The 225,833-nt window shown below is 71.9% G+C and carries 197 protein-coding genes and 11 pseudogenes (1 of these 208 running past the window's edge); 94 read left to right on the top strand and 114 right to left on the bottom strand.

The window, feature by feature from the left end:
- Together ACGFZQ_RS34345 and ACGFZQ_RS34340 are read right to left on the bottom strand one after the other, a co-directional pair.
- Window positions 1–742: pseudogene (locus tag ACGFZQ_RS34345) on the bottom strand (PP2C family protein-serine/threonine phosphatase); it reaches 468 nt to the left of the window's first position.
- 588 nt (window positions 743–1,330) lie between these two features.
- A complete protein-coding gene (locus ACGFZQ_RS34340) occupies window positions 1,331–3,016 on the bottom strand; it encodes a ribonuclease J (protein ID WP_393843615.1) in 1,686 nt (561 codons plus the stop codon).
- A 175-nt stretch (window positions 3,017–3,191) separates the two neighbouring features.
- On the opposite strand from ACGFZQ_RS34340, the gene ACGFZQ_RS34335 reads away from it, so the two are divergent.
- Window positions 3,192–3,680: a GNAT family N-acetyltransferase gene (locus tag ACGFZQ_RS34335; protein ID WP_393843614.1), complete on the top strand. Its 489-nt coding sequence runs from the start codon at window positions 3,192–3,194 to the stop codon at window positions 3,678–3,680.
- Between the two features lie 191 nt (window positions 3,681–3,871).
- A complete protein-coding gene (locus ACGFZQ_RS34330) occupies window positions 3,872–4,129 on the top strand; it encodes a helix-turn-helix domain-containing protein (RefSeq protein WP_393843613.1) in 258 nt (85 codons plus the stop codon).
- A 695-nt stretch (window positions 4,130–4,824) separates the two neighbouring features.
- Here the strand turns inward: ACGFZQ_RS34330 and ACGFZQ_RS34325 are convergent.
- The 7 genes from ACGFZQ_RS34325 to ACGFZQ_RS34295 all read right to left on the bottom strand — a co-directional run bounded on the left by ACGFZQ_RS34325 (window position 4,825) and on the right by ACGFZQ_RS34295 (window position 9,005).
- Entirely contained in the window at window positions 4,825–5,091 is a 267-nt protein-coding gene (locus ACGFZQ_RS34325) for a DUF4235 domain-containing protein (protein WP_393843612.1), read from the bottom strand.
- A 5-nt stretch (window positions 5,092–5,096) separates the two neighbouring features.
- Window positions 5,097–5,543 (bottom strand): DUF3618 domain-containing protein, encoded by a 447-nt coding sequence (locus tag ACGFZQ_RS34320; RefSeq protein ID WP_393843611.1) that lies wholly within the window; start codon window positions 5,541–5,543, stop codon window positions 5,097–5,099.
- On the bottom strand, window positions 5,540–5,986 hold the full coding sequence (locus ACGFZQ_RS34315) for a phage holin family protein (protein ID WP_393843610.1): 447 nt from the start codon (window positions 5,984–5,986) through the stop codon (window positions 5,540–5,542). Before ACGFZQ_RS34315 ends, ACGFZQ_RS34320 begins: the two co-directional genes overlap by 4 nt.
- Window positions 5,987–6,475: 489 nt before the next feature.
- Window positions 6,476–6,820, bottom strand: a complete 345-nt coding sequence (locus tag ACGFZQ_RS34310) for a phosphatase PAP2 family protein (protein ID WP_393843664.1) — start codon at window positions 6,818–6,820, stop codon at window positions 6,476–6,478.
- A 280-nt stretch (window positions 6,821–7,100) separates the two neighbouring features.
- On the bottom strand, window positions 7,101–8,162 hold the full coding sequence (locus ACGFZQ_RS34305) for a YihY/virulence factor BrkB family protein (RefSeq protein WP_393843609.1): 1,062 nt from the start codon (window positions 8,160–8,162) through the stop codon (window positions 7,101–7,103).
- The gene (locus tag ACGFZQ_RS34300; RefSeq protein WP_393843608.1) at window positions 8,159–8,683 is read right to left on the bottom strand and encodes an ANTAR domain-containing protein; all 525 of its coding nucleotides are present in this window, start codon (window positions 8,681–8,683) and stop codon (window positions 8,159–8,161) included. Before ACGFZQ_RS34300 ends, ACGFZQ_RS34305 begins: the two co-directional genes overlap by 4 nt.
- A 118-nt stretch (window positions 8,684–8,801) precedes the next feature.
- The gene (locus ACGFZQ_RS34295) at window positions 8,802–9,005 is read right to left on the bottom strand and encodes a hypothetical protein (protein WP_393843607.1); all 204 of its coding nucleotides are present in this window, start codon (window positions 9,003–9,005) and stop codon (window positions 8,802–8,804) included.
- A 267-nt stretch (window positions 9,006–9,272) separates the two neighbouring features.
- Here ACGFZQ_RS34295 and ACGFZQ_RS34290 point away from each other — a divergent pair, with 267 nt between their 5' ends.
- Entirely contained in the window at window positions 9,273–10,163 is an 891-nt protein-coding gene (locus ACGFZQ_RS34290; RefSeq protein ID WP_393843663.1) for a magnesium and cobalt transport protein CorA, read from the top strand.
- 240 nt (window positions 10,164–10,403) lie between these two features.
- A pseudogene (locus tag ACGFZQ_RS34285) lies at window positions 10,404–10,502 on the top strand (3-oxoadipate enol-lactone hydrolase); the annotation flags it as partial.
- A gap of 283 nt (window positions 10,503–10,785) precedes the next feature.
- On the opposite strand, the gene ACGFZQ_RS34280 reads toward ACGFZQ_RS34285, so the two are convergent.
- Window positions 10,786–13,305, bottom strand: coding sequence for a type ISP restriction/modification enzyme (locus tag ACGFZQ_RS34280; protein WP_393843606.1), 2,520 nt, complete (start codon window positions 13,303–13,305; stop codon window positions 10,786–10,788).
- Between ACGFZQ_RS34280 and ACGFZQ_RS34275 the strand changes: the two genes are divergently transcribed.
- Complete coding sequence (locus ACGFZQ_RS34275) at window positions 13,276–13,839, top strand: IS5 family transposase (RefSeq protein WP_393843662.1); 564 nt, start codon at window positions 13,276–13,278, stop codon at window positions 13,837–13,839. The genes ACGFZQ_RS34280 and ACGFZQ_RS34275 overlap by 30 nt on opposite strands.
- A gap of 131 nt (window positions 13,840–13,970) precedes the next feature.
- Window positions 13,971–14,993, top strand: coding sequence for an LD-carboxypeptidase (locus ACGFZQ_RS34270; protein WP_393843605.1), 1,023 nt, complete (start codon window positions 13,971–13,973; stop codon window positions 14,991–14,993).
- Between the two features lie 81 nt (window positions 14,994–15,074).
- On the opposite strand, the gene ACGFZQ_RS34265 is transcribed toward ACGFZQ_RS34270, so the two are convergent.
- A complete protein-coding gene (locus tag ACGFZQ_RS34265) occupies window positions 15,075–15,275 on the bottom strand; it encodes an ATP-binding protein (RefSeq protein ID WP_393843661.1) in 201 nt (66 codons plus the stop codon).
- A 243-nt stretch (window positions 15,276–15,518) separates the two neighbouring features.
- On the opposite strand from ACGFZQ_RS34265, the pseudogene ACGFZQ_RS34260 reads away from it, so the two are divergent.
- From ACGFZQ_RS34260 to ACGFZQ_RS34250, 3 genes and pseudogenes are all read left to right on the top strand, one after another.
- Window positions 15,519–15,701 (top strand): annotated as a pseudogene (locus ACGFZQ_RS34260) (IS256 family transposase); the annotation flags it as partial.
- A gap of 94 nt (window positions 15,702–15,795) precedes the next feature.
- Window positions 15,796–16,695 carry a hypothetical protein gene (locus tag ACGFZQ_RS34255; protein WP_393843604.1) on the top strand — a complete coding sequence of 300 codons (900 nt, stop codon included), beginning with the start codon at window positions 15,796–15,798 and terminating at the stop codon, window positions 16,693–16,695.
- A complete protein-coding gene (locus ACGFZQ_RS34250; RefSeq protein WP_393843603.1) occupies window positions 16,677–17,054 on the top strand; it encodes a hypothetical protein in 378 nt (125 codons plus the stop codon). Before ACGFZQ_RS34255 ends, ACGFZQ_RS34250 begins: the two co-directional genes overlap by 19 nt.
- 162 nt (window positions 17,055–17,216) lie before the next feature.
- Here the strand turns inward: ACGFZQ_RS34250 and ACGFZQ_RS34245 are convergent, their stop codons facing one another.
- The 7 genes from ACGFZQ_RS34245 to xylB all read right to left on the bottom strand — a co-directional run bounded on the left by ACGFZQ_RS34245 (window position 17,217) and on the right by xylB (window position 26,263).
- Window positions 17,217–18,740 carry an aldehyde dehydrogenase family protein gene (locus ACGFZQ_RS34245; RefSeq protein WP_393843602.1) on the bottom strand — a complete coding sequence of 508 codons (1,524 nt, stop codon included), beginning with the start codon at window positions 18,738–18,740 and terminating at the stop codon, window positions 17,217–17,219.
- A gap of 95 nt (window positions 18,741–18,835) precedes the next feature.
- Window positions 18,836–20,128, bottom strand: a complete 1,293-nt coding sequence (locus ACGFZQ_RS34240) for a GAF domain-containing protein (RefSeq protein WP_393843601.1) — start codon at window positions 20,126–20,128, stop codon at window positions 18,836–18,838.
- 52 nt (window positions 20,129–20,180) lie between these two features.
- The gene (locus ACGFZQ_RS34235; protein ID WP_393843600.1) at window positions 20,181–20,786 is read right to left on the bottom strand and encodes an N-acetylmuramoyl-L-alanine amidase; all 606 of its coding nucleotides are present in this window, start codon (window positions 20,784–20,786) and stop codon (window positions 20,181–20,183) included.
- A 48-nt stretch (window positions 20,787–20,834) separates the two neighbouring features.
- Complete coding sequence (locus ACGFZQ_RS34230; RefSeq protein WP_393843599.1) at window positions 20,835–21,848, bottom strand: acetamidase/formamidase family protein; 1,014 nt, start codon at window positions 21,846–21,848, stop codon at window positions 20,835–20,837.
- Entirely contained in the window at window positions 21,845–23,350 is a 1,506-nt protein-coding gene (locus ACGFZQ_RS34225) for an APC family permease (RefSeq protein WP_393843598.1), read from the bottom strand. Before ACGFZQ_RS34225 ends, ACGFZQ_RS34230 begins: the two co-directional genes overlap by 4 nt.
- Before the next feature lie 204 nt (window positions 23,351–23,554).
- Window positions 23,555–24,763 carry an ROK family protein gene (locus ACGFZQ_RS34220; protein ID WP_393843597.1) on the bottom strand — a complete coding sequence of 403 codons (1,209 nt, stop codon included), beginning with the start codon at window positions 24,761–24,763 and terminating at the stop codon, window positions 23,555–23,557.
- Between the two features lie 54 nt (window positions 24,764–24,817).
- Window positions 24,818–26,263, bottom strand: coding sequence for a xylulokinase (xylB, locus tag ACGFZQ_RS34215; RefSeq protein ID WP_393843596.1), 1,446 nt, complete (start codon window positions 26,261–26,263; stop codon window positions 24,818–24,820).
- Window positions 26,264–26,480: 217 nt separating this feature from the next.
- On the opposite strand from xylB, the gene xylA reads away from it, so the two are divergent.
- Entirely contained in the window at window positions 26,481–27,647 is a 1,167-nt protein-coding gene (xylA, locus tag ACGFZQ_RS34210) for a xylose isomerase (protein ID WP_351742297.1), read from the top strand.
- A 214-nt stretch (window positions 27,648–27,861) separates the two neighbouring features.
- Window positions 27,862–28,332, top strand: coding sequence for a hypothetical protein (locus ACGFZQ_RS34205; RefSeq protein WP_393843595.1), 471 nt, complete (start codon window positions 27,862–27,864; stop codon window positions 28,330–28,332).
- Window positions 28,333–28,638: 306 nt separating this feature from the next.
- Here the strand turns inward: ACGFZQ_RS34205 and ACGFZQ_RS34200 are convergent, their stop codons facing one another.
- On the bottom strand, window positions 28,639–29,757 hold the full coding sequence (locus ACGFZQ_RS34200) for an alpha/beta hydrolase family protein (RefSeq protein ID WP_393843594.1): 1,119 nt from the start codon (window positions 29,755–29,757) through the stop codon (window positions 28,639–28,641).
- Window positions 29,758–30,263: 506 nt separating this feature from the next.
- Here ACGFZQ_RS34200 and ACGFZQ_RS34195 point away from each other — a divergent pair.
- The gene (locus ACGFZQ_RS34195; RefSeq protein WP_181809683.1) at window positions 30,264–30,446 is read left to right on the top strand and encodes a hypothetical protein; all 183 of its coding nucleotides are present in this window, start codon (window positions 30,264–30,266) and stop codon (window positions 30,444–30,446) included.
- Between the two features lie 52 nt (window positions 30,447–30,498).
- Here the strand turns inward: ACGFZQ_RS34195 and ACGFZQ_RS34190 are convergent, their stop codons facing one another.
- The 3 genes from ACGFZQ_RS34190 to ACGFZQ_RS34180 form a co-directional block, all read right to left on the bottom strand.
- Window positions 30,499–31,341: a hypothetical protein gene (locus ACGFZQ_RS34190; RefSeq protein ID WP_393843593.1), complete on the bottom strand. Its 843-nt coding sequence runs from the start codon at window positions 31,339–31,341 to the stop codon at window positions 30,499–30,501.
- 134 nt (window positions 31,342–31,475) lie between these two features.
- Entirely contained in the window at window positions 31,476–31,772 is a 297-nt protein-coding gene (locus tag ACGFZQ_RS34185) for a hypothetical protein (RefSeq protein WP_393843592.1), read from the bottom strand.
- 105 nt (window positions 31,773–31,877) lie between these two features.
- A complete protein-coding gene (locus ACGFZQ_RS34180; protein WP_393843591.1) occupies window positions 31,878–32,411 on the bottom strand; it encodes a PadR family transcriptional regulator in 534 nt (177 codons plus the stop codon).
- Window positions 32,412–32,529: 118 nt separating this feature from the next.
- Between ACGFZQ_RS34180 and ACGFZQ_RS34175 the strand changes: the two genes are divergently transcribed.
- Window positions 32,530–33,279, top strand: coding sequence for an alpha/beta fold hydrolase (locus ACGFZQ_RS34175; RefSeq protein ID WP_393843660.1), 750 nt, complete (start codon window positions 32,530–32,532; stop codon window positions 33,277–33,279).
- Here ACGFZQ_RS34175 and ACGFZQ_RS34170 read toward each other — a convergent pair.
- A pseudogene (locus ACGFZQ_RS34170) lies at window positions 33,276–33,876 on the bottom strand (class I SAM-dependent methyltransferase). The gene ACGFZQ_RS34175 and the pseudogene ACGFZQ_RS34170 overlap by 4 nt on opposite strands.
- Window positions 33,877–34,027: 151 nt before the next feature.
- Between ACGFZQ_RS34170 and ACGFZQ_RS34165 the strand changes: the two are divergent.
- The 5 genes from ACGFZQ_RS34165 (at window position 34,028) to ACGFZQ_RS34145 (ending at window position 39,107) form a co-directional block, all read left to right on the top strand.
- A complete protein-coding gene (locus tag ACGFZQ_RS34165; RefSeq protein WP_382529742.1) occupies window positions 34,028–34,801 on the top strand; it encodes an MHYT domain-containing protein in 774 nt (257 codons plus the stop codon).
- Between the two features lie 92 nt (window positions 34,802–34,893).
- A complete protein-coding gene (locus ACGFZQ_RS34160) occupies window positions 34,894–37,395 on the top strand; it encodes a nitrate- and nitrite sensing domain-containing protein (RefSeq protein WP_393843590.1) in 2,502 nt (833 codons plus the stop codon).
- On the top strand, window positions 37,392–37,829 hold the full coding sequence (locus ACGFZQ_RS34155; protein WP_351742324.1) for a roadblock/LC7 domain-containing protein: 438 nt from the start codon (window positions 37,392–37,394) through the stop codon (window positions 37,827–37,829). Before ACGFZQ_RS34160 ends, ACGFZQ_RS34155 begins: the two co-directional genes overlap by 4 nt.
- Window positions 37,830–37,845: 16 nt before the next feature.
- Window positions 37,846–38,259 (top strand): DUF742 domain-containing protein, encoded by a 414-nt coding sequence (locus ACGFZQ_RS34150; RefSeq protein WP_351742326.1) that lies wholly within the window; start codon window positions 37,846–37,848, stop codon window positions 38,257–38,259.
- Between the two features lie 242 nt (window positions 38,260–38,501).
- A complete protein-coding gene (locus ACGFZQ_RS34145) occupies window positions 38,502–39,107 on the top strand; it encodes an ATP/GTP-binding protein (protein ID WP_351742329.1) in 606 nt (201 codons plus the stop codon).
- A gap of 4 nt (window positions 39,108–39,111) precedes the next feature.
- Here the strand turns inward: ACGFZQ_RS34145 and ACGFZQ_RS34140 are convergent, their stop codons facing one another.
- Window positions 39,112–39,540: a PPOX class F420-dependent oxidoreductase gene (locus ACGFZQ_RS34140; protein ID WP_393843589.1), complete on the bottom strand. Its 429-nt coding sequence runs from the start codon at window positions 39,538–39,540 to the stop codon at window positions 39,112–39,114.
- Between the two features lie 95 nt (window positions 39,541–39,635).
- On the opposite strand from ACGFZQ_RS34140, the gene ACGFZQ_RS34135 reads away from it, so the two are divergent.
- Entirely contained in the window at window positions 39,636–40,049 is a 414-nt protein-coding gene (locus ACGFZQ_RS34135; protein WP_351742334.1) for a roadblock/LC7 domain-containing protein, read from the top strand.
- Window positions 40,050–40,174: 125 nt separating this feature from the next.
- On the top strand, window positions 40,175–41,041 hold the full coding sequence (locus ACGFZQ_RS34130) for a DUF6397 family protein (protein WP_393843588.1): 867 nt from the start codon (window positions 40,175–40,177) through the stop codon (window positions 41,039–41,041).
- 54 nt (window positions 41,042–41,095) lie between these two features.
- Here the strand turns inward: ACGFZQ_RS34130 and ACGFZQ_RS34125 are convergent, their stop codons facing one another.
- Together ACGFZQ_RS34125 and ACGFZQ_RS34120 are read right to left on the bottom strand one after the other, a co-directional pair.
- Window positions 41,096–41,962 carry an acyl-CoA thioesterase II gene (locus tag ACGFZQ_RS34125; RefSeq protein WP_351742340.1) on the bottom strand — a complete coding sequence of 289 codons (867 nt, stop codon included), beginning with the start codon at window positions 41,960–41,962 and terminating at the stop codon, window positions 41,096–41,098.
- Window positions 41,963–41,981: 19 nt separating this feature from the next.
- On the bottom strand, window positions 41,982–44,495 hold the full coding sequence (locus tag ACGFZQ_RS34120; protein ID WP_393843587.1) for a DUF3516 domain-containing protein: 2,514 nt from the start codon (window positions 44,493–44,495) through the stop codon (window positions 41,982–41,984).
- A gap of 145 nt (window positions 44,496–44,640) precedes the next feature.
- Between ACGFZQ_RS34120 and ACGFZQ_RS34115 the strand changes: the two genes are divergently transcribed.
- On the top strand, window positions 44,641–45,435 hold the full coding sequence (locus ACGFZQ_RS34115) for a metal-dependent hydrolase (protein WP_351698647.1): 795 nt from the start codon (window positions 44,641–44,643) through the stop codon (window positions 45,433–45,435).
- Window positions 45,436–45,479: 44 nt separating this feature from the next.
- Here the strand turns inward: ACGFZQ_RS34115 and ACGFZQ_RS34110 are convergent, their stop codons facing one another.
- The 4 genes from ACGFZQ_RS34110 to ACGFZQ_RS34095 form a co-directional block, all read right to left on the bottom strand.
- Window positions 45,480–45,740, bottom strand: a complete 261-nt coding sequence (locus tag ACGFZQ_RS34110) for a type B 50S ribosomal protein L31 (protein ID WP_351742345.1) — start codon at window positions 45,738–45,740, stop codon at window positions 45,480–45,482.
- 51 nt (window positions 45,741–45,791) lie between these two features.
- A complete protein-coding gene (locus tag ACGFZQ_RS34105) occupies window positions 45,792–46,262 on the bottom strand; it encodes a DUF5709 domain-containing protein (protein WP_351742347.1) in 471 nt (156 codons plus the stop codon).
- 195 nt (window positions 46,263–46,457) lie between these two features.
- Window positions 46,458–48,239, bottom strand: coding sequence for an ABC transporter ATP-binding protein (locus ACGFZQ_RS34100; protein WP_393843586.1), 1,782 nt, complete (start codon window positions 48,237–48,239; stop codon window positions 46,458–46,460).
- A complete protein-coding gene (locus tag ACGFZQ_RS34095; RefSeq protein WP_393843585.1) occupies window positions 48,236–50,083 on the bottom strand; it encodes an ABC transporter transmembrane domain-containing protein in 1,848 nt (615 codons plus the stop codon). Before ACGFZQ_RS34095 ends, ACGFZQ_RS34100 begins: the two co-directional genes overlap by 4 nt.
- A 238-nt stretch (window positions 50,084–50,321) precedes the next feature.
- On the opposite strand from ACGFZQ_RS34095, the pseudogene ACGFZQ_RS34090 reads away from it, so the two are divergent.
- Window positions 50,322–51,054, top strand: a pseudogene (locus ACGFZQ_RS34090) (L,D-transpeptidase family protein).
- A 24-nt stretch (window positions 51,055–51,078) separates the two neighbouring features.
- On the opposite strand, the gene ACGFZQ_RS34085 reads toward ACGFZQ_RS34090, so the two are convergent.
- Window positions 51,079–53,070 (bottom strand): N-acetylmuramoyl-L-alanine amidase, encoded by a 1,992-nt coding sequence (locus ACGFZQ_RS34085; protein WP_393843584.1) that lies wholly within the window; start codon window positions 53,068–53,070, stop codon window positions 51,079–51,081.
- A gap of 214 nt (window positions 53,071–53,284) precedes the next feature.
- The gene (locus tag ACGFZQ_RS34080; RefSeq protein ID WP_393843583.1) at window positions 53,285–54,805 is read right to left on the bottom strand and encodes a M1 family metallopeptidase; all 1,521 of its coding nucleotides are present in this window, start codon (window positions 54,803–54,805) and stop codon (window positions 53,285–53,287) included.
- A 130-nt stretch (window positions 54,806–54,935) separates the two neighbouring features.
- On the opposite strand from ACGFZQ_RS34080, the gene ACGFZQ_RS34075 reads away from it, so the two are divergent.
- Both ACGFZQ_RS34075 and ACGFZQ_RS34070 read left to right on the top strand, forming a co-directional pair.
- Window positions 54,936–56,540: a peptide-N4-asparagine amidase gene (locus ACGFZQ_RS34075; RefSeq protein WP_393843582.1), complete on the top strand. Its 1,605-nt coding sequence runs from the start codon at window positions 54,936–54,938 to the stop codon at window positions 56,538–56,540.
- A gap of 185 nt (window positions 56,541–56,725) precedes the next feature.
- Window positions 56,726–58,078 carry a cation:dicarboxylate symporter family transporter gene (locus ACGFZQ_RS34070; protein ID WP_393843581.1) on the top strand — a complete coding sequence of 451 codons (1,353 nt, stop codon included), beginning with the start codon at window positions 56,726–56,728 and terminating at the stop codon, window positions 58,076–58,078.
- Window positions 58,079–58,137: 59 nt separating this feature from the next.
- On the opposite strand, the gene ACGFZQ_RS34065 is transcribed toward ACGFZQ_RS34070, so the two are convergent.
- A complete protein-coding gene (locus tag ACGFZQ_RS34065; RefSeq protein WP_393843580.1) occupies window positions 58,138–58,590 on the bottom strand; it encodes a MarR family winged helix-turn-helix transcriptional regulator in 453 nt (150 codons plus the stop codon).
- A gap of 94 nt (window positions 58,591–58,684) precedes the next feature.
- Here ACGFZQ_RS34065 and ACGFZQ_RS34060 point away from each other — a divergent pair, with 94 nt between their 5' ends.
- Together ACGFZQ_RS34060 and mltG are read left to right on the top strand one after the other, a co-directional pair.
- The gene (locus tag ACGFZQ_RS34060; RefSeq protein ID WP_393843579.1) at window positions 58,685–60,616 is read left to right on the top strand and encodes an ABC transporter ATP-binding protein; all 1,932 of its coding nucleotides are present in this window, start codon (window positions 58,685–58,687) and stop codon (window positions 60,614–60,616) included.
- A gap of 99 nt (window positions 60,617–60,715) precedes the next feature.
- The gene (mltG, locus tag ACGFZQ_RS34055) at window positions 60,716–61,639 is read left to right on the top strand and encodes an endolytic transglycosylase MltG (RefSeq protein ID WP_393843578.1); all 924 of its coding nucleotides are present in this window, start codon (window positions 60,716–60,718) and stop codon (window positions 61,637–61,639) included.
- 13 nt (window positions 61,640–61,652) lie between these two features.
- Here mltG and ACGFZQ_RS34050 read toward each other — a convergent pair whose 3' ends face one another.
- A complete protein-coding gene (locus tag ACGFZQ_RS34050; RefSeq protein ID WP_393843577.1) occupies window positions 61,653–62,729 on the bottom strand; it encodes an NAD(P)-binding domain-containing protein in 1,077 nt (358 codons plus the stop codon).
- 104 nt (window positions 62,730–62,833) lie between these two features.
- Here ACGFZQ_RS34050 and ACGFZQ_RS34045 point away from each other — a divergent pair, with 104 nt between their 5' ends.
- Window positions 62,834–63,256 carry a secondary thiamine-phosphate synthase enzyme YjbQ gene (locus ACGFZQ_RS34045; protein ID WP_393843576.1) on the top strand — a complete coding sequence of 141 codons (423 nt, stop codon included), beginning with the start codon at window positions 62,834–62,836 and terminating at the stop codon, window positions 63,254–63,256.
- Window positions 63,257–63,280: 24 nt separating this feature from the next.
- Here the strand turns inward: ACGFZQ_RS34045 and ACGFZQ_RS34040 are convergent, their stop codons facing one another.
- The 5 genes from ACGFZQ_RS34040 to ACGFZQ_RS34020 form a co-directional block, all read right to left on the bottom strand.
- A complete protein-coding gene (locus tag ACGFZQ_RS34040; RefSeq protein ID WP_393843575.1) occupies window positions 63,281–64,066 on the bottom strand; it encodes an alpha/beta fold hydrolase in 786 nt (261 codons plus the stop codon).
- A gap of 127 nt (window positions 64,067–64,193) precedes the next feature.
- A complete protein-coding gene (locus ACGFZQ_RS34035; protein ID WP_351742380.1) occupies window positions 64,194–64,607 on the bottom strand; it encodes an SRPBCC family protein in 414 nt (137 codons plus the stop codon).
- Window positions 64,604–65,623: an aldo/keto reductase gene (locus tag ACGFZQ_RS34030; RefSeq protein ID WP_393843574.1), complete on the bottom strand. Its 1,020-nt coding sequence runs from the start codon at window positions 65,621–65,623 to the stop codon at window positions 64,604–64,606. Before ACGFZQ_RS34030 ends, ACGFZQ_RS34035 begins: the two co-directional genes overlap by 4 nt.
- Window positions 65,624–65,703: 80 nt before the next feature.
- Complete coding sequence (locus ACGFZQ_RS34025; RefSeq protein WP_393843659.1) at window positions 65,704–66,486, bottom strand: aldo/keto reductase; 783 nt, start codon at window positions 66,484–66,486, stop codon at window positions 65,704–65,706.
- Between the two features lie 186 nt (window positions 66,487–66,672).
- Window positions 66,673–67,893, bottom strand: a complete 1,221-nt coding sequence (locus tag ACGFZQ_RS34020) for an MFS transporter (RefSeq protein ID WP_393843573.1) — start codon at window positions 67,891–67,893, stop codon at window positions 66,673–66,675.
- Between the two features lie 162 nt (window positions 67,894–68,055).
- On the opposite strand from ACGFZQ_RS34020, the gene ACGFZQ_RS34015 reads away from it, so the two are divergent.
- Window positions 68,056–68,532, top strand: a complete 477-nt coding sequence (locus tag ACGFZQ_RS34015; protein ID WP_393843572.1) for a MarR family winged helix-turn-helix transcriptional regulator — start codon at window positions 68,056–68,058, stop codon at window positions 68,530–68,532.
- A gap of 44 nt (window positions 68,533–68,576) precedes the next feature.
- Entirely contained in the window at window positions 68,577–68,840 is a 264-nt protein-coding gene (locus ACGFZQ_RS34010) for a hypothetical protein (RefSeq protein WP_351742393.1), read from the top strand.
- Window positions 68,841–68,898: 58 nt separating this feature from the next.
- On the opposite strand, the gene ACGFZQ_RS34005 is transcribed toward ACGFZQ_RS34010, so the two are convergent.
- On the bottom strand, window positions 68,899–69,639 hold the full coding sequence (locus ACGFZQ_RS34005; RefSeq protein ID WP_393843571.1) for a class I SAM-dependent DNA methyltransferase: 741 nt from the start codon (window positions 69,637–69,639) through the stop codon (window positions 68,899–68,901).
- A gap of 146 nt (window positions 69,640–69,785) precedes the next feature.
- Here ACGFZQ_RS34005 and ACGFZQ_RS34000 point away from each other — a divergent pair, with 146 nt between their 5' ends.
- On the top strand, window positions 69,786–71,024 hold the full coding sequence (locus ACGFZQ_RS34000) for a DUF4241 domain-containing protein (RefSeq protein WP_393843570.1): 1,239 nt from the start codon (window positions 69,786–69,788) through the stop codon (window positions 71,022–71,024).
- Here ACGFZQ_RS34000 and ACGFZQ_RS33995 read toward each other — a convergent pair.
- From ACGFZQ_RS33995 to ACGFZQ_RS33965, 7 genes are all read right to left on the bottom strand, one after another.
- Window positions 71,009–71,932 (bottom strand): LuxR C-terminal-related transcriptional regulator, encoded by a 924-nt coding sequence (locus tag ACGFZQ_RS33995; protein ID WP_393843569.1) that lies wholly within the window; start codon window positions 71,930–71,932, stop codon window positions 71,009–71,011. The two genes, ACGFZQ_RS34000 and ACGFZQ_RS33995, sit on opposite strands and share 16 nt — an antisense overlap.
- Before the next feature lie 160 nt (window positions 71,933–72,092).
- Entirely contained in the window at window positions 72,093–73,940 is a 1,848-nt protein-coding gene (locus ACGFZQ_RS33990) for a hypothetical protein (RefSeq protein ID WP_393843568.1), read from the bottom strand.
- Entirely contained in the window at window positions 73,937–77,416 is a 3,480-nt protein-coding gene (locus ACGFZQ_RS33985; RefSeq protein WP_393843567.1) for a DUF5682 family protein, read from the bottom strand. Before ACGFZQ_RS33985 ends, ACGFZQ_RS33990 begins: the two co-directional genes overlap by 4 nt.
- Window positions 77,417–77,420: 4 nt before the next feature.
- Window positions 77,421–78,584 carry an AAA family ATPase gene (locus ACGFZQ_RS33980; RefSeq protein WP_393843566.1) on the bottom strand — a complete coding sequence of 388 codons (1,164 nt, stop codon included), beginning with the start codon at window positions 78,582–78,584 and terminating at the stop codon, window positions 77,421–77,423.
- Window positions 78,585–78,660: 76 nt separating this feature from the next.
- The gene (locus tag ACGFZQ_RS33975) at window positions 78,661–83,619 is read right to left on the bottom strand and encodes a hypothetical protein (protein WP_393843565.1); all 4,959 of its coding nucleotides are present in this window, start codon (window positions 83,617–83,619) and stop codon (window positions 78,661–78,663) included.
- Window positions 83,616–84,470, bottom strand: a complete 855-nt coding sequence (locus tag ACGFZQ_RS33970; RefSeq protein WP_393843564.1) for a DUF4132 domain-containing protein — start codon at window positions 84,468–84,470, stop codon at window positions 83,616–83,618. Before ACGFZQ_RS33970 ends, ACGFZQ_RS33975 begins: the two co-directional genes overlap by 4 nt.
- 212 nt (window positions 84,471–84,682) lie before the next feature.
- Window positions 84,683–85,075 (bottom strand): DUF5997 family protein, encoded by a 393-nt coding sequence (locus tag ACGFZQ_RS33965; RefSeq protein ID WP_393843563.1) that lies wholly within the window; start codon window positions 85,073–85,075, stop codon window positions 84,683–84,685.
- Window positions 85,076–85,205: 130 nt separating this feature from the next.
- On the opposite strand from ACGFZQ_RS33965, the gene ACGFZQ_RS33960 reads away from it, so the two are divergent.
- Both ACGFZQ_RS33960 and ACGFZQ_RS33955 read left to right on the top strand, forming a co-directional pair.
- Window positions 85,206–85,979 carry a LysR family substrate-binding domain-containing protein gene (locus ACGFZQ_RS33960; protein WP_393843562.1) on the top strand — a complete coding sequence of 258 codons (774 nt, stop codon included), beginning with the start codon at window positions 85,206–85,208 and terminating at the stop codon, window positions 85,977–85,979.
- A gap of 474 nt (window positions 85,980–86,453) precedes the next feature.
- Complete coding sequence (locus tag ACGFZQ_RS33955; RefSeq protein WP_393843561.1) at window positions 86,454–87,485, top strand: methyltransferase; 1,032 nt, start codon at window positions 86,454–86,456, stop codon at window positions 87,483–87,485.
- Window positions 87,486–87,534: 49 nt separating this feature from the next.
- Here ACGFZQ_RS33955 and ACGFZQ_RS33950 read toward each other — a convergent pair whose 3' ends face one another.
- From ACGFZQ_RS33950 to ACGFZQ_RS33940, 3 genes are all read right to left on the bottom strand, one after another.
- Window positions 87,535–88,977, bottom strand: coding sequence for an MFS transporter (locus ACGFZQ_RS33950; protein ID WP_393843560.1), 1,443 nt, complete (start codon window positions 88,975–88,977; stop codon window positions 87,535–87,537).
- Window positions 88,978–89,058: 81 nt separating this feature from the next.
- Window positions 89,059–91,851, bottom strand: a complete 2,793-nt coding sequence (locus ACGFZQ_RS33945) for a beta-L-arabinofuranosidase domain-containing protein (RefSeq protein ID WP_393843559.1) — start codon at window positions 91,849–91,851, stop codon at window positions 89,059–89,061.
- Between the two features lie 131 nt (window positions 91,852–91,982).
- A complete protein-coding gene (locus tag ACGFZQ_RS33940) occupies window positions 91,983–92,459 on the bottom strand; it encodes an Lrp/AsnC family transcriptional regulator (protein ID WP_393843558.1) in 477 nt (158 codons plus the stop codon).
- A gap of 241 nt (window positions 92,460–92,700) precedes the next feature.
- Here ACGFZQ_RS33940 and ACGFZQ_RS33935 point away from each other — a divergent pair, with 241 nt between their 5' ends.
- Together ACGFZQ_RS33935 and ACGFZQ_RS33930 are read left to right on the top strand one after the other, a co-directional pair.
- Window positions 92,701–94,188 (top strand): FUSC family protein, encoded by a 1,488-nt coding sequence (locus ACGFZQ_RS33935; RefSeq protein WP_393843557.1) that lies wholly within the window; start codon window positions 92,701–92,703, stop codon window positions 94,186–94,188.
- Between the two features lie 188 nt (window positions 94,189–94,376).
- Window positions 94,377–95,408: a lactonase family protein gene (locus ACGFZQ_RS33930; RefSeq protein WP_393843556.1), complete on the top strand. Its 1,032-nt coding sequence runs from the start codon at window positions 94,377–94,379 to the stop codon at window positions 95,406–95,408.
- Between the two features lie 159 nt (window positions 95,409–95,567).
- On the opposite strand, the gene ACGFZQ_RS33925 is transcribed toward ACGFZQ_RS33930, so the two are convergent.
- Window positions 95,568–96,494, bottom strand: a complete 927-nt coding sequence (locus tag ACGFZQ_RS33925; protein WP_393843555.1) for a sirohydrochlorin chelatase — start codon at window positions 96,492–96,494, stop codon at window positions 95,568–95,570.
- A gap of 142 nt (window positions 96,495–96,636) precedes the next feature.
- Window positions 96,637–97,677, bottom strand: coding sequence for an N-acetylglucosamine kinase (locus ACGFZQ_RS33920; RefSeq protein WP_393843554.1), 1,041 nt, complete (start codon window positions 97,675–97,677; stop codon window positions 96,637–96,639).
- Window positions 97,678–97,887: 210 nt separating this feature from the next.
- Between ACGFZQ_RS33920 and ACGFZQ_RS33915 the strand changes: the two genes are divergently transcribed.
- Complete coding sequence (locus ACGFZQ_RS33915; protein WP_351742444.1) at window positions 97,888–98,565, top strand: uracil-DNA glycosylase; 678 nt, start codon at window positions 97,888–97,890, stop codon at window positions 98,563–98,565.
- A 63-nt stretch (window positions 98,566–98,628) separates the two neighbouring features.
- On the opposite strand, the pseudogene ACGFZQ_RS33910 reads toward ACGFZQ_RS33915, so the two are convergent.
- The 6 genes and pseudogenes from ACGFZQ_RS33910 to ACGFZQ_RS33885 form a co-directional block, all read right to left on the bottom strand.
- Window positions 98,629–99,655, bottom strand: a pseudogene (locus tag ACGFZQ_RS33910) (alkene reductase).
- A gap of 203 nt (window positions 99,656–99,858) precedes the next feature.
- Complete coding sequence (locus tag ACGFZQ_RS33905; protein WP_393843553.1) at window positions 99,859–101,115, bottom strand: MFS transporter; 1,257 nt, start codon at window positions 101,113–101,115, stop codon at window positions 99,859–99,861.
- Window positions 101,115–101,651, bottom strand: a complete 537-nt coding sequence (locus ACGFZQ_RS33900; protein ID WP_393843552.1) for a GNAT family N-acetyltransferase — start codon at window positions 101,649–101,651, stop codon at window positions 101,115–101,117. Before ACGFZQ_RS33900 ends, ACGFZQ_RS33905 begins: the two co-directional genes overlap by 1 nt.
- The gene (locus tag ACGFZQ_RS33895; RefSeq protein WP_393843551.1) at window positions 101,648–102,805 is read right to left on the bottom strand and encodes a type III PLP-dependent enzyme; all 1,158 of its coding nucleotides are present in this window, start codon (window positions 102,803–102,805) and stop codon (window positions 101,648–101,650) included. Before ACGFZQ_RS33895 ends, ACGFZQ_RS33900 begins: the two co-directional genes overlap by 4 nt.
- Before the next feature lie 8 nt (window positions 102,806–102,813).
- Entirely contained in the window at window positions 102,814–104,133 is a 1,320-nt protein-coding gene (locus ACGFZQ_RS33890; RefSeq protein ID WP_393843550.1) for a DUF6271 family protein, read from the bottom strand.
- On the bottom strand, window positions 104,115–105,215 hold the full coding sequence (locus ACGFZQ_RS33885; protein ID WP_393843549.1) for a phytanoyl-CoA dioxygenase family protein: 1,101 nt from the start codon (window positions 105,213–105,215) through the stop codon (window positions 104,115–104,117). The genes ACGFZQ_RS33890 and ACGFZQ_RS33885 overlap by 19 nt, the downstream gene beginning before the upstream one ends.
- A 282-nt stretch (window positions 105,216–105,497) precedes the next feature.
- On the opposite strand from ACGFZQ_RS33885, the gene ACGFZQ_RS33880 reads away from it, so the two are divergent.
- The 3 genes from ACGFZQ_RS33880 (at window position 105,498) to ACGFZQ_RS33870 (ending at window position 109,542) form a co-directional block, all read left to right on the top strand.
- A complete protein-coding gene (locus ACGFZQ_RS33880; RefSeq protein ID WP_393843548.1) occupies window positions 105,498–107,009 on the top strand; it encodes a glycoside hydrolase family 3 protein in 1,512 nt (503 codons plus the stop codon).
- A 111-nt stretch (window positions 107,010–107,120) separates the two neighbouring features.
- Complete coding sequence (locus ACGFZQ_RS33875; protein WP_393843547.1) at window positions 107,121–108,590, top strand: glycoside hydrolase family 76 protein; 1,470 nt, start codon at window positions 107,121–107,123, stop codon at window positions 108,588–108,590.
- A 358-nt stretch (window positions 108,591–108,948) separates the two neighbouring features.
- The gene (locus tag ACGFZQ_RS33870; RefSeq protein WP_393843546.1) at window positions 108,949–109,542 is read left to right on the top strand and encodes a hypothetical protein; all 594 of its coding nucleotides are present in this window, start codon (window positions 108,949–108,951) and stop codon (window positions 109,540–109,542) included.
- A gap of 33 nt (window positions 109,543–109,575) precedes the next feature.
- Here the strand turns inward: ACGFZQ_RS33870 and ACGFZQ_RS33865 are convergent, their stop codons facing one another.
- Window positions 109,576–111,555, bottom strand: a complete 1,980-nt coding sequence (locus ACGFZQ_RS33865) for a HEAT repeat domain-containing protein (protein WP_393843545.1) — start codon at window positions 111,553–111,555, stop codon at window positions 109,576–109,578.
- A gap of 127 nt (window positions 111,556–111,682) precedes the next feature.
- The gene (locus ACGFZQ_RS33860) at window positions 111,683–113,359 is read right to left on the bottom strand and encodes an acyl-CoA dehydrogenase family protein (RefSeq protein WP_393843544.1); all 1,677 of its coding nucleotides are present in this window, start codon (window positions 113,357–113,359) and stop codon (window positions 111,683–111,685) included.
- Between the two features lie 71 nt (window positions 113,360–113,430).
- Between ACGFZQ_RS33860 and ACGFZQ_RS33855 the strand changes: the two genes are divergently transcribed.
- A complete protein-coding gene (locus ACGFZQ_RS33855; protein ID WP_393843543.1) occupies window positions 113,431–114,186 on the top strand; it encodes a PaaX family transcriptional regulator C-terminal domain-containing protein in 756 nt (251 codons plus the stop codon).
- A 190-nt stretch (window positions 114,187–114,376) separates the two neighbouring features.
- Here ACGFZQ_RS33855 and ACGFZQ_RS33850 read toward each other — a convergent pair whose 3' ends face one another.
- Window positions 114,377–115,429: a cytochrome P450 gene (locus ACGFZQ_RS33850; protein ID WP_393843658.1), complete on the bottom strand. Its 1,053-nt coding sequence runs from the start codon at window positions 115,427–115,429 to the stop codon at window positions 114,377–114,379.
- Between the two features lie 459 nt (window positions 115,430–115,888).
- Between ACGFZQ_RS33850 and ACGFZQ_RS33845 the strand changes: the two genes are divergently transcribed.
- Entirely contained in the window at window positions 115,889–117,205 is a 1,317-nt protein-coding gene (locus ACGFZQ_RS33845; RefSeq protein WP_393843542.1) for an SGNH/GDSL hydrolase family protein, read from the top strand.
- Window positions 117,206–117,215: 10 nt separating this feature from the next.
- On the opposite strand, the gene ACGFZQ_RS33840 is transcribed toward ACGFZQ_RS33845, so the two are convergent.
- Window positions 117,216–118,580 carry a nucleobase:cation symporter-2 family protein gene (locus ACGFZQ_RS33840; protein WP_393843541.1) on the bottom strand — a complete coding sequence of 455 codons (1,365 nt, stop codon included), beginning with the start codon at window positions 118,578–118,580 and terminating at the stop codon, window positions 117,216–117,218.
- 127 nt (window positions 118,581–118,707) lie between these two features.
- The gene (locus ACGFZQ_RS33835) at window positions 118,708–120,054 is read right to left on the bottom strand and encodes an FAD-dependent oxidoreductase (RefSeq protein WP_393843540.1); all 1,347 of its coding nucleotides are present in this window, start codon (window positions 120,052–120,054) and stop codon (window positions 118,708–118,710) included.
- A 185-nt stretch (window positions 120,055–120,239) separates the two neighbouring features.
- Here ACGFZQ_RS33835 and ACGFZQ_RS33830 point away from each other — a divergent pair, with 185 nt between their 5' ends.
- On the top strand, window positions 120,240–120,743 hold the full coding sequence (locus ACGFZQ_RS33830; protein WP_393843539.1) for a DUF6214 family protein: 504 nt from the start codon (window positions 120,240–120,242) through the stop codon (window positions 120,741–120,743).
- Between the two features lie 9 nt (window positions 120,744–120,752).
- On the opposite strand, the gene ACGFZQ_RS33825 is transcribed toward ACGFZQ_RS33830, so the two are convergent.
- The 6 genes from ACGFZQ_RS33825 to ACGFZQ_RS33800 all read right to left on the bottom strand — a co-directional run bounded on the left by ACGFZQ_RS33825 (window position 120,753) and on the right by ACGFZQ_RS33800 (window position 125,068).
- On the bottom strand, window positions 120,753–121,415 hold the full coding sequence (locus ACGFZQ_RS33825; protein WP_351742501.1) for a helix-turn-helix domain-containing protein: 663 nt from the start codon (window positions 121,413–121,415) through the stop codon (window positions 120,753–120,755).
- A gap of 137 nt (window positions 121,416–121,552) precedes the next feature.
- A complete protein-coding gene (locus ACGFZQ_RS33820; protein WP_393843538.1) occupies window positions 121,553–122,275 on the bottom strand; it encodes an HAD family hydrolase in 723 nt (240 codons plus the stop codon).
- A gap of 53 nt (window positions 122,276–122,328) precedes the next feature.
- Window positions 122,329–122,670, bottom strand: coding sequence for a twin-arginine translocation signal domain-containing protein (locus ACGFZQ_RS33815; protein WP_393843537.1), 342 nt, complete (start codon window positions 122,668–122,670; stop codon window positions 122,329–122,331).
- Between the two features lie 97 nt (window positions 122,671–122,767).
- On the bottom strand, window positions 122,768–123,436 hold the full coding sequence (locus ACGFZQ_RS33810; protein WP_393843536.1) for a phosphatase PAP2 family protein: 669 nt from the start codon (window positions 123,434–123,436) through the stop codon (window positions 122,768–122,770).
- 55 nt (window positions 123,437–123,491) lie between these two features.
- Window positions 123,492–124,427, bottom strand: coding sequence for a M56 family metallopeptidase (locus ACGFZQ_RS33805; RefSeq protein ID WP_382529542.1), 936 nt, complete (start codon window positions 124,425–124,427; stop codon window positions 123,492–123,494).
- Between the two features lie 95 nt (window positions 124,428–124,522).
- A complete protein-coding gene (locus ACGFZQ_RS33800; RefSeq protein WP_393843535.1) occupies window positions 124,523–125,068 on the bottom strand; it encodes a DUF5134 domain-containing protein in 546 nt (181 codons plus the stop codon).
- A gap of 200 nt (window positions 125,069–125,268) precedes the next feature.
- Here ACGFZQ_RS33800 and ACGFZQ_RS33795 point away from each other — a divergent pair, with 200 nt between their 5' ends.
- Together ACGFZQ_RS33795 and ACGFZQ_RS33790 are read left to right on the top strand one after the other, a co-directional pair.
- Window positions 125,269–126,921, top strand: coding sequence for an FUSC family protein (locus tag ACGFZQ_RS33795; RefSeq protein ID WP_393843534.1), 1,653 nt, complete (start codon window positions 125,269–125,271; stop codon window positions 126,919–126,921).
- Window positions 126,918–127,490 carry a MarR family winged helix-turn-helix transcriptional regulator gene (locus tag ACGFZQ_RS33790; RefSeq protein ID WP_393843533.1) on the top strand — a complete coding sequence of 191 codons (573 nt, stop codon included), beginning with the start codon at window positions 126,918–126,920 and terminating at the stop codon, window positions 127,488–127,490. Before ACGFZQ_RS33795 ends, ACGFZQ_RS33790 begins: the two co-directional genes overlap by 4 nt.
- Window positions 127,491–127,593: 103 nt before the next feature.
- Here the strand turns inward: ACGFZQ_RS33790 and ACGFZQ_RS33785 are convergent, their stop codons facing one another.
- Both ACGFZQ_RS33785 and ACGFZQ_RS33780 read right to left on the bottom strand, forming a co-directional pair.
- A complete protein-coding gene (locus tag ACGFZQ_RS33785; protein WP_393843532.1) occupies window positions 127,594–128,358 on the bottom strand; it encodes a VOC family protein in 765 nt (254 codons plus the stop codon).
- A 78-nt stretch (window positions 128,359–128,436) separates the two neighbouring features.
- Window positions 128,437–128,529, bottom strand: a pseudogene (locus ACGFZQ_RS33780) (VOC family protein); the annotation flags it as partial.
- Between ACGFZQ_RS33780 and ACGFZQ_RS33775 the strand changes: the two are divergent.
- From ACGFZQ_RS33775 to ACGFZQ_RS33750, 6 genes are all read left to right on the top strand, one after another.
- On the top strand, window positions 128,521–129,255 hold the full coding sequence (locus ACGFZQ_RS33775) for a hypothetical protein (protein WP_393843666.1): 735 nt from the start codon (window positions 128,521–128,523) through the stop codon (window positions 129,253–129,255). The pseudogene ACGFZQ_RS33780 and the gene ACGFZQ_RS33775 overlap by 9 nt on opposite strands.
- A gap of 345 nt (window positions 129,256–129,600) precedes the next feature.
- Window positions 129,601–129,843, top strand: coding sequence for a hypothetical protein (locus ACGFZQ_RS33770; RefSeq protein ID WP_393843531.1), 243 nt, complete (start codon window positions 129,601–129,603; stop codon window positions 129,841–129,843).
- Window positions 129,815–130,339, top strand: a complete 525-nt coding sequence (locus tag ACGFZQ_RS33765) for a DUF6879 family protein (protein WP_393843530.1) — start codon at window positions 129,815–129,817, stop codon at window positions 130,337–130,339. The genes ACGFZQ_RS33770 and ACGFZQ_RS33765 overlap by 29 nt, the downstream gene beginning before the upstream one ends.
- A gap of 13 nt (window positions 130,340–130,352) precedes the next feature.
- On the top strand, window positions 130,353–131,204 hold the full coding sequence (locus ACGFZQ_RS33760) for a helix-turn-helix domain-containing protein (RefSeq protein ID WP_393843529.1): 852 nt from the start codon (window positions 130,353–130,355) through the stop codon (window positions 131,202–131,204).
- Window positions 131,205–131,295: 91 nt separating this feature from the next.
- Window positions 131,296–131,514 carry a hypothetical protein gene (locus ACGFZQ_RS33755; RefSeq protein WP_393843528.1) on the top strand — a complete coding sequence of 73 codons (219 nt, stop codon included), beginning with the start codon at window positions 131,296–131,298 and terminating at the stop codon, window positions 131,512–131,514.
- 89 nt (window positions 131,515–131,603) lie between these two features.
- Entirely contained in the window at window positions 131,604–131,963 is a 360-nt protein-coding gene (locus tag ACGFZQ_RS33750) for a hypothetical protein (protein WP_393843527.1), read from the top strand.
- Between the two features lie 538 nt (window positions 131,964–132,501).
- Here the strand turns inward: ACGFZQ_RS33750 and ACGFZQ_RS33745 are convergent.
- Window positions 132,502–132,894, bottom strand: a complete 393-nt coding sequence (locus tag ACGFZQ_RS33745; RefSeq protein WP_393843526.1) for a VOC family protein — start codon at window positions 132,892–132,894, stop codon at window positions 132,502–132,504.
- A 554-nt stretch (window positions 132,895–133,448) separates the two neighbouring features.
- Between ACGFZQ_RS33745 and ACGFZQ_RS33740 the strand changes: the two genes are divergently transcribed.
- Complete coding sequence (locus ACGFZQ_RS33740) at window positions 133,449–133,988, top strand: GNAT family N-acetyltransferase (protein WP_351742527.1); 540 nt, start codon at window positions 133,449–133,451, stop codon at window positions 133,986–133,988.
- A gap of 4 nt (window positions 133,989–133,992) precedes the next feature.
- Here ACGFZQ_RS33740 and ACGFZQ_RS33735 read toward each other — a convergent pair whose 3' ends face one another.
- The gene (locus ACGFZQ_RS33735; RefSeq protein WP_393843525.1) at window positions 133,993–134,712 is read right to left on the bottom strand and encodes a glycerophosphodiester phosphodiesterase; all 720 of its coding nucleotides are present in this window, start codon (window positions 134,710–134,712) and stop codon (window positions 133,993–133,995) included.
- A 413-nt stretch (window positions 134,713–135,125) separates the two neighbouring features.
- Between ACGFZQ_RS33735 and ACGFZQ_RS33730 the strand changes: the two genes are divergently transcribed.
- The 5 genes from ACGFZQ_RS33730 (at window position 135,126) to ACGFZQ_RS33710 (ending at window position 139,770) form a co-directional block, all read left to right on the top strand.
- A complete protein-coding gene (locus ACGFZQ_RS33730; protein WP_393843524.1) occupies window positions 135,126–136,523 on the top strand; it encodes a DUF6421 family protein in 1,398 nt (465 codons plus the stop codon).
- A gap of 38 nt (window positions 136,524–136,561) precedes the next feature.
- A complete protein-coding gene (locus ACGFZQ_RS33725) occupies window positions 136,562–137,311 on the top strand; it encodes an SDR family NAD(P)-dependent oxidoreductase (RefSeq protein WP_351742535.1) in 750 nt (249 codons plus the stop codon).
- Window positions 137,308–138,378, top strand: a complete 1,071-nt coding sequence (locus ACGFZQ_RS33720; RefSeq protein WP_393843523.1) for a threonine aldolase family protein — start codon at window positions 137,308–137,310, stop codon at window positions 138,376–138,378. Before ACGFZQ_RS33725 ends, ACGFZQ_RS33720 begins: the two co-directional genes overlap by 4 nt.
- Before the next feature lie 86 nt (window positions 138,379–138,464).
- Window positions 138,465–139,058, top strand: coding sequence for a transglutaminase domain-containing protein (locus ACGFZQ_RS33715; protein ID WP_393843522.1), 594 nt, complete (start codon window positions 138,465–138,467; stop codon window positions 139,056–139,058).
- A 10-nt stretch (window positions 139,059–139,068) separates the two neighbouring features.
- Entirely contained in the window at window positions 139,069–139,770 is a 702-nt protein-coding gene (locus tag ACGFZQ_RS33710) for a B3/4 domain-containing protein (protein ID WP_393843521.1), read from the top strand.
- 3 nt (window positions 139,771–139,773) lie between these two features.
- Here the strand turns inward: ACGFZQ_RS33710 and ACGFZQ_RS33705 are convergent, their stop codons facing one another.
- Together ACGFZQ_RS33705 and ACGFZQ_RS33700 are read right to left on the bottom strand one after the other, a co-directional pair.
- The gene (locus ACGFZQ_RS33705; RefSeq protein WP_351712959.1) at window positions 139,774–140,502 is read right to left on the bottom strand and encodes a lysophospholipid acyltransferase family protein; all 729 of its coding nucleotides are present in this window, start codon (window positions 140,500–140,502) and stop codon (window positions 139,774–139,776) included.
- A 187-nt stretch (window positions 140,503–140,689) separates the two neighbouring features.
- Window positions 140,690–141,106, bottom strand: a complete 417-nt coding sequence (locus ACGFZQ_RS33700) for a DUF4395 domain-containing protein (RefSeq protein ID WP_351712961.1) — start codon at window positions 141,104–141,106, stop codon at window positions 140,690–140,692.
- Window positions 141,107–141,212: 106 nt separating this feature from the next.
- Here ACGFZQ_RS33700 and ACGFZQ_RS33695 point away from each other — a divergent pair, with 106 nt between their 5' ends.
- From ACGFZQ_RS33695 to ACGFZQ_RS33680, 4 genes are all read left to right on the top strand, one after another.
- Window positions 141,213–141,626: a TlpA family protein disulfide reductase gene (locus tag ACGFZQ_RS33695; RefSeq protein WP_393843520.1), complete on the top strand. Its 414-nt coding sequence runs from the start codon at window positions 141,213–141,215 to the stop codon at window positions 141,624–141,626.
- Window positions 141,627–141,834: 208 nt separating this feature from the next.
- Window positions 141,835–142,344, top strand: a complete 510-nt coding sequence (locus tag ACGFZQ_RS33690; protein WP_393843519.1) for a flavin reductase family protein — start codon at window positions 141,835–141,837, stop codon at window positions 142,342–142,344.
- 218 nt (window positions 142,345–142,562) lie between these two features.
- Window positions 142,563–143,351, top strand: a complete 789-nt coding sequence (locus tag ACGFZQ_RS33685) for an electron transfer flavoprotein subunit beta/FixA family protein (RefSeq protein ID WP_351712967.1) — start codon at window positions 142,563–142,565, stop codon at window positions 143,349–143,351.
- Window positions 143,352–143,403: 52 nt separating this feature from the next.
- Window positions 143,404–144,366, top strand: a complete 963-nt coding sequence (locus ACGFZQ_RS33680) for an electron transfer flavoprotein subunit alpha/FixB family protein (protein WP_384485421.1) — start codon at window positions 143,404–143,406, stop codon at window positions 144,364–144,366.
- 59 nt (window positions 144,367–144,425) lie between these two features.
- Here ACGFZQ_RS33680 and ACGFZQ_RS33675 read toward each other — a convergent pair whose 3' ends face one another.
- Window positions 144,426–145,376 carry an endonuclease/exonuclease/phosphatase family protein gene (locus ACGFZQ_RS33675; RefSeq protein WP_393843518.1) on the bottom strand — a complete coding sequence of 317 codons (951 nt, stop codon included), beginning with the start codon at window positions 145,374–145,376 and terminating at the stop codon, window positions 144,426–144,428.
- A 210-nt stretch (window positions 145,377–145,586) separates the two neighbouring features.
- Between ACGFZQ_RS33675 and ACGFZQ_RS33670 the strand changes: the two genes are divergently transcribed.
- The gene (locus tag ACGFZQ_RS33670; protein WP_393843517.1) at window positions 145,587–146,891 is read left to right on the top strand and encodes a DUF6986 family protein; all 1,305 of its coding nucleotides are present in this window, start codon (window positions 145,587–145,589) and stop codon (window positions 146,889–146,891) included.
- Between the two features lie 56 nt (window positions 146,892–146,947).
- Here ACGFZQ_RS33670 and ACGFZQ_RS33665 read toward each other — a convergent pair whose 3' ends face one another.
- Window positions 146,948–147,745 carry a hypothetical protein gene (locus tag ACGFZQ_RS33665; protein WP_393843516.1) on the bottom strand — a complete coding sequence of 266 codons (798 nt, stop codon included), beginning with the start codon at window positions 147,743–147,745 and terminating at the stop codon, window positions 146,948–146,950.
- 8 nt (window positions 147,746–147,753) lie between these two features.
- Window positions 147,754–148,803, bottom strand: a complete 1,050-nt coding sequence (locus ACGFZQ_RS33660) for a LacI family DNA-binding transcriptional regulator (RefSeq protein WP_393843657.1) — start codon at window positions 148,801–148,803, stop codon at window positions 147,754–147,756.
- A gap of 221 nt (window positions 148,804–149,024) precedes the next feature.
- On the opposite strand from ACGFZQ_RS33660, the gene ACGFZQ_RS33655 reads away from it, so the two are divergent.
- Entirely contained in the window at window positions 149,025–149,981 is a 957-nt protein-coding gene (locus ACGFZQ_RS33655) for an ROK family protein (RefSeq protein ID WP_393843515.1), read from the top strand.
- Window positions 149,982–150,092: 111 nt separating this feature from the next.
- On the opposite strand, the gene ACGFZQ_RS33650 is transcribed toward ACGFZQ_RS33655, so the two are convergent.
- Window positions 150,093–152,108 carry an NPCBM/NEW2 domain-containing protein gene (locus tag ACGFZQ_RS33650; RefSeq protein ID WP_393843514.1) on the bottom strand — a complete coding sequence of 672 codons (2,016 nt, stop codon included), beginning with the start codon at window positions 152,106–152,108 and terminating at the stop codon, window positions 150,093–150,095.
- 505 nt (window positions 152,109–152,613) lie between these two features.
- Between ACGFZQ_RS33650 and ACGFZQ_RS33645 the strand changes: the two genes are divergently transcribed.
- Window positions 152,614–152,805 (top strand): hypothetical protein, encoded by a 192-nt coding sequence (locus ACGFZQ_RS33645; protein WP_393843513.1) that lies wholly within the window; start codon window positions 152,614–152,616, stop codon window positions 152,803–152,805.
- Between the two features lie 145 nt (window positions 152,806–152,950).
- A complete protein-coding gene (locus ACGFZQ_RS33640; RefSeq protein WP_393843512.1) occupies window positions 152,951–153,991 on the top strand; it encodes an NUDIX domain-containing protein in 1,041 nt (346 codons plus the stop codon).
- 79 nt (window positions 153,992–154,070) lie between these two features.
- Here ACGFZQ_RS33640 and ACGFZQ_RS33635 read toward each other — a convergent pair whose 3' ends face one another.
- Together ACGFZQ_RS33635 and ACGFZQ_RS33630 are read right to left on the bottom strand one after the other, a co-directional pair.
- Window positions 154,071–154,793: an MBL fold metallo-hydrolase gene (locus ACGFZQ_RS33635; protein ID WP_393843511.1), complete on the bottom strand. Its 723-nt coding sequence runs from the start codon at window positions 154,791–154,793 to the stop codon at window positions 154,071–154,073.
- Window positions 154,794–154,854: 61 nt separating this feature from the next.
- Window positions 154,855–156,210, bottom strand: coding sequence for a dipeptidase (locus ACGFZQ_RS33630; RefSeq protein ID WP_393843510.1), 1,356 nt, complete (start codon window positions 156,208–156,210; stop codon window positions 154,855–154,857).
- 235 nt (window positions 156,211–156,445) lie between these two features.
- On the opposite strand from ACGFZQ_RS33630, the gene ACGFZQ_RS33625 reads away from it, so the two are divergent.
- Window positions 156,446–157,759, top strand: a complete 1,314-nt coding sequence (locus ACGFZQ_RS33625; RefSeq protein ID WP_393843509.1) for a geranylgeranyl reductase family protein — start codon at window positions 156,446–156,448, stop codon at window positions 157,757–157,759.
- Here ACGFZQ_RS33625 and ACGFZQ_RS33620 read toward each other — a convergent pair.
- Entirely contained in the window at window positions 157,749–158,198 is a 450-nt protein-coding gene (locus tag ACGFZQ_RS33620) for a nitroreductase family deazaflavin-dependent oxidoreductase (protein WP_351742587.1), read from the bottom strand. The genes ACGFZQ_RS33625 and ACGFZQ_RS33620 overlap by 11 nt on opposite strands.
- A 202-nt stretch (window positions 158,199–158,400) precedes the next feature.
- Here ACGFZQ_RS33620 and ACGFZQ_RS33615 point away from each other — a divergent pair, with 202 nt between their 5' ends.
- Window positions 158,401–159,099 carry a TetR/AcrR family transcriptional regulator gene (locus ACGFZQ_RS33615; protein WP_393843508.1) on the top strand — a complete coding sequence of 233 codons (699 nt, stop codon included), beginning with the start codon at window positions 158,401–158,403 and terminating at the stop codon, window positions 159,097–159,099.
- Between the two features lie 140 nt (window positions 159,100–159,239).
- Here ACGFZQ_RS33615 and ACGFZQ_RS33610 read toward each other — a convergent pair whose 3' ends face one another.
- Window positions 159,240–160,343, bottom strand: coding sequence for a medium chain dehydrogenase/reductase family protein (locus tag ACGFZQ_RS33610; protein WP_393843507.1), 1,104 nt, complete (start codon window positions 160,341–160,343; stop codon window positions 159,240–159,242).
- Window positions 160,344–160,672: 329 nt separating this feature from the next.
- Here ACGFZQ_RS33610 and ACGFZQ_RS33605 point away from each other — a divergent pair, with 329 nt between their 5' ends.
- The 3 genes from ACGFZQ_RS33605 (at window position 160,673) to ACGFZQ_RS33595 (ending at window position 163,492) form a co-directional block, all read left to right on the top strand.
- Window positions 160,673–161,323 carry a TetR/AcrR family transcriptional regulator gene (locus tag ACGFZQ_RS33605; protein WP_351742596.1) on the top strand — a complete coding sequence of 217 codons (651 nt, stop codon included), beginning with the start codon at window positions 160,673–160,675 and terminating at the stop codon, window positions 161,321–161,323.
- 169 nt (window positions 161,324–161,492) lie between these two features.
- Window positions 161,493–162,830, top strand: a complete 1,338-nt coding sequence (locus tag ACGFZQ_RS33600; RefSeq protein WP_393843506.1) for a sensor histidine kinase — start codon at window positions 161,493–161,495, stop codon at window positions 162,828–162,830.
- Window positions 162,827–163,492 (top strand): response regulator, encoded by a 666-nt coding sequence (locus ACGFZQ_RS33595; RefSeq protein WP_393843505.1) that lies wholly within the window; start codon window positions 162,827–162,829, stop codon window positions 163,490–163,492. Before ACGFZQ_RS33600 ends, ACGFZQ_RS33595 begins: the two co-directional genes overlap by 4 nt.
- A gap of 65 nt (window positions 163,493–163,557) precedes the next feature.
- Here ACGFZQ_RS33595 and ACGFZQ_RS33590 read toward each other — a convergent pair whose 3' ends face one another.
- From ACGFZQ_RS33590 to manD, 6 genes are all read right to left on the bottom strand, one after another.
- Window positions 163,558–164,187 (bottom strand): bifunctional 4-hydroxy-2-oxoglutarate aldolase/2-dehydro-3-deoxy-phosphogluconate aldolase, encoded by a 630-nt coding sequence (locus tag ACGFZQ_RS33590; protein ID WP_393843504.1) that lies wholly within the window; start codon window positions 164,185–164,187, stop codon window positions 163,558–163,560.
- Window positions 164,188–164,245: 58 nt separating this feature from the next.
- Window positions 164,246–165,217: a sugar kinase gene (locus ACGFZQ_RS33585; protein WP_393843503.1), complete on the bottom strand. Its 972-nt coding sequence runs from the start codon at window positions 165,215–165,217 to the stop codon at window positions 164,246–164,248.
- 25 nt (window positions 165,218–165,242) lie between these two features.
- Entirely contained in the window at window positions 165,243–166,304 is a 1,062-nt protein-coding gene (locus tag ACGFZQ_RS33580) for an L-idonate 5-dehydrogenase (protein WP_393843502.1), read from the bottom strand.
- On the bottom strand, window positions 166,301–167,695 hold the full coding sequence (locus tag ACGFZQ_RS33575; protein WP_393843501.1) for an MFS transporter: 1,395 nt from the start codon (window positions 167,693–167,695) through the stop codon (window positions 166,301–166,303). The genes ACGFZQ_RS33580 and ACGFZQ_RS33575 overlap by 4 nt, the downstream gene beginning before the upstream one ends.
- A gap of 85 nt (window positions 167,696–167,780) precedes the next feature.
- A complete protein-coding gene (locus tag ACGFZQ_RS33570) occupies window positions 167,781–169,220 on the bottom strand; it encodes a mannitol dehydrogenase family protein (RefSeq protein ID WP_393843500.1) in 1,440 nt (479 codons plus the stop codon).
- Window positions 169,217–170,425 carry a D-mannonate dehydratase ManD gene (gene manD / locus ACGFZQ_RS33565; RefSeq protein ID WP_393843499.1) on the bottom strand — a complete coding sequence of 403 codons (1,209 nt, stop codon included), beginning with the start codon at window positions 170,423–170,425 and terminating at the stop codon, window positions 169,217–169,219. The genes ACGFZQ_RS33570 and manD overlap by 4 nt, the downstream gene beginning before the upstream one ends.
- 110 nt (window positions 170,426–170,535) lie before the next feature.
- Here manD and ACGFZQ_RS33560 point away from each other — a divergent pair, with 110 nt between their 5' ends.
- Window positions 170,536–171,249, top strand: coding sequence for a GntR family transcriptional regulator (locus ACGFZQ_RS33560; RefSeq protein ID WP_393843498.1), 714 nt, complete (start codon window positions 170,536–170,538; stop codon window positions 171,247–171,249).
- 99 nt (window positions 171,250–171,348) lie between these two features.
- Here ACGFZQ_RS33560 and ACGFZQ_RS33555 read toward each other — a convergent pair whose 3' ends face one another.
- The gene (locus ACGFZQ_RS33555) at window positions 171,349–172,839 is read right to left on the bottom strand and encodes an MFS transporter (protein WP_393843497.1); all 1,491 of its coding nucleotides are present in this window, start codon (window positions 172,837–172,839) and stop codon (window positions 171,349–171,351) included.
- A gap of 86 nt (window positions 172,840–172,925) precedes the next feature.
- On the opposite strand from ACGFZQ_RS33555, the gene ACGFZQ_RS33550 reads away from it, so the two are divergent.
- Window positions 172,926–173,318 carry a MarR family winged helix-turn-helix transcriptional regulator gene (locus ACGFZQ_RS33550; RefSeq protein WP_393843496.1) on the top strand — a complete coding sequence of 131 codons (393 nt, stop codon included), beginning with the start codon at window positions 172,926–172,928 and terminating at the stop codon, window positions 173,316–173,318.
- Window positions 173,319–173,327: 9 nt separating this feature from the next.
- Here ACGFZQ_RS33550 and ACGFZQ_RS33545 read toward each other — a convergent pair whose 3' ends face one another.
- The 4 genes and pseudogenes from ACGFZQ_RS33545 to ACGFZQ_RS33530 all read right to left on the bottom strand — a co-directional run.
- Window positions 173,328–174,062, bottom strand: a complete 735-nt coding sequence (locus ACGFZQ_RS33545; RefSeq protein WP_393843495.1) for a maleylpyruvate isomerase family mycothiol-dependent enzyme — start codon at window positions 174,060–174,062, stop codon at window positions 173,328–173,330.
- A 417-nt stretch (window positions 174,063–174,479) separates the two neighbouring features.
- Window positions 174,480–175,184, bottom strand: a complete 705-nt coding sequence (locus ACGFZQ_RS33540) for a CPBP family intramembrane glutamic endopeptidase (protein WP_393843494.1) — start codon at window positions 175,182–175,184, stop codon at window positions 174,480–174,482.
- Between the two features lie 23 nt (window positions 175,185–175,207).
- Window positions 175,208–175,306: pseudogene (locus ACGFZQ_RS33535) on the bottom strand (arginine deiminase family protein); the annotation flags it as partial.
- Window positions 175,307–175,565: 259 nt separating this feature from the next.
- Window positions 175,566–175,766, bottom strand: a pseudogene (locus ACGFZQ_RS33530) (arginine-ornithine antiporter); the annotation flags it as partial.
- Window positions 175,767–175,938: 172 nt separating this feature from the next.
- On the opposite strand from ACGFZQ_RS33530, the gene ACGFZQ_RS33525 reads away from it, so the two are divergent.
- Window positions 175,939–177,633: an alpha/beta hydrolase gene (locus ACGFZQ_RS33525; protein WP_393843493.1), complete on the top strand. Its 1,695-nt coding sequence runs from the start codon at window positions 175,939–175,941 to the stop codon at window positions 177,631–177,633.
- A 42-nt stretch (window positions 177,634–177,675) separates the two neighbouring features.
- On the opposite strand, the gene ACGFZQ_RS33520 is transcribed toward ACGFZQ_RS33525, so the two are convergent.
- Entirely contained in the window at window positions 177,676–178,827 is a 1,152-nt protein-coding gene (locus ACGFZQ_RS33520; RefSeq protein ID WP_393843492.1) for an MFS transporter, read from the bottom strand.
- Window positions 178,828–179,086: 259 nt separating this feature from the next.
- On the opposite strand from ACGFZQ_RS33520, the gene ACGFZQ_RS33515 reads away from it, so the two are divergent.
- Window positions 179,087–180,331, top strand: a complete 1,245-nt coding sequence (locus tag ACGFZQ_RS33515) for a serine hydrolase domain-containing protein (protein WP_393843491.1) — start codon at window positions 179,087–179,089, stop codon at window positions 180,329–180,331.
- Between the two features lie 80 nt (window positions 180,332–180,411).
- On the opposite strand, the gene ACGFZQ_RS33510 is transcribed toward ACGFZQ_RS33515, so the two are convergent.
- Window positions 180,412–181,059: a TetR family transcriptional regulator gene (locus ACGFZQ_RS33510; RefSeq protein WP_393843490.1), complete on the bottom strand. Its 648-nt coding sequence runs from the start codon at window positions 181,057–181,059 to the stop codon at window positions 180,412–180,414.
- Window positions 181,060–181,116: 57 nt separating this feature from the next.
- Between ACGFZQ_RS33510 and ACGFZQ_RS33505 the strand changes: the two genes are divergently transcribed.
- The 3 genes from ACGFZQ_RS33505 (at window position 181,117) to ACGFZQ_RS33495 (ending at window position 183,298) form a co-directional block, all read left to right on the top strand.
- Complete coding sequence (locus tag ACGFZQ_RS33505) at window positions 181,117–181,794, top strand: class II aldolase/adducin family protein (RefSeq protein ID WP_393843489.1); 678 nt, start codon at window positions 181,117–181,119, stop codon at window positions 181,792–181,794.
- Window positions 181,791–182,720 carry a carbohydrate kinase family protein gene (locus ACGFZQ_RS33500; RefSeq protein ID WP_393843488.1) on the top strand — a complete coding sequence of 310 codons (930 nt, stop codon included), beginning with the start codon at window positions 181,791–181,793 and terminating at the stop codon, window positions 182,718–182,720. Before ACGFZQ_RS33505 ends, ACGFZQ_RS33500 begins: the two co-directional genes overlap by 4 nt.
- Before the next feature lie 182 nt (window positions 182,721–182,902).
- A complete protein-coding gene (locus ACGFZQ_RS33495) occupies window positions 182,903–183,298 on the top strand; it encodes a luciferase family protein (RefSeq protein WP_393843487.1) in 396 nt (131 codons plus the stop codon).
- Between the two features lie 43 nt (window positions 183,299–183,341).
- On the opposite strand, the gene ACGFZQ_RS33490 is transcribed toward ACGFZQ_RS33495, so the two are convergent.
- Complete coding sequence (locus tag ACGFZQ_RS33490; protein WP_393843486.1) at window positions 183,342–184,121, bottom strand: DeoR/GlpR family DNA-binding transcription regulator; 780 nt, start codon at window positions 184,119–184,121, stop codon at window positions 183,342–183,344.
- Window positions 184,122–184,244: 123 nt separating this feature from the next.
- Here ACGFZQ_RS33490 and ACGFZQ_RS33485 point away from each other — a divergent pair, with 123 nt between their 5' ends.
- Both ACGFZQ_RS33485 and ACGFZQ_RS33480 read left to right on the top strand, forming a co-directional pair.
- The gene (locus tag ACGFZQ_RS33485) at window positions 184,245–185,138 is read left to right on the top strand and encodes an SIS domain-containing protein (protein WP_393843485.1); all 894 of its coding nucleotides are present in this window, start codon (window positions 184,245–184,247) and stop codon (window positions 185,136–185,138) included.
- Between the two features lie 2 nt (window positions 185,139–185,140).
- Entirely contained in the window at window positions 185,141–186,001 is an 861-nt protein-coding gene (locus ACGFZQ_RS33480) for a ketose-bisphosphate aldolase (RefSeq protein WP_393843484.1), read from the top strand.
- Here the strand turns inward: ACGFZQ_RS33480 and ACGFZQ_RS33475 are convergent.
- Entirely contained in the window at window positions 185,988–187,118 is a 1,131-nt protein-coding gene (locus ACGFZQ_RS33475) for a methyltransferase (RefSeq protein ID WP_393843483.1), read from the bottom strand. The two genes, ACGFZQ_RS33480 and ACGFZQ_RS33475, sit on opposite strands and share 14 nt — an antisense overlap.
- 67 nt (window positions 187,119–187,185) lie before the next feature.
- On the opposite strand from ACGFZQ_RS33475, the gene ACGFZQ_RS33470 reads away from it, so the two are divergent.
- Together ACGFZQ_RS33470 and ACGFZQ_RS33465 are read left to right on the top strand one after the other, a co-directional pair.
- The gene (locus tag ACGFZQ_RS33470; RefSeq protein ID WP_351742648.1) at window positions 187,186–187,836 is read left to right on the top strand and encodes an alpha-ketoglutarate-dependent dioxygenase AlkB; all 651 of its coding nucleotides are present in this window, start codon (window positions 187,186–187,188) and stop codon (window positions 187,834–187,836) included.
- A gap of 128 nt (window positions 187,837–187,964) precedes the next feature.
- Complete coding sequence (locus ACGFZQ_RS33465) at window positions 187,965–189,200, top strand: ROK family protein (RefSeq protein WP_351742651.1); 1,236 nt, start codon at window positions 187,965–187,967, stop codon at window positions 189,198–189,200.
- Window positions 189,201–189,204: 4 nt separating this feature from the next.
- Here the strand turns inward: ACGFZQ_RS33465 and ilvY are convergent, their stop codons facing one another.
- Window positions 189,205–190,059, bottom strand: a complete 855-nt coding sequence (gene ilvY, locus ACGFZQ_RS33460) for an HTH-type transcriptional activator IlvY (RefSeq protein WP_393843482.1) — start codon at window positions 190,057–190,059, stop codon at window positions 189,205–189,207.
- Between the two features lie 89 nt (window positions 190,060–190,148).
- On the opposite strand from ilvY, the gene ACGFZQ_RS33455 reads away from it, so the two are divergent.
- On the top strand, window positions 190,149–191,621 hold the full coding sequence (locus ACGFZQ_RS33455) for a ketol-acid reductoisomerase (RefSeq protein ID WP_393843481.1): 1,473 nt from the start codon (window positions 190,149–190,151) through the stop codon (window positions 191,619–191,621).
- A gap of 84 nt (window positions 191,622–191,705) precedes the next feature.
- Here the strand turns inward: ACGFZQ_RS33455 and ACGFZQ_RS33450 are convergent, their stop codons facing one another.
- The 3 genes from ACGFZQ_RS33450 to ACGFZQ_RS33440 all read right to left on the bottom strand — a co-directional run bounded on the left by ACGFZQ_RS33450 (window position 191,706) and on the right by ACGFZQ_RS33440 (window position 193,830).
- Window positions 191,706–192,614, bottom strand: a complete 909-nt coding sequence (locus ACGFZQ_RS33450) for a phosphotriesterase (protein ID WP_393843480.1) — start codon at window positions 192,612–192,614, stop codon at window positions 191,706–191,708.
- Window positions 192,611–193,195, bottom strand: coding sequence for a DUF4865 family protein (locus ACGFZQ_RS33445; protein WP_393843479.1), 585 nt, complete (start codon window positions 193,193–193,195; stop codon window positions 192,611–192,613). Before ACGFZQ_RS33445 ends, ACGFZQ_RS33450 begins: the two co-directional genes overlap by 4 nt.
- A 65-nt stretch (window positions 193,196–193,260) precedes the next feature.
- Window positions 193,261–193,830 (bottom strand): TetR/AcrR family transcriptional regulator, encoded by a 570-nt coding sequence (locus ACGFZQ_RS33440; RefSeq protein WP_393843478.1) that lies wholly within the window; start codon window positions 193,828–193,830, stop codon window positions 193,261–193,263.
- A 166-nt stretch (window positions 193,831–193,996) separates the two neighbouring features.
- Between ACGFZQ_RS33440 and ACGFZQ_RS33435 the strand changes: the two genes are divergently transcribed.
- The 3 genes from ACGFZQ_RS33435 to ACGFZQ_RS33425 are packed head-to-tail and all read left to right on the top strand — an operon-like array spanning window position 193,997 to window position 197,591.
- On the top strand, window positions 193,997–194,287 hold the full coding sequence (locus ACGFZQ_RS33435) for an SHOCT domain-containing protein (RefSeq protein WP_393843477.1): 291 nt from the start codon (window positions 193,997–193,999) through the stop codon (window positions 194,285–194,287).
- A complete protein-coding gene (locus tag ACGFZQ_RS33430) occupies window positions 194,284–195,033 on the top strand; it encodes an ABC transporter ATP-binding protein (protein WP_393843476.1) in 750 nt (249 codons plus the stop codon). Before ACGFZQ_RS33435 ends, ACGFZQ_RS33430 begins: the two co-directional genes overlap by 4 nt.
- Window positions 195,030–197,591 (top strand): ABC transporter permease, encoded by a 2,562-nt coding sequence (locus ACGFZQ_RS33425; protein WP_393843475.1) that lies wholly within the window; start codon window positions 195,030–195,032, stop codon window positions 197,589–197,591. The genes ACGFZQ_RS33430 and ACGFZQ_RS33425 overlap by 4 nt, the downstream gene beginning before the upstream one ends.
- A 273-nt stretch (window positions 197,592–197,864) precedes the next feature.
- On the opposite strand, the pseudogene ACGFZQ_RS33420 reads toward ACGFZQ_RS33425, so the two are convergent.
- Both ACGFZQ_RS33420 and ACGFZQ_RS33415 read right to left on the bottom strand, forming a co-directional pair.
- A pseudogene (locus ACGFZQ_RS33420) lies at window positions 197,865–198,305 on the bottom strand (ATP-binding protein); the annotation flags it as partial.
- 183 nt (window positions 198,306–198,488) lie between these two features.
- Window positions 198,489–198,812, bottom strand: coding sequence for a hypothetical protein (locus tag ACGFZQ_RS33415; RefSeq protein WP_393843474.1), 324 nt, complete (start codon window positions 198,810–198,812; stop codon window positions 198,489–198,491).
- 357 nt (window positions 198,813–199,169) lie between these two features.
- Between ACGFZQ_RS33415 and ACGFZQ_RS33410 the strand changes: the two genes are divergently transcribed.
- The gene (locus tag ACGFZQ_RS33410) at window positions 199,170–200,294 is read left to right on the top strand and encodes a PLP-dependent cysteine synthase family protein (RefSeq protein WP_393843473.1); all 1,125 of its coding nucleotides are present in this window, start codon (window positions 199,170–199,172) and stop codon (window positions 200,292–200,294) included.
- 104 nt (window positions 200,295–200,398) lie between these two features.
- Here the strand turns inward: ACGFZQ_RS33410 and ACGFZQ_RS33405 are convergent, their stop codons facing one another.
- Both ACGFZQ_RS33405 and ACGFZQ_RS33400 read right to left on the bottom strand, forming a co-directional pair.
- On the bottom strand, window positions 200,399–200,857 hold the full coding sequence (locus ACGFZQ_RS33405; RefSeq protein ID WP_393843472.1) for an SRPBCC family protein: 459 nt from the start codon (window positions 200,855–200,857) through the stop codon (window positions 200,399–200,401).
- A 67-nt stretch (window positions 200,858–200,924) separates the two neighbouring features.
- Window positions 200,925–201,740: a DeoR/GlpR family DNA-binding transcription regulator gene (locus tag ACGFZQ_RS33400; RefSeq protein ID WP_351742684.1), complete on the bottom strand. Its 816-nt coding sequence runs from the start codon at window positions 201,738–201,740 to the stop codon at window positions 200,925–200,927.
- 584 nt (window positions 201,741–202,324) lie between these two features.
- Between ACGFZQ_RS33400 and ACGFZQ_RS33395 the strand changes: the two genes are divergently transcribed.
- Window positions 202,325–204,577, top strand: coding sequence for a hypothetical protein (locus ACGFZQ_RS33395; RefSeq protein ID WP_393843656.1), 2,253 nt, complete (start codon window positions 202,325–202,327; stop codon window positions 204,575–204,577).
- Here ACGFZQ_RS33395 and ACGFZQ_RS33390 read toward each other — a convergent pair whose 3' ends face one another.
- The 4 genes from ACGFZQ_RS33390 to ACGFZQ_RS33375 form a co-directional block, all read right to left on the bottom strand.
- Complete coding sequence (locus tag ACGFZQ_RS33390; protein ID WP_393843471.1) at window positions 204,578–207,016, bottom strand: right-handed parallel beta-helix repeat-containing protein; 2,439 nt, start codon at window positions 207,014–207,016, stop codon at window positions 204,578–204,580. It lies immediately after the preceding gene.
- Between the two features lie 176 nt (window positions 207,017–207,192).
- A complete protein-coding gene (locus ACGFZQ_RS33385; RefSeq protein WP_393843470.1) occupies window positions 207,193–207,798 on the bottom strand; it encodes a hypothetical protein in 606 nt (201 codons plus the stop codon).
- Window positions 207,699–208,598, bottom strand: a complete 900-nt coding sequence (locus ACGFZQ_RS33380) for an MOSC N-terminal beta barrel domain-containing protein (RefSeq protein WP_393843469.1) — start codon at window positions 208,596–208,598, stop codon at window positions 207,699–207,701. Before ACGFZQ_RS33380 ends, ACGFZQ_RS33385 begins: the two co-directional genes overlap by 100 nt.
- A gap of 42 nt (window positions 208,599–208,640) precedes the next feature.
- The gene (locus ACGFZQ_RS33375; protein WP_351712867.1) at window positions 208,641–209,096 is read right to left on the bottom strand and encodes a DUF6643 family protein; all 456 of its coding nucleotides are present in this window, start codon (window positions 209,094–209,096) and stop codon (window positions 208,641–208,643) included.
- Window positions 209,097–209,386: 290 nt separating this feature from the next.
- Between ACGFZQ_RS33375 and ACGFZQ_RS33370 the strand changes: the two genes are divergently transcribed.
- Window positions 209,387–210,730 (top strand): TerD family protein, encoded by a 1,344-nt coding sequence (locus ACGFZQ_RS33370; RefSeq protein ID WP_393843468.1) that lies wholly within the window; start codon window positions 209,387–209,389, stop codon window positions 210,728–210,730.
- A 15-nt stretch (window positions 210,731–210,745) separates the two neighbouring features.
- On the opposite strand, the gene ACGFZQ_RS33365 is transcribed toward ACGFZQ_RS33370, so the two are convergent.
- Complete coding sequence (locus ACGFZQ_RS33365) at window positions 210,746–211,939, bottom strand: glycosyltransferase (RefSeq protein WP_393843467.1); 1,194 nt, start codon at window positions 211,937–211,939, stop codon at window positions 210,746–210,748.
- Between the two features lie 38 nt (window positions 211,940–211,977).
- Here ACGFZQ_RS33365 and ACGFZQ_RS33360 point away from each other — a divergent pair, with 38 nt between their 5' ends.
- On the top strand, window positions 211,978–212,769 hold the full coding sequence (locus tag ACGFZQ_RS33360) for a glutamate racemase (RefSeq protein WP_393843466.1): 792 nt from the start codon (window positions 211,978–211,980) through the stop codon (window positions 212,767–212,769).
- A gap of 88 nt (window positions 212,770–212,857) precedes the next feature.
- Window positions 212,858–213,418 (top strand): hypothetical protein, encoded by a 561-nt coding sequence (locus ACGFZQ_RS33355; protein ID WP_393843465.1) that lies wholly within the window; start codon window positions 212,858–212,860, stop codon window positions 213,416–213,418.
- A 76-nt stretch (window positions 213,419–213,494) separates the two neighbouring features.
- Here the strand turns inward: ACGFZQ_RS33355 and ACGFZQ_RS33350 are convergent, their stop codons facing one another.
- Window positions 213,495–214,523 (bottom strand): O-antigen ligase family protein, encoded by a 1,029-nt coding sequence (locus tag ACGFZQ_RS33350; protein ID WP_393843464.1) that lies wholly within the window; start codon window positions 214,521–214,523, stop codon window positions 213,495–213,497.
- A 184-nt stretch (window positions 214,524–214,707) separates the two neighbouring features.
- Here ACGFZQ_RS33350 and lnt point away from each other — a divergent pair, with 184 nt between their 5' ends.
- The 4 genes from lnt (at window position 214,708) to ACGFZQ_RS33330 (ending at window position 219,779) form a co-directional block, all read left to right on the top strand.
- Window positions 214,708–216,321: an apolipoprotein N-acyltransferase gene (lnt, locus tag ACGFZQ_RS33345; protein ID WP_393843463.1), complete on the top strand. Its 1,614-nt coding sequence runs from the start codon at window positions 214,708–214,710 to the stop codon at window positions 216,319–216,321.
- Window positions 216,322–216,388: 67 nt separating this feature from the next.
- A complete protein-coding gene (locus ACGFZQ_RS33340) occupies window positions 216,389–216,868 on the top strand; it encodes an NUDIX domain-containing protein (RefSeq protein ID WP_393843462.1) in 480 nt (159 codons plus the stop codon).
- Between the two features lie 54 nt (window positions 216,869–216,922).
- The gene (locus ACGFZQ_RS33335; RefSeq protein ID WP_351742716.1) at window positions 216,923–217,735 is read left to right on the top strand and encodes a 3-hydroxybutyrate dehydrogenase; all 813 of its coding nucleotides are present in this window, start codon (window positions 216,923–216,925) and stop codon (window positions 217,733–217,735) included.
- A 76-nt stretch (window positions 217,736–217,811) separates the two neighbouring features.
- Window positions 217,812–219,779 carry a helix-turn-helix domain-containing protein gene (locus ACGFZQ_RS33330; protein WP_393843461.1) on the top strand — a complete coding sequence of 656 codons (1,968 nt, stop codon included), beginning with the start codon at window positions 217,812–217,814 and terminating at the stop codon, window positions 219,777–219,779.
- Between the two features lie 24 nt (window positions 219,780–219,803).
- Here the strand turns inward: ACGFZQ_RS33330 and ACGFZQ_RS33325 are convergent, their stop codons facing one another.
- Together ACGFZQ_RS33325 and ACGFZQ_RS33320 are read right to left on the bottom strand one after the other, a co-directional pair.
- Window positions 219,804–221,174, bottom strand: coding sequence for an MFS transporter (locus ACGFZQ_RS33325; protein ID WP_393843460.1), 1,371 nt, complete (start codon window positions 221,172–221,174; stop codon window positions 219,804–219,806).
- 611 nt (window positions 221,175–221,785) lie between these two features.
- Window positions 221,786–223,420 (bottom strand): hypothetical protein, encoded by a 1,635-nt coding sequence (locus ACGFZQ_RS33320; RefSeq protein ID WP_393843459.1) that lies wholly within the window; start codon window positions 223,418–223,420, stop codon window positions 221,786–221,788.
- Between the two features lie 671 nt (window positions 223,421–224,091).
- Between ACGFZQ_RS33320 and ACGFZQ_RS33315 the strand changes: the two genes are divergently transcribed.
- Both ACGFZQ_RS33315 and ACGFZQ_RS33310 read left to right on the top strand, forming a co-directional pair.
- A complete protein-coding gene (locus ACGFZQ_RS33315; protein ID WP_393843458.1) occupies window positions 224,092–224,859 on the top strand; it encodes an SDR family NAD(P)-dependent oxidoreductase in 768 nt (255 codons plus the stop codon).
- A 295-nt stretch (window positions 224,860–225,154) separates the two neighbouring features.
- Window positions 225,155–225,739, top strand: a pseudogene (locus tag ACGFZQ_RS33310) (transposase); the annotation flags it as partial.
- Between the last annotated feature and the right edge of the window lie 94 nt (window positions 225,740–225,833).

Raw genomic sequence — 225,833 nt, 5'->3', positions numbered from 1 at the left:
TAGCTCTGGCGGCCGTGCTCGCGCATGGCCTGGTCGGCCTGACGGGCCTGTTCGGCGAGGTCGGCACCGGCCCGCCGGGCCCGGCGCAACGCGCCCACCAGGAGGGTTGCCAGCTGGCGTCGGTGACAGAGAGCTGGACCGTGTCCCGGTTGATCACGTAGTCGAAGGTGTCTCCCCCGACGTGGTCGGCCGGCTCCAGCGCCCCGGCCACCGCGAACTGCGCTGCCTCACACGCCAGTGAGGCCGGGAGCAGCCGGTGCTGGATCTCCGCGGCCAGGCTCAGTGGGGTGGTACGGCGGCCCCACTGGTAGACGTCGGTGTAGGACCGGTTCGCAATGACGATGTACGCCAGTGCGTGCGCGGCCTCGCCGATCTCCCGCATCACCTCCGCATCCGGCGCCACGGGCAGGAACAGTTCGAGGAGCCCGATGGCGTCCCCGCGATTGGTCACAGGGGCGACGATCCGCACCACCGTGCTGTCGCCCGTGTCCTCCAGGCTCAGCCGCTGGGTGCGGATCACGTCCTCGTACACGGTGTCCCGCAGCGTGATGCGCCGGGCCGGTTCATCGGTCTCGACGCTCCCCGCCGCCCCCAGTCGCACGACCGACTCGCCGGTGAAGTCGGTGATCAGGAAGGACACCGACGCCGCCCCGAGACGCTCCTTGAGCATGCGCGCGACCACGTCGAGCGACTCCACGGGCGCCGCGGCCTCCGCCGCCTCCAGCGTCCCCGCCAAGGCCATGGCCCTGCCCCGGCCATCGACGTTCTCCGAAGTTTGAGTGGTCGGCCCACCGTCCCCGTCAGGCCCGCAAACGCTCAGGGTGACTCCTCGCCGCTCGCTGGTGCTCAGGATTCCGTCCCAGGTACGCGAGGGGTTCGCGCGAAGCGCCGGGGCCGGGCCAGAAGCTGTTGCACGACAAAGCCCGTGCAGAGTACCTCTGTCGTCGCAGAGTCCGTTCCCCTCACGGCCTGCTTGGTGGATCTGGTCGATGAGGTGGTGCTGTGTGCCGTCGTCGGGCCAACGCGGTCGCCTCGGTCATGCCCGGTGGCCTCGTCGCGGGTGAAGGCGGCGGGCAGGTGCGAGGTCCTGCACCCTCGCTTGGCGTGGACACGACCCTCCGGACCTTTCCGGGACGGTTCTCAAGGTGGAACACTCCCCTTTGAATCGCGGGCTTTCGCGCCTTTGGTCCTTGGGACGTGTTCCTGATGGCTCGTCATGTGTCGTGCGTTGCCGCCCCGGCCTCCTGGGGTGGGCCGCTGACTTCCGGGTCCGGTCTCGATGGCCGCCGGGCCGCGCGCGGTACCGGGGACCGTGCTGCCGGGTGGTGGCTCAGGCGTCGATGATGACGGGGATGATGAGGGGCTTGCGGCGGTAGGTGCGGAAGGCCCAGTTCGCCACGGCGCGGGCGAGGAGTTGTTCGAGTTGGCGCGCGTCCCCGACGCCTTCCTCGGCCGCAGCGGCCAGGGTCTTCTCGATGACCGGGATGACCGGCTCGAAGGTGGCGTCGTCGTGCACGAAGCCGCGGGCCAGGAAGTCGGGGGCCTCGGCGAGGGCGCCGGTGTCCGCGTCGACGATCGCCACCACCGTGACCACGCCTTCCTCTGCGAGGGTGAGGCGGTCCTTGAGGGACGCTTCGGTGGCGCCCCCGACCTCCATGCCGTCGACGTAGACGTTGCCGGCGGGGACCTTGCCGGTGATGGACGCGCGTCCGTCGACGAGGTCGACGACGACGCCGTCCTCGGCGATGACGACCCGGTCCGGGTCGACGCCGGTACGGATGGCGAGGTCGCCGTTGGCCCGCAGGTGGCGCCATTCGCCGTGGACGGGCATGACGTTGCGGGGTTTGACGATGTTGTAGCAGTAGACGAGTTCGCCGGCGCTGGCGTGCCCGGAGACATGCACCTTGGCGTTGCCCTTGTGGACCACGTGGGCGCCCCACCGGGTGAGTCCGTTGATCACCCGGTAGATGGCGTTCTCGTTGCCGGGGATGAGGGAGCTGGCGAGCAGGACGGTGTCGCCCTTGCCGATGCGGATCATGTGGTCGCGGTTGGCCATCCGTGACAGCGCGGCCATCGGTTCGCCCTGGGAGCCGGTGCACACCAGAGTGATCTTGTGGTCCGGGAGCTTCTCCAGCTCCTTCGTACTCACGACCAGACCGGAGGGGACCTTCAGATAACCAAGGTCACGGGCGATGCCCATGTTGCGCACCATCGATCGGCCGACGAAGGCGACCTTGCGGCCGTGCTGGTGGGCGGCGTCCAGGACCTGCTGGATGCGGTGCACGTGGCTGGCGAAGCTGGAGACGATGACCCGGCGCGGGGCGGTGCGCATCACCTGCTCGATCGCCGGGTTGAGCTCTCGCTCGGAGGTGGTGAAGCCGGGGACCTCGGCATTGGTGGAGTCGGTGAGGAACAGGTCCACACCCTCCTCGCCGAGGCGGGCGAAGGCGCGCAGATCGGTGATGCGGTCGTCGAGAGGGAACTGGTCCATCTTGAAGTCGCCGGTGTGCAGCACCATCCCGGCGCCGGTACGGATCGCGACGGCGAGGCTGTCGGGGATGGAGTGGTTGACCGCCACGAACTCGCAGTCGAAGGGTCCGAAGCCGCGCCGGTCGCCCTCCCGCGCCCGCACCGTGCGCGGCCGGATGCCGTGTTCCTTGAGCTTGGCCTCCAGGAACGCCAGCGTCAGCTTGGAGCCGACGACGGGAATGTCGGAGCGCTCGCGCAGCAGGTACGGCATGCCGCCGATGTGGTCCTCGTGGCCATGGGTGAGGACCACGGCCACGATGTCGTCCAGCCGGTCCCGGATCGAGGTGAAGTCCGGCAGGATGACGTCCACGCCGGGCTGGGTCTCCTCGGGGAACAGCACGCCGCAGTCGACGATGAGCAGTTTGCCGGCGTGCTCGAAGACGGTCATGTTGCGGCCGATCTCACCCAGGCCGCCCAAGGCGACGATCCGCAGCCCTCCTTCGGGAAGGGGAGGGGCGGCTTTCAGTTCGGGGTGCGGATGACTCATACCTTGACGTTACCCGGCGAGCGGGACGGGGTGATCCATTGCCTGTGTGATCTCTCCTTCCCGACGGAGCGGGGCGCCCGCAGCGGCTGCCGGGACGACCTGCGGCGGCGGGTGAGACGGCGAGGCCCCTGCCGGGGCACATCGTGACGGGACCTCGGTGCGACATACTTTCCCGATGAGTTCACGCACTTCCCCGATCAGCCGGCCGATCACGATACGGAGGGCCGTCGCGCGGGATGCCAAACGGCTCACGCGGCTCGTGCGTGGCTCAGGCGCCTACGAAGGTAAGTACGCGTCGGCAGTCGCGGGCTACCGGGTCGGTCCTGATTACATCGAGGCCCACCGCGCCTTTGTGGCCGTCGGCGCCGACGAACATGGAGGCCGGGTCCTCGGGTTCTACTCGCTCGTCCTCGCTCCACCGGAGCTCGACCTGCTGTTCGTCGCTGACGAAGCGCAAGGACGGGGTATTGGACGACTGCTCGTGGCGCACATGCAGTCCGAGGCCCGTGCCGCCGGGCTCGACCGCGTCAGGGTCGTGTCGCATGTTCCCGCTGCGGACTTCTACCACCGCGTCGGTGCGGTGCGGACCGGGACCGCGTTCGCGAACCCGCCCGCGGTGCCATGGGACCGTCCCGAATTCGAGTTTCGCATTCCTGCGGGATGACGCGTTGTGCCGGTTCGCAGCACACCGGCCTCGCCTGCATGGCTGCCAGAGCTCGGTGCGCGGCCGCGGAGCGTCCTGACGACACTGCCGGAGACGGCGCCGCGGGCCTGGTGCCGCAGAGGAGGTCGGGCCTTCCCCCGTGAAGGTGGGCGCGCGGTTATTGATCATGCGGCGAGCGTGAGTTCAGCGGTGTGGTGTCAGTGTTGTCGCCGGCCGCGATCGCCGCGCACCTGTACGTGTCCTTACGCACCCTGCGGCGGGCCTTCGCGAGTCCGGACGAGTCGTTCAGCGCCTACCTCCGCCGTCGACGCCTGGAGGAAGCGGCCGAAGCGCTCACCGCCCCCGGATCGCGGCTCAGCATCTCCGAGGCCGCCGCACTCTGGCGTTTCACCGACAGCAGCCACTTCATCCGCACTTTCAAAAAGCGACACCATGCGACACCAGCGTAATTCGCACGCCGCCTGACGTGACGACTCAGCCGGCCGCCGCGCGGAGCAGCGCCGGGAAGGCCGCGATGCCATCCACCACGTGCTCCGGTGTGACCACGCGGTTACACCGACATCTACCTCACCGCAATCGGCATCGTTCTGACCGTCATCTACCTGGCCGGACTCGTCTTCCGGCCCCACCGGCAGTACGCGCGGATGGGCATCGACCCCATCACCGCCGCCAATCGTCTACCTGATTGGCATTGCCGGACTGGCCACCATCGCGACCTGAACAAGCACACAGCCCTTCCTGGCAGGCCCGGTGCTTCGCAGCAGCACGCGTCCGCCGGCGGTCCGGCCCGGCTACGCTCCCCGCCCGGCTCGTGAACTCAGGGTCGTGGCGACTCGGAGCCTGCCCGAAGCTGCTGCCAGCAGCGATGTACGTGCTGCTCGGCCTGGTCCACGACGTAGCGGGAGGCTTCATCCGCAGGATGGTTTTCAGCGGGAATGCCATGCTGTGGCCCTGGTGCTGCCGCGCGCTGCGGCCTTGCCGGCGGCTGGCGGCCCAGCGGCCGGCCAGGACGAGGGAAGTGACCGTCGCGGCGGCCAGGGCGGGTAGCGCGTGGGAGACAGACGAGGCTCGACATCTTTCCGTGCAGGGGGAGAGGGCATGGGGGGATGCCGGTATCCGCGTACCGGCACCCCTCCAGGTTGGTTCAGCCGGGCCAGGTGCCGGTCAGACGACGGGTGGCGGCGGCCCCGCCGCGGTCAACGGCGGCCTTGACTCCAGCGAAGATGGCGCCCTGCAGGACGGCGGCGAGCAGGACCTCGCTCCAGGTACGGTCCTCGTCGGTGGCGTCGGGCGCGTCGTCATCGTGGCCGAGCATCTTCCACGCCTGCTTGAACGCCGCTCCGGCGACCACGCCGCTGACGGCACCCAAAGCCAGACCCACCGGCTTGTAAGCGATCTTCGAGGCTTTCACACCGCTCACCCCTTGCGACGGCGGCAGACCATCCACACCACGACGGCCACGCTGGCGGCCAGCAGCAGGCCGCGCTTGTCGCGGGCCATCTGTGCACCCTGGGTGGTCTTCTGCTGTACGGATTCGGGGGCCTTGTCGTGCCACAGCTGACCGGCCCGGGCGGCCTTCGCGCGGGCCTGCTCGGCAGCCTGGGCAGCCTTGTCCTTCACTGGGTCGGGCAGCTTGTCCTGGGCCTGATGTGCCAGGCCGACGGCCTTGGCTTTCAGCTCGCCGGCCTTGACCGTGGCCTGTTCCTTGGCCGCCGTGGCCTTCTCCTGGGCGCGTGCCTTGACGTCCGTCTTGGCCGCGAGGGCCTCGACCGTCCGGCCGAGCTCCTCGCGAGTGTGCTCGACCTGCTCGCGCAGCTCATCGGGGCTGTCGGCGGTGGGCTCGTCGTGGGGCGGCTGGGTCATCGGTGTGCGCTCTCCTTGATCTCGGCCACATCGGCCTTCACGTTCTCGACCGTCTGCCGTGGTGTCGGCGGCGCGGCCTGGTCGACCTGCTTCTTCCCGCTCATGGCCATCACCGCGGCGATCACACCCAGAACCGCTGTGATGATCAGTGCTGCGGCCCACACCGGCAGCACGAGCGCCAGCGCGGCGATCACCGTCGCCACCAGAGCCTGCAACATGAGGAAGCCGACCACGCCGGCTCCGCCGAACAGGCCACCGCCCTTGCCGTAGAGCTTGCCCTTCTCCTTCATCTCCGCCTGCGCCAGGCGCATTTCACCGCGCACCAGCTCCGTCAACTGCTGCGACGCCCTCTGCACCAGCTCGCCCACCGGCTCCTGGCCGGCGGGGTTCGGGCTGTGGTCGCTCCCGGACGAGTACGGCTGCGTGCTCGACACGGCGGTCACCTCCCGTCCATCTCGTTCCTGCGGGCCGGGCAGTCCGCCCCCTTCACTGCGCCGCGAGTACCCCGAACGCCCCCGTTCAAGGCAGGTGGCTTGGCAGGGACGGGACGCCTGTCAGCGGCAGCGTCGCGGAGGCGCACGACGCGCTCACCATCACCATCGAGGTGTCTTCTCACCCTGGGATCCACATTCCTTCGCTACGCCCTGACTGCCGCAAGGCAGGTTCGAGCGGGCCGCCGCACGCCGCGATGCAGACGACAGACGACTTGCCATATGCCGCGATGGTGGTCCTCGGCACCTTCGGTGTCGACGCCCTCGTTGCATACCTGGACGCTCTGTCTCCTCGCCGGTGGGTTCTTCGGTCGACATCCGCACCCACTCCGCCGGAGCCGCCTCGGTCTCCACCACCGGACGCTCGTCGTGGAGGTGACCTCGTCCTCGCTGATGGCGGGCCCGACCGTGGCAATCCTGGCGCCGGTGACCGGTCCCGGGCTATGGCCAGTGGCGCAGGAAGAGAGCCGGGGCACGGCGGGCGAGCCAGGTGCTGACAAGGCCAAGGGCGGCGCCGACGGCGACGTCGCTGGGGTAGTGGGCGCCCGACTGCACCCGCTCAAGGGCCACCAGCGCGGCCGGCACGGCGCACAGCGCGCCCACGGTCGGCCAGACGGGGGCGACGGCGGCGGTGAAGGCGACAGCCGCCGCGGTGTGCCCGGAGGGGAACGAGGAAGAGTGGGGGCGATCCGCGACCTCGTCGTGCGGGATCCACTCCGCGGGCGGCCTGGGGCGGTCGGCGAGCGGCTTGCACAGCGCGTTCGACGCCAGCTGCGCCACTACCAGGGCCCCCAGCCCGGCGGCCGCGGCCTTGCGGCCCCGCCACCCGCCCCACTACGCCATGGCGGCCGCGGCCCCGCACCACAGTTTCGTGCTCTCTGCGGACTCCTCCACCCCCGACAGCACCTTGGCCACGCCCGGCGGAATGCGGGAAGCCGCCCGCCGTGTCAGAACCCGATCAGCCCTATGCAAGCCCGTCAGCAACCTCATGAACTGCGGTTGTCCCCAAACCCTGCTCGGTAAGCAGCCCGACTGTCGGATCAGTCCGCCACCCGCTGCGCGACGGTCATGATTCGTCCAGCCGGCGCAGGTCCTCCTCATCCCACTTCCGTGTGTCGCGCGGCTCGGTGTAGGGCTCCTTGTGCGGCGGCAGACCGCCGGCGACCGCCCGCTGCCGTACGGTCTCGGCGTCGAACTCCAGGCCCAGCAGGATCGCCAGGTTGCTGATCCACAGCCAGACCAGGAAGACGATGACACCGGCCATGGTGCCGTAGGTCTTGTTGTACGAGGCGAAGTTGGCGACGTAGAACGCGAAGGCGGCTGAGGCGATCAGCCAGATGACCAGGGCGAGGAAGCTGCCCGGGGTGATCCACCTGAACCCCTTCACCCTGGCGTTCGGGGTGGCCCAGTACAAAAGCGCGATCATGATCGTGACCAGGACCACCAGGACGGGCCACTTGGCGATCGACCACACCGTCAGCGCGGTGTCACCGATCCCGAGCGCGGTGCCGGCCTCGCGGGCCAGAGCGCCGGTGAAGACGACGATCAGGGCGCTGACGACGGCGAGTATCAGCAGGACGACCGTCAGCCCGACCCGCACCGGAAGGATCTTCCACACCGGGCGGCCTTCCGGCATGTCGTAGACCCGGTTGGCCGCGCGGATGAACGCCGCGACGTATCCGGAGGCCGACCACACCGCCAGGACGATGCCGACGATCGCCATGATCGACCCGATGCCGGCGTTGTTCTGCAGCTGAGAGACGGCCCCGGTGATGATGTCGCGGGCGGCGCCCGGAGTGAACTGCTTGAAATTGTTCAGCACCGAGTCCGTGGTGGACTTACCGGTGAGACCGAGCAGCGACACCAGGACCAGCAGGGCCGGGAACAGCGACAGCAGACCGTAGTACGTCAGGGCCGCGGCACGGTCGGTCAGCTCGTCGTCCTTGAACTCCCGCAGGCTGCCCTTCAGCACCGCCCCCCAGGCCGTCTTCGGCAGCTGCGTCGGTGTGTCCGGCGCGCGCCGCTCCACCGCGGGGCCAGGCCCTACCTCGTCGGGCGGCGGGGGCTTGCGTTCCGGTGCCTCGTCGCCGCCGTGGTGCTCTTTCCGCCCTGGAAGATGCAGCTTCATGCCGGCCGAGTACCCGGGGACCCCCACTCCATCAGGAGGTTGACGCAGCTGTCCACGGACGTCCCCGCTGGGCTTCTCCGCGTAGCGGTCTCGCCGTCGGAGAGCGTCAGCGCGCCTGGCGCAAGCGCGTCGTTGTGGGTGGCCGATTTCCTCGCGCACCTTGGTCCTGGCCGGTCATTCGCCGTCTCGGTCAACTTCAGACGGGCGAGGGCAGCGCGCAGTTCGGTCAGGACGGTCTCCGGCAGGGCGCCGCCCTGGGCGTGTTTGACGATCTGCTCGGCGATCGAGGACAGCTTGGCGTTGGTGTGCTGCGATACCTCGCGCAAGACGCTGAATCCGTCATACGGACTGATCGTGCCCATGAGGACAAGGACGCCGATGGCCTGATCGACAACCGCGTGCGAGGTGACCGCCCGCTGCAGCTGCTCCTTCTCCGCCCGCAGCTGCTCGACTTCCTGGACGAGGTCCTCGATGCGGGCAGACGCGCCGGAGTCCTGCCCGGAAAGTGTGGAGGAGGCCATGCCTATCACCAGATCCGTCAGCGGAAGGGTGGACAATACCGGAGAGCTCGACGGGGGCTGGCTTCCGAACCCCACGCTGGGGCGGGTAACCCAGATCGCGAACTGCGATGCGGCAGCGTCACGCTGCCTCGCTGTGCCGCGCGCTCTGTCCAGCCGGACTGCGCTCGGCGGCTGACGGGTCGACGTCGGGGACCAGTCGCAGGTGACGTCCCCGGGCGTGGCGGGCCGCCGGCGCCCTGGCCGACAACCGGTCCTCGACGCGGTCCATGGCGTACAGCAGTACACCCAGGGCGGGCAGCAGCAAGACGGCAACAACGATCACGGCCCCGTTCCCTCCTGGTGGGTGACATCCGGCCGGGTTCCCGCCGAGGCTCGGCCGGCAGCCGAACCACGTGAGGGTCTGGTGATGATCCGGTGCAGACGGTGTTCGGCTGATGGGTCTGTCCGCTGTCGGCGCATGGAACGCGGCGGCGGAAGCATGTGAGAAGGCATGGAGTGTGCGATCTACCGAGAACAGACGGGCGAGTGCGAAAAGATCGACGGCCGGCAGGAAGACGGAGGGTGTCAGGGCATCCTCGACCGCTTGGCGGTGCTGAAGCCGGACGAGTTCGCCTGGATCCGGATGGACGACCCCGGTGAGGACGGGCTGCAGCGGGTCGGCGAGTATCTGAAGCTGCATCCTCTGGCGATCGAGGACGCCGTCCAGGCACACCAGCGGCCGAAGCAAGAACGCTACGGTGACGTGCTGGCGGTCGCCGTGAAGACGCTGTGGTTCGTCGAGGAGACCGCCGATGTGGAAACCGGCGAGGTGATGATCTTCCTCGGCTCGTCCTTCGCGCTGACTGTCCGGCACGGCGCCGCCGATCCGGCTGCGGAGGCGGCCCGGCGGCTGGGAGACGTCCCGCAGATGGCGCGGCTCGGACCGGTCAGTGTCCTGCACGCGGTGACCGACGTGATCGTGGACGCCTACGCAGAGGCAGCGGCCCAGGTCCGCGCGGACCTCACCGACCTGGAACGGTGCGTGTTCTCACCCGTCCGCGATGACCTGACGGAGCAGATCTACGCGCTCAAGCGGGAGGTGGTGGAGTTCCGCGACGCCGTTCAGCCTCTGGTCCCCGTCGTGCAGCACTTCACCGCGCCCCATGACGACTGGCCGCAGCGGATGGTGCCCTACTTCCGCGACGTCACCGACCATCTCACCCGCACCGACACCGAAGTCCGCGCCCTTGACGACCTGCTCGGCTCCGTCCTCGACGCCCACCTGGCGAAGGTGGGCACCTGGCAGAACGACGACATGCGCCGCATCAGCGCCTGGGCCGCCATCCTGGCCATCCCCACCATGGTGGCCGGCATCTACGGCATGAACTTCGCCCACATGCCCGAGCTGGACTGGCGCTACGGCTATCCGTGCGCGCTGGCCGCGATGGCCCTCGGCGCGGGACTGCTGTACCGGGCATTCCGCCGCAACGGCTGGCTCTGACACCCCGACCGCCCCTGCCTCGGCTCGTCGGCGGCCCGCCGCCCCGACGAAGCCGGGAAAGCGTTGCTCGTAGCGACTGAAGGAGGGCACGTGCCCGGAGGGCCCACTACCGACACGTCAGGAGTGCAGGCCGGAGAACGTATACCCGGGCTCTCGTCGGCAGTGCCGGCGCGGGGCAGGGCCCGCCACAGGTCCACCCCGGCGATGTGAGATCTCGTGACAGATGAGAGGCTCAGGCGGGTGAGTGAGACACCGACGAACGCCCTGCAATACCGCTTTGACGAGCCGGAAGGCGCCCCGGTCCTGATCCTTAGTCCCTCACTGGGTACCACATGGCACAGGTTGTAGAGACCGTCCACGGGCGTCCAATTGATCCAGGGTGAGCGCGTAAGTCCAGGTCAAAGCCCTGCCATGTGAGTGCGTCCGCAGGGTTGGTGACCCGCCCGTGATCGCTTGTGATCGCTCGTGACAGGTGAGGACCCCCGTCGGATCGCTCCGGCGGGGGTCCTGCGTAGACGGGGGCCTGATACGACGACGCCCCGCTGGCTTGCTGCGGCGGGGCGTCGTCGTGCAAATATTCCGTTGATGTTGCGGAACGTCAGGCACTCAGGCCGGGCGGGTGTCAGTCCGAGAAGTCGAGGCTCTCCTGACCAGGCCCGGGGGTGCGTCGAGACTTCCGCGGCGGTTTCGGTTCCTTGGTTGCGTAGGCAGGTACGGGCAGGATGCCCTCGCCCCGTAGGTCGTCGGTGCTGATGAGCGGGCCGCTGCTCACGGCGTCCAGCAGCCGGGCCTGTCGGGGTTCGAGGGCTACGAGGAGCCCGAGCGCGTTGATGAGGTCAATCAGGTCAACGGTCCACCGGGCAGGCCAGGTCGGGGGCAGGATGTCGTTCAACGGGGTCTGTCGTTCCACGTCTGGCTTGCGCTTGCGGAAGCTGAACCACTTCCGGATCACCTGCACCCCGCCGATCCGATAGTCCCAGACTTCCGGCGCCACCGGACGTATGCAGCCCGTGCCCACCGTGAGGGTTCGCGTGGACGCTTCGTAGGAGATGTCCTCAGGTAACCCGTCGTCCTCTCCGATCACGACGACGCATTCCGGTTGTTCCTCCGGGGGAAGCCTCGGTGACGAGCCAGGTGAACTGTCGTGGTGGGAGGCGAAGCGCTGGCCGTACGTGTGGATCCACACCGTGCGCCTGCCCACTTCCACGAGCTCCGCCCATAGAGCCGGGTCGCGTGTTATAGGGATACGGGCACCGCGCTCGGCGAGGTTCGCGGCGAACCGGCGGGTGTAGCCGCTGTGGCCGGCTGTTCCCGCGATGTACGCGAAGAGGTCCTCGGCGGTGACCGTCACGCCGTACGTCTTGGTGAGCAGCCGCAGCAGGCCAGGGGTGACGTTTGGTTCAGCCTGGTGGGGGTGGCGGTAAAGAGGGGCGACGCGGCCGCCTTCGGTGCCTTTGAAGTGATGGATGTCGGGCAGAAGGGCGGTGAAACTCACCGCCGGCCCCGGACGGCCTGACTCCGTGTGGAGTTCGGACAGGCAGATCTGACGCTGGTCGTTGTGGGCGAACCACAAGGCCGGCCGCGGTCGGTCGATCACTCTTCGGTCCGCGATGATGTACTGCCGGTCGAACGTCATCCGTCCGTACTTGACGATGACCGGAACCCTCTCTTTCTCTGCGGCAAGACTGCCCGTCTCCTGCTGGCCGGGCAGTGGTGGTTCCAGCTTGTCCGGACGGCGGTCTCCGGTGGTCTTCATCAGCTCCGCTTTGGCGTCTGCCGGAGCCTGGACGAGCCTGTGCCAGCGCCTCTCCAGAACGTCCCGGCTGGGTGAGACGGGCCAGTTGCGGTTGTTCTTGTTGCCGGAGCTCGTCCAGGGCAGCAGGACGTCCACCGGTGGCATTGCCGACCACTCGGAGTCGGACGTCACGTGAAAGGGCGCGGTCCACTGTGTGGGGCAGAGCTGCCAGGAGGTCCCTCCGCGATGGCCGTCGAGGCCAAGCCCTTCCAGCCCGTCGAACTTCTCCTCGCGTGTGCCCGCGGGGACGTCGAGTCGCCAGACCCGCGCCGGTGTACCCGCGTCCGGGGCGCCATGGCGGACGAAGACGGCGATGCAGATCTCCCGCTTGACATCCTGGAAGACACGGGTGCGCGTGTCGGAGTAGGCGCCCTCGGGGGAGAGACCGATGACCCAGCCCTCGTCGGCGACCTCGCGCAGGTAGTGGCGCATGCCGGCCGAGCCCTCGCTGTCCAGGTATCCGGAGTTGGTGATGAGAGCAACGATCCCGCTGGGGGCCTTCGGCGCTCCCGAGGCGGTCAACTGGTCGAAGACCTTCCAGGTGGACCACGCCCAGAAGTAGACGTATAGGTTGTCGAGGGCGTAACCGACGCGTCCGTTGTCCTCTGGGTGGAAGCGGGCGAGGATCGGGCCCTGGCCGTTCGGGTTGCCCTCGGTGACCCAGCGTCCGACGCCCGACTGTCTCGCACCCCGCAGGTAGGGCGGATTGCCGATGACCACCATGACCTTCTCGTCCGCCTTGATCTTGTTCGCCATTCGGCGGTGGCGGGCGATCGCCTCGTACATGAAGCCCAGGTGGTGCTCGACGGCGGGATCGTCGAGTGTGTCGGCCACCAGAAGCCTCGGCGGGCGGCGCGTGATGTCGGCGTCGTGGGACCGGAAGGCGTGGTGCACACGGAGTTCGGCGACGGCGTACGGCCCAGTCTGTTTCTCCGGCCCGACCAGTCGGCCCGAGAGTTCCCGGAGAAGCCCGGACTTGAGCGTCCTGCCGTACTTCAGTGACAGGGACTTGGCGACGTGGTCGATGATGTTGATGAGGAAGGTCCCGGTACCCATGGCCGGATCGACGACGGTGACGTCCTCGCTTCCGTAGCCGTTCTCCTGGCCGAGCCGGTCACGCAGCACCTCGTCGGTGTAGCCGACCATGAAGCGGACGACCTCGCCGGCCGTGTAGCAAGTACCCGTCCGCCGTCGCAGTTCCGGGTCGTAGGCGCTCAGAAAGCCCTCGTACAGGTGGAGGTAGGCGTCTCCGGTCTCATCCTTGAACATCTCGGGATCGACGGCCGATAAGACGTCGATCAGCGGGTCGATGATCAGCTGCACCGCATCCTGCTCGCGAAGCTGCATGCGGCTGGCGCACTCGACTGGTCCGTGCGTGCGTGGACGGCTCCCACGTCCGCGCAAAAAAAGGGGGGTGTTGCGACCGGTCCGTCACCGGTCGACCGGCGGAAAGCGGGCAGCAAACACCACCTGATCTGCGATGGGAAGGGCACCCCGCTGCACGTCATCACCACCGCCGCGAACGTCAACGACATCACACAGACCCTTGCCCTGGTCGACGGCATCCCTCCCGTGGCCGGCCGCCTGGGCCGTCCCCGCCGACGTCCGGAGTCCGTGCTCGGCGACAAGGCCTACGACTCCCGGGCCGTGCGCAGCGAACTGAGGCGGCGCCGGATCCTGCCGGTGATCTCCCGCAAGGGCTCCCCGAACATCAAGGGCCTGGGCAAGCTCCGTTACGTCGTGGAGCAGACCTTCGCTCTCCTCCAGCAGTTCAAGCGCCTCGCTGTCCGGTGGGAGCGACGCGTCGAACTCCACGACGCCTTCCTCTCGTTGGCCTGCAGCCTCATCTGCTGGCGCCGCCTGAAGAAGGCCCGCTCATGACCCTGTTACGAACTCAAAGCCCCGGTCGAACAGTCCTAGGCCAGCTGACCAGGCACCACACAGGAGGGGCCACTGGGTGGCCGATCGGTAAATGAGTAGCGTGTTGTTACAGGGATCGGAACACTGCCTCGGTGACCAGTACTGCACCGTCTCAACTGCTGCGCCCTCGCGCCCTCACACCCGGGGACCTTGTCGTCGTCGCGGCGCTGTCCGGGCCGCTCCATACCCAATACGCACCCGATCTCGAACAGGCGGTGGCCGAGATCGAACGGATGGGATTCCGGGTGCGCCTCGCGCCGCTCCTCGAAGCCGGACGGCGCCGCTGGTGGAGCGCGGCGCGGCCGGACGAGATCGCCAAGGAGTTCAACGGTCTGCTGCGTGATCCCGAAGTGCGCGCGATCGTCGCGCACGACGGTGGCCAGACGGTGTTCGGATACCTCGACCTGATCGACTTCGACGCGATCAGGGCCGATCCCAAGCCGATCCTCGGCTACAGCGATATCTCACTGCTGCACCTGGTGCTCTACGCGCGCACGGGTCTGGTCGGGTTCCATGCCGACCTGGCCACGCCCGGTCTCGGCGGGCACTGGCAGAGAGTGTCCGCGGCTCGCCGGGAGGAGCTGGGGAAGCTCTACTCGACGCTGCTGACCGGCACGGAGGCGATCGGTGCGCTGCCCGCCAGCCCGTCGTGGGAATGCTGGCGTGCCGGACATGCCGAAGGTCCGCTGATCGGTGGGGTCATCAATCGGATCGTGCTGGCGCAGGCGACGCCTTTCGCGTTGCCGCTCGAATGCTTCGAGGGCGCGGTGCTGTTCTGGGAGGAGCTGGGCGGCCAGGCATCGTACGTGTGGAGCTGTCTGCAGATACTGCGGCACAGCGGGATTCTCGACCGGATCTCCGGCATGGTCGTGGGCATTCCGGAGGCGATCGAGGGACTCGACTCGCCCGATGGCTCTCCGAGCCTGGCCGAGATCGTCCTCGACGTCCTCGGTGACCGCGACATCCCGGTCCTGGGCAACGTCGAAGTCGGACACGCAGGCCCGAATCTGCCGATGCCGGTCGGCATCCGCGCCGCCCTCGATGCAGAGGAGCGGACGTTGTCGCTGCTCGAACCGGCGGTGCGGCCGCACGCGATGACGGGACCGGTCGGCTGAGCGACGCGCATGAGTGAGCAGACAAGCCTCGGCAGCAGCCCAGGGGCTGATTCATACGTCGGTGCTCGTTGCCTTGGGTCGTCAGTTCGGCCTGCAGGAAGGGCCGTTCATGAACACTTGGTGACTCATGTTGACCAGCCTGTCCAGGAGTGATTCGGCGACGACCGGTTGTGGGAACAGCGAATACCAGCCCTGGGGCGCCCGGTTGGATGTGATCACGATCGAGCGGCTCGCGGCGATGCGCCGGGAGATCACCTCGTAGAGGTCGTCGGCTTGAGTGATTCCTATGCCAACGCCCGACCGGGATCGTTAGGCAACATCCTGTTACGAGCTCTTAGCGAGCAGTCAAGGGCACACGTCACGCTGCTGAAGCAGCACCATCCCAGCCAGTGCCGGACCTTCCGCAAAACAGACCGGACCCGATCATGCCAGTCGCCGTGCCATCGAGGCGGCGAAGCCCCTGTCCGAGGACATTCGAGGGTAGTTCCGGGATCGAAAGCGGAACCCCGCGATTGGTGGGAGCCGTGGTGCCGCAAGTCGCGGAAGGTGAGCGAGGTACTTCCGCTGCTCTACCTGCACGGACTGTCCTCGGGAGACTTCGCGCCCGCGCTGGAGCAGTTCCTCGGCTCGGCGGCCGGGCTCTCGCCGGCGACCGTGACCCGGCTGACGAAGCAGTGGGGACAGGAGATACGCGAGCGTCCCGACCGGTGCAAGCCCTTCCAGATTCGGTGGATGGTTAACGGGCGAGAAGTCTGAGTCCTTCATCACGTTCGCGCTTGCTGATAGCTGACGTGCGAAGCTGATGACAGCTGCACGCGAGGGTGAGCCGTTTGATGAGCACACCGGTCTGCCGGCATCCGAGTCGCGGGCCATCAAGCAGCGAACTACGTGGTATGACCTGGCGCACGAATACATCGAGCAAAGATGGGAGCGCACGCCGGGAAACACCCGCCGCACCCTGGCTGATGCCTTCGCCACGGTTACGCCCGCCTTGGTACGACCCGGCGCATCGTTTTCCGATCCGCGGGTACTGCGGCGTGCCCTGTACTCGTGGGCATTCAACAAGAATGCCTGGCAGTGCGAGCCCACCGAGGAGTGGCTCCACGCGCTGGACTGGATGAAGAGGAACTCGCTGCCGGTCAGCGCCCTCGCGGAAGCCGGCGTTCTGAGGCGGGCCCTCGATGCGATGTGCCACAAGCTGGACGGCAAGGGGGCTGCGGCAAAGACAGCCCGACGCAAGAGGGCTGCGTTCAACGAAGCTCTCAACACGGCGGTGGAGAAGGGGTACTTTGCGGAGAACCCCGTCAAGGGGTTGCGGTGGAAAGCTCCAGCAGTCAATGAGGAGGTGGATCCGGCCGCCGTTCCTAATCCGGCCCAGGTGCTTCGGCTCCTCCAGGCCGTTGCTCGCCAGCGGGGGCGGGGTCCTCATCTTGAAGCATTCTTCGGTTGCCTGTACTTCGCGGCTATGCGGCCAGCTGAGGTCATCCATCTTCGGATCGATCAATGCCACTTGCCGAAGGCGGGATGGGGGATGCTGAACCTCTCGGGCGGGGTTGTCACGTCTGGCAAGGGGTGGACCGACGACGGTGAGGTGCACGAGGTGCACTCGCTCAAGCGTCGCGCGGCAAGCGCGACGCGGCAAGCGCGACGCGGCCTGTTCCCATCCCGCCGCAGTTCGTACGCATGCTGCGTGCCCATGTGAATCGGTTCGACGTGGCACCTGACGGTCGACTTTTCCGGAACCAGGCCGGCAACTACGTCGACGCTGCCGCCTACGGCATCACGTGGGCGCGGGCCCGGGAATACTCCCTGACTCGTACGGAGCGCACTTCTCGCCTGGCCAAGCGGCCTTACGACCTGCGGCACGCCGGGATCTCGTTCTGGCTCTACTCCGGAGTGGACCCGGCCGAGTGCGCCCGCCGTGCCGGCCAGAGCATCGAGGTTCTCTTTCGCCACTACGCCAAGTTCCTTGACGGCCTTCGAGAGCAGGCTAACCGTCTCATCGAGCAGTCCATGAACGAGTGGCAGCGCGTCAGCCAAGGTGAGGTACCCGATGGCTGAACCGGGGGTTTGGTCCGTGACTGGTCCGGAAGCACTGGTCAGGAGGGGTGCAGTCGTGGGAGGAATTGGGAGTTAGCGCACAAGCCGGGCTCGGTTGAGAGTGGGTTGAGTGAAGGGCGCCTGACGGGTGAAAACCCAGGTCAGGCGCCTTTTTGCATGTGTCTAGAAGAAGCCCAGCTTCTTCGGCGAGTACGACACCAGTAGGTTCTTCGTCTGCTGGTAGTGCTCCAGCATCATCTTGTGGGTCTCGCGGCCGATCCCCGACTGCTTGTAGCCGCCGAACGCCGCGTGCGCCGGGTACGCGTGGTAGCAGTTGGTCCACACCCGGCCCGCCTGGATCGTACGGCCCGCGCGGTACGCGGTGTTGATGTCACGGGTCCAGACGCCCGCGCCGAGTCCGTACAGCGTGTCGTTGGCCATCTTGATCGCGTCGTCGAAGTCGTCGAAGGACGCCACCGAGACCACCGGGCCGAAGATCTCCTCCTGGAAGATCCGCATCCGGTTGTCGCCCTCGAAGATGGTCGGCTGGACGTAGTAGCCGCCCTTCAACTCGCCGTCGTACTCCACGCGTTCGCCGCCCGTGAGGATCTTCGCGCCCTCCTGCCGGCCGATGTCCAGGTAGGAGAGGATCTTCTCCAGCTGGTCGTTGGAGGCCTGCGCGCCGATCATCGTGTCCGTGTCGAGAGGGTGGCCCGGCTTGATCTGCTGGGTGCGGGCGACCGCCGCCGCCATGAACTCGGCGTAGTGGCCGCGCTGGACGAGTGCCCGGGACGGGCAGGTGCAGACCTCGCCCTGGTTGAGCGCGAACATCGTGAAGCCTTCGAGGGCCTTGTCGCGGAAGTCGTCGTCGTGCGCCCAGACGTCGTCGAAGAAGATGTTCGGGGACTTGCCGCCCAGTTCGAGGGTGACCGGCTTGATGTTCTCCGAGGCGTACTGCATGATCAGCCGCCCGGTGGTGGTCTCCCCGGTGAACGCCACCTTCGCCACCCGCGGACTGGACGCCAGCGGCTTGCCCGCCTCCACACCGAACCCGTTGACGATGTTCACCACGCCCGGCGGCAGCAGGTCCGCGATCAGGCTCATCCAGTAGTGGATGGAGGCGGGGGTCTGCTCGGCCGGCTTGATGATGACGGCGTTGCCGGCGGCCAGGGCGGGCGCCAGCTTCCAAGTGGCCATCAAAATCGGGAAGTTCCACGGGATGATCTGCGCCACTACCCCGAGTGGCTCATGGAAGTGGTACGCCACCGTGTCGTCGTCGATCTCGCCCAGCGAACCCTCCTGCGCGCGGATCGCCCCCGCGAAGTAGCGGAAATGGTCGATGGCGAGCGGGATGTCCGCGGCCAGCGTCTCCCGTACCGGCTTGCCGTTCTCCCAGCTCTCGGCGACCGCGAGCGGTTCGAGGTGGGCCTCCATCCGGTCGGCGATCTTGAGGAGGATGTCGGAACGCTCCGTCACCGACGTACGGCCCCAGCCCGGTGCGGCCGCGTGCGCCGCGTCCAGTGCCCGCTCCACGTCCTCGGCGGTGCCCCGCGCGACCTCGGTGAACGGCTGACCGTTCACCGGCGACGGGTTCTCGAAGTACTGCCCCCGGGCCGGCGGCACGTACTCGCCGCCGATGAAGTGGTCGTAGCGCGCCTGGTAGGACACGATCGCGCCCTCGGTGCCGGGCGCCGCGAAACGGGTCATGGTGGCCTGCCTCCTTGCAGATGCGCTGCCCGCCGTTGGGCAGCTCCGGCGCGCAGGCTAGTGAAGCGGACGTTGCGCCCACGTTGCACCGCAGGTCAGCGCGCGGGCGCCGTCAACTCGGACTCCAGTGAGGTCAACCGGCTCCGTACGACCGCCGTCGGCCGCACCGCCGCGAGGGCCCGCCACACCTCGATGTCGTCCTCGCCCCACGGAGCGTGCGCCCAGTCCGCGAGCAGATCGGGGTCGCGGCGCGCGATCAGCGCGGCCCGCAGACCGTCCGCCAGCCGCTGCCTGAGCAGTACGACCGCCGGCGCCTGCGAACCGGGCAGCAACGGACCCGGGTACGCCGTCACGGCCGCCGTCACCGCCCCCGCCTCCAGCCGCCGCTCGACGACGGTCGCGTCGGACTCGACCGGAGCGGTCAGCCGGTACGGCCGTGAGGCGAGCAGCCCGGGCCCCAGCAGCCGCCGCAGCCGGGCCAGTTCGGCCCGCAGCGTCACCGGCGTCACCGACTCGTCCTCATACAGCGCGCACAGCAGCTCGTCGCCGGTCAGCCCCTCCGGGTGGCGGGACAGCAGCACCAGCAGCTCACTGTGCCGGCGGCCGAGCCTGATCCGGTGCCCGTCCAGCCGGAGTTCGGCCTCGTTACGGCCGAGCGCCGCCAGTGCGGGCGCCTCGTCGGTGGGCGTCGGCGGATCCAGCAGCGCGAGTTGGGACTCGGCGGCCCGCGCCACCGCCTGGACGAAGCCCAGGCTGTGCGGATGCGCCAGCCGGTCGCCACCGGTGATGTCGACGGCACCCAGCACCCGCCCGGTGCGCGGATCGTGCACCGGCGCCGCCGCGCACGTCCACGGCTGCACCCGGCGGATGAAGTGCTCCGCCGCGAATACCTGCACCGGCCGGTCCACGGCCACCGCCGTCCCCGGCGCGTTGGTACCGACCGCGGTCTCCGACCAGCGCGCGCCCGGCACGAAGTTCATCCGGTCCGCCCGGCGCCGGGTCGCCGGATGCCCCTCCACCCACAGCAGCCTGCCGTCCGCGTCGCACACCGCCAGCAAATGCTCGCCGTCCGCCGCGAACGTGCCCATCAGCTCCCGGACCAGCGGCATCACCCTGGCCAGCGGATGCTCCGCCCGATAGGCCGCGAGGTCGCTGTCCGTCAGCTCCACCCGGGCCGCGCCGTCCGGTCCCACCCCGGCCCGCACCGAACGCCGCCACGACTCGGCCACCACCGACCGCACCGGGCGCGGCACGGTACCCGCCGTGGAGAACGTCTCGTGGGCCCGGCGCAGCACCCGGACGCGCTCGGCAGGGTCGGCCCCCGGCTCAAGGGCCACCCACGGATCAGTCAACTCGGCCTCCCCGGACGGCGATGCGGCTGGGGACATCGTCACTCGGGGTGTTCGCCCCGACAACCGTTTCGACCGCCCCGACTCGCTCTCACTGCGAGGACAGGCCGACCAGTCTCATGTAACGGACCCAGTCCCAGTACTTTCCCGGATCCGTGTGATCGGTCCCCGGCACCTCCACATGGCCGATGATGTGGTCGCGGTCCTTCGGGATGCCGTATCTGTCGCAGATCGACGCCGTCAGCCGCGCCGACGCCGCGTACAGGGCGTCGGTGAAGTACTCCGGCTTGTTCACCCAGCCCTCGTGCTCGATGCCGACACTGCGTGTGTTGTAGTCCCAGTTCCCCGCGTGCCAGGCGACATCCGACTCCCGGACGCACTGCGCCACATGGCCGTCGGCCGAACGCACCAGATAGTGCGCGGACACCCGTTTCTTCGGATTCTGGAAGATGGACAGCGTGCCGGCGTACGCCTGCTGTGTGACATGGATGATCACCCGGTCGATGTCGTACTCGTCGGGGCGCTGGGCCGATGTGCGGTTCTCACTGCTCGCCGCCTGCCACTCGGCCTTCGGATAGTCGACGACTCCGGTCTGCGCGCCCGCGCGGCTCTCCGGGAGCAGCGCGTACGGGACGGCGGCGAGAGCCGCGCCCTTCAGGAGCCAACGCCTGCTGGGGAGCGGTCGTGCCCGGTCCATGGGTGAGGTGCCTTTCGGAAGCGTGCCTGAAGCATGGGGGAGTCGCGGTCAGCTGCGCAGGGCCGCCGCGGTCTCGCGCAGCCGCGCGTGCAGTCCGCGGTAAGTCTCGCGCGCGGGCAGCCACTCCTTGCGGAGCTTGGCCACACACGTGTAGTTGGTGTCGCACACGTTGGCCAACGGCGATTCCACCGTCTGAGTTGCGTACTGGTAGGCGTCCGGTTCGGCGAATCCGTAGTCGCGCACCAGCCACTGCACCAGGTCGAGCTGCGATATCCGGAATGCGTCCTCCAGCGGACGCGCCGACCCCGTCGAGACGATGTGCGTGTCCGACTCCAGCCGGGGCCACGGCGTCGCGATCCCCTTCAGAAGCTCCACGATCACCACGGTGTTCATCGCGCACTCGACGGCCACCCCACAGGTCTCGCCCTCGCCCTGCCGGGCGTGCCCGTCGCCGAGACTGAGCAGCGCGCCCTCGACGTTCACCCCGAGGTAGCAGGTGACGCCCTCCCGCATCTCGGGCGTGTCCATGTTCCCGCCGTGCGCGTCGGGCACCAGGGCCGAGCGGACCTCCAGATTGGCCGGGGCCACGCCGACCGTCCCGTGCATCGGGTCCAGCGGCAGTTCCAGCTCGATGCCGCCCTCGTGGGCCCGGAACAGGGCCGTGCGCCGGGTCCGGTCCAGCTGCCAGATCCAGACCTTCTCCGGGAGCGGCGGCTGCAGGGTGGCCGTGGTGTGCGTCGAGGTGAGCGCGCCGAACAGGGGGACCGTCGTGGACGCCGCCCAGTCCCGCGCCGGTTCGATCGACACGAAGTGCACGGCGACGGTGTCCCCCGGCTCCGCGCCCTCGATGTGGAAGGGCCCGGTCTGCGGGTTGAGGAACGGGAACTCGCACACCTCGGACACCAGGTCCTTCTCGGACCGCACCCGTCCGGCGAAGCAGTCCTCCGTGTACAGGTCGAGCACCGTGCCGGGCGCGATCCGCGCCACCGGCGGCGCTCCGCCGAACGTCCATGCGTACTCGCCCGGTCCGGGCCGGACGGTGAGGATGAGGGGGTCGGTCATCGCGGGAGGTCTCCGTTCCGCCGGTCGACGGCGTCTGCTCGGTCGTCGCCTTCTTCGAGATGGACACGCGCCGTCTCGGCTATCCGCTCGGGGTGACGGCGTATCAGCACCAGGAGCACGACCACTCCGGCCGCCATCCAGACGCCGACCACCGGACCGGCGTACGACACCGGGGCGGTCAGCTTCGTCACGAAGTCGAAGACGGGCAGGCCTGCCGCGGTGAGCAGAGCGGGCACGAAGGCCACGATGCCCAGCAGCGGGACGAGCAGATGCCGTACCGGCTGGAGGGACTCGCGGCCGCGGCGCAGGAAGTAGCCCGCACAGGCGAGGTTGACGACGATGTAGACGCCGACGACCACCGTGACGATCACCGTGGCCAGCAGCAGGAACGCGGTCACCGGGTCGTAACCGAAGCCCAGCCCCAGCACGGCGCCGACCGCCACGACTGTCTGGACCGCGATACCGACGAGGGGGGAGCGGTACCGCGGGTGGAGCGTCGCGAGGACGCGCGGCAGGACCCGGATGCGGGCCAGGGCGAAGGCCGTCCGGGTGGACACGTTGGCACAGGCGTTGGCGTTGGCGATCGTCGAGTTCACCACGGCGAGGAACACCAGGACCCAGAAGAGCCCGAAGGACGCCCGGGCCACACCGTCCCAGGACGCGTCGCCCGCCGCGCCGAAGCCGGCGAACCGGTCCGGCCCGAAGTACACGGTCATCGCATAGGTCGTCACCACATAGAAGAGGCCGATCCCCAGGGCCGCGCCGAGGACCGCGCGGTGCATCGTGCGGCGCGGGTCGCGGGTCTCCTCGGCGAGTGGCGCGGCCGCCTCGAAACCGGCGAACGCGAGCACCGTGTAGACGGAACCGGCGAAGACCCCGCTGATGCCCCGGTAGCCCTCCGCCGTATGCGAAGTGCCGAACACGGAAAAGGTGTTGTGGGCACCGGCCTTGCCGATCAGCAAGATGGCGAAGACGAGGAAGACCGCGATCTCGAAGACCCCGAGGACCGTCCCGAAGCGCGCCGAGGCACGCACTCCCAGATACCCGGTGACGGCTATGACGGCGGCACCGGCGAGCGACCACGGCCACCACAGATCGGCCGGCCAGGACGCCCACTCCTCGTGCAGGGTGCCCGCCGCGGTGAACCCGAGCTGGAGCAGCAGCAACGGTGGTACCAGCGCCTCCACGAACACATAGCCCCAGCCGACCAGGAACCCCACGGCCGGATGCAGTCCCCGCGCCGCGTACGTGGCCACGGAGCCCGCCGCCGGTAATTCCCGGGCCAGCTCGGCCACACAGGACGCGGTCAACAGGCAGGCCACCAGAGCGATCACCACCGCCAGCGGCAGACTGCCTCCGGCGAATGCCGCCCCCGACGGAATGGACGCGGCGACGGCAGCGGCGGGCGCCATCGCCGTGACGCTCTGGAACAGAACCTCCCGCAGACCGACCGCGTCCCGCCGCAGCCCTGTGGCCGCTCCTCCGGCCATCTCCTCGGCCATACACACCCCCCGACGTGTGTGAACCCATCGGTCCCACGGACCGCTTCGCGTGAATCACGGTACGGCGCCCGCAGGTTGGGCAGAAGAGCGCCGAGTGATTCCGTGGACAGGGCGGCCGTTGTGGAAAACCTCGCCACCCGAACGGGTGAGGCAAGAAACGCGGGGTGCGCGGTCGATCGCGGGTAACCGCTGGTCAGCCGGCCCTCAGACCCGTTCCGCCACCGTCGCCGGATCGTCCAGTACGGCGCGGACCACCGAGTGGGCGGCGCCCAGGAGGGGTCCCTCGGGGCCGAGGCGGGAGACGGTGACCGGGCAGGCCGGCCCGGTCGTGCGGTCGGCCAGTTCGGTCTGCAGGGACGGGAGGAGCCACGGAGCGAGGCCGGCCAGCGCGCCGCCCAGGACCACCGCCTCGGGGTCCAAGAGGTTGACGGCACCGGTCAGGGCGATGCCCAGGGCCGTACCGGCGTCGTGCAGGGCACGCCGTACTCCCTCGTGGTCCTCGCCCGCCCGCTGCGCGAGCAGGCCCACCGCGTCCTCGCGGGGTTCGAGACCGGCCGCGCGCAGCACCGCCTCCTCGCCGGCGTACTGCTCCAGGCACCCGCGTCCGCCACAGGCGCAGTGCGGCCCGTCGGGGTGGACCGGCACATGGCCGAGCTCGCCCGCGAAACCCCGCTTCCCGCGCAGCAACTGACCGTCCACGACGACCGCGGCGCCGATACCGATCTCCGCGGACACATGCAGGAAATCCGGTGGGGTGGCGTCACCGAGCCACAGTTCTGCCAGGGCGCCGAAGTTGGCCTCGTTGTCGACCGTCAGCGGGAGGTCCGCGGGCAGCAGCGCGCCGAGGTCGGTGTCGTGCCAGTCGAGGTTCGGGGCATGGACGACCGTGTGCCCGTCACGGGCCACCAGGCCGGGGACGGCGACCGCGAGACCGGCCGGCCACAGGCCCTCCCGCTCCGCGTCCGCCACGACCCGCCGGACCAGCGCGGTCAGCTCCTCGACCACCGGCTTCGGCGCCCGGCCCCGGTTGGCGCCGTGCCGCACGGCACGCGCGCGTACCTCGCCGCGCAGATCCATCGCGCACACGGCGAGATGGTCGACCCCGACCTCCGCCCCGATACCGGCCGGGCCGCGCCCGCTCACCGCGAGCGCCGAGCCCGGCCGCCCGACGCGGCTGGGCCGCTCGGGGCCCAGCTCCTCCAGGAGTCCCCAGCGGATCAGCTCGTCGACGAGGGTCGACACGGCCGCTCTGGTGAGGCCGATGCGGGAGGCGACCGCGGCCCGCGACAGCGAGCCCTCCGCGCTGACCGCGTGCATCACGCGCGCGAGGTTGCGCCGGCGCATGCCCTGCTGGGTGTCCGGCAGGGCACGGCCGGTCGCCGTCGGGCGGGCCTCGTGCAGTGGTGCGGTCATGCCTTGATCAATCCTCAGTCCCCTGGACGGTCCTGCGACCTGCCTCCCGTGCGGTCAGCGGTCCTCCGGTGCCCGCTCCAGCAGCGGGGCCGCGTCGGAGAGTACCCCGGAGATCCTGGCCAGCGTCGCCGCGTCCCGCTCCACCGCGTCCAGTACCGGCCCCGCCGCCGTGTTCCAGCGCCGCGCCACCGCCGCCGGGTCCTCGCCGGTCAGCAGCCCGGCCGCCTGCGCCGCGGCGCCGAGGGCGACCAGCTCCTTCGCCTCGGGCACCTGCACGGCGCGCCCCGACAGCCGCCGAACCGTCTCCTGCCAGGCCCGGCCCCGGGCGCCGCCGCCGATCAGCAGCAGCGGCGTGGTCCGGTCGGCGTCCTCGTCGAGCACCAGGTCCAGGGCGCCGAGCAGGGCGTGCACGGCGCCGTCGTAGGCGGCCTGGAGGAGCTGGCCGGCGGTGGTGTCATGGCGCAGGCCGTGCAGCAGCCCGGAGGCGTTCGGCAGGTTGGGGGTGCGCTCGCCGTCCAGGTACGGCAGCAGGGTGACCGAGGTGCCGGGCTCGACGGCCTCCCGGTCCAGGCCGAGCAGCGCCGCGACCCGGTCGACCGCGAGGGTGCAGTTCAGCGTGCAGGCGAGCGGCAGCCAGTCGCCGTGCGCGTCGGCGAAGCCCGCGACGGTGCCGGTCGGGTCGGCGGGGCGGTGCCGCGAGACCGCGTACACCGTGCCCGACGTGCCGAGGCTCAGCACCGGGGTCCCGGGGCGCAGTCCGAGCCCCATCGCGGCCGCCGCGTTGTCGCCCGTACCGGGTGCGACCAGGGTGCCCTTGGAGAACGGAAGTTCGTGGCTGTCACGCACGGTGCCGGCGATCTCGCCGGGGCGGACCACCCGGGGCAGGAACGCCGGGTCCAGGCCCACGTGGGCGAGGGTCTCCTCGTCGTACGCCTCGGTCGCCGACGCCCACCAGCCGGTGCCCGAGGCGTCGCCGCGGTCGGTCGTGCCCTGCCCGGTGAGGCGCTCGGTGAGGTAGTCGTGGGGGAGCCGTACCGCCCGGGTCGCACGAACCGACTCCGGCTCGTGCTCCGCCAGCCAGGCCCACTTGGTGACCGTGAACGACGCGCCCGGAACACTGCCGGTGCGCTCGGCCCAGGCCTTGGGGCCGCCCAGCTCCTCGATCAGGCGCTGTGCCTGGGGCGCCGAACGGACGTCGTTCCACAGCATGGCCGGCCGCACCGGCTCGCCCCGCTCGTCCAGCGTGACCAGACCGTGCTGCTGCCCCCCGATCGACACGGCCGCCGCCTCGTGCGCCGCGTCCCCGCACTGGCGCAGCGCCTCGCACAGCGCGTCCCACCACTGACGCGGATCGCTCTCCCGGCCCGCGCCGGAGGACACGGTGTGCGGTGCCTGGCCGCTCGCCACGACCTGGCCGGTGGACGCGTCGACCACCAGCGCCTTGGTGGACTGGGTGGACGTGTCCACGCCGACGACGAGCGGACCCTCGGCTGCTGACATCGGGCTCTCTCCCTTTTTCCGCGGCTCGCGGTGTATCTGACCTGCAGTTTTCCGGTTCGACGGGGTGTCGCGACCCGGTTTCCGTCCTTCGGGGACAGGGTGACTCTTCCCAGGGACGCGTCGGCATACTAATTTGTAAACCGCCATGACGAAATAGTCGGCACGACAGTCGTCCGGCACAGTCTTCGCGCAGAACCCCCGAGCAAGGAGCCGCGGCATGAGCTACCAGCCCACCCCCGAGGACAGGTTCACCTTCGGCCTGTGGACCGTCGGCTGGCAGGGAAGGGACCCGTTCGGCGACGCCACCCGCCGCGCCCTCGACCCGGTCGAGACGGTGCAGCGCCTGTCCGAACTGGGCGCCCACGGTGTGACGTTCCACGACGACGACCTGATCCCCTTCGGGTCCTCGGACACGGAGCGCGAATCGCACATCAAGCGTTTCCGCCAGGCCCTCGACGCGACCGGCATGAAGGTGCCGATGGCCACCACGAACCTCTTCACCCACCCGGTCTTCAAGGACGGTGCGTTCACCGCGAACGACCGTGACGTGCGCCGTTACGCGCTGCGCAAGACCATCCGCAACATCGACCTGGCCGTCGAGCTGGGTGCCGAGACGTACGTCGCCTGGGGCGGCCGCGAGGGCGCCGAGTCCGGCGCCGCCAAGGACGTGCGCGTCGCTCTCGACCGCATGAAGGAGGCCTTCGACCTCCTCGGCGAGTACGTCACCTCCCAGGGCTACGACCTGCGCTTCGCCATCGAGCCCAAGCCGAACGAGCCCCGCGGCGACATCCTGCTTCCCACCGTCGGCCACGCGCTCGCCTTCATCGAGCGCCTGGAGCGCCCCGAGCTGTACGGCGTCAACCCCGAGGTGGGCCACGAGCAGATGGCCGGCCTGAACTTCCCGCACGGCATCGCCCAGGCCCTGTGGGCGGGTAAGCTCTTCCACATCGACCTCAACGGCCAGTCCGGCATCAAGTACGACCAGGACCTGCGCTTCGGCGCCGGCGACCTGCGTGCCGCCTTCTGGCTGGTCGACCTGCTGGAGAACGCCGGCTACGAGGGGCCCAAGCACTTCGACTTCAAGCCGCCGCGGACCGAGGACCTCGACGGCGTGTGGGCCTCCGCCGCCGGCTGCATGCGGAACTACCTGATCCTCAAGGAGCGCGCCGCCGCTTTCCGCGCGGACCCGGAGGTCCAGGAGGCCCTGCGCGCCTCCCGCCTGGACCAGCTGGCTCAGGCGACGGCCGCCGACGGTCTCCAGGCGCTCCTGGCCGACCGTACGGCCTTCGAGGAGTTCGACGCGGATTCGGTCGCCGCGCGCGGGATGGCCTTCGAGCAGCTCGACCAGCTGGCGATGGACCACCTGCTGGGCGCCCGGGGCTGACGCGCGCACGCGCGCGTGAGGGCGGCTCTCGCAACGACACGCCCGCACGCGCGCGTGTCGTTGCCCGCAGCTGCACGAGCTGCACGAGCTGCCCGCACCCGCACGACCGGTTCGTGCGGGAAATGCTCCGGAATCATGCGATCCGTTGCATGAGTGCGTATCAACTCCCGCGTGGGGCTCGCGCGATGACCGGTACGCGGTGACTCTTGGCGGTATGGCCATGCCACCCGTACCGCCTCGCCCGCCCGGCCCGCCGAACGGCACCCCGCCCCCGGACGGCGGCTACGACCCGCCTCCGTACGGAGGTTTCGGACCACCCTCGGGAGGGGGGTTCGGGGACTACGGCCCGCCCACCGCCGTCGGCTGGACGCCACAGCCGCCCCCGGAGCCGCCGCGTCGCCGCAGGGGCCCGCTGTACGCCGTACTGGTCGTCCTGGTGGCCGCCGTGGCCGTCGCCGTGGTCGTCCTGATGGCGTCCGGAGGCGACGACTCACCCGGCGAGAAGTCCACCCCGAGCGGACCGAGCGCCTCCGGCTCGGCGCGGCCCTCCTTCAGCCTCCCGACGGAGCTGCCCAGCAGCCTGCCGTCGGGACTGCCGAGCGGACTCCCCTCCGATTGGCCGTCGGGACTCCCCAGTGAGCTGCCGAGCGGCCTGGACTCGTTGCTGCCCTCACTGCTGGGGTGACCACAGTCGACTGGACCCGACTGCAGCCCCTTGGGCAGCCGGAGGTACACCAGGGTCGTCTCGATGCCGCTGTCGACCGGGCTGCCCTGCGCGGCGAAGGCGTCCGCCCGGGTCGAACCGGTAGGCGTACTCGGACGTGGCCGTCCTCTTGCGCGGCGAGAAACGCGGCAGGCGGGTGGTGAGCAGGGTGTCCCCGGCGTCCTCGTCGGGAAGGGAGAGCGGCCGACGGAGGGCGGACTGGCGGGTTCCGGTGTGTCATCTGTTCGCCGGGCGCTCCGCCGGTACTGCGAATCCAGCTGGCCCCGCTCAGCCCAGGGTCCCGAACCATCGCACCACGGCGGCGGTTCCGGCCTGCTGGGAGCCCAGATGACGGGAGCCGCCGTAGCCCGGTGTGCCCAGGCCGACCGCCGGGGCGTCGACGCCATGGGCGCGCAGGGCGGCGTGGCAGCGGGCCGTGTTCGCGTTGACGGCCTGCTCGTCCCCGTCGGCGTAGTAGAGCCGGACAGGAGCCTTCGGCGTCCAGTCGGTGCAGACGCCGTCGGTGATCCGCAGGGCCGCGGCCAGTCCTCCGGTGGGGTGGGCCAGCATCTCCCGGCCCCGGCGGGTGAGAAGCCCGTCGAGGGAGTCCGGGGTGCCGGCCACGACCTCCTGACCGGTGTGCGTCCCGTCGAGCAGGCCTTCGATCGTGCGGTCGTACGGTGCCCTGAACACCTGGGCCGGTGTGTCGTACACCGGGTGCAGGCGGTTGAAGGCGACCAGGACCAAGGCCGCGTAGATCACGCTCGCCTTGGGGTCCGTCCGCCCGGCCAGCAGCGCGGGAAGTTCCACGTCACGGAACGCGTACGCGCCGCTGACGGGCGCCACCGCGCGCAGGCGGAACCAGCCGTCGGCCCCCTCCTGCAGCGACCGGGCCAGTCCCAGTGCCGCCGAAGCGCCCTGGGAGAAACCGGTGACCAGTACCTCACGGCGAAGTTCACGCCCTCGCGCGGTCACGGCGGTGCGGGAGGCGCGCAGCATGTCCAGGGCGGCTGTCGTCTCCGAGGGCACGTCCATCCAGGGGTGGGGGCCGGGGCCCAGGCCCAGACCGAGGTAGTCGGGAAGCACAGCGGCGAAACCGGCCGAGGCGTACGTCAGCGTGGGGGCCTGGCCCCAGACGTCCGCCGAGACGGAGGCGACGTCGCCCTTGAACAGTTCGGTGCCGTGGGTGAACGACACGGTGCGCAGCCGCCGTTCATCGCTGCGCGGCAAGGCCAGCAGCCCGCTCGCGCGCGTGGGCCGGCCGTCGGGGTCCACCGTGCGGTAGACGATCCGGAAGGTGTCCAGACCATAGCGGACGGCGCCGGTGTCCCAGGCTCCCCCCTCGTCGCCTGCCAGCTCGGCGACGACCTCCCGGGCCGTCAGCGTCCGCAGGTGCTCGACGGACACGAGCGCGCCTCGTGACACGTCCGCCCCCGCCCTGGGCGGCGCGACTGCGGCGGCCCGCGGTGCGTCCGATCCCTGTGCGACCGCGGCGGTCGCACCGACTGCCGTCAGCGCCACCGGCACCGCGGAAATCACCAATATCCTGCTCATTCGCTTCATACCGTGACCGTACGAATCCCCGCCGCCACCGGCCATCCGGCCAACCGGCCTGTGGGAGTGGGGTTTTCCGTAGGGCCGGCCATCGTCTCCCGTGGGGCCGACCGTCGTCTTCCGCGGGCGCCGGCCATCGTTTTCCGCAGGACCGGAAATCGGTGAACAGCCCGTGCCGGCAGCCGACCGGGAGTGGCTACGCTGAGAGCGGGACTGCTTCACAAACTGTTCGACTCGGTCTCGGGGACCAGTAGGGGTCGCTCGTCAGGGATGTCTCAGGGTCGCGGTCCGGAACCGTGGGAGGCACGGGCCCGTTTTCAGATCAGAGAGCGGCAGTGGCCGCGAAGGAGGCGACGCTGATGTCGAAGAACGCGAAGATCGCCGCAGGAGGTGTGGCGGTCGGGCTCATCCTGCTGATATGGCTGCCTTGGTGGGTGACGTTCCTGATCGTGGTCGGCGTCCCGGTGGCCGCCTACCTCACCCTCGACCCCTCGCAGCGGCGCAGGCTGCGCAGGGTCACGCGCAAGGAGATCGGTCGCTGAGCCGCCCGCCCGAGGCCGCGACCCCCTCGGTGGGGTGGCGGCTCGGGAGGGCTCACAGGGGCCGTACAGCGATCTTGTCGAGGGCTTCAAGGAGGCCGGGGAGCTCCGGGCCCCGGCCGACGGGCAGGACCTCGCCGGGCTCCTCGTCGAGAAGCACGAAGGCGATGTCGTCGGTGCGGGCCACCATTGACCAGCCGGGCCCGTCGGCGCGCAGCGTGCGGGCGTCGCCCGGGGCGAACGAGGAGCGGACCCGGCCCAGCGGCGGAGGCGTGTCCACGTAGGCCCGCGCCTCGGTCAGCACGCGCCGGATCCCGAGGTGACCCTTGGGGGCTGCCTCGCCGTCTCCGGAGGCGTCCTCGGCGGGTTGTGGGGCCTCGGCCGCCGGTGCCGGGAAGTGGTCCTCGCCGATCTGCTCACGCCAGACCGCCCACTGGAGGGCGATCTCGTCCGCGCCCAGCCGCCGCTGCGCCGCCCCCCAGGTGCTGGTGTCCGGCGGGGTCAGCGGGACTCGGTCCGCCGTCTCCGGGCCCGGGTCGTGCGGTGCGGGCACGTTCGGGGCCGCCACGGCGACCGCGAGCGGCCAGCCGGGCAGGGCGGCGACCACCGTGCGCTCGTCCGGGGAGAGGTCGTGCTCCATGCCGCAGTCCCAGGACGCGATCGCCACGGCGACCAGCGAGACGTCGTCGACGACGACCGTCCAGCGCGCCCCGACGCCGTCCTGGCCGAGGACCAGGCCGTAGCCGTCGGCGCGCGGTGCCAGCTCCAGGGCCGCGCAGGCCTCCGGATAGTCGTCGCCCAGCACGCTCGGAAACTGCGCCGGCGTCAGCAGCACCGCTGTGAGCACGTACAGCGCCTCGTCCGCGGCGGCGAGGGCCTCCTCGTCCGTCCCGGCCATGCCTGCCTCCCAGTCGTTCGTCCAACGGCGCGCACCCTAGTGTGACCGGAAGGCCGTTGTCACGACCCGCCACCACACCCGGAGCTGCAGTTTCCCACCGGGACGGGACGAAACGACCTCGGTGGGGCGAAGCTTCAGGCGGCCGGCAGTCCGAGGAGGTCGCGCGCCACCGTCCGCGGCGACTGCCCGCGCTCCCGCGCCAGCGCGACGACGGCACGGCAGGCCAGTTCGCTCACCCCGAACGACAGCGCCTCCGGCGACACCCACCCCGCCGCCTCCTCGATCCGGTCCTGGTCGTCCTCCGCGCGGGCCGTGACATAGGCGGCCGCGGCCTCGAACAAGTTGTGCCCGCGCTTCTCACGTCGCGCCGGCGGTTCCGCGCCCCCGGTGCCACGAAAACGGTCTGCGTACTTGCGTATCCGGTCGAACACTCCGGCCACCTTCCCCCTGTCGGCTGTCGCTTGCGAACATTCGTCTTCCCCCATCGAACGTAGGGTTGAAGCTCCGGCAACAGAAGAGGGCGCCGACGGCACTCCTCAGCCGGTCTTGGCCTCAAGGGAGGCGACGGTGGCGCGCAGCCAGGCGAGTTCGGCGCGGCTCGTGGCGCGGGCGATGGTGAGGATGCCGCGGCGGAACGGATCGTCCACCTCCTCGGCGCGCACCGGCCGGTCGCCGTCGTAGAAGAAGCTGGAAGGTTCCTCCAGGAAGGCCAGCCGCCGGCGCAGTACGGCCGTCTGGGCGGCGGGGTCGTCGAGGTGACGGAGGAAGGCGAGCACCGTGAACCAGCGGTTCTCGTCGGTGATGTCGCGCTCCGCCGGTTCGGCCAGACGTCGGCGCAGCTCGCTCCTGCCGTCCTCGGTGAGTGTGAGCACATGACGCGGTGCGGCCACGGAGCCGGGCTCGGTGGTCCGGGCCAGCAGACCCGCCTTCTCGAGGCGCTTGATCGCCGGATACAGCGTGCCTTCGGCGACGGGCCGCACATGCCCGGTCAGTGCGGCGATGTGCTTGCGCAGTACATAGCCGTGCAAGGGGGCGTCGTACAGGAATCCGAGGATGGCGAGTTCCAGCATGCGGGCATTGTTCCGCACTCCCGCTGTACATCCAACCTCGGATACATCGGGCTTGTAATACCTCGGAGTCGATGTATTGTTCGAGGTGTACACGGTGACGTCGATCGGGGAGGGTGCTGTGCGGCAGGCCGAGTTCGACGGCAGGGGAAGCCGGATCCGCTGGACGGAGACGCCCGGTGCGGAACCCGCGCGCGTGTATGTCCACGGGCTCGGGGCGGCATCGGCCGCTTACCACGCGCACATCGCGGCCCGTCCCGAACTCTCCGGCAGACGCAGTCTGTTCGTCGATCTGCCCGGGCACGGCGTCAGCGACCGGCCCGCCCACTTCGGGTACACGCTGGACGACCACGCCGCCGCGCTGGCCGCCGCACTGGACGCGGCGGGAGTCGCCGGCGCCGAGTTGATCGCGCACAGCATGGGCGGCTCCGTCGCCGTCGTGCTCGCCCACCGGCGACCGGAGTTGGTCTCGCGGCTGGTGCTCACGGAGGCCAACCTGGACCCGTTTCCGCCGCCGGCCGCCGGCAGCAGCGGAATTACCGCCTATGAGGAGGACGAGTTCGTCGACGGCGGCCACGCGCGGGTGCTCGACACGGTGGGCCCCATCTGGGCGGCGACCATGCGGCTGGCCGACCCGCGTGCACTGCACCGCACCGCGGTGGGCCTCCGACGCGGCTCGGACCCGGTCATGCGCACTCTTCTGGAGGGGCTGACGGTCGACCGCGTCTACCTCCAGGGCGAGCTCAGCGGTGAACTCGCCGGGCGGGACCGGCTGGAGGCGTCCGGGGTGCGGGTGGTGACGGTGACCGGCGCCGGGCACAACATCATGTTCGACCGTCCCGACGCCTTCGCCGCGGCGGTCGCCGGCTAGCCTCCGCTGACCGCCAGGGCGAGGAATCGGGCGTCCCCGTCCACGTACGAGGCCATGTGCCAGCCCGAACCGGCCAGCAGCGGCCCGAGGTTGCCCTCCGCGCGCAGGTCTTCGGATGTGATCCGCCGTCCCTGGCGCGCCGCCAGGGCGGCCCGGCCGATGGGATGGAACAGGGCGAGCGTGCCGCCGGGGCGGACCACGCGGGCCAACTCCCGCAGATTCCGGGCAGGTCGGGGCAGGTGAGCGATCAGACCCGCGGCGAACACGGCGTCGAGGGACTCCGAGCGCACCGGCAGCGCGGCGACGTCGGCGAGCAGCAACCGCCCGTCACGGTGCCGCCCGGCCCGCACGGCGGCCCGGAGCATCGCCGGGGTCAGGTCCATCCCGAGGACCGCGCCCGAGGGTCCCACGGCAGCGCGCACCGGCGGCAAGCGCGCGCCCCGTGCCGCAGCCCGCGTCCAGCACCCGGTCACCCGTGCGCAGCCCCAACTCGGTCACGGCGGCGGCATACGCGGGACCGTCGTCCGGGAACCTGCTGTCCCAGTCGGCCGCGCGCGCGGCGAAGAACTCCTGGACGTGCGTGTGGTCATCGCTCATGTTTCCGCATGTTCCCTCACCGTCACGGAGGACGAACCTGCGCGCACGTTCGAGCCGGACGCGATCGTTCCGGCGCATCTCCGGGTCATATTGCAACACCTTTCGAAATGCGCCCCCTTTGTGCTTCCGTGCCCCCTAGCGTCCCTTGGCCATGGGACACCTGGACCACGCCACCTTCGGCTGGCTGACCCCCGTGCTGTCGTACGTCATGGCCTGCATAGGCGCCGCACTGGGGCTGCGCTGCACCGTCCGCGCGCTCGGCAGCACCGGCCGCTCGCGCCGCAACTGGCTCCTCACCGCGGCCTCCGCGCTCGGCACCGGCATCTGGACCATGCACTTCGTGGCCATGCTCGGCTTCGGCGTCAGCGGCACCGACATCCGCTACGACGTGCCGCTGACCATCCTCAGCCTGCTCGTCGCCGTGATCGTGGTCACCGCCGGCGTCTTCGCCGTCGGCTACAGCCGTGACCGCAACCGAGCACTTCTGCTGGGCGGGCTCACCACCGGCCTGGGCGTCGCCAGCATGCACTACCTCGGCATGGCGGCGGTCCGGCTGCACGGTGACGTGCACTACGACCCGATGCTCGTCGGGCTCTCCGTGCTCATCGCCGTGGCCGCCGCGACCGCGGCCCTGTGGGCGGCGCTCAACATCGCGTCACCCGTCGCGGTCACCATCGCCTCCCTGGTCATGGGAGCGGCCGTCAGCAGCATGCACTACACCGGGATGTTCGCGGTCAGCGTGCATGTCACGCCCTCCGGCAGCCCCCTGCCCGGGGCCACGGCGATGCAGTTCATCTTCCCCCTCGCCGTCGGCCTCGGGTCCTACCTGTTCCTCACCTCGGCCTTCGTCGCGCTCTCGCCCACGGCCGGGGAGCGCGAGGCGACCGCCTCGGCCCAGCGGCCCGTCACGAGCCCCGCACGCTGACCGGCTCCGGCCCCGCACCGCCCCGACCGAGCGCCGCACGCTGACCCGGCCCGGCCCCACGGTCCCCCGACCCACTCCCGAGCGAGGAGGCCATGCGTACACCCCGTAGGACCCCCACAGCAGGCCCGCCGACACCCTCCCAGCGGCCCTCCCGCGGCCGCCGCGCGCACGCCGGACCACCCGCCGACGAACCGGTCGACGACGTCATCGCCACCGCGGACGGCAACGCGCCCACCGGAGGCTGGCGGATCCGTCCCCGGACCGTGCGGGCCAAGGTCGTCTGCCTGCTCATGGTGCCGGTCATGTCCCTGCTCGCCCTGTGGGCGTACGCCACGGTCACCACCGCACAGGACGTCTCCCGGCTGCGCCAGTCCCAACGTGTCGACGCCGCGTTGCGGACCCCGGTCGCCGGCGCCGTCGCCGCGCTCCAGGCCGAGCGCACCGCAGCCGTCCGGTACGCGACCGACCCCACCGCCGCACAGGCCGGCGACCTCAAGAGGCTCGGTGCCCGTACCGACCAGGCCGTGGCCGAGCTGCGGCTCGGCAAGGACAGCACCGTCGCCGACAGCGAGGAACTGCCCTCCGGCGTCGCCCAGCGCCTCCGGACCTTCGTCACCGGCGCCGAGCAACTGCGCACACTGCGCACGGCGGTACGGAACCGGGGCGCCGGCTGGGACGAGACCTACGGCCGGTACACACAGGCCATCGCCGCGGCCTTCGCCGTGGACGGTGCCCTCACCGGCATCCAGGCCGACGACATGGGCGCCGACGCGCGCGTGCTGCTCGAATTCTCCCGTGCGGGAGAGGCGCTGGCCCAGGAGGACGCGATCCTCGCCGGCGCCCGGCCGGCCGGCGGTCTGGACGGCGAGCGACTGCGGCTGTTCACCGGCGCCGTCGACACCCGCCGTGTCCTCACCGACACGGCCGTCGCCGACCTGCCCGGCGCACAGCGCACCGCCTGGCACCGGTTCGCCCACGGCGACGACTACACCGCGCTGGGAGCCGCCGAGGACAAGATCCTCGCGAGTCAACCCGGAGCCAAGGCGCTCGACGCGGCCCCGGAAGCGATCTGGAACACCGCTCACGCGCGCGTGCAGGACGGGATGCGGGCCGTCCAGACCGGAACGGCACACGCGGTCGCGGGCCGGGCCGATCCGTTCGCACGCGGTCTGCTCACCACGGCCGGAGCCGCAGTCCTGCTCGGTCTCCTCGCGGTGGCCGCCTCGCTCGTCATCTCCGTACGCATCGGACGCGGCCTCGTGGTCGAGCTGGTGAGTCTGCGCAACGGCGCTCTGGAGATCGCCCGGCGCAAGCTCCCCGAGGCGATGCGCAGACTGCGGGCCGGAGAGGAGATCGACATCCGCGCGGAGGCACCCCCGGGGCCGCCCGCGGAGGATGAGACCGCACAGGTCGCGGAGGCCCTCGGCACCGTCCACCGTGCCGCCCTGCACGCCGCTGTGGAGCGCGCCGAACTCGCCAGCGGCATCTCGGGCGTGTTCGTCAACCTCGCCCGCCGCAGCCAGGTCCTGGTCCACCGCCAGCTGAGCCTGCTGGACGGCATGGAACGCCGCTCCGACGACCCCAACGAGCTGAGCGACCTCTTCCGCCTCGACCACCTCACCACCCGAATGCGCCGCCACGCGGAGAGCCTGATCATCCTCTCCGGGGCGGCCCCCGGCCGGGCCTGGCGCATGCCGGTGTCCCTGACCAACGTCGTACGGGCCGCCGTGTCCGAAGTCGAGGACTACGCGCGCGTGGAGGTACGCCAGCTCCCCGAGGCCGCCGTCGTCGGGGCGGCCGTCGCCGACCTCACCCATCTGCTCGCCGAGGTCGTCGAGAACGCCGCCCAGTTCTCGCCCCCGCACACGCGCGTGCGCGTCACCGGGGAACCCGTCGGCAACGGTTACGCCCTGGAGGTCGAGGACCGCGGACTCGGCATGGGCGAGGAGACCCTCGCCGAAGCCAACCGGCGCATCGAGCAGTCCGAGGCCCTAGATCTGTTCGACAGCGACCGGCTCGGCCTCTTCGTGGTCAGCAGGCTCGCGGCCCGTCACGGCATCAAGGTGCACCTGCGCACCTCCCCCTACGGCGGCACCACCGCGGTGGTCCTGCTGCCGAAGGCCCTGCTCCACGGTGGTGCGGCGGAACGTTCCGGCCGTCCGGCGGCCGGCATCGAACAGGCACCGGAACGCGAGTACGCGCGCGTGCCCGGCACCGCCCTTCCACAGGCCGCCGTCCCCGCCGCCCGTCCCGCCCTCGCCACCACCCACACCACCCCGCACCCTGCGCCCGAGCCACCACCCCCCGGAGTCACGACCTTGAGGCCGCACCGCCCACCGCACGACTCAGAGGCCGGCGACGACGACCTCCCACGCCGGGTGCGGCAGGCGAACCTCGCCCCCCAACTGCGCGATCCACGCACCGAGGAACCCGCGCCCGCCCGGCGAGGGGACGAGCGCACGCCCGAACTCGTCCGCGACCGCATGGCGGCCTACCGCGACGGCTGGGCGCGGGGCGGCGGCAGACAACCCGGCCGCGCAGCCACCCCGGAACCCGAAGAGGGCACCGACAGCACCGAAGGAGACCGCGCATGATCCAGGACCCGAGCATGAGGGCCGACCGCCACTCCGGCGAACTCGACTGGCTGCTGGACGACCTGGTGCTGCGCGTCGAGGAAGTACAGCATGCCGTGGTGCTGTCCAACGACGGCCTCGCCGTCGGTGCCTCGACCGCCCTCGGGCGTGAGGACGCCGAGCACCTCGCCGCCGTCGCCTCCGGCTTCAACAGCCTCGCCAAGGGCACGGGACGGCACTTCGGGGCGGGCGGGGTGCGCCAGACCATGGTCGAGATGGACGACGCCTTCCTCTTCGTGGCCGCCGCCGGCGACGGCTCCTGCCTCGCCGTGCTCACCGCCGTCACCGCCGACATCGGCCTGGTCGCCTACGAGATGGCACGCCTCGTCAAGCGCGTCGGCGAGCACCTCTACACCGCGCCGCGGGTCGCCGCCCGGCCGCCCGCCGCCGGATGACCTGGAAGCACCACCGATGACCGAATACACGACGGGCGCCCCGCGCGAGCCGGGCAGCCAGTGGTACGACGGCGAGGCCGGGCCTCTCGTCCGCCCCTACGCCATGACCGGCGGCCGCACCAAACCCGGCCCCACCGGAGTGCGGTTCGACCTGATCGCCCTGGTCACACTCGAGCCGGGCGCGCCCGGTGTCGACGACGACACCGCACTCGGCCCCGAACACCGGGCGCTGATCGACCTGTGCCGGGTGGAGACGCAGTCCGTCGCCGAACTCGCCGCCGGCGCGGACCTTCCCGTGGGCGTGGTCCGGGTGCTCCTGGGCGACCTGCTGGAACTGGGCTCTGTCACCGTGAGCCGTCCGGTGCCGCCGGCCCAGCTTCCCGACGAGCGGATTCTGCGCGAGGTCATCGCGGGATTGCGGGCACTGTAGATGAGCATCCGGAACCAACCGGACGCGCGCCGGTCAGAACAGACACGTTCCGGTACAACCGCCCGCGAGGGGACCGCAGTTGTCATGATGCTGGCTTCGCGTCCCGAGCGGACCGAACGCACCGTGCGCACCGTACGGACCGAGCGGCGTGCCGTGCGGCCCGAGCCGCGCCACCGGCTCACCCCGAGCCCCGAGCCTCCCGAACATGTCGACCGCAGCCGGCCCTCACGAGAGAAGTGATCATGGTCTCCGAGTACTCCGAGCCCGCCGACGACGACACGTCGGCCATGGCGCTCAAGATATTGGTCGCCGGCGGCTTCGGCGTCGGGAAGACGACCCTGGTCGGCGCCGTCAGCGAGATCCGGCCGCTGCGCACCGAGGAAATGCTCAGCGAAGCAGGCCAGCTGGTGGACGACACGGACGGGGTCGACCAGAAGGTCACCACCACCGTCGCCATGGACTTCGGCCGCATCACCATCCGCTCCGGGCTCTCCCTCTACCTCTTCGGCACCCCGGGCCAGGACCGCTTCTGGTTCCTCTGGGACGAGCTGTCGCAAGGAGCCCTCGGCGCTGTCGTCCTCGCCGACACCCGCCGTCTGGAGGACTGCTTCCCGGCGGTCGACTACTTCGAGCACCGGCACATCCCGTTCGTCGTCGCCGTCAACTGCTTCGTCGGCACCCGGACCTACGGCGCGCGCGACGTCTCCCGCGCCCTGGATCTGGACCAGGGCACGCCCGTGGTGCTGTGCGACGCCCGGGACCGCGACTCCGGCAAGGAGGTGCTGATCCGGCTCGTCGAGTACGCCGGGCGGATGCACACCGCCCGGCTCCTCGACTCGGTGGGCTGAGGCCTCAGCCCGCGAGGTCCTTGAGCGCCACCACCTTCTCCACGGTGACCCGGACCAGCAGCTCGCCCGGGACGCCGTTGCGGGCGCCGAACTCCTCCGCGCGTTCCTCCCCCATGTAACGGGCCGCGATCCGGGTGGCCGTATCACGCAGCTCACCCGGTTCCTCGGACAGCCGGGCACGCCCGTTCAGCACCACGAAATGGAAGGGGGGCCGGTCGTCGTCCACGCACAGGGCGACCCGCCCGTCGCGCGTGAGATTGCGGCCCTTCACGGTCTCCTTGCCGGTGTTGAAGACCAGGTCGTCCCCGTCCAGCACGAACCAGATGGGGGCCACGTGCGGGCTGCCGTCGGCGTTGACGGTGGAGAGCTTGCCGGTGCGGGTGCCGTGCGAGACGAACGCCCGCCATTCCTCGTCGGTCATCTTCTGTGCCATGTCCCCATCCTCCTTGCCCGGAGGCCGGTGGTGGTGAAGGCTGGCGGGGAGATCCTCCAGCCAGGGGGAGACGGCACACGGGGAGACGCTAGGACATGGCGCAGAACCAGGGACTCGGCTGGCTGCTCGACGACCTGACCGAGCGCGTGGAGCACGTACGTCACGCGCTGGTCCTGTCGAACGACGGGCTGGTCACCGGAGCGAGCACGGGCCTTCGCCGGGAGGACGCGGAGCATCTGGCCGCCGTCGCCTCCGGGCTGCACAGCCTTGCCAAGGGCTCGGGACGCCACTTCGGCGCGGGCCAGGTCCGCCAGACGATGATCGAGTACGACGACGCCGTCCTGTTCGTCACCGCCGCCGGAACCGGCAGCTGTCTGTGCGTCCTCAGCGGCGCGGAGGCGGACATCGGCCAGATCGCCTACGAGATGACACTGCTCGTCAACCGGGTCGGCGAACACCTCGGCGTGGACGCTCGGCAACCGGAGCGTTCCTCGGCGGTGGACCTCTGACCTGCTGTTTCACCCCCTGTCGCGGAGTTATCCACAGGCCCGCCACGAGATCCGTCGGAGCGGCTACGGTTTTTCCACGGCGAGCGCATCCGGCGCGAGCCACCCGCTCCACGGGGAGAACGACCATGTCCGGCACCACCATCGCCCGACCTCGCCAGCTCACCTGCACGTTCAGCCGCGCCGCCCGTGAACTGGGCCTCAGGCGAGGCGAGTTCGACCTCGCGGTACATCTTGGCCGGATCCGCACAGTGCCCGACGAGGGCGGCGGAGGCCGCCGTGTCCGCCGGAGCGAGATCGAGCGGCTCCAGGACCGGGCCGAAGTCCTCCGCGAGAGCGTGCGAGCCGTCGGTACGACCGAGGGCGCGGGCCTGATGGAGATCCCGGCAGGCAGGTTCACCCGCTTCGCGAAGCTCGGCCTGGTGACTCCCGTGACCTGGTACCCGAACCGCTATCGGGCCGTGGTCTGGCTCTATCTGGCGGAGGAGCTACGGCAGTTCGCGGCCGACGAGAAGAACGCACGGCTGCTCACCGGCCGTACGCCCGAGGAGTTGCGCGACCGGCTCAGGGCGGGAGCGGACCAGCGGGCCCGCAACTGGCGCGGACGCCACTGCGGTTTCCTGCTGCGGGCAGCGGGCGGGCCGTGGGAACGGGCCGGGGTGGTGGCCGGTTTCCTGGACCCCGGTGAGATCGACGAAACTCTGACGGATCCTCACGAGCGGGCGTACGTGCAGGTTTTCCGGCCCGCCCCGCCCGCCCACGGCGCACCGGGCTCGCCGACCGCGCTGCTCGCCGAGGAGCTGATGACGGCGGACGAGCCGGACGAGATCGACTGGTTCCGGAACGACCTGGCGCGGGCCGTGGCGGAGGCCCGCACATTCCACCCCGTGCCCCGCCCTGTCACGCACGCGCAGCACCCGGCACAGGCCCAACCGAGGCCCGCGCACGGCCTGCGTGGCTGGCTGCGCCGCAGAAACCCCCGCCTCGCCCACTGAGGCCCCCAAAAAAAGAACTCTGGGCCCAAGCGGTTCTTGCGCGGTCCTTCTCTCCTACAGAGCCCTGAACAGGCCCTCCTGGACGACCGACACCAGGAGTCGCCCCTCCAGGTCGTAGACCCGCCCGCGGGCCAGGCCCAGGCCACCCGTGGCGATGGGGGACTCCTGCTCGTACAGGAACCACTCGTCCGCACGGAACGGCCGGTGGAACCACATGGCGTGGTCCAGCGAGGCCATGTCGAAGTTCCGTGGCCCCCACAGGGGCTCGACGGGGACCCGCACCGCGTCCAGGAGGGTCATGTCGCTGGCGTAGGTCAGCGCGCAGGTGTGCACCAGCGGATCGTCGCCCAGCGGACCGACCGCACGCATCCACACCGCGCTGCGCGGCTCGGCGCCCGCTATCTCCTCGGGGTTCCAGCGCAGCCGGTCGACATAGCGGATGTCGAAGGGCTGGCGGCGCGCCATCCGCTCCAACTGCTCTGGCAGCTCGCCCAGATACTTGCGGATCTCCTCGGCGAGCGTCGGCAGCGACTCCGGGTGCGGCACCTCGCGGGCCGGCGGCAGCTGGTGCTCGAAAGCTCCCACCTCAGGCTTGTGGAAGGAGGCGGTCAGATTGAAGATCGTGCGGCCGTGCTGCACGGCGGTGACCCGGCGCGTCGTGAACGACCGCCCGTCCCGGATCCGTTCGACCTGGTACACGATCGGCACACCTGGCCGGCCCGGGCGCAGGAAGTACGCGTGCAGCGAGTGCACCGGGCGGTCGCCCTCCGTGGTGCGGCCGGCGGCGACCAGCGCCTGCCCCGCCACCTGGCCGCCGAAGACCCGCTGGATGGACTCCTGGGGACTGCGGCCACGGAAGATGTTGACCTCGATCTGCTCCAGGTCGAGCAGGTCGACCAGTCTCTCGGCCGGGTTCGTCATGGGTGGGATTCTCCTGTGGTCAGAGCTGGCCGACATCGGTGACGCGGACGACCGCGCGGCCCTCGGCGTCGGAGGCCGTCAGGTCGACCTCCGCGCTGATGCCCCAGTCGTGGTCGTCGTTCGGGTCGTCGAAGATCTGCCGGACACGCCACAGCGCGTTCTGCGGCTCCTCCTGGATCACGAGCAGCTTGGGGCCGCGGGCGTCGGGGCCGGTGCCCAGGTCCTCGTACTCGTCCCAGTACTTGTCCATGGCCTCGCCCCAGGCCTCGGCGTCCCAGCCCGACTCCGCGTCCATCTCGCCCAGTTCGTCGACGTGGTCGAGGGCGGCCAGCTCCACGCGGCGGAACATCGCGTTGCGGACCAGGACCCGGAAGGCGCGCGCGTTGGCGGTGACCGGCTTGACCTCGTCGGCCTTCTCCTGGGCCTCCTCGGCCGTCATCTCCTCCGGATTTGCGAGCTGCTCCCACTCGTCCAGCAGACTGGAGTCGACCTGGCGGACCATCTCGCCCAGCCACTCGATCAGGTCCTGCAGGTCCTCGGACTTGAGGTCGTCGGGGATGTTGTGGTCCAGCGTCTTGTACGCGCTCGCCAGGTAGCGCAGCACGATGCCCTCGGTGCGGGCCAGCTCGTAGAAGGACACCAACTCCGTGAAGGACATCGCCCGTTCGTACATGTCCCGGATGACCGACTTGGGCGACAGCGGATGGTCGCCGACCCAGGGGTGGCTCTTGCGGTAGGTGTCGTAGGCGTGGAAGAGCAGCTCTTCCAGGGGCTTCGGGTAGGTGACGTCCTGGAGGCGCTCCATGCGCTCCTCGTACTCGACGCCGTCCGCCTTCATCGCGGCCACCGCCTCGCCCTTCGCCTTGTTCAGCTGGGCGACCAGGATCTGCCTCGGGTCGTCCAGGGTGGACTCGACGACGGACACCATGTCGAGGGCGTAGGACGGCGATTCGGGGTCGAGGAGTTCGAACGCGGCGAGGGCGAAAGTGGACAGCGGCTGGTTGAGCGCGAAGTCCTGCTGGAGGTCGACCGTGAGGCGGACGATACGGCCGGTGGCGTCCGGCTCGTCCAGCTTCTCGACGATGCCGCCGTCGAGGAGCGAGCGGTAGATGGCGATCGCCCGGCGGATGTGCCGCAGCTGCTGCCTGCGCGGCTCGTGGTTGTCCTCCAGCAGATGACGCATCGCCTCGAAGGCGTTGCCCGGACGGGCGATCACCGACAGCAGCATGGTGTGCGTCACCCGGAAACGCGACGTCAGCGGCTCCGGCTCGGACGCGATCAGCTTCTCGAACGTGGTCTCCGTCCAGGCGACGAAGCCCTCCGGCGCCTTCTTGCGCACCACCTTGCGCCGCTTCTTCGGGTCGTCGCCCGCCTTCGCCAGCGCCTTCTCGTTCTCGATGACGTGCTCGGGCGCCTGCGCGACCACCAGTCCGGCCGTGTCGAAGCCGGCCCGGCCCGCGCGGCCGGCGATCTGGTGGAACTCCCGGGCCCGCAGGGTACGCACCCGGTTGCCGTCGTACTTGGTGAGAGCGGTGAACAACACCGTGCGGATGGGCACGTTGACGCCCACGCCCAGGGTGTCGGTGCCGCAGATGACCTTCAGCAGACCGGCCTGCGCGAGCTTCTCCACCAGGCGCCGGTACTTGGGGAGCATGCCGGCGTGGTGCACGCCGATGCCGTGCCGGACGTAACGGGAGAGGTTCTGGCCGAACTTGGTGGTGAAGCGGAAGTTGCCGATCAGCCCGGCGATCTGCTCCTTCTCCTCCTTCGAGCACATGTTGATGCTCATCAGCGCCTGCGCCCGCTCCACCGCCTGCGCCTGGGTGAAGTGCACGATGTACACCGGCGCCTGCCTGCTCTCCAGCAGTTCGGTGAGCGTCTCGGTGAGCGGGGTGAACTTGTACTCGTAGGAGAGCGGCACCGGACGGGTCGCGGATCGGACGACCGACGTGGGGCGGCCGGTGCGGCGAGCGAGGTCCTGCTCGAAGAAGGAGACGTCGCCGAGGGTGGCGGACATCAGGATGAACTGCGCCTGTGGCAGTTCGAGGAGCGGGATCTGCCAGGCCCAGCCGCGGTCGCCCTCGGCGTAGAAGTGGAACTCGTCCATGACGACCTGGCCGACGTCCGCCTGCTTGCCGTCGCGCAGGGCGATGGACGCGAGCACCTCGGCGGTGCAGCAGATGACGGGCGCGTCGGAGTTCACGGAGGCGTCGCCGGTGAGCATGCCGACGTTCTCGGTGCCGAAGATCTTGCACAGCTCGAAGAACTTCTCCGACACCAGCGCCTTGATCGGCGCCGTGTAGAAGGTGACCTCGTCCCGGGCCAGGGCGGCGAAGTGCGCGCCCGCGGCGATCATGCTCTTGCCGGAGCCGGTCGGCGTCGACACGATCACGTTCGCCCCGGAGACCGCCTCGATCAGCGCCTCCTCCTGGTGGGGGTAGAGCGTGAGACCGCGCTCCTGAGCCCAGGACTCGAAGGCTTCGTACAGGGCGTCGGGGTCGGCGGTCGGCGGCAGTCGATCGATGAGGGTCACGCACCCATCTTGCCTGGCCCGACCGCCGAGGGGGGAATCGGCTGCGAGCCGGAAGATCAAGACCCCTATGCTGTGTCGCCGACGGAGCGTCATCGCACCCGGTCAACTGGACAGCGGCATACGAGGAATGGGGCGCACAGCGGCCATGATGGGACCAGCACACTCACTGTCGGGAGCCGCAGCCTGGCTCGGCGTCGGAGCCGCGGCCGCCGCGGCCGGGCACGGGATGCCCTGGCCGGTGCTCCTGGTCGGGGCACTGATCTGCGCCGGCGCCGCGCTCGCCCCGGACCTCGACCACAAGGCCGCCACCATCTCACGCGCCTTCGGACCGCTGTCCCGCTGGGTCTGCGAGATCGTCGACAAGCTCTCCTACGCCGTCTACAAGGCGACCCGGAAGCCGGGCGACCCGCGCCGCAACGGCGGCCACCGCACGCTGACCCACACCTGGGTGTGGGCGGTGCTGATCGGCGGGGGCTGTTCCGCCGCGGCGATCCTCGGCGGCCGCTGGGCGGTGCTCGCGATCCTCTTCGCGCACATGGTGCTGGCGATCGAGGGCCTGCTGTGGCGGGCCGCCCGCGGCTCCAGCAGCGACATACTGGTGTGGCTGCTCGCGGGGACCAGCGCCTGGATCCTGGCGGGCGTCCTGGACAAGCCGGGCAACGGCTCGGACTGGCTGTTCACCCAGCCCGGCCAGGAGTACCTGTGGCTGGGGCTGCCGGTGGTGCTGGGGGCGCTGGTGCACGACATCGGGGACGCGCTGACCGTCTCCGGCTGCCCGATCCTGTGGCCCATCCCGATCGGCCGCAAGCGCTGGTACCCGCTGGGCCCGCCGAAGGTGATGCGGTTCCGCGCGGGCAGCTGGGTCGAGCTCAAGGTGCTGATGCCCGTGTTCATGGTGCTGGGCGGCATAGGCTGCGCGGCCGCCCTGAACGTGATCTGACCGCAGGGGCTCCAGGGGCTCCAGGGGCTCCAGGGGCTCCAGGGTCAGCCGGTCTGCCCCGAGCCACCCCCGTAGCGCCGTTCGAACGCGGCGACACGGCCCTCGGTGTCCACCGTGCGGGCCTTCCCGGTGTAGAAGGGGTGGCTCTCCGAGGAGATCTCCACGTCGACCACCGGGTAGGTCTGGCCGTCGTCCCAGTCGATGGTCTGGTCGCTGGTCGCGGTGGACCGGGTCAGGAAGGCGTATCCGGCGGCGCGGTCGCGGAAGACCACGGGGTGGTAGTCGGGGTGCTTGTCCTGCTGCATGGCGGCTCCTCGAACAAGGCGAACAAGGCGGTCGGGCAGGGGGCTCCGGCGTCAGCCGTAGGCGGTGTCCTCGTCGACGATGTGCATCGCGGCCTCCTCGGCGGAGGCCCCGGCGCCGTCGATGCCGACGTCGGTGGCGACGAGACCGTTCTCGTCGTCCTCGTGCGCCCCCTCGTCGGGTGCCACGAGGCGGCCGGAGCGCAGATCGCCGACCTCGTTGTCCAGGAGTTCGCCGTCGCTGCCCTGGCAGTCGCCGATGCCGTCGCCGTCGGGGGCGGCCGGATCGGGCAGCTCCTCGGCGAGCCGCTGGTCCAGGGTCTCGCCCCGGTGGCCCTCCGCCGCGGTCACCCCGGTGTGCTCCACGGCCCACGGCCGCTCGGGCGGGGACCAGCCCCGGTCCAGGGGATCGCTGACGCCGTCGGACTCCAGCGTGTCCTCCACGTCGAGCAGGCCCGTGTCCTCGCGGGTCTCGGATCCGTCGGGCTGGTAGACGTCGTCCCCCCATCCGTCGGCGGTGGTCACGGCTACCTCCAGGGGGTGAGGCGGCGGTCCGAGGGGCGGGCCGCCGGCACGCTCGGCACGGGCCTCACGCGCCGCGAACCCTGCGGTTCCCGGCCCGTCCCCGAACCGGTGCCGCTCTCCAGCCTTCCACCCCTGCTCGTACCCGCGCAACGGCACGGGGCGCGACCTGCGGCGCATACCCCGTGCCACGGCCGGTCACCCGTGCCACGACCGCCACAGCGCCGCGTAGGCGCCGTCGGCCGTCACCAGCTCGTCGTGGCTGCCGAGCTCGCTGATCCGGCCGTTCTCGACCACGGCGATGACATCCGCGTCATGGGCGGTGTGCAGCCGGTGCGCGATGGCGACCACGGTGCGGCCGTCGAGGACCCGGGCCAGGGACCGCTCCAGATGGCGGGCCGCGCGCGGGTCGAGGAGCGAGGTCGCCTCGTCCAGGACCAGGGTGTGCGGGTCGGCCAGCACCAGCCGGGCCAGCGCGATCTGCTGGGCCTGCGCCGGGGTCAGCGTGAGGCCGCCGGAGCCGACCTCGGTGTCCAGGCCCTGCTCCAGGGCCCGCGCCCAGCCGTCCGCGTCGACCGCGCCCAGGGCCGCCCACAGCTCGGCGTCCTCGGCGCCGGTCCGGGCGAGCAGCAGGTTGTCGCGCAGGGAGCCCACGAAGACGTGGTGCTCCTGGTTGACGAGGGCGACATGGGAGCGGACCCGTTCGGCGGTCATCCGGGACAGCTCGGCGCCGCCGAGGGTGATCCGGCCGTCGCGGGGCGCGTAGATCCCGGCGAGCAGCCGGCCCAGGGTGGACTTGCCCGCGCCCGAGGGGCCGACCAGCGCGAGCCGGGTGCCGGGCGCGACCTCCAGGGAGACCTTGCGCAGCACGTCGACGCCTTGCAGGTAGCCGAAGCGGACCTCGTCCGCGTGCACCTCCCGGCCGTCGGGGGCCAGCGAGGCGTCACCGGCGTCCGGCTCGATGTCCCGGACGCCGACCAGCCGGGCCAGCGACACCTGGGCGACCTGGACCTCGTCGTACCAGCGCAGGATCAGGTTCACCGGCTCGACGAGCATCTGGGCGATGAGCGCGCCCGTGGTCAGCTGGCCCACGTCGAGGCGGCCGTCGATGACGAGGATGCCGCCGATCATCAGCACCGAGCCCAGCACGGTGGTGTGGGTGGCGTTCATGGCCGGGAACAGCACCGACCGCAGCCACAGCGTGTAGCGCTCCCATGCCGTCCACTCCTTGACCCGGCGGTCCGACAGGGCGATGCGCCGGGCGCCGAGCCGGTGCGCCTCGATGGTGTGCCCGGCGTCCACGGACTCCGCGAGGGCGGCGGCCACGGACGCGTACCCGGCGGCCTCGGAGCGGTAGCCGGAGGGCGCCCGCCTGAAGTACCAGCGGCAGACGATCACCAGGATCGGCAGGGCGAGCAGCACGGCGGCGGCCAGCGGCGGCGCCGTGACCACGAGCCCGCCGAGCAACAGCACCACCCACACGATGCCGATCGACAGCTGCGGCACGGCCTCCCGCATGGCGTTGGCGAGCCGGTCGATGTCGGTGGTGATCCGGGACAGCAGATCGCCCGTGCCCGCCCGCTCCAGGACGCCCGGCGGCAGCCCGACGGACCGGACGAGGAAGTCCTCGCGCAGGTCGGCCAGCATCCGCTCGCCGAGCACGGCGCCGCGCAGCCGTACCTCGCGCACGAAGACGGCCTGGACGGCGAGCGCGAGCGCGAACAGGCCGATGGTCAGGCCCAGGTGGAGTTCACGGGCACCGTCCGACACCCGCTCGATCAGTCCGCCGAGCAGGTACGGGCCGGCCATGGAGGCGATCACGGCCACCGTGTTGACCATGATGAGCACGGAGAAGGCTCCGCGATGCCGGCGGAACAGTTCGGCCACGTAGGCGCGCACGGTCGAGGTGGCGCCGACGGGCAGGGTGGTGGCCGTCGTCGGGGCCGCCGGGTCGTACGCCGGTGGTGCGACGCCGATCATGCGCTTTCCTCGATCTCTTCCAGCGCGCCGTCCAGCAGCGCGGCTTCTTTCTCGTCGGGCGTGCCGCCTCGCAGCGTGCCGTCTTCGTCCCTCGTGTTCCGGAGGGCGGCTTCGTCGTCCGTCTCCCGGGTCACCATCGCCCGGTACCGGGGCTCGGTGCGCACCAGTTCGCGGTGCAGGCCGACCGCCCCGACCTCGCCCTCGTGGACGAGGACGACCCGGTCGGCCCGGTCGAGCAGCAGCGGCGAGGAGGTGAACAGCACGGTCGTACGGCCGGACCGCACCTCGCGGATGCCCTCCGCGATCCGCGCCTCGGTGTGCGAGTCGACGGCGGAGGTCGGCTCGTCCAGGACGAGCACCTCGGGGTCGGTGATCAGTGACCGGGCCAGCGCGAGCCGCTGGCGCTGGCCGCCCGACAGGGAGCGGCCCCGTTCGGTGATCCGTGCGTCCAGCGGGTCGGTGACGTCCAACGAGCCCTGGACCAGGGCCTCCAGGACGTCCGCGCACTGGGCGGCGGCCAGCGCCTCCTCGGCCCGCACGGCGCCGGAGGCCGGCACGTCGAGCAGTTCGCGCAGCGAACCGGAAAGCAGCACCGGATCCTTGTCCTGGACGAGCACCGCGGTGCGGGCGGTCTCCAGAGGCAGTTCGTCGAGCGCTACGCCGCCGAGCAGCACCGAGGTGGCGGCCTCGGCGGGGTGGCCGCCCAGCCGTTCGGCGAGGTGGCCGGCCGCGTCGGGGTCGCCGCAGACCACGGCGGTCAGCCGGCCCGCGGGCGCCAGCAGACCGGTGTCCGGGTCGTACAGGTCGCCGTCCGGCACCGCGTCCGCGCGCGAGCCGCCGGTGTCGGTGGCCCGTTCCAGGGAGAGCACCCGGGCGGCCCGTTTCGCCGAGGGGCGCGAGAAGGAGTACGCCATGGCGATCTCGGTGAAGTGCTGCAACGGGTAGTTGAGGATCATGACCGAGCTGTAGACGGTGACCAGTTCGCCGACGGTGACACGGCCCTGCCGGGCGAGGTGGACGCCGTGCCAGACCACCGCGATCAGCAGCAGCCCCGGCACCAGCACCTGGATCGCGGCGATCAGGGACCACATCCGGGCGCTGCGTACGGCGGCCCGCCGTACCTCCTGGGAGGCACGGCGGTAACGGTCGAGGAAGAGGTCCTCGCCGCCGATGCCGCGCAGCACGCGCAGCCCCGCCACGGTGTCCGAGGCCAGCTCGGTGGCCCGGCCGGCCTTCGCGCGCTGGAAGTCGGCGCGCCGGGTCGCCCGGGGCAGCAGCGGCAGCACGGCCAGCGCCACCAGCGGCAGCCCCGCGGCGACCACCCAGCCGAGCGCGGGCTGGTAGAAGAGCAGCCCCACGCCGACCACGACGACCGTCAGCGCGGCCGCGGTGAACCGGGAGACCGCCTCGACGAACCAGCCGATCTTCTCGACGTCGCCGGTGGAGACGGCGACCACCTCGCCGGCCGCCACCCGCCGGGTCAGCGCCGAGCCCAGCTGGGTGGCCTTGCGGGCGAGCAGCTGCTGGACACGGGCGGCCGCGGTGATCCAGTTGGTGACGGCGGCCCGGTGCAGGAAGGTGTCGCCGACGGCGATCGCCGCGCCGCACAGCACGAGCAGACCGCCCGTCAGCGCCAGCCGGGTGCCGGAGCGGTCGACGACGGCCTGGACGGCGAGCCCCACGCAGAAGGGGAGCGCGGAGACGGCCACGAAGTGCAGCAGTCCCCAGGCCAGCGCCTTGAGCTGGCCACCCAGCTGATTCCGCCCGAGCCACCACAGGAAGCGAGGACCCGAACGTGCGTCCGGCACGCCCGGATCGGAATACGGAAGATCTTGAATGTGCATGACGTCCCAGCAGCTCGTGTCGGGGGAAGGTGGCGACAAGCCGTGAAAGGTTCGCGTCGGAGCGTGGTCGAAATCAAACGGTTTTCCTGGACGCTCGGCAGAATCCGCCGTCTTCCGGCCAGGACTTGGCGCCCAACACCCGGACCATGTCTGGAAATTCAGGTAACGGGTGCATATCTGATGCCAGGTTGTGCGGGTGCAGATCAAGAGCGTTCGGTGCGCGACCGCCGTGACGGCGATGGCCCTCGGAGCCGCCCTGATGACCCTGAGCGCCTGCGGGGGATCGGAGAGCGGCGGCGGCGCGAAGAACGGTGTACCGGGGGCGCCGGGCAGAGCCGCCGGGGCGGGCCGGGCCGCGCAGCCGAGGCCCGCCGTCCCCGTCGGCGACCCGAGGGTGCTGCCCGGCGTCGGGCGGCTGCACGCGGAGATCCCCGCCGACTCCAGCCAGGTCCTGGCCCGTGTACGGCGAGAGCGAGGACTCGGCCGACGCCACGGTCGTGCTGTACAGCCTGCGGGGCGACGGCTGGCGCCCGGTGGGCAGTTGGCCCGCCCATAACGGGCGCAACGGCTGGAGCACCGACCACCACACGGGCGACGGGCGCAGCCCGGTCGGCGTGTTCACCGTCACCGACGCGGGCGGTGTGCTCCCCGACCCGGGCACCCGCCTCACCTACGCCCACGACGTGGATGCCTACGCGCCCCCGTACTACTGGGACTCGGCGCACCAGCACGACTTCGACTACGTCATCGCCATCGACTACAACCGGCCGCGGGGCGCACCGCCGCACGACGTCACCCGCCCCTGGGGTGCCGAGCGGGGCGGCGGCATCTGGCTGCACCTCGACCACGGCAGCGGCACCTCGGCCTGCGTCAGCCTCTCCGGGGAGGCCATGCGGTTCCTGCTCCGCACGCTCGACCCGGACCGCGATCCCGTCGTGGTGATGGGGGACCGGGCGGACCTGCTGGCCTGACGAGGCCCCGGGTGCCGCGCGGGGTCACTGGCCGGCCGGGCCGGGCTGCTGCTCAGGCGCCCCCGCCGAGCCGGTGTTCGCGTGCACCAGGTCCACGTCGTTGGCCCGGACGTAGGCGAGCCGGTGGCCGAACTGGATCTCGTAGTACCTCTCCTGGCCCAGTACCACGGGCTGGGGCGTGCCGGAGAAGGTCGATCTGTCGACATAGGAACTGTCGACGCCGGACTGTGTCACATAACGCTGGCCCGCCCGGAGGCTGTACGGGAGCGGCGAGTCGGTCTCCTCCTCCATGTCCTCCGGGTAAGCCTCCTCCTCCGGCAGGGCACGCCCGTACACCGGGATCTCGTCCAGGCCCTCTTTGGGTGTCACCATCCGGCCGCTCGCGCCGACGGCCGTCGGGTGGTCCTTGGGGTTCTTGAACCAGGCCTTGTTGCCCTGGAACCAGATCGCCGTCCACTCGCCGCTGCGGTCGGCGACGGCGAAGGTCTGGCCGGTGGAGACGCGCGAACCGAGGTCGCTGACGTCCTCGGTGGACTCGTCGCCGTCCGGCCTGCGGCCCGGGTCCTGGATCAGCGGAGCGTTGTCGGCCGGCTCGGTGTGGAGGCGGACGGCGCTGGAGCCGTGCGGCTGGCACCGCTTCCCGTCGCCCTCGCACCCGGTGTACCGCGGCTTGTGGGTGGCGTAGTCCGGCAGGATCATCACCATGTCGCTGTCCGGTCCGGCGGTGGCCTTCAGGGGCGCGCCGAGCAGGTCGAAGTAGTGCTGCCAGTCCCAGAAGGGGCCGGGGTCCTCGTGCATCTCGGGGATGCTGTCGCCGGTCGGGGCCGGCACGTTGTCATGGCCGAAGATGTGCTGCCGGTCGAGCGGGACGCCGTACTTCTTCGCCAGGAAGCGCACCAGGCGGGCCGAGGACCGGTACATCTGCTCCGTGTACCAGGTGCCGGGGTGGGTGAGGAACCCTTCGTGCTCGATGCCGATCGAACGGCCGTTGACGAACTTGCTGCCGGAGTGCCAGGCCTCGTCCTTCGTCCGGACGTGCTGGGTGACGTGGCCGTCGCTGGAGCGGATCGAGTAGTGCCAGGACGCCTCGGTCGGGTCCTGCACGGTCTTGAACATGTTCGGCAGCGTCGACTCGGTGTCGTGGATGACGATGTACTCGATCTTCTGGTCCCGGGGCCGGTCGGCCAGGTCGTGGTTGCCGTAGTCGCCGTCCTCGTCGATCTCCTCGTAGGGCGCGGCGAGCCAGTCACAGGACAGCTCCCGAGGGCACTCGACCTCCTTGGGCCGGTGCGGGACCTGCGGGCCGGGGTGCGCGCGGACGCCGGGGGAGGCGGGGAGCGTGACCTCCTGGCCCTCGGCGGTGGTCCGGTGTGCCCCCCGGCGGATCAGGGCGAAGACGTCGTCGGCGTAGGTCGTGGCCGAAGTGACGTCACGGGTGCCGGGGAAACGTTCCACCGCCTGCCACCAGTCCTCCGGGTCCTCGCTGAGCGGCTTGCCGAGATGCCGTTGCGCGGCGGCCAGCAGGGCCGCGCCGCCGCGTACGTTGGCGACGGCGTCCGTCCGCAGCTCCGTGGGCGGGGCCTTGATCAGCCGGGCGGCGCGTTCCAGGTCCGCCGGCTGCACGGCGTGCCCGCCCGAGGCGGACCCCGTCCCCGCGAGGGAGCTGTTCTTACGGCCGTCCGGCCCCGCCGGTGCGGCGGCCGGTGCGGGGGCGTGGCCGCCGCCGGTCTCCACCAGGTGCATCGGCCCGTAGCCGCCCGCGACGCTGGGGGTGCCCGGGTGGGAGTCCCAGCGCGACTGCATGTAGGACACGCTCAGGAGCACACTGCGCGGCACGTGGAACTCGCGGGCGGCATCGGCGAAGGCGTTCTGCAGGCGCTGGTCCTCCGCCTCGTCGGCGCCCGACGCCGGGAGGATCAGCAGCGGTGGCAGCAGCGCGGCCGTCGCGAGCAGACAGGCCGTCAGCCGGCAGGTCCGCAGGGCGCCGGGCACACGTGGGGCGACAGTTCTTCTCATACCGGAGGGTCTCCAACCGCTTGCTGAGGGTCTCCAACCACGCTCGTCGCAACCAGGGCGAAGGGATCGCCCTTAACGTCACCCCTCGTACGTTTCCGTGTCCGGCGCGGCACGGCGCGCCGAACGTCAACCGGGTGGACCAGCGGTCCGGCAGAGGCCACCCGGTCGGCGGCAGCGGATCGGCGTCCGGGGGCGGCCGCCCACCGTCCCGGGCTCAGTCCTCGACCGGGTCCACCTGCCAGTCGGGACGGCCGGGCATGGGCGGGGTGTCCGGCCCGTACAGCCAGGGCGTCAGAAACGGCGTCAGATCCTCGCCCGCGACCTCGGAGGCGAGCGCGACGAAGTCCTTGGTGCCGGCCGCGCGGCCCCGGTACCTGGTCACCCAGGTGCGCTCGATCCGGTCGAACGTTTCGTCACCGACCTTCTCCCGCAGGGCGTACAGCACCAGCGCCGAGCCGTCGTACCGCATCACCTTGAACAGCGTCGGCTCCGTCGGCTCGGCGGGCGCCCCGTCGTCGTGCCGCCACTGGTCGTGCTGCTCGTAGGCCGCACGCATGGCGTCCTCCATGCTCACGCCCCCGTGCTCGGCGGAGTACAGCCGCTCGTAGAACCGGGCATGACCCTCACTCAGCCACAGGTCGGACCACCGCCGGATGGCGACGCTGTCCCCCGTCCAGTGGTGGGTCAGCTCGTGGACGAGGTTGCGTTCGGCGTCGACCCGGTCGCCCAGCAGGTCGTCCCTGGGTACGAGGGACAGCGACTGCGTCTCCAGTGCCACCGGCAGATCGGTGTCCCCGACCAGTACGCCGTAGCGGCGGAACGGGTACGGGCCGAGCCGCCGTTCCAGCCAGGCGAGGTGTTCCGGGGTGAGCGCGCGGTCGGCCTCGGTGTCCGCGACCAGGCCGTCCGGCACCACGTCCCGGACGGGCAGTCCGCGCGGGCCCGTGCGGTCGACGACCGTGAACCTCCCGATCGCCATCTGGATCAGCTGGGCCGCGATGGGCTCCTCGGAGTCGTACGTCCAGCGCACGCGTCCACCGGGCCGCCGGACGCGTTCGACCAGCCGGCCGTTGGCCACCGCGCGGAGCCCCGCGGGGGTGGTGATGCGGAAGGTGACCGGCGCCCGCAGGCTGGGGTGGTCGTCCACCGGGAAGACCAGCTTGGCGCCGTCGGGCTGAGCACAGAGCAGGGTGCCGTCGGCGGTGGGCACCCAGCCGTACTCGCGGATCGCGTCGCCGCGCCGCCGGCGCTGGGTGGGGTCGGCGGTGTAGGTGACGCGGACGGCGAAGGCGCGGCCGCGCGGGATCGGCCGCGCGGGCGTGACGACGAGTTCGTCGCCGTCGCGTACGGCGGTGGCCGGTGCGCCGTCGACGGTGACCTTGTGCAGGGTGTTGCCCGCGAAGTCCAGGTCGAAGCGGGACAGGGCCTGGGTGGCGGTGGCGCTGATGGTGGCTCCGGCTTCGAACGGCGTCCTGGGCGCCTGCCAGTCGAAGTCGAGCGTGTAACGGTGCACCGTGTAGCCGCCGTTGCCGTCCAGCGGCATCAGCGGGTCACCGATGCCCGGAGCGCCGGGCGCCGGGGCCGGGTCGGAGGCGGCGGCCCAGGGGCCGGGGGCGGGGGAGTCGTGGCCCCGGTGCGGGCGGCCGTCGAGCGCGGCGTCGCAGGTGAGGGCGGCGGCACCGCCGAGGGCGAGGGCGAGGGCCATGCGGCGGACGCGAGCGGTCGTGATCTCCATGGGAGCACTGTGTCAGCAAGATCCGCCTATAGCATCATATGTTCTGATGGTGTGCGTCCGGGCGGGTCGTGAAGCGGTCGGCCGGTCTCCTCATTGCGGAGGGTGGCCAACTCCCCGTAGAACACCGGCCATGAGAAGACGGATCATCATGTCCATGTTTGCTGGGCTTGCCGGGGTGACCCTCCTGGCGAGCGCGCTCCTCGGCACGGGTGCCCCCGCCGCCGTGGCCGCCGACGTCCCGGCCGAGTTCGGCACCGACTGGCACGACCCGGTGACCGCGGCCCCGCCGGTGTCCGTGCCCAAGGGTGCCAAGTCCTGCCAAGTCACCCTGGCCGAGGCCCAGTTCCGCGACTTCACGCCGTACCGGGGCACCTATGCGCCGCCCCAGGGCTGCGGCGACCGCTGGAGCAAGGTGGTGCTGCGGCTCGACGGCAAGGTGAAGGGCCGTCAGTACGACCGGCTCGGCTATCTGCACGTCGGAGGCGTCGAGGTGCTGCGCACCTCCACCCCCGAGCCCTCGCCGGACGGCATCGAGTGGCACGTGGAGAAGGACGTCACCCGCTACAGCGACACCTTCCGCGGCGCGCAGGACGTCGAGATGCTCATCGGCAACGTCGTCGACGACACGTACACCGGCGTCATCGACGTCAAGGTCACGCTCACCTTCTACGCGGGACGCCCCGAGGTCACGGTCCCCGACCAGGTGCTGACCCTGGACGGCGGCACCACCCTCACCACCCCGCGCAACAGCGAGCGCATCGTCGCCGAGGTGTACGCCACCGGATCCGGCGGCGGCTGCGAGGAGTTCTGGTACCTGACGGTCGCCGACCCGGCGTCGTACTCCTGCAAGGCGGACAAGGGGCCCTACCGGGAGGTGCAGATCAAGGTCGACGGCCAACTGGCCGGAATAGCCGCGCCGTTCCCGAACGTGTGGACCGGCGGCTGGTCCAACCCCTTCCTCTGGTACGTCGTTCCGGGCCCCCGCGCCTTCGACGTCAAGCCGATCGAATACGACCTGACGCCGTTCGCCGGGCTCCTCAACGACGGCCGTCCGCACCAGGTCGAGGTCTCCGTCGCCGGGTTGCCCGAGGGGCAGGCCGGCTGGAGCGCCCCCGTGAACGTGCTGGTGTGGCAGGACGCGCATCGCGCCCACGTCACCGGCAAGCTCACCGCGGTCAAGTCCTCCGACCCCGTGAACTCCTCGGTCTACACACCGGGTTCGGGGGAGTACCGGGTCGACACCGACGCCGGACACCGGCTCACCGTCTCCGGATACGTCGACACCTCGCACGGCCGGGTGACCACCACCGTCAGCCGGACGCTGGCCAACACCTCGGCGCACCGCTGGAACGACGGCGAGACGACGGACGCGCTCGACGCCGTCTGGACCGACGACCAGAACGTCACCGTGAAGGCGGGCGGGGCGCCCCGGACGACCCGCACCCACCGGACGTACACGATGAACGGTGCCATCACCATCGGCGCGGACAACCGGCTGCGCACCGAACTCGCCCTCGGCGACCGGGCGGCGGTCACCCGGCCCGGGGGCGGCAGGTCGCGGCTGGACGACACCTACCGCGGTGACGCGACGTACACCCTCGACGTGCCGCGCGACCAGCGGCACGCGGTCGGCACGTCGAGCGAGCGCTACCGGCGGTACGGCTCCGGCGGGTGCTACGACCGTTCGCTGGCCACCGAACAGGGGGTGCTGACGGAGGATCGCAGCCGCTGCTGAGCCGAGTGGTGTGCGCTGCGTCACCAGGCGCGTGATTTACACGGCTGATACACGGTGGTCTCGGACGGGATCAAGAAGACCTCCAGAGTGATCGACACGGAAACCGCTTTCCGTATGGCAGAAGTCCTGCCGTCGCGGAAGTCCCGCTCGGCTTCCGCGCGTCGAAACCCCCACTAGGAGTGCCCGTGCCGCAGTCCGTACCGTCCCTGCCGCGACGCGTCGCACGCATGCTGCGTACCTCTCTCTTCGCGCAGGTCGCCTGCGCGCTCGTGCTCGGAATCGTCGTCGGGAAGCTGTGGCCCGGCTTCGCCTCGGACCTTCAGCCGCTCGGCGACGGTTTCACCCGGCTCATCAAGACGATCATCTCCCCGCTGGTGTTCTGCGTGGTCGTCGTCGGCATCGCCAAGGCCGGTGACCTGAAGGCCTTCGGGCGGATCGGGCTCAAGGCCCTGATCTGGTTCGAGGTGGCGAGCACGCTCGCCCTGGTCATCGGCCTGGTCGCCGCCAACGTCGTCCAGCCCGGCTCGGGGATGCACGTCGACCCGGCCACGCTGAGCGCCAAGGCGGTCGACGCGAAGACGGGCGGCGGCTCGCTGCCGTCGACGACAGACTTCATTCTCGATGCCCTGCCCACCAGTTTCATAGGCGCCTTCGCAGAGAACTCGCTGCTTCAGGTGCTCGTGCTGGCCTGCCTGGTGGGGGCGGCCCTGCTCCACCTCGGCCAGACCAGGGTGCCGCAGGTGCTGCCGGCCATCGAGCAGGCCCAGGAGATCATCTTCGCGATCGTCGGCTTCGTGATGCGCCTGGCCCCGATCGCCGTCTTCGGCGCGATGGCCGTGCTGATCGGCCAGTACGGCCTCGGTGTCATCGAGACCTACGCCAAGCTGATCGTCCTGTGCTACGCGGCCGCCGCACTCTTCGTCGCCCTGCTGGCGGTCGCCCTGAAGGCGCTCACCGGCCTCAGCCTCTGGAAGTTCGTCCGCTACATCCGAGAGGAGCTGCTGCTCGCGCTGGGCACCGCCTCCACGGAGTCCGTGCTGCCGCGCGTGATGCAGAAGCTGCGCAAGGCGGGCGCCCGCGACGACGCCGTCGGCCTGGTGCTGCCCACCGGGTACTCCTTCAACCTCGACGGTGCCTCGCTCTACCTCTCCATCGGCACCCTGTTCATCGCCCAGGCCGTGGGCGTCGACCTGAGCCTGAGCGAGCAGATCACCGTGGTCCTGGTGCTCATGCTCACCAGCAAGGGCATGGCCGGCATCCCCGGTTCGGCCTTCCTCGCGCTGTCCGCGACCGCCTCCTCGCTCGGGGCGATCCCGGCCGGTGCGGTCGCCCTGCTGCTCGGCGTCGACCGCATCATGGACTCGATGCGCGTCGTCACCAACCTGCTCGGCAACTGCGTCGCCGTCTTCGCCGTCTCCCGCTGGGAGGGCGCGCTGGACGTCGAGACGGCGAAGAAGGCGCTGGGTGGTGAGGTCGCGGTCACCGAGGCCGAGGTGCCCGCACAGGTGCCGGCCAAGGAGTCCGTGTCCGAACGCTGACCCGCGGAAACAGAGCGGCTCCCCGCCGGAACGCCGGAGGGGAGCCGCTTCTTCACGCCTCAGCAGCGCTTCGCGACCTCCGGCCCGTCGACCAGCGTGTCCAGCAGGCCGCCCAGCACCTCCCGCTGCTCCTCCGACAGCGGGGCCAGGATCTCCTCGGCCGCGGATCTCCGCGCCGCCCGCAGCTCGCGCAGGGTCTCGCGCCCGTCGTCGGTGATCTCTATCCGGGTCACCCGACGGTTCGTCGGATCCGGCACCCGGCACACCTTGCCGCTCGCCTCCAGGCCGTCGACCAGCGTGGTCACCGCGCGCGGCACCACCTCCAGCCGTTCGGCGAGGTCGGCCATGCGCGGGGGTGTCTCGTAGTGCGCGAGGGTGCGCAACAGCCGAGACTGAGCCGGGGTGACGCCCAGATCGCGCGCCTGCAGATGGCGCTTCTGGATACGCCACACCCGGCGTGTGAGGCGTAGCAACTGCTCGGCGAGCGGGCCGTCGGAGTCGGGGGTGCTCATACGGGAACAATATCAGGACTATGTTCATTGTGAGTATAGGTAACAGTGAGCTATGCTCCGTGAGTCCGTACACCCCGCACCCTCCGTAGGAGCCATGCCCCGAGACGAGATCAACTGGACCCCCGACGGCACATCGGCCGGACAGCCCCGCCAGGTGCGCCGCATCCTCACCCTCTTCCGCCCCTACCGCGGTCGGCTCGCGATCGTCGGCCTGCTGGTCGGCGCCGCCTCGCTGGTCTCGGTCGCCACGCCCTTCCTCCTGAAGGCGGTCCTCGACACCGCGATCCCGCAGGGCCGCACCGGACTGCTCAGCCTGCTGGCGCTGGGCATGATCCTCAGCGCCGTCCTCACCAGCGTCTTCGGCGTCCTGCAGACGCTGATATCCACCACCGTCGGCCAGCGCGTCATGCACGACCTGCGCACCGCCGTCTACGGCCGCCTCCAGCGCATGTCGCTCGCCTTCTTCACCCGCACCCGCACCGGCGAGGTGCAGTCCCGTATCGCCAACGACATCGGCGGCATGCAGGCCACCGTCACCTCGACGGCCACCTCCCTGGTCTCCAACCTGACCGGCGTGGTCGCCACCATCGTCGCGATGATCGCCCTCGACTGGCGGCTCACCATCGTCTCGATGGTCCTGCTCCCGGCCTTCGTGTGGATCAGCCGCCGGGTCGGCAACGAGCGCAAGAAGATCACCACCGAGCGCCAGAAGCAGATGGCCGCGATGGCCGCCACGGTCACCGAGTCGCTCTCCGTCAGCGGCATCCTGCTCGGCCGGACCATGGGCCGCGCCGACTCGCTCACCGCCTCCTTCTCGGAGGAGTCCGAGCAGCTCGTCGATCTGGAAGTGCGCTCGAACATGGCCGGCCGCTGGCGCATGGCCGTGATCACGATCGTGATGGCCGCGATGCCCGCCGTCATCTACTGGACCGCCGGCATGGCCCTCCACGTGGGCGGCCCGCAGATCTCGCTCGGCACCATCGTCGCCTTCGTCTCCCTCCAGCAGGGCCTGTTCCGCCCGGCCGTGAGCCTGCTGCAGACCGGCGTCCAGATCCAGACCTCGCTCGCCCTCTTCCAGCGCATCTTCGAGTACCTCGACCTGCCCATCGACATCACCGAGCGGGACGAGCCGGTCCACCTCGACCGGGTGAAGGGCGAGGTGCGCTTCGAGAAGGTCGAGTTCCGCTACGACAGGCACAACGACAAGGTGGGCCCCGTCCTGGATGGCATCGACCTCACCGTCCCGGCCGGCGGCAGCCTGGCGATCGTCGGCCCGACCGGCGCCGGCAAGTCCACACTCGGCTACCTGGTGCCCCGGCTCTACGACGTCACCGGCGGCCGGGTCACCCTGGACGGCGTCGACGTCCGGGACCTCGACTTCGACACCCTCGCCCGCACGGTCGGCGTCGTCTCCCAGGAGACGTACCTCTTCCACGCCTCGGTGGCCGACAACCTGCGCTTCGCCAAGCCGGACGCCACCGACGAGGAACTCCACGCGGCCGCGCGCGCCGCCCAGATCCACGACCACATCGCCGCACTTCCCGACGGCTACGACACCGTCGTCGGCGAACGCGGGCACCGCTTCTCCGGCGGTGAGAAGCAGCGGCTGGCCATCGCCCGCACCATCCTGCGCGACCCGCCGGTCCTCATCCTCGACGAGGCGACCAGCGCCCTGGACACCCGCACCGAACGCGCCGTCCAGGAAGCCATCGACGCCCTGTCGGCCAACCGGACCACCGTCACCATCGCCCACCGGCTGTCCACCATCCGCGGCGCCGACCAGATCGTCGTACTCGACTCCGGTCACGTGGCCGAGCGCGGTACGCACGAGGAACTGCTGGAACTCGACGGACGGTATGCGGCGCTGGTGCGCCGGGACGCCCGGGTGGAGACGGTGGAGGCGGTGGAGGCGACGGGTGAGCAGCCGGCCGGAACCGGCGAGGCGGCCCCGTGGGAGACGGCGAGACGGCCGGGGCGGCGGCGGGGCGACCGGGGGCGCCAGTGGGCGACTCCGCCGACCAGCTGAAGCCGGCGACGTGAACTCGCCGACGCGAAGTCGGCAATGTGGGGTCGACAAGCTGTCGATATGTCGGGTTTGTGATGATATGCGGGCTAACGTTCCTGCATGCAGATGAACACTCCGCGACGGAATGCGGCCCGAGGGAGCGCGGTCCGGCGGAACACGATCCGGCCGGGGGCGACGCGGCGGAAGGCGGTCCGGCTGACGCGCCGGGGCCGGCTCCTCCTCGGCGTGGCCGGCATCGTCGTGGCGGGCGCCGCCGTGACGGTGCCGCTGCTGTCCCTGATCCACGGCGCGGATGCCAGGTCCGCCACCCTGGTCATCCCGGAGGGCTGGCGGGCGTCCCAGATCTACGACGCCGTCGACAAGGCGCTCGCCCTCCCCGCCGGCAGCACCAAGGGGGCCGTCGGCACCGCGGGCCTGAAGCTGCCGGGCGATGCCGAGGGCAACCCGGAGGGCTATCTCTTCCCGGCCACCTATCCCCTGGCGAAGGACGCGACCCCGCAGTCCGTGCTGCGGTTCATGGTCGACACCGCCAACCAGAGGTTCGGCGGGGCGCCGATCGCGGCCGGCGCGCAGCGCGACGCGATGAACGTCTACCAGGCGGTGACCATCGCCAGCATCGTCCAGGCCGAGGCGGCGAACAAGGCCGACATGGGGAAGGTGGCCCGGGTCGTCCTCAACCGGCTGCAGAGCGGCATGCCGCTGCAGATGGACTCCACCCTCAACTACGGCCTCCACCGCAGCACCCTCGACACCACGGTGGGCGACACCCGTATCGAGAACCCGTACAACTCCTACCAGCGCATGGGCCTGCCGCCCAGCCCGATCGACAACCCGGGTGAGGACGCCATGCGCGCCGCGATGAACCCGGCGCCGGGCAACTGGCTGTACTTCGTCACGGTCAAGCCCGGGGACACGCGGTTCACCGCCGACTACGCCGAACACCAGCGCAATGTCACCGAGTTCAACGCGGAGCGGAAGAACAAGGCCCAGCAGTCGCCGCAGGTGTCGCAGCCGTCCAGCTGACACGCATCGCGCGTCACGCGGCGACCGGCTTCCCGGTGAGCAGCCGTCTGATGTCCCGGACGGCTTCGCGGCCCGCGCGGTTGGCGCCGATGGTGCTGGCCGAGGGGCCGTACCCCACGAGGTGGACCCGGGGATCCGCGACCGAACGGGTCCCCTCGACGCGGATCCCGCCGCCCGGCTCGCGCAGCCGCAGCGGCGTCAGATGGTCGAGGGCGGCGCGGAAACCGGTCGCCCAGAGGATGACGTCGGCGTCGACATGCCGGCCGTCCTTCCATGCCATCCCGTCCGGAGTGAGGCGGTCGAACATCGGCTGCCGGTCCAGGACGCCGTCCCTCAGGCCCTGCCGGATGGCATCGTTGAGGGGCAGCCCGGTCACCGAGACCACGCTCCTCGGCGGCAGCCCCTGCCGTACCCGCTCCTCCACCAGCGCCACCGCGGCCCGGCCCGCGCCCTCGTCGAAGGGACCCTCACGGAAGACCGGCGGCCGCCGGGTGACCCAGGTGGTGGCGGCCGCGTGCGGGGCGAGTTCCAGGAGATGCTGGGTGCCGGAGGCCCCGCCGCCGACCACCACCACCTTCTTCCCGGCGAACTCCTCGGGCCCGGCGTACTGCGCGGTGTGCAACTGCCGCCCGCGGAAGGTCTCCTGGCCCGGGTAACGCGGCCAGAACGGCCGTTCCCAGGTGCCGGTGGCGTTGATCAGCGCCTGCGCCGACCAGTCCCCGGCGTCCGTCTCCACGAGCAGCCGTCCGCCCTCGCCCCCGCGGACCGCGCGGACGTTCACGGGCCGTCGTACCCGCAGGTCGAAGGTGTGCTCGTAGGCCGCGAAGTACTCACCGATGACCTCGGCGGACGGCCGCGCCGGGTCGGCCCCGGTCAGCTCCATGCCCGGCAGCGCGTGCATGCCGTGGACCTTGCCGTACGTCAGTGACGGCCACCGGAACTGCCAGGCGCCGCCCGGAGCGGGGGAGCGGTCCAGGACCACGAAGTCGCGGTCCGGCTCGAAACCGGTGCGCCGCAGGTGATAGGCGCTGGACAGACCCGCCTGACCAGCGCCGATGACGACTACCTCGACCTCGCGCACGTTGTTCACGTTTCTACCAACAGGGGGCCGGCCGGGGATCTTCCCGGCCCGGCCGCCCGCACCGGCGGCCCTGCGGGGCGGGCGACCGGGCGAGGATGGGCGAGGATGGGGGAATGCCGGATGCCTTCACCACACGAGTGCTCCAGGTCGCCACCGGGACCCGCGAGCGGGTCGTCGACCTCACCGCCGACTGCGAGGCCTTTCTGCGCGAGGCCGCGTCCGGCCGCGACGGCCTGCTGAACGTCTTCACGCCGCACGCGACGGCCGGGATCGCGGTCATCGAGACCGGCTCCGGCAGCGACGACGACCTGCTGGCCACCCTGCACACCCTGCTTCCCGCCGACGACCGCTGGCAGCACCGGCACGGCAGCCCCGGCCACGGGCGCGACCACGTCCTCCCGGCCCTCGTGCCCCCGCACGCCACCCTTCCGGTGATCGACGGCCAGCTGGCACTGGGGACCTGGCAGTCGGTGTGCCTGGTCGACACCAACATCTCCAATGTCAACCGTCAGGTGAGACTGAGCTTCCTGGGATGAGCGGAGCGCCTGCTGGAAAGTCCGCTAGCGGGCGAGGAACGGGCCGAGTTGCGCGGTGAGTTCGGAGGGCGCGTCCAGTGCGATGAGGTGAGCAGCCGTGGGGAACTCGACCAGGGTGGCATCGGGGATCTCGGAGGCGTAGCGCCGGCTGATGTCCTGGAAGTCGGCGACGTCGAGCTTGCCGATCCCGACCAGGGTGGGAACCGAGATGGCGGTGATGTCGCCGGGCGCGGCGCCCTGGGAGTGCTCCCCGACAACGTCCTGGTTCACCAGCGACGTCCGCAGCGGGCCGCGGAGTTGGTCGGCCAGTCCGGCGGGGACGTCTTCCCAACGTCGAGCCGGCCCGCGCAGCCACATGTCCAGGTTGACACGGACGGCGGCGTCCAGGTCGCCCGTGGCCAGAGCCGCCGTTTCCGCCTCGTCGTACGCGACCATTTCCGCGGACCAGTGGTATCCCGGCCACGGCGGGGAGAAGATCGCCAGGGAGTGCACCCGGTCCGGGTGGGCGAGGGTGAAGTTCACGGCCACGCGGCCGCCCCAGGACGCGCCGACGAGCCGGACACGTTCGTGGCCGAGGTGGTCCAGGAGACGGCGCAGATCGTCGGTCTCGCTGAACGGGCCGGTCGGTGCTGCGGATTCACCGAAACCGCGCAGGTCGTACCGGATGACGGTGTGCCGTTTCGCCAGGTCGGGCACGACCGCGTCCCACATACGGTGGTCGGCGACGCCGGCGTGCACGAGGACGACGGGCGGCCCGTCGCCGGCGACGACGTAGGAGAGGTTGCCAAGATCATCGGTAAGGGTGAGCATCCGCAGATGCTGGCAGGACCACAGCGCACGCGCCACTCAATAGGGGGACGGCTCCACCATGGAAAACGACCGAGGGGCCGGGATCGCTGGGATCCCGGCCCCCCTCGTCGGCTGTGGCCCGTACCGGTCAGGCGGCGAGTGTCTCCGCCAGGGCCGCCAGGCCGTCCCGGTAGACGCCCTCGAAGAGCGCGGTCGCCTCGGCGTCGGTGACACCGTCCGGGGTGAAGGTGCCCGACCACTCCACCCGGGATCCGTCGCCGCCGCGGTCGACGACCTGAAGCGTGGAGCGGTAGCCCGTGACGGGGAAGGGGGCCTGCACGATCGAGTAGGTGTAACCGCGGGCTGCCTCGTCGAAGGCTTCGAGGCGTTCGACGATGACGCCGCCCTCGGCGTTCGTCAGCGTGCGCAGCCGACCGCCCTCGCTCAGCCGGCTCTCCGTGATGTACGGCAGCCAGTCGGGCAGGGAGCCGAAGCCGCCGATGAGCTGCCAGACCCGGTCGGCGGGTTGCGGCACGTCGAGGGCGACGTGGGCGGCGGTCATGACGCGTCCTTCAGGGGGACCGGCGCGTCGTGCGCGATGATCTCCTGCTCGCGCAGGGCCTTCCAGAAGCCGTACGGGATGTCCTGGACGAGCGCGGCGAGGTCCTCGGCGATACGGCTGGGCCGGGTCGCGCCGGGGATGACCGCGGCGATGGCCGGGTGGGCCAGCACGAACTGGAGGGCGGCGGACTTGATGCCGATGCCGTGCTGCTGCGCGAGCGCCTTGATCCGGCCGACCTTGTCGACGATGTGGGCGGGCGCCTCGGCGTACTCGAAGTGGCTGCCGCCGGCGAGGATGCCGGAGCTGTAGGGGCCGCCGACGACGATGTCGACGTCCTGCTCGGCCGCGGCGGGCAGCAGGCGCTGGAGGGCGCGGGAGTGGTCGAGCAGCGTGTAGCGGCCGGCCAGCAGGAACGCGTCGGGGCGCGGCTCGTCCAGGTCCAGCGTCATCTCCAGCGGCTCGACCTTGTTGACGCCGAGGCCCCAGGCCTTGATGACGCCCTCGTCGCGCAGCCGGGTCAGGGTGCGGAACGCACCGGTGCGGGCGCTCTCGTACATGCCGATCCAGTCGTCCCCGTAGAAGTCCTGGGCGATGTCGTGCACCCAGACGATGTCGAGGCGGTCCGTCCTGAGGCGCTTGAGACTGTCCTCGACGGAGCGCAGCGTCGCGTCGGCGCTGTAGTCGTTGACCATCTTGTTGGGGCGGCCGTGCTCGAACAGCGCGCCCTTCTCGCCGAGTTCACGGCTCGCGGGGTCCTCGACCTCGTCGAGGATGACCCGGCCGACCTTGGTGGACAGGACGTACTCGTCGCGCGGCTTGCCGGCGAGGACGTCGCCGAGCCTGATCTCCGCCAGGCCCGCACCGTACAGGGGTGCGGTGTCGAAGTAGCGGATGCCCTGGTCCCAGGCGGCCTGCACGGTGGCGGCGGCCTCTTCGTCGGGGATGGCGCGGAACATGTTGCCGAGCGGTGCGGTGCCGAAGCCGATACGGCCCGGCAGGAGGGAGCGGATGCTCATGGTGGTGCCTCAATCTGCGTTACTGCGTGTGGGGGGTACGAAGGAGGAGTCGTTCTCGGTGGGGCGTGGGCCCCGGTCGGCTAGTTGAGGGTGTCGGGGTCCGGGCCCGTGCGCATGCCGCGGTCGAGCGCCGTCAGCGCGTCGATCTCCTGCGGGCCGAGCTCGAAGTCGAAGACGTCGAAGTTCTCGCGGATACGGCTTTCGGTGACCGACTTGGGAATGACCACGTTGCCGATCTGCAGGTGCCAGCGCAGGACGACCTGGGCCGGGCTCTTGCCGTGCGCGGCGGCGATCGTGGTGACCGCGTCGTCCTTGAGGACGGCGCCCTGGGCGAGCGGGCTCCAGGCCTCGGTGGCGATGCCGTGCCGGGCGTGGTAAGCGCGCAGTTCGGCCTGCTGGAGGCCCGGGTGGAGCTCGATCTGGTTCACGGCCGGGACGACCGAGGCGGCACCGAGCAGGCGCTCCAGGTGCGCGGGCTGGAAGTTGGAGACGCCGATGGCGCGGGTGCGCCCGTCGGCGTACAGCTTCTCCAGCGCACGCCACGTGTCGAGGTACAGGTCACGGGCCGGGGTCGGCCAGTGGATGAGGTACAGGTCGACGTGGTCCAGGCCGAGCTTGTCCAGGGAGGCGTCGAAGGCGGCGAGCGTGGTGTCGTAGCCCTGGTCGGAGTTCCACAGCTTGGTGGTGATGAACAGTTCGTCGCGGGCGATGCCGGAGTCGGCGAGCGCCTGGCCCACGCCGCGCTCGTTGCCGTAGATCGCGGCCGTGTCGATGCTGCGGTAGCCGGTCCGCAGGGCGCCGGCGACGGCGGCGGTGGTCTCCTCGTCCGGGACCTGGAAGACGCCGAAGCCGAGCTGCGGCATGGTGACGCCGTTGTTGAGGGTGACGGTGGGGATGGAGGTCACGATGTTCTCCCTTGTTCTTGTCGGTCTTGCTGATCGCCGATGGTGACGGGGGCGATGGGGGGATGGTCTGTGGGTACGTAGTCGATGGTCTGTGCTGTGCGCCGTCGGCGCGCGGTCAGTGGCGCGCGGTGAGCGGTCGCACGGTCAGCGGTCCGCGGCTACGGGCCGCTCCGTCGCGGCCGGCGCCCGGGGCGGCGCGGTGACGGGCGAGTGGCGTTCGGGGGAACGGCGCTCCAGGGTGCTGGAGACGGCGGCCAGGACCAGGGCCGCGGCGGCGAGGACCGCGCCGACCCAGTTGGGCGAGGTGTAGCCGAAGCCGGAGGCGATGACGATGCCGCCGAGCCAGGCGGACAGCGCGTTGCCGAGGTTGAAGGCACCGATGTTGACGGCGGAGGCGAGGGTCGGTGCCCCGTGTGCGTAGTCCAGTACACGCTTCTGCAGCGGCGGCACCGTGGCGAAGCCCAGGGCTCCGATGAGGAACACGGCGACGGCGGCCGTGACCTTGTTGTGCGCACCGGCGGTGAACAGTGCCAGGACCACCGCCAGGCCGCCGAGCGCGGTGAAGAGCATCGGCATCAGCCTGCGGTCGGCGAGCTTTCCGCCGGTCAGGTTGCCGGCCACCATGCCGAGGCCGAACAGGACGAGCAGCCAGGTCACGGACGACTCCGCGTAACCGGCGACGTCGGTCATCATCGGCGCGATGTACGTGATGGCCGCGAAGACCCCGCCGAAGCCGAGCACTGTCATCGCCATGGCGAGCAGCACCTGGACGTTCTTGAACGCGGCCACCTCGTGGCGCAGACGTACGCCCTCCGGCCTGGGCATGTCGGGCACCAGCCTGGCTATGCCGGCGAGACCGACGACGCCGAGCGCGGCGACGATGAAGAAGGTGGTGCGCCAGCCGGCGCTCTGCCCCACGAACGTGCCGAGCGGCACGCCGACGACGTTGGCGACGGTCAGGCCGGTGAACATCATGGAGATGGCGCCGGCCTTCTTCTCGGGGGCGACCAGTTCGGCTGCGACGACGGAGCCGATGCCGAAGAACGCGCCGTGGGCCAGTGAGGCGACCACACGGCCGAGGAGCATGACGGCGAAGACGGGGGCGACGGCCGAGATGACGTTGCCCACGATGAACAGGCCCATGAGCAGCATGAGCATGTTCTTGCGGGAGATCTTGGTGCCGAGGACCGTCATGAGCGGGGCGCCGAACATGACGCCGAGGGCGTAGCCGGTGACAAGGAATCCGGCGGTGGGCACCGAGACGCCGAAGTCGGCGGCGACATCGGGCAGCAGACCCATGATGACGAATTCGGTGGTGCCGATGCCGAAGGCCCCGATGGCGAGGGCCAGGAGCGCGAGAGGCATGGAAGTAACCTTCCGAGGGGACGTTGCGGTAGCGCCTTACGAGCGACCACAATAATTGCATACGCGGGTTAAATGCAAACGCGGTATAGTGGTGTACGCATCGCCGGGCTCTCGGGAGGCTCTGAAAGGGCTCCGGGGCCCTCACGGAAGGACACGTGCCACATGACCGCCACCGACCCCGCGCTCACCGCCCTCGCTCAGGGCTGGTGCGCGCTGTCCCTGCTGCACGGCAGGATCGAGTCGCATGTCGAGCGCGCCCTGCAGGCAGGGCACGGCCTCAGCGTGCGCGAGTACTCCCTGCTCGACGTCCTCAGCCGCCAGCACGACGGGGACGGCGGCCACCTGCAGATGAAGCAGGTCGCCGACGCCGTCGTCCTCAGTCAGAGCGCCACCACCCGGCTCGTCACGCGCCTGGAGGACCGGGGTCTGCTCTCCCGCTACCTGTGCCCGACCGACCGGCGGGGCATCTACACCAACGTCTCCGACGAGGGCCTCGCCCTGCTGGAAGCGGCCCGCCCGACCAACAACGAGGCGCTGCGCGAGGCGCTCGACGCCGCCGCGTCGGAGCCCGACCTGGCTCCGCTCGTACGGGTCGTCCGGCGACCGGACACGGAGAACGAGGTGAACTTCCGCTGCTGAGATCCTGGGCACGTGGTGCTCGATGAACGGACGAGGAGAACGCAGTGGGAGACAGCGCGGAACTCAGGGACGTGCTGGCCGATTGGCTGGACTACGACGTCGCGGCGTTTCGGCTCGGGGTCTTCCTCGGCGTCTTTCCGCGCGACCAGAAGTTCTCCAAGGTGAAGCGGATGTTCTGGATGGACGGATATCCGCTGGGCGACATGCTGGTGGACCTGCTCGACCGGATGGCCCAGGCCGGAGTTCTTCTCAAGGACGAGGACGACGCGCGGTACCGGTGGAACCCCGCTCCCATCGACCTGTCGTGACGGCGCGCACCATGCTCGCGGCCGAGCCCAGGGCCGGCCGGACCCCGCGCTCCACCGGCTACGCCGGCCTGTGCCACACGGAGATGTGCTTCGGCGACTCCTGGGTGAACGGGGAACCGTCCCAGTCCGCGACGCGTCGCTCCGGTTCGAGCCCCGCGATCCTGGCCATCAGGTCCAGCTCGGCAGGCCACGCGTAGCGGTGCCGGGAGTCGTCGCGGCGGTAGCGGCCGTCCTCGCCGTCGCGGGTGAGGTGGTGCGAGACGAGGATCTGCCCGACCAGGTCGAAGGTGTCGAAACCGATGTGCCCCGCGGAGACGTCGAACGGCACCGCTACCTGGCCGGGCGGCAGCAGCCGCAGTGGCGGCACCCCCAGCTCGATCACGAACCGGCCGCCGGGCGCCAGATGCCGGGCCGCGTTGCGGAAGCACTCGACCTGCTCGTCCTGTGTGAGCAGGTTCGAGATCGTGTTGTAGACGAGATAGACCAGGGAGAACTCGCCGGGGACGGTGGTCGTCGCCATGTCCCCGACCACCACCGGCAGCGTCTCGGCGTCGACCTTGCGGCGCAGCACGGCCGCCATGTGCTCGGAGAACTCGATACCCACCACGGGCACCCCGCGCTCCCGGAGCGGAACACCGACCCGGCCCGTTCCGATGGCGAACTCCAGCGCCCGCCCCCCGCCGGCGAGTTCGGCGAGGAACTCGACGGTCGGCCCGAGCACGGCCGCCGAGGTCATCTCGGTCTCCTCCGCGTCGTAGCGGTCTGCCTCGGCCCGGCTCCACAGCTCACTGCTCGTCATGGGCGGCCACTCTGCCGGGTCGCCAGAGCCGTCGTCCACGCAATATCGCGGCCCTCGGGCGCCTTGACCCGGCGTTGTCAGTGGCGGTCGGTACGGTTTTCCCACAGCGGTCGTACGGATGGATCAGGGCAGAACGGGTGGGGGACATGACCACGGTGGACATCTCGTACGCGGAGGGCTGGGACGCCGGGACCCGCCGCCCGTACCGGCCGCTCTCGGCGGCGGGGGCACGACGGCGGGACGACGAGGGCGAACCGTACGTGGTGATCCACCGGGAGCCGGGACGGACCGAGCCCGTGGCGGTGTACCTCGTGGCCTGGTCCGACCACCATGTCGGGCACTGGATGTACGACGAGTCGGGGCGCCGTACCCGCGAGTTCGACCTGCGGCTGCTGGAACCGGGCCGGCTGTTCCTGCGGCAGGTCGTGGAGCGGCGCTACGCCACACCGGACCAGCCCGACCGGGCCCGCGACGCCTGGCGGACCACGCTGAACCTGACTCCCGGCGAGAAGGCCGAGTACATCGTCGAGGAGCAGGGCGACACCGGCTCGTCCCGGCACGGCCGGCAGGACCTGCCGGAAGCACAGTGGTGGATTCCCCGGGAGGCCTTCGGGGTCGGTACGGCCGACGGCCAGGACGAGTCCCCGGCAGCCGATCCGGACGAGTCCGGCCAGGGACAGGAGCCACCGGCATCCCTGTGGAGAGCGCCCCGGCCGTATCGGCCGGAGTTCGATGTGCAGGAACTCCTCCGGCCCGGCAACCGGTTCGCCTGTGACACCTTCGTCACCGAGAACGAGGGCGGCGAGCTGACCGTCGACCGGGTCGAGGAGATCACCACGCTCCGGGTGCCCAGCGGCCGGCTGGTGGTCGCCGACCCCCTGACGGGCACCCCCAGGGAACTCACCGAGGGCATCCCGCCCGGCGCATATCCCCTGCAGACGGCCGTGCTCGTCGGCGAGGGCGACTACTACGGCGAGCCCTTCCCCGTGACGGAAGAACCCCTGATACGACTGCTGATCTCCGACGAACCGGCGGTCACCTGGGAGCTGGGACTCGGGGAGGGCGAGGATCCCCGGCTGCTGCTGGACGGCCACGCCTACGGATTCGGCACCGACGCGGCACAGGGCTCCTTCGCCGACGCCTCCGGCTGGGACACGCTGTCCGCGGCCTTCCGGCGCCACTTCGACGGGGACGGCGACGACGGCGTCGAGGAGGTCAGGAGCGGCACCCTGCGGGTCGCCGACGAGAAGACCGGCGGCGACCTGGTCTCCTTCTGCACCGGTGGCGACGGAACCTGGTCGGTGTGGCTTGGCCGGGCGGCCTCCGGCGACGTGGTCTCCGCCGTGGTGGTCACCGGATGGCTCTCGGACTACCGGCCGTTGTGATCCTCCGGCGGCCTGCCGCTGCCCTGCGGGCGCCCACTGTCCGGAGACTGCCCGCGGACCGGCGGACGCACATGGCCCGGCGCACGCCCATGGTCCGGCGAAGGCCTTCCGCCCGCTGACCGGTCGGGCGTGGGCACCAGGCCCAGGCGCTGGGCGTGCAGGACCGTGCTGAGGCGGTCGCGGGTGCCCAGTTTGCGGTAGATGTTCTCGACGTGTTTGTGCACCGTGCGGGCCGAGATGCCCAGGCGCCGGCCGATCGCGTCCGCCGTCAGGGCGTCGGTGAGCAGGAGCAGGACGGTGAGTTCACGGGGCGTCAGCGCGCAGTCCGCCGCCCGCTCCTCCGGCTCACCGGCCGTCGCGGCCAACCGGCGCCACTGCTCCAGCAGTTGGCGCTGCTGTTCGACGGCGGCCAGCAGCGGCTGGGCGCGCTCGGCGGTCCGTAGGTGGTCCTCGGTGAAGTCCGCGCCGGAGCGGTAGACCAGGCAGCCGGTGATCGGCGCGACCGTCCCCGGCAGCGGGAGCGCCAGGACCTGGTCCAGGTCCAGGGCCCGGCCGAGGACCCGCGCGGTCTCGCTCGCCGGCCAGGCCTCGCCCGCGAGCCGCCGGGCCGTGACGGGTGTACGCGCGAGGCCGGCCGTGTAGTGGCGGGCGAACGGGTAGCCCGAGCGCAGCACGCCCAGCGCCTCGCCGCCGAGCCGGTCCAACTCGGCGGCGGCAGCGGCCGACATACCGAGCGTGCCGTTGCCCTCGTTCCAGTCGTCCAGCTTGTAGATCAGTGTCTCGCCGCCGCACAGGTCGGTCAGCGCGTCGGCGAGCAGTGGCCACAGTCGTTCGGGCTCGCGCTCGTGCAACGCGGCCACGGCCAGCCCGGTGAGGCGTTCGTAGGCCCTGTCCAGCCCGTGTAACACGTGTTCCTCTCTGCCCCTGCCCCTACGCAGTTGTACGCATACCCACGCGACAGCCGGCTGTCACATGCTTCAACCGGGTACCGACACCGGGTTCGACGACTCCGGTCGTGCGGGCCGCCGGCACGGGGGAGTGGCGGCCCGCATCCGGTCGTCGGCCCGGTCACCCGTCCCAGGCCGCGGCGCACAGCGCACGGTCGACTTCGTCCGCGTAGCGCGCCGCGGTCAGCCAGGCCCGCGCGAACCGGCCCGGGTCCGCCGGAAGCAGGCGGCCGAAGACGTCGCGCGAGCGGTCCGCCGCCGCGGCGAGCAACTCGTCGAGGATATCGCCGGCCGTGGCGAGACCGTGCCCGTACAGACGGCGGGTGTCCACGGCCGCGTCGCCCGGGAAGGCCAGCACCCGCCGACCGCCCGAAGCCGCCTGCTCGACCCGGCGGCGCAACAGGTGCAGAGGCGCCTCCTCAGGCGTGGGCACGGCGGTGGCCGGCGCCGGCGCCGGCAGATCCGCGTGCTGGAGCCGGTCCAGGCCCAGGTCGACACGGCTCCCGGCGATCGTCGGGTGCTCGGCCGCGAGCAGTTGCGCGCGGGCGTGCGGGGCCGGCACGAGACGCGCGATCACGCGCAGCCGGCTGCCCCGGGCGGCGGACAGCAGCCGCAGGTTCTCGCGGTGCGGGAGCGCCGGATGGTCGTGCGCCGCCGTCAGCCGCAGCGGCATGCCGCCACAGTCGGCCAGCAGACCGTCGCCGGCCGCCTCACGCACCACGCCGGCCGGCGTGACCTCCAGGAACAGCAGATCGTGACCGCCGTGCAGGGCGCGCCCGACCTGTTCGGCCACCGGCACCGCCCACAGCCGGTCCAGCGGCTCGGCCCGCCAGTCCGCACCGGGCGCGCGCACGGCCCGTACCCCCGCGCCCGCCCCCAGCCGTCCGGTCGGGGACACCGTCGCCCCGGACACCGCGAGGCCCGCCCGTGCCAGCTCGCGATGCGTCAGCGCCGTGTCACCGATGCGTACGGCACGGTCGGCGGCGCCCACCGCCCGGCCCGCGCCGCCCGGAGCCACGTCCGAGACCGTGTACAGACGGCCGTCGGCGTCGGCCGTCCAGGTGACGGCACCCGCGTAGCCGCTCGCGGTCAGCACGGGCTCGGAGAACAGGCCGTACAGCCGCAGCGAACCGTCCGGGGCGTACGGCTGCCGTACGGTGCCGCGCAGCCCCGTCAGGTCCGGACCCGTCGCGAACGGAACGCGGTAACCCACGTACAGGGTCTCCGACAGGGAGGCGACGAGCTCGGTGAGCCGGAACGCCGGGTCGGCCGTACGGGCCGCGCGCAACGCGGTGACCACGGAGACCGCCGCCGTGGCCGCCCGGGGGAGCCCCGCGAGGCGCACGGCGTGCGCGGCCCGCAGCAGCTCCGCCTGGAGCACGGCGCCGGAACCGTCCGTACCGGCGTCGAGCACGGCGGCCGCGGCGGCGAACACCGCCTGGGCGGCGGCGTGTTGAGGGGGTGTCGCGGATTCCTCGGAGGCGGAGGCGGAGGCGGAGGCGGAGGAGGAGGGAGCGGGGGTCTCTGGTGCGGCCGAGTCGGACACCTGCTTCCCGACAGTCTCGGAGACGTCGGCCACCGGCGCCTCCAGTACCGAGCCGGCGCCCTGTACCGGCACGGCTTCGTCGACTCCCGGCACTGCCGCGTCCGCGTCGGCCGTCGGCACGGGTGCGGCCGGGTCGGCCACCGGCGCCGCCGAGGCCGCCGCCGCCCGGTGCAGGCAGTCCGGGGCCAGCAGGCAGCCACAGCGGACGGCCGTCACGTCGGTCACGACGCCCTCGGGGGCGTGCAGTTCGAGCACCGAGCCCTCGTCGTCGACGGTGATGCGCACGGTGTCGCCGTCCCGGCCGACCGGGCGGTCCGCCAGCTTGGCGATGCCCGCGTCCAGCCGCTTGCGCAGCCGGGGCGAGAGAGCCGCGACCAGTTCGGCGGTCACCGCCGGGGCGACCGCGGGCAGTTCGACGCTCATGCGATCTTCTCCCCTACCCAGCGGGCGAGTTCGAGGGGGCTGAGGGCGGCGACCGGCATCCCGGCGGCCACCAGCTGTCCGGCGATCCCGGTCGAGTACCGGGGCCGCCCCGAGTCGTCGAGGCTCGCGCAGCCCAGCACCTGACAGCCCGCCCCGACCAGCGCCCTGACCTCGGCGAGCAGCCCGCCGACCGGATAGCCCTCCTCGAAGTCGCTGATCACGACGACGAGCGTCCGGGACGGCACCGTCACCAGCTCACGCGCGTGCCGCAGCCCGGCCGCGATATGGGTACCACCGCCCACACTGACCTCCAGCAGCAGCGACAGCGGATCCTCGACATGGTCGGTGAGGTCGATGACCTTGGTGGAGAACGCCAGGAAATGCGTGGACAGGGTGGGCACACCGGCCAGCACCGAGGCCGTGAGCGCCGCCCAGACGGTCGACGCCTCCATGGACCCCGACACATCGGTGACCAGGACCAGCCGCCAGTCGGCGGCGCGCCGGGCCCGGGTCCGGAAGACCGGGTGCTCCGGGATCACCTGGACCCTGCCGTCGGCCGCCCGGCGGGCCGTGGCCAGATTGGCCCGCAGCGTACGGGGCAGGTCGAGGCCGCCGCCCGGACGCCTGCTGGGGCGCGGCAGCGCCGTGCCGTGCAGCGCGGGGCGCAGCCGTGTCGCCAGCTCCCTGGTCAGCGCGTCGACCAGGCGCCGCACCAGCGGGCGCAGCGCGGCCAGCCGGGCCTCCGGCAGCCCGCCCGCGTGCCGCAGCACCGAGCGCAGCAGGTCCACGGAGGGGCGCACGCTGTCCGGATCCAGCTCGGCCAGCACGTCCTGACGGCCCGTCGCGGCGGCCGCCGCCAGTACCTCCTCCCGGACACCCGGCCCGAACAGCGCCGCCAGTTCCTCCGACCACTCCCGCACCCCGGGATACGGCGCCTCACGGCCGCCGCCCCCGCCGCCGAGGTCGCCCCGGCTGCCCTCGCCGCGCCCGCTGCCGTACAACTCGTCCAGTGCGGTGGCCAAGGCGCGGGCCGGCCCGGGGAGTTGATCGGTGCGGCGGCCGAGCAGCAGGCGCCAGCGGTCGGCGGGGGCCAGCCGGTGGTCCTCCGGGAGCGCGGCGGCGACGGCCGGCTCGGGCGCCGCCCGTTCCCGGGGTGGTGGCAACAGGCCGAGCGTGCGCAGGGTTTCGCGGGCGGCGAGATCCGCGCGGGTCCAGGTGGCCAGCGCGGCCGGGTCGATGGTGCCGGTGTCAGCCACCCGGTCGGTGCCGAGACGCTCCTCCACACCGGCCAGCAGACGGCCGCGGTCGGCCGGGCTCAGCGCGTCGAAACCGCCGCGCAGGGCCGGCAGCCGGTCGAGGAAGTCCCGGTCGGACAGCTCCGACACCCGGCCGACCAGGGGCTCCAACGCAGGTCCGGCCGCCTCCAGCAACCGCCCGGCGGCCGTCAGCAGCCCCGTCAGCCGGGCGGTGAGCGCGGTCCGTGACTCGGCGTCGACGGCCCCGTCCACCCAGGAGGCGACCCTGCCCCCGAAGGCCCCCGGGTCCTCCTGGCCGAGCAGGACGCGCACGGCTCCGGCGGCACCCCGCATCAACGGTGAGCCGTCGGCGGCCAGCCAGGCCAGCGCGTCGGCGAGCCGGATGCCGCCCAACAGGTCGGCACGGTGGGCGAGTTCGAGCAGGGCGTGGGCGTCGGCCGGGTCCTCGGAACCGGTGAGGCCGTCCACCTGGCGCACCGCTGCCGCGGTCAGCAGCTCGGCCACGGCGACCGCCCTCGCCGTACGGTCCTCGTCCCCGTCGAGACCGGCGACATGACCGGCCCGCAGCCGGTCCAGCAGGGCCAGCCCGCTGAGGAGTTCGGGCAGCGTGCCGGTGTCCGGGAGCACGGCGGCGGTGTCGCCGAGCCGCTCGTCCACCAGGCCGGGCAGACCGCAGTGGGCCGCCTGCTCCAGGCCGCCGAGCACCTGCGCCGCCGTGGGGCCGTCCGCCTCGCGCTCCTTGCGGCTCCGCTCGCGCAGCAGGCCCTCGGCCGCCTGGACGAGGGTGACCCCGCGGACCCCGGCGGCCGTCAGCATCGCCGCGGTGGCCGGAGTCCAGCGCACCTCCCAGCGCGAGGTGAGGGCGTCGGCGCCGCCGGTGCCGCTCACCGGCCTGTGCTCGGCGTAGGGCACCGAGCACAACGTCAGTCGGCGCAGCAGCAGTTCACGGCGGCGGTCGAGGTCCGAGCGGAGGGGGTCCAGGCGAAGGTCCCGGGCGGGGCCGCGGTCCGCCGGGCCGGGCAGGCCGAGTGCCGCGAGCTCGGCCTCGACGGCCGGGGTGAGACCGCTGCGGGGCGCCTGCGGCGCGGGACGGCCGACGCGGGTGCCGACCAGTACGGTCTCCATCGCCCGGGCGACGGCTCGGCCCCGGCCGTAGGGCTCGCCCTGGGCCAGTACGGTCTGTGTCGCCTCGACCAGTTCACCGCGGCCCGCCGCGGGCAGACCGCGCAGGCGGGCGAGGTCACCGGCCAGGCGGGTGATCTCCCGGGCGTCGGCCGGGCCCGAGGGGTGGCCCTGGTGCCGGAGTGCGGCGCAGATGCGGACGGCCGCGCTGGTCAACGCGTGTTCCAGGGCAAGGGGATCGCCCGCCGTCTCCAGGACCATGTGCTGCCATTCGGGGTCGCGGATGCCGGCCGGGTAACCGGAGCGCTCGTCCAGGAGGGCGTAGGCGTAGGGGATGAGGGAGGTCGTCCATTTGGCTGCGGCTGGGTGGGGGCTGGTCGCGCCCACGCGGCGGTAGCCGGACATCGACTGCAGCCCCGCGCCCCTTGGGTCGGCTACCAAAGCCGGTGTGTGAAAGGCACCCACCACCATGGTGGCCCGTTCACCGTCTGCCGTCGCCTCGGCCAGCCGGGAACGCATCCACTCCTCCCGCCGCAGATCCACCTGCGAAACAGCTGACTCCTCCCGCAACGCCCACCCCGTCAGCAGCGCCGCCCGCCGCAGTGCCTCCGGTGGCGAACCGGGCGCCGCCGCCTCCACCAGCCGGTCCCAGAGGTCGTCCCCCGGGCGGCCCGTCAGCCGGGAACGCAAGGCTCCCGAGAGCCGGCCCGGACCCTGCGCCGCCGTCTCCGTCTCCCGCCATCCCCGGTCCGCCAGCGGCAGATCGCAGGCCACGACCGGCACCCCGCGCCGCGCGGCCCACCGAACCGCCGCCAGCTCCGGGGAGAAGTCCGCGAACGGATAGAACGCCGGGCCGGCGCTGCCGTCGGCCGGCGCCGCCGCGAGGGCCACCGGGGCGCGGGTGTCCTCGTGGGCCAGCCACGGCAGCCACTCCTGCAGTTCGGCCGGCAGTTCGACGAGCAGCACGTCCGGCTTCGCCGCGTCCAGCAGCGTCGGCACCGCCGCCGCCAGGGACGGCGCGTGGTGCCGTACGCCGATCAGGTACGGCCCGGCAGGGTCGGTGAGGGCCGCGAGGGCCGCCTCGGGGGAGTCGGTCACGACGTCACGCCTCCAGGACCGTGCGCAGGTCCCACAGGGTGCGCCAGGTCGCCGAGCCCTGTTCGGCGCGCCGTCGTACCGGTCCGTCCCAGTAGCCGCGCAGCCGGGCCGCGTCGGCGGGATCGTCCTTGCGTACGACGCCCAGGAGATGACCCGGGAGCAGGCCGAGGACGTCCCGGTCCCCGGGGAAGTAGGCCGCGGCCAGGGCCAGCGCGCCCGCCACCGACACCGCCTCCGCCGTGCTCATCACCGTGGACGGACGCTCCACCTCCCAGCCCTCCGCCGACCGTCCCTCGCGCAGATCCCGGAACGCGGTGACCAGGGCCTCGAGCACCGCGTCGTCGACCTGGAAGGGCGCCCCGGCCCGCTCCACCGACGCCCGGGCCTGGCCACGTACCAGCGCGGTCTCGGCGTCCAGGTCCGGAATCGGGCCCACCGTCTCGAAGTTGAAGCGGCGCTTGAGCGCTGCGGACATCTCCGAGACGCCCTTGTCCCGCAGGTTGGCGGTGGCGATGAGGGTGAAGCCGGGCGCGGCATGCGCCAACGCGTCGTCCGTGCCCGCCAGTTCGGGCACCGCGATGCGCCGCTCGGACAGCAACGACACCAGGGAGTCCTGGACCTCGGGCAGACAGCGGGTCACCTCCTCCACGCGGGCGACGGCGCCCCGGGACATCGCGGTCAGCACCGGGGACGGGACGAGGGCCTGCCGGCTGGGGCCCTGGGCGAGCAACAGGGCGTAGTTCCAGCCGTACTTGAGCTGGTCCTCGGTCGTGCCCGCCGTGCCCTGGACGACCAGCCCGCTGGTGCCGCACACGGCGGCCGACAGCAGTTCGGACAGCATCGACTTGGCGGTGCCGGGCTCGCCGACCAGCAGCAGACCCCGCTCACCCGCGAGCGTCACCACGCAGCGCTCGACGAGTGCCCGGTCGCCGACGAACTTGACCTCGACGACCAGCCGGCGCGGCACTCCCGCCGGTACCTCGGCGCCGTCGGGCAGCCGCAGCGCCTGGCCGCCGCTGCCCATGACGAAGGTGACGACGGCCCGGGGCGTGAGCCGCCAGGCCGGCGGGCGGGGTCCGGCGTCGTAGGCGGCGAGGAAGGCCAGTTCGGTGGCGTACCGGTCCTCGGGCGGCACGATCTGGCGGGGCGGAGCGGCACTGGCGGTCATCGGTGGTCGTCCTTCGCGGTGGTACGGGTGGTGGTGCCGGTTGCGGTACGCGTGCGGGCGGCGGCGCGGAGCGGGGTCATAGGCGGCGGCCGGCGCGGGTGGCCCGCGTGGTCAGCTGCTCGTACGCGGGCGCGTCCCCGGCCCGTACGCGCTCCCAGGCGCGGGCGAACAGCTCCGGGACCGGGACCAGCGGCAGGGTGCGGTCGCCGTCGGAGACCGGGTACAGGGCTTCCTTCCAGGTCTCCACCGGCAGGGCCGGGGCCTTGAGGTCGCGCCAGCCGCCGGGCAGGAAGAGAGTGCGGCCGGCGCGCGGGCGCTTGGCCTCGACGACCGGGCCGTTCGCCGCCAGTTCGATGCGCGCCTTCTTCGTCCGGGCGGGTTTCCAGCCGGTCCAGCGCGCGCAGTTGCGGTCGGTCGGGTCGGGCAGGGCCAGCACCTGGAGGTAGAGCGCCGCCGCGTCCTCGCCGAGACCGTGGGCCGCAGCGACCTCGGTGACCAGCGTGGGCACGCTGACCGTGGGGTCCTGGGCGTACCCCGCGGGCCCCTCGGCCGCGAGGGCGCGGGCGAGGTCGTCGCCGAGGATCGTCCGGACGGCGCGCAGCCAGGGCGTACGCCCCTCGCCGAGCAGTCCTTCCAGGAGCCCGAAGACGGAGTCGTCCGGTCCGCTCAGCGTGGCCGGGCGGACCATCACGTGCTCCGTCTCCGAGTACCAGGGGCGCAGCACCAGCGAGTCACCGGCCCGGGTCAGTCCGTCGGCGTCGGCGCCGCCGGACTCGGGCAGGCCGAAGACCTTGCGCAGCTGGACGGAGGTCGGGCCGCCCTTCTCCGTCCAGTCCAGGCCCAGGTCGAGCAGGAGTTCGGGGTCGGCCAGCCGCCGGCGCAGCGCGGTGAGCCCGTCCGTCAGCCCGGCCCGCAGCGGATGCCCGTACGGCAGCAGATACGCGAGCGCCGCCAGGCTCTCCACGGCCCCGGCCAGCGCATACGAACCGGGCACCGCCGACGGGTCGGCGGCCGTCAGGTCGCCGTCCTTGTCGGGCCGGAACACCGTGGTACGGGTGAGCCAGGGGGTCCGCGCGGGGTTGAGCACGGCCTCGGCGTGACCGACGCCCATGCCGGCGAGATCGGTGCTGAGGTCCTCCGGCAGACGCACCAGGGTACCGAGGCGCTCGGCCCAGAGCCGGGCGGCGGCCGCCGTGCCGGGGCCGCTCGTCCACAGCTCGGCCGGGTCGTCCGGCAGCAGCGCGCCGAGCAGCGCCCGCTGCTCGTCCAGGCCCAGTGAGTTCAACAGCTCGGCACCGAAGCCGCGCTGGCGAGGCTTGAGACCGATGGTGGCGAGACCCTCGGCGCCGGGTGCCTGCGGATGGCCGGCCAGCAGCACGGTGGCCTGGAGCGGACCGAGCCCGCCGTGCGTCGCGGCCACCAGCGCCTCGGGAGCCTCGGGCCGCCAGGGCGCGGCGCCCTTCTCCCGGATCAGCCGGGTCAGGGCCGCGAGCCGGTCCGCCGGAATCCCGGTGTCGTGCCGGGTCTCCCGGACCAGCGTGAAGTGCCCGACGGCACCGAACGCCCCGGACGGATCGTGGTCCAGGGCCAGCCACTCGACCTGGTCCAGCCGGACGTCCACGCTCTGGCAGCCGAGTATCACCACCGTACGGCCGTCCCGGCGCAGCACCTGACCGGTTCGCTGCTGCTTGTCGTGCGGTTCGCTCAGCATGACCTCGCGGAGCGTGGTCCCGAGCCCGGGAAGCGGGCCCTCGGCCAGCGCCTCGAACAGCAGGAGCAGCGGCTCGCGCTGGACGTCGGCGAGGGCCGGTGAGGCGGCGCGGTAGGCGAGCGGCCGCAGGGCGCCCAGGACGGCCGGCCAGATCGCGCCGATGCCGGGGACGGTGTGCTCGTCGCTCAGCCAGCCGTCGCCGACGGCGTCGAGCCGCTCGTGTCCCGGCAGCGGCTTGCCGTCGGCGGGCCTGCCGGACAGCACGTGGTTCACCGAGCGGATCTGGCGCAGCGCGGCCCAGCCGCTCTGCCATGCGTTCTGCAGGGACACGACTCCGGCGACGGCGTCGTGCAGCGTCCGGTCCCCGCCGTGCTCCGGGGAGTAGTCCGCGAACATCCCGTCTGTCCGCTGCCGGGGCTGTCGCGGCCGCTCCTTCGGGGGCGTGGCCAGGGACGCGGCCGACTCGGCGACCCGCAGCGCCGCCCGGACGAGGGAGGTGACACCGGTCAGCAGTCGCCGGTCGGTGAGTCCGGGCAGTGACTGGGCCACCGCGGCCAGGGCGACGTCGTCGGCGGCCGGCACCGCGGCCCTCGCCGTGTCGTCCTGACCGGCCCGGGCCAGCGCCTGCCGGCGCTCGTCCAGTGCCGTCGCCGTCGCCCGCATCAGCGCACCGGCCGCCTCGTCGGTCAGCGCGCGCAGCACGTCCGAGCCCGGCTCGTCGCGGGGGCGCAGCGCGTGCCAGAACGCGACCGGCGGTACCAGCCGGGTACCGGCCGCGTACGCCCCGCCGGACTCGCCGAAGGGCATCCGCCCGAGCTCGGTGCCGTCGCCCGCGTGCAGGGCCATGCTCTGGTACATCTGCACGGCGATCGGCTCGGCCCCGCCCGGCAGCCGCAGCGCGCCCAACGGCACCCCCGGAACCCGGCCGTTGCGGTCCGCCCGCAGGGTCGCCGTCCGGCCGTCCGGCGTACCGGCGACGGTCCGCGCCTCAGTGCCCTCGCCCTCCGTGCGCACCCACCGGCCGAGGACCGTGCCGTCGGTGCCGAACGGGCTGTGCTCAAGACCGGGTTGCAGCGGCAGCACCTCGCAGGAGCCGTGCAGCAGCGCGGTGTCCTCTCGGACGGCCGAGGCCAGCAGCGCCGGCAGCGAGGCCCGTCCGTGCTCGCCGGTCGCCGGGTCGTACTCCAGCCACACCGACTGCCGACCCTGCCTGCCCTGACGCCAGTAGGTCGTGCCGTCGCCCAGCACCGGGCGGCTCGGCGGCAGGACCGTGTCCCCGGCGTGCAGGGTGCGGCCGCCCGTGGCCCGGCCGCCACCGGGCAGCGGGATCGAGGCATGGGCCGCGTCCATGGCCGGCCCCCAGGAGGGGATCTGCTCACCGCCGAGCGGGAACACCTCGGATGGCCGGTTCGACCAGTAGCCGTGCTGCTTCGAACCGTCCCGCCACAGCACCAGCAACTCGCCGTCGACGTAACGGAACCGGGGTCGCCGCCAGCGGTCCAGGTCCGTCGGCAGCCGCAGGTCGTGGGTGAGCAGCACCCCCTCGGGGCCGACCACGACCGCTTTGTGACCGCGTGCCAGGATCAGCGCGGGCCACGCCTCGGTCACCGACAGCCCGTTGTCCTGGTCCTTGCGCACCTCGGAGTCGAGCAGCTCCAGCGCCTCCTCCAGCGCGGGCCAGGCCAGTTCGTCCAGGATTCCGGCGCGGAGCGTACGGCCGAGGACCGGGACGACGTCGTACCCGGTGAGCCGTCGGACGGCGAGCGGGCTGTCCTGCACCACGGCCCGGAAGGGGCGCAGCCGCTCCAGCTTCGCGTCGGCGCCGGGCAGTCCGGTCGCGGCGGCGAACTCCGCGGTCGCCTCCTGCAGCCACTCCCGCAGGACGTCGCCGAGGACCGGATGCGCGGCCACCTGGGGCAGAACCGCGGGCCCCTGACCCCGGCCCAGCTCTTCGACGGCCTCGAACAGCAGGGTCCGGTAACGGGATTCGGCCGCGAGGGCCTTCAGATCCCGCTGCCCGGTCCGCTCGTCGCGCAGCCAGCTGCCCAGCGGCAGACGGACACGCGTGTCCGCGTCCGGAACGGCCAGCGCGACGCCCTCCGCCACGCACAGGTCCAGCAGATCGAGGTCGGCCCCCGCATGCCAGCGCCCGGTGAAGAGGTCCACGGGCCGTCCGGCCGCCCGCAGCCGGGACGCCATCCGCTCCACCAGCGCCAGTGTCGCGGGGGAGCGGTGCGAGTGCGCCGACCCGTGCTTGCGGTGCTGGGCCCAGCGGCTCAGCCAGTCCGCAGCGTCCACGTCCCCGTCGGCCCCGCCGTCGTCGGTGAGCAGCAGATCCGCCCCGCACTCGGCCAGCAGCGCCAGCCAGAACTCGTCGTCCGCCACCTCCCGGCCCAGCCCGGCCGGCATGATCTCCAGCAGCCGCACCCGGACCTCGGGCCGCTGCCCGGCGAGGACCGGCAGCACGCTGCGGTAGGCGTTCCAGAAGGACGCCGGTGCCCGCACGGCGGCCGGGGAGGCGAGCAGGTCGGCGACCAGGGCGCACTCCTCGGCGACCCGGTCGAGCCCCGCCGCCTTGACCAGCCCGCGCGCGTCCTGCGGCAGCGAGGCGTACGGCGGCATCCCGGCCGCGCAGCGCTCCACCGTCAGCTGCCGGAACTGCGCCCAGGCGGTGGCAGGTTCGAGCCGCCGGGCGAGGTCCTTCACGTACTCCTTGAGCGCCTTGACCGTGAGCGCTCCGGCGAAGGCGAACTCCAGGAACACCGCCCGCTGCCGCTCCTCGTCCACGGCCAGGGCGTGCACCCGCTCGGCCTCGCGGGCCTTGCCGAAGAAAGCGGCCGCGTAGGTGGTGTTCTCGTGCTGGAGGAAGACCCGCGCGGCCTGCTCGTAGAAGGTCGGCAGGAAGTGCGGGACCGCGCGGCCCAGCCGCTCGCCGAGCGCCTCGAAGCCCTCCTTCGCGTTGCCCGGCTTGGACTTGGCCTGCCGGGCCAGCCGCTCGACGTCCTTGACCAGGGCGAGCGCGTGGTGGCCGTTGGCCGGGTCGTGGACCAGCGCCCAGGCGGGGAAGCCCAGGGTCTCCCGGCGCACCTGACCGACCTCGGGAGCCTCGGGCTCCCGGGCGAGGCCGAGGAACTCCAGGGCCAGGTCCTCAGCCTCGCCCAGGGTGCCCGGCACCAGGCGCACCACCGGGCGGTCGTCCAGGGCGGGGTGGGTGTAGGTGCGGGCGGTCAGTACGTCGGCGTCCTCGCGCCGGGTGGTGCCCGACGGCAGGATCGCACCGGCGTCCAGCAGCGCGGCCGTGGTGGTGTCGTCGTACGTGCTCATGCCGCCCGCTCCTCGTCCTCGATGTCCCGCCCGGCGTACAGCGCCGCCGCCATGCGCATGCCCTCCGACCAGGCGACCGGGCCGACCTGACCCAGCTTCAGCGTCCGGCCCGCCGGATCGGTCCACACGAGCGGGCCGGTCTCGGTCTCGTAGTAGGCGTCGAAGTCGCCGACCCAGACCCGGGCCTCGACCCCGCGGCCCTCCTCCAGCACGGAGCACACCGCGTGGCCGCCGCGCACCCGGTACCCCAACTGCGCGGCCCTGCCGTGCAGGAAGCGCAGTTCCTTGAACACCCCGCCCGCGTACTCCTCGACCTGGGCGGCCTCCGCGTCCAGGGCGGCAGGGCGGTGCCAGACCTCGCGGAAGAGCTGCTGGGCCTTCTGCTCGACGCCCAGCTCGACAGCGAACTCCCGCAACTCCTCCAGGTCTTCGAGGAGCACCGGGTGCGGCAGCCGGACCAGGTCGGGAGCGATGCGCACGGTGTCGCCGTCGAGGTCGACCAGGCCGAGCCCGCGCTCGGCGTCGGCGTCCCGCAGGAACCCGGCGACCGAGCCGTCGGCGCCGGTGACCACCAGGTCGCGCAGCGCCGCCTGCCAGGCGGGGTCGGGCCAGACGCGGGCGAGGACCTCCAGGGGCACCGGCAGCGAACGGGTCAACCACCGCTCCACATCCGCCAGGCACTGCCGTTCGTGCCGCTCCAGCCATTCGGCGAGCTGCCGCAGTCCCACCACCGCCGGATCGTCCGCCAGCTTCGCGGGCACGGACTTCAGCCGCCGCCCCGCCGCGTTGCGGCAGACCACCTTCCCGTCGTCCAGGGCCACTTCGTAGTCCCCGGCCGTCACCCACCCCATGCGTGCCTCCCCGCACCGCAGTGATCAAGTGATGGCGACTGTAGGGGAGACCACTGACAACGCCCTCCGCGGTCCACAACGGCGGAGGAAAACCGTGGCTCATCAGGGGTGACAAGGGCGGACGGGAGGTGCACGGGAAGGTACGGGGACGGCCCCGGTCCGGGCGGAGACGCCTGGACCGGGGCCGTGGGAAAGCGACGTGGGCGAGGACGTCAGTCCTGCCCGGCCTCCTTCTCCCGCTTCAGGTTCTTCAGCCGTGCGCCCTCCTTGCGGACCTCGGCCTGTGTGGCCCGCTCCTTCTTCAGCCACTCGGGCAGCTCGCGCTTGAGCTCCTCGATCTGCTCGGTGGTGAGCGGCTCGGTCACTCCGGCACGTGCCAGCCCCGCGATGGACACGCCCAGCCGCTCCGCGACCACCGGACGCGGATGCGGCCCGTTGGCCCGCAGCTCGCGCAGCCACTCGGGCGGGTCGGCCTGGAGCTCGGTCAGCTCGGCGCGCGAGACGGCACCCTCCTGGAAGGCGGCGGGTGTGGCGGGGAGGTACACACCCAGCTTCTTCGCCGCGGTCGCGGGCTTCATCGTCTGGGCGGTCTGGTGCGAACTCATGAGGCCAAGGGTATCGGCCGGGTACGAAAGCGCCGACCAGTGCGGATGCGAGGCCGCCGGCTCCGGCCGACGGGGGCAGCCGCTCGCGGCCGATGGCGGGCCACCGCTCCCGGCCGGTTAACCTGGCCAGGTGACAGGCTCGGAGGAAACACCGTCGTTCCGGCTCGCGTACGTCCCCGGCGTGACGCCCGCCAAATGGGTACGCATCTGGAACGAGCGCCTGCCCGACATCCCCCTCAGACTCCACCAGGTCACGGCCGCCGAGGCGTCCGACATGCTGCGCGCGGGTGACGCGGACGCCGGTTTCGTACGGCTCCCGGTGGACCGTACGTTCTTCAGCGCGATCCCCCTCTACACCGAGGCGACGGTGGTCGTCGTGCCCAAGGACCACGTGATCACGGCGGCCGAGGAGGTCACCCTCGCCGACCTCGCCGACGAGGTCCTCCTCCATCCTCTGGACGACGTCTTCGACTGGGACGCGCCGCCCGGCGAGCCCGCCTTCGAGCGACCGGCCACCACCGAGGACGCCGTCGAACTGGTCGCCGCGGGCGTCGGTCTCCTCGTCGTCCCGCAGTCGCTGGCCCGTCTCCACCACCGCCGGGACCTCACCTACCGGCCGCTCACCGACGCCCCCCAGTCGACCATCGCCCTGTCCTGGCCCGAGGAGGCCACCACGGACCTGGTCGAGGACTTCATCGGCATCGTCCGCGGCCGCACGGTCAACAGCACACGCGGCCGCCAGGCCGAACAGACGCCCCAGGACTCCCAGGGGGCGCGGGCGCAGCCGAAACGGCCGCAGAAGGCGACCGCGGCGGGTCGTGGCGCACAGGGCCGGGCCGGCGGACCCAAGCGCACCCAGTCCGCCAAGCCCGCGAAACGCGGAAAACCCCGCCGCCGGTCATGAGCCACGACCCGGCGGGCGGTGCGCCGTGGGTCAGCCAGTGATGTGACATGAGGTGGCGGGCACAGACCGTGGGTCGGCTGGTCATGGGCCGCGAGTCAGTGGGCCATGAAGCCTGGGTCAGCCGGTCATGAGCCACGACCCGGCGGGTGGTGAGCCGTGGGTCAGCCGGTCGGGAGTCACGATCCGGCGGGCGGTGAGCCGTGGGTCAGCCGGTCGGGAGTCACGATCCGGCGGGCGGTGAGCCGTGAGTCAGCCGGTCATGGGTCGCGAGCCAGTGGGCCAGGAGTTGCCAGTCAGCCGGCGTGACCCGCGGGTCGTCGGCCTCGGGTCGTACGCCGTATGAGGGCCGCCGAGGTCGGGCCCCGTGCCCGCTCCCGGTCTGCTTCCGCGCGCCCCGATCACCCTCCCCGAACCCGGGCCCTCGCGATGTCAGGATGCCTGCGGACATCCCGGAGATCAGCGCTGGAGGCGCCCGTGAGCCCCGAAGTAGCCCCGGACGAAGCCGTCGACCCCCGTACCTCGTCCGCGTTCCTCGTCAACGAATCGCTCGGCTACCTGTTCCCGGCGGCCCTGCGTGCCGCCGCGGTCGTCGGAGTGGCCGATCATCTGGCCGACGGCCCCCGCACGCCGGCCGAACTGGCCGCGGCCACCCGCACCGACGCACGGAGCCTCTACCGGGTGCTCCGGCTGCTGGCCACGCGCGGTGTCTTCGAGGAGGACGCGAGCGGCCGTTTCCGGCTCACCTCCGCCGGTGACGCACTGCGCAGCGACGCCCCCTGCTCGGCGCGCTCGGCCGTCCTCATGAACACCGACCGCAGCATGTGGCTGCCGACCGCCGACCTGAGCCGCTGTGTCAGCGAGGGCACGTCCGCGTTCGAGCACCTCTTCGGGCTGCCGTTCTGGGACTACTTCGCGCAGGACGAGGACACCGCGGACGTCTTCCACTGCGGTATGGCCGCGATGTCCGACGCCGAGAACGAGCCCATCGCCACCGCCTGCGACTTCCCGCCCAGCGGGACGGTCGTGGACGCGGGCGGCGGGCACGGCGGCTTCCTGCTGACGGTCCTCGAACGCCACCCCGGTCTGCACGGCGTCCTGTACGACCGGCCGCACGTCCTGGCCGGGCACCGGCTGGACACGCCCGGGATCGCGGGACGCTGGAGCACCGAGGCCGGCGACTTCTTCACCGCCGTGCCGAAGGGCGACGTCGTCGTGCTCAAGCGGATCCTGCACGACTGGGAGGACGAACAGTGCGTGGCCCTCCTCGACCGCTGCCGCACCGCCCTGGCGCCGGGCGGGCGGATCCTGGCCGTCGACGCGGTGGTCCCGCCGGGCAATGCACCCCACCAGGCCAAGGCGCTCGACCTGCTGCTGATGGCGGCGCTGGTGGGCCGGGAGCGCACCGAGCCGGAGTTCGCCACGTTGTTCGAGTCCGCGGGTCTGAAGCTGTCGAGGGTCGTGCCGACCTCGACCGTGCTCTCGGTGATGGAGGCGGTGGCCGCCTAGAAGATCCTGGCCCGGGCCGTCCTGGGCCCAGTCGCGCGCTCAGTCGCTCTCAGTCGCTCTCTGGTGCCCGCGACCGCTCGCGCATGTCGGCGACCGCCAGGCACAGCGCCACCAGGATGAACCCGACGGACGTGAGCAGGCCCAGCTGGAGCGCCTCGGTGGCCGGGCCGCGGTTCGCGAGGTGGGCGAAGTACACGGAGCCCACCACGGCGATCCCGGCCGCCGAGCCGACGCGCTGGCCGGTCTGCAGCACCCCGCCGGCCGCGCCGGCCCGCTTCACCGGGACGCGGGTGAGGGTGAGCGTCGTGTTGGGGGAGACCGTGAGACCGGAGCCGATCCCGCCGATGATCATCGGCACCGCCGCGGCCCACCCCAGGCTCTCCAACGGCACCAGCCACACCACCGCGGCGATCCCGAGCAGCCCCACCGCCACCCCGCTGAGGCCGATGACGACCAGCTTGCGCCCGTGCCGCACCACCAGCCGGCCCCCGAGGGCGGCACCGACCGCCGACGCGATCGCGAACGGCAGCACCGTGAGGCCGGAGGCCAGCGCGCTGTATCCGGCCGCGTTCTGCAGGAACAGGGCGAGGACGAAGAAGACCGTGGTGAAGCCCGCGAAGTAGGTCAGGCTGATCAGCGCGCCTCGGGTGAAGGACCGCAGTGAGAACAGGTCCAGATCGACCAGGGGCGCCCGTCCGAGCCGACCCTGCCGCCGCTCCCACGCCCAGAACAGGCCCAGCAGTACTCCGCCCACCGGCACCAGCGCCCACTTCAGCCGCCCGGTCCACTGCTGCTCCTGCACCAGCGGCAGCATCAGCGCGAGCACCCCGGCACCGAGGAGCACCACCCCGACGGGGTCGAACTCCTCGCGCCGGCCGGGCGCCGCGGGGAACCGGGGCAGCAGCCGCAGCCCCGCCGTGAACGCGGCCACCCCGATGGGCAGGTTGACGAAGAACACCCAGCGCCAGCCGTCGCCCGTACCGACCGCGTCGATGATCAGACCGCCCGCCAGCGGACCCACCGCCGTGGAGACACCGATGACACTGCCGAGCAGCCCGAAGGCCTTGGCCCGCTCGGCGCCCTGGAACATCTGCTGGATCAGGCCTGATGTCTGCGGGGCCACCATGCCCGCCGCCGCGCCCTGGATCAGCCGGAACACGACCAGCCGGTCGGGGCTCGCGGCGAGCCCGCAGGCCGCCGACGCCACCGTGAACGCGGCCAGCCCGAAGAGGAAGGCCTGACGCCGGCCGCGCATGTCACCGAGCCGGCCGGCCGGCACGAGCGCCAGCCCGAAGGTCAGGGCGTAGCCGGAGACCACCCAGGACTGGGCTGCCTCCGTCGCCCCGAGCCCGTGCTCGATGGAGGGCAGTGCCACGTTCACGATGGAGGTGTCGAGCAGCGAGATGAATCCGGCTGCCAGACACACCCCGAGCGCCCGCCACCGCCGGTCCTCGGTGGCCGGTCGCTGCGGCTTTGCCCAGGTCGTGGTCATGCCGCCACGCTATGCAGCCATCACAGATGTCGCACGACCGGCGGAGCGAACGGCTGGCGGTACTGATCCTTCCGGGTGATTTCAGTGGGCGTACGACGCCTTTCGTGCCGTAGCCACAACCCGGTCCCCGTCCGCCCCGGCCAGCAGCCCGGCCGCCACCCACGCGGCCACGACCGACCGCACCCGCGCCACCAGTGCCTCCTTGTCGTGGAACGGCGCCCCGGCCCAGACCTCGTCCAGCAGCGAGCCGCCGTCCGGCCGCGCCGGGTTGGCGACCCCCGAGTCGAGGCCGCCGAACACCACCGTGGGTTCCGAGCGCCGGAAGTAGGCGTGGGTGGGGTCCTCGGTCCCCTCGTGGAAGGGGGCGAACTCGGTCCCGGCGGTCCCGTCAAGGGTGAAGTGGAGCGGAGCGCCGGCCACCGGGGTCAGGGACGGCAGCAGGTCCCCGGAGAGCCCCGCGTTCCGGTACAGCCCCAACTCCAGGTACTCCGTGGCCGGGTTGCGGCCGACCAGATGGACGGGACCGTAGAACAGGGTCTGCAACGACGGGTCGTCGAGGGCCTTCTCCACCCGCAGCCGGAACGGGACCGACACCCGCACGGTGTCCCCGGGCCGCCAGGTCCGGTGGGGCACGGCGAAGTAGCTGCCCGGTACCGGAGTACCCGGCACCGCACGCCCGTTGACCGTCACCCGGAACCCGGCCGTCGCCCACACAGGCACCCGCAGCCGCAGTTCGAAGGAGGCCCGCCCGCTCCCGCCGACGGTGAGCGTGCTGCCCTGCTCCCGCGGGTAGCCGGTGGTCTGGCCGACGGTGATCCCCTTCTCGGCCCAGGTCAGCGTCGACGGGCTGTAGAGGTTGACGTACAGGGCGCTGCCGTCGGCCGCCGCGAAGTACACCGAGTCCTGGTACTTGGTCGCGGACTCCATGCCCGTGCCCTCGCAACAGGTGGTGCCCTGCTTGGGCGTGTAGTCCCGCACGTGCCCGGGTGTCAGCCCGATGAAGTACGTGACCAGCGGCTTCTCGGCATCGGCCCGGTCCTGCTTCGAGCCGAGCACCTGGTTGTAGAGGGCCCGTTCGTAGTAGTCCATATACGCCGGATCCTGCTCGTGGAAGAACAACGCCCGGCTCAGCTTCAGCATGTTGTAGGCGCAGCAGCTCTCCGCGGTGGTCGCGCTGAGGGTCCCCGCGATCACGTCCCGCGCCTTCCAGAACTCGGTCGTACTGGTACCGCCGATGCCGTACATGCGGTGCGGTACGACCATGCCCCAGAAGTTCTTCGCGGCGGTCAGGTAACGCTCCTCGCCGGTGGCGTCGTACAGCCGGACCAGCCCGGTGAAGACCGGGATGTGCTGGTTGGCGTGCAGGCCGTTCAGGGTGTCGGTGTTCGCGGCACAGGCGTCGATCAGGCCGTCCAGGTCGAACAGCCGGGCCAGCGCGAGGTGTTCGGCGCTGCCGGTGAGCTCGTGCAGGTCGCAGATCGCCTCGACGATGCCGCCGAACTCACCGCTGGAGAAGATCCCCCACATCCGCTGGAGCGTGGCAGCGGGCAGCACGGACAGCCGTGCGTACATCCAGTCGCCCATGCCGGACGCGAGATCCAGCGCCCGCTCGTCACCGGTGGCGGTGTGGGCGTCCAGCAGACCTCGAAGGATCTTGTGCGCGGTGTAGTACGGCGCCCACACCTTCGTGTAGTCACTGCCGGTCATCGACTCCAGCGCGATGAACTGCGTCTCCGGGTAGGCCGCGAGGAACCCGGGGTGGCCGGGCCCGCCCCAGGTCCGGCGCAGGGCGGCGTCGAGGCCGCGTCCCGAGGCGTCCGCGAACGTCGACCCCGACGTCTCGCCGAAGGCGTACGAGACCAGGTCACCGCCGGTCCGTGCACTCTGCGACCCGGCTATCTCGGCGGCGCTCAACGCCCGTGACCACACGTCGAAGCTGCCGAAGGCACCCGCGAAGACGGGGTCGGCGGGGTAGTGGGAACGGCCGAGCCAGTGGTCGGCGAGGGTGCCGAGGGCGGCGGGGGTGAGGGACATGGCCGTGTTGCGGGCCACGGCCGTGCCGTTGACGTACAGCGTGCCGGTGCCGTCGGCGATCGTCACCGCGAGGTGGCTCCACCGGTCGAGAGGCAGCGGGGCGGTGCCGTCGATCCCCTGCTCGGCGCCCGCCCCGCCGGTGGTGATCGCGAACCGTGGCACCCCGTTCGCGTTGCGGGCGGCGAGGTAGAGGTACCGGGTGGTGTCGTCGCCGAAGTCCAGCACCCGGGCCCAGGCGTCCTCATGGGCAGGCCTCACCCACGCGGACAGGGTGACGGCGGAGGTGCTCCCGAGCACACCGGCCGGCAACTCGACGTACTGGTAGGACCCCCGCTCGTTCGCCACGGCGGTCCCACCGAGCACCCCGGCCACGCTCAGCACGGAGGGCTCGTGCCGCAGGGCCTCGCGCACCTCGCCCAACGCCCCCACCATGGTGCGGATCCTCGTCCCGAACACCTCCTCACCGGTGCTCGCGTACGCCTGCGCCAGCATGGTCAGGAAATGGCCGGTGTAGTGCCCGCGCAGATTCCCGTTGGCCTCCCCGTCCAGCCCCTCCCAGCCACCGGGCGCGACCGCACCGCCCGTGTCCAGCCCCGCGTTGGCCCGGAACACCTGCAACAGCCGGTTCACGTCATAGCCCCGCGCGTGATCGAGCATCAACGCACGCTTCTCCGCGAACAGTCCGGGCTCCAGCGCCACATCCCCCAGCCCGAACGGCCGTACCGTCCAGGCCGCTTGCGCCGCGGCCGCCTGCCCGCCGACCGCGACACCGGTCCCGCCGGCGGCGGCGACCAGAACCGTCACCTGGAGGAGCGTCCTTCGGGAGACGGGCTGCGCCATGTGCACCTCGTATGTATCGTCTGGTATTTCGAACGGTGTTCGGTAACCCGCCCGGAAGGTTCCAGAAGATAGAGAAGAGGTGCGGGAGCGTCAACCGTACTGACAGGTAGGAGTTCAGGCCGTGGATGCCGTCACCCGCGTGCCGTCCGGCCGATCGACTCCACCAGCGGCAGCAGTCGGTGCGGGACGCGTTCGCGCAGGGCCACCTCCGTGCGGGTGCGCACCACGCCCGGCAGGCTGATCAGCTTCTGGATCACGTCCTCCAGGTGCGCGTTGTCCCGCGCCACCACCCGGGTCAGCAGATCCCCGCCGCCCGTGATCGAGAACGCCTCCACGATCTCCGGCACGGCGGCCAGCGCGTCCCCCACCTCGTCGAGATGGCCCTGGGTGACCTCGATGTGCACGAAGGCCAGCACCGGGTGGCCGAGTGCGGCGGGGGAGAGGGAGGGGCCGCCGCCGGTGATCACGCCGTCCCGCTCCAGCCGGTCCAGGCGGGCCTGCAGGGTGCCCCGGGCGACACCGAGGATCCGGGCGTACTCCCGCACGCTGGTGCGCGGCTTCTCCAGCAGCAGCCGCAGGATGCGGGTGTCGAGTTCGTCCACGGTCATGGTGTGCGACTGTACCAATGGCCCATGGCCGTTCGGAGCTGAGCTGGGCCATTGGTGTCCCCGGCGGACAGTGTCGAGTGTCAGAAGTGGGCCGATGGCTCAGTGAAATCGGAAACACTTGAGCCAGTCACCCCGGCGATGGTCTCATGTGGGTGTCGATGGCGCTGCGGATCCCCGCGGCGCCATTTCTGTGTCGTCCATCTGGGCCGTCCGTCTGTGCCGTCCCACGGGAGGGGAAGCAGTGCTGAAGAGGGTGTTCACGGCTCCGGACCCGGGGCGGGTGCGGCTGCGCTTCGCCGCGCGGGCCGTGCTGGGCATCGGCCTCGCCGTCGTGCTCTGCGGGCTGGCCGGGCACTCCCTCACGGGCGCCGTCACCGGCGGGCTCACCGCGCTGCTCGCCCTGTTCACGGTCGCCGACGCCACCGTGCGCGAGCAGGCCGTCACGACCGCGCTGCTGCCCGCCGTGGGGCTCCCTGTGCTGGCCGCAGCGGCCGGGCTGCACGACATACCCGTCGCACGGGACCTGGTCTTCCTGGCCGTGGTCGGCGCGGGAGTCTACGCGCGCCGCTGGGGACCGCGCGGCCACAGCCTCGGCGTGTTCGCCTTCATGACCTACTTCGTCGCCCAGTTCCTGCACGCCACGCCCGGACAGCTCCCCGAGCTGTACGCGGCCGTACTGCTCTCCGCGCTCGGCGCGGCCGCCGTCCGCTTCGGCCTGTGGTGCTACGAGCGCCGGCTGCCCCCGGCGCCGGTACCCGTCCCACCCGCCGGCACCGGCCTGGCCCGGGTGACCACCCGGCAGGCGGTCCAGGCGACCGCGGGCGCGGGTTTCGCGCTCGTCGTCGGCCAGGCGGTGTCGGGCCAGCGCTGGTACTGGGCGGTCGGCGCCACCTGGTGGATCTTCGTCAACACGGCCTCGCGCGGCGAGACCCTGGTCCGGGGCTTCCGCAGGGTCCTCGGCACGGTCATCGGCATCGCGCTCGGCCTGCTCGTCGCCGTCCCCGTGCACGGCGCCCCCGTCCCCACCGCCGTCCTGGTCGCGGCCGCCGTCTTCGGCATCTTCTACTCGGCAGCCGTCTCCTACACCTGGATGATGCTCTGCGTGACCCTGCTCGCCGAACTGCTCTACGGCCTCCTCGGCGTCCTCACCCCCGGCCTGCTCGCGCTCCGGCTCACCGAGACCGCGGTGGGCGCGCTCGGCGCCGGACTCGCCGTGCTGTTCGTGCTGCCGGTCACCACCCACCTCACCACCGACGCCTGGATCCAGCGTGCCCTGCGCTGCGTCCACGCCTGCACGGCCGAGGCCGCCGCCCGGCTCGCCGGATCCGCCACCGCAGACCCGGCACCCCGGGTGGCGGAACTGGAGCAGCTGCTCGACCGGGTACGGCTCTCGGTCGCCCCCCTCGTCCATCCGCTCACCCCGATGCCCGGCCGCAAGCGCCGCGCCCGCCGGGTCCTCGCCCTGCTGGACGACTGCGCCCGGGAGATCCGCGGCCTGGTCGCCGTCGCCGCCGATCCCGAGGCCTCCCACGACGCCCGGCTGGCCGCTGCCTGCTGGCGCGTCGAGACGGCCGTGGAGGCGCTCACCCGGGGCTCCGCACACATCACCGGCCTCGCCGAACCGCCCACCGAACCCGCTCTCGCCCATCTGCACGGGCTGGAGCGCGCCCTTGCCGAACTCGCCGAGCCGTTGCGCACCCCCTCGGGCTCACCCCTGGTCGGCGCCTGAGACGCGCCGCCCCGGACGTCTTGGTCTAGACCGCAAACTGCTACCGTCGGCCCCGGACCGGCTCGTACTGATGCGGACTGACTCGGACTGACTCGGACTGACTCGGACTGACTCGGACTGACTCGGACTGACTCGGACTGACTCGTGCCGGCCTGACTCGTACCGGCTCGTATCGAGAGGGGACACCGGTGGCAGACGGCGGCAGGCGGCGGAGGGCGTTCATCGGGTCGTTCACGGCGGCGGGCGGACCCGGGGTCGTCACGGCGGCGGTCCAGCCGCACAGCGGCGCCCTGGCCCTTCTGGAGAGCGTCGACGGCGTCCCCGACCCGTCGTATCTCGCGCTCGCCCCCGGCGGGCACACCCTGTACGCGGTCAGCGAGACCGCCGACGGCGCGGTGGCCGCGTACCACGTCCACGACGACAAGCCACGCCTCGCCGGACCCCCGGTCCCGGTCGACGCCAGCGGCCCCACCCACCTCAGCGTCTTCGGCGGTCACGTCCTGACCGCCAACTACGGCTCCGGCAGCGTCAGCGCCGTCCCCATCCGCCCCGACGGCACCCTCGCCGGCGCCGCCTCCGGGGTGCTGCGGCACAGCGGCTCGGGCCCGCACGAGCGCCGTCAGCGCGGCCCGCACGCCCACCAGGTGCAGCCGGACCCCACCGGCCGCTGGGCGGTCAGCGTCGACCTCGGCACCGACTCGGTACGGGTCTGCACCCTGGACGACGGCACCCTCGCCGTCCGCCGCGAGTTCGCCCTGCGCCCCGGCTCCGGCCCCCGCCACCTGGCCTTCCATCCCGGCGGCCGGTACGCCTACGTGGTCAACGAACTCACCCCGACCGTCACGGTCTGCCGCTGGGACGCCGACACCGGCGCCCTGAAGCCACTGGCGGAGACCCCGGTACTTCCCGGCGCCCCGGCCGGCGACGCCTACCCGTCCGGCATCGTCGTGTCACCGGACGGCCGCTTCGTCTGGACGGCGACCCGGGGCGAGGACGTCCTGACGACGTTCGCGGTCGACGAGGACCAACTGCACCTGACGGCGACGGTCCCGTGCGGAGGCCACTGGCCCCGGGCCCTCACGGAGTCCGGGGGCTTCCTGTACTCGGCGAACGAACGCTCCGGGGACATCACCTGGTTCACCGTCGACCAGGAGACAGGCGTACCGCGCTACGACGGCTCGGTGGAGATCCCGGCGGCGTCCTGCATCGTCTTCGACTGAGTCGCCCCGTAAGGGGCGCGGGGCCGTGCCGATGTGCGGCTCCGCCGCGTGGGCGCGCTCAGCCCCATCGGGCGGCCGGTCGAAGAACCTCCGTACCACCCCGAAAACGGCCGACGGGCCCCTTCCGAGAAGGGACCCGTCAAGGCACACACGCCGACCTCAGCGCACCGGCGCACCCTGAGCCTGCTGGGGGGCGATCCCCAGCGCCGTCGTGTACTTGGCCAGCGCCAGCTTGCCGATCGCCGGATACGGCCCCAGCGGCTCGGCCGTGGCGCACCCCGCCTCCTCGGCGGCCGCCGTCAGCAGGCCCCCGTCGATCTCGGGACCGATCAGATACGGCGCCAGCGCCAGCTGCTGCGACCCCGAGCCCCGCAGCTGCTCCGCGACGGAGGAGATCGAACCCTCCTGGTCCAGCGCCGCGGCCATCACCGGCACGGCCAGGCGCGCGGCGAGCAGCATGCCGGTGATCCCGGCGGCCTGCACGGCTTCCTCGCCGCCCACAGAGGCGAGGATGATGCCGTCGGCCGCGGTCGCCACGGTGAACAGACGGGCACGGTCGGCGCGGGCCAGGCCGGCCTCCGAGAGACGCACGTGCAGCGCCTCGGCGAGCAGCGGGTGCGGGCCGAGGACGTCGGTCAGATCGGCGGCGACCCGGCTCTCCATGACGGCCTGGCGGACCTGGCGCAGCAGCGCGCTGTCCGGGCCGGCCAGCAGCGGCACCACGACCGCGACCGGGCCGTCGGGCGCCTTGACGCCCTCGGCACCGGCGGCGACGGCCTGCTCGTAGCGGGCGGCGCGCTCCTCGGCGGCACGGGCGAGGACCGACTGGAGGGTGGGGAACTCCGCGTCGTCCCCGTCGAGGTACCCGATCCGGGCGTCCAGGCCGGGCAGCTCGGAGCGGGCGATGCTCACGACCTCCTCGGCGAGGCCGCGGGTGGCCGCGCTGGGCGTACCCGGCACCGCGAGGACAAGCGCGGGCGCGTCCTCGGGAGCCACCAGCGGCTCGGGTCGGCGGTGCCGCCCGGGCTGGCGAGGTCGCGGCATTCGTACTGGCAGGCCGGACGCGGGCCCAGTGGGGGAGCTCATGGCGACGCATGTTACTGGCTTATTGGGCTCCCCTGTTCGGGGAGGGTGCAGGTGAGCGGTATCCGTCCGGTTTTGTCTGATGAGTTACGCATGATTCAGGGGTGATCACGTCACCTGTCGGACACTTCATGTCCCAATGGGATCAATCGCCTTTTGTATGTACTACGGAGAGCAGCTTTTCATCACCCGGCAGAGTGAGCCGCCCGATGACCAGGTCACTCGCGACGCGTACCGCTCCGCGCAGCGGATCGCCGTCCGCCGGAACCTGCCGTGCCCGCGGCAGCAGGGCGGACAACTCCTCGGCCAGCGGTACCAGAAGCGGGTCGCCCAGCTTGGACAGGCCGCCGGTGAGGGCGACTCGGGGCTCGCCGGCCGTGGGGCAGACGGCGACGGCCGACTCGGCCATGTGCCGGGCCGCCGCGCGCAGGATCCCGGTCGCGACCGGATCGTGTGCGGCGCACTCCGCGACCTGCGGGGCGAAGGAGGCCAGTACGGCGGGCCGGTCGGCGCGCGGGTAGAGCTGCCCGGGCAGCCCGGCCGGCGGCCCGAACCGTTCCTCGGCACACGCCAGCAGCGCGGCCGAGCCGCCGTCGCGCCCGTCGAAGGCGCGCAGTGCCGCCTCCAGCCCCGCCCGGCCGATCCAGGCGCCACCGCCGCAGTCGCCCAGCAGATGCCCCCAGCCGTCTGCCCGCCGCCACCCGGTCAGATCGGTGCCGATCGCGATCAGCCCCGTACCGGCGGCGATCACCGCGCCCGGGCGCGGCCCCAGGGCGCCGACGTACGCCGTCACGGCGTCGGCGGCCAGGGCGACCGTCCGCACGCCGAGCTCGCGGGCCAGCGCGTCCGGCAGTTCGGCCCGCAGGGCGTCGCCGAGGCTGGCCAGACCGGTGGCGCCGACGACGACCGTCGTCACCCCGTGCAGCCCGTACTCGCCGATCAACGCCCGTGCCATGGGCAGGAGTTGCTCCAGCAGATGCCCGGGGTCGATGCCCCGCGCCCCGGTACGCACCGGTTCCCGGGACTCCCGCGGCGCCGACGGCTCCCGCCCCGGCACGCCCACGACGGCCCGCAGCCCGGAGCCCCCGGAGTCGACGGCGAGAAACCCGGGCCCGAGGCTCCCGGAGCCCCGGGGGCCGGCGGCGAGATCCTCCGGTCCGTGCGCCTCGCCGCCCCCTCCGCTCATCGCACACACCTCATGGCAGACGCCGCTGGCGGAGCGGCTTGGTCGCTGGACGCAACGGGCTCCCCTCCTCGCCGGTGACCGACGGCACGGTCCGCTGGACCGGCTCGATGACCTTGATGAGGAGGAAGAGTAGCGCCGAGGGCGGCGTCCGTGCGTGCGGGCTTCCCTGACTGTGCGGAACCTCGGTGTGTGCCAGTAGGGTGACGCGCTGTGGCACCACGACCCTTGCATGAACTTGTTGAAGCAGGCTGGGCGAACGCTCTTGAACCTGCGGCCGAACGCATCGCCGCGATGGGGAACTTCCTGCGGGCCGAGATAGCGGCCGGCCGGACCTACCTTCCGTCCGGAGCGAATGTCCTGCGGGCCTTCCAGCAGCCCTTCGACGACGTTCGTGTCCTGATCGTCGGCCAGGATCCGTATCCCACGCCCGGAATGGCCATCGGACTGAGTTTCGCGGTCTCGCCCGAGGTGCGCTCCCTGCCGGGCAGCCTGGAGAACATCTTCCGCGAGCTGAACACCGACCTGGGGCTGCCCAGGCCGTCCAACGGCGACCTCACCCCTTGGACCCAGCAGGGGGTGCTCTTGCTGAACAGGGCACTCACGACCGCTCCGCGCAGTCCGGCGGCGCACCGGGGCAAAGGTTGGGAGGAGGTCACCGAGCAGGCCATCCGGGCGCTGGCGGCGCGTGGCAAGCCGCTGGTGTCCATCCTCTGGGGACGTGACGCGCGAAATCTGCGGCCGCTGCTCGGGGACCTGCCTGCGATCGAGTCCGCTCATCCCTCGCCGATGTCGGCGGACCGCGGGTTCTTCGGCTCGCGCCCGTTCAGCCGGGCCAACGACCTGCTGGTGCGGCAGGGCGGCCAGCCCGTGGACTGGCGCCTGCCGTGAGCCGTGGCGCCTGCGACGGGCACGCTGCCGACGGGCACATCGCCCGCCGACGAGCGGGTGGCGTCAGGCCGTGAACTGATAGGACGGGTAGGTCAGGTATCCGGCGTCACCCCCCTGGTAGTACGTGGCCTCGTCGACGGGTGCGATCGGGACACCGGTGCGCAGGCGCTCGACCAGGTCGGGGTTGGCGATGAACCCGCGGCCGAAGCTGATGAGTTCGGCGCCCAGCCCGAGCCAGTGGTCGGCGTCGGCCCGGTCGGCCTGCTTGGGACCCATGGGAAGCACCGGGTTCATGACGAGAGCGCCCGGCCAGGTACGGCGCAGGTCGACGAGCACGTCTTCGGGGGGCGGTGGACGTCAGGTGGACGTAGGCCAGGTCGAGGCGGGCAGCTCGGTCAGGAGCGCGGTGTAGAGCTCGGGGACATCGGCTTCCGCCACGCCCCAGAAGGTTCCGCCCGGGAGAGGCGGATGCCGGTCCTGGCCCCGCCGACCGCCTCGACGGTGGCGGCCACCGCCTCGACGGCGAACCGGATTCGGTTGGTCACCGAGCCGCCGTAGCGGTCCGTGCGGAGGTTGGCGTTGGAGGAGAGGAACTGTGAGATCAGGTAGCCGTTGGCACCGTGCAGTTCCACTCCGTCGAATCCGGCGTCGACGGCGTACCGGGCCGCCTCGGCGTACGACCGGGCGTGCGCGGGTACTTCGGCGGTGTCCAGGGCGCGGGGCGTCGGCGCGGGCCGGGGTCCCGTCGGGGTGAACACCTCGCCGACGGCGGGGACCGCCGAGGGACCGACCGGCCGTGTTCCCGTCGTGTCGGGGTGCGAGACCCGTCCGCTGTGCATGATCTGGGCGAAGATCCGGCCGCCGTTGGCGTGTACGGCGGCGGTCACGAGGCGACGTGCGCCTCGCTGTGCAGCCCTGGCGTACCCGGATGCGACTGCCCGACCACACTCGGCTGCACCCCCTCGGTCACGATCAGCCCGGCCGTCGCCCGCTGGGCGTAGTACGTCGCCATGGACGGCGTGGCCAGTCCGTCGGCGGCGGCCCGGACCCGCGTCATCGGGGCCATCACCACCGGGTCCGGAGTCAGCATCAGATCCCTGCGTTACTAAGAGGACCAGGGGCCGCTCACCAGTTCCCGCAGCGGTTGTACGCCGCGGGTCTGTCCAGCCGCGCCATCGCCGACCTGCTGCCGTGCGTGCGCGTGGATGCCGCACTTCGCCACGAGGGCGACCGCCTCATGGTGCCCGTCGAGCAGCAGGCCCGGCAGGCGGCGCCCGATGACGCCGCCGCCGGTCAGCTGCCGCTGGGCAGCCGCTGGTCAGCCGCTGCCGGCAGGCCGGCGGCCGGCGTCCAGCGGATCTGCGTACTGGCCAGCGTGACCACGAGCGCCGCTGCCGCGACGACCGCCAGCCCCCACACCAGGCTGCTCGAGTTCGCCACGAACCCGATGAGCGGTGGCCCGGCCAGCAGGCCCGTCGTGCCCGTCGCGGCGACCAGGGCCAGCGCCTCCGAGCCCTGTTTCGCCGCGGCCACGTAGACGCACGGGGTCACGGCCGCACAGCCCAGCCCGACGCAGGCGAACCCGATGAGGGCCGCCGTCACGCCCCCGCTCACCAGGGCGAAGGCCAGCCCGGCGGCGGCCAGCGCGCTGCCCGACAGGACGACCCGCCCGTCGCCCCAGCGGGTGCGCCAGCCGTCGGCGAAGAGGCGGGCCACCACCATCATGCCCGACACCACGGCGATGCCCGCCGGTGCCAACTCCGCTGAAGCGTTGGCGACTTCCCGCAGGTAGAGAGCGGACCAGTCGTTCATGGCGCCTTCGGTCACGGTGCCGAACGCCATGGCGCAGCACATCCAGAGCGTCATGCGGGACGGCAGGCTCCAGCCGCCGCTCTTCCTCTCCTTGGCGGGCTTCTCGCCGGCGGAGGCGGAGGCGTCGGAGTCGGAGCCGGAAGCGGCCGCGGTCGCGGCGGACGCGTCTTCGTCGAGCAGCCCGGGGCGCGCCACGGCGGCCAGCAGCACGAGCAGCACGGCGGCCACACCGAAGTGCACCGCCACCGACGAGGTCACCGCGTTCATGCCGGAGGCGAGGAGGGCCGCGAGCAGGGAGCCGGCGCTGAACGTCGCGTGCAGTCTGGCCATGGCGTTGCGCTCGTACCGGGTCTCCAGGGCCGCTCCCTGCGCGTTCATGGCCACGTTCAGACAGCCCACGAACACCCCGTCGGCCACCATCACCAGCAGGGCGACGGGATAGTCCGGCGCCGCGGCCAGTGCGACGAGCAGCACGGTCAGACAGAGGGCCGACAGCAGCGCCAGCCGCGCCGAACCCAGCCTTCTCGTGAGCACCGGCACCAGCGGGAACGACGCCACGGCGCCGATGCCCGCGGCCATCAGCAGCACCCCCACCTCGGCCGCGGTCAGACCGAGGTCCGCCTTGAGGGCGGGAATCCGCGATGCCCAGGTCGCGTACTGGAAACCGAGCGAACAGAACAGCGCGGCGATGGCCAACTGGGCGCGGTGGAAGGGATCATGGACACGGAACACGCACATCAACTCGCTTGGTCGACTCGGCCGTCGCCTCGGTCATGGAGACGGGACATGTAGACGGCGTTCGCGCCGTAACCGCCCGGGGAGATTCCCGGGTACGGGGTGAATCCGCGCGCCGACCAGAACGGCTCGCTGTGACCGACGGCGATCAGCGAGATCCGCTCGAACCCGCGCGAACCGGCGGTCAGGGTCAGGTGGTTCAGGAGGCGCTGGCCCAGTCCCCTGCCGCGCAGACGCTCCGTGACCACGATGTCGTGCAGGTGCAGATTGCCCGCGGAGCCCGCGGGGAGCGCGGGCGCCTCCGTCCGTGCGAGGTCGGGATATCCGAAGGACGGATACGGCAGTGCCAGCAGGTATCCGGCCGGCCGTGAGCCGACGTCCAGGACGAAACAGGTGTCCGGCGAGGCGTCCGCCCGGGACCGCAGCGCCGCGCGCCCCTCCGACAGGCCGAGGGCCGTGTAGGCGCGGGACTCCAGCGCGACGATGGTGTCCCAGTCGGCGTCGGTGATGTGCCGTATGCGTACGTGGTCGCCGCTCATGGTCGTCCCCCGCCCGTGCAGACGTAGGGGAGCGGGTCGAAGCCGTTGAATCCCTGGGTCGTGTAGCTGATCGCGTAGGCGCCGCTGGACAGCACCCAGACCGGATCGCCCGACGACAGGGCCGCGGGGACCTGCACGAGACCGTGCTCATGGGGGTAGGCGTCGTCGCTGTCGCAGGTGGGACCCGCGACGACGGCCGGGACGGACTCGGCGTCACTATGCGTGGGGAAGACGAGCCGGTACTGCAACGCGTCCATCTCGTACAGGCCGTTGAACTTGCCGCAGCTCAGGTAGAGCCAGTACTGGGGCTCGCCGTCGGGCCGCCGCCGCTTCGACAGCCTGGCCACATGGGCCCGGATGACCCCGTGGTCGGCGACGAGGTGGCGGCCCGGCTCCATGACGAACGCGAGGTGTTCGCCGTGGACTTTCCTGAGGTGGCGCATGCCCTCGCGGATCACCGTGAAGATCTTGTCCAGCGGGGGGTCCAGCGGCGTGCCGTACCGGTCGAGGTATCCGAGGGCCGGCAGACCGCCGCCGAGGTTGACATGGTCCAGCAGGATCCCCCGCCGGCCCAGGGCGGTCAGGACGTCCGCCAGGCGCTCGACGGCACTGTGCCAGGCGTCGGCCGTCATCTGCTGGGAACCGACGTGCACGGACAGCCCGGAGGGGATCAGCCCCTGCTCCCGCGCCGCCGTGAGGATCCGCACCGCGTCCGCGGGCGTGCAGCCGAACTTGTCGCTGAGCCCCCACAGCGCCCCTTCACCGCCGGTCGCGAGCCTGACGAACACCCGCGCTCCCGGAGCGTGGACCGCGATCGCCGCCATGTCCTCCAGGCTGTCGGTGGCGAAGTCCCGGACCCCGAGCCGGTGGGCGTCGGCGATGTCCCGGTCCGACTTGACGGTGTTGCCGTAGTGCATCCGGTCGACCGGCACGCCCACGCGCAGCGCCTGTTCCAGTTCGCGGGGGCTTGCCGCGTCGACTCCGGCGCCCTTCCCGGCGAGGCACCCGAGCACCTCGTCCACCGGGCAGGCCTTCAGGGCGAAACGGATGTCGACGCCGGGCAGTTCACGCCGCAGCCGGTCGTAGCCGTCCTCGATCCCGGTCAGGTCGAAGACGATCCGGTCCTCGGTGGCGCCTTCCAGTACGGTGATCACGGGTGATCTCACCGCTGCTGCCCGGGCGTCGCGGGTACGGAGGTGAGACTCGCCGCACGCACCAGCGACTCCCACGCCTCCGTCAGCAGGGCGAAGTCCTCGATGTCGCCGCGGGCTTCGTCGAGGAGCCGTTCGCGGCGCCGCCACAGGAGGTCGGCGAATTCGGCGTACCTGCCGCCCAGTTTCCGGTAGGCCGAGTCGAGGACGTCCAGCCTCCGGACGTTCTCGCCCGGGTCGAGCCGGGCGCTCTCCCGCGCCAGCCGGGCCACGGCGGACGCGCGCACCTGCCCCTGGTCGTCGAGCAGCCGCCCACCCGCGCGGGCCATCTCGTCGTAGATGAAGTTGAAGTAGAGCATGGACAGCAGGAACTTGACGAAGCGCAGCTGGTACGCGACCAGGCCGGAGTCGGTCCTGCGCTCACCGGTGTAGAAATTGACGATGTTCCGGTTGTGCAGGACGCCCGGCAGTGCGGCGTCGTGGACCAGGTGGATCAGGAAGTAGTCGCTGCCGATCGTGTCGGTCGCGGGCGGCAACGGCACGCGCTCGTGTACTCCGTGGAAGCTGATGTTGCACATGTCCACACGCATGGGATCGACCAGGGCCAGCACGGAGTGATCCGTGGTGAACGCGTCCGAGCCCGCGCCCCGGAAGGACTCGTCGACGAGTTGCCTCCGCTGCTCGTCGGACCAGTGGGCGGGCGCCCACAGACCGACCACGTCGTGGTAGACGGCGGGGTCGATCCGGAGTATCTCGCCGATGTCCACGGACAGTTCGCCCACGAACGAGCTGCCGACCATCGCGACCCGCTTGTTCATGTGGCCGACGGCCAGTGCGTTCTCGGTGACTTCGGGCGCGGCGTCGGCCGCGCGCCTGCCGAGCGACAGGAGTTCGTGATGGACGGGGAAAACGTTGTCTCCGTTCACCGTCTGGTAGCGGCTGTCGGAGTCCCTGCGGTGGACGGACTCGCATCCGAGCGCGGCGGCGATGAGGAACGCGCGGTTGGTGCAGGCTCCGTAGGAGACGCCGGCCGGGAGCATCAGGTCCAGCAGCAGATCGGGCTTCATGACCGCGGCCCGGTCGATCGCCCGCCGGAGAAAGTCCCGCTGCCGGTCCTCGTCGAGATGGTGGACGACGATCCGCGGATCGCCCGGGACGCGGCGCACGGCCTCGGCGTGTTCCGCACGGACCGGTGCCGTGCAGGAGTCCAGGATCAGCAGGTGCACCTCGGTGTCGAAGTGCTCGGCCGCGTAGGCCGCTTCCTCGGCAACGGCGGCGATCGTCGCGGAGCACGGTCGGTTGGTGGGCAGCGTCAGACAGATTCGGCGCATGTCTCTTCTCCGGCCGGTATCTCTTCCGCGACCGACTTGACCGGCTCGACCGGCTCGTAGGGGTCCGCTCCGCTCCAGGAGGTGCGGCCCAGCAGCTTCGACCCCAGATCGGTGAGGTCGGCCCTGCCATACCGCAGGGACTCGTGGCGGATGGCGTCGCCGAGCAGCGTCCCGTTCCAGTCCGGCGTACCGAGCGTGTGCCATGACTCGACGCGGGAGCGCCTGAGCGTCTCGTGGGACTCCAGCGCCGGCATCATCGAGAGGTACTGGGCTGCCCGCACCGCCCCGTCGGAGGTGTTGGGCGCCACGCCGTGCGCCAGCAGGCCGTTGAAGATCAGCAGATCGCCGGCCTCGAGTTCCGGCCGGACCACGGGGAACTCCGTACGGTCGATCCTGGGCCGGATCGGGTCGCGGTCGTCCGGCTGGAACGCCTTCCACTGGTCGAACCGCTTGAACAGCTCGGGGCAGCACTGGAATCCGCCGAGTTCCGGCCGGGTGTCGGTCAGGGCGATGATCCCCTGGACCCGCTGCGGCAGCACCCCGAGGGTGGTGTCGACATCCCAGTGGAGCTCGATGTCGAACCCCTCCTGTGTGCTCGGGATCAGCGCCCGGTCGCGGTTCCTGATGTTCGGCGGGTTCAGGTTGAGCCGGTCGAGCGTGACCCACAGCTCTTCGCAGTCCCACACGTCGACGAAGGCGTCGTAGACGCGCTGCGTCTGGCGGCTGTCCCACAGGAGCTGGTGGTGGTAGGCCTCGACGAAGCCGTAGATGTGCAGTTCCCGGTCCAGGTCCGAGCGGTAGGCGCGGTCCTCGTACCAGGTCTCCGGACGATCGGGGTCGAGACCCTGGAACTCCCAGGCGAAGTCCAGCAGCCGGCGGGCCGACGAGCCGGGGATCGCCTCCTTCACCACGACGTATCCGTAGGTCTGCCAGAAGGCGAAGTCCTCCTCGGAGAGGACTCGGAGGGGGCGGGTCTTCTGCAGGTCCCGCAGGGGTGTCTGGGCGAGATAGTTCTCGCCGTCCGAACTGAAGTAGGGGAGGTTCGACGGGGCTCGATGGAGATAACGGTCAGTCGTGGGCATGCGGTGCTCCAGACCTCGATCTCAGGTGGCGGCGACCCCGACCGGGTCACCAGATGCGCGGAGCGAGGGCGGTGGTCGTTCCCGCAGGATCACTGCACCACGTGACACACCAGCCTCGGTTCGAACTCGCGCAGCCCTAACTTGGACTAGACCAACTCGTCATGTCAAACATGGCAGTTGAGGGCGTGTTTTCGTCAAGAAGGCGGAAATCGGACCCCCTTGACACGGGTGGTTAGCCTGAGCGGAGACTCATTGGTCTGTACCAACGGAAGGGCACACTCGATGGTCTCCAGCACACACGGCAAGGACTTGCGACGGCTTGCGCTCTCCGTTCTGCAGCCGGGGTTCGTGGGCACCGACGCGCCGGACTGGGTGCTGCGCGACATCGGTGACGGGCTGGCCTCGGTCGTGCTCTTCGCCCGGAACATCGTCTCGATCGACCAGGTCGCCCGGCTGACCGGTCGACTACGCGCGGAGAACCCCGAGTTGGTCATCGCGATCGACGAGGAGGCCGGCGACGTCACCCGGATCGAGTCCGCGACCGGCTCCACCCGGCCCGGCAACTTCGCCCTCGGCACCGTCGACGACACCGACCTCACCGAGGCCGTCGCCGCCGACCTGGGCCGTCAGCTGCGCGCCGCCGGCATCAGCCTCGACTACGCGCCCAGCGCCGACGTCAACTCCAACCCCGACAACCCGATCATCGGCGTCAGGTCCTTCGGCGTCGACCCGAAGGTGGTGTCCCGGCACACCGGCGCATGGATCCGGGGTCTCCAGTCGGCCGGGGTCGCCGCCTGCGCCAAGCACTTCCCCGGCCACGGCGACGTAGCCGTCGACTCCCACCATGGCCTGCCCACCTACGGCGCCGACCGCGAACAGATCGCCGCCCAGGCCCTGCCGCCGTTCCGCGCCGCCCTGGAGGCCGGTGTACGCGCGGTGATGACCGGTCACCTGCTCGTGCCCGCCTACGACACCGACCTGCCCGCCACCCTCAGTCGGCGGATCCTGGACGGACTGCTCCGTCAGGAGCTCGGGTTCGACGGCATGGTCGTCACCGACGCCATCGAGATGGGCGCCGTCGCCGAACGCTACGGCATCGGCGGGGCCACGGTGCGAGCCGTCGCCGCCGGTGCCGACGCCGTCTGCGTCGGCGGCGAGAACGCCGAGGAGGCCACCGTCGGCCTGCTCGCCGACGCCCTGGTCGACGCCGTCGCCTCCGGGGACCTCACCGAGGCGCGGCTCGCCGAGGCGAGCGGTCGCGTGCGGGAGTTCGCGGCCTGGTCGGCAGGCCTGAGCCCGGCCGGCCCCGCCGACACGAACGGCAGCCGCATCGGCTTCGCGGCCGCCCGCCGGGCCATCCGGCTGACCGGCGCCGTGCAGGACACGGTCCCCCTGTCCGCCGCACCGCACGTGGTGGAGCTGGTGCCCACCACCAACCTGGCCATCGGCAAGGAGACCCCCTGGGGCGTGGCCGCCCCGCTGGTCGAGCGACTGCCCGGAACGACGTCCGTCCGGGTGCGCCACGAGGACCTGCGGTCACATGCCGCCACCCTGGAGACGCATGCCCTGACGCCCGCCGTGGGCCGCCCCCTGGTCGTGGTCGTCAGGGACGCCTCCCGGCACGGATGGATGGCGCGCGCCCTCGCCGAGATCGTCGCCGCTCGTCCCGACGCGATCGTCGTGGAGATGGGCCTGCCCGGCGCCCCCGTCCCCGCGGCCGCCCAGATCTTCACCCACGGTGCCACCGCCGCCTCCGGAGTGGCCGCCGCGGAAGTCCTGGCGGGGGTCCGCTAGCGCCCGGGGCGATCCAACGTCCGCACCCGCGCGCGACGTTGACGCACCCGCGGCTCTTTCCTACCTTCTGGGAGCGCTCTCACACATCCATCGCCAGAGCAGGCAGGTCCCATGACCCCCCAACAGAGACCAAGAAGTCGCCGCCTTCCCCGAGCCGCGGCCGCACTCGCCCCGGCGCTGCTCGCCGTCCTCGTCCCCCTCGCACCCCCGGCGTCCGCCGCCGGCACCATCTGCAACACGTACTGCGACACCCGTGACCCCGCCCTCTCCCCGGGCGACCGCACACCGGTCACGGCGAGCATCTACTCACGGTCCGTCGTCCTGCACTTCGACGACGCCGACGCCATGGGCTGGGCGTCCATCGACAACGGCAACCCGGGCGACGAGGTGTGGCTCGACCGCTCCTTCGACGGCGGCCGCACCTGGAGCTCGGGCAGCAAACTCGGGGACACCAGCGTGCCCGCCGGCCAGCGGGGCTGGCGCACGCTCATGTACAACGTCGACGACTGGAACAACCTCGGCGTCGGCGCCCTGCGCGCCTGCGGAAAGGCCGGGGACCGCGCCGAGATCGCCTGCACTCCCTGGGCCCGCACCACCTGGAACGCGGGCGAGCCGCGCACCGCGGCGGCCACCGGCCTGATGACCTTCTACGACTACGGAACCGGCCTGTTCGACACCACCGGCTGGTGGAACTCCGCGAACGCCCTGACCGCGGTCATCGACAACATCCGCGTGACGGGCATGGGCAGTTACCGGTACGCCGTCGCCCGCACCTACGACCTGAACATCAACGCGCAGGGTGGGCAGTTCCGCAACGACTACATCGACGACACCGGGTGGTGGGGCCTGGCCTGGGTGGCCGCGTACGACCTGACCGGCGACAGCCGCTATCTGAACACGGCCCGCGCGGACGCCGACCACATGGCCGCCTACTGGGACGGCACCTGCGGCAGCGGAGTGTGGTGGAGCACGGCGAAGACCTACAAGAACGCGATCGCCAACTCCCTCTACATCCAGCTCAACGCCGCCCTGCACAACCGCGTCCCCGGCGACACGACGTACCTCGGCCGGGCCCGGGCCGGGTGGAGCTGGTTCCAGGGCAGCGGCATGATCAACGGCTCGCACCTGGTCAACGACGGCATCGACCTGTCCACCTGCGGCAACAACGGCCAGGCCGTCTGGTCGTACAACCAGGGCGTCCTCCTCGGTGCCCTGGCCGAGCTGTACCGTGCCACGGGCGACGGCGGACTGCTCACCAGTGCACGGCAGATCGCCGACGCCGCCACCACGACCTCCCTGCTCCACACCTCCGACGGCATCCTGCGCGATCCGTGCGAGAGCGGCGACTGCGGAGGCGACGGCCCGTCCTTCAAGGGTGCCCACGTGCGCGGCCTCGCCAGGCTCAACTCCGTGCTCCCGGACCACCCGTACACCGCCTACCTCGAACGCCAGGCGGACCGCGCCCACGGGAGCGACCGCAACGCCCTCGACCAGTACGGGCTGCGCTGGTACGGCCCGCTCGACCAGGTGGACGCCGCCCGTCAGCAGAGCGCCCTCGACCTGCTCAACGCCGCGTCATGACCGGCCGACAACGTTATCCGGGTCCGGTCGGCACGCCCCGGACCACCTGACCGACCCGCACGGACACTGGCGGCCGCGTCAGTTCGGGCGCGGCCACCGCCTGTTCGGCGACCAGCCGGCCCGCGGATGTCGGCCAGTCTGCGCCCCACCACTGACAGCGGCCTCCGGACCGTTCGTGTTCGCAGGTCAGAGCCGCCGGGGCGGTCCGGTCGAACAGGGTGACGGAACTCGTTCCGGAAGACGCCTGCGCGAGCGGGGTCAGTCGTGCGACCGTCGACTCGGAGGTTCGCCGTGAGCAACGGGGCGGCCTCTCCCGTATGGGAGGGCGGTCCGGGCTGTCCGTGCGCGCGTGAGGAGGATGCCTTTGAAGGCGTTCCGTGGTCCGAAGGTCTGGCTGTGGCGCTGGCGGCGCAACCCGCTGAAGCGTCGCGCCGACACACTGGAGGCCTGGGTGCTGCTCGGCGCCTGGCTGTTCACCTTGCTGGCCGGGGTGCTCGGCGGGCTCGCGGCGGCCCGGTCGGTCGAGGACGGCCTGGCCCGCGAGCGCGCCGAATGGCACCCGGTCGTGGCCCATGTCATGGACAAGGCCCCAGGAGGGTCCGGGCCGAAGTCCGAGTCCTCCGGCCGTGAACGGGTCTGGGCGAGGGTGGGCTGGACCGTCGCCGACGGCTCCGCGCACACCGGCCAGGCCCGGGTCGCGGCCGGCAGCGAGGTCGGCACTCCGGTCACCGTCTGGACGGACCTCCAGGGGCATCTCGTCACCCGTCCCCCCACCGCGTCCGAGGCTCATCTCCGCTCCGCGCTGATCGGCGGTCTGGTCGGGCTGAGCACCGCCGCCGTCCCCTTCGTCGCCGGGCTCGTGGTGCGCGGCCGGCTGGAGCGGCGGCGGATGGACCGCTGGGACGCGGAGTGGTCGCGGCTCGGGCCGCAGTGGGGCCGGACGACCGGCTAGGCCCTCGTCCGCCCCCCTGGGGTTTCCCCGAGGTCACTGACTCGCCAGCGCCCTCCGGCAGTTGGCGAGCAGCCGCTCGTCCTGGGCGATGTCGTGGCTGCCGTATCCGCCCGGCCGTGCCGTGTGCCGTCGGGCGGTGGCGAGTTCGGTGGTCAGCAGGTCGCGCAGCGGTGCGCCCGCCGGGCCCATCGCGGCCAGGCACTCGGCGATCGCGCCGCGGGCGTACGGATTCTCCGACCAGGCGGCCCGCAGCACCGGCAGCACGGGATCCGGATCCCCGTCGATCCGCCACCACGCCTGCGCCGCCGCGGTCCGCTCCCACACCCGCCCGGATCCGGCCAGTACGCGCAGCCCGGGCAGTGCGTCCCGCGCGGCGGCCCCGAGCCGCCCCAGCTGCTCGGCCGCCGTCCGGGCACTGCGGCCGCGACCGTGCGTCAACTCCCGCAACAGCGAGGGGAGTACGGCATCCGCGTCGCCCTCCGCCGACCACAGGGCCCCCGCCGCCTGCGCCGCGTGCCGGGTGCCGAGGAGCCCCCGCAGGACCGGCGCCGCCGCCCGGGCCGCCGTACCCAGGGCGTCGAGTGCCCGCACCGCCTGCCCGACGAGGGCCTCCCGCGCCCCGAGCCCGTCCGGTGCGCCGCGCAGCAGCCGCAGCACCTCCGGTACCGCCGCCGGGTCCTTCAGGGCGGTGACCGCCGCCAGCAGCGGAGCGGCCAGTTCGGCGGCCTCGGGGGAATCCAGCGGGACCTGGCCGAGCCGGTGCCGCAGCGCGGGGGCGAGCGGAGCCGCCGCCGGGCCCAGATGGACCACCTCGAAGCCCAGGCCGGTGGGCACCACCGGGCCCGCCAGCAACTGCCCCAGGACCGGGACCGCGCGCCGGTCACCGCTTCTGGCCAGCGCCTTGAGCGGGCCGCCCAGCGAGGGTCTGCCGCGCTCCCAGGTGTGCACCCACAGGTCGGGCCGCGCGGTCACCAGCGCGTGCAGCTCGTCGGCGGCGGGTGCGGCCAGCCCGAACAGCTCCGTGAGCACCGAGACGGCCGCGTCACGCAACTGGTCCTCCAGAGGCTTTAGTTGGGCGCCGAGCAGCGAGACGGGCGCGCTGAAATCGGCCCGCCACTCCCGGAACAGCCCGGCCGACATCCGCACCGCGTTGCACCGGTCCATCGCGTCCGGACTGCCCAACTGGCCCACGAGCAGGGCGATCCGGTCGGCCACCCGGTCGTCCAGCGCCCGGTGGAGGGTGCGCAGCAGATACGAGCCCTCCTCGTCCGACGGCCGCAGCCGCCGTATCCGGCCGACGAGCGTGTCCGGGTCCGCCCGGTCGGGACCCGTGGCGCGCCGCCCGGACCGCTCCCGGAGCAACCGGACCGCCGTCGGCACCAGATCGGCGGGCAGCCGCTCCGGCGCGCCGAGGGCCAGCTGACCGAGCGCGGCGAGCCGCATCCCCGGGGAGCACGGCGGCCCGCTCTGCGCGGCCAGCAGCTCCACCGCCCCGGCCGCCTCGGCGGGATGGCGCCGTACGAACAGGCCGAGGGCCGCGGCCAGGGTCGGCAGCACCTGCTCGTCGCGCTCCACCGCGATCCGCCGGCGCAGCAGCTCCAGCACCCGCGCGGGTTCGTCGAGGAATCGCACCAGCGCCCCCGTGGCCGCCCGCCGCACCCCGGGGCACGGGTCGTCGGCCAGCGGCACGAAAGCCTCGGCACCCGCGCGCACCGCGGCCTGGGCGGGCGGACCGGTGCTCTCCGCCCCGATGCTGACCAGCAGTTCGACTATGGCGCCCCGGTCCGGCACCTCCGCGCGGGAAGCGAGCGCGAAGAGGAACGGGACGCAGGCGAGCGTCGAGTCGTACACGTTCCCCTGGTGGTGCACCGAGCCGTACATCCCGTCGAGCGCGACCTCCCGTTCGGCCGCGTCCGCCGAGGCCAGTCCGCGCAGCAGACCGGGCACGTCCTCCGCGCTGCCGTACGCGTGCCGCAGCGAGGCCCAGTCGACCTCGTCGATCCCCGTGAACACGTTGTCCTCCCCGGGCGAGTACCACCTGATCAGGAGTCTGCACCACGGCACTGACAACGATGCGGAATCGGACGACGACTGTGTGCGATCCGTCGACGGTCACCGGCCAACGGCAGCCGTGGAGGGATCAGTTCCGGCCAGGCAGCGCCCGCTCCAGGATCGCGTCGAGCCCGGTCCCGGCGGGCAGTGTGCCGAACGCGTGCCCCCAGTCGCCGCCGAGCCGGGTCGCGCAGAAGGCGTCCGCGACGGCGGTCGGGGCGTACCGGACCAGCAGGGAGGCCTGGAGGGCGAGCGCCATCCGCTCGACCAGCCGGCGGGCACCCACCTGATCGGTTTCCGCCAATTCGGTCTTGAGCCGGATCACGGTGGCGTCCAGCCGGGCGTCCGCCCCGCGCGCGTGGGCGAGTTCCCCGAACAGGGCGTCGGCGGCGCCGGGTTCGCGGGCGAGCGCCCGCAGCACGTCGAGCGCGTTGACGTTGCCGGAGCCCTCCCAGATCGACAGCAGGGGCGCCTCGCGGTAGTGGCGGGGCATCCCGGAGTCCTCGACGTACCCGTTGCCGCCCAGGCACTCCAGGGCCTCGGCCGTGAAGGCCGGGCCGCGCTTGGTGACCCAGTACTTGCCGACGGCGGTCGCGATCCGCCGGAAGGCCCGCTCCTGTCCGTCCCCGCGCACCGCGCGGTCGGCGGCTCCGGCCAGCCGCAGCGTGAGCGTGGTCGCGGCCTCCGACTCCAGCGCCAGGTCGGCCAGAACGTTGCGCATCAGCGGCTGGTCGACGAGCCGCGCGCCGAACGCGCTGCGGTGGCGCACATGATGACCGGCCTCCACGAGCGTCTTGCGCATCAGGGTCGCGGAGTTCATCACACAGTCCAGCCGGGTGCAGTTGACCATCTCGATGATGGTCTTCACACCCCGCCCCTCATCCCCGACGAGCCAGGCCACCGTTCCGTCGAACTCCGGCTCGGAGGACGCGTTCGACCGGTTGCCGAGCTTGTCCTTGAGCCGATGGATGCGGAACGCGTTACGGCTGCCGTCCGGCAGCACGCGCGGCACGAGGAAGCAGGACAGACCCCCTTGTCCTTTGACAGGGGCTGCCTGCGCCAGCACCAGGAAGACGTCGCACATCGGCGCCGACGTGAACCACTTGTGCCCGCGCAGGGTGTAGACGCCCGGCTCGGCGGTGGGCGTGGCCGCCGTGGTGTTGGTCCGTACGTCGGAGCCGCCCTGCTTCTCGGTCATCCCCATCCCGGCGAGCAGCCCCGGCTTCTCGGTCGGCACCCGCAGCTCCGGGTCGTACTCCCGGCTGGTCAGCAGCGGTTCGTACACCTTGGCCAGCTCCGGCGTGGCGCGCAGCGCGGGGACGGCCGCATAGGTCATCGAGGTGGGGCAACCGTGGCCGGATTCGGTGTGTCCCCACACCAGTCCGCCGGCCGTCCGCGCGACATGGGCGCCGGGCCGGTCGTCCGCCCAGGCCGCCCCCGCCAGCCCCTCGGCCACCGCCGTCCGCATCAGATGGTGCCAGCTGGGATGGAAGTCGACCTCGTCGATCCGGTTGCCGTACCGGTCGTGGCTGCGCAGCTCCGGCTCGTGCCGGTTGGCCAGCTCGCCCCACTCCTGCGCCTCCGCGCTCCCGGCCCGCGCCCCGAGCCGCCGGATCCCCTGCTCGGCCCACTCGGCGCCCTCCCGGCGCAGCCCCTCGAGGAGGGCCGGGTCGTCGGAGGCGTCGTAGGGGGTGAGCGGCGGCGCCTGATTGGTGACGTCGTGCGTGGCGTACTGCGGCTGCGGAAGCGCGGCGGTCGAGTCCATGCCTCCATGTTGCACTCTTCCTACGGCTGTAGCAATGTTGCAATATCAAGCCGCACGTACAGTACGTGACCATGCGCATGAACGTGTCCGCCGAGCCCGCCGGCGCCGACCTGCGGCCGCTGTCCGCCCGGTCGGTCGTGCTGAGCCTGCTGCTGGGCACGCATCCGCCGCGGCTGCCGGTGAAGGACCTGATCCGCCTCGTGGAGCCGTTCGGGGTCGGCGGCTCCGCGCTCCGGGCCGCGCTCAGCCGGATGACGGCGGCCGGCGACCTGCGCCGCACCGAGGAAGCCGTCTACAGCCTCAGTGACCGGCTCCTGGCCCGCCAGCGCCGCCAGGACGAGGCGGTACGGCCCCGCACGCGCGCGTGGCACGGCGACTGGGAGATGCTGATCATCACGACCACGGGCCGCGGCCCCGCCCAACGCGCGGACCTGCGCACCCGCCTGACCTCCCTGCGCCTGGCCGAACTCCGCGAGGGCGTCTGGCTCCGCCCGGCGAACCTCGCCAGACCCCTCCCCGGCGACGTGCTGGAGATCGCCGAGCCCTGCACGGCCCGCCCGTCCCGTCCTGCCCCCGAACTGGCCGCCCAGCTCTGGCCGTTGACCGCCTGGGCGACCACCGCCCGCGCCTTGCTGGCCCACGCGGCCGAATCCCCCCGCCCGGCCGACCGCTTCACGCTCTTCGCGGCGGCCGTACGCCACCTGCTGACCGACCCGGTCCTGCCACCGGAACTCCTGCCCGCCCACTGGCCGGGCGACGAACTGCGCACCGCGTACGCCGCCTATCGGGCGGAACTGGGCGAGTCTGCGGGAGACCTGGCCGACTGACCTCTCCGGAATACGACGTCCGGCCCTTGGCCGTCTCGCAGGACCGGATCCCGACCGGATGTTGTGCGCCCCGGCTTGCGCCCTCCCTGACGCGTTCGACGGGCACTCGTCGCGTTGGTGGAGAGTGAGCAGTACGGGGCGGCCTGGGCACTGTGGCTGGTCACGGTCGGTGGGGGCTGGCAGCACCCGTTCATCGTGAGGGCCGGGTGTGGGCGTACGGCGGAGTGTGGTCTGCCGGGTGCGGTGCGGGGTTGACGCCGTCGATCTCGATCAGCAGGTGACGGGGGCCGCGCAGGCCCGGACTCGTGCGGTAGGGCGGCGGGTCGGCGACGAGCCGCGGGTTGTCGAGTCGGCGTGCCAGCTGGGTGAGCGCGATCTGCGCCTCGGGACGGGCCAGTGGGGCACCGAAGCAGTAGTGGACGCCGCCGCCGAAGCCGAGGTGCTCGTTGTGTTCGCGGTCCGGATCGAAGCGGTCGGGGTCCGGGACGAAGTCCGGGTCGCGGCTGCCGGCCGCCAGTACGAGTGTGACCGGTGTGCCCTTCGGGATGGTGGTGCCGGCGACCTCGATGTCGTCGACGGTGTTCCGGGTGTTGGACAGAAAGTGCACCGGTGGTTCGTAGCGGAGGAGCTCCTCGACCACGCGGGCGGCCAGATCGGGTTCGTCGCCGCGGCGCAGCCGGTCGAGCACCTCGGGGTGCCGCAGGAGGGTGAGCCTGCCGTTGGTGATGAGGTTGACGGTCGTCTCGTGGCCGGCGGTCAGCAGCAGGGCGGCGTTGCTCAGCACCTCTTCCCGTGGCATCGGCGCCTCTGCACCGTCACCGCCGATCAGCCCGGACAGCAGGTCGTCGCTCCGTCGGCCGTGGCGGGCGTCGAGAAGCTGGGCGAAGTACTGACCGAGGTCGGCGCGGGCCTCAGCGCGTCGGCGCCGCCGCTCCGCGAACCCTCCCGTGGTCGGGTCGGCGGCCTTGACGACTGCGTCGGACAACGCCCGGAAGCGCGTTTCGTCCTCGCGGGGCACTCCCAGCAGCCCGCAGATCACCGTGACCGGGAACGGATAGGCGAAGTCGTCGACGATGTCGACCTGTGACGAGCCCGACCGGTCTTTCCCTGCGAAGTCGTCGATCTCGCTCGTCACGATCTCGAACATGTCCGCAAGCATGCTGTCGATGCGACCGGGGTGGTGGGGCGGGCCGAAGTTCCGCGTCAGCAAGCGCCGGATTCGGTCGTGTTCGGGCGGGTCGATTTCGATGAAGGTGGGCGGCGGCAGCTGGGAAGGGCACTCTTCGGGCTCCTGTGTCGGCGAGTCGGCGCCCGGTTCGGGGAGGTGCCTGGCAGTGCGGTTGCGCGTGACCGAGGCCTGTCGACGGGGCCGCCGCCTCCGCTACGGGGTGACGGCCCCGCCGCCCGGCCTCACCTGTAGGTGATGTCCGAGCTCGCGTACTTGCAGTACGTCCCGTCCGGCCCGCTTCCGTTCGTTCGTTCGGACCTCGCCCCCGAAGTCATGTGGGAGCGCTTCCATGGTGGCCGTGTCCATGCCACGATGCCTGAGGATCCCCGCGCGACGCCGCATCGAGCCGCGCTCAGAAAGGGCGCGCTGCCGTCGCCGCTGCTGCCTGGCCTCCACCGCGTACACCCTCAACGGCACCACCTGCACGGTCAGTTGACGACGGCCCCGCCGCCGTCCCTCGTCAGGAAGGCCCCCGTGAAGCCGCAGCCCAGCAGAACGCCGCTCGCCACGCTCCTCAGCGCCTGCGTCCTCGCTCTCGCCCTGGTCGTGACCGCCACGGCCGTCACCGCGCTGGTCCGCGGTCCCCGGCCGGCCGGCGCGCAGCCGGACCGGGGCAGCCACTGGGTGAACGCCTGGACCGGCATGCCGCAGCTCACCGAGGCCGGCAATCTGCCGCCCGCGCCGTTCACGGGGGAGCGGTCGGTGCTGGCCGACACCACTCTGCGCCAGACCGTGCGCGTCACCACCGGCGGCCATCGGCTGCGGCTGCGCTTCTCCAACGCCTACGGCGACACCCCGCTCCCGCTCACCTCGGTGACCGTGGCGCTCCCGAAGGACGGGCGGGCGGGGGCCGGCGCGATCGTGCCCGGCAGCCTCCACCCGGTGACGTTCGCGGGCCGTACCGCGACCGTCGTCCCCGTCGGCGCCCAGGTCGTCTCCGATCCCGTCGACTTCGAGCTGGCCCCCGGATCCAACCTCACCGTCACCGCCTACACCGCGCAGGGCCAGCCCGATCTGGCGCTCACCTCGCACCCGGGTTCGCGCACCACGTCGTACCTCGTCAACGGCGACCACACCCGGGACCCGGACCTGAGCGGCGCCGCCTCGGCCGACCACTGGTATCTGCTGAGCGACGTCGAGGTGACGGCGCCGGCCGCGACCAGGGCCGTGGCCGTACTCGGTGACTCGCTCACCGACGGCCGGGGATCCACGACCAACGGCAACGACCGCTGGCCCGACCAGTTCTTCGACCGCCTCCAGACCCGCCCGGCCACCTCGGACATCGCGGTCCTCAACCAGGCGGCCGGCGGCAACCGTGTGCTCAACGACGGGCTCGGCCCCAATGTCCTGGCCCGCCTCGACCGGGACGTCCTGTCCCGCAGCGGGGTCTCCTGGCTGATCGTCTTCGAGGGCGTCAACGACATCGGCACCGCCGCCGCCACCCCGGACGCCCAGCGCGCCGTCGCCGACGACCTGATCGCCGCCTACCAGCAGATCGTGGTCCGCGCCCACGCCCAGGGCATCCGGGTCTACGGCGCCACCCTGCTGCCCTTCGGCGGCAACGCGTACGACGACGGGGCGGGCGTACGCGAGGCGGCCCGGCAGCGGGTCAACGCCTGGATCCGCGGCCATTTCGACGCCGTGATCGACTTCGACCGGGTGGTACGGGATCCGGCCGATCCGAGCCGGCTGCGGGCCGACCTCCAGGTGGGGGACTGGCTGCACCTCAACCCGGCCGGGTACGGGGCTCTGGCGGGCGCGGTGCCGACGAGGCTCTTCGGCGCGAGGTGACGCGAGGTGATCAGACGGGTTCGGTACCGGTCGGCACGCCCTCCGGGGCCGGACCCGCCTTCGCCGGCAGGTGGTTGAAGAGCAGGTTCAGGACGATCGCCGTCAGACAGCCCGCGCTGATACCGCTGTTCATCACCGTCTGGAACCAGTCGGGGAACTTCTCGTAGACCGTCGGCACCCCCACCGGCAGCACCCCGACCGCCACCGAGACGGCCACCACGGTCAGGTTGTTGTTGCCGTCGAAGTCGACGGCCGCGAGCGTGCGCAGGCCGCTCGCCGCGACCGTCCCGAACATCACCAGGCCCGCACCGCCGAGCACCGGAGCCGGTACGGCCGCGACCACCGCGCCCAGCTTGGGCAGCAGGCCGAGCAGGACCAGGATGCCGCCGGCCGCCGCGACCACCCAGCGGCTGCGCACCCGGGTCATGCCGACCAGCCCCACGTTCTGGGCGAACGCCGTGTACGGGAACGTGTTGAAGACACCGCCCAGGACGGTCGAGAGGCCGTCGGCGCGCAGACCGTCGGCGAGGGAGCCCGGCTCGACCTTGCGGCCGGTCATCTCGCCCACCGCGATCAGGTCACCGGTCGTCTCCGTCATGGTGACCAGGGCCACCACCAGCATGGAGACGATCGCGGACGCCCGGAACGTCGGCGTCCCGAAGTGGAACGGGGTGCTGATGCCCAGCCAGTCCGCGTTCCCGACCCCGCCGAAGTCCGTGAACCCGAAGGGCACCGCCACGGCCAGGCCCACCGCGATGCCGATCAGGACCGCGATCCGGGCGAGGTAGGCGGGAGCGAACCGCTGCACGCCTATCACCACCGCGAGCACGAAGGCCGCCAGCGCCAGGTTCTTCGGCTCCCCGAAGTCCTTCGCACCGGCGCCGCCCGCCGCCCAGTTGCCCGCGACCGGCAGCAGCGAGACCCCGATGATCAGGATCACCGTGCCGGTGACCAGCGGCGGGAAGAAGCGCAGCAGCTTTCCGAAGACCGGGGCCAGCAGCATGATCGCCAGACCCGCGACGATCACCGAGCCGTAGATCGCGGGCAGCCCGCCGCCCGTCGTACCGATGAGGACCATCGGCGACACCGCCGCGAACGTGCAGCCCTGCATGATCGGCAGCCGGACACCGAAGCGCCAGAAGCCGATGCACTGGATGAGCGTCGCGACCCCGCACACCAGCAGGTCGGCGGTGATCAGATACGCCAGGTCGGCGGGCGACAGCTGCATCGCACCGCCCACGATCAGCGGGACGGCGACGGCACCCGCGTACATCGCGAGCACATGCTGCAGGCCGAAGGCGGCCAGCTGCCGTACGGGTGGGACCTCGTCGACGGGATGGACGGAGGAGGGGACGGGGGCGGCGGTGGTGGACACGGGGACTCCAGAGCGGCGGCGGGGGACGACATCCGGTCAGGACCAGACCGTAAGCGGATTGAACAGTTTGTTGATTTCCGCGGTGTTGCCGATACGTGTCCTGCCCACCTGGTCGCGGTCGACTCCGCTACGCCCCCGACCGCGCCGCCGTCAGCAGCGTGTCCCAGTCCGCCAGTTTGACCACGCTGCGGCCGAGCCGGGCGCCGAGCGCCGCCTCCGCCCGCTCGATCGCCTGCCAGCCCGACCACGCGACCGGCTCGATGCCCAGCGCGCGCAGCGCCGTGACCGGATCCTCCGGCACCGCCCTGCCGAGCAGCACGGGCGCGTCCGCCAGGAGGGAGGTCACCGTCTCCTTGGCGTCGGGGCGGTTGGTGCCGATGACGCCGGTCGGGCCGCGTTTGATCCAGCCGGCCACGTAGTCGCCCGGCGCTCCGGCCGGATCGTGCAGGACCCGGCCCGCCGCGTGCGGCACCGTGCCGGTCCCCGGGTCGAACGGGAGCCCGGCCAGCGGTACTCCGCGATAGCCCACCGAACGCAGCACCAACTGCGCGTCGATGGTCTCGTACCGCCCGGTGCCCCGCACCCCGCCGTGCTCGTCCGGCTCGGTCCGCTCGAAGCGCACCGCGCTCACCCGTCCGCCGTCCGCGAGCAGTTCGACCGGGCGCAGGAAGAACCGCAGCCAGATACGGCGCCCCGCACCCCGGGTGCCGGCCGTGCCCCAGCCGCGCAGCACCTCCACGTTGCGGCGCTGCGCGGCGGGCAGCGCGGACGGGTCGGCGTAGGCCGGGTCGAGTGCCAACTCGGCCGGATCCACGCGGACTTCGGTGTCCGGCAGGGCACCCAGCTCGCGCAGTTCCTTGGTGGTGAAGCGGGCCTGGGACGGGCCGCGCCGGCCCACCACGTGGACCTCTCTTATCCGGCTCGCCGCCAGCGCGGTCAGCGCCGCCTGCGGCATGTCGGTCGGGCTCAGCTCCGCCAGGCCCCGGGCCAGCATCCGGGCCACGTCCACCGCGACGTTGCCGACGCCGATGACCACCGCCGAGCGGGCGTCGCGCACGAAACCGGCGTCGATCGCGTCCGGATGCGCGCTGTACCAGGACACGAACTCGGTCGCCGACCAGCTGCCCGGCAACTCCTCGCCCGGGATGCCGAGCCGCCGGTCGCCGGCGGCGCCCACGCAGTACACCACCGCGTGGTACAGCTCGCGCAGCCGCTCCACCGGGAGTTCGCCGGGACCGCCGCCGATCCGGACCCCGCCGAGGAACCGAACCCGCTCGTGTTCGAGGACCGTGCGCAGATTGCCCTGCAGCGACTTGATCTTCTCGTGGTCCGGGGCGACTCCGTACCGCACCAGTCCGTACGGGCACGGCAGCCGGTCCAGGACGTCCACGACCACTGTGGGGTCGAGCTGGACGAGGTTCTGGGCGGTGTAGCACCCGCTCGGCCCGGAGCCGACGACGGCGACACGCAACACGGGGGACTCCTTGCCCGAGGGGCTGGTGCTCCCAGCATCCCACCGCCGTGGCCGCCTCGACAGGGGCCGCTGGGGTGAAGCGGACGCGTGTCCGTTCGTATGGAGTGTGATCATGAGGTTACGTTTCGTGTGTGCTAGAAGCATCCTTTCTCAATCTGTCTGAACGGCGTGCGGAGGACGGCACGGTGTCCGTGTCGCCCGCCTGGGAGGTGCAGGAGCACACGGGGGCCACGTCGTGGTTCCAGGTCAGGCTGGCCTTCGAGGACGGCGCCCAGGTCGACGCGCTCGCCGTGGTGGCCGGGGGGCGGGTGTCGATCGAGGACGTCAAGGCGCGGCCCGCGCTGTCGCTGGCCGACCTGACCATGCTCGCCGACTGGATCGAGGAACCGCTGTTCAGGGCGTGCGGGATGGAGTCGTACGCGGACGAGGAGCCCGCCGGGGAGGATCTCGAAGACAGTGCGGAAGGTGCGGCGGACGCCGTCGGTCCGGGGCGTGCCAGGCCCGCCTGGCCGCGGGGCATCGAGGGGCGGTGGCTGGTCGCCCAGGAGTACCGGGTCGCGCAGGAGAAGGGCGTCGACCCCGTCCTCGCCGTGATGTGGGCGACCGGGCACAGCCGCCGGCGGTCGCTCCGGCTCATCGCGCAGGCACGCGACGCGGGCTTTCTGACACCGCGGCACGCGCGCCGCTGACCGGGCCGGTCACTCGGACCCGGTCCGGTCCTCCGTGGCGAAGAACCGGGACAGGTCCTGCGGCTGCGTCGCGGGCGCGGACTCCGGGGGCACGCCCAGCTCCCAGTCGAGCCCGTAGCGCTCGAACAGCTCCGCCCGCAGCACCGGGATCGGCATCGGCACCCCCGGTACCAGCGCCGCGTACACCGCTCCCATCAGCAGGGCGCGCAGCATCGGGTAGTCGGCCGTGACGTCCTGCGAGCCGTAGCGGGCGACGGTGTCGCCCAGCAGTTCCGACAGCCGGCGCTGCTCCGGGCACTGCACGAAGCCCTCCGCCTGGAGCAGGCCGGCCATGTGCTGGCGCATCAGCACCGGCCGGTCGCGCGTGAGACCCAGGATGGCGTCGATGGCACGGGCCAGCCGCTCCCGGCCGTCCTCCGTGCGAGGCTCGCGCTCCAGCCCCTCCTCCAGCGTGCGGTGCATCAGCCGGTGCACGGCGGACTGGACCAGCTGGCGCTTGCCGGGGAAGTAGTACGACACCAGTCCGCGCGCGGACCCGGCCCGATCGGCGATGGCACCCAGGGTGGTGGCCTCGAAACCGTGCTCGTCGACCAGCTCGACCGCGGCCTGCAGAAGCCGCTCCCGGGATCGCCTCCGCAACTCTTCATTGACCGAGGCGCTGCGAGGGGACATGCTGGAACTCCTGCGTTGACTGGCTGCCAGCCAACTATAATCGACGCAGTGGGCACCGCCCTGCGCGGGGCCTGTTCAGGGCTGCCGTCCGTCCGGGGCGACACGGGGGAGCGTCTCGGGCGGACGGCGCGAACAGGTCAGACCTGCGTGGGCGTGGCCGGTCGGCGGGCCACGCCCACCAGGTCGAGCACCGGCAGCAGCGCGTCCGGCCGTTCGGTCACCGGCAGATGGTCCACGAAGTGCACCCGGCAGCCCAGCGCCGCAGCCCCGCCGTCGGCGGGCCTGCTGTCCCCGACCATCAGCGTCTCGGCGGGCGCGGCCCCGAGCGCCTCCAGGGCGACCGCGAAGAGACGTGGGTCCGGCTTCTGGACACCGTGTTCGTACGACAGGACGTACGTGTCCACATACGCGTCGAGCCCGTGGGTGCGGAAGACGGGGCGCAGGTCCCAGCCGATGTTGCTGACCACACCGACCCCGATCCCCTGCGCGCGCAGTGTGCGCAGCACCTCGGCGGTGTCCGGGTACGGCGTCCAGGCGTCCGGGGTCATGTGCCGCTCGTACAGCGCGTCGTGCAGCGCCGGGTCCGGCAGCGGCACCCGGCGGGACAGCCCGGTGTAGGCGGCCCGGTGCTGCTCGGCGCTCTCGTCGCGTACCGCCCACACCCCGGCCAGTTCCTTGGGCAGCTCCACCGGGTTCGCCCCGCCGGGCTGTGCCCCGGCCACCTCCAGCGCCCGTGCGGCGGCTGTCAACTCCGCCTCGGGGAGCCCCGCTTCGGACTCGGCGAGCACCGCCCGCAGCCAGGATTCGGTGGACTCGATACGGAAGAGGGTTCCGGAGAAGTCGAAGAGCACGGCAGCCATGCGGTGGACTCTATCCCGGGTGCTGTCCGGCGTATGGCTGCCGTCGTGGCAGGTCAGTTCAGCTTGGCCTGTGGCGGTGTGCCCCAGAATGTGATGGGCGGCCAGCCTCGCGTGGCGGCGAAGTCGTTGAGCAGATCGGCGATCTCCAGGGAACTGATCTGGTTCTCCGACGGCGCCTCGGCCGTGCTGACGCTGAACTTGATCTCCAGGTAGTAGTCGGCGTTACCGAGGCTGGTGGTTCCGCTGAAGAGCGTCCCCTCGCCGAACTGCGTGGCCGTGGTGTCCGCCGCCTCCGCCGACTCCGCCTGCTGTGCCGGCGCCGTTGTGCCGACCACCGCGCCTGCCGCGGCCGTCCCCGAGTATCCGAGAATGGACCGTCTGGAAATGCTGGACAAAGTACCCCTCCTTCGACGGCTGCGCGGGAGTCTCCCGAGGCCGCCACGTGATCGTAGGCACCGCCACCGGCCGTCCGGTTCTGAACGAGATCGTCCACTAGTGAGGATGTCCGCGGCCGTCGCGCTCCCACTCGTACGCCACCACCGCGAGCGCCACCACCAGGGCCCCGAGCAGCCAGCCGCCCAGTACGTCCGAGGGCCAGTGCACGCCGAGCCACACCCGGGTCAGGCCGACGCCCACGACCGAGATGCCGGCCGCGATCAGGGCCGTACGCCGCAGCGCGCGGCCGGTGCCGCAGCGGTGCAGCAGCCACAGCAGCAGGCCGCAGACCACGGTGGCCGTCATGGTGTGCCCGGAGGGGAAGGCGGCGTAGTGGGCGGAGTCGACCGGGTCGGACCACTGGGGGCGCGGGCGGCCGACGGCGGCCTTCAGGGACTGCTGGGCGATCGTGCCGAGCGCGCAGGTCAGGGCCAGCCAGAGGGCGGTCCACCACGCCGAGTGCCGCCACACCAGCCACACCGCGACACCCGCGCACAGCAGGCGCATGGTCAGCGGGTCCCAGACCCAGTCCGTCAGGATGCGCAGCACATGGGTGGTGCCGTGGTCGGCGACGGCCCAGCGATGGGTGGCGTCGGCGATGTCCTCGTCCAGCGCGACCAGGGGAGGCCACTCGCCGGCGACGAGGGCGAGCAGCAGCGCCGAGGAGAGGGCGAGGACGGCGGTCGCGAGAAGCGGAGCAGGACGGTCGCTGGGCGGGGGGCGCATGACGTGATCTTTGCCGAATCATTGCCCGAAGGGCAATTCCCTGATGGGTACGGCTTTACCCGAGCGCGCGCAGTCCCGGTACGAGTGCCACCAGCACCGGGATCACGGGGACCAGGGCGGCGGTCGCGGTCAGCCGCAGCCGGTGCCGGGCGGGGAGCCGGTCCGGGGCGGTGAGCAACCGGTTCACGCGCTGCGGGACATGGGCGTGCGGGGCCGGGCCGGGGCCGAACACGCCCCGGTCCTCGTTGAGTTCGACCAGGGCGAGCGCGGTGGTGAGACGGCCGTGGCGTCGGGACGCCATGTCGTCCGCGGCCAGTTCGACCAGCCGGTGCATCTCGTCACGGAACGCGGCGAACACCGGGATCTGCGGAAACCCGCCCGCCAGCGCCGCCGAACAGTGCAGCAGCCAGTCGTGCCGGGCCTGGGCGTGCCCCCGCTCATGGGCGAGGACCGCGTCCAGCTGACGCCCTTTCAGGCGGCGCAACGCGGCCGTGGTCACCACGAGTTGGGGCGCCGCACCGGGCAGCCACCAGGCGTCCGGGCGCTCGCCCTCGAGTACCACGAGTCGGTCGGCGGACCGCTCCTCACCGGGCAACAGCGGCGACCGGAGCAGGAGTTCGGCCCGCCGCTGCCGGCGCCGAGCCCTCGCTCCGGCGATCTCGCGCACCAGCATCGCCCCGCTCCACAGTCCGGCGCAGGCGAGCGTCACCGCGGTCGTCGCCGCCCAAGGACCGGTCGCGGCGAGCGGATAGGCGTCCGCGACCCCGCGCGGGGCGGTCGCGAACAGCTGTCCCCGCGCCGCCTGCCAGGCCGCCGCCGCGCTCAGCGTCATCGACAGCGCACAGCACAGCAGCACGGCCGCCACCACGCACTGCCACGCCCACAGGGCGACCACCGGCTCCCGGTCCGTCCAGTCGGCCCGGGCGAGCAGCCGGGGACCGGCCACGGCCGTCAGGGTGCCGAGCAGCAGCAGTGCCACGGGGACCATCATGGCCAGCACCCTATGAGCGGGGGACCGCCCAGGGGTACCGGCCGTTGCGCCAAAGTGACGCAAGCAACGTGTGCGCCGCGAGTGCCGTCACCCGCTCACAGCGCCAGGAGCATGGCCACCATCCCGATTCCCATCGACAGCCGGCACGCCCGTGCCAGCTCGGGCCGGTCGCGCCAGCCGGCCTGCCCGGTCCCGGCCGCCGCCACCGCGACCGGCACCAGCCGCGCCCCGGACAGCAGGACATAGCCGGTGAAGTAGACGAGCAGCAGCCCGGTCACCGCCGGGACTCCGGCACCGCCGTGGTGGTGGGCGGCCGGGGAGGCCGCCATCGCCACCGCCATGTAGACCATCGCCGTGGCCCCCACCAGATGGTGCAGATGGTGCACGCTGCCGCGGGTGCTCCACAGGGCGCGCAGCGCGGCCGCGCCGAACACCGCCGCGTACAGCGGCCAGGTCCAGACGGGTGGGGTGAAGACGGTCGCGGGCACGGCCATCGCGGCCATGCCGAACCCCATCAGCGCCTCGCCGCCCGCGGCGCGCCGCTGTTCCTCGACGCTGCTGCGCATCCGCAGCAGACAGTAGGCACCGGTCGCCGCGCACAGCGCGACCAGCAGCCAGCCGGGCGAAGCCGGTCCGTGCACGCGCACCTCCCCGCTCGACGTCGCATCGATGGATGCGATGCCCCGCCCGCACGGCGCGCACGCGAGCGCAAGGGTGTACACGGGGAGCACTCGGCAGGGCACAGCAGGTGACGAGGGGTCTGTTCGACCGTAGCGGACGGTCGGCCGGACGGCATGTTCGAATGTGCTTTACGAGTAAAACACATGCTAAATTGATGGGTATGAGCACCGCGACCCCCACCACCCGCCGTCTGCCCCTCGCCGGTGCGCTGCGCCTCGGCCGGCCCTCCGACATCTGGTTCAAGCCCGCCCTCAGCGTGGTCGCCGCGGTCGCCCCGCCCAACCTGACCCTGCTGGCCCTCGGCCGCCTCGACCTGGCGATGTACACGATGGCCGGATCGCTGTGCGCCCTCTACGGCCACAACCGCCCCTACCCCGCCCGCGCCCGCACCCTGGCCCGGGTCGTCCTCGGCATGACCGGCGGTCTCGCCGTGGCCCTGCTCGCCGCCTCGCTCACCACGAACGCGGTCGCCCTGGTCACCGTCGGCGCCCTGATGGCCGCCGTGCAGAAGGTGCTGTGCGACGCCACCCGGGTCGGCCCGCCCGGGAACGTGGTCCTCACCTTCATCAGCTCCGCCTCCCTGTTCGCCCCAGGGACCCTCGGCCAGGTGCCCGGCCATGTCGGACTGGCCCTGCTCGCGGGCGCCTGGGCCTGGCTGGTCGGCATGGCACCCGGGCTGCTGCGCCCGTACGGCCCGGAGCGCCGGGCCACCGCCCAGGCCCTGAACGCCACCGCCGCCTACGCCGACACCCGCGGTGCCGGGGAGGGCCACGTCCGCGCCCGGGCCGCCGCGGCCGCCGTACAGGCCGCCTGGCAGTCCCTGCTCGCCACCGGCGCCCGCACCGACCGCACCCGCCGCGCCCTCGAACACCTTGTCGTCCGCGCCGAGGTCGCCCTCGCCGCCCCCGCCGACGCCGACCCCGAGCGGCTGCGCGGCTGGGCACGCGAGCTGAGCGGCACCGGACGCGTCCCACGGGTGGCCGGCGCCGACGACGAACTCCTCGGCGTCGACGCCGAACGCGCCGTACCGCACCGCCCGCTGTGGCACCGGCTCGGCCCGCTCGCACCGCTCGCCGCCCGCACCGCGCTCGGCTGCGCCCTCGCCGGATACGCCTCCCTGGCCCTCGGTGTCGGCCGCCCCTACTGGGCGCTGGTCACCGCCGCCTCCCTCTACCAGGCCAACACCACGCTCACCTGGAGCCGAGGAGTCCAGCGTGTCGTCGGCAACCTCCTCGGCGTCCTGGTCTTCGCCGCCGTCGTGCCCCTCGCCCATCTGCACCCGGCCGTCCTGGTGCTGAGCTGCCTCGTCTTCAACTTCGGCGCTGAGGCGCTGATCGGCCGCAACTACTGGCTCGGCAGCGTCTGCGTCACCCCGATGGCGCTGCTCATCACCGAGTTCGCCCGTACCCAGGACTCCGGGCAACTGATCACCGAGCGGGTCCTGGACACCCTGGTCGGCGCGCTGGTCGGCTTCGCCGCCGCCGTCGTGGTCACCAACCGGCGGGCCGGCGACCGCATCGAACACGCCCTGACCGCCGTCGAGCGGGCCCGGGAGGAGGCCGCCCGGCTGCTGGCCGAGCCGCACCCGGCCCCGCGCGCCCTGGAGACCGTCCGCCGCAGCCTGTCCGCCGCCCTCGCCGAGCTGCGCGCCACGGCCGACGCCGCGTCCGGCGAGTGGTGGCAGCGCGCACTCCCCCAGGAGCGGGTCGTCCTCGCCGAGCAGGCCGGACACCGTACGCTCGCCGCGACGGTACGACGCCAGGGACCGCACTCCTGGGACGGCACGAGGACTACGGAGGACGTACGGCCATGACGGCGACCAACGGACGACCGGCGGCCGACGGCGACGCGGACGGGGGGACGGGCAGAGCCGCGGGCAGAGACGACACGGTCGCCGCCGTCGTCCGGCAGTGGCGGGCCGTCCATCCCCAGCTGGACACCGGGCCCATGGAGGTCATCGGCCGTATCAACCGCTGCGCCGCCCTGCTCCAGCAGGCCGAGGACGCCCCGCTGCGCCGGGCGGGTCTCAGCCGCCCCGAGTTCGACCTGCTCGGCGCGCTGCGCCGCACCGGCCACGAACTGACCCCGAGCGAGCTGGCCAAGGAGACCTTCTCCTCCGGCGCCGCCGTCACCAAACGCCTCAAGCAGCTCACCGAGCGGGGCCTGGTCGAGCGGCGCGGCGACGCCCGGGACCGGCGGGTCGCCCACCTTCGGCTCACCGACGCGGGCCGTGACCTGGTCGACGGCATCCTGCCCGAGCAACTCTCCTACGAGACGGCCGTGCTGTCCGTCCTGGCCCCCGACGGACAGGGCGAACTGGCCGGCCTGCTCGCCGAGTTGCTGGGGCGACTGGAGGGCAGGATGGGCGCGTTGCGCGCCTGAGCGCGCGGGATGCCATGGAGGGTACGGCGACGGTTGCGGCGTCGGTCGTCGATCCGCTGCCGCCGGCCGCCGGCCGCCGCACATCGCCCGGGTGATCCCCGGCTCAGCCCTTCTCCTCCGCCCGGAAGACGCCGAACACCGCGCCCCGCGGATCGGTCAGTACGGCGATACGCGGGCCGTCCGGCACCGTCATCGGCTCCGCCCGCACGGTACCGCCCGCGGCGACCGCCACCTCGGCCGTGGCGTCCACGTCCTCGACCGCGAAGTACGGCAGCCAGTGCGGCGGCACCTCGGGCGGGAACCGGTCGCCCATGTCGGCCATCCCGCCGAACCGCTGCCCGCCGACGGCGAACTCCGTGTACCACTCGGAGCACTCGGCGCTCCAGCCGAAGACGGTGCCGTAGAAGCTCCCGGCGCGGCCGGTGTCCCGGGTCGCCAGCTCCACCCAGCCCAGCGCACCGGGCGCGTTGAGCAGCCCGGCGCCGGGGAAGGCCCGCGCCTCCCACAGCTGGAAGGCCGCGCCGGTGGGGTCGAGGGCGACCGAGAAGCGGCCCACGTCGAAGATGTCCATCGGGCCGACGACCACCGTGCCGCCGGCCTCCTCCACCAGCCGCGCGGTCGCGTCCGCGTCGGTCACCGCGAACGACACGTTCCACGCGACCGGTTGGGACTCCTGGTACAGCGGGCTCATGGCCGCGACCGCCGCGTCCCCGAGATGCGCCACGGTGTAGCCGCCGGCCTCCTGCCGGGGATCCGTCTCCGGACGCCAGCCGAACAGTTCCGCGTAGAAGCGCTTGGCGCTCTCCAGATCGTCGGTCCCCAGCTCCGTCCAGCAGGGACCGCCCGTCACCGGCTTGTCGAACTCCATGGCCGCTCCTCCCGGGGGGATCTCTCCTCCGACGCTAGACCCCGCCACTGACAGCGGCCATCGGACCCGGGCGCGCCCTCAGATCCCCGGCCGGTACCGCATCGGGTGGTCGGCCGGCACCTCCGCCGGCACGATCCGGATGCCGTCCGGATCGTCAAGCCTGTGCTCGACGCCGTGTCGAAGGGCGTGGGCAGTGCGCCCATGGGCAAGGCCCTGGCGAAGCTTCCCGTCAAGATGGCCGACGGCCTTCGAGACAAGATCGTCGGTGCCGTGACGGGCGATGGCTCCGCTGACGTCAGCGGACTGGGCGACCTCGGAGCGCACGGCGCCTCCGCAAAGCAGGCGCAGAGCATCGCCCGCGCGATGCTGCCAGCGTTCGGCTGGGGACCCGATCAGATGGCCCCGCTGATCTCCCTGTGGAACGGCGAGTCAGGATGGCGGTGGAACGCCCGGAACGCCTCGTCGGGCGCCTACGGCATCCCTCAGGCACCGACGGCGGGGAAGATGGCCAGTGGGGGCCCTGACTGGCGCACGAACGCTGCCACACAGATCAAGTGGGGGCTCGGCTACATCAAGGGCCGTGCCGACTACGGGTCTCCCGCGGCAGCGTGGTCGAAGTGGCTCAGCCGCTCGCCCCACTGGTACGACGAGGGCGGCTATCTGCCCCCTGGTCTGTCCCTCGTCGCCAACGGAACGGGCTCCCCGGAGCCGGTGTTCACGAGCCGCCAATGGGAAGATCTGCGCGCAGCGAAGAGCGGCGGGACGTCGGCGCCGAACATCACCGTCGAGAGTCACGCCTACTTCGGAACGCAGGAAATCACGGAATTCGTTGACCACCGCGTCATCGTCCGTGAGGAACAGAACGCCACGGCCATCACCTCCGGCCGCTACGTGTAAGCACACCAGCACGCACACATCAGGGCCGGTTCCGCCATGGGACCGGCCCTTTCTCGTTCCGTCGGCCGTCAGGGCCGACGGAACACCTGACTTTCGGAGGAGTACCGATGGACTGTACGAAGACGATCAAGGGCCAGACCAACGACGGTTGCCTTCACTGTGGCGCCCCGCTGACGCAGACGGAGGGCGCGGGGAGGGTGCGCCGGTACTGCACGGCCGAACACGGCCGGCTGTGGCGACGTCGGATGCGGCACGCGGGTTGGCTCTAGGCACCCTTGACGCTGCCTCCCCGTAGGCGTGCTGGTCGTAGAACCTTGCGCAACCTACGTGACAACGGAGGTCATCATGCCGCTACGGTTCTTCGGGAAAGACCCCGAGACCAACGGAGACAACTGCCCGACGGTGTGGCTCGACGAGGACAAGCAAGAGCTCGTCGTTCAGGGATGGAAGGCTGACGTGGCACTTCAGGCACAATGCCTTGCCACGGGGCCGATCCCCGACACGGAGGCAGTCGTCAGGCTGCCCCTTCGCATGGCGCAGCAGATCAGGGAGGCGCTCGATGCCGCAGAACGTTCCCCCGTTCGCTGAGCTGCTCGCCGGCTGCCGATCCTCCGCAGTCCACCTGGAGACCCGTGACGCCTACGGAGTCGTCGAGGAGGACGAGGATTTTGCGGCCTGGCGCGCGGGGCGCGGGTACGTCCTCGACGATCGGTCGACGTGGTGGAACTCCTTCCACGACGTCGTATCGGACGCTGTGGGCCGTGGCGTAGTCGTGCGCCGCGCGCGCGTCGTATCGGAGCCGGTGAGCGAGTACATCCGGTACGAGCACTCGTGCACGCCGCAGAACCTTGCGGCAGGCGAAGACGTCAGGTGGCTCCCTCGACGCCTGGCATCTGACTTGCTGCTGCCTGGCAACGACCTCTGGATCTTCGACGGTCGGTTGATCCGCTATGGCCTCTTCTCTGGCGACGGCCGGTTCGTCGGTCACGTCATGGAGGACGCGCCCGACGTCGTCAAGCGCCACGCTGAGGCGTTCGAGGCCGTGTGGGAGCGGGCCATCCCTCACGCGGACTTCAGGATCTGAGCGCCACCCGACCATGCAATCTCCCTACCCGTCTGCTGCCCTCGACGAGGCGCGCCGTGCCATCGCGGAGAAGCTCCGTGAGATCCGGCGTGACGCCGGCCTGACGGGTAGGGAGGTCGCGGCCCGCGCGGGATGGCTGCCCTCGAAGGTGTCGCGTCTACAGAGCGCGACAACGCCTCCGTCTGACGAAGACATCCGGGCATGGTGCGTCGCCTGCGGGGCCGAAGACAGGATCCCGGATCTCCTGGCAGCCAACCGGACAGCCGACTCGATGTACCTGGAGTGGCGCCGTGTCCAGCGGAGCGGCCTGAGGCGCCTCCAGGAGTCGCGTATTCCGCTGTACGAGCAGACGCGCACGTTCCGCGTCTACAGCTCCAGCGTCGTCCCTGGCTTCGTCCAGACGTACGAGTACGCCGCCGCACTGCTCGGGAACATCGCGCGCGTGCACGGGACACCGGAGGACGTCGACGAGGCTGCCGCCGCACGAGTCGATCGGTCGCACATCATCCGCGACGGACACCGACGGTTCGCCCTCTTGATGGAGGAGTCGGTACTCCGGCACGTCGTGGGCAACTCCGTAGTCATGGCAGGGCAGTTGGGATATCTCCTCTCCGTCATGGCGCTGCCTGCCGTCTCCTTCGGCATCATCCCCGCCGGACGCGAGCGGACTATGTGGACGCTAGAGACGTTCACGTTGTTCGACGAGGAGCGCGTATCCGTCGAACTCCTCACGGCCGGCATCACTGTGACAGCCCCCGGGGAGTTGGCGATGTACGCCCATGCCTTCGAGGAAATGACCACCCTCGCGGTATACGGATCACATGCCCGCGGGCTCATCTCGTCGGCCATTGACTCCCTCGACTGAAGTTGCGTAGAACTTCGTAGAACTCCATGGAACTGCGCTCCCTCGCGCGCCTACCGTCGAAGCACAGAATCCCGGTGGCGGAGGTGCAGGCGTGGCGATGGAAACGGTGCTCAGAGACACCCCGATCCAACTCATGGATCCGACGTTTGACCGTCCCCCGACCCCCGAGCCGGGATGTGCAGTGTGCGACTCGCTTCAGATACAGATCAACGCCGCCAGTGACCCGCACAGTGAGCGCTACAACCCATCGGAGGCAATCGACCTCCGGATCCTGATGAACCGCCACCAGGTCGACGAGGTGGCGCCATGAGGACGTACATAGACCCATTCCCCGTCATCCCGTCGCAACGGCAGCTGGACGACACCAGGCCGCGCGAGTGGGCCGAATGTGCCAACTGCATGGCCATTCAGGACCGTGATCCGGACGGGGAGCCGATAGACTACGTGGCTTGGGCGAAGGCGCACGTGAGGAAGCACCCCACCCACGACCGGTTCCGCCTCGTCACGTCCAAGGGATTCCGGGTGACGCCACGGCTGACGGAGGACGACGTCGAGGCGCTCACGCACGTCTGCGGAGAGCTGAAGGTCCTTCCCAACTCCTTCATCGCCCAAGAGAAGCAGGAGACGGGCCTCGACTGGAGCGACGTCACGGTGGCGTGTGCCCTGGAGCCGCATGGGGATGGCGACCACGTGGCGAAGCTCCTGGTGGACGGTGAGCCCCACGGCGAGTACCGGTGGAGCGCGTCGCCCACCCCATAGACCCGCGGCCGGCGCCTGTGCGTCGACTGCGGAGGGCGCGGCGGGGGTTGGGTGCCGGGTGAGGCTGGCAGCCGCCTGACCCCCGCTAGCGTCCGAACCTCGTTCGAGGTGCGCTGAGATCCACAAAGGCCGTGAACGAGGGGGCCAGGCGCAGTTTGGTTCCTTTGGTGGGCTGCGCCGTATCCGGGAGAGCCCCGCCTGTCCACGTCGACGGACAGGCGGGGTGCCCACCCACAGCTTCTCGTCCCCGACGGCGTTCTCCATGGGGACGAGGCACCGCCCGTCGGAGGAGTCCGTACCCACATGCGGACTGCCCGGGGCGGCACAGGCCCCGCTCACTGGTTCCCCCCGAGCCGGTGAGCGGGGCTTCACGCACCACGTCCGCACTGCGGGTCTATGGCCATGGATCCCCGCGCCGCGGACGCTGCATCCGGGCATGGATCTACTCCCTACGCCGGGAGGTCGTCCGGATGCCGAAGCCCCGCTCTGCCTGGCGCTCACGGAGCCAGGGAGGGCGGGGCTTTGTTGTTTCCGCAGTTCAGATGCCGGGCCGGTGTCGCATGGGGTGGTCTTCAGGAACCTCCACGATAACAATTTTGAGTCCGTCCGGATCCGCGATCCACATCTCGACCAGGCCCCACGGCTCCTTCACCGGCGGACGCACGATCTCGACCCCCTTCGCCGCCAGCTCCTCGTGCGCCGCACCGGCATCCGCGACCTGCATCCACAGCTGCACGGCGGGGGAGGCGGGGGCGTCCACGCGCCCGGAGACCTCCAGGAAGCCGCCACCCAGGAAGTACACCGTGCCGCGCTCGGGTCCGGTGCCGAACTCGCGGTAGACGGCGAGGCCGAGCTGCTCGCCGTAGAAGGCGCGGGCGCGCTCGGGGTCGGTGGGGTGGACAAGGGTACGACTGCTCAGTACGTGCACCATGCGACCGGAGCGTAGCGCCACCCACCACCGACACCCCGCACGCGGCACCCGGTCACCCGGGACCCGGAGCTCCGCACCCGGCACCTGGTCACTCGAGCCTCGGCACCCGGGACCAGGGACCCGGAGCCCCGCGCCTGGACCCGGCACCCGGAGCCCCGCCGGGACCCGGCACCCGGTCACCCGGGACCTGGAGCTCCGCACCCGGCACCTGGTCACCCGAGCCTCGGCACCGGGGACCAGGGACCTGGGACCAGGGACCCGGAGCCCTGCGCCCTGGATCCGGAACCCGGAGCCCCGCCGGGACCCGGCACGCGGTCACCCGGGACCCGGAGCTCCGCACCCGGCACCCGGTCACTCGAGCCTCGGCACCCGGGACCAGGGGCCCAGGGACCCGGAGCCCTGCGCCTGGACCCAGCACCCGGCCACCCGAGCCCTGGCACCCCCAGTCCCGGCACCCTGGCACCCCGCCCCCGGGACCGCCGGTCCGTCCGCGGGCGGGTGGCGGCGTTAGGCTCGTGGGCGGTTCAGCCTGCACGAGATCGGAGCACCCGCCCATGGAGAACGCCGCCGCCGGACTCACCTTCCGCGACTCCACCGACGCCGACGTGGACACGCTGGTCGCGCTGATCGAGTCGGCGTACCGGGGTGACACCAGCCGGGCCGGCTGGACCACCGAGGCGGACATTCTGGAGGGACAGCGGACCGACCCGGCCGGCGTCCTCGAAGTCATCAAGGGCCCGGACGGAAATCTGCTCGTCGTCGAGCGGGAGGGCCGGGTCGTCGCCTGCTGCCAGCTGGAACACCGGGGCACCCACGCCTACTTCGGCATGTTCGCGGTCAGCCCCGACCTCCAGGGCGCCGGTCTCGGCAAGGTCGTCATCGCCGAGGCGGAGCGCCGGGCCCGGCAGGACTGGGGCGTCACGGAGATGCACATGACGGTGATCTCCGTACGCGACGACCTGATCGCCTGGTACGAGCGGCGCGGCTACCGCCGTACGGGGAAGATGACGCCGTTCCCGTACGGCGACGAGCGCTACGGTGTTCCGCAACGTGCCGACCTGCAGTTCGAGCTGTTGGTCAAGCCACTGGTCTGACGGCTCACGCGGTGAAGCGGGCGGTGCGTTTGATCTCCGGGTAGTCGGTCGTCGCGCCGTCCAGCTGGAGGGCGCGCACCAGCCGCAGGTCGTCCTGGGTGTTCACCACCCAGCCGATCACCCTGAGGTCCGCCTTGCGGGCGTGCTCGACGACCTCCAGGGTCAGCCGCCGGATGTTGAGGCAGAGGGTCGCCGCCCCCGCCTCCCGGGCCCGCTCCACCACGTCGGGGCCGATGGGGGTCCCCCCGCTTGAGTCTGTTCGAAAGTGGGGGAGGCTGGCGATCAGCGCGGTGCGCACGCCCGGCACCAGCCGGGCGATCTCGGCGACGGCCTCGTCATGGAACGAGGACACCTCCACCCGGGACACCAGGTCCCGTCGCTGCATCAGCTGGGCCAGTGCGCGGGCCGCCGCCACGTCCTTGATCTCGGCCTGCAACGGCGTCCGTACCGCGTCCAGGACTTCCTCGAACACCGGCACCCGCTCACCGCGGCCCGCGTCCAGGGTGCGCAGCTCCTCCAGGGTCTTCTCGGCGATCGGGCCGGTGCCGTCGGTCGTGCGGTCCACCTCCGCGTCGTGCATGACGACCAGGGCGCCGTCCTTGCTGAGGTGCAGATCGAGTTCGATCAGGTCGAGGCCGGCCTGCTGGGCGGCGACGAAGGAACGGAGGGTGTTCTCGGGCTCGACGCCCATGACTCCGCGGTGACCGATGGTAAGGAAGTTCAAGATTCAACTCGCTTCCGTCGACGGCGGCGGGGGATGCACGCGCGCGGACCGTACGACGGGACGTCGCTGTCCACGCGGCTGGGCGCAGCCTAATGGCCGTCCGGCGCGATGTACCCGTACGTACACGGGGGATTGGTGCGCAGGGCGCGCGGTGTCTGGCTCGTGCCCCTGTCGGCGGTCACCCGGGGGTGGGCGCGTCCCGCCGTGTATTGACCGGCCGGAACCATACGTCGCCCCGGAGCTGACTCCCCGTCATCACTCGCAGTGAATGTGAGCGTCTTCACGGTTTCACACAGGAAAAAGCGCGGCGAAGGTGCAGCGTCGCAGGATAATTTCCTGAGGGCCCCCTTGCTGGGAGAAAGCCCGTATGCATACGGTGTCCATACGCGAGGTTCCCCCGTGGAGGATGGGTAATGACGGAAATTCTTGTGCAGGTGCGTTCGGAGGAGCAGGTTCCTCCCGTGACCAGGGTGGTCGAGCACCCGGCGTGGCTCGTGCTCAAGGATGGCGTGGAGCGGATCCGGCCATGGCAGTCCAAGGCCGGGTCGATCGACTTCGAAGCCGAGGGCGCCCCTGACCGCGCCGACGCCGAGCGGGCCGTCGACGAGGTGATCGCGGCCGTCGAGGAGCTGTCCCCGCTGCTCCCGCACGACGCCGGCTATCACCGTGCCCTGGTGACCGACCTGCGGCGCTGGGCGGTCGGCGGTTTCCAGGTGCCCGACTTCCTCGACTCGCTGCTGGCCTTCCAGCCCGCCGCGAGCCGCGCACACGGCCTCCAGCACCTGGTCGTCTTCCCGATGTACACCCAGAACGGCAACCCGGACCGCAACCTGGAGGCGGTCGTGCTGCGGATGGTCTGGCCCGACTGGCTGGCCGAGCTGGAGCGCACCCGGTACGACAACCCGCTGTTCTGCGGCATCACGTTCGAGGACTTCACGGCCGGCTACGACACCAACTCCGCCGTCCTCTTCCCCGAGACCATCGCCGTGCGCCAGGCGCCGGAACGATTCTCCTGGGGCGGTATCTTCTGCGACCGCGAGGCCGCCCGCTTCCGCCGGGTCACCGACGCGGCCGTCGACCTCCTCGGCCTGGAACTCCCCGAGGACATCGCCGCCATGGTCCACGACCAGAAGCGCTGCGAGGAGGCCTTCGTGCTGTGGGACATGGTCCACGACCGCACCCACAGCCACGGCGACCTGCCGTTCGACCCGTTCATGATCAAGCAGCGCCAGCCGTTCTGGATGTACGGCCTGGAGGAGCTGCGCTGCGACCTCACCGCCTTCAAGGAGGCCGTGAAGCTGGCGGCCGACGGCGTCCCGCAGGCCCGTGACGTGCAGTACGCGGTGCTCTTCGACCGCATGTTCCGCTTCCCGGTCACCGGCGACCGGGTCCGCAACTACGACGGGCTCGGCGGTCAGCTGCTCTTCGCCTACCTGCACAAGCACGACGTGGTCCGCTGGACCGACAACAAGCTCGCCATCGACTGGGAGCGTGCCCCGCAGGTCACCAACCAGCTGTGCGCCGAGATCGAGAAGCTGTACAAGGACGGCATCGACCGCCCGAAGCTGGTCCACTGGTTCGCCGGGTACGAGCTGGTCGCCGCCTACCTCGCCCCGCACCCGGGCTCCAAGTGGGCCAAGGGCCCGGACGCCCTGGACCTGACGCTGCCGCCGCGCAAGCTCGTGGACGACGTGCTTCCGGACGAGTTTCCGCTGAGCATGTTCTACGAGGCGTTGTCCAAGAAACTGAAGAACGTGATCGCCGAGACCAAGGGCATCACGGCGGACAGCGCCGAGCCGGTCGCCGCGTGAGCGGCCGTCTCCGGAACACTGCTCAAGAGGGGAAGCACATGGCGGGCAACGGGTCTCTCAGTGGTGCGGTGATCGCGGTGGCCGGGGCGGGCGGACCCGCCGGGCACGCGACCCTGGTCAGACTCGCCGCGGCGGGCGCGACCGTCGTCGGCGCCGACAACAATCCCGAGCGCCTGGCGGAGGCCGTGGACGCGGCCCGCTACGCGGGCGGCGGCGCCGTGGTCACCGGTGAGACGGTCGACCTGCTCAACCTGGACTCGACCCGGGCGTGGGCCGACCGTATCGAGAAGGACCACGGCGGGATCGACGGCCTCGTCCACCTGGTCGGCGGCTGGCGCGGCAGCGCGAACTTCGCCGAGACCGACCTGGCCGACTGGGATCTGCTGGAGAAGCTGCTGATCCGTACGGTCCAGCACACCTCCCTGGCCTTCTACGACGGCCTGCAGCGCAGCGACCGCGGGCGGTACGTGCTGATCAGCGCCGCCGGCGCGGCCAAGCCCACCGCCGGTAACGCCGCATACTCCGCCGCCAAGGCCGCCGCCGAGGCGTGGACGCTCGCCATGGCCGACGGCTTCCGCAAGGCCGGGGGCGAGGCGGGTCCGACCTCCGCTGCTGCCATTCTGGTGGTGAAGGCGTTGGTGCACGACGCGATGCGCGCCGAGCGGCCCAACGCGAAGTTCGCGGGCTTCACGGACGTCACGGACCTCGCCGAGGCCGTCGAGGGCGTCTGGAGCAGGTCCGCACCCGAAGTGAACGGAAACCGTCTGTGGCTGACCGAGCAGCCGTGAACCCTCCCAAGACCGACGCGCGTCGCCACCACGACCCGGAGGTCCGCGGTTTCGCCAGTGACAACTACGCCGGAGCCCACCCCGAGGTACTGGCCGCCCTGGCCCTCGCCAACGGCGGCCACCAGGTGGCGTACGGCGAGGACGAGTACACCGAGAACCTCCAGCCGATCGTCCGCGGCCACTTCGGCGCTACCGCGGAGGCCTTCCCGGTCTTCAACGGCACCGGTGCCAACGTCGTCGCGCTCCAGGCGGTCACCGACCGCTGGGGCGCGGTGATCTGCGCCGAGAGCGCGCACATCAACGTGGACGAGGGTGGCGCCCCCGAGCGGATGGGCGGCCTCAAGCTGCTCACCGTGCCCACCCCCGACGGCAAGCTCACCCCGGAGCTCATCGACCGGCAGGCGTACGGCTGGGAGGACGAGCACCGCGCGATGCCGCAGGTCGTCTCGATCACCCAGAGCACCGAGCTGGGCACCCTCTACACGCCGGACGAGATCCGCGCGATCTGCGAGCACGCCCACGGGCACGGCATGAAGGTGCACCTGGACGGCTCCCGGATAGCCAACGCGGCGGCCTCCCTGGACGTCCCGATGCGCACGTTCACCAACGCCGTCGGCGTCGACATCCTCTCCCTGGGCGGCACCAAGAACGGCGCCGTGTTCGGCGAGGCGGTCGTGGTGATCAACCAGGACGCCGTCAGCCACATGAAGCACCTGCGCAAGCTGTCCATGCAGCTCGCCTCCAAGATGCGTTTCGTGTCGGTGCAGTTGGAGGCGCTGCTGGCCAAGGACCTGTGGCTGCGCAATGCCCGGCACGCCAACGAGATGGCCCAGCGGCTCGCCGAGGGCATCCGGGCCGTGCACGGCGTGGAGATCCTCTACCCGGTGCAGGCCAACGGCGTCTTCGCACGGCTCCCGCACGACGTGAGCCTGCGGCTGCAGAAGCGCTTCCGGTTCTACTTCTGGGACGAGGCGGCCGGGGAAGTGCGCTGGATGTGCGCCTTCGACACGACCGAGGAGGACGTGGACGCGTTCGTGGCGGCGCTCAAGGAGGAGATGGCGCGCTAGTCAGAACCGCTGGTTCTTTGCATAGATATGCGATCACCTGAAAAGTCATTGACGCTGGGCTGATCGCATTTCTATGCTCTGCGCCCATGGAGCTGATCCAGAACACCGCCGACCTGTCCGCGTACTTGGCCGCTGACGAGGTCATCGACCACCATCATCCGCTGGTCCGGGAGTCGGCCGCCCGGCTGGCGTCGGAAGCCGAGGACTCGTATGCCTATGCACGGGCCGCGTACGAGTTCGTACGGGACACCGTCCCGCACTCCGCCGATGCCGGCGATACCCGGGTCACCTGGCGCGCCTCGGACGTGCTGGAGCAGTGCACCGGCATCTGCTACGCCAAGGCCCACGCCCTCGCCGCTCTGCTGCGCGCCGAGGAGATCCCCACCGCCCTGTGCTACCAGCGGCTGGCGGACGACGACGGAGCCGGTCACGTCGTGCACGGACTGGTCGCCGTCCGCTTCAACGGGGCCTGGCACCGGCAGGACCCGCGCGGCAACAAGCCCGGCGTCGACGCCCGGTTCTCCCTCGACGGCGAGCGGCTGGCCTGGACCCCCGACCCGGAGTCCAATGAGGTGGACTATCCGGTCCTGTACGCTGAACCTCACCCGGCCGTGCTCGGCGCGCTGAAAGCGGCGCCCGACCGCCCGTACCTGTGGAAGACGCTCCCCACCGCACTCTGAGGCAAGGCAGATGACTCTCACGCTCACCGTGTCCGACGAGGTGCGCGCCCTCGCGCCCGGCTTCACGCACCTCGCGATCGAGGCCCACGGACTGGTCAACGGGCCCAGCACCGAGGCGAGTTCGGCCCTCCTCGACGACGCGGCCCGACGGCTCGCGGTACGCCTCGACGGGCGCGCCCCGCACGAGGATCCGCACATGGCGGCCTGGCGTGCGGCCTACACGGCGTTCGGCTCCAAGCCGTCCCGTACCCGGAACTCCGCCGAGGCGCTGGCCAAACGAGCCCTCGCGGACGGCGGTCTGCCCCGCATCAACCTGCTGGTGGACCTCTACAACGCCATCAGCGTCGCCCACCTGACCCCCGTCGGCGGCGAGGACCTCGACCTCATCCAGGGCGGGATGCGCCTCGTGCGCGCCACGGGCGAGGAGGACTTCGTGACGGTCGCGGGCGGCGAGGAGGCCGTCGAGCACCCGGACGCCGGCGAGGTCGTGTGGTGCGACGCGGCGGGCGTCACCTGCCGCCGCTGGAACTGGCGCCAGGGTCCCCGCACCCGCCTGACCGAGCGGACGACCTCGGCCGTCTTCCTCCTGGAGAGCCTCGCCCCGATGCCGGTGGCCGAGGTCGAGTCGGCGGGCGCCGAACTCGCCGAGCTGCTGGCGAAGTTCAGCCCCGGGGCGCGTGTCGAGGTGCGGGCGCCCGAGTCGGCGGGCTGAGGCTCAGACCGCCTCGGCCGCCTTCAACTGCTCCTGCGTGGGCGCCGTACCGCCCAGATGGGTCGGGAGCCACCAGGTGTCCGCCGTGTCCTTCGGGCGGGCGGGGTAGGCGCGCTGGGCCGCGTCCAGCAGGTCCTGGACACGCTCGCGCAGGCGGCGGGTGATGGCGCCCGCGTACTGGTCGCGCGGGGCCTCGACCGGCTCGCCCACCCGGATGGTGATGGGGAGGTGGTTGCGCTTGAAGTTGCGCGGCTGGCCCTTGGTCCACAGGCGCTGTGTGCCCCACAGCGCCATCGGGATCAGCGGGACGCCGGCCTCCTGGGCCAGGCGCGCGGCGCCCGACTTGAAGCTCTTCAGCGTGAACGACTGGGAGATCGTGGCCTCCGGGAAGACCCCCACGATCTCACCGGACTTGAGCGAGTCCAGCGCGTGCTGGTACGCCGCCTCGCCCTGCTTGCGGTCCACCGGGATGTGCTTCATCCCGCGCATCAGCGGACCGGAGATCCGGTGCCGGAAGACCGAGTCCTTCGCCATGAAGCGCACCAGGCGCTTCTGCGGGATGGCGGCCAGTCCGTCGAAGACGAAGTCCAGGTAGCTGATGTGATTGCTCACCAGCACGGCGCCGCCCGAGCGCGGGATGTTCTCGGAACCCTGGCAGTCGATCTTGAGGTCCCAGACCTTGAACAGCGTCTTGGCGAAACCGATGACGGGACGGTAGACCAACTCGGCCATGGGCGGGGCGGACCCTTTCTGCTCTGCCTGGGAAAGGGGCTCCCGGCGGGAAAGTTACGGAGCCGTAGGTTTACGGCGTATCGCAGATCGTGCCCGAAGAACGGACGGGGAGCCAGCCCTGGTGCCCCGGAGTGGCGAGATCCTCGTCACGTCGGCCTATGATCCACCTCGGATTTTTAACCCGCCTTTACTCTGCGCGTACCGCCACTCGGCGGATGAGAAGGAACATCTCGCACCCCAGGCAGTATCCGAACGCCGCGTTCAGGAAGGCCGCGGCGAGCGCGATCCCGGTCGCCGCGAGCCCCAGCCAGCCGGGGCCCAACGCGAAGCCGACCAGACCGAGTCCCGCGAACACCAGTCCCACCGCCTGCGCGAATCGCGGGGGTTCCGGTGGTTCGAACTCCGTAGGGGGAGCGAGCCGGGGTCGTACCGCCGTCCGGAATGCCCAGCCGTACGGCGAACGGCTCACGCCCGCGGCTGCGCCGAGCGCGAACACCAGCGTCTGCCAGGCGAGGATCCAGGGGCTTCGGGTGATCAGCGCGGCGGCCAGTACGACCGTCGTCACGGCCGCCGCGAATCGCGGCCCACGTGCGTCGATGTCCATGAACCGAGGATTCCGCCCCGAAGGCCCCTAGGGGAGCCGGGAATCTTTGCAGTCTCGTGAACGCTTGCCCAAGTGGCGAGCGGCGTCGTGAAAGCTGGAGCCCGTGATGACCGGACTGATGGTGTGCGTGGCGGTGCTCGCGGCGGCGAGTGTCTACGGAGTGCTGCACAAGCGGCGGAGCGGGAGGGTACGAGTGCGCGGGCGGGACGACGGCAAGCTGCTCGGAGCGGCCGAACTCGGGGCCGAACTAGGCGGGCGCGCAACGCTGGTGCAGTTCTCCAGCGCCTTCTGCGCCCCCTGCCGGGCCACCCGGCGGGTGCTCGGCGAGGTCGCCGCGATGGTCCCCGGGGTCAGCCATGTAGAGATCGACGCCGAGGCCCGTCTGGACCTGGTGCGCGAACTGGAGATCCTCAAGACGCCCACCGTGCTGGTCCTCGACGCGGCCGGCCGGGTGGTGCGCCGGGCCACCGGACAGCCCCGGAAGGCGGACGTCATCGCCGCGCTGGGAGAGGCGGTCTGACGGACATGCCGATGACGGTGAGGCAGCTCCCATATCCCGGAACGTACTTGACTGGGCGTACCACCTATCGTCAGCCTGACCGTATGTCCCATGAACTCCTTCTCTTCGGGCGGGTCCACGTCGACCTGGCCCGCACCGCGAGCGCGCGCTGTCCGGGTCGCTGAACACCCCCGGACCCGAACGCCGCCTCCCCCAGAAGGAAAACTCCATGACGGCCACGCCCGACCTCGGCACCTCCCGGCTCGCCTCTGCCGACCTGCTCCGCTCCGCCTTCCGGCGGCACGCCGCCGGAGTCGCGGTGATCACCGCGCGCGGTGCCGGCGGCCCGGTCGGTTTCACCGCCACCTCCCTCACCTCCGTTTCCGCCGAGCCGCCGATGCTCTCCTTCGGCGTCGGCACGGGCGCCTCCAGCTGGCCCGCGATATCCACCGCCGAGCACATCGGCGTCCATATCCTCGGCGAGCACCAGGCCGAGCTCGCGGCCACCTTCGCGCGCAGCGGCGCCGACCGGTTCGGGGCGCCCACAGGTTGGCGCGAGGGCCATGCGGGAGTCCCGGTCCTCGACGACGTGCTGGTCTGGCTGGTGTGCCGGGTCGTCGCACGGGTACCGGCCGGCGATCATCGCATCGTGCTGGCCGAGGTGGTCGTCGGAGACCCCTCCCGCGCCGGCCGGCCGCTCCTGTACCACCAGGGTGGTTTCAACGGACTGCGCGATTGATCACGCACCCCTCGTCCTGCGGACGCGTCGGATTCCGGTTACGCTGCGTTGCGAAGGTCACAGTTCAAAGCGCTTGCTTAGCGGGAATGAACTGGGTGTACTGACGAGTAATATTCCGTTCGGAGCGCGCGGCCGCCCCGACCGGGATGAGCCGCTTGGGGCGCCTATGCTGCCTTCAAGAGGCAGCCCAGAAAAGACGATGCAGTAGGAGAGCCGGCGTGAGCCTGAGGATCGTTGTCACTGTGAAGTACGTGCCCGACGCCACTGGCGACCGGCACTTCGCCGATGACCTGACCGTCGACCGTGACGACGTGGACGGTCTGCTCTCCGAACTGGACGAGTACGCGGTCGAACAGGCGCTGCAGATCTCCGAGAACTCCGACGACGACGTCGAGGTCACCGTGCTGACCGTCGGTCCGGAGGACGCCAAGGACGCGCTGCGCAAGGCGCTGTCGATGGGTGCGGACAAGGCGATCCACGTCGAGGACGACGACCTGCACGGCAGCGACGTGATCGGCACCTCGCTGGTGCTGGCCAAGGCGATCGAGAAGGCCGGCTTCGACCTGGTGGTCTCCGGTATGGCCTCCACCGACGGCACCGCCGGTGTGGTCCCGGCCCTGCTGGCCGAGCGGCTGGGTGTCCCGCAGGTCACCCTGCTCTCCGAGGTCTCCGTTGAGGACGGTGTCGTGAAGGGCCGTCGTGACGGCGACGCCGCCAGCGAGCAGCTGGAGGCCTCCCTGCCGGCGGTCGTGTCCGTCACCGACCAGTCGGGTGAGGCGCGTTACCCGTCCTTCAAGGGCATCATGGCCGCGAAGAAGAAGCCGGTGGAGTCCTGGGACCTGTCCGACCTGGACATCGAGGCCGAGGAAGTCGGTCTGGAGGGTGCCTGGAGCGCGGTCGAGACCGCCACCGAGCGTCCGGCCCGCACGGCCGGCACGATCGTCAAGGACGAGGGCGAGGGCGGCAAGCAGCTCGCCGAGTTCCTCGCGGGCCAGAAGTTCATCTGAGCCCCGCAGTCGCCGACCGCCCCTCAACTGATCCAAGCAGGAGAGCATTCCCATGGCTGAAGTCCTCGTCTACGTCGACCACGTGGACGGTGCCGTCCGCAAGCCCACCCTGGAGCTTCTGACCCTGGCCCGCCGGATCGGCGAGCCCGTCGCCGTGGCCCTCGGCAACGGCGCCGCCGACACCGCCGCCGCCCTCGCCGAGCACGGCGCGGTGAAGGTCCTCACCCACGACGCGTCCGAGTACGCCGACTACCTGGTCGTGCCGAAGGTGGACGCGCTGCAGGCCGCCTACGACGCCGTGTCCCCGGCCGCCGTCCTGGTCCCCTCCTCCGCCGAGGGCAAGGAGATCGCCGCGCGTCTGGCGCTGCGCATCGGCTCGGGCATCATCACCGACGCCACCGACCTGGAGGCCGGCGACGAGGGCCCGGTGGCCACCCAGTCGGTGTTCGCCGCGTCCTTCACCACCAAGTCCCGCGTCTCCAAGGGCACCCCGGTCATCACGGTCAAGCCCAACAGCGCCGCCGTGGAGGCCGCCCCGGCCGCCGGTGCGGTCGAGGCCCTCGCGGTGACCTTCTCCGACAAGGCCACCGGCACCAAGGTGACCGGCCGGACCCCGCGTGAGTCGACCGGGCGTCCGGAGCTGACCGAGGCCGCGATCGTGGTCTCCGGCGGCCGCGGCGTCAACGGCGCCGAGAACTTCGCGATCATCGAGGCGCTCGCCGACTCCCTCGGCGCGGCCGTGGGCGCCTCGCGTGCCGCCGTCGACGCCGGCTGGTACCCGCACACCAACCAGGTCGGCCAGACCGGCAAGTCCGTCTCCCCGCAGCTGTACATCGCCAACGGCATCTCCGGCGCCATCCAGCACCGCGCGGGCATGCAGACCTCGAAGACGATCGTGGCGGTCAACAAGGACGCCGAGGCCCCGATCTTCGAACTGGTCGACTTCGGCGTGGTCGGCGACCTCTTCGACGTCGTCCCGCAGCTGACCGAGGAGATCAACACCCGCAAGGGCTGATCACCGCCAGGCTGTCCGAGGCCCCCGTGACCGACACCGGTCACGGGGGCCTCGTGGTGTCAGCGCAGGCTCACGGAGGCCTGCACGGGCAGATGGTCGCTGGGGAACTGGCCGTGCATCGAGAAGGTGTCGATCGTCGCCCGGTGCGTGGTCACACCCGGCGAGGCCAGGATCCAGTCGATACGGTCGCCGTCCTGCTTGAGCCGGTGGTAGCCGTGGAAGGTGCCGTACAGGGTGCCGCGCCGCTCGGCCGCCTCCCAGGTGTCCACGAGCCCCGAGTCCACCAGGGTGTCGTAGGCCGGGTTCTTGTGCGCGGCGGCGTTGAAGTCGCCGGTCACCACGACCGGCAGCGCGGGGTCGAACTCCGCGATCCGCTGGGTGAGCAGGGTCGCACTGCGCTCGCGGGCGTACTGGCTCTTCTGGTCGAAGTGGGTGTTGGCGACGTAGAACTCCCGGCCGTCGTCGGCGAGATCGCGGAAGCGGATCCAGGTGACGATGCGGGGGAAGGCGGCGTTCCAGGTGTTGGAGCGGATGACCTCCGGGGTGTCGGAGAGCCAGAAGGTGTAGTGCTCCAGAGGGGCCAGCCGCCGGATGTCGTAGTAGATCGCCGTGGACTCGTCCCGGCTGCCGCCCTGGCGGCCGGTGCCGATCCAGTCGTAGTGCGGTCCGAGGTCGGTGTCGATGTCGCGCAGCTGCTGGTAGAGGCCTTCCTGGGTGCCGATGACCTGGGGGTGCGCGCGGTGCAGCAGTTCGCGCATCACGGGCCGGCGGTCGGCCCAGCTGTTGGGCTCGGCGGTGCTGGCGTACCGCAGGTTGAAGGTCATGACGTTGAGCCGGGGCGCGCGCCGCGGCGGAGCCGAAGGAGCCGCCCGCCCGGCCCGCAGAGTGGCGGACGGCCTGGAGGAGGCGGACGAGGCGGAGATCGCGGCACTGGAGAGGGGCACGGTGACCGCCGCGGCCAGCAGGACCTTCAGTCCCAGGCGGCGGGTGACTCGGCGCTGGTTCGGCACGGGGGCTCCTTCGGTGGCGACGGCCGGACGAGGCGTGCGTAAGGCGAGTCCTGCGCAGAGAGTGTGCTACCCAGGTGTGAGTCGAGCGTGAACATGCCCAGTTGGGGGCGTGTCGCACGGTGGACATGGTGTTGACCATCCCGAAGGCACCCGGATAACTTCATTCAACGGATTGTTGATTCCGTACAGTGGAAAACAGGAGGGTGTGGGATGGGCCAGGGCCAGCAGCAGAAGGTGGCGACGAGTCTCGCGGGCGCCGTCAGCGAGGAGATCAGCGCTTCCCTCGCGCCGGTCGACGCCGAACTGGAGCGCCGCTACCCGGGCGACCCCGGCACTCGCCAGCCCGTCCACACCGTGTACGTCCCCGGCGACGCCTTCGCCGCGGACACCGTCCGCTCCTGGGGCGACCGGGCCCTCGCCGCCCTCGACGAACACGCCCCCGACGCCGCCTCCTTCGCCGCCGTCCTCGGCCTGTCCGACGAACTCGCCGAGCCCGTTCACTCCCGGGTCCGCGCCAAACTGGAGCGCGAGCCGATCGAGGACCTGCGCGTCGACTTCGAGGACGGCTACGGCCCCCGCCCCGACGCCGAGGAGGACGAGGCGGCGGCCCGGGCGGCGCGGCTGATCGCCGAGGCGTATGCCGAAGGGACGGCGGCGCCGTACATGGGCATCCGGATGAAGTGCATGGAGGCCGCGGTGCGCGACCGGGGCATCCGCACCCTCGACATCTTCCTCACCGGGCTGATGGCGGCCGGCGGGCTGCCCGGGGGCCTGGTGCTGACCCTGCCGAAGGTGACCTACCCCGAGCAGGTCACCGCGATGGCCCGGCTCCTGGAGGCCTTCGAGAAGGCGCACGGCCTGGAGGCGGGCCGGATCGGCTTCGAGATCCAGATCGAGACCAGCCAGTCCATCCTCGCCACCGACGGCACCGCCACCGTCGCCCGGATGATCCAGGCCGCCGAGGGCCGCGCCACCGGACTGCACTACGGCACCTTCGACTACAGCGCCTGCCTCGGCGTCTCCGCCGCCTACCAGGCCAGCGACCACCCGGCCGCCGACCACGCCAAGGCGGTCATGCAGGTCGCGGCCGCCGGTACCGGCGTACGCGTGTCGGACGGGTCCACCAACGTGCTGCCGGTCGGCCCCACCGCGAAGGTGCACGACGCCTGGCGGCTGCACTACGGACTCACCCGGCGCGCCCTGGCCCGCGCCTACTACCAGGGCTGGGACATGCACCCCGGCCACATCCCGACCCGGTACGCGGCCGTGTTCGCCTTCTACCGCGAGGGCTTCGAGCAGGCCGCCGCCCGGCTCGCCCGGTACGCCAACCGCGCCGGCGGTGACGTCATGGACGAGCCCGCCACCGCCAAGGCCCTCGGCGGGTATCTGCTGCGCGGCCTGGACTGCGGCGCCCTCGACATCGCCGAGGTGGCCCGGCTGACCGGGCTGACCCGCGCCGATCTGGAGGGGTTCGCGGCACCCCGGCGCGGCGATCTGACGGCCTCAGGCAAGTAGCGGCCGGCGTATCCGGGCCGCCGGGAGTCCACGGCAGGTGAACCAACGTCAGACGTCTAATTCAAGGGCGGCGACAACGGCGAGCCGGTCCCCGGACTTTCCGTCCGCCGAGCGCGGAGGTACCGCTCCAGGCCCGACGCGACCGCCCACTGCCGCTCGGCGAACAGCCGGGTGCCCCGCCGGCACAGGTCGGCGTCGGCCCGCGCACGGGCACAGAACTCCTCGGGCGTGGCACCGAACAGACTCCTCAACTCGCCTGATTCCGCGAGGAGTCCGGTGAGGAGGGCACGCTCGCCGGGGTGGCGGCGAGGGATGCCGGTGCCGTCGTGCAGGACGCCGTGCCGGTTGACGTAGGCGTGCACGCCGTTCAGTGTCGTGCCGTCCGCCAGGTCGACGCGTACGTCCGGGACGGGCAGCCAGGCCCGGCCGAAGTTGCCGCCCGGCAGCGGTACGCCCTCGCTCGCGTCGATCACCTCCAGCTGGTGCCGGTCCAGCCAGACGACGAACAACTCCCGTACCGTCGCGGGGGATCGGACCGGGGACGCCGAGACGTAGCCGAGCCGGCTGACGTGCGCGGAGACGCCCACGTCGAGCCCGGTCACCCGGGTGCGCACCATGGGGATCGGCCCGGACACCCCGGACTCGGCCATCTTGTGCTGGAGTTGGGCGGGAGAGGCGTTGGAGCCGACCGCGAGCACCGGTACCCGGCCGTCGTCGTGCACCAGCCGGTCCAGCGGCACCAGCCGGTCGCCGTCGAGGAGTCCGGAGTCCGCGGGCCAGATGCCGGGGTAGGTCAGCGGATGGTCGCGCGGTGCCTGGTCGAGGCCCAGTTCCGTGAGCGTACGGCCGGTCATGCCCGAGCTCACTCCGAAGGCGGCAGCTCGCCCGAGCCGCGGGTGACCAGCCGGGTCGGCAGCTCGATGCGCTCGGGTGCCAGGAGAGTTCCGTCCAGCTGACGGAAGAGCCGCTCGGCGGCCGTACGGCCGAGCAGGGCCGCGTCCTGGGCGACGACCGTGAGGCCCGGGTGCAGCAGATCGGCCAGCTCGATGTCGTCGAAGCCGACGAGCGCGACCGGGCGGGTCCGCTCGGCGAGGAGCCGGATCACGGTGACGGTCACCCGGTTGTTGCCCGTGAAGATCGCGGTGACCGGGGCGGGCCCGGACAGCATCTCCTCGGCGGCCCGGCGCACCCGCTCCGGGTCCGTCATGCCGAGGGAGGTCCACGCCGGCTCGACGGATATCCCGGCGTCCTCCATCGCGGCCCGGTAACCGCGCAGCCGCTCGGCCGCCGTGTGGATGCGGGGCATGTCGCCGATGAAGCCGATCCGCTGGTGGCCGTGGGCGATCAGATGGGCGACCCCGTCGCGGGCCCCGCCGTAGTTGTCGGACAGGACCACGTCGGCGTCGATCCTCCCGGCCGGGCGGTCCACGAACACCGTGGCCACGCCTGCTCTGATCTCCGGCTCCAGGTAGCGGTGGTCGTCCCCGGCCGGGATCACCACCAGACCGTCCACCCGCCGCGCGCACAGCGCGAGCGCCAACTCCTGCTCCCGGTCCGGGTCCTCGGCGCTGGACCCGTTGATCAGCAGCGCGCCATGGGCCCGGGCCACCTCCTCGACGGCACGGCTGAGCGGGCCGTAGAACGGGTCGGCGAGGTCCTCCAGGACGAGCCCGATGCTCGCGGTACGGCCCTTGCGCAGCACCCGCGCGCTGTCGTTGCGGCGGAAGCCGAGCGCGTCGATCGCCTCCTGGACCCGGCGCTCGGTGTCCGGGGTCACCCCGGGCTCGCCGTTGACCACCCGGGACACCGTCTTGAGACCGACACCGGCGCGCGCAGCCACGTCCTTCATCGTCGGCCGGGTCCCGTAACGGGAGCCGGGAAGACGGTCTGCGCGGCGGGAGGTCTCGGGCACGATGCGGCGTCCTGTCCTGTCGTCCACGGTGGGATTCCTGTTGTCCACGGGGGATGCACAGGTCCATGGGTTTGTATGAGGATGTGGCGTCGAGCATAGAGCCTGGACAACGTTGTCAGATGCGAGGGAGACTGTCCACCGCAATCTCCGGCCCGCGCCCCCACCGCTGGACGGCTGCCTTTCACTCGGTTACTCATGGTTGACGGGGAGATCTGACTCTGATGCACACCGACCTCGTGGCGGCCCTCGACATCGGCGGCACCAAGATCGCCGGCGCACTGGTGGACCGCCACGGACGGATCCAGGCGCGCGCCCAGCGCGCGACGCCCGCCCAGCAGGACGGCGAGACGGTCATGGGGGCCGTCGAGGAGGTGGTCGGCGAACTCGCCGCTTCACCCCTGTGGGGAAGGGCCGGCTCGCTCGGGATCGGCAGCGCGGGCCCGGTGGACGCCTCCGCCGGCACCGTGAGCCCGGTCAACGTGCCGGGCTGGCGGGACTTCCCGCTCGTGGAGCGGGTGCGCGCGGCCGCCGGCGGGCTGCCGGTCGAGCTGATCGGCGACGGCGTCGCCATCACGGCCGCCGAACACTGGCAGGGCGCGGCCCGCGGCCACGACAACGCGCTGTGCATGGTGGTGTCGACGGGTGTCGGCGGCGGCCTGGTGCTCGGCGGCAGGCTGCACCCCGGGCCGACCGGCAACGCGGGCCACATCGGGCACATCAGCGTCGACCTCGACGGGGACCCCTGCCCCTGCGGATCGCGCGGCTGCGTGGAACGCATCGCGAGCGGGCCCAACATCGCCCGGCGCGCGCTGGAGGGCGGCTGGCAGCCGGGTCCCGACGGCGACACCTCGGCGGCGGCGGTCGCGGCCGCGGCCCGGACCGGCGACCCGGTCGCGGTGGCGTCCTTCGAGCGGGCCGCGCAGGCGCTGGCGGCCGGGATCGCGGCCACCGCGACCCTGGTCGAGATCGACATCGCGGTGATCGGCGGCGGGGTGGGCAAGGCGGGGGACATCCTCTTCACGCCCCTGCGCAAGGCCCTCACCGACTACGCGACCCTCTCCTTCGTACAGCGCCTGACGGTCGTGCCGGCCCAGATGGGCACGGACGCGGGCCTGGTGGGCGCAGCGGCGGCCGCGCTGGCACAGATGGGCACGGACGCGACGGCGGCGGGGGTCTGAGGCAGCCGCGTGTTTGAGCAGTAACGTTCAGGCCCGGTCGGCCGGGGTTCAGGTCCGGCCGACCGGGCCGGTCGGGGAACGGCCGGTCGGGAACGTGCGACGCGCGGGACGTCAGCAGGTGATCCGCGCGTCCGCCCAGTCGCCGTGGTCGGAGGTGATGCCGTTCCCGCCGGCGGTGACGACGAGGCTGACCACCTCGGCGCCGGTGACGTCGGCGGTGAGCGGCTGGGCCGCCATGTCCGTGGTCAGTACGCCGGTCGAGGCGACCTTCGTGCCGTCCGCCCAGACCTCGAAGGAGACGCTCCCGGCGGCGCCTTCCTCGTCGTCCACGCCGACCTCGGCGGTGACCTTCTCGCACGCCTTGCCGGTGTAGTAGTCGACCTGGCTCTGGGCATGGGTGCCGAGCCCCTTGGCGTACACCACCCCGCCGACGGTGATCGGATGCCCGTCGCCCGCGGCGGTCTCCCCGTTGCTGGTGTCGCGCTCCACGGGTCCCCAGCCGTTGTCGGCCGACAGCCAGGGAAGGTCGCTGAGATAGGAGCTTCCGGCGGGCGGCGGGTCCGCGACGGTCATCGTGATCGTCATCGTGCTCTCGGCGCGCACTCCGGCCGGCGACCGGTAGCTCGCCCGGAGCCCGAGGTCGTAGGACCCCTTCGGTGTCCCGGCGGGAGCGGTCACCTTCCAGCCGGTGCGCAGGGCACGGCCCGTCGGCAGTGCCGCGGTCCTGGTCGGCGAGGTCGGGGTGACGGTCCAGCCGTGCGGGCCGGTGAGCGACACGGAGACCTTGCGGGCCGTCGTGCGGCCGAGGTCGGTGACGGACGTGGTGAGCGCGGCTGTGCTGCCCGGCTCGATGAACCGGCTTCCGTTCAGACCGAGTTCGACGGCCGGCGGGTTGGCCGCCCAGCGCCGGTCGGTGGCGACCCGGACCAGGACGGTGCCGTGCGCCGGGACGACCGCGGAGAGGGCGCCCGCGGTGTTGTAGCTCCGGTGCCGCCACAGGTCGCGCAGGGTGTAGGCGGGCGCGTTCGGGAGGCCGACCGCCTGTGCGGTGGTCGCGATGCGCTGGGGGGAGCCGGACTCGTTGAAGAGGGCGACCGCGCGGCTGCCGTCCTGCATCTCCTTGGCGACGACCCAGCGTCCGCCGGCCGAGGAGACCACCGTGCCCTGCTTGCCGAGCGGGTCCTGGTCGACGGCGATGACCTCCCTGTTGTCCAGGATGTCGAAGGTCGCCGGGGAGGCCTTGCGCAGGTCGGTGCCGATGAGCAGCGGGGCGGCCATCATCGACCACATCGAGAAGTGCGAGCGGTACTCGGTGTCGGTCATGCCGCCGTTGCCGACCTCCAGCATGTCCGGGTCGTTCCAGTGCCCGGGGCCCGCGTAGGGCGCGAGCGGCAGGTTCTGCTTCAGGATCGACACCATCGAGCCCCAGCTGTCGCTGATGTCCCCGGTGGTACGCCACAGCTGGCCCACGTCCGAAGCCCACTCCCAGGGCTTGTTCTCGCCCCATTCGCAGATGCTGTAGACGATGGGCCGCCCGGTCGCCTTCAGCGCGTCCCGCATGGTGAGGTAGCGCTGCTTGGCGTCGACGCCCTGGTTGTTGCAGTTGTCGTACTTGAGATAGTCGACACCCCAGTCGGCGAACTGCTGGGCGTCGCTGTACTCATGGCCGAGGGCGCCCGGGAAGCCCGCGTCGTTGCAGGTCTTGGTGCCCGCGCTGGTGTAGATGCCGAGCTTGAGGCCCTTGGCGTGCACGTAGTCGGCGACCGCCTTGATGCCGTGCGGGAACCGGGCCGGGTCCGGGACCAGCTTGCCGTCCGCGTCGCGGCTCGGCAGGGCCCAGCAGTCGTCGAGGTTGACGTACCGGTAGCCGGCGTCCTTCAGGCCCTTCGCCACGAAGAGGTCCGCGATGCCCTCGACCATCGCCTCGTCGAAGTCCGTGCCGCAGTGCGTGGAGTTCCAGTTGTTGAAGCCCATCGGCGGGGTGAGGGCGAGACCGTCGGCGGGGGCGGGCGAGCCGGATGACCCGCCGGCGGCCGCGGGTGCGGCGAGGCCCGCCGTACACAGCAGTGCCGCGGTCAGTGCTCCGACCACTCTTCGGCGGGTTGTGCGGGTGTGAGGGTGACGCATCGTTACGCTCCTCGACTCGCGAAAGGTGGGATGACGGGATGTGGGCGTCATCGGTGCGCGCTTATGGTAGGAGCTGTTGGGCTGTGTTGGAAGGGAAGCGGTGAAGGTTGCTCCGGGTTCACTATTGGCCTGGTTGCAAGGCTGGTTGGGGCCGAAGCGCTGTCCTGTCCGTTGGGTTGTGTTGATTGGCGACGCCGAGAGAGACTGTGGGATGTCTGGGTCCGACCTGTGGGGACCTGGCCCGGACATCCGATGTCCTGGCGCGACGATGGCGCAGGGCCGCACCGGGTGGAAGATCGGCTGCACGGGCGGGCGGGCGCGCCATGCCGGCGTCGGTCGGGGGCTGGTCATGGCGTACGGCTTTCTGTGCGGGCGGCGGTTCGGGCTTCCCGACGTCAGCCGCGCCGCGATCCTCCAGGCAGCCCGGTTTCCGTGCCGACGTGCCGCGTTGCTCCCCTCGTGGGTCCGCCCGTGACCCCGGGCCGCCCGCGCAGTTGAAACGGGCATGAAGAAGCGCAGCATGCTCGCCATCGCCACCCTGGCCACCGGATTCGTCGTGGCCGCCATCACCCCGTCGCACGCCGCCGACGACGGCCCGCTCGACGACCTGCACGTCTCGAACACTCTGGAGCACGTCGGCCATCTCGTGGGCGCGGACAGCTTCCAGACCGATCGGGATTTCCTGGGCCAGGAGTAGCCCGGCGGGGCTGGAGCGAACGACGGTGCCGGTGTTCCGCGAGGGAGCACCGGCACTCCGTTCTGCGCGCCCTCAACGGGAACTGGTTTCCGTGGCAGTGTGGAGCGGGCAAGCCTCAGGGGGCCAACAGAAGAGGGGGAAGTCCGTGATCGTCTGGGTCAACGGCGCGTTCGGTGCGGGCAAGAGCACCACCGCACGTGAACTGATCGAACTGATCCCGAACAGCACGCTCTTCGACCCCGAGATCATCGGCGGGGCACTGACACACCTGCTACCGGCCAAGCACCTCGCCGAGGTCGGCGACTTCCAGGACCTGCCGATCTGGCGACGACTGGTGATCGACACGGCGGCCGCCATGCTGGCCGAGCTGGGCGGGACCCTGGTGGTTCCCATGACGTTGCTGCGCCAGGAGTACCGCGACGAGATCTTCGGGGGCCTCGCCGCCCGCCGGATCACCGTCCGGCACCTGTGCCTCACCCCGGCCGAAACGATCCTGCGCGAGCGAATAGCCGGGCGGGAGATCCCGCCCGACCTGCCCGACGGCGAGATACGCGTCCGGCAGTGGTCGTACGAGCAGATCGAGCCCTACCGCGCCGCCCTCGCCTCCTGGATCGGCGCCGACGCCCATCTCGTCGACACCAGCGCCCTCACTCCGTACGAGACGGCCGTGTACATCGCCGACGCCGTCGGCACCGGCACCGCGCCCGTCTGCGCCATCGTGCAGACCCCGGAACCCACCGCCGAGACCCTCGCGGCCGGGGTGCTCCTCTTCGACGAGGCGGACCGCGTCCTGCTGGTCGACCCCACCTACAAGGCCGGCTGGGAGTTCCCCGGCGGTGTCGTCGAGCCCGGCGAGGCCCCTGCGCAGGCGGGCGTGCGTGAGGTCGAGGAGGAGACCGGGATCCGGCTGGAGAAGGTGCCGAGGCTGCTGGTCGTCGACTGGGAGCAGCCCGTACCGCCCCGCTACGGAGGCCTGCGGCTGCTCTTCGACGGCGGTCGGCTGGACTCCGCCGAGGCCGGACGGCTGGTACTGCCGGGACCCGAACTGCGCGGCTGGCGCTTCGTCACCGAACAGGAGGCCGCCGAGATGCTGCCCCCGGTGCGCTACGAACGGCTGCGCTGGGCGCTGCGGGCCCGCGAGCGCGGTGCCGCGCTCTATCTGGAGGCCGGCATCCCGGTCGGTTGACGTCCTCCGACCGTCCGCCGAGGCAGCGACGTCGGCGTGGGCGGCGATACGGCACGCGGTGTCGGCCATGTCCCCATGGTCAGCGCGGCGGCCCGTAGGTGTCCGCGGATTTCCGCAGCACCCGGGATGCCTTCGCGGTCACCGGATCACCATGGCCGAAACAAGCCACCTCCGCGTCCAGATCGGCCAGCCGCCCGAAGGACGCGACGGCCCGGGCCCGGTCGAGGTTGAACACCCCGAGGATCACCGAACCGGTGACCGGGGACACCGCCACCGCGTCCCCGGTGAACAGCACACCGTGCGCGGGGAGATGGAGCGCGATGCTGCCGTCGGTGTGGCCTGGGGCGTGGACGACCCGGGCGCCGCCGCCGAAGTCCAGGACGTCACCGTCGGACAACTCCGTCACCTCGTCCGGGGGGACCGGCTCGCCGGCCGGCAGCAGTTTCGCGACCTCGGCCCGGATCGGCTGCTCCCACTCCTCGAACACCGGCGGCGGGCCCGGGATCTCACCCCGGATCACCGGTGCGTCCAGGCGGTGGGCCAGCACTTCGGCTCCGCTCAGGGCGGCGAACTCCGCCGCCCCGCCGACGTGATCCTCGTGGAAATGGGTGAGGACGATCCGGCGTACCGACGAAGGGGACCGGCCCAGCGCGGTGAGCGCGTCGGCGATGGGCCGGCCCGAGCCGGGCGGGCCGGCGTCGATCAGCGTCGAGGCGCCGGCGTCCGGGTCGTGCCAGAGGTAGGCCTGGCCGACCGGGAAGCGCAGCAGGTGCAGCCGGGGGAGCAGTTCGATGACGTCCATGCCCCGACCGTAGGAGGGCCCCCGTCCGCGGACGAGGGCCCTCTGCCGTCGGCAGAGCGGTTCAGCCCGCCGCGTAGTTCCGCAGGAACAGCGCCTCGGCCACCGACAGGCGCTCCAGTTCCTCGGGAGACACGCTCTCGTTGACCGCGTGGATCTGCGCCTCCGGCTCGCTCAGACCGATCAGCAGGATCTCGGCGTGCGGGTAGAGGCTCGCCAGGGTGTTGCACAGCGGGATGGAGCCGCCCTGACCGGCGTACTGCATCGTCTCGCCCGGGTAGGCGACCGCCATCGCGTCGGCCATCGCCTGGTACGCCGGGCTGGTGGTGTCGGCGCGGAACGGCTGCCCCTGGCCGACCGTCTCCGTCCGCACCCGGGCACCCCACGGCGTGTGCGCCTCCACATGGGCCTGGAGCAGCTTGCTCGCCTCGGCCGCGTCCACGCCCGGCGGCACCCGCAGGCTGACCAGGGCACGGGCGCTCGCCTGCACCGACGGGGTCGCGCCGACCACGGGCGGACAGTCGATGCCGAGCACCGTGACCGCCGGACGCGCCCAGACGCGGTCCGCGACCGAGCCGTCACCGATCAGCCCGACGCCGTCCAGCACCTTGGCGTCCTTGCGGAACTGCTCCTCCTCGTACTCCAGCCCCGCCCAGCCCGACTCCGGCGCGAGCCCTTCGACCGTCGTCGAACCGTCCTCGGCGCGCAGCGAGTCCAGCACCCGGATCAGCGCGGCCAGCGCGTCCGGGGCGGCACCGCCGAACTGCCCGGAGTGCAGATTGCCCTGAAGCGTGTCGATCTGGACCCGGATCATGGCCATGCCGCGCAGGGTCGTGGTCACCGTCGGCAGGCCGACCCGGAAGTTGCCCGTGTCGCCGATGACGATCGTGTCCGCCGTAAGCAGGTCGGGGTGCTGCTCGGCGTACTGCTCCAGGCCGCCGGTGCCCATCTCCTCGGAACCCTCGGCGATCACCTTGACGTTGACCGGGACGCCGCCGTTCGCCTTCAGTGCACGCAGCGCCAGCAGGTGCATGATCACGCCGCCCTTGCAGTCGGCGGCACCGCGCCCGTACCAGCGGCCGTCCCGCTCGGTCAGCTCGAACGGCGGGGAGGTCCAGGCGGCCTCGTCCAGCGGCGGCTGCACATCGTAGTGCGCGTACAGCAGGACCGTTTTGGCACCTTCCGGCCCAGGCAGGTAGCCGTACACCGACTGCGTGCCGTCCGGGGTGTCCAGTACGGCGACGTCCACGAAGTCCTCGGCGCGCAGCGCGTCGGCGACCCAGTTCGCGGCGCCCTCGCTCTCGCTCCTCGGGAACTGGGCGAAGTCCGCCACCGACTTGAAGGCCACCAGCTCGGCGAGCTCCGCCCTCGCCCTGGGCAGCAGGGCGGCGACGGTCTCGGCGACCGGATTGGACGACATGGGCACGCTCCTCGTGGGTGCGACGTTGAACTGGTGAGTACACCGATCCTCCCACAGCGGCCTGCGGCGATCTCCGCCGTAGGATGCGGGGGGACAGGTGGTAGGTGCCCGGCTACGGACGGACAGGGCCTGACCCACGGGTCGATACGGCACCTACGGCTTGATACGGCATTTGGCACTTACGGCAACTACAGCACTTACGGCTTCTACGGCTTGATCGGAGCAGCGGACCATCGTGAGCGGTGAGAATTCCTCGGCGGACGACGTGCAGCGGGTGTGGGACGTCGTCGTGGTGGGCGCGGGACCCGCGGGGGCATCGGCGGCCTATGCGGCGGCGGTCGCGGGACGGCGCGTGCTGTTGCTGGAGAAAGCCGAGCTGCCCCGCTACAAGACCTGCGGCGGCGGCATCATCGGACCCTCGCGCGACGCGCTCCCGCCCGGCTTCGAGCTGCCCCTCAAGGACCGGGTGCACGCGGTCACCTTCTCCAACAACGGACGGTTCACCCGCACCCGCCGCTCCAAGCAGATGATGTTCGGGCTGATCAACCGGCCCGAGTTCGACCAGCAGCTGGTCGAGCACGCCCAGAAGGCGGGCGCCGAACTGCGCACGGGCGCCGCCGTGCAGCGCGTCGAACAGCACGGCTCGGCCGTTCCCGACCGGCGCACGGTCGCCGTCGTCCTCCAGGGCGGCGAGACCCTGCTGGCCCGCGCGGTGGTCGGCGCCGACGGCAGCGCCAGCCGGATAGGCGCCCATGTCGGCGTGAAGGTCGACCAGGTGGACCTCGGCCTGGAGGCGGAGATCCCGGTGCCGGAGACGGTCGCCGAGGACTGGAAGGGACGGGTCCTCATCGACTGGGGCCCGATGCCGGGCAGTTACGGCTGGGTCTTCCCCAAGGGCGACACCCTGACCGTCGGCGTGATCTCGGCGCGCGGCGAAGGCGCCGCCACCAAACGGTACTTGGAGGACTTCGTCGCCCGGCTCGGCCTCGCCGGCTTCGAACCGAGCATCTCCTCCGGCCACCTGACCCGCTGCCGCGCCGACGACTCGCCGCTGTCGCGCGGCCGGGTGCTCGTGTGTGGTGACGCGGCCGGCCTCCTTGAGCCGTGGACCCGCGAGGGCATCTCCTTCGCACTGCGCTCGGGGCGGCTCGCGGGGGAGTGGGCGGTGCGGATCGCCGAGGCCCACGACGCCGTGGACACCCGCCGTCAGGCGCTGAACTACGCCTTCGCCGTCAAGGCGGGCCTCGGCGTCGAGATGAGCGTCGGCAAGCGGATGCTCGCGGTGTTCGAGCGCAGGCCCGGCCTGTTCCACGCGGCCCTGACCGGCTTCCGCCCGGCCTGGCGCGCGTTCAAGGAGATCACCCAGGGCCGGACCTCGCTCGGCGAACTCGTCCGCTCCCACCCGCTCGCCCAGCGTGCCCTCACCACACTGGCTCCGGAACCGGTGGCCGCGGAGAAGGCCGCCGGGGCGGACGGGGACGATGTGGACGGCCCGGACGGCGCGGACGGCGCGGACGGCGCCGACACGGAGGGTTCGGTCACTTCGTGACGGCGATTCGGAAGACCGGGTGGTCGGGGGCGATGCGACGCAGGTCGGTGTCGGGCGAGTCGGGGCCGACCCCGTTGAAGAAGACGCCGACCTCGGCCTTCCAGCGCTTCAGGTAGGCCCGCAGCAGCTCGACCTTGTCGTCGTCGGCGACCTCGGTGGCGGTGAAGACGTCCACGTTCTTGCCGAGCCGCAGTTCGCCGCCGCCGGCTGCGCGCATGTTGTGGGTCCACTGGACGTGGCCGCGCGGCGCGAGCAGATACTGCTGCCCGTCCACCGTCAGCAGGTTCACGGGGGTGGTGCGCCACTCCCCGCTCTTGCGTCCGCGGACGGCGAGGACGCGGGAGCCCCAGATGCTGATGCCGCGTCCGGTGAGCCAGGACACGGTCCGGTTGAAGATGTTGACGGTGAACCAGCCGGGCTTCTGGACGTGTGTCGACATGGTGACCCCCACAGTTTGGGAGAGCGGTGCTCTCGCTTGACTCCAGTGTGGGGGAGATCGGCGATCCAAAGCAAGAGCGGTGCTCTCCTTTTTGTGCGGCGCACTTGTTTGGGATCGGCGCACCGAAAGGAGTTCGGTGCTCTATTTCGAGTGCGCTGCTCCGAACTGTGTGCACCGCTCTGCGCGTGGCAGACTGCTTTCCATGACCACCGCACAGGGCGCCCGCGCGCGAGCCAGGATGGAAGTCACCGCGGCCATCAAGGACGAGGCGCGCAGACAGCTCGCGGCCGAGGGTGCGGCCAAGCTGTCGCTGCGGGCCGTCGCACGCGAACTCGGCATGGTCTCCTCGGCGCTCTACCGCTATTTCCCCAGCCGGGACGACCTGCTCACCGCGCTGATCATCGACGCCTACGACTCCCTCGGCGAGGCCGCCGAGGCCGCGCACGCCACCGCCCTGGCCGCCGGCGCCGTCCCGGCGCGGCGCTGGGTCACCGTGTGCGAGGCGGTACGCGGCTGGGCGCTGGCGCATCCGCACGAGTACGCGCTGATCTACGGCTCGCCGGTGCCCGGCTACGCGGCCCCGGACACGACCATCCAGCCGGCCGCCCGGGTCGCCCTCGTCCTGATCGGCATCCTGGTCGACGCGTTCGAGCAACGGGGTCTGGCGCGTACCCCCGTGCCGGCCGAGCTCGCGCCCGAGGCCCGCCGGATGGCCGACGAGCTCGTGCCGGGCCTCCCGCCGGAGGTGGCCGTCGCCATGGCCGCGGCGTGGGCGCAGCTCTTCGGGCTGGTCGGGTTCGAACTGTTCGGCCAGTTCAAGGGGGTCGTGGAGGACCGAGACCGGTTCTTCCGGCATGCGGCCGCTCAACTCGCCCATGGGGTGGGTCTGGTCTTCCCGTAGCGGCCTCCGGTGGGCCAGGGGACGTTTGAGCCGTTGCCTCGACCCGGGCCCGCCTTCGCGGACGACGGGGCGTTCGCGAAGGGCTGTTGCTGAGCCGGCGGGCGTCATTGTGCCGACGGTTGCCGCGGTGCTGACGATTATCACTGTGCCTGGGCGGCCGATGTGTCGGCGCCGTCCTCCGGGACGAGCACGACCTTGCCGGCGACCGTCCCGGACTCGGCGAGCCGCAGGGCCTCGGCGGCATGGGTGAGGGGCAGCCGGGCGGCGATGCGGGCGGTGACCTCGCCGCGTTGGAGGGACTCGAACACCTGGGTGAGGTCGGCGCTCAGCCGGGCCCGGAAGCGGTCCTTGCCGAGGGCGCGCCCCGCCCAGACGTTGAAGAAGTCCGCGTGCCGGCCGTTGGGCAGCGCGTTCCACAGCCACACCCGGCCGAGGATCTTGAGGACGGGCAACTGCTTGGAGCCCGAGTCGTCCCGGGTGGTGGCGCTGCCGTAGGCGACCAGGGTGCCGCCCGGGGCGAGGAGCTGCCAGGAGTCGATGACGCTGCGGCCACCGAGGTGGTCGAAGACGGCGTCGACGCCGCCTGGGGCCAGTTCACGGACCCGGGCCGGGACGTCCTCGGTGCGGTAGTCGACCGGGGTGACGCCCAGGTCCCGCAGCGCGTCGTGGTGACGGGCGGAGGCGGTGCCGATGACGTGCAGGCCCGCCGCACGCGCGAGCTGGACGAGGACCGTGCCGACCCCGCCGTTGGCGCCGTGCACCAGGATCGTCCCGCCCTGCCGCACCCTGGCCTTGCGGTGGAGCATCTGCCAGGCGGTGATGCCGTTGACGACCAGCGTCTCGGCCTCCGCCGCGCCGACACCGGCCGGCACCTCCACGGCGTCGGCCGCGTCGAGCACGACGTGACTGGCCCAGCCGCCCACCTTGACCAGGGACGCCACCCGCTTGCCGACGAGCCCGGGCGCGACTCCCTCGCCGGCCGTGAGCACCGTGCCGACCAGGTCGTAGCCCGGGACGAAGGGGAACGGCGGCTGGTCGTAGTAGCGGCCGCGGCGCATCTGCTGCTCCGCGAAGGAGACGCCGGTGGCCTCCATGCGCACGACGATCTGGCCGGCGCCCGGGACCGGTATCTCGCCGCGGCGGATCTGCAGCCCTTCGGGCTCCACGACGCCCGGCAGGACGACCTCGACGAGCTGGGTACCGGCTGCGGTGCCCTTGGGTGCGGCGGTTCCTGCGGTTTCCATGACGACCTCCATGACGATCTCCCTGTGGACGCAGTCGCAAGCGAAAGAGGCACTCGCGTGCGTTAGAAGCTATAACTAACATGACTGGCGCTCGCGTTAGTGTCAAGCTCTCGCGACCCGGGGGTGCTAACTTTCGTTAGAGCTCATATCGAAAGTGATAGGTTGAAACGGTCGAAACAGCCCTGAAGGCCAGAGGCAAGGTCAGGGGCAAGGCCAGAGGCTCGGAAACCCGGAAACCTGAAGCGCTCGGGACGCCCGGGACGCCCGGGCACCCGGGCACCCGGGCACCGGGAGACTGAGACGTCAGCAGTGAGAGGAGCGTGCAGGTCATGGCGGCAGATGCGGTGAGCCCTCGCGAGCGGTACCGGAGCCAGGTGCGGGCCGACATCAAGGCGCGCGCCTGGGAGCAGATCGCCAAGTCCGGCGCGTCGGGCCTGTCCCTGAACGCGATCGCGAAGGAACTGGGCATGAGCGGCCCCGCCCTCTACCGCTACTTCGGCAGCCGGGACGAGCTGATCACCGAGTTGATCCGGGACGCCTACCGCAGCCTGGCCGACACCTTCCGGGCCGCGGCCGATTCCCGGGACGGCGTCGAAGGCCTCGCGCGCGCCCTGCGCCGCTGGGCGCTCGACGATCCTCAGCGGTACTTCCTCGTCTACGGCACGCCGGTGCCCGGATATCACGCGCCCGACGACATCACCGCCATCGCCCGCGAGATCATGGCCGCGCTGCTCGACGTCTGCGCGGCGGCCGAGCCCGAGGCGCCCGTCTCCGCCGGCTTCACCGCGCATCTCGCCCAGCACCGCCAGTGGGCCGACGGCCACCCCGCGTCGCCTGGGGTGCTGCGCCGGGCGCTGGCGTTCTGGACCCGGATGCACGGTGTGCTCTCCCTCGAACTCGCCGGGCAGTTCGCGGGCATGGGCTTCGACCCGGAGCGGCTGTTCGACGCCGAGGTGGCGGAACTGGCATCCGGCCGCTGACCCCACCCCACCCCACCCCACCCCGCCGCACCCAACCGCACCCCCTGCACCCCACTCCCTGCGCTGCACCGTGTCGCACCGCGCCCGGCGGCCTACTTCGCGGGGAGTACGCGTGATCACCTCGCCGGGCTGACGCTCGCGCGGGCCGGCGCCGTCTAGCGTGGCGGACATGGACGAGCAGCGGGTATGGGTGCGCGGCCCCGCGCACTGGTGGCGCTACGGGCCCCCGTGGTGGCAGCGCGCCGACGACGGCGCGGACGAGCCGTCGCGCGGCCGGCTGCCGTGGCGCACCACCGTCCCGCTCACCGTGCTCGTGCTGGTGGGCTCGAACTTCGCCGCCCACCAGCAGCCGCACCGCGAACCCCTCGACGTCTACGCACGCCTGCTGCTCCTCGCCGCCTGCGCGCTGCTGCTGTGGCGGCACCGGCACCCGGTGCCCGTCGTGTTCGGCACGGCGGGGCTCGCCCTCATCTACCTCGCGGCCGGATACCCGTACGGGCCGGTCTTCGCGGCCGTCGCCATGGCCTGCTTCAGCGCCGTGGTCGCCGGGCGCCGCCGGGCAGCCTGGGCGGCCGTCGGGATGCTGTGGGGTGGCCACCTGCTGATCTCGCTCTGGCTCTACCGCTGGCTGCCACCACCGGGTGGCACGGGGGCGAATCCCGGCCAGGAGGTGATCATCGCCACCTGGGTGCTGATCATCGTCTCGGTGGCCGAGCTGGTCCGGCTGCGGCGCGAGCAGTGGGCGCGGGAGCGGGCCGACCGCGCCCAGGCGGCCCGGCGGCGGGCGGACGCGGAACGACTGCGGATCGCCCGCGAGCTGCACGACGTGCTGGCGCACAGCATCTCGGTCATCAACGTCCAGGCGGCCATGGGCCTCGCGCTGCTGGACTCCGACCCCGAGCAGGCCCGGTCCGCGCTCACGACCATCAAGGCCGCCAGCAAGGAGGCGCTCGGCGAGGTCCGTCAGGTGCTCGACACCCTGCGCGCGCCGGGAGACGCGCCGCGCGCGCCCGCTCCCGGCCTCGGGCGGCTGCCGGAACTGGTCGAACAGGCGGCGAGCGCCGGGCTCACCGTGGCGGTGGAGGGGGAGCCGCCGCGGCTGCCGCCCGGCGCCGACCTGGCCGCCTTCCGGATCGTGCAGGAGGCACTCACCAATGTCGTACGGCACTCGGGTTCACGGCACGCGCGCGTACGGCTCGACCACGGGGGCGGGGAACTGCGGCTGCGGATCGACGACGACGGTCCCGCGACCGGCGCGGACGCGGGCGGCAGCGGGAACGGGCTGGCCGGGATGCGGGAACGGGCGGCCGCGCTGGGTGGCACGATCGAGGCGGGACCGCGCGCCGACGGCGGTTTCCGGGTGCTGGCCGTGCTGCCTCTGACCGATGCCGCGCCGCCCTCGGCCGACATCGCGCCGCCCGCGACCGACGTCATGCCACCCTCGGCCGATGCCGCGCCGCCCGCGGCCGACTCCGTACTGCCCATGACCGACCGGGAGGACCGATGATCCGGGTACTGCTCGCCGACGACCAGTCGCTGGTGCGGGCCGGTTTCCGGGCGCTGCTCGACGCGCAGCCGGACATCGAGGTGGCCGGGGAGGCGGCGGACGGCGAGGAGGCGCTGCGCAGGGTGCGCGAACTGCGCCCCGATGTCGTCCTGATGGACATCCGCATGCCGCATCTCGACGGCCTGGCCGCGACCCGCCGTATCACCGGGGAGAAGGAGCTGACGGACGTCAAGGTGGTGATGCTGACGACGTTCGAACTGGACGAGTACGTCTTCGAGGCGATCCGCTCCGGCGCCTCCGGGTTCCTGGTCAAGGACACCGAGCCGGAGGAACTCGTACGCGCGGTCCGGGCGGTGGTGGGCGGGGACGCACTGCTGTCGCCGGGTGTGACGCGGCGGCTGATCGCGGAGTTCGCGGCCCGTTCCAAGGAGCCGACCGCCGCCGATTCCCTCGCCCAACTCACCGAGCGGGAAAGGGAGGTGATGGCCCTGGTCGGCATCGGACTGTCCAACGAGGAGATCGCCCGCCGCCTGGTGGTCAGTCCCCTCACCGCAAAGACCCATGTGAGCCGCACGATGGTGAAGCTGGGCGCCCGCGACCGGGCCCAACTGGTCGTCCTGGCCTATGAGTCGGGGCTGGTACGGCCGGGCTGGCTGGGCTGACGGGGACAAGGGGGAGGCGGGCACATCGTCGGGCACCCGGCCAGGAGATCCCGGGGACCGGAGCTCTAACGCCCGGTCAGCGCCTCGGTGAAGTCCCGGGCCCGGCGGGTGATCTCCGGCCAGTCGCCGGCGGCCACCACGGCGGGCGGCACGACCTGCGAACCGGCGCACACCGCACGGGCGCCCGCGGCCAGGAAACCGGCCGCGTTGCCCGCGTCGACGCCGCCCGAGGCGACCAGCGGCACGTCCGGGAAGGGGCCGGCCAGGTCGCGCAGGTAGCCGGGGCCGAAGGCGCGCGCCGGGAAGATCTTCACCGCGTCGGCGCCCAGGTCGAGCGCCTGCCCGACCTCCGTCGGTGTCAGGGCCCCCAGCACGACCGGCACGTCCGCCGCCGCGGCCACCTCGACGACCTCGGGGCGGCAGCCGGGGGTGACGAGGTAGCGGGCGCCCGCGTCGATCAGTTCCGCGGCCTGCGCGGCGGTCATCACCGTGCCCGCCCCGATGCCGTCGGCGTCGTCGGCGACCGCCCGGCGCAGATGGGCGGCGAGGGAGGGCGTGGTGCGCGTGAACTCGATCCAGCGGATGCCGCCGGCCCGCAGCGCCGCGCACAGCGCGGCCGCGTCGGGGATCTCCGGCGCGCGGACCACCGCGATCACCCGGTCCTTCGACAGCTGGGGGAGGAAGTCGGTCTTCATGGGCGGGAGTTCTCCTTCGGTGTGGTTCAGCGGGGTGCGGCGGCCCAGGCGTCGTGGTTCAGCGGGGTGCCGCGGCGGCCCAGGCGTCGTCGTCCAGGGCGAGGAAACGGTCGGTCTCCGTGCGCGGCGGCATGGCCGGCACGTCGTCCCTGGTGCGCAGGGCCGCGGCGGCCGCGAGATGGCCCAGACGCAGCCGGGAGCGTTCGTCGCGGTCCTCCAGGACGCCGGCCAGGTAGCCGGCCGCGAATGCGTCCCCCGCGCCGACGGGTTCGACCACCTTGGTCGGCAGCGACGGCACGAACGTGCGCTTCCCCTCGGCGTACGAGGTCGCACCGTGCTCCGCGTCCTTGACGACGACGAGCGGCGCCGGGGCGAGGAGGGCGGCGATGTCGTCCGGACGGGCCGTCCCCCACAGGGCTTCGGCCTCGTCGCGTCCGACGAACACGATGTCGGCGGCGCGGGCCAGGGCCAGCAGATCGCGTGCGGCGTCGCCGTCGCGCCAGAGCGCGGGCCGGTGGTTCACGTCGAAGGACACGAGCGGTCCGCGCGGGCCGGCCAGCAGCGCCTCCAGGAGCCGGACACAGCTGTCGGAGAGGGCGGCGGCGACGCCCGACAGGTGCAGGACGCGGGCCCGGTGGAGCGCGGGGTGGGCAGCGAGTTCCGGTCCCATCCGGGTCGCGGCCGATCCGCGCCGGTAGTAGTGCGTGCGGGTGCCGTCCGGGCCGGGGTCCTTGAAGTAGACGCCGGTCGGCCGGTCGGGATCGGTCTGTACGGCGCTCACGTCCACGCCCCGCGCGCCGAGTTCCGCGAGGATACGGCGGCCGAACGGATCGTCGCCGACGCGGCTCAGCCAGGCCGCGCGATGCCCGAGGCCGGCCAGTCCGCAGGCGACGTTGGACTCGGCGCCGCCGATGCCGAGGCCGAGTGCGGACTGGCCGGCGAGCGGACGGGCGTCCGGCGGGCTGAGGACGGCCATGGTCTCACCGACGCACACGACGTCGGCCGGCTGGTCTTGACGGTCAGGGGACACGGTTGCTCCAGGAGAGGGGTGGGCGTCAGGAGTCGGCCGCGAGCCGCAGCATGACCTTGCTGCTGCCGCTCGCCGGGTCGGCGGCGACGGCGAGTGCCTCCTCGGCCCGGTCCAGCGGGAAACGGTGGGTGATCAGCGGGGTGACGTCCAGGCCGTCCCGCAGGGCGCGCAGCGCGTCGTCGATCTCCTCCACGAAGCGGTACGAGCCGATCCAGGTGATCTCCCGGGTCACCAGGTCGCCGAGGGCGGCGGGTACGGCCGTACCGGGCAGGTTGCCGACCTGGACGAGGGTGCCGCCCCGGGCCGTGGCCCGCAGCACCGGCCCGAGCGCGGCCGGGGCGCCGGACGCCTCGAAGACCACGTCGACGTCCTCGGGCAGTGCTTCGCCGCGGGAGAGGTCGACGGTCTCGTCGGCGCCCATCGCGCGGGCGACGCGCAAGGACGACGGGGCCAGGTCCGCCGCGAGGACCGTGCCCGCGCCGCGGTGCCGGGCGGCGGCGACGACCAGAGAGCCGATCGGCCCGCAGCCGTTGACCAGGACCGTACGGCCGCGCAGCCCGGGCGCCCGGCCGACGGCGTGCAGGGCGACGGCCAACGGTTCGGCGAGGGCGCCCTGTTGGGTGTCGACACCGTCCGGGAGCGGCCGGATCTGCGCCGCGGGCACCGTCCGGTACTCGCTGAAACCGCCGTCGGTGTGCGGATCGAAGGCCGCCGAGCCGAAGTAACGGACGCGCGGGTGGAGGTTGGTGCGCCCGGCGATGCGTTCGGGAAGGGCGTGGTCGCCGACGAGCTGGGCCGGGTGGACGGTGACCGGCTGCCCCTCGGTGAGGCCGGTGACCCCGTCGCCGAGTCCGGCGATCCGGCCCGCGAACTCGTGCCCGAGCACCAGCGGGTGGGTGAGTGCGGCGGTGCCGGACGTCCCCTTCTTCCAGTAGGCGATGTCGGACCCGCAGATCCCGCCCCACTCCAGCGCCAGCAGCACCTCGCCCGGGCCGGGCACCGGCCGCTCCCGTTCGTCGATGCGCAGGTCGCCGGGGCCGTGCACGACGACGGCGCGCATCCGGTCGGCTGCCACCAGGGTGTTCATACGGCGTCCTCCAGGCGGACCAGGTCACGTCCGCGGGTCTCGGGCGCGAGCAACGCGCTGACGAAGGTGATGAGCGAGTAGACGACGAGCATCGCGGCGATGGGCCACCAGCTTCCGGTGACGGCCGTGAGGCTCGCCGCGAGGACCGGGCCGATCGCGGTCGCCAGGATGCCGCCGATCTCCTTGGCGAGGGCGAGCTGCGTGAACCGGGTGCGGGCGCCGAAGAGTTCGGCCATCGTGACGCTCTCCAGCGAGAACAGGCCGAGGACGCCGACGTTCAGCCCGAGGACCATGCCGAGCATCACGCCGGGCGTCGAGCCGGAAGTGATGAGGAGCATCACCGGGAAGGCGATCACGACCGTCAGCGCGGTGAGCGTGAGGTAGAGGGCGCGGCGCCCGAAGCGGTCGCCGAGCAGGCCGACGAGCGGCACGGTGGCGAAGCCGAGCAGCGAGCCGTAGACGATCGCGTCCGTCGGGACCGACCGGCCCACCGCCAGGTTGGTGGCGATGTAGCCGACCAGGAACGTCTGCACCAGCCCGGAGTTGCCCGCCTGCCCGAAGCGCAGCCCCAGCGCGAGGAAGAACGCCCTGCCCTTGCGCTGCCGGATGCCGGCGGCCAGCACACTGCCCTCCTGCTCGTCGGCCCGGGCGATCACGGACTCGACCTCGTCCTTGGCCAGCGCCACCCCGTCCACCACGTCGGCCCGCTCCTCGAAGACCGGGCTCTCCTTGAGGCCGCGGCGCAGCCAGAACGCGAACAGCATCAGCACGAAGCTCAGCAGGAAGGGCAGCCGCCAGCCCCAGGACAGCAGTTGCTCCTCGCTGAGCACGCTCAGCAGGACCGCCCACAGCCCGGAGGCGGCGAGCGTGCCGGAGTTGGTGCCGAGCGAGACCAGCGAGGAGATCAGACCGCGCCGTTTCGCGGGCGCGTACTCGGCCAGCAGCACCGTCGCGCCGGCGATCTCGGCCCCGGCCCCGAAGCCCTGGACCAGCCGCAGCACCACCAGCAGTACCGGTGCGAGGATGCCGATGGCGGCGTAGGTCGGCAGGGCGCCGATGAGCGTGGTGGAGGCGCCCATCAGCAGGATGGTGATGTACAGCACCTTCTTGCGGCCGATCCGGTCGCCCATCCGCCCGAAGTAGACGGCGCCGGCCAGCCGGGCGACGTATCCGACGCCGTATGTGGCCATGGCGGCGATGAGCCCGATGGCGGGGCTGACGTCCGGGAAGAAGATCTTGTTGAAGACGATCGCGGCGGCCAGCGAGTAGAGCTGGAAGTCCATGAACTCCATGGCCGTGCCGAGCCAGCCGGAGACGGCGGCCCGGGCCAGGTCGCCGGCGGTGCGGTCGGCCGGCTGCGTCTGCTGAGCGGCTATGACGCTGTCCTTCATCGTGAACTCCGTTGTTCGGGGACGGAAGGTGACGTAAGGGGACTGAAGCGGAGCTAGGGGGCGTGGGGGCGCGGGGGTGTGGGTCTCAGATCTCGATGTGTCCGGCCCGCAGGGCGGGGAGCCGGTCCGCGACGGCCGCGGTGAGCGCGTCGTCGTCCGCCAGATCCGCCGCGCCGAGGACGTGCAGCAGCGCACGTACCGAGTCGGCGGGGCGGATCGCCGGTCCCCAGCAGGTGGCGAGTGAAGCGGACGCGGGATCGGCCGGCGCGTCGTTGCGGCTGGTGCCGAACGCCCAGGCGGCGAGGGCGAGTTCGAGAACGGGTGCGTTCCTGCCTGCCGCGCGCAGGGTGCGCAGGGCGGGCAGCCAGCGTTCCGTGACCTTCAGCGACGCGTCGGAGCCGATCTGCCGCAGCAGGTGGCGCATCGCGGGATTGCGGAAACGTACGACGAGGTCGTCGGCGTAGGCGGCCGGATCGGGGCCGCCGGCGGGGAGCGTGGGGGCGACCTCCGCGCACAGCGTCCGTACCAGGCGTTCGCCCCAGTCCGCCGCCATGGCCTCGGCGACCGTGGTCAGCCCCGCTGCCGCGCCCAGGTGGGCGAGCGCGGAGTGGGAGCCGTTCAGCAGGCGCAGCTTGGTGAGCTGATAGGGCGTCACGTCCGGTACGAACAGGGCGCCGTCCCGTTCCCAGGGCGGTCGGGGTGCGGCGAAGGAATCCTGCAGCACCCACTGCCGGTACGGTTCCGCCGTCACCGGCAGGGCATCCCGCACCCCGAGCGCGGCGTCGGCGGACGCCCGGTCGGCCTCGTCGGTCGCGGGCACGATACGGTCCACGACCGTCGCGGGAAAGGCGACGGCGCCGGCCATCCGGTCCAGGACCTTCGAACGATCCGGCCAGGCGGACGCCCGCACGAAGTCGTGGACGACCCGGGCCAGCGCGGCGCCGTTGTCCGCCATGTTGTCGCAGGACGCGACGGTGATCGGGGGCGCGCCCGCGCGCATCCGCGCCGCGAGGCCTGCGGCGAGCCGGCCGACCACCGTGGTGAGGCGGTCGTCGGGCCCGGCCCGGAGATCGGCGGCGACGGGCGCGGCCGCGGTGTCCAGTCCGCCCGTCCGTGGCGACCGGTGGTAGCCCTTCTCGGTCACCGTCAGGGTCACCACGGTCACCTCGGGGTCGGCGAGCAGGGTGTCGACGGCCTTCGCGTCGGGGCCCATGGCCAGCGCGCCGACCACCGAACCGACGACGCGGGTGCGGTTGCCCTCCGGCCGGCGTTCGGTGAGCGAGTACAGGCAGTCCTGGTCGCGCAGGGCGGAGACGGTCTGGGCCGAGCGCGGCGCGATGGCGGTGATGCCCCAGGGCTCGCCGGAGCGGGCGGCGGCCTGCTCGGTGTAGACGGCCTGGTGGGCCCGGTGGAAGGCGCCGAGGCCGAAGTGGACGACACGGGTGCGCAGTTCGGCCGGATCGACCGCGGGCCGCAGCGCGGCGGGGAGCCGGGAGAGCGTCGTACGGTTCAGCGAGGCGCTCACCAGTCGTGCACCGAACCGTCGAGGCGGCGCGCCACCGGGAGATAGCGCCGCTGGTAGGGGAAGCGCTCGGCGGCCTTGTCGTCGTACGCGACGCCGAGGCCCGGCTCCTCGCTCGGCCGGAGCATGCCGTCGGCGTAGGTGACGCCCGTGCGGAACACCTCGGCGGTCTCGGCGGGGTGGCCCATGTACTCCTGGATGCCGAAGTTGGGCACGGCGATGTCCAGGTGGACGGCGGCGGCCATGCTGACGGGGGACAGGTCGGTCGCTCCGTGCGAGCCGGTGCGTACCTGGTGGAGCGCGGCGAGGTCGAAGATCCGGCGCAGATGGGTGATCCCGCCCGCGTGCACGACGGTCGTGCGGACGTAGTCGATGAGCTGCGCGCTGATCAGGTGCTGGACGTCCCAGATCGAGTTCATGACCTCGCCGACCGCGATCGGCGTCGTCGTGTGCTCGCGGATGAGCCGGAAGGACTCCTGGTTCTCGGCCGGGGTCGGATCCTCCATCCAGAACAGCCGGCAGCCCTCGACGCTCTTGCCGAACCGGGCCGCCTCGATCGGGGTCAGCCGGTGGTGCACGTCGTGCAGGAGGTGGAAGCCGAAGCCGAAGCGTTCCCGCACGGCCTCCAGGTAGGTGGGCGCGAAGCCGAGGTAGGCCTCGGTGTCCCACGGTTGCTCCTCGGGCAGGTCGGTCGCGGCGGGCTCGTAGACGGCGCCCTTGCGCACGCCGTACGTCCCTCCGACGCCGGGCACGGCGGCCTGCGCGCGTACGGCCTTGTAGCCCAGCTCCAGATAGCGCTCGACGTCGTCGAGGAGCGAGGGCACGTCGGTGCCGCTGGCGTGCGAGTAGACCAGCACGCCGTCGCGGGAGCGGCCGCCGAGGAGCTGGTAGACGGGCAGTCCGGCGACCTTGCCCTTGATGTCCCACAGGGCGGTGTCGACGGCGGAGATCGCGGTCATCGTCACAGGTCCGCGCCGCCAGTAGGCGCCCTTGTAGAGGTACTGCCACATGTCCTCGATGCGTGCCGGGTCACGGCCGATCAGCAGCGGGACCACGTGGTCGCGCAGATAGCTCGCGACGGCCAGCTCACGTCCGTTGAGCGTGGCGTCGCCGAGTCCGGTCACCCCGTCCGAGGTGGTGATGCGCAGCGTGACGAACGTCCGTCCCGGTGAGGCGATGAGCACCTCGGCCCGTTCGATCTTGCTCACTTACGGCTCCCATCCTGTCGTGCAGTACTTGTATACAAGCATCTGTCGTACAGGTGGGCAATACCCTTTCCGCTGCTACGGGCGACGGAAGCGCTACGTAGGATGTGTACATGGCTCAATCGAACGGGCGACGGACGAGTCGGCGCGACATCTACCTGAAGCTGCGTCAGATGGTCCTGGCCCTTGAACTCGCCCCGGGCGCCGCGCTGTCGGAGAACGAGATCGCCGCGTCCCTGGGCGTCAGCCGCACCCCGGTGCGGGAGAGCCTGATCATGCTGGCCCAGGAGGGGCTGGTGCAGGTCTTCCCGAAGGTCGGGTCGTTCGTGTCCCGGGTGGACCCGGCGCAGGTGGCCGACGCGCAGTTCCTGCGGGAGGCGGTGGAACTCGCCGCCCTGGAGGACCTGCCCGAGCGGCTCGACGCCGACGTCGTCGGAGAACTGCGGGACAACCTGGAGCGCCAGCGCGGTGCCGGGCTCGGCCTGGAGGAGTTCTTCGCCCTGGACGAGGCTTTCCACCAGGGCCTGATGCGGCTCAGCGGGCACGGCAACGTGTGGACCACCGTCGCGGCGGCCAAGGGGCACCTGGACCGGGCCCGCCGTCTCGGCCTGCACGAGAACGAGTCCCCGGCCGTCTTCGCCGAACAGCACCACGAGATCTTCGCGGCGGTCGTCGGCGGTGACGTCCCGCTCGCCCGGGCCGCCATGCGCTCGCACCTGCGTGCCGTCTTCAACGACATCGAACGCATCCGCGCCCATTCACCCGAACTCTTCGCCACCGGCACCTCGACGGTGCCGGTGCGCCGCAATGTCGTGGTCTGGGAGTGAGTGCCACACCGTCGCCGGCCATGCAACGAGGGGTGCCGCACACCCGAAGGCGTGCGGCACCCCTGACCGGTACGAACAGCGGACCGCGACGTGCACCCGCTAGTCGCGAACCGGCACGCGCTCCCCTTCCGCCTCCCGCACGTCGGCGGACTTGGCGACGACGACCGACGGTCCGCCGCTGCCGCTGCGACGGCGCAGCCCCGTCAGCGTGATCAGCAGTCCGGCGAGGGCCACGCCCGCGACCACCATGAAGCCGGGGCGGTAGCTGTCGAGCATCGCCTGCGGGGTCGCATGCGCCGGGGCGCCCGCGGTGACCACGGCCGTCACGATCGCCAGGAAGATCGCGCCGCCCACCTGCACCGAAGTGTTGAGGAGCCCGGAGACCATGCCCTGCTCGTGGTCGTCGACCCCGTTGGTGGCCTGGATGTTGAGCGAGGGGAAGACCAGCGCGCAGGCCGCGCCGATCAGCAGCATCGACGGCAGGATCACCGCCGCGTACACCGGGTCCAGGTCGACGCGCAGGAACAGGGCGTATCCGAGGACCATGAACGCGAAGCCCGCCGCGATCAGCCGCGGGGTGCCGAAGCGGTCCACTATGGCACCGACCTTGGTCGAGGACACCGCCACGAGCGCGCCCGCGGGCAGGAAGGCCAGGGCGGTGTGCAGCGCCGACCAGCCGAGCAGGGACTGCATGTACAGGGTGGTCAGGAACTGGAAGCCGACGTAGGAGCCGAAGAAGGCGACCGCGCCGAGCTGGGCGCGGACCTGGTTGCCCGAGCGCAGCACGCCGAGCCGGATGAGCGGGCCGGGGGAGCGGCGTTCGACCCGGACGAAGACGGTCAGCAGGACCGCGACCGCGAGGAAGGACAGCAGGGTGCGGGCCGATGCCCAGCCCACCTGCGGGGCCTCCACCACGGTGAACACCAGGAGCAGCATGGAGGCGGTACCGAGGACCGCGCCGGGGATGTCGTAGCCGTTGTGGTCGCGTTCGCGGGCGCTGCGCGGCAGCAGCCTGAGCCCGGCGACCAGCGCGATCAGGGCGATGGGCGCGGGCAGCAGCATGGTGAGGCGCCAGCTGGCCTCGGTGAGCAGGCCGGACAGCACCAGGCCCATGGAGAAGCCGGTGGCCGCGCAGGTGGTGTAGATGGCGAGGGCGCGGTTGCGCAGCGGGCCCTCCGGGAACGTGGTCGTGATGATCGAGAGGCCGGCCGGAGCGGTGAAGGCCGCGCTCAGGCCCTTGATGAAGCGGCTGGCGATCAGCAGCGGGCCCGAGTCGACCAGGCCGCCGAGCAGCGAGGCGAGTGCGAAGACGCCGAGGGCCACGAGGAACACCTGGCGGCGGCCCAGCAGGTCGGCGGTCCGGCCGCCGAGCAGCAACAGGCCGCCGTAGCCCAGGATGTAGCCGCTGACGATCCATTGCAGCGTCGAGGTCGACAGGTGCAGGTCGGAGCCGATCGACGGCAGCGCGACGCCGACCATCGAGACGTCCAGGGCGTCCAGGAACATCGCGGCGCAGAGCACCAGCAGGGTGCCCCAGAGGCGGGGAGTCCAGCGTCCCTCGGGAGCAGGGGCGGTGAGCGGAGAGGTCATGCCCACAGACACTACATGCGCATGCATCGAATGCAAGCGCATTTAATTACGATGCAACAATCTCGTTTCTCTGCTACGGTGCGGAGATGGCGGCGAAGAAGCCCGAGCAGGCACTCGTGGAGCAGTGGCGGGACATGCTGGCCCTGCACGCCCGGACCCAGTGCGAACTCGACCGCGCCCTGCACGGCCACGGGCTGTGCGCCAGTGACTTCGAGGTCCTCGACCTGCTCTCCGACGGTCCGACGGCCGACGGCGGTTGCAGCTACCGCGTCCAGGAGATCGCCGAGCGGGTACACCTCAGCCAGAGCGCGCTGTCCCGGCTGGTAGCCCGGCTGGAGAAGGACGGCCTGGTCGAGCGGGCCATGTGCCCGGAGGACCGGCGTGGTGTGCGGGTGGCGCTCACGGGCAAGGGACGCGCGCTGCACGGCGAGGTGCTGCCGGTGCAGCGCGCGGTGCTCACCCGGATGCTGGCCGGCTAGGACCGGCGGTCAGATCCCGGACCTGGTACGCCACAGATCGGCCAGTTCCGGGTCGCCGATCACCTTCGGCACCGGTACCCGGTTCCACAGCGCCAGGTACAACTCGTCGGCAGGACCGGAGAGTTCGGCCATCGCCTCAGAGAGCGCGCCGAGTTCCGTGACGGGCGGCTGCTCCGACAGCCGTACGGTCCAGACCGCGTCCCGGTCCGCGGCGCGCACCTGGAGCACCCGCGGGTATTCGGAGCGGACCCGGCTGCGGGAGCGGGCGTGGAAGCCGCGCAGCAGTTCGTCGATGCCGTCGACCGCGAAGTCCGCCGCGATCGGGGACGCCGGCCCGCCCCGGGCGGCCTCGGCGTCGTACCGGTGGACGGTCGTCTCATGGGCCTGCCGGCGCAGCCAGAAGGTGAGCGGTGAGGGGACGGGGGCGGGGTGGAAGGTCCAGCACGTCACGTTCCGCGGCGCACCGGCCAGGGTGTCGACGAGGTCGCGGTGGCCGTCCTGGAACCACGTGGTCAGTTCGGCGCCGTCGAGGTCGGGCGGGTCGGGGATGGGCCGGGGTCCGGGATGGGCGTCGGCGACGACACCGGCGGCCCACCGGTGGATGGTGCCCGTGTGCCGCAGCAGGTCGCGCACCCGCCAGTCCGGGCAGGTCGGCACCTCGGCGTCGAGGCCCGCCACCACGGCGGCCGCGGCCAGCGACCGGCCCTCCCGGTCCAGGATCTGAAGATACTCGGCAGTCTCCATGCCGCGAGTCTGCCCGATACGGCACGCGGCAGCGCGGCAGGCCTCGATACGGCGTGCGCCTGGCGCGGCAGGCCTCGACATGGCACGCGCCGGGGCGGCAGGCCTCGATACGGCGTGCGCCTGGCGCGGCAGGCCTCGACATGGCACGCGCCAGCGCGGCAGGCCTCGATACGGCGTGCGCCGGCGCGGCCCGCCCCGGTGCCTGCCATATCGGCGCTGCGGGCCCGGCCGTGTGCTGTGTGAGCGCCGAAGTCCCGGCGTGTGCCGTACCAGTGCGGCAGGCCCCGGCGTGTGCCAGGTCAGTGCGGCAGGCCCCGGTGTGTGCCGTGTCGGCACTGCGGCCCCGGTGTCTGCCGTGTCGGCGCTGCGGCCCCGGTGTGTGCCGTGTCCGCGGCGCGGGCCCCCGTGCGGCAGCCCCTAGCGCAGCAGGAATCCCACCGCGTAGCCCAGCGCGTTGACCGCCCAGTGCAGGGCCATCGGCGCCAGCAGGGAGCCGCTGCGGTCGCGCAGCCAGCACAGCAGACAGCCCGCCACGGCGGTGAACAGCACGGCCCCGATGTCCACCAGGACCGCGCCGGCGGCCGAGTGCCCGAAGAGCGAACCCAGCGTCGGCTTTTCCTTGTTGAGGTTCAGCGAGGGCAGGATGTGCCAGAGGCCGAACAGGACGGAGGACAGCACAGCGGCCGTCGTGGCCGTGCGCAGCCGGCGCAGCAGCGCGAACAGCACCCCGCGGAAGGCGATCTCCTCCAGCAGCACGGTCCCCACGGGTACCGCGACCAGCGCCTTGAAGGCGATCTCCGCACCGCTCAGCGCGTTGGTCCGCTGGTCCGCGAACAATCCCCGGGTGACCGGGAGAAGCGCCCCGCACAGATAGACCGCCGCGACGATCCCGATCAGGGCGACCGCCCAACGCACCCCGTCCGCCAGCGTGTTCCGGCCCAGCCCCAGCTCGGCCCAGTCGCCCCCGGCGCAGAACAGCAGCGCCACCAGGGCAGCCGAGGCGACGACCGCGGTCAGCAGGATCCAGGACCGGGCCCAGCGGTTGTCCAGCAGGTTGGCCGCCACCAGCACGGTCACCGCCGCCACCAGCGCGGCCCGGGTGGGGAGCCGGGAGACCGGCATCTCCGGGTCCGGGCCGGGGCGTGTCAGAACTCGACCGGGTCGCGCGGCGGCGGGCAGGTCATGCAGTGCCCGCCGCCGCGCCCCCGGCCCAGTTCGGCGCCGACGATTGTGATGACCTGTAACTCGACCACGTCCACGTCCCGTTCACGGATCTTGTCGACGGAGTCGGCCGGGGTGAGCCTGCGGTGAGCCGGCCCCGGCGCGCAGACCAGGACCCTGTGCGGGCTGCCCACCTCGGAGTGGACGCCGAACGCGGCCCGGTCGGTGGGGGCTTGACGGCTCACGGTGCACCTTCCGGAGGTCTCGGAGACTGATCCGGCCGAGCGCCGGAGCAAGGATCCCGGCCACACCGCGCCCACGGTGGACATGATCAGCCCCCAGTAGAATCAGCATGCCGGTGCCCGCGATCACCCAGGCGATCAGCGCGCCCGCGACACCGGTCTCCTCGGCGAACCGGCGCGGCAGCGAGAACACCCCGGCGCCGACCGTCGCACCGACCACCATCGCGGTCGGCGTGGGCAGGTACAGCTTGGCCACAGGCGGCGAGGAGCGGGGGCTCTCGGTCGTCTGGGCCTGCGCCATGCCCACCACGATGGGACATCCCCGGATGCCCTGCATCTTTTGTCACCCAAGGGGATGGCCCCGGGGATCGCCCGGATGCGGCGGTGGGCGCGGTGGCCGATCGTGGTGCCGAGGTGGCCAAGTGGGTGTTGCGGGCAGGACTCTGAATCGTACGAGGGACTGGACCCGGCGGATGACGGAACGGGTGCGCCGGCACGCGGGCTCCGACCGGGTGGTGCGGCGGCGGCCGTGCTGGTGCGGAACCGCCGTGGCGGTCCTGTGCTACTGCCTGTCCCTCACCCCGTCCCTGCTCCCGCGTGCCTGGTGGCTCCAGGGACTCGTCGCCGGCGTCTCGGCGGTCGTCGGATACGCCGTCGGCGCACTACTGGAGACACTCGCCCGGTTGCTGCTCCGCTGGGCCGGCTTCCGGATCCGTCCGCGCGTCCGCAGGATCCTCTGGGCGGCCCTCGGGGCCCTCGGGACGGCCGCGGTCGTCGCCGTCACCGCCTGGAGCGTCCACTGGCAGGGCGAGGTCCGGCGCGCGGTCAACCTGCCCCCGCAGGTGGTCTGGTGGCAGTGGGCGCTGGTCCCGGTCGTCGCCGTGATCGTCGGCACGGCACTGCTCCTGATCGGCCGTACGGTACGGCTCGGCACCCGCCTCGTCGCCCGCCCGCTCGGCGTCCACGTCCCGCGCCCGGTCGCGTACGCCACCGGGGTCGCCGTCGTCGTGTTCGTGATCGTCGGCGTCGTCCAGGGCTTCCTGCTGCGCGGGGCGCTGGACGCGATCGAGAGCGGTGCGTCCCTCGCCGACCAGGGCACCACCGAGGGCGTCCACCAGCCCGGCCTGCCCACCCTCTCCGGCACTCCCCGGTCCGCCGCCCACTGGGACACCCTCGGCGCCCGGGGCCGCGACTTCGTCGGCAGGGCCACCACCCGCGCCGACATCACCGCCTTCACCGGCCGGCCGGCCAAGGACCCGGTACGCGTCTACGTGGGCCTGCGCACGGCCGACACCCTCGACGAACGCGCCGCCCTCGCCGTACGCGAACTCGAACGCACCGGCGGCTTCTCCCGGAAGATCCTCGCGGTGCTGGGCACCACCGGCACCGGCTGGATCAACGACCAGGGCAGCAAACCCCTGGAGTACATGTGGGGCGGCGACACCGCCGAGGTCGCCATGCAGTACTCCTACCTGCCCAGCTGGGTCTCCGCGCTCACCGAGGACGAGGCCGCCGACACCGGGCGCGCCCTCTTCGACGCCGTCTACGCCAAGTGGCGGACCCTCCCGGCGGACTCCCGCCCCCAGCTCCTCGTCTACGGCGAGAGCCTCGGCTCCTTCTCCATGGAGTCCGCCCTCGACGGCTCCCTGGCCACGCTCACCGCGAAGACCGACGGCGCGCTGTTCGTCGGGCCGACCTACGACAACCCCCTGTGGAAGAGGGTCACCGCGGAACGGCGGCCGGGCAGCACCGAGTGGCGGCCGGTGGTCGACGACGGTGCGCAGGTGCGCTTCGCGCAGGTGCCGGCGGACTACGGCATCCCGCCTGCGCCCTGGGGAGAGCCCCGCGCGGTCTACCTCCAGAACGGCTCCGACCCGGTCGTCTGGTGGTCACCCGGGCTCGCCTTCCACCAGCCGGACTGGCTGGAGCGTCCGCGCGCCCGGGACGTCTCACCGGCGATGCGCTGGTACCCGCTGCTCACGTTCTGGCAGGTGGCCTGCGACCTGGCCGGCGCGGACAGCGTGCCGGACGGATTCGGCCACCGCTACGGCACGATGCCGACTTCCGCGTGGGTGGAGATCACGCAGCCACCGGGCTGGACGGCAGCCGACACGGCGCGACTGTCCGGCCTGCTGGAATCGGTATGGGAACCGGGCCTGCTGGACTGAGGAGCGGGCGCCTCACCACGACAGCCCGGCGTCCCCGGTCCGTCACTTGCTCGTCGCGCCGATCAGCGTGGCGATCCCCGCCAGTACCGCCACGCTCGTCAGCGCCGTCGACAGTGACGTCCAGTCAGCGATGAAACCGATCGCCGGCGGCCCCAGCAGCATGCCGCCGTACCCGAACGTGGACGCCGTGGCGACGCCCGACGGACCGGCCAGCGCACCCGCTCGTTCCACCGCCACCGGGAACAGGTTGGCCAGCCCCAGCCCCGTGATCGCGAAGCCGAGCAGCGTCGCCCAGGTCCAGGGGGCGAGGGAACCGAGGAGCATGCCGGCCGCAGCCGTCCCGCCGCCGAAGACCACGGTCCTGGACCGTCCGAGCCGCTCCAGCAGCCTCGTTCCGCTGGCCCTGCCGACCGTCATGGCCAGCGCGAAACACGTGTAACCGGCCGCCGCGAGACCTGGCGAGGCATCCAGGTCCTGCCGGAGATGGAGCGCGCCCCAGTCGGCCATCGCCCCCTCGCCGTACGCCGTGCACAGGGCGATCAGGCCGAAGACGATCACCATGCGGCGGGTACGGGTGTCCAGGCGGCGCGGGGCGGCGTCGGTGTGCCGCTCGGCGCGGGGCACCGGGGTGTCGTACCGCAGTAGCGTCGGAGCGGTGGCGGCCGTGACCAGCAGGCCGATCACGGTGAGGGCGAGCAGGTGGCGGGTGGGGGAGAGAGAGCCGGCGACCAGGCCGCCCAGCCCCGCCCCGATCATGCCGCCCAGGCTGAACGACGCATGGAAACTCGGCATGATCGGGCGGCCCAGAGCGGCGATCAGGTCGACGGCCGCGCTGTTGAAGGCGACGTTCAGACCGCCGTAAGCGGCGCCGAACACGAGCAGTACGGCGCCGAGTGCCGCCACCGAGTGGGTGAGCGGGGGCAGCGCGACGCTCAGTGCGAGCAGGGTCGCGCAGACCAGCGTCACCGGGTGGCTGCCGTACCGGCGGCAGAGCCGGCCCGTGAGGGTCATGGTGATCACGGCGCCGGCCGAGACGCCGAGCAGCGCGAGCCCCAGCGCGCCGACCGAGGCATGGGTCTGGTGCTTGATGTCGGGGATCCGGACCACCCAGCCGGCGAAGACGAAGCCGTCCACGGCGAAGAGCGCGGTGATGGCGACACGGAGGCGGGTGAGGGCGGCGGTGCTTCCCGGCACGACGGTGTGCGAACGGGTTTTGTTTATTAGCGGCACAAAATCAGCGTAGGAGGGTGTGCCGGAGTGCCGCAAGGGGAGCGTCGGTCGTTGTGGCGGCCGCCGTGTTCCGGGTGACCGGTTCCGGTGCCATGCGGGAGCGGCTCCTACGGGGGCTATGTACACCCCTCATTCGGAGGACAGCCCCATCCTCAGGCGCTCGCGGATCCGGTTGGCTGGTGATCGCCACCGCACAGGACCCACAGCACCGGGGGATTCGACCATGAAGATGCCGCCGTCGAGGAAGACCAGGGCCGCCGTACTGACCGCAGCGCTGCTCGCGCTGGCGGCACCCACGGCCGCGACCGCCGCCACCGCCGGGCACCCGGTGCCGGGGCACTCCTACGGCGAGGACCCGCTCCGGCGGGACCTGGCGGCGGTGCGGAAGGCCGGGGGCGGCGACGTGAACGTGCTGGCCAGGGTCGACGGACCGGACGGCGCACCGCTCATGGCGCGCATCGGCACCCGGACCGCCGGCTCCCCGGCCCCGATCCCGTGGAACGCGCACTTCCGGGCGGCGAGCACGACGAAGACGTTCGTGGCGACCGTGGTCCTGCAACTCGCGGCGGAGAAGCGGCTGTCGCTGGACGACACCGTGGAGCACTGGCTGCCGGGGGTCGTCGCGGGCAACGGCAACGACGGCGGCCGGATCACCGTCCGCGACCTGCTCCGCCAGACCAGCGGCCTGTACGACTACGTCGACGACCCGGAGATCCAGGACCGGCTGATCAACCACTTCGACGAGAACCGCTACGACACCACGCCCGCCGCCGACCTGGTGGCGGTGGCGACGAAGCACCCGCCGGCCTTCGTGCCCCAGCCGGGCGGGGCCACTCGGTGGGCGTACTCCAACACCAACTACCTGCTGGCCGGGATGATCGCGGAGAAGGCCGGCGGCGCGCCCTGGGACGAACTGGTCGAGCGCCGGGTGATCGCCCGGCTGGGACTGCGGGACACCTCCGTGCCCGGGCTTGATCCGCGGCTGCCCGACCCGCATGTGAACGTGTATCTGACCGGCGCCGACGGCAGGCGTCTCGACGTCACCGAGCACAGTCTCCAGCACACCGCGGACTCCGGTGTGGTGAGCACCACCGCCGACCTGAACACCTTCTTCCGGGCGCTGGCGGGCGGGAAACTGCTGCCCGCCGCGCAGTGGCGCGAGATGCGGCAGACCGTCGAGCGGACCGACGACCCGGAGGACGTGGCGGAGATGCCCGAGGGCACCTACGGGCTCGGGCTGCGCAAGATCCCGCTCTCCTGTGGCGGTTTCTACTACGCCCACGAGGGCGACGGGGCGGGCGTCAACACCCGTCCCGCGGTGAGCGCGGACGGCAGGCGCGCGGTGACGATCTCGCTCACCACCACGACCGCACCGCCGGACCTGGCCGCCCTCAACCGTGCCACGGGCACCCTCGTCGACCACGCCCTGTGCGCCGCCGGCCCCGCCAAGGGTTCGCCGGCGAGCTAGGCCTTCTCTTCGGGTACGGCCGGCCTTCGGGTACGGCCGGCCTTCGGGTGTGGCCGGCGTGCCCCGTCGGTCGTACCCGTTCAGGCGGTCCCGTGGTGTTCCGTGATCGCCGCCAGGTAGCCGCGCAGCATCAGCTTCGCGTCGTCGAGGAGGGCCGTGTCGCCCTCGGGGTCGCGGCGGAAGGCCTCCTGGGCGAGGGCGTCGGCGGCGAGGACGGCGGCCTGGCAGGCCCGGCCGAGCGCCTCCGTGTCGCCCACGACCCCGAGCGCGAGCAGGGTCCGGCGCACCCCGTCGGCCATCCGGCGCTTGTGCTCGCGGTCCGCCTCGCGGGTCCGGTCGGTCAGGCCGTTGCCGAACCACAGGGCCCGGAAGCCGTGTTCGGCGCGGTAGAGCGCGGCGAAGCCGTCGATGAGCACGCCCACCGGGTCGTCCCAGTGCTCGGCGGCCGCGGTGCGGACGAGGTCGTCCATCACCTCTTCGAGCCGGGAGAAGTACGTCGCCGCCAGCGCGTCGATGATCGCGTCCCGGTCGGGCAGGTACTGGTACAGCGAGCCGACCGACACCTTGGCCTCCGCCGCGACCCGGGTCGTGGTCAGCGCCTGCACGCCCTCGGCGACCAGAACGCGCTCCGCGGCTTTCAGTACTCGTGCCAACCGGGCCTTGCTGCGGGCCTGTTGGGGTGTCCGGCGCAGGACGACCCCGGTCTCTTCGGTGGTCGGCTCGGTCACCCACGGCTCCTGAATCTGAACGTGACTTTGGTTCAGGTTTACGTTACCGTCGCGGCCATGACGGACTCAAGCTCCGCCCTGGTCCAGGAGCGGGCCGCGGTGGCGGATGCCTGTCGTCGGCTGGGAGCGGCGGGCCTGCTCATCGGCACGGCGGGCAACGTCAGCGTGCGGGTGGGGGACCGGGTCGCGGTCACCGCGACCGGGGCGGTGCTCGCCCAACTCACCGCGGACCAGGTAACAGTGGTTGACCTCGACGGAAAGGCCGTCGCCGGGACCCTGCGACCCACCTCCGAGCTCGACCTGCATCTCGGGATCCACCGGCGCCACGGCGCCGGCGCGGTCGTCCACACCCACGCGCCGATGGCCACCGCCCTCTCCTGTGTGCTCGACGAACTGCCCTGTATCCACTATCAGTTGCTCGCTCTCGGCGGCACCGTGCGGGTGGCGCCGTACGCCACCTTCGGCACCCCGGAACTCGCCGAGTCGGTCCTCACCGCGCTCGACGGCCGCAGCGCCGCACTGCTGGCCAACCACGGGTCGGTCACCCTCGGCGCGACCCTCGACCAGGCCGTCGAGAACGCCCTGTTGCTCGAATGGGCCTGCGGTGTCTACCAGCACGCGGCGGCGATCGGAACGCCCCGCGTCCTCGACGAGCAGCAGCAACGCGCGGTGATCGAGGCCGCGATCGCACGCAACTACGGCACCACCCAATCCCTGGAGGAGGGCAAGCCATGAGGGTCGTCACGATGGGCGTGCATGTGCTGGACGTGCTGGTGCGGCCGGTGGACGCGATACCCGAGGGACAGGGCGCCACGCTGGTCGAGGACATCAGGATGACGGCCGCCGGGACCGCCGGTGGCACCGCGCTCAGCCTGGCCAAGCTCGGTGCCACCGTGCAGAGCGCCGGGGCCATCGGCGCCGACGCGACCGGCGACATGCTCGTGCAGCTGCTGGCCAAGGCCGGTATCGACACCGGGTTCCTCGTCCGCCGTTCCGACACCGCCACCTCGGCGAGCGTGCTGCCCATCCGCCCCAACGGCGACCGGCCCTCCCTCCATCTGCTCGGCGCCAACATCACCTACGGCGTCGACGACGTGCCCTGGGACGCTCTCGCCGAGGCCCGCCATCTCCACCTCGGCGGACCGGAGTTGATCGGCGTCGAGGCCGCCGCGCGCATCCTGCACTTCGCCAAGGAGCACGGTGTGACGACCTCCGTGGACCTCCTCGCGCCCGGTGCGCTCGGGAGCTTCGAGCAGATCGCGGCGGCCCTGCCGTACGTCGACCACCTCCTCCCCAACGACGACCAGGTGCTGGGCTTCTCCGGCGAGGACGATCTGGTGACCGGCGCGAAGAAGCTGGTCGGTGCCGGGGCCGGGCTGGTCGCGGTCACCCGCGGCGTTGACGGCGCGCTGCTGGTCACCGCGGAGGGCGCCGAGGCCGTCCCCGCCTTCGAGATCGACGTGGTGGACACCACGGGCTGCGGCGACGCCTTCTCCGCCGGCTTCGTCTACGGCATCGGGCTGGGCCGCAGCCCGCAGGAGTCCGTCGTGCTCGGCAACGCCGTGGCGGCACTGGTCGCCCAGGGCCTCGGCAGCGACCACGGGGACTTCGACCTCGCGGCCGCCGACGCGTTCGCGGCGACCGGCGTCAGGCGTGCGTAAAACGTGACGTTGGCCACGCCCGTCCCAGAGGTCCGATAGGTACCTTCCGTCCCTCCAACTGCTGAAATCCTGCGGATATTCACTCGTTCCAGGGGTCTGCGTTCGCACAGAGTCCGGCAACAGCCCGGTTAATAACTGCTCGCTGGTTGGTTACCGGAGAGTGAGCGGTCCATGATGGCCCCATGACGTTGGCCTCGCGCGCTCTTGCGCAACTGGCGACCTGGCCCGACCTGACCCAGGCGGTACCGAGCTGTGGTCTGGGGGAGGCCGTGAGTTCGTCGCAGGGCGAGATCGCGCACTTCCACTCCGAGCGCGATGTGGACCTGCGTCTCACCACCCATGCCATCCGGCACTTCGCCAAGGACCTCAAGAGCACGGGGGCGATCCGTATCGTCCCGGGCTCGCAGTGGGTGACGATACGACTCGACGCCGCGAGCGACGTCGATCTGCTGCTGACCCTGGTGAGCGTCGCCCTCCAGGCCCACCAGAGCTGGCCCGACCCGGCCGACCGGCCCGTGTTCGGCTGCAACGACCAGCGGGGCGCGGGCTTCGTCAGCGCGGACACCAGCGGTATGTGACCCAGCGCGGGCACCGGCGGTGTCCGACAGGTTCCGCGACCGGTCACACGGTCATGACCCGGATCCCCGCCTCCTCGAACGGGCGTACCGCCTCCGGCGCCGCCGCCGCGTCCGTCACCAGCGTGTCCACCAGCTCCGCCGCGCAGATCCGGGCGAACGCCCGCCCGCCCAGCTTGCTGGAGTCGGCGGCGACGATCACGCGGGTGGCGCGCTCGCACAGCAGCCGGTTGATCGCCGCCTCCGCCTCGTCATGGGCCGCGGCCCCGTGCGCGACGTCGAAGGCGACCACTCCGAGCACCGCCACATCGAGGGTGATCTGACCCGGCACACCGTCCGCGAGCGGCCCGATGAGCTCGTACGACTGCGGGCGCGCCACCCCGCCCGTCACCACGATCTTGAACTGGGGCCGCACGGCCAGCTCGTTGGCGATGTTGAGCGCGTTCGTGACGACCGTCAGCGCCGGCGTGCCGGTGGCGAGATCGTCGCGCACGGCCAGGGCGCGGGCCACCTCCGTGGTGGTCGTCCCGCCGGTCAGCCCCACCGCCTCGCCCGGCGCGACCAGTTCGGCCACCGCCTTGGCGATCCGCTGCTTCTCCGAGGCCCGCCGGGCGGTCTTGTAGCGCAACGGCAGCTCGTACGACACCCCGTGCACCACCGCCCCGCCCCGGGTGCGCACCAGCATCTGCTGCTCGGCGAGCTGGTCGAGGTCCCGGCGGATCGTCGCCGCCGACACCGACAGCTCGGCCGCCGCCTCCTCGACCTCCAGCCGGCCGCGCTCGACGAGCAGCTCAAGCAGCGCCTTCCAGCGGGCGTCGCGCGACATCCGCCGCCTCCGTTCCTCGATCTCCCGGCGACCCTAACCCACTCCGCCTTCGGCCGAATGCTTGATTGTGCTTGAAAGCTGCCTCTATCTTGCAAGAACAGTCAAATCCGGGGAGGGTGCGGCATGACGCATGTCGAGGACGAGCTGTACAGCCAGCCCGAGTGCTGGACACGTGCCGCGGAGGAGGCCGGACGGCACGCGGGGGCGCTGCCGGCGGCGGGGGAACGGGTCGCGATCGTCGGATGCGGCACCTCGTACTTCATGGCCCAGGCGGCGGCCGCACTGCGCGAGTCCGCGGGGCAGGGCGAGACGGACGCCTTCCCCGCCTCGGAGTTCCCGCACGGGCGCTCCTACGACCGGGTGCTCGCCCTGACCCGGTCCGGTACCACCACCGAAGTACTCGAACTGCTGGGGCGGTTGAAGGGGCGCGTGCGCACCGCCGCGATCACCGCCGACCCCGACACCCCCGTGCCGCGGGCCGCCGACGATCTCGTCGTCCTGGACTTCGCCGACGAACGCTCCGTCGTCCAGACCCGGTTCGCGACCAGCGCCCTCACCCTGCTGCGCGCCCACCTCGGCCTGCACACCGACGCGGTGGTCGCCGACGCCCGCAGCGCGCTCTCGACTCCCTTGCCGACAGGGCTCGTCGAGTGCACACAGTTCACCTTCCTGGGGCGCGGCTGGACCGTCGGACTCGCCAACGAGGCCGGGCTGAAGATGCGCGAGGCCTCGCTGTCCTGGACCGAGGCCTACCCGGCGATGGAGTACCGGCACGGCCCGATCAGCATCACCACCCGCTCCACGGCCACCTGGACGCTCGGCCCGGCACCCGCCGGACTCGCCGAACAGGTCCGCGCCACCGGAGGGTCGTGGATCGAGGGCACCCTCGACCCGCTCGCCGAACTCGTCCGCGCCCAGCGCCTCGCGGTCGCCGTCGCCGCCGCCCGGGGCCTCGACCCCGACCGGCCACGCCACCTCACCCGCTCGGTGATCCTCGACCCGTCCGGGGAGGCGTGACCGTGCCCCTCGCAGCCACCGGCGAGCTGCTGACCCGGGCCGCCGGGGCCCGGTCCGCCGTCGCCGCGTTCAACGTCATCACCCTGGAGCACGTGGAGGCCGTCGTCACCGGCGCCGAGGCGGCCGGATCGCCCGTGGTCCTCCAAGTCAGCGAGAACGCCGTCAAGTTCCGCTACGGACGGCTGCTCCCGCTCGCCCGCGCCGCCACCGCCGCCGCCGAACGCGCCCGCGTGCCCGTCGCGTTGCACCTCGACCACGTCCAGAGCGACAAGCTGCTCCGGCAGGCACCCGGGGCCGGCTTCAGCTCCGTGATGTACGACGCCTCCCGGCTGCCGTACGCCGAGAACCTCGCCGCGACCGCCGCGGCCGTCGACTGGGCGCATAACCAAGGCCTGTGGATCGAGGCCGAGTTGGGCGAGGTCGGCGGCAAGGACGGCCGCCCGCCGGTGGACGCGCACGCGCCCGGCGCCCGCACCGATCCCGGGGAGGCCCGGGCCTTCGTCGCCGGCACCGGTGTCGACGCGTTGGCCGTGGCCATCGGCAGCGCGCACGCCATGACCACCCGCACCGCGGCCCTCGACCACGGCCTCCTCACCCGCCTGTCCGCCGCCGTGCCCGTACCGCTCGTCCTGCACGGCTCCTCCGGAGTCCCGGACGACGGCCTGGTCGCTGCGGTCGCCGGCGGCATCGCCAAGGTCAACGTCGGCACGGCGCTCAACATGGCGATGACCGCCGCGATCCGCCGCTTCCTCGCGGACCACCCCGAGGCGGTCGACTCCCGCAAGTACCTCAGCGTCGGCAGGGAGGCGATGGCCCGGGAGGTCACGAGGATCATCGGCGTCCTGGGCACTACCCCCGCTTGACCGCCTTCAGCACCACGAACTTCGGGTCGCTCGCCACCAGTTGGCTGTTGCCGAACAGTCGGCGCAGCTTCACGTGATAGCCCAGGTGGCGGTTGCCCACCACCCAAAGCTCGCCGCCCGGTCGCAGCGCCTGCTTCGCCCCGGTGAACATCCGCCATGCCGTGGCGTCGGTGGTCGCCTGGTGGGAGTGGAACGGCGGGTTGTTCAGCACCACGTCCACGCTCCCGGCCGCCACCCCGGCCAGCCCGTCCCCGACCCGGAACTCGGCGTGCCCGGGCACCCCGTTGGCCTTGTAGGTGGCCTCCGCCGAGGCCACCGCCTGGAACGACTCGTCGACGAACAGCACCTCGGCCGTCGGATCGGCCAGCGCCACCGCCGTCCCGACGACCCCGTTGCCGCACCCCAGGTCCACGATCCGGCGCCCGCCCTCGGGCAGATGCCGCAGGAAGAACCGGGTACCGATGTCGAGCCGGTCCGCGCAGAAAACCCCCGCGTGATTGACGACCGTACGCCCGGAGACCGTGCCGATCCCGTCCGGGAGCTCGTAGCTGTACGGCCACGGATTCACCGGCCGCCGAAGCGACGGGTCCGGGACGCAGTGGATCAGCCGGGCCTTCTGCTCGGCCAGCGAGGTGCGGGTCGGGCCGATGATCCGCTCGAACAGCCGCAGCGTCGACGTGTGGATCTCCTTCACCATGCCGGTGCCGATCACGACCGTGTCCGCGTGCACGGCGGGCGCCAGCCTCAGCAGCTGGTCCTCCAGCAGCGCCAGGCTCTTCGGCACCCGCACCAGCAGCACGTCCACCCGCTCCGGCGGCGGGTCCTGGGTGGTGAGCAGCTGCACCGCACCCGTCTCGACACCCGCGCGCGCCAGGTTCGCCCGGGTCGCCTCCTGGCTCAGGTACGAGTCGGTGATCTGCGTCGGCCGGTGTTCCGCCAGCGCGGTGACCAGCGCGCCCCAGCGGTCGCCGAGGACCACGACCGTGCCGGACAGCCCGGTCCGTTCCTCGGCCAGATGCCTCAGCAGATACGCGTCGGAGGCGTCCCAGGCACGCAGCCGGTCGCTCGGATCCTCGGGGAAGCGGGACAGCTCGCACTCGCCCCACGCAGTCGTCATACGGTCGCTCATCGTGCGTCCAGGCTAGCGGAGCCGCAGCTCAGACCCGGTCGGGCAGGATGGGGGCATGGAGGACGAGTTGTTCCCGAGGGCGTGCGCCCAGGTCGCGCCGGGCGCCGTGCACGTCCCCGGCTGGCTGAGCGCGGGGCGGCAGCGTGAGCTGCTGGACGCCTGCCGGCAGTGGGCCCGGCCACCCGCCGGACTGCGCACGGTCCGCACTCCGCAAGGCGGCACCATGACCGCCCGCCAGGTCTGCCTGGGCTGGCACTGGTACCCGTACGCCTACGCCCGCACCGTCGTCGACGGCGACCGCAGCCCCGTCAAGCCCTTCCCGGCCTGGCTCGACGAACTGGCCCGCCGCGCGGTGACCGACGCGCTGGGCCCACCGGCGGTGGGCGGATTGTCGTACGACATCGCACTGATCAATTTCTACGACGCCGACGCGAGGATGGGCATGCACCGGGACGCCGACGAGAAGTCGGACGCGCCGGTGGTGTCGCTGAGCCTGGGGGACACCTGCCTGTTCCGCTTCGGCAACACGGAGACCAGGGCGAAGCCGTACACGGACGTGGAACTGCGCTCGGGCGACCTGTTCGTCTTCGGGGGAGAGTCGCGGCTCGCCTATCACGGGGTGCCGAGGGTGTACCCGGGCACGGGACCGGCGGAGCTGGGCCTGACCGGCCGCCTGAACGTCACGCTGAGGGTCAGTGGACTGTGACGCGCCCCGGCTGAAGCGCCCCCGAAGGGGCGCGGGACTGTGTCGACATGCGGCTCCGCCGCGTGGGCGCGACCAGCCACAACGCACCGGCACCGTTCAGGACTACGGATCATGGCAGACTCCCTCTCATGAGCGGAAAGGCGGCCCCCGGCGTGACGGGGAACGGAACCTCGAAACCCCGGTTGGACCGAGGACGCGGTGCACTCGGCCCCGCACTGGAACTCGTGCACACCGGCCGCGCCCCCACCCGCGCCGTACTCACCGCGGAACTCGGCGTCACCCGGGCCACGGCCGGTGCCGTCGCCGCCGAGCTGGAGGCGCTCGGCCTGATCACGGTCGACGCGCACCCCGGCGCCGCGGCCGGTTCGCAGGGCCGCCCCTCGCACCGCCTCGAGGTCGCCGAGCACGGTCCCGTCGCCCTCGCCGCACAGGTCCACGCCGACGGCTTCCGTGCCGCGCTGGTCGGCCTGGGCGGCCGGATCGTCGCCACCGCCCCGGGCTGCGAGGCCGTCGACGCCGACCCGGCGAAGGTGCTCGGCTCAGTGGTGGAGGCGGGCGCCGACCTGCTGCGCAGCACCGGCCTGCGCTGTGTCGGCGCCGGTCTCGCCGTGCCGTCCGCCGTCGCCGAACCGGAGGGCCTCGCCCTCAACCCACTCCACCTGGCCTGGCCGGTGGGCGCGCCGGTGCGCCGGATCTTCGCGGAGTGCGTGCGCGCGGCCGGGATCACCGGGCCGGCCTTCGCGGGCAACGACGTGAACCTCGCCGCGCTCGCCGAGCACCGGCACGGCGCGGGCCGGGGCGCCCGCGATCTGCTGTGCGTGGCCACCGGGCACCGGGGCGTCGGCGGCGCGCTGGTCCTCGACGGCCGTCTGCACACGGGGAGTTCGGGGCTGGCCCTGGAGGTCGGCCACCTCACCGTCAACCCCGAGGGCCGCCCCTGCCACTGCGGCAGCCGGGGCTGCCTGGACGTCGAGGCGGATCCGCTGGCGCTGCTCGTCGAGGCGGGCCGCGAACCCGGCCCCGAGGTGTCGCTGCTCCGGCAGGCCGAGGACCTGGTCCGCGACCACTACACCGACCCGGCCGTGCGCAGGGCCGCCGAGGCCCTGATCGACCGCCTCGGCCTGGGCCTGGCCGGCCTGGTCAACATCCTGAACCCCGACCGCATCATCCTCGGCGGTCTGCACCGCACCCTGCTGGACGCCGACCCCGAGCGGCTGCGTGCCGTCGTCGCCGACCGCAGCCTGTGGGGCCAGAGCGGTGGCGTACCGATCCTGCCGTGCACGCTGAGCCACAACAGCCTGGTGGGAGCCGCCGAGTTGGCCTGGCAGCCGGTGCTGGACGATCCGCTGGGGGCATTGCGGTGACGGCCTACCACTGAGCCGTGAGGCTCCACAGCGCCGCCACCAGGGGCTGCCGCAGATCGGACCGCCGTACGCACAGCCCGATCGGGAACCGCTCCGGCGCCGGAGCGGCCGGGACCACCGCCAGCCGCTTCCGAACCGCGCTATGGTCCAGCACCAGCCGCGGCACCACACCCGTACCGCAGCCCAGGGCGACCAGGGCCAACAGGGCTTCGTGGCCCTCCGGTTCGCAGGCGATGTGCGCGGGGCCGCCCCGCGCGCGGAACCAGCGGTCGACCGCCTCGCGCACCAGGCCGCGGTGGGGCAGGACGAACGGGCCGTCGAGGCCCGGATCCGGGCGGTCGCGCGCGGTGACCAGAACCAGGTCGGTGACCGTGACCGTCCGGCTGACCAGTGATTCCGGCAGCCGCGCCGGGATCCCCGCGACGGCCACGTCGGCCTCGCCCTCGTCGAGCCGGGCCAGCGCGGCCGCCGCGTCCCCGGTGCGCAGATCGAGCCGCACCTGGGGATGTGCGGCCCGGAACGGCGCCAGCAGGTCGGGCAGCAGGGCCTGGCAGGCGGTCACGGTGGCGAACACCGTCAGCCTGCCGACGAGTTCGGCCGGGTCGGGGTGCTCGTCGCGGTAGGCCTGCCACAACTCCATTGCCTGTACGGCGTATTCGCGGAAGCGGTGGCCCTCGGCGGTCAGGGACACCCCGCGCGGGCCCCGGTCGAACAGCCGGTGGCCCAGGTCGGCCTCCAGCCGCTGCACGGTCCTGGTGAGTGTCGCCGGGCTGACATGGCAGTCCAGGCTGGTCCGCCCGAAGTTCAGCGACTGCGTCAGATGGAGGAAGAGCCGCAGCTCGCGGTGATCGTCCCGCACGCCTGTGACCAGGTCCTTTCATGATCCGCAACGGTACGCTGCGAAAGTTGCGCTTGCCGCAATGCTCGCCCGGACCCTACAACTCGACCATGACCCTGACGAACACTTACACCTCCGGTGTCTTCGCACTCGAAACCATGGACGTGCCCGGCGGCACGGAGACCATCCTGCGCGGCGGCCGGCACCTCTTCCCTCTGCTGCCCCAGGCGTTCGCCGGGGTCGGCAGGATCGGCGTCCTCGGCTGGGGGCCCCAGGGCCGCGCCCAGGCGCGCAATCTGCGTGACTCCCTCGCCGGTACGGACATCACGGTCGCGGTGGGGCTGCGCCCCGGCTCCGCCTCGGCCGCCGACGCCCGCGCGCACGGTTTCACCGAGGAGGACGGCACCCTCGGCGACTGGCTCGCCGTCGCCGCCGACAGCGACCTGCTCCTGCTGCTGATCGCCGACGCGGCGCTCGCCGCCCACCACGAGGATATCTTCGCCGTGCTCAAGCCCGGCGCGGTGATCGGGCTCTCGCACGGCTTCCTGCTCGGCCATCTGCGGGAGACCGGCGGTGACTTCCCCGCCGGGCACGGTGTGATCGCCGTCTGCCCCAAGGGCATGGGCGACTCCGTGCGCCGCCTCTACGAACAGGGCTCCGAGATCAACGGCGCCGGGATCAACAGCAGTTTCGCCGTGCACGCCGACCCGGACGGCCGGGCCACCGACCTCGCCCTCGGCTGGTCGGTCGCGCTCGGCGCGCCGTACACCTTCCGTACCACGCTGGCGAGCGAGTACCGCTCCGACATCGTCGGCGAACGCGCCATCCTGCTCGGTGCCGTGCACGGCATCGTGGAGAGCCTGTACAGCCACTACCGGCTGGCCGGGGACGACGAGGTGACGGCCTACGAACGGTCCTGCGAGAACGTGACCGGGCCGATCGCCCGGACGATCTCCCGGGCCGGGCTCCGGGCCGTCCGCGAGGACCTCGACGCCGCCGGGCGCGAGGTCTTCGACCGCGCGTACACGGCGACGTACGGGCCGGCCCGTGAACTCGTCGCCGAGATCTACGACGAGGTGGCCGACGGCACCGAGCTGCGCAGTGTCATCCTGGCCGAACGGCGGCTCGGGAAGCGGGAGATGAGCCGGATCGGCGGTTCGCCGATGTGGGCGGCGGGGGAGCGGGTCCGCGCCCGGCGGGGCGAACGGGAGCTGTCCGTCGAGCCGTTCACCGCCGGTGTGTTCGTCGCCACGATGATGGCGCAGATCGACGAGTTCGCCGAGCGCGGCCACCCCTGGTCCGAGATCGTCAACGAGTCCGTCATCGAGGCGGTCGACTCGCTGCTGCCCTACATGCACGCCCGGGACGTGGCGTACATGGTCGACAACTGCTCCCGCACGGCCCGCCTCGGCACCCGCCGCTGGGGCCCCCGCTTCCAGGCGTCCTTCGAGCAGATCGCCTACCCGAATGCCGAACTCCCCGCCGAACAGACCCTGTTGGCCACCTTCGACACCCACCCGGCCCACGAGGCCCTGTCCGCCGCCGCGAAACTCCGGCCGTCGGTCGACATCTCGGTGGGCTGAGCAGGGCTGGTGACGTCCGCTGCGGTTCGGCCGTGCCCCGAAGGGGCGCTGGGGGTGCCAAGCACGGCACTTCCAGCGGAGCGCTCAGCGCCAGCCGACGGCGAAGGCCCGGGCCGGGTTGTCGACGAGGATCCGGCGTACCTGCTCCGCACCCAGTTCCTCCTCCAGCCGCGGCCGTGTCCGCCGCAGCAGGTACGGCATCCCGGGCCCGCCGTCCACCGACCGCGCCCCCGCCACCACGGTGTCCCCGCCGAGCAGCAGCCGGTCTCCGAAGCCGGCCTCGGCCAGGGCCCGGACGGCCTCCGGCATCCGCCAGTCGGTGGCGTGGTGGGCGCGGGACGGCCCGTCGAAGGCCAGCCAGCAGCCAGAGGCGGCAGCCTGCCGCTGGACGAGGAGGTCGGGGGAGCGGTTGAGGTGGCCGAGGATCACCCGGTCGCCGGGGACGTCCAACTCCCCGCACAGCAGGTCCAGTACGTCGAGCGCGCCGGTGCCCAGCTCCAGGTGCACGGCGATCGGCGCGCCCGTCGCGTGGTGGGCCTCGGCCGCCGCGGTCATCGTCCGGCGGGCGTGTGCGTCGAGGGCGTGGAACCCGCCCGCCACCTTGATCAGACCGGCCCGCACCCCGGATGTGCCGATGCCCTCGGTCAGCTCGGCGACGAAGAGGCCGGCGAGCCGCCCGCCCAGCCCGTCGAGCAACTCCGGCCGGTAATGGGCCGCTTGGTGCAGTCCCGTCGCGCAGACCAGATGCACCCCGGTGGTACGGGACAGCAGGGGCAGGTCGGCGGCCCGCCGGCCCATCCCGTACGGCGTCCACTGCACGACGCTGGCCCCGCCCGCCGCCCGGAACGCCGACAGCTCCGCCAGCGCGGCGGTCGCGTCGTCCAGCTCCCGGCCGGGGAGCCCGGGACTGCGGAGGAAGAGGTGGTCGTGCGCGTCGCACACGCCCAGGTCCTCGGGCCGCACGTCGCCGAGGACCGTACGGACGGTGCTCACCACTGCCGCCCGCGCGGCAGCCGGTCCCGGCCGGGCTCCGACAGGTGCAGCACCTGGAAGACGTCCCCCTCGGCCTTCGGGGCGTCGTGCGCCCAGAGCGAGAAGTGGACCAGCTCCCAGCGGGCCGTGTCCACGGCGGCCGCCGCCAGCACGGCGCCGTCCTCGCCCGCGACCCGCCGGGTCTCCCGCACCACGTCCGTCATCAGCCCGGACAGCTCGGCCCCGGCCGGCACCGGCTCCCGCCGCCGGACCGCGAAGGCCGCCCGCGCACCGGCCGCGCCGCCCTCCTCGTACGCCAGGCCCGACCACTGCCGTGCCTCGGGCCGCCCGAAGTCGTTCACGAGCCCCTGGAAGGCGCCTCCCCACAGGAAGCGGTTCATGCCCTCCAGGGTGTTCCAGAGGTAGAAGGGCGCGTACTGGTTGATTGGTGAGCCGTGCACACCGCGCTCGCGCAGCAGGTACGTCTTGAAGCCGAGGCCGTCCCAGTCGTCGAGCAGATGCCCGACGCGGGCCACCCGGTCACGGACGATGCCCATGTCGTAGTCGGCGGGCAGGGTCAGTTCGTACTGCAGGGCGTGCATGGCGGAAGCCTCTCTTCAGCGCTCGGGCGGTGCGGTGGTCGGCGGTGGACACGTCCGCGGGTACGTCAGCTCCTCAGCAGCGACAGCAGTCCGCGCACACCGGCGTCGAACGCGGCGGGCGAGCCCGAGGCACGGGCGAGGACGTACCCGCCCTGCACGGTCGCGAGGACCGTCGCCGCGATCTCCTCGCCGTCCACCTGCGGTGCGAACTGCCCCTGCTCCTTGCCCTCTTCGACGATCCCGGCGATCAGCTCCTGGATCCGGTCGAGGGTCTCGTCGACGGGCGCCCGCAGTTCGTCGCTCGCGACGATGTCCGGGTCCATGGTCAGCCGCCCGACCGGGCAGCCGCGCAGCACATCGCGCTCCCGCCGCAGATACGCCTCGATCCGCTCGTACGGCGTGCCCGGCCCGGTGAGTACACCCTCGGCGGAGGCCAGCAACTCCTCGGCGGTCCGCCGGATCGCGGCCAGGGCCAGGTCCGGCTTGCCCTTGAAGTGGTGGTACATGCTGCCCTGGCCGGCCCCGGCGCGCTCCAGGATGGCCTTGGGGCTCGTGCCGACGTAACCGCGCTCCCAGAGCAGCTCACGGGTGGACTCGATCAGACGCTCCGACGTGCTCATACAGTCACTGTACATACTAGTAGTTACAGAACGCCAGCCCTGGCGGGAGCAGCCCGGCCCCCGCCGCGTACTCCCCGGGAGGTACGGCGACTGCCGCCGGCCGCACGACGACCCGGACCCCTCCCCGGAGCCAGTCTCGATGCAACACACCGTGACTTTCCGGCAAGGGAGTTGAACCGAGATGCAGACCCTGGCGAACTGGGACGGCGGGCCCGGCCCGTGGATCCTGTTCTTCCCGCTGATCTGGGCGGCCGTCGTGATCGGCGTCGTCACCGTCCTGCGCCGCACCGCGTGGCGCGGGCGCGGCGGCCCCTGGCGCCCGATGGACGCCGGACGCCCGGCCGGCGACTCGCCGCTCGCCGTCCTCGGCCGGTGCTTCGCCTCCGGCGAGATCGACGAGGACGAGTACTGGCGGCGGCTGTCCGTCCTGGAGGAGCAGTTCGGCCGCATCGGCAAGGGCGGCGCGGCATGACCACGACCACCGAAGTGCGGGCCGCGGCCCGCGTCGTGGGCGCCGTGAAGACCTACGGCGCCGGCGACACCGCCGTACGCGCCCTGGACGGCGTGGACGTGGCGTTCCCGGCAGGACGCTTCACCGCCATCATGGGCCCGTCGGGCTCCGGCAAGTCGACCCTGATGCACTGCGCGGCCGGCCTCGACACCCTCACCTCGGGCACCGCCTGGATCGGCGACACCGAGCTGGGCTCGCTCGACGACCGGCGGCTGACCCTGCTGCGCCGCGACCGGATCGGCTTCGTCTTCCAGGCGTTCAACCTGGTGCCGACGCTGACCGTCGCGGAGAACATCACCCTGCCGTTGGACCTGGCCGGCGGGCGCGGCGACCCGGAGTGGATCGACGCGCTCGTCGAGGTCGTCGGGCTGCGCGACCGGCTGCACCACCGCCCCTCCGAACTCTCCGGCGGCCAGCAGCAACGCGTCGCCGTGGCACGGGCGTTCGCCGGCCGTCCGGAGGTCGTCTTCGCCGACGAGCCCACCGGCAACCTCGACTCCCGCTCCGGCGCCGAGGTCCTCGGCCTGCTCGGCGACGCGGTACGGCGGACGAGCCGCACGGTCGTCATGGTCACCCATGACCCGGTGGCCGCCGCCCACGCCGACGAGGTCGTCTTCCTCGCCGACGGGCGCCTGGTCGACCGCATGGAGTCCCCGACCGCCGACACCGTCCTGGACCGGATGAAGGCCCTCGAGGTGCGGTCATGAACACGTCCGTACGACTGAGCCTGTCCTCGCTGCGCGCCCACCGCCGCCGGTTCGCCGGTACCTTCCTCGCCGTCTTCCTGGGGGTCGCCTTCCTGGCCGGGACCCTGGTCATGGGTGACACCCTGCGCGCCGGTTTCGACTCGATGTTCGGCGAGGCCACCCGGGGCACGGACGCCGTGGTGCGCGGCGCCGACGCCATCACCACACCGGGCGAGGCCCAGGGCGTACGACAGCCCGTGCCCACCTCCCTGGTGCGGACCGTCGAGCAGGTGCCCGGCGTCGCGGCCGCCGCCCCGGACATCCAGGGCGCCGGCCAACTGGTCGGCGCCGACGGCGAACCCATCGGCGGCAAGGGCCCGCCCACCCTGGCCGGCAACTGGATCAGCGACCCGGGGTTCAACTCCTACCGGATCGCCGAGGGCCGTGCCCCCGCCCGGTCCGGGGAGGTCGTGGTCAACCGAGGTGCCGCGAAGAAGGGCGGCCTGAAGATCGGCGACACGACCGTCCTGCGCACCCCCGATCCCGTCAAGGTGACGATCGTCGGCCTCGCGACCTTCGGCGGCGAGGACGGCATGGCCCAGGTGACCTTCACCGGCATGACACGGCCCGACGCCGAGAAGTACCTCACCGCCAGGCCCGGCGAGGCGGCGGGCATCCTGGTACGGGCCGGACCCGGGGTCGGTCAGCAGGAGCTGGTCGACCGGCTGACTCCCGTGCTGCCCCAGGGAGTCGAGGCGGTCACCGGCCAGGAGTCGGCCCAGGAGAACACCGACATGATCTCCAGCCAGTTCCTGACCATTTTCACGACCCTCCTGCTCGTCTTCTCCGGGATCGCCCTGCTGGTCGCGACCTTCTCCATCCACAACACCTTCGCCATCGTGGTCGCCCAACGCACCCGGGAGAACGCCCTGTTGCGCGCCCTCGGCGCCTCCCGCCGCCAGGTGACCGCGGCGACCCTGACGGAGGCCAGCGCCGTGGCCGCCGTGGCGTCGGCCGCCGGGCTCGCGGGCGGCATCGGGATCGCCGCCGGGCTGCAGGCGCTCTTCCCGGCGATCGGGTTCCCCTTCCCCGACGGCGACTTGGTGGTCAAGGCGCTCTCGATGGCCCTCCCGCTCGCGGTCGGTGTCGTCGTCTGCCTGGGCTCCGCGCTGCTGCCCGCCGTGCGCGCCGGACGCACCGCCCCGCTGGCCGCCCTGCGCGAGACCGCCGTCGACTCCTCGGGCGCGTCCGGCCTCCGTGCGGTCGTCGGAGCCGGCCTGGGCGCCCTGGCCGTCGCCCTCGCCCTCACCGGCGTCCTGGTCTCTCCGTCCCTCTGGCTCGCGGGACTCGGCGCGCTGCTGGCCCTGGTCTCCTTCGTGATCCTGGGCCCGGTCGCCGCCACCACGGCCGTACGGCTGCTCGGCGGCCCCCTCGGCCGGCTGCGCGGAGTGACCGGCGCGCTGGCCCGCCGCAACGCGCTGCGCAGCCCCAAACGGACCGCCGCCACCGCGAGCGCCCTGATGATCGGTGTGGCCGTCGTCTCGCTGTTCACCGTGTTCGGCGCGTCTCTGAAGGCGACCATGGACCAGACCGTCTCCCGGTCCTTCGCCGGCGACCTCGCCGTCAGCAACCCGTCCTTCGGCGCGGGCGGCAGCGGACTCAGCCCCCGCCTGGCCCCGGTGCTCCAACAGCTCCCGGAGGTGGACACCGCCGTCGGACTCGGCCGCGGGGTCGCCGAAGTGGACGGCAGGGGACGGGCACTGACGGTCACCGACCCCGCCGCCCTCGCCCGCACCTTCGACCTCGGCACCGTCCAGGGCTCACTCACCCGGCTCGGCGCCGACGGCATCGCCGTCACCCGGACGGAGGCCGACCGGCAGCACCTGCACACCGGTGACACCGCCCGGCTCACCTTCACCGACGGCAAGGAGCAGGACTTCACCGTCCGCGCGGTCTACGGGCAGTCCGAACTCGCCGGTGACTACGTCATCACCCGTGCCGCCTGGGCCCCGCACCGCATCCAGGACTCCGACACGCTGGTGGCCGTCACCCTCAGGCCCGGGGTGAGCGCGGCCACGGGCAGGGCGGCGGTGACGAAGGCGGCCGAACGGTACGGCAATCCGCAGGTGCAGACCCGGGACGAGTACGCGCAGTCCTCGGCCGGCGGCATCGACATGATGCTCACCCTGGTCTACGCGCTGCTCGCACTCGCCGTCCTCATCGCCCTGCTCGGCATCGCCAACACGCTGACCCTCGCGATCCACGAACGCACCCGGGAGCTGGGCCTGTTGCGGGCCGTCGGCCAGACCCGCCGCCAACTGCGGGCCATGGTCCGCTGGGAGTCGGTCCTGGTCGCCGCCTTCGGCACGGCCGGCGGACTCGGCCTCGGCGCCTTCCTCGGCTGGGTCCTGGTCAGGGCCTCGGACGGCACGAGCGACACGGCGTTCGCCTTCGCCGTCCCGCCCGCCCGGCTGATCGTCGTGGCGCTGGTGGGCGTGGCGGCGGGCGCCCTGGCGGGCCTGCGCCCGGCCCGGCGAGCGGCCCGCCTGGACGTGCTGCGGGCCATCGCCGTGGAGTAACGCCTGGGAGGGAAACTCACCGCCCGCTCAACTGGCGACAGCCGAGCGGGCGGGAGCGCGTGCGGTGTCAGGGGCACCGGCGGTCGCGGGTACGGCAGTGGAGGTGCCGGCGGTCGCGGGTACGACGGCGGAGGCACCGGCGGTCAGGAGCGCGGCAGCGGAGGCACTGACGCCGACCTCCGCGGTGGCGCCGACGCCGGCGGTGGCATGCCCGGGAGCGGGCGCAGCGGTGGCCGCCGGTCCCGCCGCGACGACATGCCGGGTGGCCGGCTCGGCCGTACGGCGCTGCGGGCGGGCCGCCTTCGGCATCGCGGTCGGCGCGGGCAGGGTGAACCACACGACCTTGCCGTCGTCGTGCGGCCGTACCCCCCAGCTCTCGCTGACCGCGGCCACCATCGCCAGGCCCCGGCCGCAGGTGGCCATCGGCGCGACGTCCGTCCCGTCCTCGACCACTGGCAGACGGGGATCGTGGTCACGGACCGACACCGTGAGCCGGTCGAGCTGGAGCTCGATCTCCACGGTGCAGTTCTTGTCGGGCTGGGCGTGCCGGTGGACGTTGGTCAGCAACTCCGTCACACCGAGCGCGGCCCGGTCTATCAACGGGTCCAGATGCCAGTAGCGCAACTGTGCAGATACGATTCTGCGGATCTGACCGATCCGCGCGGGCAGGGCTTGGAGCTCCACCGAGCAGTGTCTGCTTGGGTGTTCGATCACGACTGCGACTCCCCGACGTGAGGTCCGGAAGAACACGGAGAACGGATCCAGCAGGGTGCCGCCGTCCATGGGGCCGCCTGCTGTCGTGGCCGGCGGGCTGGTTCGCAGCGTTATCGCCGGTAAACCCAGAGTGACGTGAGACAAGCGTGACCCAGTACGTACGGTCCCGCAACTCGCCGTGATTCAGCGGTCACGCCCGGCGGCCCGCCGTACCGCCTCGATGAAGCGGCGCGCCGCGGGCGGCCCGGGCTCGCCCGGCGCCGGATCGTGCTCGCCCAGGGTGAGGGAGTAACGCTGGCCGTTGAGGTCGGCCAGGGCCCGGTCCTCCGACGCGAACCATGGCTTCGAGGCCCGTACCGCCTGCACGGGCGCGCTGTCGATCTCGCTGCCGTAGCTGGTCAGCAGCTGCAGCCTGCCGTCGCTTATCCGGACCTGCCCGGCCCGGGTGAGCGAACGCAGCCGCTTGTCGATCCGCACGCCCTTCGCCGTGAACTCCGGCTCCGCCATCCTGCCCGCCCCTTTTCGAGTACCTAGGTCACCGGCCCGCAAGCTTGTGGCCCCGGCCGGCGCGCTTCGGCTGGTGTCGTGATCCAGTGTGCGCCCCCGTTCGGGACGTTCGTCCCGTCCGGTGGCAGTCTGCCCGCCCTCGACGAGGAGCACCAGTGCGCACGGGCCGCCGGGCAGAGGGCGCCCGGAGCACTCGCGGCAATGCGCCCCCCGAAGGATTCGAGCCACCGTTCCACAGGGGGTCTTTGAGGCGCTCAAAGATGCGTTTATGCAGGTGAGAAGCTGTGTGAAAGGTGTTTATGATCGGTGTGCCGGCCGCGCTCGGACGCTGTCGGTGCCCAGCGTAAGGAGCCCGCCGTGAGCACCACCCCGCAGATCCGCACCGGCGCCACCCTCGACGTCGACCACAGCGACACCGGGTACCGTGACTGGCTCAAAGAAGCCGTCCGCAAGGTTCAGGCGGACGCGAACCGCTCGGCGGACACCCATCTGCTGCGTTTCCCGCTGCCCGAGGCGTGGGGCATCGACCTCTACCTCAAGGACGAGTCGACCCATCCGACAGGAAGCCTCAAGCACCGGCTGGCCCGCTCGCTCTTCCTCTACGGTCTGTGCAATGGCTGGATCCGGCCGGGCCGTCCCGTGATCGAGGCGTCCAGCGGCTCGACGGCGGTCTCCGAGGCGTACTTCGCCAAGCTGATCGGCGTGCCCTTCATCGCCGTCATGCCGCGTACCACCAGCTCCGAGAAGTGCCGGCTCATCGAATTCCACGGCGGGCGGTGCCATTTCGTGGACGATCCCCGGAAGATGTACGAGGAGTCCGCGGGCCTCGCGGTGGAGAGCGGCGGCCACTACATGGACCAGTTCACCTACGCCGAACGGGCCACGGACTGGCGCGGCAACAACAACATCGCCGAATCCATCTTCCGCCAGCTGGAGTTGGAGCGGTTCCCGGAGCCGGCGTGGATCGTCGCCACGGCGGGGACCGGCGGTACGTCCGCGACCCTCGCGCGCTATGTCCACTACACCCAGCGCGATACCCGGATCTGTGTCGCCGACCCCGAGAACTCCTGCTTCTTCGAGGGCTGGACCACCGGCGATCCGGACGTCACCTGCGACTGCGGGTCCCGGATCGAGGGCATCGGCCGGCCGCGGATGGAGCCCAGTTTCGTGCCCGGGGCCATCGACCGGATGATGAAGGTGCCGGACGCGGCGAGCGTGGCGGCGGTGCGGGCGCTGGAGCGGGCGATCGGGCGGAAGGCGGGCGGTTCCACCGGGACCGGGCTGTGGAGTGCGCTGAAGATCGTGTCCGAGATGGTGGCGGCGGGGCGCACGGGGAGCGTGGTGACGCTGCTGTGCGATCCGGGGGACCGGTATCTCGACAAGTACTACTCGGATTCCTGGCTGGAGGAGCAGCGGCTGGACATCGCTCCCTATGCGGCTGCCATCGAGTCCCTGCTGGCCACCGGGGTCTGGTCGGACTAGGTTCGAGGGTGCGGCTCGCCCGTGGCCGGCCGCGCAGTTCCTCCCCCAGCCTTCGGCCGGGGGTACCCCCAGAGCCCCTGAAGGGGTGCTGCGGCCGACGGGGTTCACAGTCCGGCGTCCAAGGCTCCTAGCCCCTCGCGGATCGCCCGGCCCATGCCCGGTGCCGCCAGCCGGCACACCGCACGGAACAGCGCCGTACCGTCCAGGGCGAACGTCATCCGTACCCGGGTTCCGGCGCCGTAGGGGGTGAGGTGCCACTCCTCCACCCAGGCCCCCGCGCCCGGTACGTTCGCCGTGTCCACGCGGTAGGCGTACACCTCGGGCGACGTCGACGCGATCACCGTCTCCTCGAAGCGGACGCCGCCCTGGAGCCGTACCTGGCGGCCGTGCTCCGTCGGGCGAGCCGACTTCACCCCTGTCATCCACTGCGACCAGCCCGGCACGTCCTCCGCCAGGGCCCGGAAGACCGCCTCCGGCGCCGCCGTCATCTCCCGCCCGAACACGAGCCGTACGGGCGCGGTCTCGACGAAGTCGAGCCCCACCGGGCGCAGTTGGTGAGCCACCGGGCCGACCTCCTCGTGAGACGCTGTCCCGAAAAGGTAGCTGACGCCCCGTCAGCTGTCTGTGCCCTCAGTCGGTTTCGCCCGCCACCACCAGGCGGCGCAGGTGTTCGGAGATCTCCGCACGCGCCGCGGCCGGCAGCCCGGCGTCCGTGACCAGTGTGTCGACCTGCTCCAGCTTGGCGAACGAACTCAGGCCCACCGTGCCCCACTTGGTGTGGTCGGCGACCACCACGACCCGCCGTGCCGACTGCACCAGGCGGCGGTTGGTCTCCGCCTCCGCGAGGTTCGGCGTGGACAGGCCGGCCTCCACCGATATGCCGTGCACACCGAGGAACAGCAGGTCGAAGTGGAGCGCTCCGATCGCCTGGTCCGCGACCGGGCCGACCAGCGAGTCGGACGGGGTGCGCACCCCGCCGGTCAGGACGACGGTCGCCGCGCCCTGCCGCTGCCCGGAGACCCGCTGTGCCGCGTGGAAGACGTCCGCGACCCGCACCGAGTTCGTCACCACGGTCAGATCGGGAACCTCCAGGAGCTGATGGGCCAGCGCGTACGTCGTCGTACCGCCGGACAGGGCGATCGCCGTGCCCGGTACGACCAGCTCCGCGGCGGCCCGGGCGATGTCCTCCTTGGCGGTCAGTTCCAGTCCCGACTTGGCCTCGAACCCCGGCTCGTGCGTGCTCGCCTCGACCACCGGCACCGCGCCGCCGTGCACCTTCTCCAGCATGCCCTGCCGGGCCAGCGCGTCCAGGTCCCGGCGTACGGTCATGTCCGACACACCGAGCTTGCGGGTCAGTTCGTTGACCCGAACGCCGCCCCGGCGCCGGACCTCGTCCAGGATCAGGGCGCGGCGCTGCTCCGCGAGGAGGTTCTGGTTCTCGCTCACGTACGCTCCGGTCCTCTCGCCTCAAGCCGTCCGACTCGCCCTGCGTACCGGCTCCGACCAGGACATTCCGCCCGGCTCCGGTGCGAGGGCGCCCCATCCTTTCACGGGACCACACCGGTTGCGCCACTCCCTGTGTCGGTGCGCACATGTCATTCGGTCACCACGTGTGCCACCGGGTGTCACACACAACGGGGAGATTCCGTGGCGAGTTGTGTGCGTCACACCGGAATCGGAGATCCTGGGACCCGCACGGACACAGACCATCGGCGCGTCACGGGGGAAGTGCGAGAAGAGTGGAACGCGCGCAGGAACGTACCGCCGGCGACCTCGCGGAGCGGCCGGCGGCGACGGAGACCGCACCCGCCCAGCCGCCCGGTGCCCCGCGGACCGATCCGGCCGGGCGGTTCGTGGCCGAGGCGACCGATCCGGCCGGGCGGTTCGTGGCCGAGGCGACCGATCCGGCCGGGCGGCTCGTGGTGCAGACGGCCGGTCCGGCCGGGCGGCCGACGGCCGAGCAGGGCGGTTCCGTTCAGCGGCTCACCGGCGGGGCGACCGACTCCGTCGAGCGGTCCGCCGTACCGGAGATCGACCTGGAACTGCTGGTGCACGGTGTCGGCGGCAGCACGCCCGAGAAGATGCTCGGTGATCCGCGCACGGTGCGGATCACCGGCGACGACACGGCCGCCGTCTTCCGGCGCGCCGAGGACGTCGACGCGGAGTCCCGGCCCGGCGACTACCACGACCGTCCGGTGCCCGAGGCGTACGTCTGGTGCAACCTCACCTCCGGCAACGCCTCCCGCGCCCTGTGGCTGCTGCTCCTGCCGTTCATGGTCGTCAACCTCGCCCACTGGATGCGCCCCGCCGCCCAGAACCGGCCGCGCACCGTCCGCTTCTACGGCCTGCTGGTCCGGCTCGCCGGACTCACCCTGACGGTGCTGCTGGTCGCCGCCGCCTGCGAGGTCGCCCTGGACCTGACCGCCTGGCAGTGCGCGGGCGTCACCGCCTGCGCCCGCCGGCACTCCTGGCTCGGTTTCCTCTCACCCACCGGCCCCGACGGCGGCTGGTGGAGCGCCCCCGGCCGCCGGCTCGCCCTGGCCGCCCTGGTGCCCACCGCGCTGACCGGCCTGCTCTGGTACCTCTCGCACCGCACCTGGAGCGCCTACGAGTCCACCCGGCCCCTGGCCCACGACGCCGAGCCCGGGCACACCTCCCTGGGCAGCCCCGGCTTCTGGTACGGACGCCGGCTGGTGGCCCGGCTGCGCGCCGCCCACACCGCGGCGGGGCTGCTCACGGTCGCCGCCGCGGTCCTCGCACCGGCGGCCGCCTTCGACCGCCGGGCCGGTGGTCCCGCCGTACTCGACGCCACCGGGTGGCTTCTGTTCGCCGCGCTGGCAGCCCTGGCGGTCGGCGCGGTGTGGGTGGTCTGCCGCCGGGGCCGCAGCGAGAACCTCCTCGACCAGGAGCTCGACCGGCGTCTGGTACGACGCCTGCCGCTCGGCGCGCTCGCCCTGCTGGTCCTCGTCGCGCTGTACGCCGGCTGGTCCCGGCCGGGATGGCGCTCCGTGGGGCGGCTCGCCGGAGACCCCGCCTTCGGCGGGCTGGTCCTGGCCCAGGGCGTGCTGGTGATCGTCCTCGGGGTCGTCGCCCACGACCTGCACCGCCGGCTCCCCGATCCGCGCGCCGCGATGCGCGGTCTCGGCGGGCCGGCCGTCGCGCTGCTCGCCTGCGCGCTGGGCGGGGTGATCTCGGGCGGGATCGCCCAGCGGGTCTCCGACTGGCTGGACGGCACCGGAACCTCCCTCGCCGGGCCGCCGGTACTGCTGACCTGGCAGGCCTCGGTGATCCCGCCCGTCCTCGTGGTGCTGCTCGCCGCGGTCGCCTGGCTCTCCTGGCGCACCTCGCGGCTCGGCCACGCCGAACGCGCCGCCGTCGGCCTCGACCACGCCGGCGAGCCGGAGGACGCGGCACGCACCCGCCGTATCGCCGGGGTCCGTGCCATGGCCGCCCTCACCGACCGGACGCCGCTCGTCGTCGCCGTGCTCTGCGCCGCCACCCTGGTGCTGGGCGCCGGAGCGCTGGTGGGCGCGCTGGCCACCGGGAAGACACCGGACGCGGCCGCCGACCGGACCCACGCGCTGGTGCACGGCGCGGCCCAGGCCTCCCAGGCGCTCGGCTCGTGGCTGGTCGGGCTCGGCTTCATACTCTTCGTCACCTGGGGTCGGCGCGCCTACAAGGACGCCTCGGCCCGGCGCACCATCGGCATCCTCTGGGACGTCGGCACCTTCTGGCCGCGCGCCGCCCACCCCTTCGCCCCGCCCTGCTACGCGGAGCGCGCGGTCCCCGACCTGACCTGGCGCATGGACACCTGGACCCGCGGCACCGGCGGCCGGCTGGTCATCTCCGGCCACTCCCAGGGCAGCGTCCTCGCGGCCGCGGCGGCCTGGCAGCTGACCCCGTCGGTCCGCAAACGCGTCGCCCTGCTGACGTACGGCTCCCCGCTGGAGCGCCTCTACGGCCGCTGGTTCCCCGCCCACTTCGGTCCGGCCGAACTCGGCTTCCTGCACCGCGAGGTCGCCTGCTGGCGCAACCTCTACCGCCTCACCGACCCCATCGGCGGCCCCGTACGGATCCCCGGCGCCGACGGCGGCCCGGCGGTCGACCACACCCCCCTGAAGGACCCCCTCGCCTACGGACGCACCCCGGGGCACCCGCTCCCGGCCCCGATCCTGGGCCACTCCGACTACCAGGCGGACCCGGTCTTCGCCGAGGAACGGGAACGACTGCTGGCCCGACTGCGCCCGGAACTGCCCGGGCAGCGCCCGCAACCGGGCGGCTGATCAGGCGAGTTCGGGGAGGTCCTCCGCGTACAGCAGGGTGAGGTCGTCGGTGGTCGGGTCGGCGAGCTGGGCGACCCGGCTCGCATGCCGCTCGACCATCGCCTCGAAGGTCTGCCGGGCGGTGCGGCCGTTGCCGAACGCGGGGCCCTTGGGGAGCACCGTGAAGTACGTCCGCAGCGCCTCGGAGGCGCCCGGCGCCAGCCGGTACTCGTGCTCGTCCGCCTGCTGCTCCACGATCCGCAGCAGTTCGTCCGGGCCGTAGTCGCTGAAGGTGATGGTCCGGGAGAACCGGGACGCCACCCCGGGGTTGACCGAAAGGAAGCGCTCCATCTCCTCCGTGTAGCCCGCGACGATCACCACCACGGCGTCCCGGTGGTCCTCCATCAGCTTCACCAGCGTGTCGATGGCCTCCTTGCCGAAGTCCCGCCCGGCGTCCTCCGGCGACAGCGCGTACGCCTCGTCGATGAACAGCACACCGCCGTGCGCCCGTTGGAAGGCCTCCTGGGTGCGGATCGCGGTGGAGCCGATGTGCTCGCCGACCAGGTCGACCCGGGACACCTCGACCAGATGGCCCTTCTCCAGCACCCCGAGGGAGGCGAGGATCTCGCCGTAGAGCCGGGCGACCGTCGTCTTGCCGGTGCCGGGGGAGCCGGTGAACACCAGGTGCCGCTTGACCGAGGCGGCCTTCAGACCGGCCTGCTGGCGGCGCCGGCCGACCTCGATCATGTCGGTCAGCGCACGGACCTCGCGCTTGACGCTCTCCAGGCCGACCAGCGCGTCGAGTTCACCGAGCACGGCCTGGGAGGTGCGGGCCGGCTCCTCGGGCGCGGCCGGGGTGAGGAGCGGTTCCTGCTCGGTGCTGCGCTGGCCGGGGATCGCGCCCAGCAGGCCGGGGGACTGGTACGAGGTCTGTACGGCCGTCTCGTGCGCCGCGGCCGGCCGCAGGCTGCCGCTCTCGTCGCTGGTGCAGTCCTCCACCACCGGGCCGGTGCCGGAGCCCGCGGCCGGGCCGCCGTCCGCGAACTCGTACCCCCCGCGCGCGCACCGTTCCGTACGGCACTTGCGCAGTGTCGTACGGCAGCCGTCGATCACATGGAACCCGTAGCCGGCGCTGCCGGTGACCCGGCAGTTCTGGAAGGTGCCGCGGCCGCCCGCCGACACGTAGAAGCCCGCCTCGGCCGGGGAGTCCACCGTGCAGCGCTCGATGGTGGGGTCGGCGCCCTTGGTGACGATCACTCCGGTCTGGGTGCCGTCCACCGTGCAGTTGTTGAGGGTGCCTCCGCTGCCGTGGTCGCGGAACCAGGCACCGGTGGCCGCGTCCCGGATCCGGCAGTCGTCCAGCTGCGCGGTAGCCCCGTCGCTCACCGACACCGCCGTGTTGCGCACCTGGGAGAGGTCGCTGTCGACGACGTCCGCGCGGGAGCCGCGGTCCAGCACGAACAGGGCGTCCGGCACGTCGTGCACCCGGCAGGAGTCCAGGACGGCGGTGGCGCCGTCGCTCACCCACACCGCCGGGTAGTCGCCCGTGCTGTCGAAGATCTCGCACTGGTTGGCGTCCACGCGGGTGCCCGGGTCCCACACCGACAGCCCGTTGCGCCCGAACTGGCGCACGGTCGTGCGCGTCAGCGTCAGCACCGAGCGCGAACGCAGGTCGACCGCGTTCTCCGGGATGTCGTGGATACGGCAGTCGGCGAGGGTGAGCACCGCGTCGGTGTCGAGCGTCACGCCGTCGGCGGTGGTGCGGTGCACGTCGCAGTCGGTGAGGTGCGCCGTGGCCCGCGCGGTGACCTGCACGCCGGAGCCGCGCACCTCGTAGATCTCGCAACCCACGGCCTCCAGCGCGGAGTTCTCGCCGATCGCCGTCACCCCCGTGCCCGAGGCGTGGTGGATCCGGCAGCGCTCCAGCCGCGGGTGGCCGCCGCCGCGCACCGCCACGCCCGCCTGACCGGCCGCCACGACCTCGCACTCCTCGAACACCCCACCGCCGCCGTCGAGTACGGCGATCCCGATGCCGGCCGGGTTGTCCACGGTGCAGCGCCGCACCGTCGGCCGCGCCCCGCCGCGCACCTCGATGCCGGCGGCGGAGCGGGTGACGATCCGCACGTCCAGCAGCTCGGGCGTGCCCTCCTCGACGAGCAGCGCGGGCGCGGCCGCGTCCTGGCCCTCGACGTGCAGGTCCTGTACGACCGCCGAGGCCCGCACCGTCAGCGGCACCCCGTCCACGGGCGCGATGCGCACCGAGCCGGGCGAGCCCTCCGGGCCGCGCAGCGTCACCGCGCGCTGGACGACGAGGTTCTCCCGGTAGGTGCCGGGTGCGACCGTCAGGACGTCGCCGTCCGCGGCGGCCTCCAGGGCGGCGGCGAGCGACGCGTACTCACCCGTGCGGCGCCGCCACCTCGATGTGCCGGTGTGCGTCACCTGGACCGTGCCCTGTGCCATGGCGTTGCTGAGCCCCCACCTCGTCGTACAGATCGCTTGCTCGCCTTCGGGCCGGCCACCTCGGAGGATGTCCGGCCCCTGCGGTCCGCTCGCGCGCGGGTCGATACCGAATACGCTTCGGCCGGTCCACCGTAGCGTGCGCCGAGGTGGTGCACTGACCAGAGAGGCGAAGGCCCTCAGCTGCCGGTGCCGGCCTTGCCCCAGTCCGGGCCCGCCCGGTCCCAGGCCTGGTCCCAACGTGCGTATCTGCGCCGGACCATACGCCAGACGATCATCCGCCTGGCGCTCTCGACCAGACCCGCGGTGAGCAGGGTCGCGCCGAACCCGGCCAGCACGGCGTGGGTCGTCGCGGTGGCCGAGTCCAGCGGGCGGGCCGTCAGCAGGCCGTGCCCGTCCGTCCAGATGCCGAAGTGGTCGCCCTTGTGCGGTGACTTGAGGACCGTCAGGGCCGCGCCGTGCTGCCGGGTGCCGTCCGGTGCGGTCCAGTCGGCGAGGACGCGGCTGCGGGTGTCGTGGGCGCTGGTGGCGTCCGGGTCGGGCTCGACCAGGGAACCGCTCAGCTTCCGTACGACGGTGGCGGTGACCAGATGCCGGTCGTGGTGCTGCTGCCGGACGGACCGCTGGAGGGTGTCCTGGGCGGCGGCGCCGACGAGCGAGCCGAGCAAAGGCGCGGCCACCACGATCAACGACACTGCCACCAGGGCCACCCAGGCTTCGACCAGGTCGGTCGCGCGGCGCAGCGGATTGCGCCGCCAGCGCCACAGGCCGCGGATCGCTCGCACCGTCCACCACCCCCTTCCGCTCCGTGATAACCCCCGCCCGAGCCGTTCACCCGCGAGCCCGGCCGAAGAGAGAGCGAAATCACCCCGGCCAGGGCTCTCAGGAACTTCTCACGACCCCAACGACCGGGCCGCTGCCTTGGGTTCCCGCGGGGGCGGAGATCACTCGAGTCGAAGTCGGAGCAAGCTCGGGGGAGGTGGACGGGGAGCGGGTCCACGGCGGCGTGATCGTCCCGCGCCATGAGGGAGTCGCCGGCGGCGAGCGGAGCCTGTGCGGTGATCAGCAGGGGGCAGCCGGCGGAGAGGCGCATGGTCTCGCCCGGCAGCGCGTGGGCCGGGTCGATCGGGTGGCGGGGGCGAAGAGGAGGTCGGGCTCGCCCTCGGCGCGCCGGACGACGTGGCCGTCCCGGACCCATGCGGACATGGCGGATGTCGGTTCCCAGCTGGTCGTCGCACCATGCGTGCGTGGCCGGGCCGGGAGAACCCCCTCCTCCTGTGTGCCATGGACCTGTGTGCCATGGACGCCCGCCGGCATTCGCGGCCACCGGTTCCGGGACCGCCATCTCCGGCGGGGCCTGCCCGGGCGCGGGCAGGCGGATGCCGCCACCGGACAGCGGCTCGGCGGCGGCCGGTGCGGGACGCGGCTGTGCGCGCCGGGTGACGACCTTTCCCCCGTCGTCGATCAGAGCCCGGCGGCGGTCACCGGTCGGCCTCCAGGGCTCCACGACGGCCTGCCGGGGCGAGAGGCCCCGGAGCGTCCTGACCGGGTGAACGTGCGTCGACCGCAGTTCGGCGATCCCCATGACGCCATCGTGCCGGGCGGCACCGACATCAGGGGATGCCGATCAGTAGCCGCGGTACTGCTGCTGTTGCTGGTTGTTGTACGGGTCCTGGTACGGAGCCGTCGGCGCGGGGCGCGGAGCCGCCGGGCGCATCGCCTCGTACCCGGTGCCGCCCATCATCGGACGCGGCGGCTGCGGCTGCTGCTGGCCGGGGTAGCCGCGCGGTGCCGTCGCCTGCTGGGGGATGTACGCCGTGGGCGCCTGCTGCAGCGGAGCGGGCTGCTGCATCTGCGGGTAGCCGTAGCCGGGGGCCGGCTGGGAGGGGCCCGCCGGGAGGGCGGGCAGCGCCGACGGGAGCGCGGGCAGGTTCAGGCTGCTGGGCGCGTCGTAGGCGGGGGGGACCCGGATCGGGGCGATCTGCGGGGTGCCCCGCTCGGCCACGAGGGAGTCGTAGATCGGAGTGTCCGGGAAGGAGGCGGAGTAGTAGCCGCCGCCATAGGTGGAGCGGGGGGAGGTCATGGCACATAAGTTAAGCCCACGATGTGCTGGTTGGGGAGACCGATAAGAGGGTTGTTTTCCGTGTCGGCAGTGACGCCGGATCCCCAATCAGAGCGAACTCGGCAAAAAAGGACGGCAATCAACGTTCTGATCGTGTAAAGGCCGAGTTCCGCGCTGGTTACCGGCGGTTGGACAGGGATCTTCCTGTGCCGCAGATGGGACTTCCCTGTCCCCGGGAATAGGTTGTGCGGGTAGGGATGATCTGGGACCGCCGGGCGTGCCCGGCATGCCGACATGCGATGGGGGCGGACATGACAATGCCGAAAGGATCCAATACACCGGTGCCGACCACGGCGCTACGTGTCGAATTGGGCTGGCGCTCCGGCCCCGGTACCCCCGACGCGGATGCCTCGGCGCTGCTGCTGGTCGCCGGAAAAGTGCGCTCCGACGGCGACTTCGTCTTCTACAACCAGCCCGCGCACGCCTCCGGCGCGGTCCGCCACGAAGGCAAACGGCACTCCGGCGGCCAGGTCACGGACACCCTTTTCGTCGATCTCCCGCGCGTGGAGGCCCCGATCGAGAAGATCGTCCTGGCGGCCTCCGCCGACGGCGGCACGTTCGGCCAGGTCCCCGGTCTCTACATCGAGGTCCGCGACGCGGCCGACGGGAATGAGCTCGCCCGGTTCGACAGTAACGGCGCCACGGTGGAAACCGCTTTCGTCCTGGGTGAGTTGTACCGGCGCCAGGGCGGCTGGAAATTCCGTGCCGTGGGACAGGGCTACAGCAGCGGGCTCGAAGGACTCGCCACCGACTTCGGGATCACGGTGGACGAGCCGCAGCGTCCGGCATCGCCGGCATCGCCGGCACCGCCGGCAACGCCCCGCTCCGCCCCGCCGGTCACGCCCACGGTGACCGCGCCCCTCGCCGCCCCGCAGGCGCCGGCCCCGACGCCTCCGCCGTCCGGCGGTCTCCCCTTCCCGCAGCCCCCGGCGCCGACCACCGGCGGCCTGCCCGTCCCGCCGCCCGCGCCGGTGCGCCTGTCCAAGGTGACGCTCACCAAAGCGGCGCCCTCCGTCTCCCTGGCCAAACAGGGCGGCACCTCGGGCTCGCTGCGCGTCAACCTCAACTGGCAGGTCCGCAAGCAGTCCCCGGGCTGGGGCGGCCGGCACGGCGGGTCCGACCTCGATCTCGACCTGTGTGCCCTGTACGAACTCGCCGACGGCCGCAAGGGCGTCGTCCAGGCGCTGGGCAACGCCTTCGGCTCGCTCGCCAGGCCGCCGTACATCCATCTCGACGGCGACGACCGCACCGGCGGGGTGGCCAGCGGCGAGAACCTCACCGTCAACCTCGACCACAAACAGGACTTCCGGCGCATCCTGGTCTTCGTCACGATCTACCAGGGCGCCAGGTCCTTCGCCGACCTGCACGCCACCGTCACCCTCCAGCCCCAGCACGGCGCCCCGATCGACTTCTCCCTGGACGAGTGCACAGTCCCCTCGACCGTGTGCGCGCTCGCCCTGCTCACCAACACCGGCGGCGACCTGATCGTGCAGCGTGAGGCGCGTTATCTGGTCCCGGAGCGCGGGGTGAGCCCGCAGCGGACCGTCGACCGCGCCTACGGCTGGGGCATGAACTGGACGCCCGGCCGCAAGTGACAGTACGGGCGGCGGTCAGCCCTCGTCGGCCGCGGTGTCGGGACGCGCGTACGTACGGCCCTTCCAGGCGGCCCCACGCCCGCGGTAGTGCTGCACCGCCGAGTCGACCGTCATCAGGAGATAGAGGAACGCGGTGAACGGCAGCAGGGGGGCGAGCCACGGCGGCTGCCGGTAGTAGCGGAGCATCGGCAGGTACGTCGCGGTCATCACCAGCCAGGCCGCCGCCCCGACGAGCGCCGCCGTCGGGCTGCCGGTGACCGCGCCCGCCAGCACCGCCGCCGGGGGCACCAGGTAGACCAGTGCGAGACCGGCGACCGTACCGAGGAGCAGCAGCGGGTTGTGCCGCAGCTGCGCGTACGCACTGCGGGAGACCATGCGCCACAGGTCGTGCAGCCGGGGATAGGGCCGCACGCTGTCCACCCGGTCCGCCAGCCCCAGCCAGACGTGCCCGCCGGAGCCCTTCACCGCGCGGGCGAGCGCCACGTCGTCGATCACCGCGTGCCGGATCGCCTCCGGGATGCGCGCCTTCTCCGCCGTGTCGGCGCGCAACAGCACACAGCCGCCCGCCGCTGCCGCCGTACGCGACCCCTTCCGGCCGATCCGGCGGAACGGGTACAGCTGGGCGAAGAAGTAGACGAACGCGGGGACCACGAGCCGCTCCCACAGGCTCGCCACCCGCAGCCGCGCCATCTGCGAGACCACGTCGAAGCCCCCGGTACGCGCGGACGCCACCAGCAGCCGCAGGCTGTCCGGCTCGTGTGCGATGTCCGCGTCCGTCAGCAGCAGGTACTCGGGACCACGCGCGCGTGCCAGAGAGATGCCGTGCCGTACCGCCCACAGCTTGCCCGTCCAGCCCGCCGGCGGCTCGCCGGGCGAGGTCACCGTCAGCGGCAGCCCCCCGTGGCGTGCGGCCAGCTCCCGGGCCAGCTCCCCGGTGCCGTCCGTACTGCCGTCGTCGACCAGGAACACCTCCGCCCGCCCCGGATAGTCCTGCGCCAGCAGCGACGGCAGACTCAGGGGCAGTACGGGCGCCTCGTCCCGGGCCGGCACGACCACGCACACATCCGGCCACTCCCCGGGATCGTGCCGGGGCGGCAGCCGGACGTCGGTGCGCCAGAAGAAACCCTGGCAGAGCAGCAGCCACAGCCAGGCGGCGAGGGATACGGCGGCGGTCCACACGATGGCGCTCACCCGCGCAGTCTGCCCCATGGGACCTTCCCCAACGGCCCATCGTCTATCGTGGCCGGGTGAAGATCGCGCTCATCGACTCCGGAATCGGCCTGCTGGCGGCCACCGCAGCGGTACGGCGGCTGCGCCCCGACGCGGATCTCGTCCTCTCCTTCGACCCCGAGGGCATGCCCTGGGGGCCACGCACCCCCGAGGGCATCACCGAGCGCGCCCTGGCGGTCGCCGAGGCCGCGGCCGCCCGCCACCCCGACGCGCTGATCGTCGGCTGCAACACGGCGACCGTGCACTCCCTGCCCGCACTGCGAGCCCGCCTGGAACCCGGCATCCCCGTCATCGGCACCGTCCCGGCGATCAAGCCGGCCGTGGCGGCCGGCGGCCCGGTCGCGATCTGGGCTACCCCCGCGACCACCGGCAGTGCCTACCAGCGGGGCCTGATCGAGTCGTTCGCCGACGGCGTGCCGGTCACCGAGGTGCCCTGCTGGGGCCTCGCCGAGGCCGTGGAGCACGCCGACCAGGCGGCCGTCGACGCCGCCGTGAGGGCCGCGGCCGAGCTCACGCCCGACGATGTAAGGACCGTCGTCCTGGGCTGCACCCATTACGAACTTCTGGCGGAACGTATCCGTGCCGCCGTGCAGCCCCCCGGTGCCGCAACCGTCGTCCTGCACGGCTCCGCCGTGGCGGTGGCGGCCCAGGCGCTGCGCCGGATCGGTGCGCAGCCCGCCCCCGACGCACCCGCCACCGGCACGGTGACGGTGCTGCTCAACGGCCGTGAGGGCGAGCTCCCCGAGGCCGCGCTCGGCTACGCCGAGGCCCGCCTGCTGCGGACGGCCAGCCCCGCCGCGTCCCAGTGAGCCCTCGGGGCCGCGAATACCGCCGATCTGAGCAGTCACCCTCCGCAACGCGGTACCCGCGCAGCGAAACCTGAGTAATCTCGTAGATATGAGGGACCACCCCCACGACCGCTCCCTGGACAAGAAGGACTCCCCGCAGCCGGATGTCTGGACGGGGCGCGCCACCAACCGGGTCCAGTGGCTGCTGGCGCTGGTCGGCGCCGCCTGCATGGCACTCGGCGTCGAACTGGCCGTGGACTCCGCCTGGACCTCGGGGATCGCCCCGCTGGTGATGGCGGTCGTGGGCTGCATCGCCGCCGGGCTGCTGGTCCTCTTCGGCACCCTCGCCTTCGTGCATGTCGACCTGAAGCTCGACAAGGAGTGCCTCGAGGTCCGGTGCGGCCATATAGGGGTACCGCGCCGTCGTATCCCGCTCTCCCAAGTGGTCGGCGCCGACTTCACCCCACAGATCACCCCGCGTCACTGGGGCGGCTGGGGCTACCGCTGGCGGCCCGAGAAGGGCACGGCCGTCGTCGTCCGCCGCGGCGAGGGCATCGTCCTGCGCCTGTGGGACGGCCACACCTTCACGATCACCGTGGACAACGCCGAGTCGGCGGTCCGGGTCATCAGGGAACGCCTGCGGACCATCACACCCGGTACCGCGCACTGAGGTGGCCGACGGGGCTGTGTGGCTCGGACACATGGGTGCGGGACATATATAGGGGTGCCTTCAGCTCTGGTCGGTCTCAACCCTGTGGGACACCCGCGACCCATGGCCGGGCCGTCGCCAGGCCCGCCAGCAGGCCCGCGCCCGCCGACACCGTCGTGAAACTCAGCGCGTCGCCGACCGCGGCGACCGCGGCCAGCGCCGTGAGCGCCGCGCCCGCGGTGAGCACGACCGGCGTGGAGCGGGTCGAGCGCCACAGGGCGTAGAGGATCCAGCAGAACGCGGCGGCCAGCAGGAGGACACCGACCAGTCCCTGTTCGGCGGCCTGCTGGAGCGGCGCGGAGTGCGGCTTGCCGTCGGGCAGCAGGGCCTCGGACGCGGTGCCGCTCAGCTCGCCGAACCGCCCGGGTCCGACGCCCAGGGCGCTGTTCCGCCGGGCGAGATGCAGGGCGTCCCGCCACAGCTGGACGCGGCGCTCGGTGAGGGGGCCCGACAGGGCGGTGGTGAGGCCGGTGGGCAGGACGTTCGCGGCGACCGCCCAGACCGTGCCGGTCACCAGCGCGGCGGCCAGGGCCAGCCCGGCGATGCCCGGGCCCCGACCGCGCAGCCGGCCGGCGGCCAGGGAGCACAGCAGCACAGCGGCACTGGCCACGCACCCCATCGCCGAGCCCATGGCCGCCCCGGTCACCGCGATCGCGGCGGCCAGCGCCCGCAGCCCGAACCGCAGCGCCGGAACCGGTGTCGCCCAGGCGGCACAGCACACGCCACCCGTCGCGAGGACCAGCAGCGCCGCGACGGCACCGGCATGGCCGAGCGGTGCCGTGAACTGAGGGCCCGCGGTCACCTCGGGCATCGCCACCGCCAGGGCCAGCCCGGCCAGCCCGCCCACGGAGGGCGCGGCCACCGGCCACAGCGACCCCGACATCCGGCCCGCGGCATAGCCCGCGGCCACGGCGAGCACCGCCAGCAGTACGCCCTCGGGCCGTCCGTCCCGCCCGGCCGCCGAGAGCAGCGGCCATACGGCGCACGCCCCGAGCACCACGACGCCCACCGCGTCAGAAACGTTTCGTCTGTCGTTGTCCGCGTCCGCCGCGACAGCGGACGTCATCCCGGTCGACCCCACCGTCGCCCCCCGTACCCGGTCCCCCGACCTGTGGCAGGCCCCGCCACCCGCCTCGGCTCACCGTAACCGGTGATGCCCGTTTTGTGGACGACTTGAGCGGGAACGGTGTGATTCCTGCATGCCGAGACCGTGCTGTCGGCCGCACAGTCGGCCGCCGTACACTCCCGGAGTGACCGCCACCGCAACTTCCGTCGACCAGTCGGACCAGCTCACACCGCCCCTCGCGCCCCGCGAACGCGGCCTGCGGCTGCTGCGCCGTCTGGTCCCGGCCGCCGCCTCCGCGCTCTGCGGAGTGCTGCTGTACGTCAGCTTCCCGCCGCGCACCCTGTGGTGGCTGGCCCTGCCCGCCTTCGCCGGATTCGGGTGGGTGCTGCGCGGCCGCACCTGGAAGGCGGCCCTCGGCCTCGGCTATCTCTTCGGACTCGGCTTCCTGCTGCCCCTGCTGGTGTGGACCGGCGTCGAGGTCGGCCCCGGGCCGTGGCTCGCGCTGGTGGCCATCGAGGCGATCTTCGTCGCCCTGGTCGGTGTGGGCGTCGCCGCCGTGTCCAGACTGCCGGCCTGGCCGGTGTGGGCGGCCGCCGTGTGGATCGCCGGTGAGGCGGTACGCGCGCGCGTACCCTTCAGCGGCTTCCCCTGGGGCAAGATCGCCTTCGGCCAGGCGGAGGGCGTCTTCCTGCCGCTCGCCGCGGTGGGCGGCACCCCCGTGCTCGGCTTCGCGGTCGTCCTGTGCGGATTCGGTCTGTACGAGGTGGTGCGCCTGGCCGGCGAGGGGCGCCGCACGCGGGAGATCCGGCGCGGGGCGGCGGCCGCGGCCTTGCTGAGCGTGGCCGTCCCCGTGGTCGGCGCGATCGCCGCCCGGACACTGGTGAGCGACAAGGCGGAGGACGGCTCGGTCACCGTCGCGGTCATCCAGGGCAATGTGCCGCGGGCCGGCCTTGAATTCGCGGCCCAGCGGCAGGCCGTGCTGGACTACCACGTGAAGGAGACGCTCAAGCTGGCCGCCGACGTCAAGGCGGGCAAGGTCGCCAAGCCGGACTTCGTGCTGTGGCCGGAGAACTCCTCCGACGTCGACCCGTTCGCCGACGCCGACGCGGCCGCCGTGATCAACGAGGCCGCCACGGCGATGGGCGTGCCCATCTCGGTCGGCGGGGTCGTCGAACGGGGCGGCAAGCTCCTCAACGAGCAGATCCTGTGGGACCCGGTCAAGGGCCCGACGGCGACGTACGACAAGCGGCAGATCCAGCCCTTCGGCGAGTACCTCCCGCTGCGCGGTCTGGTCGGCGCCATCAACAAGAACTGGACCAGCATGGTCCGGCAGGACTTCAGCCGGGGCTCCAAGCCCGGTGTGTTCGACATCGACGGCACGAAGGTCGGCCTCGCCACCTGCTACGAGGCCGCCTTCGACTGGGACGTGCGGGACACCGTGACGCACGGAGCCGAGATGATCTCCGTGCCGAGCAACAACGCCACGTTCGACCGCAGCGAGATGACCTACCAGCAGCTCGCCATGTCCCGGATCCGCGCCGTCGAGCACAGCCGGACCGTCACCGTGCCGGTGACCAGCGGCGTCAGCGCGATCATCATGCCGGACGGGAAGATCACCCAGAAGACCGGCATGTTCGTGCCCGCCTACCTGGTCCAGAAGGTGCCGCTGCGCACCTCCGAGACCCCCGCGACCAAGCTGGGCATCCTGCCCGAGATCGCGTTGGTGCTGGTCGCGGCGGGTGGGATCGGCTGGGCGATCGGGTCGGGGCTGCGCTCCCGGCGCGCCGGTGACGCGTAGCCGTACACCCGCTGTACGCCCCGTGGCTTCGGCCGGTTCCGGGGAACCGGGCGGTTAGGGTCGGCGCATGGCCACTCCTGACTTCATCCATGCGATCCGGGCCTCCGCCGGCCACCAGCTGCTGTGGCTGCCCGGGATCACCGCCATCGTCTTCGACGACGAGGGCAGAGTGCTCCTGGGCCGCCGCACCGACACCCGCAAGTGGTCGGTCATCGGTGGCATTCCGGATCCCGGGGAGCAGCCCGCGGCCTGCGCCGTGCGGGAGGTCTTCGAGGAGACGGCGGTGCGCTGTGTCGCCGAGCGGGTGGTCCTGGTCCAGGCGCTGAACCCCGTCACCTACCCGAACGGTGACGTCTGCCAGTACATGGACATCACCTTCCGCTGCCGGGCCGTCGGCGGCGAGGCCCGCGTCAACGACGACGAGTCGTTGGAGGTGGCCTGGTTCGGCGTGGACGCCCTGCCGGAGCTGAACGAGTTCGGTGTGTTCCGGATCAAGCAGGCCATGTCGGATGCACCCACATGGTTCGACGCTACGGCTTTCAGCTGAAGTATGTGCGCTGACCCTATGTGGTCCCGGGGGAGGGCCGCCTAGGGTCGGATCATGACCTCGCCCAGCGCCCTCCCTGGCCCCCAGCCGCCCGCCCTCGACCTGCGGGGCCGTACCGCCCTGGTCACCGGTGCCGCCGGGGGCATCGGCCGCGCCTGCGCGCTCCGCCTCGCGGCCGCCGGAGCCCAGGTGAGAGCCGTGGACCGGGACGCGGCCGGGCTGGCCGAACTGACGGAGGCAGCCGGACGGGTCGTCGGCCCGGCCGGCGGCGGCGTCGAGCCGTACGTCCTCGACCTCACCGACCTGGACGCGGCCGAGCGCGCCGCCGCCGGCACCGACGTCCTCGTCAACAACGCCGGCATCCAACTGGTGCGCCCCATCGAGGAGTTCCCGCCGGACGTCTTCCACACCGTGCTGACGGTGATGCTGGAGGCCCCGTTCCGGCTCATCCGGGGCGCGCTGCCACATATGTACGGGCAGGGCTGGGGGCGGATCGTCAATGTGTCCTCCGTCCATGGACTGCGCGCCTCCGCCTTCAAGTCCGCCTATGTGGCCGCCAAACACGGTCTGGAGGGGCTCTCCAAGACGGCCGCCCTTGAGGGCGCACCCCATGGCGTGACCTCGAACTGTGTGAACCCCGGCTATGTGCGCACCCCGCTGGTCGAGAAGCAGCTCGCCGACCAGGCCCGGGCGCACGGCATCCCCGAGGAACGGGTGCTGTCCGAGGTGCTCCTGACGGACACCGCCGTGAAACGGCTCGTCGAACCGGAAGAGGTCGCCGAGGCCGTGGCCTATCTCTGCGGCCCCCAGGCGTCCTTCGTCACGGGCACCTCACTCGTGCTCGACGGCGGCTGGACAGCCCACTGAAGGGCAGGGCGGCAACCGGTCCGCGAGTTTTCCACAGGCCCGACGGACCGCGGCGACGATGCGGAATCCTGTGACCATGTCGCGCAATCAAGTGCAGTCCGCCAGGTGGCCGGCCCCGGCAGAAGCGGTCGGCGCCCTCGCCGAGGGTGCCGAGGTGGTCTCCGGCGCCGATCCGGCGTACCTCGAACTGCTGGCCAGGGGCGCCTCGGCGGAGGCCTACGAGCAGCCGCTGCTGGTCGCCCGTGCCGAAGGCCGGCCGCCCGAGCTGATCGCCGAACTGGAGCGGGCCAGACTCCTCGCGCTGCGGGTCCGCACCGAACTGGAGGGCAGACGGCGGCGCGAGGCGGAGCTGTCCGCGCTCTTCGAGACCGCGCACGACCTGGCGGGACTGCGGGACGTGGACGCCGTACTCCAGGCGATCGTCCAGCGCGCCCGCTCCCTGCTCGGCACGGACGTCGCCTACCTGAGCCTCAACGACCCGGCCCGCGGCGACACCTACATGCGGGTCACCGAAGGCTCCGTCGCGGCCCGCTTCCAGCAGCTGCGGCTCGGTATGGGGGAGGGGCTCGGCGGGCTCGTCGCACAGACCGCGCGGCCCTACGTCACCGACGACTACTTCAGGGACGACCGCTTCCAGCACACCCTCACCATCGATGCCGGGGTGCGCGACGAGGGCCTGGTCGCCATCCTCGGGGTGCCGCTCATGCTGGGGCCGCAGGTCATCGGCGTGCTGTTCGCGGCTGACCGGCGGGCGCGCGTCTTCGAACGGGAGCAGATCGCACTGCTCGGCTCCTTCGCCGCGCTGGCCGCGGCCGCCATCGACGGGGCGAACCTGCTCACGGAGACCCGTGCGGCCATGGCCGGCCTGGAGCGGGCCAACGAGATCATCAAGGACCGCAGCGCGGTCATCGAACGGGCCTCGGACGTCCACGACCGGCTCGCCGAACTCGTGCTGCGCGGCGGCGGAGTCCATGACGTGGCCGCCGCCGTCTCCCAAGTCCTCGGCGGCACCGTGGAGTTCACCGACACCGCTGACGCCCGCTCGCTGGCGACCTCGCGCACGGAAGGGCACGCGGTCCGGCACGGCGACGACTGGATCGCCGCGGTCGCCGCCGGTGGCGAACTGCTCGGCGCGCTGGTACTGCGCGGCCGCCCCGGCTTCGACCCCGTCGACCAGCGCACCCTGGAACGCGCCGCGATGGTCACCTCGCTGCTCCTGCTGGCCCGCCGCTCCGCCGCCGAGGCCGAACAGCGGGTGCGCGGCGAGCTGTTGGACGACCTCCTCGACGCGCGCGACCGCGATCCGCGCCAACTGCGCGACCGCGCCGCCCGGTTGCACGCCGACCTCGACGCCACCCATGTCGTGCTCGCCGCCCGGCTGGACGGCCCGGCGGCCAGTGCCGAGGAGGAGGCGGCTGCCCGCCGCCGGCTCTGGTCGGCCGCCTCCCACCTCGCCACCACCCGGCACGGCCTGGCCGCGGCCCGTGACGGCGGCACCGTCCTGCTGCTGCCCCTGGACCCCGGTGACACCGCCGCCGATGTGGCGCGGCACACCGCCCGCCGGCTCGGCACCGCCGTCCACCAGCCGGTGACCGTCGGTGCCTCCGCGCCCGTCGCCGACCTCGCCGTCCGGCCCGACACCGTGGGCGCCGGCTATGCCGAGGGCCGCCGCTGCGTCGACGCGCTCCACGTCCTCGGCCGGGGCGGGGACGGCGCCGCCGCCGAGGACTTCGGTTTCCTCGGCCTGCTCCTCGCCGGCGAACGGGACGTCACCGGATTCGTCGAACGCACCATCGGCCCGGTCGTCGCGTACGACGCACGGCGCGGCACGGAACTGCTGCGCACCCTCGACGCCTACTTCGCCTCCGGGATGAGCCCGGCCCGTACGAAGGACGATCTCCATGTCCATGTGAACACGGTGGCCCAGCGGCTGGAGCGGGTGGCCCGCCTCCTCGGCGACGACTGGCAGAGCCCCGCACGCGTCCTGGAGATCCAACTTGCGTTGCGCCTGCACCGGTTGGGGGCGCCACCGGAGCACCGCTGATCCCCGGGGACCAGCGGCGCACGCTCACCCGGTGTGTGCGTCGGCCCTGCTGCTCGCCGTGACGGTCCCGGTGCCGTCGTCGGCCAGGTCGCGCCGCCGGGTCTCCTTCGCCGCGGCCACCGCGACCAGGGTGAGCAGGCAGGCCGCGATCACATACAGGGCGATCGGGGTCGAGCTGCCGTAGGCCGACAGGAGCGCGGTGGCGATCAGCGGGGCCGGTGCCCCGGCGGCGACGGAGGCGAACTGGGCGCCGACGGAGGCGCCGGAGTAGCGCATCCGGGTCGCGAACATCTCGGAGAAGAAGGCGGCCTGGGGCGCGTACATGGCGCCGTGCAGCACCAGACCGACGGTCACCGCCAGCACCAGATAACCGAACCGCCCGGTGTCCACCAGGGCGAAGAACGGGAACATCCACAGCCCGATCCCGGCCGCGCCCAGCAGATAGACGGGCCGCCGTCCGACCCGGTCGGAGAGCGCGCCCCACGCCGGGATCACGGCGAAGTGCACGGCGGAGCCGATGAGCACGGCGTTCAGGGCGGTCTGCTTGGAGACGTCGGCGGACGTGGTGGCGTACACGAGGATGAAGGCGGTGATGACGTAGTAGCTGATGTTCTCCGCCATCCGGGCGCCCATCGCCACCAGCACATCGCGCCAGTGGTGCCGCAACACCGAGACGAGCGGCGGCAGTTCGGGAGTCCCGGCACTCCGCCGGGCCTCGGACCGCGCCAACGCCTCCCGGAACACGGGCGATTCGTCGACGGAGAGGCGCACCCACAGACCGACGACGACCAGGACACCGGAGAGCAGGAACGGGATTCGCCAGCCCCAGCCCACGAAGGCGTCGTCCGACAGCACGGCGGTGAGCAGCGAGAGCACACCGGTCGCGAGCAACTGCCCGGCCGGCGCGCCGGTCTGCGGCCACGACGCCCAGAACCCGCGCCGGCGCGCGTCCCCGTGCTCGGACACCAGCAGGACGGCGCCGCCCCACTCACCGCCGAGCGCGAACCCCTGCACCAGCCGCAGGAGGGTCAGCAGCACGGGTGCGGCGCTGCCGACCGTCGCATGCGTCGGCAGCAGTCCGATGGCGAAGGTCGCACCACCCATCAGCAGCAGACTCAGCACCAGCAGCCGCTTGCGTCCGAGGCGGTCTCCGTAGTGCCCGAACACCAGCGCTCCGAGCGGCCGGGCGGCGAACCCGACGGCGTAGGTCAGGAACGACAGCAGTGTGCCGACGAGAGGGTCCGAGCCGGGAAAGAACAGCTTGTTGAAGACGAGGGCGGCCGCAGAGCCGTACAGGAAGAAGTCGTACCACTCGATAGTGGTGCCGATGAGGGACGCGGCGACGATGCGCTTGAGGCTGGCGGGGGCTGGTGGAGCGGCTGCGGGCGACGACATCGGCACCACTTCCTGGGGTGTGACGGGGACGTTTGCGTGTCGCCACACCGTAGGAATCCGCAGGTCAGGCGCACATGTGGCGGGGCAACATAGTTCGAGGGTTCGCTATGCGTGCGGCCACCATGCCGGCTCGTGGAAAGGCGGTTCAGGGGAGCGATGGTGGTCAAATCAAGTGCCGTCCGGGACGCGCAGTTCAGGGTGATTTGATGGTGCGGTGCTGACTCCCGTGCTGGTTTGGTGCTGACTAAAAGCCCACGTCATCACCTGTGCTCACCCCTCCCGTGCTGACTTGGTGCTGACTACACTCCGTTGAACTCGGACATCTTGGGGCTGATTGACTCAGGGCCTTTCCGCGGTAGGCGACCTGACTGATAGGCCGACCGGCCTTGCCGCTCGGCTCTGCGGGCACGGACAAAGCGCTGCGCCTGGGTGTGGTGCGCGTTCGTCCCAGCAGATTCTTCGTCTGCTGGTGGGGTTGGCGATCAGCGGGTCCAGCGGCCACACGGGGGCGTCGTAGCGGGCGATGGGTCCGGTGTACTCGGCGACGACACGGTCGGACCGGATGCTCGCCGTCTCCGGAGACGGCACAAGCGACACGGCGATGGGCAGGGTCACAGGTCGTAATGTCCGTTCAGGAGTTGCTCGATGGCCTCGCGGTCGGCGGCCGTGACTCGGGAAAGCGCCTCGCGCCAAACGTGCGGACCGAGCCGATTCTGCAGATCGTCCAGACGGGCGTGGGCATTGCCCCAGTCGGCAGACCAGACCGCCGGGTCCAGGACGGTCCGCAGACCTTCGATGCCCTGGTGGAGATGCGCGAGCCGGGGATGGTGGATCGGAGTGACACGGGCGTTCGGGCAGGCGGTGCAGAGCAGGAACGAGGCCCGGCAGCCGGAGCCACTGCCCGTGAACGGGCTGTGGTGGTAGTCGGTGCACGCCGCGGTGACCGTCTCCAAGTCGCCGGGCTGGGCCGCATCACTGAGCCGCGCCCGCAGGGTGCGGCGAGCGTGGTCGAGGGCGTCGGTGATGCCGTCGGCGATCACATCGGCGGCGGCCTGCTGGGCCTGAGGCTCGGACAGCACGTAGACGCTGTCGTGGGTGTCCTGGGTGTTCTGCCCGGGCTCGCGCCTGTGCGGGACGTTGACCGTTTTGCGTAGACGCCGCATGGGCGAACCGGCCAGTCCCACCTGCTGTCCCCAGACGTAGGGTGCCGTGTGGTGCAGACCGACGCCGATCACGCCGACCCGAAGTTCGTCGTCTCTCTTCCCCTGGCAGGGCCTGTTCGTGCGCCAGAGCAGCAACCGGTCCAGGCCGGGAGCGTGTTCGGCCACCAAGGCGCGGGCATAGGCCGTCGCCTCCAAAGCCTGGGTGATCAGGCGTCCGGGCGAGTCGGCGCCGAAGTCAGTGATGTTCCTGGTCTCGAAATGCCGGTCGGCACCACGGCGGCGCTTTTCCAGCTCGATCCGATAGACCGGGAAGGCGCCCTCGCCCGAGTCGGGGGTCGCACGGGGAACGGGCAGCTCGGACACAGTGGTGGCGTTCAGCCCGTGGTCGGTCACCAGCAGCACCGCCAGAGCGACCGCCTCCATGCGGTTCAGAAAGAGCCGTTCCCAGGTGGCCGCGGCGTTCTCGCCACCCAAAGCGAACACATAGCGCGAGACCACCCCGCGGCGACGTCCGTCAGATCCCACGTACTGGGGAACGTCACCGGTCCGAGCCAGACAGTCCAGGGCCTCGCCGATGAGCCACTGACGAGTGCCGGGCTCCACGGCGCCAGCCAGCCACCGGTGCAGCAGCTCCGTGTTCTCGCGAATGCGCAGACAAGCGGAGCGGAACATCCGCTGGGCGGCGAGGCGAAGCTGCCGCAATTCGTCCGGAGTGAACGCCGTCTCCGCCTTCTCGACTCGCGGAACACGCTTGGCCATGGCCTCACGGACCGGCTGGGGAAGACGTGAATCCGGCCGCAGGAAACCGGCAATCATGAAGATCTGAGACCGGCCCGATGCGCTTCGCGGGCGGCTGATCCGCCAGGCGTTCCAGACCGCCACTGTCAGCTCGTCGACATCCGTCGGCGGCTGATCCTGGGCGGCGAGGAACCGGGCGAAGGCCCGCAGTTCCTTCCAGGTCGACCGGCTCGCGGACAGCGAATTCCAGCCGCCGCCAGGGGCGCATCTGGCGGCGAACAGCGCAGCCCAGGAGCGCTGCATGGCCGGTGCCAGCGGCAGGGTGCTGAAGTCGTAGTCGGCCACCGAGCCCTTCGCGCTGCGGTGGCGGACGACGAGGCCGCCCGGTTCGCGGACCACGGGGCGGTGGTGCGGCGCATTGGGCAGCGCGGCCGACCGGCCCCGCCGGTTCACGTGACCTCCATCCGGTCGTCCAAATCCTGGACACCCTCGCTCTCGCAGGCGATCCGCGCGAAGAGCGCGGTCATCCGCTCCTGCGTCAGCCCGGCGATGCCAGTCACGTCCGCTGCGGGCTCGGCCAGCAGGGACTGCAGCTGCAGATCTGCGACTGGGGCTAATGGTGACGTCGGGTATTGGAACTGTCCGAATGCCTGTCTGTTGGCTTTGTACGTGACCGCGGAAGTCGTTTCGATGTGACCGTGGGAGTCACTGGCTGAGCGAGTTTGCGATGTCAGCTTGTTTTGATGTCACCAGGGGGCTTGCGGCGTTCGCCTCCCGCCTGCGTGACCGCTCTCGAGTCGTCTGTCCCGGCTGCCGTCGCTAGGCCATACGGGCCATCGAGTGCCGCCGTTCGATGGATAGGCGCTCGGGTCCGATGCGGCTGTCGTCCGCCTGGGACACCTTCCGTGTGGGCGTACCGGTGGATATGCCCCGGCCCGAAGAGGAACCCAGTGTCGTGCGGGTTCCGAACCGCTTGCCCGTCGTTCACCTGGGTGGTTGCAGGAAGGACCCTCGACGTGTCTGATCCCGTCGTACTCATCACGGGCGCGCTCACCGGTATCGGCCGCGCCACCGCCTTGGCTTACGCACGTCAAGGCGCGAACCTTGTGGTCTCCGGCCGCCATGAGGACGTGGGTGAGCAGTTTGCCGGGGAGCTGGCCGGCCTCGGCGCCCCGGCGGAGTTCGTGCGTGCCGACGTCCGTTTCGACGCCGATGCGAAGGACCTCGTCGACCGTGCGGTCGCGCGGTTCGGGCGGATCGATGTCGCTGTCAACAACGCCGGCACGGAAGGAACACCCGGCCCTGTCACCGAGGTGACCGACGAGGCTTACCAGGCCACCTTCGATACCAATGTCAAGGGAACGCTGCTGTGCTTGAAGCACGAGTTCCGGGTCATGGGGGAACAGGGCGGCGGCAGCATCATCAACGTCAGCTCCACCTTGGGCATGATGGGTTACCCCGGGGTGACCTTGTACGTCGGCAGCAAGCACGCCGTCGTCGGCATCACCAAGGCGGCCGCACTCGAAGGCGCCGCCCACGGTATCCGGGTCAATGCGGTCGCGCCTGGCTACACCCGGACCGCTATGTACGAGCGGTTCACCGGCGACGACACGGCGCGTGACGCGGTCGATTCGGTGCTGCCTATGCACCGGGCAGGCACCCCGGAGGAGATCGCCGAGGCTGTCCAGTACCTGGGTTCGGACAAGGCGAGCTACGTCACCGGGCACATTCTCGTGGTCGACGGCGGCCTCATGGCGGGCGGGCCCCTGTTCCCGAGCACGTGAATCGCAGGTCGGCGCAGGCCGTGTCGGGCCTCGGCGGCGCGCTGCCCGCCCAACGGGATGTTCCGGTTCTCATCGTGACCAGGCGGGCGGCTCCACAGCACCCGAGCGACACTAAAAGTCACTGACATTGATCACGCCGCTCCCCGAGAAACGACTCCCGAAGTCACGACGAAACGACTCCCCCAGAAACTGACACAGCCAGTCTGTGGTAGCGCAGGGTCTGGGCCAGGGCAGGTCAGCGATGCTCGGGTCTGTACGGTGAGTGGTGTAACTCCCGAGCTGGAAGCGACAGTTGATGACTGACGTGACGAGTGACACCGAGGCCGGGAAGGCCACTGTGAGTGGGACGAGCGCCGTGGATGACGGGCTGGTCGCCGAGTTGGTTGCCCGGGCTCAGGCCGGTGGCGTGAAGCTCACCGGGGAGGGTGGCCTCCTGCAACAGCTGACCAAGCGGGTGCTGGAATCCGCGCTGGAGGGCGAGCTCACTGATCATCTGGGCCATGAGCCCGGTGAGCGGGCCGAGGGCGGTAGGGAGAACTACCGCAACGGGCACCGGTCCAAGACGGTGATCACCGAGTCGGGGCCGGTCGAGATCGCTGTGCCGCGGGACCGGGCCGGGTCGTTCGAGCCGCAGCTGGTCAGGAAGCGTCAGCGGCGTCTGGGCGGGGTGGACGAGATGGTCCTGTCGCTGTCGGCGAAAGGACTCACGCATGGGGAGATCTCCGCGCATCTCGCCGAGGTGTATGGCGCGGAGATCTCCAAGTCCACGATCTCCACGATCACCGACAGCGTGATGGCCGGCATGGCGGAATGGCAGAACCGTCCGCTGGACAGCGTCTACCCGGTCGTGTTCATCGACTGTGTGAACGTGAAGGTCAGGGTTCTGTCGACGATCTTGTGATCCAGTGCGGAAGGCGTCACCGCGCGAGCAGGACACGTTTGCGGAGGAGATCGAGGCTGGCACGGCCGAACAT

The organism is Streptomyces sp. NPDC048254 (assembly GCF_043201895.1).
GTDB lineage: Bacteria > Actinomycetota > Actinomycetes > Streptomycetales > Streptomycetaceae > Streptomyces.
The sequence above is the reverse complement of the archived record's forward strand: the minus strand, read 5'-3'. Positions and strand labels throughout refer to the sequence as shown.

Excerpts from the sequence above, each read along its gene's own strand:
- ACGFZQ_RS33355 (WP_393843465.1), top strand. The coding sequence starts at position 212,858 with ATGAGGGACCACCCCCACGACCGCTCCCTGGACAAGAAGGACTCCCCG.
- ACGFZQ_RS34115 (WP_351698647.1), top strand. The coding sequence starts at position 44,641 with ATGATGGGACCAGCACACTCACTGTCGGGAGCCGCAGCCTGGCTCGGC.
- ACGFZQ_RS33655 (WP_393843515.1), top strand. The coding sequence starts at position 149,025 with ATGCACACCGACCTCGTGGCGGCCCTCGACATCGGCGGCACCAAGATC.
- ACGFZQ_RS33630 (WP_393843510.1), bottom strand. The coding sequence starts at position 156,210 with ATGTCGTCCAATCCGGTCGCCGAGACCGTCGCCGCCCTGCTGCCCAGG.
- ACGFZQ_RS33860 (WP_393843544.1), bottom strand. The coding sequence starts at position 113,359 with ATGGACTCGACCGCCGCGCTTCCGCAGCCGCAGTACGCCACGCACGAC.
- ACGFZQ_RS33390 (WP_393843471.1), bottom strand. The coding sequence starts at position 207,016 with ATGGCACAGGGCACGGTCCAGGTGACGCACACCGGCACATCGAGGTGG.
- ACGFZQ_RS33605 (WP_351742596.1), top strand. The coding sequence starts at position 160,673 with ATGGCGGCAGATGCGGTGAGCCCTCGCGAGCGGTACCGGAGCCAGGTG.
- ACGFZQ_RS33905 (WP_393843553.1), bottom strand. The coding sequence starts at position 101,115 with ATGTGCGTGTTCCGTGTCCATGATCCCTTCCACCGCGCCCAGTTGGCC.
- mltG (WP_393843578.1), top strand. The coding sequence starts at position 60,716 with ATGCAGATGAACACTCCGCGACGGAATGCGGCCCGAGGGAGCGCGGTC.
- ACGFZQ_RS33650 (WP_393843514.1), bottom strand. The coding sequence starts at position 152,108 with ATGCGTCACCCTCACACCCGCACAACCCGCCGAAGAGTGGTCGGAGCA.
- ACGFZQ_RS34245 (WP_393843602.1), bottom strand. The coding sequence starts at position 18,740 with ATGACCCGTTTCGCGGCGCCCGGCACCGAGGGCGCGATCGTGTCCTAC.
- ACGFZQ_RS34280 (WP_393843606.1), bottom strand. The coding sequence starts at position 13,305 with ATGCAGCTTCGCGAGCAGGATGCGGTGCAGCTGATCATCGACCCGCTG.
- ACGFZQ_RS33690 (WP_393843519.1), top strand. The coding sequence starts at position 141,835 with ATGACGGCCACGCCCGACCTCGGCACCTCCCGGCTCGCCTCTGCCGAC.
- ACGFZQ_RS33475 (WP_393843483.1), bottom strand. The coding sequence starts at position 187,118 with ATGACGACTGCGTGGGGCGAGTGCGAGCTGTCCCGCTTCCCCGAGGAT.
- ACGFZQ_RS33770 (WP_393843531.1), top strand. The coding sequence starts at position 129,601 with ATGCCGCTACGGTTCTTCGGGAAAGACCCCGAGACCAACGGAGACAAC.
- xylB (WP_393843596.1), bottom strand. The coding sequence starts at position 26,263 with ATGTCAGCAGCCGAGGGTCCGCTCGTCGTCGGCGTGGACACGTCCACC.
- ACGFZQ_RS34000 (WP_393843570.1), top strand. The coding sequence starts at position 69,786 with ATGACCACGGTGGACATCTCGTACGCGGAGGGCTGGGACGCCGGGACC.
- ACGFZQ_RS33880 (WP_393843548.1), top strand. The coding sequence starts at position 105,498 with ATGGTCTCCAGCACACACGGCAAGGACTTGCGACGGCTTGCGCTCTCC.
- ACGFZQ_RS33975 (WP_393843565.1), bottom strand. The coding sequence starts at position 83,619 with ATGAGCACGTACGACGACACCACCACGGCCGCGCTGCTGGACGCCGGT.
- ACGFZQ_RS33470 (WP_351742648.1), top strand. The coding sequence starts at position 187,186 with ATGGAGGACGAGTTGTTCCCGAGGGCGTGCGCCCAGGTCGCGCCGGGC.
- ACGFZQ_RS33505 (WP_393843489.1), top strand. The coding sequence starts at position 181,117 with ATGACGGACTCAAGCTCCGCCCTGGTCCAGGAGCGGGCCGCGGTGGCG.
- ACGFZQ_RS33590 (WP_393843504.1), bottom strand. The coding sequence starts at position 164,187 with ATGAAGACCGACTTCCTCCCCCAGCTGTCGAAGGACCGGGTGATCGCG.
- ACGFZQ_RS33575 (WP_393843501.1), bottom strand. The coding sequence starts at position 167,695 with ATGAAGGACAGCGTCATAGCCGCTCAGCAGACGCAGCCGGCCGACCGC.
- ACGFZQ_RS33695 (WP_393843520.1), top strand. The coding sequence starts at position 141,213 with ATGACCGGACTGATGGTGTGCGTGGCGGTGCTCGCGGCGGCGAGTGTC.
- ACGFZQ_RS33435 (WP_393843477.1), top strand. The coding sequence starts at position 193,997 with ATGCAGACCCTGGCGAACTGGGACGGCGGGCCCGGCCCGTGGATCCTG.
- ACGFZQ_RS34230 (WP_393843599.1), bottom strand. The coding sequence starts at position 21,848 with ATGACCGACCCCCTCATCCTCACCGTCCGGCCCGGACCGGGCGAGTAC.
- ACGFZQ_RS33370 (WP_393843468.1), top strand. The coding sequence starts at position 209,387 with ATGACAATGCCGAAAGGATCCAATACACCGGTGCCGACCACGGCGCTA.
- ACGFZQ_RS33700 (WP_351712961.1), bottom strand. The coding sequence starts at position 141,106 with ATGGACATCGACGCACGTGGGCCGCGATTCGCGGCGGCCGTGACGACG.
- ACGFZQ_RS34205 (WP_393843595.1), top strand. The coding sequence starts at position 27,862 with ATGGCCATGCCACCCGTACCGCCTCGCCCGCCCGGCCCGCCGAACGGC.
- ACGFZQ_RS33550 (WP_393843496.1), top strand. The coding sequence starts at position 172,926 with ATGGCGGCGAAGAAGCCCGAGCAGGCACTCGTGGAGCAGTGGCGGGAC.
- ACGFZQ_RS33580 (WP_393843502.1), bottom strand. The coding sequence starts at position 166,304 with ATGAACACCCTGGTGGCAGCCGACCGGATGCGCGCCGTCGTCGTGCAC.
- ACGFZQ_RS33620 (WP_351742587.1), bottom strand. The coding sequence starts at position 158,198 with ATGTCGACACACGTCCAGAAGCCCGGCTGGTTCACCGTCAACATCTTC.
- ACGFZQ_RS33440 (WP_393843478.1), bottom strand. The coding sequence starts at position 193,830 with ATGTACAGTGACTGTATGAGCACGTCGGAGCGTCTGATCGAGTCCACC.
- ACGFZQ_RS34180 (WP_393843591.1), bottom strand. The coding sequence starts at position 32,411 with ATGCTGGAACTCGCCATCCTCGGATTCCTGTACGACGCCCCCTTGCAC.
- ACGFZQ_RS33340 (WP_393843462.1), top strand. The coding sequence starts at position 216,389 with ATGGCCACTCCTGACTTCATCCATGCGATCCGGGCCTCCGCCGGCCAC.
- ACGFZQ_RS34025 (WP_393843659.1), bottom strand. The coding sequence starts at position 66,486 with ATGCCGCAGCTCGGCTTCGGCGTCTTCCAGGTCCCGGACGAGGAGACC.
- ACGFZQ_RS34240 (WP_393843601.1), bottom strand. The coding sequence starts at position 20,128 with ATGTCCCCAGCCGCATCGCCGTCCGGGGAGGCCGAGTTGACTGATCCG.
- ACGFZQ_RS33885 (WP_393843549.1), bottom strand. The coding sequence starts at position 105,215 with ATGCCCACGACTGACCGTTATCTCCATCGAGCCCCGTCGAACCTCCCC.
- ACGFZQ_RS33705 (WP_351712959.1), bottom strand. The coding sequence starts at position 140,502 with ATGGCCGAGTTGGTCTACCGTCCCGTCATCGGTTTCGCCAAGACGCTG.
- ACGFZQ_RS34195 (WP_181809683.1), top strand. The coding sequence starts at position 30,264 with ATGTCGAAGAACGCGAAGATCGCCGCAGGAGGTGTGGCGGTCGGGCTC.
- ACGFZQ_RS33810 (WP_393843536.1), bottom strand. The coding sequence starts at position 123,436 with ATGCGCCCCCCGCCCAGCGACCGTCCTGCTCCGCTTCTCGCGACCGCC.
- ACGFZQ_RS33820 (WP_393843538.1), bottom strand. The coding sequence starts at position 122,275 with ATGGCTGCCGTGCTCTTCGACTTCTCCGGAACCCTCTTCCGTATCGAG.
- ACGFZQ_RS33330 (WP_393843461.1), top strand. The coding sequence starts at position 217,812 with ATGTCGCGCAATCAAGTGCAGTCCGCCAGGTGGCCGGCCCCGGCAGAA.
- ACGFZQ_RS34320 (WP_393843611.1), bottom strand. The coding sequence starts at position 5,543 with ATGACCCAGCCGCCCCACGACGAGCCCACCGCCGACAGCCCCGATGAG.
- ACGFZQ_RS34060 (WP_393843579.1), top strand. The coding sequence starts at position 58,685 with ATGCCCCGAGACGAGATCAACTGGACCCCCGACGGCACATCGGCCGGA.
- ACGFZQ_RS33365 (WP_393843467.1), bottom strand. The coding sequence starts at position 211,939 with ATGGGGCAGACTGCGCGGGTGAGCGCCATCGTGTGGACCGCCGCCGTA.
- ACGFZQ_RS33635 (WP_393843511.1), bottom strand. The coding sequence starts at position 154,793 with ATGGACGTCATCGAACTGCTCCCCCGGCTGCACCTGCTGCGCTTCCCG.
- ACGFZQ_RS34135 (WP_351742334.1), top strand. The coding sequence starts at position 39,636 with ATGGCGCAGAACCAGGGACTCGGCTGGCTGCTCGACGACCTGACCGAG.
- ACGFZQ_RS33825 (WP_351742501.1), bottom strand. The coding sequence starts at position 121,415 with ATGTCCCCTCGCAGCGCCTCGGTCAATGAAGAGTTGCGGAGGCGATCC.
- ACGFZQ_RS34045 (WP_393843576.1), top strand. The coding sequence starts at position 62,834 with ATGCCGGATGCCTTCACCACACGAGTGCTCCAGGTCGCCACCGGGACC.
- ACGFZQ_RS33430 (WP_393843476.1), top strand. The coding sequence starts at position 194,284 with ATGACCACGACCACCGAAGTGCGGGCCGCGGCCCGCGTCGTGGGCGCC.
- ACGFZQ_RS34155 (WP_351742324.1), top strand. The coding sequence starts at position 37,392 with ATGATCCAGGACCCGAGCATGAGGGCCGACCGCCACTCCGGCGAACTC.
- ACGFZQ_RS33380 (WP_393843469.1), bottom strand. The coding sequence starts at position 208,598 with ATGGGGATCGCCGAACTGCGGTCGACGCACGTTCACCCGGTCAGGACG.
- ACGFZQ_RS34165 (WP_382529742.1), top strand. The coding sequence starts at position 34,028 with ATGGGACACCTGGACCACGCCACCTTCGGCTGGCTGACCCCCGTGCTG.
- ACGFZQ_RS33805 (WP_382529542.1), bottom strand. The coding sequence starts at position 124,427 with ATGATGGTCCCCGTGGCACTGCTGCTGCTCGGCACCCTGACGGCCGTG.
- ACGFZQ_RS33990 (WP_393843568.1), bottom strand. The coding sequence starts at position 73,940 with ATGAGCGTCGAACTGCCCGCGGTCGCCCCGGCGGTGACCGCCGAACTG.
- ACGFZQ_RS33350 (WP_393843464.1), bottom strand. The coding sequence starts at position 214,523 with ATGACGTCCGCTGTCGCGGCGGACGCGGACAACGACAGACGAAACGTT.
- ACGFZQ_RS33540 (WP_393843494.1), bottom strand. The coding sequence starts at position 175,184 with ATGCCGGTCTCCCGGCTCCCCACCCGGGCCGCGCTGGTGGCGGCGGTG.
- ACGFZQ_RS33925 (WP_393843555.1), bottom strand. The coding sequence starts at position 96,494 with ATGAGCTCCCCCACTGGGCCCGCGTCCGGCCTGCCAGTACGAATGCCG.
- ACGFZQ_RS33760 (WP_393843529.1), top strand. The coding sequence starts at position 130,353 with ATGCAATCTCCCTACCCGTCTGCTGCCCTCGACGAGGCGCGCCGTGCC.
- ACGFZQ_RS33790 (WP_393843533.1), top strand. The coding sequence starts at position 126,918 with ATGACGGCGACCAACGGACGACCGGCGGCCGACGGCGACGCGGACGGG.
- ACGFZQ_RS33795 (WP_393843534.1), top strand. The coding sequence starts at position 125,269 with ATGAGCACCGCGACCCCCACCACCCGCCGTCTGCCCCTCGCCGGTGCG.
- ACGFZQ_RS33670 (WP_393843517.1), top strand. The coding sequence starts at position 145,587 with ATGGGCCAGGGCCAGCAGCAGAAGGTGGCGACGAGTCTCGCGGGCGCC.
- ACGFZQ_RS33375 (WP_351712867.1), bottom strand. The coding sequence starts at position 209,096 with ATGACCTCCCCCCGCTCCACCTATGGCGGCGGCTACTACTCCGCCTCC.
- ACGFZQ_RS33415 (WP_393843474.1), bottom strand. The coding sequence starts at position 198,812 with ATGGCGGAGCCGGAGTTCACGGCGAAGGGCGTGCGGATCGACAAGCGG.
- ACGFZQ_RS33750 (WP_393843527.1), top strand. The coding sequence starts at position 131,604 with ATGGCCATTCAGGACCGTGATCCGGACGGGGAGCCGATAGACTACGTG.
- ACGFZQ_RS33715 (WP_393843522.1), top strand. The coding sequence starts at position 138,465 with ATGGAGCTGATCCAGAACACCGCCGACCTGTCCGCGTACTTGGCCGCT.
- ACGFZQ_RS33545 (WP_393843495.1), bottom strand. The coding sequence starts at position 174,062 with ATGGAGACTGCCGAGTATCTTCAGATCCTGGACCGGGAGGGCCGGTCG.
- ACGFZQ_RS33555 (WP_393843497.1), bottom strand. The coding sequence starts at position 172,839 with ATGACCTCTCCGCTCACCGCCCCTGCTCCCGAGGGACGCTGGACTCCC.
- ACGFZQ_RS33610 (WP_393843507.1), bottom strand. The coding sequence starts at position 160,343 with ATGGAAACCGCAGGAACCGCCGCACCCAAGGGCACCGCAGCCGGTACC.
- ACGFZQ_RS33325 (WP_393843460.1), bottom strand. The coding sequence starts at position 221,174 with ATGTCGTCGCCCGCAGCCGCTCCACCAGCCCCCGCCAGCCTCAAGCGC.
- ACGFZQ_RS33680 (WP_384485421.1), top strand. The coding sequence starts at position 143,404 with ATGGCTGAAGTCCTCGTCTACGTCGACCACGTGGACGGTGCCGTCCGC.
- ACGFZQ_RS33870 (WP_393843546.1), top strand. The coding sequence starts at position 108,949 with ATGCCTTTGAAGGCGTTCCGTGGTCCGAAGGTCTGGCTGTGGCGCTGG.
- ACGFZQ_RS34065 (WP_393843580.1), bottom strand. The coding sequence starts at position 58,590 with ATGAGCACCCCCGACTCCGACGGCCCGCTCGCCGAGCAGTTGCTACGC.
- ACGFZQ_RS33485 (WP_393843485.1), top strand. The coding sequence starts at position 184,245 with ATGACGCATGTCGAGGACGAGCTGTACAGCCAGCCCGAGTGCTGGACA.
- ACGFZQ_RS34130 (WP_393843588.1), top strand. The coding sequence starts at position 40,175 with ATGTCCGGCACCACCATCGCCCGACCTCGCCAGCTCACCTGCACGTTC.
- ACGFZQ_RS34040 (WP_393843575.1), bottom strand. The coding sequence starts at position 64,066 with ATGCTCACCCTTACCGATGATCTTGGCAACCTCTCCTACGTCGTCGCC.
- ACGFZQ_RS33785 (WP_393843532.1), bottom strand. The coding sequence starts at position 128,358 with ATGGAGTTCGACAAGCCGGTGACGGGCGGTCCCTGCTGGACGGAGCTG.
- ACGFZQ_RS33525 (WP_393843493.1), top strand. The coding sequence starts at position 175,939 with ATGACGGAACGGGTGCGCCGGCACGCGGGCTCCGACCGGGTGGTGCGG.
- ACGFZQ_RS33710 (WP_393843521.1), top strand. The coding sequence starts at position 139,069 with ATGACTCTCACGCTCACCGTGTCCGACGAGGTGCGCGCCCTCGCGCCC.
- ACGFZQ_RS34145 (WP_351742329.1), top strand. The coding sequence starts at position 38,502 with ATGGTCTCCGAGTACTCCGAGCCCGCCGACGACGACACGTCGGCCATG.
- ACGFZQ_RS34340 (WP_393843615.1), bottom strand. The coding sequence starts at position 3,016 with ATGAGTCATCCGCACCCCGAACTGAAAGCCGCCCCTCCCCTTCCCGAA.
- ACGFZQ_RS34190 (WP_393843593.1), bottom strand. The coding sequence starts at position 31,341 with ATGGCCGGGACGGACGAGGAGGCCCTCGCCGCCGCGGACGAGGCGCTG.
- ACGFZQ_RS34125 (WP_351742340.1), bottom strand. The coding sequence starts at position 41,962 with ATGACGAACCCGGCCGAGAGACTGGTCGACCTGCTCGACCTGGAGCAG.
- ACGFZQ_RS33730 (WP_393843524.1), top strand. The coding sequence starts at position 135,126 with ATGACGGAAATTCTTGTGCAGGTGCGTTCGGAGGAGCAGGTTCCTCCC.
- ACGFZQ_RS34220 (WP_393843597.1), bottom strand. The coding sequence starts at position 24,763 with ATGACCGCACCACTGCACGAGGCCCGCCCGACGGCGACCGGCCGTGCC.
- ACGFZQ_RS33490 (WP_393843486.1), bottom strand. The coding sequence starts at position 184,121 with ATGTCGCGCGACGCCCGCTGGAAGGCGCTGCTTGAGCTGCTCGTCGAG.
- ACGFZQ_RS34100 (WP_393843586.1), bottom strand. The coding sequence starts at position 48,239 with ATGATCGGCGTCGCACCACCGGCGTACGACCCGGCGGCCCCGACGACG.
- ACGFZQ_RS33725 (WP_351742535.1), top strand. The coding sequence starts at position 136,562 with ATGGCGGGCAACGGGTCTCTCAGTGGTGCGGTGATCGCGGTGGCCGGG.
- ACGFZQ_RS34250 (WP_393843603.1), top strand. The coding sequence starts at position 16,677 with ATGCTGCGTGCCCATGTGAATCGGTTCGACGTGGCACCTGACGGTCGA.
- ACGFZQ_RS33765 (WP_393843530.1), top strand. The coding sequence starts at position 129,815 with ATGCCGCAGAACGTTCCCCCGTTCGCTGAGCTGCTCGCCGGCTGCCGA.
- ACGFZQ_RS34005 (WP_393843571.1), bottom strand. The coding sequence starts at position 69,639 with ATGACGAGCAGTGAGCTGTGGAGCCGGGCCGAGGCAGACCGCTACGAC.
- ACGFZQ_RS33740 (WP_351742527.1), top strand. The coding sequence starts at position 133,449 with ATGGAGAACGCCGCCGCCGGACTCACCTTCCGCGACTCCACCGACGCC.
- ACGFZQ_RS34225 (WP_393843598.1), bottom strand. The coding sequence starts at position 23,350 with ATGGCCGAGGAGATGGCCGGAGGAGCGGCCACAGGGCTGCGGCGGGAC.
- ACGFZQ_RS33500 (WP_393843488.1), top strand. The coding sequence starts at position 181,791 with ATGAGGGTCGTCACGATGGGCGTGCATGTGCTGGACGTGCTGGTGCGG.
- ACGFZQ_RS33920 (WP_393843554.1), bottom strand. The coding sequence starts at position 97,677 with ATGAGCGGAGGGGGCGGCGAGGCGCACGGACCGGAGGATCTCGCCGCC.
- ACGFZQ_RS34305 (WP_393843609.1), bottom strand. The coding sequence starts at position 8,162 with ATGAAGCTGCATCTTCCAGGGCGGAAAGAGCACCACGGCGGCGACGAG.
- ACGFZQ_RS33560 (WP_393843498.1), top strand. The coding sequence starts at position 170,536 with ATGGCTCAATCGAACGGGCGACGGACGAGTCGGCGCGACATCTACCTG.
- ACGFZQ_RS33890 (WP_393843550.1), bottom strand. The coding sequence starts at position 104,133 with ATGCGCCGAATCTGTCTGACGCTGCCCACCAACCGACCGTGCTCCGCG.
- ACGFZQ_RS33465 (WP_351742651.1), top strand. The coding sequence starts at position 187,965 with ATGAGCGGAAAGGCGGCCCCCGGCGTGACGGGGAACGGAACCTCGAAA.
- ACGFZQ_RS33665 (WP_393843516.1), bottom strand. The coding sequence starts at position 147,745 with ATGACCGGCCGTACGCTCACGGAACTGGGCCTCGACCAGGCACCGCGC.
- ACGFZQ_RS33615 (WP_393843508.1), top strand. The coding sequence starts at position 158,401 with ATGACCACCGCACAGGGCGCCCGCGCGCGAGCCAGGATGGAAGTCACC.
- ACGFZQ_RS33945 (WP_393843559.1), bottom strand. The coding sequence starts at position 91,851 with ATGGCGCAGCCCGTCTCCCGAAGGACGCTCCTCCAGGTGACGGTTCTG.
- ACGFZQ_RS33855 (WP_393843543.1), top strand. The coding sequence starts at position 113,431 with ATGCGCATGAACGTGTCCGCCGAGCCCGCCGGCGCCGACCTGCGGCCG.
- ACGFZQ_RS34255 (WP_393843604.1), top strand. The coding sequence starts at position 15,796 with ATGACAGCTGCACGCGAGGGTGAGCCGTTTGATGAGCACACCGGTCTG.
- ACGFZQ_RS34235 (WP_393843600.1), bottom strand. The coding sequence starts at position 20,786 with ATGGACCGGGCACGACCGCTCCCCAGCAGGCGTTGGCTCCTGAAGGGC.
- ACGFZQ_RS33595 (WP_393843505.1), top strand. The coding sequence starts at position 162,827 with ATGATCCGGGTACTGCTCGCCGACGACCAGTCGCTGGTGCGGGCCGGT.
- ACGFZQ_RS34035 (WP_351742380.1), bottom strand. The coding sequence starts at position 64,607 with ATGACCGCCGCCCACGTCGCCCTCGACGTGCCGCAACCCGCCGACCGG.
- ACGFZQ_RS33600 (WP_393843506.1), top strand. The coding sequence starts at position 161,493 with ATGGACGAGCAGCGGGTATGGGTGCGCGGCCCCGCGCACTGGTGGCGC.
- ACGFZQ_RS34160 (WP_393843590.1), top strand. The coding sequence starts at position 34,894 with ATGCGTACACCCCGTAGGACCCCCACAGCAGGCCCGCCGACACCCTCC.
- ACGFZQ_RS34150 (WP_351742326.1), top strand. The coding sequence starts at position 37,846 with ATGACCGAATACACGACGGGCGCCCCGCGCGAGCCGGGCAGCCAGTGG.
- ACGFZQ_RS33335 (WP_351742716.1), top strand. The coding sequence starts at position 216,923 with ATGACCTCGCCCAGCGCCCTCCCTGGCCCCCAGCCGCCCGCCCTCGAC.
- ACGFZQ_RS34095 (WP_393843585.1), bottom strand. The coding sequence starts at position 50,083 with ATGCACATTCAAGATCTTCCGTATTCCGATCCGGGCGTGCCGGACGCA.
- ACGFZQ_RS34085 (WP_393843584.1), bottom strand. The coding sequence starts at position 53,070 with ATGAGAAGAACTGTCGCCCCACGTGTGCCCGGCGCCCTGCGGACCTGC.
- ACGFZQ_RS34335 (WP_393843614.1), top strand. The coding sequence starts at position 3,192 with ATGAGTTCACGCACTTCCCCGATCAGCCGGCCGATCACGATACGGAGG.
- ACGFZQ_RS33900 (WP_393843552.1), bottom strand. The coding sequence starts at position 101,651 with ATGAGCGGCGACCACGTACGCATACGGCACATCACCGACGCCGACTGG.
- ACGFZQ_RS34300 (WP_393843608.1), bottom strand. The coding sequence starts at position 8,683 with ATGGCCTCCTCCACACTTTCCGGGCAGGACTCCGGCGCGTCTGCCCGC.
- ACGFZQ_RS34075 (WP_393843582.1), top strand. The coding sequence starts at position 54,936 with ATGAGAAGACGGATCATCATGTCCATGTTTGCTGGGCTTGCCGGGGTG.
- ACGFZQ_RS33950 (WP_393843560.1), bottom strand. The coding sequence starts at position 88,977 with ATGACCACGACCTGGGCAAAGCCGCAGCGACCGGCCACCGAGGACCGG.
- ACGFZQ_RS34140 (WP_393843589.1), bottom strand. The coding sequence starts at position 39,540 with ATGGCACAGAAGATGACCGACGAGGAATGGCGGGCGTTCGTCTCGCAC.
- ACGFZQ_RS33445 (WP_393843479.1), bottom strand. The coding sequence starts at position 193,195 with ATGCACGCCCTGCAGTACGAACTGACCCTGCCCGCCGACTACGACATG.
- ACGFZQ_RS33745 (WP_393843526.1), bottom strand. The coding sequence starts at position 132,894 with ATGGTGCACGTACTGAGCAGTCGTACCCTTGTCCACCCCACCGACCCC.
- ACGFZQ_RS34020 (WP_393843573.1), bottom strand. The coding sequence starts at position 67,893 with ATGCCTCTCGCGCTCCTGGCCCTCGCCATCGGGGCCTTCGGCATCGGC.
- ACGFZQ_RS34030 (WP_393843574.1), bottom strand. The coding sequence starts at position 65,623 with ATGAGCATCCGCTCCCTCCTGCCGGGCCGTATCGGCTTCGGCACCGCA.
- ACGFZQ_RS34080 (WP_393843583.1), bottom strand. The coding sequence starts at position 54,805 with ATGGAGATCACGACCGCTCGCGTCCGCCGCATGGCCCTCGCCCTCGCC.
- ACGFZQ_RS33875 (WP_393843547.1), top strand. The coding sequence starts at position 107,121 with ATGACCCCCCAACAGAGACCAAGAAGTCGCCGCCTTCCCCGAGCCGCG.
- ACGFZQ_RS33980 (WP_393843566.1), bottom strand. The coding sequence starts at position 78,584 with ATGACCGCCAGTGCCGCTCCGCCCCGCCAGATCGTGCCGCCCGAGGAC.
- xylA (WP_351742297.1), top strand. The coding sequence starts at position 26,481 with ATGAGCTACCAGCCCACCCCCGAGGACAGGTTCACCTTCGGCCTGTGG.
- ACGFZQ_RS33645 (WP_393843513.1), top strand. The coding sequence starts at position 152,614 with ATGAAGAAGCGCAGCATGCTCGCCATCGCCACCCTGGCCACCGGATTC.
- ACGFZQ_RS33495 (WP_393843487.1), top strand. The coding sequence starts at position 182,903 with ATGACGTTGGCCTCGCGCGCTCTTGCGCAACTGGCGACCTGGCCCGAC.
- ACGFZQ_RS33425 (WP_393843475.1), top strand. The coding sequence starts at position 195,030 with ATGAACACGTCCGTACGACTGAGCCTGTCCTCGCTGCGCGCCCACCGC.
- ACGFZQ_RS33455 (WP_393843481.1), top strand. The coding sequence starts at position 190,149 with ATGACCCTGACGAACACTTACACCTCCGGTGTCTTCGCACTCGAAACC.
- ACGFZQ_RS34015 (WP_393843572.1), top strand. The coding sequence starts at position 68,056 with ATGACCGCCACCGACCCCGCGCTCACCGCCCTCGCTCAGGGCTGGTGC.
- ACGFZQ_RS33970 (WP_393843564.1), bottom strand. The coding sequence starts at position 84,470 with ATGGGGTGGGTGACGGCCGGGGACTACGAAGTGGCCCTGGACGACGGG.
- ACGFZQ_RS33965 (WP_393843563.1), bottom strand. The coding sequence starts at position 85,075 with ATGAGTTCGCACCAGACCGCCCAGACGATGAAGCCCGCGACCGCGGCG.
- ACGFZQ_RS33940 (WP_393843558.1), bottom strand. The coding sequence starts at position 92,459 with ATGACCGTGGACGAACTCGACACCCGCATCCTGCGGCTGCTGCTGGAG.
- ACGFZQ_RS33515 (WP_393843491.1), top strand. The coding sequence starts at position 179,087 with ATGAAGATGCCGCCGTCGAGGAAGACCAGGGCCGCCGTACTGACCGCA.
- ACGFZQ_RS34110 (WP_351742345.1), bottom strand. The coding sequence starts at position 45,740 with ATGCAGCAGGACAAGCACCCCGACTACCACCCCGTGGTCTTCCGCGAC.